The following is a 230,686-nucleotide window of genomic DNA, read 5'->3' as shown; positions in this document are numbered from 1 at the left end:
TCGGCGAAGGGCATGATATCACGCACATCTTGCCAGATCAGCCGGGAAGCCTCGCCCGAAATCTCCTCCAGCGGCCCGGCCTTGCCGAGCAGCGTCTTCAGCGCGGCGACGCGATAGGTGACGGACGGGCCAAAACCTTCGACCCGAAGCAAGGTGGCGGCTTCACTGCCGAGCGCGCCTCCAGCGACCCGCGCGGCGATCCGCTCGGGCAGATGGGCGGCACTCGACACTTCCGCGCTGGAGCCAAGCGCCAAGGCCATGGCGCTTGCCGCGGCATCGTCAAGCAGGCCACGCACGGCAAGCGTCACCTCGGTTTCGGCAGCCGGCAGCACCTTGAAGGTAACGTCGGTGAACACGGCCAACGTGCCCCAGCTGTTGGCCATCAGCTTCGACATGTCATAGCCAGTGACATTCTTGACCACGCGCCCGCCGGACTTGAAGGCCTCGCCCCGGCCGGAGACGACGTTGATGCCGAGGATATGATCGCGCGCCGCCCCCGCCTTCAGCCGGCGCGGCCCGGACAGGTTCGCGGCCAGCACGCCGCCGATCGTGCCTTTGCCCGGCTCGCCGCCGAGCAGCGGGCCGTAATCCATGGGCTCGAAGGCCAGCTGCTGGCCGTTTTCGGCCAGCAGCTTCTCGATTTCGGCCAGCGACGTGCCGGCCTTTGCCGACAGCACCAGGTCTGCGGGTTCGTAAAGCGTGACACCGGTGAGTTTCGACAGGTCAAGCGTGTGCTCCGTCTGCAGCGGACGGCCGATGCCGCGCTTGGAGCCGTGACCAAGGATTTCGATCGGCGTCTCTTCCACCACCGCTGAGGTAACGGAGGACAGGACTTCTTCTGACGTGGTCGGGGTGAAGGTGGTCATGGCCGTCCCTGGCTCCTCGCCCCCGCATTGCGGGGCGAGGAACCCCCGTTCTGATAGGCCATCCTCAAAACCTCGGAATATCCGGGAACGCCACCTGTCCCCGATGCACATGCATGCGCCCCAGCTCCACGCAGCGGCGCAGTTGCGGGAACACTTTTCCCGGATTGAGCAGATGGTTGGGATCGAAGGCGCATTTGACGCGCATCTGCTGGTCGAGATCGGCCTGGTTGAACATTTCCGGCATCAGGTCGCGCTTCTCGACCCCCACCCCATGCTCGCCGGTGAGCACGCCGCCGACCTTGACACAGAGACGCAAGATATCGGCGCCAAAGCTTTCGGCCTTGTCGAGTTCACCGGGCACATTGGCATCGTAAAGGATCAGCGGATGCAGATTGCCGTCGCCGGCATGGAATACGTTGGCAACGCCAAGCCCGTATTTTTCCGACAGCTCGCGCATGCCGGCCAGCACGCGCGGCAACTCCTTGCGCGGGATGGTGCCGTCCATGCAGTAGTAGTCGGGCGAAATGCGGCCAACGGCGGGGAAAGCCGCCTTGCGCCCAGCCCAGAAAGTCAGCCGCTCCTGCTCGGATTGCGAGATGCGACAGGTGGTGGAACCATTGCGGATGGCGATAGCCTCGACCTCGGTGATGAGATGATCGACCTCGACGGCCGGCCCATCGAGTTCTACGATCAGCAACGCCTCGACATCCAGGGGGTAGCCGGCATGGACGAAATCCTCCGCCGCATGGATCGCTGGCCGATCCATCATTTCCATGCCACCCGGAATGATACCGGCGCCGATGATGTCGGCAACGCACTGGCCGCCCTGCTCGCTGGTGGGGAAACCGATCAACAGCGCGCGCGCTGTCTCCGGCCGCTTGAGGATGCGGACCGTGACCTCGGTGACGACGCCAAGCAGGCCTTCCGAACCCGTCATGACGCCAAGCAGGTCGTAACCTTCGGCGTCGAGATGGCTGCCGCCCAGCCGCACCACCTCGCCATTCATCAGCACCATCTCAATGCCGAGCACATTGTTGGCGGTAAGGCCGTATTTCAGGCAATGCACGCCGCCGGAATTCTCCGCGACGTTGCCGCCGATCGAGCAGGCGATCTGGGAGGATGGATCGGGGGCGTAATAAAAACCCTCCTGCTCGACGGCGATGGTGATGCCGAGATTGGTGACGCCCGGCTGGGCGACAACGGTGCGGTTGGGATAGTCAATGGCAAGGATGCGGTTGAAGCGGCTCATGACCAGCAGGACCGCGTCTTCCAGCGGCAGCGCGCCGCCGGACAGCGAGGTGCCCGAACCGCGCGGCACGACGCGGATGTTGCGGTCGTTGCAGTATTTCAGCACGCGGGAGACCTGCGCCACCGTTTCGGGCAGCACGACGACCAGCGGCAATTGCCGATAGGCGGTCAGGCCATCGCTCTCGAAGGCGCGCATTTGATTGGTCGCGTCAACGACGCCCTCGCCCGGCACGATGATGCGCATATCCGCGACAATCTCGTCGCGCCGGCGCATCGTGGCGTCGTCTGGTTTCGGCATGGCCAGGCCGGACATCAGCAGCCCCATTCGCTTTACTGGTCAATATCTTTTACCAGTTAAGCGAGCCGGTTGCAAATGCCGCGGCGTGAAGACACTCGTGCAAGGCGCGTGAGAAGCTTCCGTAGCGGCAATCTGCCGCTGTTTCCCCCTCCTTGTGGCGGGGTCGCGAACCTAGCGAGCGGGCTGGGGGTCAGCGCGGCGTTTCATGAAGCATCTCCCCGGCTCGCGATCTTCGCTTCGCTACGACCATGAGCCGACCCTTCCACAAGGGGGAGAGTGAGGCAGCCGCTACTCGCCTGGGTGCTTCGACGGCTCGGAATGCATCCGGCGCACGCGGCGCACGCCCCACCAGACCAGCAGGATGGCCACCGGCACCGAAGCGGCGGTGACGACCTCCGGCGCGAAGGCGTGGCCGAAGACCGAGGCGCCCTTGGCGACATAGCCGATGAGGCCGACGACGTAATAAGAGACGGCGGCGACCGAAAGACCTTCGACGGTCTGCTGCAGGCGCAGTTGCAGGCGGGCGCGGTTGTTCATCGAGGCGAGCAGGTCGCGGTTCTGCTTTTCGACCTCGACATCGACCCAGGTGCGCAGCAGCGTCGTGGCACGGGTCAGCTTTCGTGACAGATTGGCCTGGCGCTCCTCGACCGAACGGCAGGTGCGCATTGCTGGCGCAACGCGGCGCTGCAGGAACCCACCCCAGGTGTCGTAGCCCGGCACGGCCTCTTCCTCGAGCGCTTCCAGCCGCTCGACGACGATGCCGTCATAGGCGCGGCTGGCGCCGAAACGGTAGAGGCTCGACGCGGCGTCCGCCTCCAGTTCTGCGGCGAGTTCGGTCAGGTCCGCCAGCAACGTCTGGCTGTCGCGGGTCTCGGCGACCTTCATTTCCAGCGTGGTCTGAGCCAGCCTGTCCTCGATGCGGCGGGCGCGGCCCGACAGGGTCAGGGCCAGCGGCAAGCCGAGCATGGCCAGCGTGCGGTAGGTCTCGATGTCGATCAGCCGCTGCGACAGCGCCCCGGTACGGGCCGGCGTCAGCCCGCGATCAAGCACCAATATACGGGTCATGCCGTCGCCATCCTGGCGAAAATCGGTGACGATTGCCGCGTTGCCGCGCTCGACCAGCGAGTAGCACAGGCTGGTCGGGTCGAAAGCCGCGATCAGCCGCTCGCTGACTTGCGTCCATTTGCGGATTTCGAGCCGGATGCCCGAGATGACGGTTCCCGGCGGCGAAAAGCCGTTGCCGAAGGGCGAATCCTCCTGGGTCCTGCCATTTTCAGAAAGCGGTCCTTCCCACAGATAGGTCGAGAATTCCGTATGCCGCTCCCAGCGCAGCGAGCCCTTGCCCCACTTCATCGCATGGTGGCGGGCCTGGCGATCGGGCGCGGCAATGCCGAGGCGCCGCGACAGTTCGGAAAGCACGGCGTGGTCGACGCCGGAGCCGCCCTCCGTCATGAAGGCGAGTTGCACGAGGACGCGCGGCTTTTCAATGAGCGGATGCGGCCGGGCGTGGACCTCGCCGAGTGCGCCGGGCCGGCCCTCATGCGCGGGAAAACCCATGACGCTGCCCTTGGCGCGTGGCTGGAACTCGAGATTGGACGGGTCGTCTGACACGGCTTGTCCCCCGGGTTTCTCTGAACCCTCTTGCGTTCGCGTCCCTCTAGGGCCAATCGCCTGACGACGCAAACAGCAAGTTTAGCCGAAGATCACAGAGCGCCGAGCGGTGAAACCGACGCGCTTCGACCAATTGGATAAATAATTTGACCAGTTGGCGACGCAGGCTTTATCCTATGCGACACCGGTTCACCGTCCAGGCATTCCGTTGAGCGACATTTTTTCCAGGATTGAGCATTCGCGCACCGCCGACGAGGTCGTGCAGCAAATCGAGAGCCTCATCCTCGAAGGGGTGCTGCGCACGGGCGATCGCCTGCCCGGCGAGCGCGAGCTGGCACGCCAGTTCGACGTGTCGCGGCCGATCCTGCGCGATGCCCTGAAGGCCCTCGAAGGGCGCGGGCTGCTGACGACCAAGGCCGGCGGCGGCACGCATGTCGCCGACATTATCGGCCAGCTGTTCACCAAGCCGGTGGCCGACCTGATCTCGATGCATCGCAAGGCGGTGACCGATTATCTGGAATACCGCCGCGAGATCGAGGGCATCGCCGCCGAATATGCGGCGCGGCGCGCCACCCCGGAGGACCTTGCGCTGCTCGACCGCATCATGGCGCGCATGGACGAGGCGCACCGCACCGGCGATTTCGACGACGAGGCTGAAATCGACGTCGAGTTTCATCAAGCAATCTGCGAATGCGCGCACAATATACTGCTCCTGCACACGCTGCGCTCCTGCTATCGGCTGCTGTCGGAAGGCGTGTTCCAGAACCGGCTGCTGGTGTTCAGCGTGCCCGGCGCGCGCGAGGCGCTGCTTGCGCAGCACAAGGCAATCCATGCCGCTGTAAAGGCCGGCGATCCCACGGCGGCCCGGCAGGCGGCGATGGACCACATGATTTATGTCGAGCGGTCCATGGCCGAGGCCGAGCGCAGCGGCGACTGGCAACGGGTGTCGCGGCTGAGGCTGCGGCAGCGTTCGGAAGCCGGCGATAGCGAACCAGCACGCAGACGCTCCTAGTCATTTCGATCAAGCGGGGACCATCATGAGCGACATTCTCACCATCGCAGACCTCAAGGATCTCGCCCGCCGGCGCGTGCCCAAGATGTTCTTCGACTATGCAGATTCCGGCGCCTGGACCGAGAGCACCTATCGGGCCAACGAAGAAGACTTCCAGAAGATCAAGTTCCGCCAGCGCGTCCTGGTCGACATGAGCAACCGCTCGCTGGAATCGACCATGATCGGGGAGAAAGTGTCGATGCCCGTGGCGCTGGCGCCAACCGGCATGACCGGCATGCAGCACGCCGACGGCGAGATGCTGGCGGCGCGGGCGGCCGAGGAATTCGGCGTGCCCTTCACCCTGTCGACGATGAGCATCTGCTCGATCGAGGATGTCGCCTCGGTAACGAAGAAACCGTTCTGGTTCCAGCTCTATGTGCTGCGCGACAAGGATTTCGTGCTCGACCTGATCGACCGGGCGAAGGCGGCAAAGTGCTCGGCCCTGGTGCTGACGCTCGACCTGCAGATCCTCGGCCAGCGACACAAGGATGTCCGCAACGGGCTTTCGGCGCCGCCCAAGATGACGCTGGCCAACATCATCGACCTGGCCAGCAAACCGCGCTGGTGCCTGGGCATAGCCGGCACCAAGCGCCGCACCTTCCGCAACATCGTCGGCCACGCCAAAGGTGTCGGTGACGTCTCTTCGCTGTCATCCTGGACGACGGAGCAGTTCGATCCGCAGCTGTCGTGGAAGGATGTCGCCTGGATCAAGGAACGCTGGGGTGGCAAGCTGATCCTGAAGGGCATCCTCGACAAGGAGGATGCACTGATGGCGGCCAAGACCGGCGCCGACGCGATCGTGGTTTCCAACCATGGCGGGCGCCAGCTCGACGGCGCGTCGTCATCGATCATGGCGCTGGAAGAGATCGCGGACACGGTCGGCGACAGAATAGAAGTGCACATGGATGGCGGCATCCGCTCCGGCCAGGACGTGTTGAAGGCGCTCTGCCTCGGCGCCAAGGGCACCTATATCGGCCGGCCATTCCTTTACGGCCTGGGCGCGCTCGGCAAGGAAGGGGTTACCAAAGCGTTGGAAATCATCCGCAAGGAGATGGACATCACGCTGGCGCTGTGCGGAAAGCGTCTGGTCACCGACATGGGCAAGGACCAGCTCCGGCGCTAGGGCCCGGTGACAGCCTGACCACGGAGACCACGAGGCGTTGGCGGAACCCGGCATCCATTTTCTCGACGCGCATGGGCCAGAGGATGTGCGCCTTTACGCGATCGGCGACGTGCATGGCCGGCTTGACCTGCTGGCCGCCATGCACCAGCGGATCGCGAGCGAGCTGGAATGGAAACCGGTTCGCGATTGGCGGGTGATCCATCTCGGCGACTATGTCGACCGCGGGCCAGATTCCAAGGGCGTCATCGATTTTCTGATCGAAGCCCGAGAACGCGATCCGCGCAACCTGATGCTGGCCGGCAACCACGACATCGGCTTTCTCGATTTTCTGGGAAACCCTGAACCGGAAGGGCTCTTCATGCGCTATGGCGGCGTCCAGACGGCGCTGTCCTACGGAGTCTCCCTCACCCCGGACGCCAGCTGGTTCGGCAAGACGGAGACGATGAGACGCGGACATCAGGCCTTGCTCGAAGCCGTGCCGCAAAGCCATGTCGATTTCCTGCGGTCGCTGCCGTTCTCGGTGACATCAGGCGACTTCTTCTTCTGCCATGCCGGCATCAGGCCGGGCATTGCGCTGGACAAGCAGAGCCCGCAGGACCTGATCTGGATCCGCGACATTTTCCATGATCACACCGGCCTGTTTCCGAAGATCGTGGTGCATGGCCACACCCCGGTCCCCGAGGCCGAAGTGATGGCCAACCGCGTCAATGTCGACACGCTTGCCTGGCAATCAGGCATGCTTACCGCGCTCGTCGTCGACGGAGCGGACAAACGCATCCTGGAAATGACAATAAAAGAAGCTTGAGCCGCGCCGCGGGAAGCGTCGCCAGCGAGCCGGCTTTAGCGAAGCGAAGCGGTAACGCCGTAGCCGTCGACGGCGTTGTGGTTGTTGGCGGCATCGGCGGCATAGATGCCGAGACCGCAAAGCACGATGGCGGACAACATGGCAAAGGACAGAAGCGCTGCTTTCACGGAGGTCATCTCTTGTTGAGCTTTCTGCATCTGTGCACCAGGCGGTTACCAATGCGTTGAAACGGAGAATTCGCTTCAAAGTTTCGACGATTTCGCGCTTCTAGGCGCGTTCTGTATCGAGGGTGTGTCGCACGGGTCACACAAAAGGTTCATCGCGGTTGCACTTCAGATGCAGAGCGCGCGCCTTCTAGAATGGCGGGCGGACACAAGCCAAGAAGGAAAGAGGTTTTCCCCAGCCGGTTTCACGGCCGCGTGCCAATTATGTCACGTGGCAGCGATGGACGCTCAGAGGCTGTTTCGAAATTCGCTCTGGCGAGTGAGTGTCTCAGATGGTCGCCACCCAGGCGCGGGCAATGGCCAGCCCGGCGGCATCGGCGTCGGGTCCGTTGCGGGCCATTTCGCCATCGAGCTTGCCGGCCCAGTCGGGATGGCGCGCGGCAATGGTGGGGGCGAAGGAGGTGCTCCAGTTCTTCACCATCGGCCGATCGGCCTCGAAATGGAACTGGAAGCCATAGACGGCGCGGCCGACACGAAACGCCTGGTTTTCGGCGACATCGTTGCCGGCGAGCCGTACGGCGTTTTGCGGCAGTTCGAATGTGTCGTCGTGCCACTGGAAGATCGGGAATTCTTCCGGCAGTTCAGCCAGCACCGGATCGGCCTTGGCATCCCGCGTCAGCGACACGCCGCGCCAGCCGAATTCGTTGGCGGCGCCGATGCGATTCTCACCCCCAAAGGCGCGGGCGACGAGTTGGCTGCCAAGGCAGATGCCGAGCACGGCGCGGTCCTTGCCGGCAAAATCGCGGGTCAGTTCGAGCAAGGCCGGGAAATAGGGATATTCATCGTCGGCCAACGCATTCTGGCCGCCGCCGAGCACCACCATGGCATCGTGCCCGGCCGCATCCCGCGGCAGCGGATCGCCCTTGTAAGGGAGGCGCACATCGAGATCGGCACCCGCTTCCGCGAGTGCGGCACCAACCTGGCCGAGGCCGGTATTGTCGTAGTTCTGGACCACCAGCACCCGCATCGCAAAACCCTGCTGACATGAAAATGATGCGACGAGCGATATCATGCCGCCCGCATAGCAGCCAAGATGCGTATCCCAGGAGAGAACTATGCCACTGCAGAACCGGGTCGATCCGTTCGGCGCCATCCACGCCGTGCCCGAGCGCGGCCTGTTCACCGGCAATCGCGGCATCATCCATGATCCCGAAACCAGGACGCTCTTGAAGAAACGCTGGGCGCTTCAGGCCTGGATCGTCTGCGTGTGCCGATTCCGCAATGTGCGGCGCGAGCCGATGGGCCGCAACAGGCCCGGCGGCAAGGCCGGCTGGACCGAGCTTTTCTTCCTCGACGAGGTTACGGCCTTGGCGGCGGGACACCGCCCCTGCTTTTTCTGCCAGCGCGAACGGGCCAGGGAGTTTGTCCAGCGCTTCGGCGAAGCCTTCGACATTGCCGAGCCGCGCGCCCCGCAGGTCGACAAGCTGCTGCACCAGGAGCGGCTGGCCTCGGGGGGCGAGCCGCCTGTGGTTGCCGTTGAAGACCTTGGCGGCCTGCCGGACGGCGCCATGGTTGCGGATGGCGGTTCAGCCTATGCCTTGCGCGGCGGCAAGGCACTGCGCTGGTCGTTCCCCGGTTACGGCCCGCCCGCTGATTTCGGCTCACTCGGCGAAAAGACGCTTTTGCTGCTCACTCCAGCGACGACGCTCAATGTCCTGCGGCATGGCTTTCGGCCGGTGTGGCATGCATCGGCCGAGGCTTGACGCAGGCGGCCGGCTCGCTCATTCCTCGGCGATGCGCGCCAATTACAAGATGCAACGCCTGTTTGTGCCCGACGACCTCGGAGCGGATGCCGAATTCGACGCCGGCCAGCAGCAAAGCCATTATCTGATGCATGTGCTGCGGCTTGGCGAAGGCGCCGAGATCCTGGTCTTCAATGGCCGCGATGGCGAGTGGTCGGCGGCCATCGCGGCGAAGTCGAAGAAGGCGGTCAGACTGAGGGTGCTGGCATTGCAGCGGCCGCAGCCGCCACTGCCCGACCTCATCTACTGTTTCGCGCCGCTGAAGCAGGGCCGCCTCGACTATCTCGTGCAGAAGGCGGTCGAGATGGGTGCGGGCATCCTGCAGCCGGTCATCACCCAGCATACGCAAGTCGCCAAGCCGTCCATCGATCGGCTGCGCGCCAACGTCGTCGAGGCCGCCGAGCAATGCGGTATCCTGGCGGTGCCGGAGGTTCGCGAGGCGGAAAAGTTCGAACGCCTGCTGACCGGCTGGGACAAGGAAAGGCGGCTGGTCTTCTGCGACGAGGACGCCTCGACCAACAATCCGCTGCCTGCCCTGCAGCAGGTGAAGGAGAAGAAGCTTGCGCTGCTGGTCGGACCCGAGGGCGGCTTTTCCGATGACGAGCGCAAGATGCTGCGCGCCCTGCCCTTCGTCACCGCCATTCCGCTCGGACCGCGCATCCTGCGCGCCGACACGGCGGCCGTGGCGGCACTTGCGGTGATGCAGGCAACTGTCGGAGACTGGTAGGATGTCATGTCTTGCAAGAGGCAGGGCGGATCGTGGCCTTCAATTCCTCTTGACCTGTGGCTCAGGATTTTTCGCTTGATCGGCTACTGACATTTCGTCCATTTACCGCCGGCGGCTCCACTGGCCGCTCTACAGTGCCGCGCGTCCTTTCGGACGCGCAAAGGACGCTGTAGCATTTTCATTTGGCCCATGATCCTTTCCGAAAATCGAAGATCGATTTCTGGGGTCATGTGCGGAGGGCTTGATCATGGCGCGCGACACAACCGATTTCCGGCCGATCGAAGGTGTCGACGAACTCGTCGAGCATCTGGCCGAAGGCAACAAGCCGCGCGACAAATGGCGCATCGGTACCGAGCACGAGAAATTCCCCTTCTATGTCGATGGCAACGCGCCCGTGCCCTATGGCGGCGAGCGCGGCATCCGCGCCATCCTCGAAGGCATGCAGGAAAAGCTGGGCTGGGACCCGATCATCGATGACGGCCGCATCATCGGCCTGGTCGAGCCGACGGGCCAGGGCGCGATCTCGCTCGAGCCCGGCGGCCAGTTCGAGCTTTCCGGCGCGCCGCTGGAGACCATCCATCAGACCTGCCGCGAGGGCAATGCGCATCTGGCGCAGGTGCGCGAGATCGCCGAACCGATGGGCATCCGCTTCCTCGGCCTCGGCGGCAGCCCGAAATGGTCGCTGGCCGACACGCCGAAAATGCCGAAATCGCGCTATGAGATCATGACGCGCTACATGCCCAAGGTCGGCACCAAGGGCCTCGACATGATGTACCGCACCTGTACCATCCAGGTTAACCTCGACTTCGAGAGCGAAGTCGACATGCGCCGCAAGATGCAGGTCTCGCTGAAGCTGCAGCCGCTGTCGACGGCGCTGTTCGCCAACTCGCCCTTCACCGAGAGCCGGCCGAACGGCCTGCAGAGCTGGCGCGGCGACATCTGGCGCGACACCGACAACCAGCGCTCCGGCCTGCTCGAATTCTGCTTCTCGCCCGAGTTCGGTTTCGCCGACTATGTCGAATGGGCGCTCGACGTGCCGATGTATTTCGTCATCCGCGACGGCCGTTATCACGACATGACGCACATCACCTTCCGCCAGTTCATGGCCGGCGCCGCGCGCAACGAAGTGCCGGACGGGCTGCCGACGATGGGCGACTGGGCGAACCACCTGTCGACGCTGTTCCCCGACGTCAGGCTGAAGCGTTTCCTCGAAATGCGCGGCGCCGATGGCGGCCCGTGGCGGCGCATCTGCGCGCTGCCGGCCTTCTGGGTCGGCCTGCTCTATGACGAGGCGGCGCTCGACGCGGCCGAGGCGTTGACCTCGAGCTGGACCTACAAGGAAGTGCTGGCCATGCGAAACGCGGTGCCGGAGCTGGGCATTTCCGCGCCCTTCCGCAACGCCACACTGCGCGAGATGGCGCGCGATGTGCTGGCAATCTCGCGCACGGGGCTGAAGAACCGCGCCAAGAAGAACCGTGACGGCTACGACGAGACCTCGTTCCTCAACACTTTGGACGAAGTGGTTGCGCGCGGCACGACCAGCGCCGAGGAGATGCTTTCGGCCTATCACACGCGCTGGGGCGGCTCGATCGAGCCGGTGTTCATGGAATACGCCTATTAACCGCGCGCGTTGAGGAGCGGCAGAAGCTGCTTCAATCGAGTGTTGAAACGAATTAGGCTCTCTTCCGAGGAATTCACGAGGAGAAGCCGATGCCTACCTTGTTCGACATGCTGACCCAGGCCCAGAACGGCAACGGCATGCAGGCGCTTGCCCAACAATATGGGCTTTCGATGCAACAGACACAGGCGGCGGTCGCAGCACTGCTGCCGGCCTTTTCGCAGGGGTTGCAACGCAACACCGCCGATCCCTACGGTCTCGGCGCCTTCATGACGGCGATGGCAAGCGGCCAGCACGCCAAATATTTCGAAGACGCGACCCGGGCGTTCTCGCCGCAAGGCGTCGATGAAGGCAACGGCATCCTCGGACATCTGTTCGGGTCCAAGGACCTGTCACGCGCCGTGGCCAGCCAGGCGGCGCAAGCGAGCGGCGTCAGCCAGCAGGTGCTGCAGCAGATGCTGCCCGCGATCGCCTCGATGGTGATGGGCGGCCTGTTCAAGCAGACGACAAATCAGATGCAGTCCGCGGGAGGTTTCGGCGGCGGCAACAATCCGCTCGGCGAGATCATCGAGCAGATGATGCGGCAAGGCGGCATGCAGGCCCCGGCACCACAACAACGTCAGGCTCCGCCGCCCCAGAACCCGATGGACAACCCGTTCGGCAAGGTCTTGCAGGACATGTTCGGCGGCGGCACGCCACAACCGCAAAACCAGCCGCAGCAAGCGCCCAACCCTTATGGTGACAATCCGCTCGGCAAGGTGCTGCAGGACATGTTTGGTGGCGGCGCGCCGCAGCCGCAAGCCCGACCGCAGCCCCAGCAGACGCAGAGCCCGTATGGTGACAATCCGCTGGGAAAGATCTTCGAGGAAATGCTGCGGCAGGGCGGCGGGGGAGGATTGGGCGGCGGGCAGCCGGCGCCTCAGCCTCAGGCACCGCAGCCGCGCCAGGCGCCGCAACCGCAGGCCAACCCGAGCGGCAGGCCGAGGAACCCGTTCGACGATTTGTTCGGCAAGATGTTCGAGACCGGCGCCCAGCAGCGCGACGACTATCAGAAGGGCGTGGAAACGATCTTCGATCAGTTCAAGCGCGATATGGATCGCAGGTAGGCGCCAAGGCGGCAACCATTTCCGAACACGCCGGAAAAAGAAAAGCCCGGTCCTTGGGAGGACCGGGCAGCGTGCAGGCAGGCCGGCGGGGAACCGGCAGGGAGTGGGAAGCCTGCAGAACCTTTGGTCGCGCTGAGCCCTGAAAAGGTTCAACGCGGCCGAAACTCAACCGATCAGGCCACCTTGCGGGCAAGATCCTCGATCGTCTCCACGCGATCGCTGGCGATTTCACGCAGCATCGCCGTCGGGTCGCGGCCAAACGGCACGTCGATGGCGACATGCAGGTCGGCGCGCGTCAGGCCGATATCGGCGAGCTCGGCGTCCGACATCTCGCCAAGGCGATAGAAGGCGCGGCGGTTTTTCCAGGCGCGGTAGAAATTGAAGACGGTGTTGGCCACGCGCATCGCAACAGCCGGACGCGAGGTGATGCGCGAGGTCTCGGTGGCGAAATCGATCGTGGTCACAGCAGTCTCCTTCGGAGTCGAGCGGACAAAGCCAAGCGATCGGCGCTGGCGACAGCGGCCGTTCCGGCTTCGATTCATTTTTAAAGATGCATGTCGTTGTCCCAAAACCGGTGTCCACTTTTGGGCGACATGCGTTGGCTTCATGTGGACGATACCAACTTGCCATCGGCCGATTGATTAATCCAACGAATGTTTCTAATCTTTAGCATCAACATCAATGATGGATTAGACCGATGAAAGCGCCGCTCGATCTCGATCAGTTGCAAACCTTCATCTCAATCGCCGATACCGGCAGCTTCACGCGGGCAGCCGAAGAGGTGCACCGCACCCAGTCGGCGGTATCGATGCAGATGCGCCGGCTGGAAGAGCGGATCGGCAAGCCGCTGTTCGAGAAGGAGGGGCGCAGCAACAGGCTGACGGAGGAAGGCGACAAGCTGCTCTCCTACGCAAGGCGGTTGCTCTACCTCAACCGCGAAACGCTGGCCGCCTTCGACGACCAGCGACTCGAGGGCACGATCCGCATCGGCACGCCGGACGATTATGCCGACCGTTTCCTGCCTGAGATCATGGCGCGCTTCACGCGCTCCAATCCGCGTGTCGAACTGACTGTCATCTGCGAGCCCACACCGGGACTGGTCGAACATATCAAGCGCGGCAATCTCGACCTGGCGCTGGTGACGCACAACGATGTGCGCGGCCAGTCGGAGGTGGTGCGGCGCGAACCGCTGCTTTGGGTCACCTCGGCCAACCATGCGACACATGAACAGGTAACACTGCCAATGGCCTTCGGCCGGCCGAACTGCATCTGGCGGCGCGCCGCCGTCGATGTGCTGGACCAGCAGAACCGCGACTATCGCATCCTGTTCACCAGTTTCTCGGCGACCGTCATCACCGCCGCCGTGCTTTCGGGCCTGGCGATCTCGGTGCTGCCGGAATGCGCGCTCAGGCCCGGCATGCGGGTGCTGGGCGAGGCCGACGGTTTCGGCGCCCTGCCCGACTGCCGCATCGGCATCATGCGCGGCCAGACCTCGCGGCCGGAGATCGTCGATGCGCTTGCCCGCCACATCTCGGAGAGCCTGGACAACATCTCGGTGCCGCTTGGCGAGGAGACGGGAACATTCGACTTCGCCGCACTCGCCTTTGCCAAGATGAAGCGGACGAGACCGAACCAGATCCTGCCCGGCTGGTAGGGAAGAATCGAGGCGCCTTGAGCGCGTGGCCGGATACGCGCGCCTTGACGTGAGGCGCCAACCAGCCCCCAATCGGCCGATGAGCGAAGCAGCATCCGAATCACGCACCAACGCCACCGAATACACGGTGAGCGAGATCTCCGGCGCGCTGAAGCGCACGGTCGAGGACGTCTTTGGCAATGTGCGGGTGCGCGGCGAAATCTCCGGCTATCGGGGCCCGCACTCCTCCGGCCATGCCTATTTCGCGCTGAAGGACGACCGCGCCCGGCTCGACGCCGTGGTGTGGAAAGGCACGATGAGCCGGCTGAAATTCCGTCCCGAGGAAGGGATGGAGGTGATCGCCACCGGCAAGCTCACCACCTATCCCGGCAAGTCCAACTACCAGATTGTCATCGACAATCTGGAGCCGGCCGGCGCCGGGGCGCTGATGGCGCTGCTGGAGGAACGCAAGCGCCGGCTGCAGGCCGAGGGGCTTTTCGATGCCGCACGCAAGCGCCGGCTGCCCTTCATGCCTCTTATCATCGGCGTCGTCACCTCGCCGACCGGGTCCGTCATCCGCGACATCATCCATCGCATCAAGGACCGCTTTCCGCTGCATGTGCTCGTCTGGCCGGTGCGCGTGCAGGGCGAGACGTCAGGCGTGGAAGTGACCAATGCCGTCGCCGGCTTCAATGCACTGGCCTGGGATAGCCCGATCCAGCGCCCCGATCTCTTGATCGTCGCGCGCGGCGGCGGCAGCCTGGAGGATCTGTGGGGGTTCAACGACGAAGCGCTCGCCCGCGCCGTTGCCGCCTCCGGAATTCCGGTGATCTCGGCGGTCGGCCATGAAACCGACTGGACACTGATCGACCTCGTCGCGGATGTGCGGGCGCCGACACCAACGGGCGCGGCCGAAATCGCAGTGCCCGTGAAGGCCGACCTCGAAGCGACGCTTGCCAGCCTTGGCGCGCGGCTCAAGGCGGCCGTCTCACGCAATTTCGAACGCAAGCGGCAGGCCGCGCGTGCGGCGGCGCGCGCACTGCCCTCGCCCGATCAATTGCTGGCGCTGCCGCGCCGGCGCCTCGATGAGGCGACATCGAGGCTCGGCCGCGGCCTGTCCGTCAGCGTCGATCGCAAGCGGGCGCGGCTCCAGGGCCAGAGGCTGACGCCGGCCACGCTGTCGCGGCGCATCAACGAGGCCCGCACGCTCACCGGCCGTGACCTCGCCCGCGCTCAGGCGGCGTTCTTCGCCATCGTGCGCGAGCGACGCGCGCGCTTTGCGCGCACCGCGACGCGGCTGTCGCCGGCACCGATCGCACGAAGGCAGAAGCAGCAGACCGATGCACTGGCGGCGCTCGCAAGGCGGCAGGATCGCGTCATCTCGCTGCGGCTCGAGCGGCTGCGCGGCCAGTTGAGCCAGGCAGAGCGCCTGCTGACCACGCTGTCGCACAAGGCCGTGCTGGCGCGTGGCTTCGCGCTGGTGAAGGACGCCGACGGCGCGGTCATCAAGCAGGCCGCCGACGTAACATCGGGGATGGCGCTTTCGCTGGAGTTCGCCGACGGCACGGCGGATGCGGTGGCAACCAGTGGTGCGGCGCGGCCGAAGCCGGCTGCCAAGCCAGCGGCCAAGGCCAAGGAACCCGGCAACCAGGGATCGCTGTTCTGACCACGACCGGAAATCCGCACCATCTGGCCACGCCCGGCGGCAAGCCACGCGCACGGAGCTTCGGCATAGGCTTCGACGGTACGCCCGGGCCGTTCAACGCAATCACCGACGTGTCCGGCGTCGCTGTCGGCCATGCGACATTGATTTCCGGGGAAGGTGCGCTCGTCGTCGGCAAGGGGCCAGTGCGCACCGGCGTCACCGCGATCCTGCCCAGGCCACGCGTCGATCTGGCCACGCCGGTCTTCGCCGGTATCTTCAGCCAGAATGGCAATGGCGAGTTGACCGGCTCGCACATCGTCGAGGAAACCGGTGCCTTCAACTTCCCGATCACCATCACCAACACGCACTCCTGCGGCGTTTCGCGCGACGGCACGCTGCGCTGGATGCACCAAGTGCTGCCGGCCGCGCTCGACAGCGGCTGGGGCCTGCCGGTGGCGGCGGAAACCTATGACGGGTTTCTCAACGACATAAACGGTAACCATCTGAGCTTTGAGCACGTGACCGAAGCCCTTGACGGCGCAACCAGCGGGCCGGTCGAGGAAGGCAGCGTCGGCGGCGGCACAGGCATGATCACCTTCGGCTTCAAGGCCGGGGCGGGCACGGCGTCGCGCGTCGTTGGATGGCAGGGACATTCCTACACGGTCGGCGCCTTCGTGCAGTCGAATTTCGGCAAGCGGCGCAATTTTACCCTTCGCGGCCTGCGTGCCGGGCCGGAACTCACGGAACCGGCGATCCGCGAAGGCACGCCCCGCGCCGAAAAGGGTTCGATCATCGCCGTTGTCGCCACCGATGCGCCATTCCTGCCGCACCAGATGAAGCGACTGGCCCGCCGTGTGCCGCTCGGCGTCGCCATGACCGGCGGCTTCGGCTATCACAGCTCGGGCGATATTTTTCTCGCCTTCACGACGGCCAATCCTGCCGCGGCACTGGCGCCGTCCGGCCGGATCGCCAATGCCGATTTCATTCCCGATACGGACATTGACCCGTTCTTCGATGCCGTGATCCAGGCGGTCGAGGAATCGATCCTCAACGCCCTCGTCGCCAATGACGACATGAGCGGGCGCGACGGCAATTTCGTGCCGGCACTGCCGAAGACCTGGTTGAAAGAAAAGTTCGGGTTGAAAGAAAAGTTCGGCTGAGACGACAACGCGGGCCGACGGGCCCGCGCATTCAGACAGAATGGCCGTTAAAATCTATTCCGCGGCCTTGCTGGAGGCCTGCTGGTGCTCGTCGGCCTCGGCCGCTTCCTCGAGCCGGGAAGCAATGAGCTCCTGGATATCGCCGACTTCTTCCTGGATGTCCTCCAGCGGGATGCCGACCTCGGCCGCCTTGGCGGCGCATTCCCTGGCCAATGTCTCGGCCTGCTTGTCGATCCTGGCCTGGGACTGGCAATGGACCTTTTCGCCGATCCATCCCCGCAAGAACTCGATGGCGTGTTCACTCATACTGCTGTTCCCTGGCGGCAAAGCCGGTTGGTAATCATAAACGTCGGCATCCCGCAAAGGATGCATCTTCCCATTCCAGCCGAGTCGCGGCCAGCCGGCAAGTCAATGCCGTCCAGGGTCCACAGAGCCGAAGGAAATCGAGGGGTGAAGAACATTTTCTGATTCTGAAGGACTGTACCGTTGGCGGGATCTGGCCCGCGCCGAGCAATTGCTTCTACCTTTTACGGCTTTCAGTCCGTTTCTTAATCTCAATGGCTGTCGCTACAGCCGCCTTTTGACGTTCGCCCTCAAGGCGCGAGCCAGCGAGGCCGCCGCTATATAGTGATATACTCCCGCAATGTCGACTCCTGCCAACCGTGCCCACAGGTTGCACCAAAGTCGCACTCCCGCGCCCCATCAGAAGGTCTCAACCCAGGGCCTCAGCTCCATTTCCCAGGTCCAGGCGCTGCGGTGCTGGCGATGGATGGAGAGATAGGCTTCGGCGATGGCGTCCGGAGACAGTCGGCGATCCGGCGGACCGGGCTCCTGCCCGGACGAAACCGAGGCGATGGCGCCGTCGATGATGAAATGCGCGACGTGGATGTTCTTCGGCGCCAGCTCACGAGCCATGGACTGGGCCAGCCCGCGCAAGCCGAATTTGGGCATCGCAAAACCGGCGGACCCGGCGAACCCCTTCACGCTTGCCGTCGCACCGGTGAAGAAGATCGAGCCAGCCCCTTGGGCGATGAGCCGGTGCGCCGCCTGCTGGCCGACCAGGAACCCGCCATAGGCCCCAACCAGCAAAGCCTGCCGGACCGCCTCGGGATCAAGCTCGGCTATCGGCCCGCGAGCGCGTCCGCTGGCGTTGAAAACCACCAGCGAGAGCGGACCGGCCTTGTCGGCGACATCGAACAGACGCTCCACCGAAGCGGGGTCGGAGACATCCGTTGCCACGGCCTGCGCGCCTGTCTCAGCCTGCAATGCGCCGAGTTTCTCGATGTTGCGGGCGGCCAGAACGACGCTGAACCCTTCCTTGGCGAGGAGGCGCGCCAGCGAGGCGCTCAAGCCGGAACCCGCACCGGCGATGACGGCGACATTGGATGTCATGAGACCTCTCCTTCCTTGCACGGATCGCGGTCGGTGACTGGCGAATGAACGGGGTTGAAGCTTGCCGGATCAGCGCGGCGGCGGCAACGCCGAGGCACCTGGAATTGCTCCAGAAAAATGGCCGGGCGCGAAAACGGCCCGGCCAAAAAGAAGGTCATAACCTTCAGAGGGGAACACCGCTCGGCGAAATGGGAGGAAAACACCGAACGGATTTTTCTCTTTTGTACCGATTCTCGGACAGATACGACGGACGATTTTCTAAAGATTGGCCAGAATTGCGAAAATTCTATTCCTTCTTCGCCAGGACGCTCAACCAACCCGGCTTTCCCCTTCAAGCAGATCCGCATAATGGCGCCGCGCGACGTCGGGATGCGAGCGCAGCCGGCTTTTCAGCACATTGGTCCCGACATCGCGAAACAGCGGATTGTCCGGATCGCTGGCCGGTCCACGCGCCTGCGCCGCCAGTTCCTCGGAAAGGCCAAGCAGCGGTATCGTCGCATCGAGCCTCGCGCTGAAGAAGAACGGCACGGAAATGCGCTCGACGCCGGCGGGTGGCGTCACGACCCGATGCACGGTCGCGCGCAAATAGCCATTGGAGGCCAGTTCGAGCAATTCGCCGATGTTGACGACGAGCGTGCCGGGAATGGGATCGACATCGACCCAGCTGCCGTCATAGTCGACCTGGAGTCCCTTGTTGTCATCCTGGAGCAGCAGCGTCAGGAAACCGCCATCCTTGTGCGCGCCCACGCCCTGGTCGCCGCCAGTTGCATCGCGGCCGGGGTAGCGCACGATCTTCATGCGGTGATTGGGTTCCCCGCGATAGATCGGGTCGAAGGCGTCCTCGGGCTGATCGAGCGACAGCGCGAAGGCTTTGAGCAACCGGATCGCCACGGCCGTCACCTTGCTCTGCCAGGCAAGCAGCGCCGGCTTGAGATCCGGCAGCGCCGCGGGCCACTGGTTCGGCCCCTGCAGCCGCGTCCAGGCCGGAATTCCCGGCCCTTGCGCGATCGTCTGACGTTCGACGCCGATGTCGAGTTGCTCGCGCCAGTCCTGCTTGCCCCTGGTCAGTTCGCCGCCTGCGCGCGTATAGCCGCGGAACTGCGAGGATTTGACCATCTCGATTGCAAGCTTGTCGGCTTCCGGCAAGGCAAAGAAGTGACGCGACGCGGTGAGTACCTCGCTGATCTCCGCCCAGGAGATGCCGTGTCCGGCCAGGTAGAAAAAGCCGATGTCACGCGAAGCGGAGCGCAAGTCCGCCAGAAATGTCCGGCGCTCGGACGCGCCTTGCTCAAGACGGCTCAAATCAAGCACGGGCACTATTCTTGGCATATCGGGCTCCTTTCCCAGTGCCTTCCGGGCGTTGTTTGAAATCACCGCTTCGGAAAACCCAGCCGGTTGAACATGCAGGCACGTTTGCGCGACCATGGCCGCCATCAATGCGCGCAAGTCTCATCGACTTCGAATTGCCGGGAAAGAAACGATCGGCCCTTCGGCGCAGCCGCGACGAACAATTTTTCCATTCGGACGACCAGACTGATGATGATCGCGATCATGCCATGACAGACAGGCGTTGGGCGCGCCCAATCGCCATCAATCCTGCCGGGCCGCCCTCAACAGCATGCCAAACAGGTCGCGCGGCTCATCGGGGTCGGCCAGCATGTCGAGTTCCTGGTAGAGGCCGGTCGACTTCAGCTGATCCCTGACATAGCGCAGTGCCGAAAAGTCCTCGATGGCGAAGCCGACGGAATCGAACAGCGTGATCTGGCCGGTATCGCGCCGGCCCTTAACGGCGCCTGATATGACCTGCCACAGTTCAGTGACTTCATGATCCGGTGCGAGTTGCTGGATCTCGCCTTCGATGCGGGTCTGCGGGGGATATTCGACGAAAATATCGGAGCGCAGCAGGATATCGCGGTGCAGTTCGGTCTTGCCCGGGCAGTCTCCGCCGACCGCGTTGATGTGGACGCCGGAACCGACCATGTTGTCGGTGAGAATGGTGGCATACTGCTTGTCGGCGGTGACGGTGGTGATGATGTCGGCGCCCTCGACCGCCTCCTGCGCGGTCGTGCAGGCGGTCATGTCGAAGCCGAGCCCGGCCAGATTGCGGATGCATTTCTCGGTCGCCGAACGGTCGATATCGTAGAGGCGCAATGTGTCGATGCCGAGCAGCGCCTTGAAGGCCAGCGCCTGGAATTCGGCCTGGGCGCCATTGCCGATCAGCGCCATGCTGCGGGAGCCGGCCGGCGCCAGATGTTTTGCCGCCAGAGCCGACATCGCCGCCGTGCGCAGCGCGGTCAGGATGGTCATTTCCGACAAGAGCACCGGATAGCCGTTGTGGACATCGGCCAGCATGCCGAAGGCGGTGACGGTCTGGCGGCCCTCGCGCATGTTCTTGGGGTGGCCGTTGACATATTTGAAGCCGTAGACCTCGCCGTCGCTGGTCGGCATCAGTTCGATGACGCCCTCGGCGCTATGCGAGGCGACGCGCGGCGTCTTGTCGAACAGGTCCCAACGGCGGAAATCATCCTCGATATAGCCGGCAAGCTCAACGAGGAAGCGTTCGACGCCGATCTTCAGCACCAGCTTCATCATGTGGTCGACGCTGACGAACGGCACGATGTTGAGATTGGGGATCATTTTGTTTTCCTTGCCGGCGTTCCGGTCAGTCCTGGCGATGCGCGTTGTGCGTCTTCATCATCGCGGCAAGCGCCGGATCTTTCTCCTCCAGCGCGCTGATGGCTCCGCCCGTATCATGAAGGCGCTCATCCTGCCCCATCTTGAATTTGGCTTCGATCCGTTCGATCGGCAGGTCGAAGCCGATGATGTGGGGTATGCGTCGTTCCATGCCGCCCGGACCGAGTTCGCGCATGCGCCAGCGGTCCTCGCGATCCTTTTCCAGTACGTCGACCAGTTGCAGCAAATGCCGGGCAGTGGCGTGCGCGTCGAGCGGCACCGGACGGCCATGGCAATGCACCACGGCAAAATTCCAGGTCGGAGCGCTGTCGCGGACCGGGTTGCGCGGATACCAGGAGGACGAGATGTAGCCATGCGGCCCCTGGAAGACGGCTACCGTCTCCAGGCCCTGCGCAATCAGCTCGTTGTGCGGATTGGCCCTGGCGAGATGGGAGACCAGTGTTCCGTTTGCGCCCCGCGTGCGGTCGAGCACGAACGGCAGATGCGAGACGACGAGCCCTTGCGGCCCTGCTGTCACCACCGTGGCGAAAGCGGCCGCCTCGATCAGGCCGAACACGGCGTCGCGCGACAAAGGCGCGAATTCCGGCTTGCTGTACATGAAGCTTCTTCTTGTTTGAGCATGATCCTATCCGAAAACCGATTCCCACTTTTCGGGATCATGCTCTAGCTACGCTGGACCCGGACCGCCGGGATCAAGCCTTGCGGCCGCAGCAGCAGCACGGCGATGACACCCGACAGCACGATGGCGTCGCGATAGGGCGCGATCGCCGCCGGCAGCGTCGCCTGCAGCAGCACCTCGATGATGCCGAGCAGGAAACCGCCCGCGACAGCCCCCGGCAGGCTGCCGAGGCCACCGACCACGGCGGCGATGAAGGCTTTCAGCACCGGCGTGAAGCCCATCAGCGGATCGACCGAGGCGCGTTGCGCCACCCACAGCATGGCCGCCAACCCCGCCAGCAAGCCGGAGAGCAGGAAAGCGGTGGCGATGATGCGGCTGGCCGGAATGCCCATCAGGCGCACGACGTCGAAATCCTCCGCCGCTGCGCGCATCGCTGTGCCGGTCACCGAGCGGCGCAGGAAGACCTCCATCGCAATCAGCGCCAGCGCCGAGACGACAATCGAGATGCTGGGACCGACGCCGATGGTGAAATCACCGAAGGAGAAGGCGCCGGTCATCCAGCCCGGCATGGCGACGGCCTGCGGCCGGGCCGAAATACCGTTCTGGAAGATAACTTTCAAGAGGCTCGACACGGCGAAACTGGTCAGCAGAAGACTGGTGACGCTGGCGCCACGCATCGGCCTGAAGGCGATGCGCTCCATGGCGACAGCGGCGAGCGCGCCGCAGGACACGGCGACAAGCACGGCCACCGGGAAGGGAAAGCCGAGCACCAGCGACGCCAGAAGCGCATAGCCCGACAGCGTCATCAGCTCGCCATGGGCGAAATTGATGAGGCCGACGATGGAGAAGACAATGGCCAGGCCGAGCGCCAGCAGCGCATAGACGCCGCCGAGGCTGACCGCATTGATGATCTGCTGCGCGACCATGCTTCTTAAGCTCCCAGATAGGCTTGGCGGACGAGGTCCGAAGAGGCGAGTTCTTTAGCCGTGCCCGACAGCACCACCTCGCCATTGGCAAGCACGACGGCGCGGTCGGCGATTTCCAGCGCCAGTGCCACATTCTGCTCGACCAGAAGGATGGTCAGGCCCTTGCGGCGCAGTTCGGCGATCAGGTCGAAGACGGTGTCGATCAGTTGCGGGGCAAGGCCGAGCGACGGCTCGTCGAGCAGGATCATGCGCGGCTTGCCCATCAAGGCGCGGGCGATGGCCAGCATCTGCTGCTCGCCGCCGGACAGGTTGCCGCCCTTGACGCGGTGGTAGCGACGCAGGATCGGAAACAGCTCCAGCATCTCCTCCTCGCGCACGCGCGCCTCGGCCGCCGGCTGATGCACCGCGCCGCCGAGACGCAGATTGTCGGCGACCGTCAGGCTAGCGAAGATGCGACGGCCTTCGGGAACCAGCGCGACCCCCTTGCGGGCGATGGCCTCCGGAGCCAGGCCCGTGATGTCGGCCCCGTCGAACACCACCTTGCCGGACGCAGCCGGCACCAGCCCGGCGACGGCGCCGAGGGTCGAGCTCTTGCCGGCGCCATTGGCGCCGACCAGCGCGATGATCTCGCCGCTGTCGACGGTGAGGTCGACACGGCGCACCGCCTCGACTTCGCCGTACCGGATCTTCAGGGCTTCGACGCTCAGCATGGCATCACGGCGCGGGAACGTCGGCGGCGGCGGGGATCAGGGTCTCGACATGCTTGCCCTCGCCGCCGTCGTAGCGCATCAGCGCCACGGGCCTGAGCGGCATGCGGTCGGTGCCGGCATAGGTGATCTTGCCGGTGATGCCTTCGAAATCCTTGAGGTTGGCGATGGCGTCGCGGATGGCCTTGGGATCGTCGGACCCGGCGGTCTTGACCGCCTGATCGAGGATCAGCCCGATCTCGTAGCCATTGACCTCATAGGTCGATTCCGGCGCGTGGCCGGCATATTTGGTGAAGGCGGCGTTGAAGGCCTCGAGCTTGCTGCCCGGCTCGGCGTAGCCGGCCGCGGTATAGACGACGCCGTCGACGAGCTTGCCAAGGGCCTTGATGGTCGGCGTGCCGATGGCATCGGCTCCATAGACCGGGATGGTAACGCCGGCGCCACGCAATTGCTGGATGAAGGCCGGGAAATCCGGCTCATAGGCGGCCGTCATGATCAGGTCCGGCTTATCGGCGAGGCCCTTGATATTGGTGATCTCGGCGGAGAAGTCCGGCTGGCCCATTGTGAAGGTGCCGCGGCCGACGACGGCGCCGCCCTTCTTCTCGAACACCTTGCCGAAATATTCCGGCAGATTGGCGGTATAGGTGGAGTCCGGCGAGGTCAGCAGGAACACCTTCTTCTTGCCTTCGGAGACGGCGAAATCGGCCACCGCCGTCGCCTGCACATTGTCGGCCGGATAGGTGCCGAACATGACGTCGCCGACCGCACCTGTGAGCACGGGAGCGGAGCCGCACAAAGTCAGGGTCGGAATGCCGAGCGGCTGGGTGAGTTGGCCGGCTGAGATCGAAGGATCGGCATCGCAGGGCGTGATCATGACCTTGGCGCCGGCGTCGATCAGTTCCTGGGCGACGGTGGCGGTCTGCGCGGTATCGGAGCGCGTGTCCTTGATCAGCAGCTTGACTGTGTATTTGCCGCCGAGCCCGCCCTTGGCGTTGAGCTCGTCAATCGACATGCGCAACCCGGCAAGGGCCGGCTGGTCGTAGGGGGCAAGGCCGCCGGTCTGCGCGGTCGCCGCACCGATGATGATCTCCTCGGCACTCGCCGTCGAAACGGCGGCGATGCCTGACAGGGCCGCGCACAGGGCAGCGCGGTGGAGGCGATGGAGGCTTGGCATGTCGGTTCTCCTTCTGGATTTGTTATCGTTGGCTGTCATCGTTGGTCTATGCGGGCTGGTTTTCAGCTGTTGCGCTCTTGGCGCGCGCCGTGCGGCTGCCGAGATAGGCGGCGATGACGGCGGGGTTGTTCTGGACATCGGCCGGCGTGCCGTCGGCGATGACGCGGCCATGGTCGATGACGACGATGCGCTCGCAAAGGTTCATCACCAGCCGCATGTCGTGCTCGATCAGCACGACGCCGATGCGGCGCTCGGCGCGCACCGCCGACAGGATGGAGACGAGTTCGGCGGTCTCGACGGCATTCATGCCGGCGGCCGGCTCGTCGAGCAGCAGGAAGCGCGGCTTGAGCGCCAGGGCGCGCGCCACTTCCAGCCGACGGCGCTGGCCGTAGGCGAGCCGTGCCGCCGGCTGGTCGGCTGACTTCTCCAGGCCCATGCGGGACAGTTCGCGCATCGCCGCGGCCTCGGCGCGGCCGAGATCCGGTTCGACCTGTCGGGCGGCGACGACGACGTTTTCCAGCACCGTCATGTGCGGAAAGACGCGGATGTTCTGGAAGGTGCGGGCAATGCCCGATCGCGCAAAGCGAAAGGCCGAGGCCTGCCGCACCACGCCGCCGACGGACACGGTTCCCGCACTGGGTTGCACATCGCCAGCCAGCATGTTGAGCAGTGTCGTCTTGCCGGCGCCGTTGGGTCCGATGATGCCGGTGATGCTGTCGGTCTCGAAGCTCAAGCTGACGTCGTCCACCGCGACGACGCCGGCATAGCGGCGTGACAGATGGTCGGCCACCAGCCGGTCGGCACCAACCTGTTGCGGCACAGCGGCCGAAGCCATGTCCGCCTGGCGCCCGGACCGGCGCAGAAGGTTGAGCTCACGCTCGCCGAAAAGGCCGGTGGGCCGGCGCCAGATGACCAGGATCATGGCGATGGCCAACACGCCCTGGGTCAGGCCGAAGAGGACAGGCAGATGCAGGCCGAGCACCTCGCCGCCGCCCTCGAAGCGGCGCACCACCTCGATCACCACGATGGTGACGATGACGCCGGCGAAGGCGCCGAGCGAGGAGGTCATGCCGCCGACGATCAGCATGGCGAGCATGGTGAAGCCGAGATCGAAATAGAAGTCGCGCGGCGAGAACGCGCCGAGGAACTGCGCCATCATGGCGCCGGCGGCCATGGCTGCGACCACGCCCGCCACCCACGCGGCCAACCGCGCCGTACGCTGGTCGACGCCGACGGCGGCGGCGCCGCGCTCGTCATTGGCGGCGGCGCGGGTGGCAAGACCGAAGGAGGTCTCGCGGAAGAGCCTCGCCGCGATCAGCGCCACCGAGGCGATCGCCGCGGCGGTCCACAGCCCGACCTCTCGCGGCACACCGTAGAATGGCTGGCTGCCTCGGGTGATCTCGCGCCCGGCGACCAGTAGCGTGTAGACGATGATCAGCATGGCGAGCGTGGCGATCGAGGCGCTCGACCCGGTCAGTCGAAGCAAGGGCGTGCCTGTCAGCAAGCCGATGACGACAGCCAGAACCAGGACGACGGCCAGCGCCGCGAAGAAGGAGAGTTGGTACCCGGCAAGGAATTCCGGCAGATCGCGCAACGCCGTGCGCTGCAGCGCGCTTGGCATGGTGAGAATGCCGGTGGCGTAGGCGCCAAGGCCGACAAAGGCGGCCTGACCGAAAGAGACGATGCCGCTATTGCCGGAGAAAATCTGCAGCCCAAGCACTGCCGTCAGCATGATCGCGGCATAGGTGACGACGCGCTGCATGGCGGCGCCGCCGAAGACGAAGGCGGCAAGCGCCACCAAGAGCAGCACCGCCACCATGCACAATGCATCGGCCGCGGCGTTGCGGAACGCGGCCGGCATGAAGCCGCGCGGCTTGCGCTCGCTCATCATCACCGCTGCCATCACGCGGCCTTGAAGCGGCTGGGCGAAAACGGCGCCAGGATCGACTGAGGGCCTTCGGTTACCAGTCTGGCGATTGCCTCGCCGACTGCCGGCCCGGTCTTGAAACCGTGGCCTGAGGACCCTGCCGAAACGACCAGACCTTCGACACCGGGCATGGCGCCGATGACCGGCAGATCGTCGGGGCTCATATCGTAGAGCCCGGCATAGCCGGGGCGGATGCCAAGCTCGGCCATTGCGGGCACGCGGGTAGCAAAGGTCTCCAGGATCTCGACCGATTCGGACTCTTCGACGCCTTCCATGTAGGCGTCGGGGTTCTCGACGAAACGCGGCCGGCCGGCGTGCTCGTGACGCAGGCCAGTGCCGCCACCGGCCCAGGTGCCGGCCAGGATGACGCCGTCATTCTCGGGCCGCGCGTAGTTGCAGGAAATGTCGTCGCACCAGGCGAACGGCATCACCTTGCGGGCCTGCCCGGCGGCGTCGAGCACGGCCATCGGATGGCGCTCGACATGCAGCGGCAGATCGAGGCCCACCGTCGCCAGCAGGCGGCGCGTCCAAGGGCCGGCGGCCAGCACGACCGTATCGGCCTCCAGCACGGTGCCATCGGTCAAGGTGACGCCGGTGATGCGGCCTCCCTGCCGCCGAAGGTTTTCGACAAGCGTGTTCTGCAGGATCTTCGCGCCATTGGCACGGGCGGCGCGGGCGATGGCGTTGGTGGCGCCGAAAGCATCGGCATAGCCGTACTCGGGTTCCCACAGCGCCAGCGCGACATTGTCCAAGGCAAAGCCGGGTGCCGCATCCGCAAAAGCCTGCGGCGACAGGGTCTCGATCCGCGCGCCCTCGCCGCGGATTCGTTCGGCCGCCGCCTTCCAGCCCGCCTCATTGTCGTTGCCACAGACCCACATCATGCCGATCTCGGTGACGAAGGACCCCTCGCCCGCGATCTCGGGCAGCGACACCAGGATTTCGCGGCCACGGATGGAGAGCTGCGACAATTCCGGCATCAGGTAGAAGGCATGCAGCAGCGCCGAAGACTTGCCTGACGGACCACCAGCGGGATGGGTCTGCTCGACCAACACGACATTCGCACCGGCCTTGGCGAGATGATAGGCGGTGCTCGATCCAACAATTCCAGCACCAACGACGATGACGTCGCTTCCGTTTCGCATGGCTGTTCCCCACAGTCTCTTGGCTGCTTTCCGACAAGGTAAGGCTACTCTTTCGACTATGTCAACATCTCTTCATTGTTGACCTGAATTAAAATCCCTGTAATAAACTCGACATAACGAGGCTAAGAGCCCAACACCTGTTTCGGGGAGGCCAATGGCGATACGCGATGTTCTGATGCGCAGGGATCTGGCGCTGACGCCATCGGAAGAGAAGATCGTCCGGCTGCTGTTGACGGACTATCCGACCTCTGGCCTTGGCACCGCCTCGTCGCTCGCCCGACGTGCCGGCGTCAGCGATCCGACCGTGGTCAGGCTGGTGGTCAAGCTCGGCTATGAGGGTTTTCCGGACTTCCAGTCAAAGCTTCTGGCCGAAGTCGAGGCCAGGCTGCATTCACCGCTGTTGATGATGGAGGCAAAACGGCAGAGCGGCTCCAGCGACAGCGCCGTGCTCGCTTATCTCGATTCCGTCACAGCGGCCCTGCAGAAGGCCACCGCCGCGACGCCGGTGCAGACCTATGAGCGGGCCGCTCGCCTTTTGATGGAGGCCAAGGGAGAGATCGTGCTGGTCGGCGGCCGGTTCAGCCGCCACATCGCCGGCATGCTGGCCGGATACCTCGTGCAGTTTCGCACCGGTGTCCGTGATCTCGGCGTGCTCTCCCCCCAAGCATTCGACACGCTGGCCGACCTTGGCCGCCGTGATGTGCTCGTCGTCTTCGACTATCGCCGCTACCAGCTCGACGTGATGGCCTATGCAAGCCAGGCAGCGGCGCTCGATGTACGCATCCTGCTTTTCACCGACCAATGGCTGTCGCCGATATCGGATTTCGCCGAAGTCACGATCGTCAGCCCGCTCGAAGTCGCCTCGCCCTACGACACGCTGGCGCCGGCAATCGCACAGATGGAAGCGCTTACCGCCCACATCGTTTCGACGCTGGGCGACGAGGCCCGGGCTCGCATCGAGAGGATCGAGAAAGTGCGCCACGCCAATGCGGTGACGCTCGACAGCGACCCGCAAGAGAACGGCGCACGCCAGGCAGCGGGACCACGCAAGACACCCGGACCCAAATCACCAAAGCAGGACGACAAAGCATGACCCAAGCCTCACCCAAAAAGGCCTTACCCAGGCGAGACGAAGCCTTCCGTGCCGGCGAGACGGCGCTGCTGGTCGTCGACATGCAGCGCATCTGGCTGGAACCGGGCGCCGATCCCTCGCATCCGGAGCGCGGCCCCGACCATTATTTCTATCGCAAGACATCCTCGCAGACGATCCCCAACCAGGAGCGGCTGCTTGCGGCGGCGCGCGCCAATGGCGTCGAGGTGCTGCACACCATCATCCAGAGCCTGACCGAAGACGGCCGCGATCGCTCGCTCGACCACAAGCTGACGCCGATCCATGTCGCGCCGAGCCTCCCCGAGGGCCTGCCGGTTGCATCGCTGGCGCCGGTCGGCGACGAGATCATGCTGCCGAAGACCTCGTCCGGCATCTTCAACTCGACCAATGTCGACTATCTCCTGAAGAACCTCGGCATCCGCTACCTTGTCGTGGTCGGCGTGCTGACCGACCAATGCGTCGACATGACCGTGCGCGATGGCGCCGACCGCGGCTATCTCGTCACCTGCGTGTCGGACGCCTGCGCCACGATCACCCAGGAGCGCCACGACATCGCGCTGAAGGCCTTCGGCGGCTATTGCTGGGTCACCGACACCGACACCGTCGTCGACCGTTTCAACGCCCTGGGAAAAAAGGCATGACATCGACCGTCGAGCCCCTCGTTGCCGTCGTCACCACGGATCTCTGCGCCGTCACGCGGGGCCGCTTCGTTGTCGAAAGCAGGCTGCAGAAGACCGCAGCGACCGGTGTCGGCTGGCTGCAGGCCAATCTGTCGATGACGCCGTTCAATTCCATCGTTGATCCCAATCCCTGGGGGTCGTCCGGCGACCTGCGGCTGATCCCCGATCTCAAGGCGCGCTTCCGCACCGAACGGACCGGAGCGGCGACGCGCTTCGACATGGTGGCCGGCGACATCGTCGAGCTCGACGGCAGCCCTTGGCTCGGCTGCACGCGGACCATGCTCAGGGATGCGTTGGCGGAGCTGAAGGCGGCGACCGGCCTTTCCGTCATCGCCGCCTTCGAGCATGAGTTCCACATTGCCGGCGGCAGCTTCGCGCCGGCGCATTCGATGTCCTTTGCCGCGCTGCGCCGCACCGATCCGTTCGCCCCCAATCTGATGGCGGCACTGGAGGAGGCGGGCGTCGGCCCCGAGGTGGTCATCGCCGAATTCGGCGACGAACAGTTCGAAGTGACGCACGAGCCCGCCGATGCGCTGACGGCGGCCGACCGCGCTGTCGCCATCCGTGAAGTCACACGCGAAGTGGCGCGCAATGCCGGCTGGCGCGCGAGCTTCGCGCCCAAGACAGCGCCCAATGCCGTCGGCAACGGTGTGCACATCCACTTCAGCTTCGTCGACGAGGCCGGCAAGCCGGTGACCTACGATGCGGCGCAACCTGGCGGCCTGTCAGCCAAGGCTGGCGCCTTCTGTGCCGGCGTGCTGCGTCACCTCCCGGCGATCACCGCCATGACGGCCTCGAGCGTATCTTCCTTCTACCGGCTGAAGCCGCACAGCTGGAGCTCGTCCTACACCTGGCTCGCCGACCGCGACCGCGAAGCATCGCTGCGCATCTGTCCGACGGTGACGATCGGCGGACGTGATCCCGCGCGGCAATACAATGTCGAATACCGGGCAGCCGACGCCACCGGCAACCCCTACCTGTCGCTGGCGGCGATCATCCGCGCCGGGCTGGAAGGGCTGAAGGCGGACCTGCCATCGCCGCCGCTGGTCACCGGCGACCCCACCCTGATGAGCGAGGCGGAGCGGACTAAGCTCGGCCTGGTGCGGCTGCCCGAGACCTTGCCGGCGGCGCTGGACGCGCTTCTCGCCGACAAGACCGTCACGGGATGGTTCGCGCCTGTCTTCATCGATACCTTTGTCGGACTGAAGCGACATGAGGCCGAGCGTCTGGCCGGCCTCGACCCGGCAGCCATCTGCGATCTCTACCGGACGCTTTATTGATGACTGCGCAGACTGAAAAAGATTGGCCCGACGCCGTCGAGGTTCTCAACGAGCACGGCCACTCGGATATTGTCCTGCTGTGCGAGCATGCGTCCAACCACATGCCAGCCGAGTATCGGCAGCTCGGGCTCGATGCCAGCCATCTGCAACGCCACATCGCCTGGGATATCGGCGCCGCGGAGGTGACGCGCCTCTTGTCGGCACGGCTCGATGCGCCCGCCTTCCTCAGCGGCTATTCGCGGCTGCTGATCGACCTCAACCGGCCATTGCACACGCCAGGCAGCATCCCGGTTCTGTCGGAAGATACCGGCATTCCCGGCAACGTCGGCATCGATGCGGCGGAACGGGACCGACGCGCCAAAATCATGTTTTCGCCGTTCCATGACCGGGTGGCCGCACATCTCGATCGACGGGCAGCCGAAGGGCGGTCGACTCGGATCGTGACGATCCACTCTTTCACGCCGGTCTTCCTGGGTGTCGCCAGGCCATGGCATGCGGGTGTGCTGCATGAGCATGCCGCCGGTCTCGCCGAAGCGATTCTTTCGGGCCTGCGCACCGACACGGCACTCAATGTCGCGGCCAACGTGCCCTATGTGATCAGCCGTGACGCCGATTACGCCGTGCCCGTTCACGGCGACGATCGCGGCATCCCCGCCGTCCTTATCGAAATCCGGCAGGATCTGCTGGCAAACAGGGCCGGCATCGAGGAGTGGGCGGACCGCCTTGCGGCGGCACTGCCGGCACACGAGACGGAGACGGTTTCGTGAGCAATCCGAGCCTGCGCGAACGCGACGCCGCGACAATCGCGCGGATCGGCAAGCTGCGCTTCTCGCCGCTCAGCGTCGTCGGAGGTCAGGGCAACAGGCTGATCGAGGAAGGCGGCCGCTCGCTGCTTGACCTGTCAGGATCGGCCGGCCCAGCGGTGCTCGGCTATGGCCATCCGGCTGTTGTCGAGGCGGTCGAGACCTCGGTCCGGAACATGGCCGGCGCCAGCCTGCTGCTCTATCCGAACGAGCCCGCCGTCTCGCTGGCTGAGCGGTTGCTCGCGATCACACCGGGAGAAGGAGAGCGACGCGTCTGGTTCGGCCATTCCGGATCGGACGCCAATGACTGCGCGGTGCGGGTACTGCAGGCGGCCACCGGCCGTTCGCGCTTCATCTCCTTCATCGGCTCCTATCACGGCAACCTCTCCGGCTCGATGGGCATCAGCGGCCACACCGCCATGACGCACACGCTGCCGCGACCGGGCGTGGTGCTGCTGCCCTACCCCGATCCGTTCCGGCCGAACTTCAGCGGCGAGGAGGTGCTTGCCCTGCTCGACTACCAATTCGAGACCACCTGCCCACCGCACCAGGTCGCGGCGGTGTTCATCGAGCCGCTGATGTCGGATGGCGGGCTGATCGTGCCGCCGCCGGGGTTCCTGAAAGCACTGCAGGAGCGCTGCCGCAAACACGGCATCAGGATCGTTGTCGACGAGGTCAAGGTCGGGCTTGCCCGCAGCGGCATGATGCACTGCTTCCAGCACGAGGGACTGACGCCGGACCTTGTCGTGTTCGGCAAGGGCATCGGCGGCGGGCTGCCGCTGTCGGCCGTGGTCGGGCCAAAGGAGATCATGGACCATGCGCCGGCCTTCGCCTTGCAGACCACCGCCGGCAATCCAGTGGCGACATCGGCAGGCAATGCGGTGCTGAAGACGATCGAGAGCGAAGGCCTGGTCGGGCGCTCGGCGCGGATCGGCACGCTGTTCTCAGACGCACTGCGGGCGCTTGGCGCAAAGCACGAGATCATCGGTGATGTGCGCGGCCGCGGCCTTGCCATCGGCATCGATCTGGTCAAGGACCGCGTCACCCGCGTGCCGGTGCCTGCCACGACCACGGCCAAGATCATTTATCGCGGCTATGAGCTGGGCGCGGCCTTCACCTATGTCGGGCTGAAGGCCAATGTGCTCGAATTCATGCCGCCGCTGACATTGACCGAGGACGAAGTGGCCGAGGGCGTGGCGATCGTCGACCAGGCGATCGCCGACGTGAACGCCGGCAGGGTCTCGGATGCGGACGTCGCCTCCTTCATGATGTGGTGAACGCGAAACGGGCGCTCCATCAATTTGCGCTGGCGGGTCGGTCCTGTCTCTCGAGGCATGAATGGAAGCGCCGTGACCCATGGCTATGCGAAAGGCCCGCGCCTCTGGCCGAGGCGCGGGCCTTTCGTCACTGCAACGCGGGCGGCTCAGGCTGCGCGCTGGCTTTGTTTCGGCCGCAAGTTCTGGTTCATGCGGAACAGGTTCAGCGGGTCATAGCGCTGCTTGATCTCCAGAAGCCGCTGGTAATTGCCGCCATAGGCCGCTTCGACCCGGTCGACCTCGTCTTCAGGCATGAAGTTCACATAGGCCGTGCCGGCGGCATAGGGTTTGGCGGCCTCATAGAGGCTGCGCGCCCAACCGATGCAGGCCCTGTCCATCGCCGGCTCGCGCCAGCGGGCATGGACATTCATGACGAAGTGCGAGCTGCGTTGCGGAAACGCCGTTGCGTTCTGCGCCACTCGGCCCGCCGCACCGCCGACATGGCCGATGAATATCTCGCATTCCGGCCCAGGAAGCTCACGTATCGCTTCGGTGACGATCTCGGCTGCCCTGTCGGAAAGCTCGGTGAAGTCATGGCTCTTCCAGTAGTTGCGGGCGCCCGGGGTGAGCAATGGGTCGAATGCCTGCTGCCAGCCGGTGAACGGGTTGGGGCCGACGACATCGGCAATCGGCGAGCCGATGGCGCGAAGCTTCTTCGTCGCCTTTTCACCTGCCTGGAGATCACCGCAATAGCACATGGCCAGCACCAGAACATCCTTGCCATGCCACTCGGCCGGCAAGAAGGGCAGCGGCGGCGCTTGCCGCATGACCACCCAGCAGGTCAGTTCGTCGGGCGCCGTTTCGAGCGCCTTGCGATACTCCTCCAGCACCTTCTCGGCATCGGCGAAAGGATGGACGACAAGCCCCGACAGAACCTGCGGACCCATCTGATGGAGCTGAAACTCGAATGCCGTGACAATGCCGAAATTGCCGCCGCCGCCACGCAGCGCCCAGAACAAGTCCGGATTTTCCGTCTCGCTGGCCCGCAGCAACTTGCCATCGGCGGTGACCACATCGGCGGAGACAAGATTGTCGATGGTCAGGCCGAATTTGCGGGTGATCCAGCCAAAGCCACCGCCCAGCGTCAGGCCTGATATGCCGGTGGTCGAATTGATGCCTGTCGGCACCACCAGCCCAAAAGCCTGCGTTTCGCGGTCGACATCGGCAAGCGTAGCGCCCGGCCCGACCCATGCCCGCCGGGCAGCGGGATCGACCCGCACCGACTTCATCGGCGACAGATCGATCATCAGACCGCCGTCGCAGACGGCGCTGCCGGCAATGTTATGGCCGCCGCCGCGCACGGAGACAAGAAGCCTGTTTTCCCTGGCGAAATTCACGGCACGGATGACGTCGGAGGCGCCGACGCAACACACAATCAGCCCGGGCCGTCGGTCGACCGTGGCATTCCAGATGGTGCGGACTTCGTTGTAGGCGGCATCTCCATGCTGGAGCAGCGTGCCGCGCAATTGTGCGGAAAGCACTTCGATGGCTGCGGCGTCGACTGTCGTCTTGCCGCGATCAAGCGTGGTGAGGCTCATGCTGTTCATGGTTTCCTCCCGATTTGCTTATGAGCCGTTCTCCTTCAAACGCCTTCAATTCTGCTCCCATATTAGATATCGCGCAAGTTTATGCGGGCTTTGAGCCAGATGGTGGGCCGCCGCTTGGTGCGCATCGAGCTCTCAGCCGCCGCCACCTCATCAAACCGGTGAGACTGCGTGCTTCGCGGATCAATGGCTGCGCCAACATCGAGGACGGCAAGATCGCGGCCATCTATGTCGTGCGCAATCCCGACAAGCTCAGGCACCTGCACTAGGAGCCGGATTCGATCAGGCCAACCCGAACGTCTCCACGGCGCGCATGATGCCGCGCAGTTCGGCGAGACCTTTCAGCCGGCCGATCAGCGAGTAGCCGGGATTGATCTTCTTCTTGCCGATATCGTCGGCCAGCAGATGGCCATGGTCCGGCCGCATCGGAATGCGCCAGTCGGCGCGACCTTCCTTGCGGCGGCGCGCCTCCTCCTGCATCAGCGCGAGAATGACCCGCGCCATGTCGGTGCCGCCCTCGAGATGCTCGGCTTCGTAGAACGAGCCGTCTTCCTCGATGGTGATGTTGCGCAGATGGACGAAATGAATGCGGTCGGCGAATTCCTTGATCATGGCGACGATATCGTTGTCGGCGCGCGTGCCGTAGGAGCCGGTGCAGAAGGTCAGCCCATTGGCCGGGCTGTCGACGGCATTGAGGATGAAGCGCGCATCCTGCGCGGTCGAAACGACGCGCGGCAGGCCGTAGAGCGAGAAGGGCGGGTCGTCGGGGTGGATGCACATGCGTACCCCCTCCTCTTCGGCGACCGGGATGATTTTGCGCAGGAACCAGGCGAGGTTGTCGCGCAATTCCTTCGGTCCGATCCCGTCATACTCCGCCAAAGCCTCGCGAAAACTGTCACGGTCATACTTGCGCTCGGTCGCCGGCAGGCCGGCGATGAGGTTGCGCTCGATCTGGTCGACCTGCTCCGACGTCAGCGCCTTCAGGCGCTTCTCGGCCTCGGCGATACGCGCCGGCGTATAGCTGGCCGCGCCGTTCTTGCGCTGCAGCACGAAAAGGTCATAGGCGGCAAAATCGATGGCATCGAAACGCAAGGCATAGCCGGTTGTCGGCAGGCGATACATGAGGTCGGTGCGCGTCCAGTCCACCACCGGCATGAAATTGTAGCAGATCGTCCTGATGCCGGCCTTGGCAAGCGTGCGGATGCTGTCGCGATAGTAGCCGGCGTAGCGCTCGCGTTCGGGCGCGCCGATCTTGAAGGAATTGTGGACCGGGATGCTCTCGACGACAGACCATGTCAGGCCGGCGGCCTCGATGATGCGCTTGCGCTCGAGCACATCGGCTTCAGGCCAGGCCCTGCCATCATAGATGTGGTGAAGCGCCGAAACCACACCGGTAGCACCAGCCTGCCTGACATGCTCAAGCGTCACCGGATCATCCGGGCCATACCAGCGCCAACACTGTTCCATTGCAACTTTCCTTTTTGCGAGAGACCGGCAACCTATTGTTTGACTCCGATGAGTGTCAAACTCAGAACCGGGTTTGATAGCGCATGAAGGAGCTCCCGCGATGAAGGATTTCGACGGCAAGGTGGCATTGGTGACAGGGACGACCGGCATCGCGCTCGCCACCGCAAGACGGCTGGCGCAAGGAGGTGCGGCGATCATCGCCTGCGGCATCGACCGGGCCGCCAATGCAGCCATTCAGGAAAGCCTTGCCAAGGCCGGAGCGGACGCGCTGGTGCAAACGGTCGACGTCTCCGTTTCCGATCAGGTGCGCGACGCGGTCGCGGCCGGCGTCGCGAAATTCGGAGGCATCGACGTCATCGTCAATTCCGCTGCGGTGCATCCCTACGGAACCGCGACGACGACCGACTGGGAAACCTGGAACCGGGCGATGACGGTCAATGTCGGCTCGATCTATCTCACTGCCCATTTCGGCATTCCGGAAATGATCAAGCGCGGCGGCGGGGCCATCGTCAACGTCGCCTCGGTGCAAGGCTTCGCCTGCCAGCAGAACGTCGCCGCCTATGCCACGACCAAGGGGGCCATCCACACGCTGACCCGCTCGCTGGCGCTCGACTACGCGGCATCAGGCATAAGGGTGAATTCGGTCAGCCCGGGCTCGATCCGCACGCCGATTCTCGAAAAGGCCGCGCGTGGCAACCATGGCAGCGATGCCGACGTCGAAGAGGCCTACAGGCGCTTCGGCGCCGCCCATCCGCTTGGCCGCATTGGCGAGCCGGAGGAAGTGGCTGAACTCATCGCTTTTCTGTGCTCGTCCAAGGCCGGCTTCTGCACCGGCGCGGACTACAAGATCGATGGCGGCCTGACCGCCGGCATTGGTGTGAAGTAGCGCCATGAAGGTCCCGGGCCATCGGGGGTGGCATTAACGCATCCCGTTCGGAACAATCTTTTTTGGCCGAAGTTCTCTCCATTGAAGGGACGAACTCTCCGAAGGAGATTTCCTATGAAACATGTTCTCATGACCAGCATGCTGGCGATCGGGCTCGGCTGCGGGACGGCGATGGCTCAGACGCAGCAGCCCGCCGAAACCCAATCAGGAGCGGACACAAACTGCGCTTCCGGCACGACCAACTGCCAGAACGGCACGAAGATGAAGGACCAGGCCCAGGGTACCAAGTCCCAGACTGACCAGCAGGCTCAGGGCAAGGCCAAGACGAAGACGGACGAGCAGGCGCAGGGTAAGGCAGCCACCAAGACCGACCAGCAGGCCCAGGATAAGGCCAAGGTCCAGACCGATCAGCAGGCCCAGGGCAAGGCCGGCGCCACCACGAACCAGCAAGCCCAGGACAAGACCAAGGTCCAGACCGACCAGCAGGCCCAGGGCAAGGCCGGCGCCACCACGAACCAGCAGGCCCAGGACAAGACCAAGGTCCAGACCGATCAGCAGGCCCAGGGCAAGGCCTCCGCGCAGGACAAGACCTCGACCGCGTCCATCAACAATGTGACGGTCGAACAGAAGACCCAGATCACCCAGGTGTTCAGGGAGACGAAGGTAGAGCCGGTCGCCAGCGTCAACTTTGACGTCTCCGTCGGCATCGAAGTTCCGCGGCACAAGATCAGGCTGCATCGTTTGCCGGCTCGCATCGTCAAGATCGTTCCGGCCTACGAGGCCTACGAGTATTTTGTTCTCGCCGACGGCCGGATCGTCATCGTCGATCCGGATACCTACAAGATCGTGCTGATACTGACCTAGCACGACATTGCTCAACCCGCCCGCAACACGCGGGCCGGGTTGAGCACTCATGTCAAGATGGATGCGAACAACTCCCCGCGCAAACCTCAGGGATTCCGAGGCCGCAACGTCCGCACGGTAATCGAGTAACGATGTTCGGCTACTGGCGGGATGCTGTGCTCCCATTCCGTGCGTGAAGCGCCGGTCATGAGATAGGCCGACCGTGGCTCGACGACGATGGTCCGGCGCTCCCATTTGTCACCATGCTTTCGCCGCAGCCGAAAGCTGCAGGGCGCCAGCAGGGAAACGCCGGCGACATCCTCGAAATGGGGCTTGTCGCGATGCCAGCCGATACCGGCGCCAGGCCGGTATTCATTGATCAGCACCTGCGCGAAGGCCTCGGCAGGCCGGTGCGCAAAGGCCGCGACCTGCTCACGCAAAGGCAGCAGGAAGTCGGGGATCGGCAGCGCCTCGACGACTTCGCGACGGTCATAGTCATAGCGCAGACCGAAACCGACGACCCGACGGTTTGCGAGATGGCCATGGAAATCGAACGCCTGGAACGGCAGTCCTTCGAGATGCCGGGCAAGCTCCGTCTCTTCCCGCGGCGTGATCAATCCGGGCTGGTAGGAAAAACCTTCGGGCAGATCCTCCGCGACACCGAAGAGATCATGCTGGAGCACCGGAGTGCGGCCGGTGGCTTTCGATTTGAGCGACGACATCCCGCCTAGATGGTGAGGACTGGACCGCAAGGCAATACGGAGCCCTTGCCGCGTGCGGACGGGTGATGCGATGAGCAAAGGCAGGGAACCGGGCCTGCGGCTGTCGGGTTATCTGGCTGAGCAGTCAGGTTGCCAACATGCCGTCGACCGCGATCCGGAACACACAATACGATCCCGCGACCAGAACCCTCTCCGTCTGGTTCGTGCCGAGCGGCCATCGCTACGATTACGCGGATGTTGCCCCGGCGACCTATGCCGCTTTCAGGAAGGCCGCCTCGAAAGGGCGCTTCTTCAATGAATTCATCCGCGATCACTACAGCTACCGCCGCGTGGCATGACGCGAGCGGCATGATGGCCTTTTTTTGCGCAAACCTTTTTGCCTGACATGCGTTGTTCTTCCTCGAAGCCGAGGAGACAACCATGCAGAAGACAGCCAGCGAAGCCGCCAAGCAACGTCACATTCAGCGCGGCATCGATGCCAAGGACGGATCGAGGGAGAACGGCAAGGCCGAGCACGCCATGCAGGCCGGCGCCCGAAAATATCCGGAGCCGCCTTTCCCCGAACAGCACCAATCCAAACCGGGGCATGAATGGGCAGTCGAACCGGCGCCGCTCTACGATGCGCCTTTTTACCTCGGGTCGAAAAAGCTCGAAGACAAGGTCGCTCTCATCACGGGTGGTGATTCCGGCATCGGCCGCTCGGTGGCGGTTCTGTTCGCTCGCGAGGGCGCGGACATCGCCATCGTCTATCTGGCCGAGGACAAGGATGCGAAGGTGACAAAATCCGCCGTCGAATCGGAAGGGCGGCGCTGCATCCTGGTGAAAGCCGACGTCAGCGAACGCGACCAGTGCCGCAATGCGGTGGAGCAAACGGTCAAGGCATTCGGCGGTATCGACGTGCTGGTCAACAACGCGGCATTCCAGATTCATTCAAAAGAATTCGGCGAACTGACCGAAGAGCATTTCGACACGACGCTGAAGACGAACCTCTACGGCTATTTCCATATGGCGCAGGAAGCGGTGCCTCATATGAAGTCGGGCTCGGCCATCATCAACACCGGTTCTGTCACCGGCATAGACGGGTCGAAGACACTGGTCGACTACTCCATGACCAAGGGCGGTATCCATGCCTTCACGCGCGCCCTTTCCGGCAATCTCCTCGCCAAGGGCATACGGGTAAACGCGGTCGCACCTGGCCCGGTATGGACCCCGCTCAACCCTTCGGACAAGGACGCGGGCGATGTTTCGAAGTTCGGCGCGGACACACCGATGAAGCGGCCTGCGCAGCCGGAAGAACTCGCGCCGGCCTACGTGTTTCTCGCCTCGCCGCATTGCTCGAGCTACATCACGGGCGAGATATTGCCCGTGATCGGCGGCTATTGAGGTCCCGCGCAATGTATTTCATCGCTTTGGCGACGGATTACGACGGCACGCTGGCGCATGACGGGATCGTCTCCAGGAAGACGCTTGCTGCCCTTGAACGGTTCAAGAAAAGCGGCCGCAAGCTGGTGCTCGTCACGGGGCGCGAACTGCCAGACCTCAAGCGCGTCTTTCCCGAGATCGGCCTGTTCGACAAGGTGGTCGCCGAGAATGGAGCGCTGATCTACACGCCGGCAAGTGAGGAAGAGCGGGTGATCTCGCCGTCGCCCGATCCTAAGTTCGTCGCCAGATTGAAGAAGCAGGGCGTCAAGCCGCTTTCGGTCGGCCGGTCGATCGTCGCCACCTGGGAGCCGCATCAGGCGACGGTGCTCGAAATCATCAAGAAGATGGGACTGGAACTGGAAATCATCTTCAACAAGGGCGCGGTGATGATCCTGCCAAGCGGCATCAACAAGGCCACCGGCCTGGCCGCGGCGCTGCAGGATCTTCGGCTGTCGCCACACAATGTCGTCGGTATCGGAGACGCCGAGAATGACCATGCCTTCCTGAAGGCCTGCGGCTGCAGCGTCGCCGTCGACAACGCAATTGCCGCGGTCAAGACCACGGCGAACCTGGTCACGCGTGGCGCACGCGGGAAAGGCGTGGAGGAACTGGTCGACCGATTGATCAAGCGCGACCACGACATCCTGCCAAGGCGACATGACGGCATCGCGCTCGGCGCCGCCGGCGGCGACGATATCTATCTGTCGCCGAAGGACACGGTCCTCATCGCCGGCAGTTCCGGCATCGGCAAATCCACCTTGGCCACAGCGCTCACGGAACGCTTCGTCGAAGGCGGGTTTCAATTTTGCATCTTCGATCCCGAGGGCGATTATGACGGCCTCGAAGGTGCCGTGCGTCTGGGCGACGGTTCGAGCGCACCGACCAAGGCACAAGTGCTGGACCTTATCGAGAAAGCCGACAGCAATGTCGTCATCAACGGGCTGGCGCTGCGCGTCAATGAACGACCGGACTTCTTCGCCGACCTGCTGCCTGGCCTCGGCAGTTTTCGGCGTCGAACGGCAAGGCCGCACTGGCTCGTCATCGACGAAGCGCACCATCTTCTGCCCAAGCGGCGCGACGATACACGCGCGGTCCTGTCCCTGGAATTGCCGGGCACGGTTCTGATTACAGTGCATCCCGAAGCGATCTCGACCGACGCGCTGCGCCTGGTGACCGCGATCATCGCCCTTGGTCCCAAGGCGAAGGACGTCATCAAGGTCTTCTGCAGCGAGACCGACATCGACCCGCCAAAGGACATGGCGTCGCCCAAGGGCGAGCGCGTGCTGTTCTGGCGACCGCGGAAACGCAAGAAGATCGCCAAGGTCAAGGTTATAGAGCCGCGCCAATCACTCAAGCGGCACAGCCGCAAATATGCCGAAGGGCAACTCGATGAGGCGGGCAGTTTCTATTTCCACGGCCCCGACGATGCAATGAATCTCAGAGCCCACAACCTGATGATTTTCGCTCAGATCGCCGAGGGCATCGACGACAAGACCTGGGAGTTCCACCTGCGTGCCGGCGACTATTCCAAGTGGTTCCGCAATCAGATCAGGGACAAGGACCTGGCGCGCGAAACCGCCGAGGCGGAGAACGATAAAAAGCTCTCGGCCGAGGAGAGCCGCAAGCGTGTGCTTGACGCAGTGCGCCGCCGCTACACGGCTCCCGCCACGGCACCGGAAGACTAGCGCGCAACGCGTCCGCCTTGCCTGTTCATTGCGCTTTTCAGGCATCGCTTGGAACTCACCCGCCGGCTTCACGTTCAGACCCTGTTCAACAGGAGACACCGCCATGCCACGAGGCGACAAATCGAAGTACACCGACAAGCAGGAACGCAAAGCCGACCATATTGCGGAAGGCTACGAGAAGCGCGGCGTCTCGGAGAAGGAGGCCGAACGCCGTGCCTGGGCTACAGTCAACAAGGACGACGGCGGCGGCAAGAAGGAAGGCGGCTCCGGGCGCGGCAAGCATACCGGCCACCCGGCCGCACACAAGGGCGGCAAGAGCGGCGGCAATGCATCGGCCTCACGCTCTGCCGCAAGCCGGTCGGAATCGGCGAGGAAAGCCGCGGCAACGCGCAAGCGGAATGCCGAGCATCACGCCCATTGACCTCGACGACTAGCCCCTTGGCTTGTCTTGAAAGGCTGCCACGATGAGAGCACGGGCATGAAATCGCGGCTTGTCAATGAGACCAGCGGACAGCGAACGTTCGTCGTCGTGCTCGACCCGGGCGAAGAAGCGTTCGGCGCGCTGACCTCCTTCGCGATCGACCAGGGGGTTGGCAGTGCTTCACTGACAGCGATCGGCGCCTTTGAAAGAGCGATCGTGGGCTGGTTCGCCCCCAATGCGAAGACGTACCGCAAAATCCCGATCGACGAACAATGCGAAGTGCTGAGCGCTATCGGCGATGTGGCGCTGGGCGACGACGGCAATCCTAGCCTCCACATCCATACGGTGCTGGGATTGAGTGACGGCACGACCCGCGGCGGGCACCTGCCCGAGGCCATCGTGCAACCGACGCTCGAAATGACCTTGGTAGAGGCTCCCGGCCACCTGCGCCGCAGCAGACGTCCGGAATTGGGCGTGGCGTTGATCGACCTGGACGAGTGATTTCCGAGTTCGGACAGCAGAGGGCAGACTGGCCTCATGCCCTCTTGTTCCGTTCCGCCGGCTTGTCCGGCGCCGGTTCCCAGCCAAAGACACTGCGGCCGCCAAGCAGATGCGACTGGTCGAATTCGCCGGCGATGACTTCCTTCAGGCTGGGGCCGGTTACGTATCGCTCAACCCGCCGCGACTGATCGTCGAGCCGCCTCAGCGCGCCGACTTCTTCTTCTCGACCGAGCTTGGCCTTTTGCACGGCCGACTTCAGCACGCCGATCGTTTCGTCATAGACCTTGAGCGGAACAGGGAACGGGTGCCTGTCCTTGCCGCCATGTGCCAGCGAGAACCGGCCGGGATCGGAAAAACGGCACGGCGCGCCATGCACCACTTCGGCGACGAGGGCCAGCGCGCGCACCGTGCGCGCGCCCACGCCGGGAACCAGCAGAAGCTCGGAAAAATCTTCCGGGCCGCGTTCGGCGGCGGCCGCCATGTTCCCGTGAAGACGATGCATCACGACATCGCTTTCGCGAACATCGTGGTGGGCCGGCATGACCAGATGCGGCAGCAGCGGCTGGTCGGAAGCGGATGCGGTGCCGGGGTCCAGGGCAGCGAACTCTCGCAGAATGCGGTCCGGCCCAAGGTCGTGGAGCAGATCCAGCTGTCCCTGGCGCGAGGCCTCGGCGCGATGGTCGGTCAGATTGACGATCTCGCCCTGGTTGGCGCCCTCGATCGCGGCGTGCGGCCGATCGACAAAACTCTTCAGTCCTTCCGACAGCCAATGGTAGCGGCGCGCCACCTTGCTGTCGCCGTTCATGCCTTGCTGCACCACCACCCAGTCGCCGTCATCGGTGACGATGAAACCGTGCAGATAGAGGTCGAAGCCATCCTGAACAGCGGCACTGTCCACCTTGGCGACCAGCCGGCTGACGGTTGCCAGGCGTGCTCCGTCGATGCCGATCCGCTCGCCGATGGCGGCAAGTTCATGCGGGGTCTTGCGCGAATGCGCGCCGCGGCCGCCGCAGACATGAATGCCGAGTTCGCCCGACAGCGGTGTCAGGCCGCGTTTCAAGGCGCCGACGACGCTGGTCGTGATGCCGGAGGAATGCCAGTCCATGCCCATCACGGCGCCAAAAGACTGGAACCAGAATGGATGCGCCAGACGCCTTAGCAGCTCTTTGCGACCGTAGTGATGAATGATCGCCTCGCACATGACGGCGCCAAGACGCGTCATGCGGTCGCCCAGCCATTTCGGCACGCGTCCGCCGTGAAGTGGAAGATCAGCACTGCCCGATCGTTGCGCCAAGTCCGTTGCCTGTCTGGTGTCCGTCCTGTCTCGACAGATAGGTATCCGAGTTCGCGCGAAGAAGCACCTGAGGCTTCAGCCTCCTCGACGCCTAGTGCCATCAAGTCCAGTTGGAAAGAACCGTCTCCATCTCGACCGTTTCGACCTGCTGCGCAAAGCGTTGGTGATAGACGGAGAGCAAGGCGTCATGCGTTTCATCGGACGAACTGCACAGCGCGTCCGTGACGAGAACGACACGATAGCCGAAATCGATGGCGCCGAGCACCGTGGCCAGGACGCACACGTCGGTTTCACCTCCGGTGATGACCAGCGTATCGATCTGGTGTTGCATCAGAAAGGCTCGAAGATGGCCTTCAAACCAGGGCGAATAGATATGTTTGTCGATGACCGTCGCCGGCGGACAGCAAGCAGCCAATGACGGCAACAGCTCGACCATTTCCGGACCGATATTGTCGATCGCCATCGAGGCCCAGCGCTCATAATAGCGCTTCCATGTACCAACACCCAGCCCGGGCTTTTGCGCAGGCAGGAAGCGCGTGAAGACCGTCTGTCTTGCCCGTGTTTCCACCAGTCTCTCAATCTGCGGGAGGATACGCCTGATCCAGGGTGTCGCCCACGGCGACGGTTCGGCAAACAGCCGCTGCATATCCACGCAGACATGCATGCACCCGTGCCCTAACGGCCCATATGCCAAGCCCGGCACCGACATCAAGGCATCTCCGACCGGTGGCGCTTTCCCATGGACTTCTTCCATTGCCGTCCCGGACACGGGAACGTCACAAGCCGGGACTCGTTCCCCGAGTGGGCTGGCGGCAACCAACGCAACCGATCGACGTTTCCGTTGCTGCGAACGGAAGCATTCGGATGAGACCATCGGAGAGGCCACGAGACGCCAAGATGATGCTGAGCGGCGGATGTCTCTGCGGCAGGGTTCGCTTCAATGTTCGAAGCGAACCGAGGGTGCACTACTGCCATTGCGATATGTGCCGGCGAGCAACAGGCAGCGCGTTCGCGGTTCTGGCGTGGGTGCCCTCTCAGAGCCTGACCTGGACCGGCGCGGAGCCGAACTGCCGCAGGTCGTCGCCAATCGCCCAAAGGGGCTTCTGTTCAGCCTGTGGATCGCCGCTCAGCCTGACCTATGACGCGTCGCCCGACGAAGTCGCGCTGCATGTCGGCACGTTCGACGATCCAGCCTCGCTGCAGCCCCACTACAATTATGGATCAAGCCGGCGGCTTGGCTGGGTCTGCTGCGGAATAGACCTGCCGCACCACGACACTGAAGAGCGATGGTAGAGCTATCTCACCACACGCTTCTCGAGCTTCCGGGCCAAGGTGCGCCGGTGCAAGCCGAGCCGGCGCGCGGTTTCGGAGATGTTGAAGCCGGTCTCGACGAGCGTTTCGTGGATGCGTTCCCATTCGAGATTCTTGATCGAGGTGGGACGGCTGCTCAGCGAAACCGAAACATCGCCTTCGGCGCGGCCGAAGGCGGCTTCGATATCGTCGGTGTTGGCGGGTTTGGCCAGGTAATGACATGCGCCGAGCTTGATCGCCTCGACCGCCGTGGCGATGCTGGCAAAGCCGGTCAGCACGACAATCCTCATCGAAGCATCGCGGGCGCTGAGCAGCTTGACGCACTCCAGCCCGGAGCCGCCGGCGCCAAGCTTGAGATCAACGACCGCGTAAGCCGGAACCGCTGTCTCGAGGGCGCGAGCCAAATCTTCCCTGCCATGGCAGACCATGACGTCGTAGTCGCGCTTTTCGAACGAGCGCTTCAGCGTTTTCGCGAAGGTGGCGTCGTCCTCGACGATAAACAGGGATCGATCAGGCCGCATGATCATCTCCATCGGTCAGCGCCGCGAGCGGCAGCGAGAGGGTAACACAGGCGCCCCGCTCCATATTACGCGCCGAAAAGTCGCCGCCGAGCTTTCGAACCACGTTGACGACAAGGAAAAGACCAAGGCCGCCGCCCGGCCGTCCCTTGCTCGACATATAGGGCTGGCCGAGCGCGGCCAGAATACCCTGGTCAAAACCCGGCCCACGATCACGTACGGAAATCACCAGTTTCTCGCCCTGCCGCTCGGCGGTGACGTCGACCCAATCCTGCGATGCTTCCTGGGCGTTGTCGAAGACGTTGGAGATGACCTGCTTCAGCGCCGTGTCGGAAACGATCTGCTCGTCGGGTTCGAAATCGTTGCTGTAGCGCAGATTGAGCGGCTGGCGGCTGACACGCCATTCCTCGACAAGATCGTCAAGGAAATGGCGGATGCTGGTGCGGATCGTGCCTTCGCCCCGTGCCTGCCCCGAAGACATCAGGATGCCCGAGACGATGCTTTTGCAGCGCTCGATCTGCGCCTTCATTTCGGCCATGTCCGCCGCGAGTTCGCGGTTGCGCGTGACGCTGCGCATCTGGCGCCAGTCGGAGAGGATGACGGAGATGGTGGACAGCGGCGTGCCCAGCTCATGCGCGGCGCCCGACGCCAGCAGGCCCATGCGCACAATGTGGTCCTCCTCGGCCGATCGCTGGCGCAGATCCGCGAGATAGGCATCACGTTCGCGCAGATTGCGATTGATGCGCGTCATGAAGATCACGATCAAGCCAGCAGCCAGCACGAAGCAGATGAACATACCCCTGATATGCAGAACCAGCAGGTCGCTGCCGCCGTGATGCGGGATCGCGATAGGCTGGAACTGGAAGGTGAGGAAGACGAAGCAGGCGGAAGCGGCGGCCACCAGGCTCCAGGTGGACCAGGGTGTCAGCAGCGCGGCGCCAAGCGTGATCTGCAGCAGATAGAGCGACACGAACGGGTTCGAGGCGCCGCCGCTGAGGTAAAGCTGGGTCGTCAGCGCCGCCATGTCGAAAATGAGCGCGACGAACAGTTGCGCGTTGCTGATCGGACGCTGACCGCGCAAGGCGAGCAGGCTGAAGATGTTCAGCCCGACGAGGAAAAGCACCACGCCCGCCATCTCCAGCAACGGAAGCGGGATATCGAACCAGTATTCCGTCACCAGAATGGTGAGGACCTGACCCGCCACCGCCAGCCAGCGCAGCTGGATGAGCAGGAGCAGGTTCTTCCTGTTCGCCGCGTCGGGATTGGCGACCGCGCCGCCCTTGCCGGCAAGGGTTGCCGCCGCGAAGGATTTGTCGTTGCGGAGCATTTGGGTCGGGACGCTCATCTTGCCGGTCCTTGCCGCCGGCGGCGAGCGATCATCGGCGCGGCCAGGGCAGCGGCAAGCATCGCAGCGAGCGTGAACCAGGTCAAAGCATAGACCAGATGGCTGTTGCGGAAAGTCACGACTGTCAGGCCGCCGCGCGGCCAGTCGCCGGATGCCCCCGCATCGACGAAATAAGGCGCGACATCTCTCAGGCCGCGCGCGGTTGCGATGGCGGCGACGTCGCGCGAATACCAGCGATTGGCCGCGGCATCGTTGCTGCGCAGGAAGCCGCCGCCGGGCTCGCTCATGCGCAACAACCCATCAATGACGGCCGGCGACGGAAAACCGCCGCTCTCCCGTTCGAATTCGGCCTTGCGTTCCTGGGGAATAAAGCCGCGATTGATCAGCACGACAAAGCCGCTGTCGGTTCGCATCGGCGTCAGCACCCAATAGCCGCCGCCAAGCTCCGTCACCGCCTGCACCAGCGTGTTGGCGCCGCCCAGAAAGCGCCCGGCCAATCGCACATGGCTGTATTCGCTGCTGGCCGCGGTCATTCCGTCCCAGGCGCCTGGGCCAGGCGCGTCGACAACCGGAGCATGGATACGTTGGTCGACGCGGGCGATCAGGTCGAGCTTCCAGACCCGCCTTTCCAGTTGCCATATGCCGAGCCCAACAAGCACCAGCACGCCGAGGAGGCCGAGCAGCCCAAGGAAAAATCGCGACGCGGGCGACCTGCCGGCGTCCCTGCGCGGCGCGCCGGACACGCCGATGCCAGCCTGTCCGATCGCTGTCTCGACAGTGGTCCTCCCCGCGCCCGGCGACGGGCTCATGGCATCTCGCGCATGTCGTGAAGCCCGGGCATCATGTTGGCGTTGAGATGGTACATCACCCAAAGCGAGCCGGTCAGCACGATGACGACCAGGATCAGCGTGAAGATCAGGGCCAGCATCGACCATCCGCCCTCCGAGGCGGTGTTCATATGCAGGAAGAACACCATGTGGACAACGATCTGTACCGCGGCGAAGACCATGATGACGATCGCCGTGGCCTGCTTGTTGTCGAGGGCGCCGGTCATGACCAGCCAGAACGGGATGGCGGTGAGGATCACCGACAGGACGAAGCCGGTCAGATAGCTTTTGAACGATCCATGCGCGGCTCCGCCATGGGCGTGGCCGTGACCTGCGGCATGATCATGGGTGTTCATCGCAACATCCCCATCAGATAGACAAAGGTGAAGACGCCGATCCAGACGACGTCGAGGAAGTGCCAGAACATCGAGAGGCACATCAGCCGGCGACGATTGGCTTCGATGAGGCCGAACCGGGCGACTTGCGTCATCAGCGTCACCAGCCAGACAATGCCGAAGGTGACATGCAGCCCGTGCGTGCCGACCAGGGTGAAGAAGGACGACAGGAAGGCACTGCGCTGCGGCGTGGCGCCTTCATGGATCATGTGGGCGAATTCGTAGAGTTCGATAGACAGGAAGGCCAGGCCGAACAGGCCGGTCACCGCGAGCCAGGCCTGGGTCGCCGCGACCCGGCCCTTGTCCATGGTCAGCATGGCAAAGCCATAAGTGATCGAGGAGAGGAGCAGCATGGCGGTGTTGACCGCCACCAGATTGAGGTCGAACAGGTCCCTGGGCGCCGGGCCCGCGGCGTAGTTGGCGCCGAGCACGCCATAGGCCGCGAACAGCATCGCGAAGATCAGGCAGTCGCTCATCAGATAGAGCCAGAAGCCGAGCATGGTGCTGCCGCCTTCAGCGTGCGCAGGCTCTTGTTCCAGGTGAAAGACCGGTTCGGTTCCGGTCGTGGTTGCCATCGAAGCCATGCTCGAACCCTAGCCCTGAGCGGCGAGGAGCGTCGTCCTCGCCTCCTCCGTCTGCGTGACCTCGGCAGCCGGAATGTGGAAGTCTCTGATATAGTTGAAGGTGTGGCCGATCGCGGTGGCTATGAGGCAGACGAAGCTCAGCGCCGCCAGCCACCAGATGTACCAGATCATGCCGAAACCGAGCGCGACGCTGAAGGCTGCCAGGATGATGCCGGTGCCGGTATTGCTGGGCATGTGGATCGGCCTGAAGCCTGAGAGCGGCCTCATGTAGCCGGCCTTCTTCATGTCCCACCAAGCGTCGTTGTCGCGCACGACGGGCGTGAAGGCGAAATTGTAGGCGGGAGGCGGCGAGGACGTCGACCATTCGAGCGTGCGGCCATCCCAGGGATCGCCGGTCGGATCGGTCAGCGCCTCACGCCTGCGGATGGAGACGAAGATCTGGATCAGGAAGGCGGCAATGCCGACGGCGATCAGCACCGCGCCGAAGGCGGCGATGACGAACCAGATCTGCAGCGAAGGATCGTCGAAGACGCGCATGCGGCGAGTCACGCCCATCAGGCCGAGTATGTAGAGCGGCATGAAGGCGAACCAGAAGCCGACCACCCAGCACCAGAACGACACCTTGCCCCAGAACGGATCGAGCTTGAACCCGAAGGCCTTGGGCCACCAGTAGGCAATGCCGGCAAACAGCCCGAACAGCACGCCGCCGATGATGACGTTGTGGAAATGCGCGATCAGGAACAGGCTGTTGTGCAGCACGAAGTCCGCCGGGGGGACGGCAAGCAGCACGCCGGTCATGCCGCCGACGGTGAAGGTGAGCATGAAGGCCACCGTCCACATCATCGGCAGTTCGAAGCGGATGCGGCCGCGATACATGGTGAACAGCCAGTTGAAGATCTTCGCCCCGGTCGGGATCGAGATGATCATCGTGGTGATGCCGAAGAAGGAATTGACGCTGGCGCCTGAGCCCATCGTGAAGAAGTGGTGCAGCCAGACAAGGTACGACAGGATGGTGATGACCACCGTAGCGTAGACCATCGAGGTGTAGCCGAACAGGCGCTTGCCGGAGAAGGTCGAGGTGACCTCGGAAAAGACGCCGAACAACGGCAGGATGAGGATGTAGACTTCGGGGTGACCCCATATCCAGATGAGGTTCACATACATCATCGGGTTGCCGCCGAAGTCGTTGGTGAAGAAGTTCGTGCCGACATAGCGGTCGAGCGACAGCAGCGCGAGCACCGCCGTCAACACCGGAAAGGACGCCACGATCAGCACGTTGGTGCACAGCGACGTCCAGGTGAAGACAGGCATGCGCATCATCGTCATGCCGGGCGCGCGCATCTTGATGATCGTGCAGATGAGGTTGATGCCCGATAGCGTCGTGCCTACGCCCGCCACCTGCAGCGCCCAGATGTAATAGTCGACGCCGACATCGGGGCTGTAGCCGATGCCGGAAAGCGGCGGATAGGCGAGCCAGCCGGTGCGGGCGAATTCGCCGACAAACAGCGACGCCATGACCAGGATCGCGCCGCCGACCGTCATCCAGAAACTGAAATTGTTGAGGAAGGGGAAGGAGACGTCGCGCGCGCCGATCTGCAGCGGCACGACGAAGTTCATCAGTCCCGTGACGAAGGGCATCGCCACGAAGAAGATCATGATCACGCCGTGCGCCGTGAATATCTGGTCGTAGTGATGCGAATTGAGGTAGCCTTCGGAACCATTGAAGGCGATGGCCTGCTGCAGGCGCATCATGATGGCGTCGGAGAAGCCGCGCAGCAGCATGACCAGGCCCAGCACCATGTACATGATGCCGATCTTCTTGTGGTCGACGCTGGTGAACCACTCGCGCCACAGGTAGCCCCACAGCTTGAAATAGGTGATCACACAGAGAAGGGCGAGGCCACCGAGCGCCACCGCGACGAAGGTGGCGACGACGATCGGCTCGTGCAGCGGCAGCGAGTCCCAGGTGAGGCGGCCGAAGATGAATTTGGTCAGCGTATCGGGCATCGGCTGTCTCTCACAATTCGCGCCGCAGGAGGCCGAGCGACGGCGCATCCGCCTCGGCGCGACGGCTCTCGGTCCCGGGCCTCAGCAGCCCCGCCCCGCGCAGCGGGGAAAGATTTTTGGCCGGCCAATCCGTCGCCGTGGCATTGCTGGCCGCGCGCGCCGCGGCAGCCGCCTCCTCCGCCGTGCAGATGCTGGCGACATAGGACGGATCGTTCCCGAACACCGCGCCGCGCCGGGCGAGCTTGTCGTATTGCAACGGCAGCGTGTTGCGGACACCGGCAAGACCGAGGCCACCCTTGGCATCGATCGACATCATCTCGTTCATGCACATCTTGCCGCGCTCGACGCACAGGTTGAGGATGGCGCCGTAAAGGTCGGGATCGACGGAGGCATAGTGGCGGACCGGTTCGTTCTCGCTCGGCTTTTCGAGTTCGAGATAATTCTCGCGGTTGAGCGCCGCCGAGGCTGTCTTGCCCTGCGCCACCCACTGGTCGAAAGCCTGGTCGGACAGGCCGTGGAAGGCAAAGCGCATTCCCGAGAAGCCGGCGCCGCTGTAATTGGCCGAGAAGCCGCTGTAGGTGCCCGGCTGGTTGATGACGGCGTGCAGCTTCGTTTCCATGCCAGGCATGGCATAGATCTGCCCGGCCAATGCCGGGATGTAGAAGGAGTTCATCACCGCCGACGAGGTGATGCGGAAGTCGATCGGCTGGTTGACCGGCGCCGCCAGTTCGTTGACCGAGGCAAAGCCGTAGTCCGGATAGATGAACAGCCATTTCCAGTCGAGCGCCACGACCTCGACCCTGAGCGGCTTGTGGTTTTGCGTGACCGGCTGGCCGGGCTCGATCCGGTCGATCCGGCGGTATGGGTCGAGCAGGTGCGTGCCGAGCCAGGTCAGCGCCCCGAGACATATGATAATGAGCAGGGGCGCGGCCCAGATCACCAATTCCAGTTTCGTCGAATGGTCCCAGTCCGGCGCATAGGTCGCCGAGGCGTTGGATTGCCGGTAGCGCCAGGCAAAAAAGACGGTCAGCGCCATGACCGGCACGATGATGATCAGCATCAGCAAGGTCGAGACCACGAGCAGGTCGCGCTGCTGGACCGCGACATCGCCGGCGGGCGCGAGCACGACCAGATCGCAGCCGCTCAACAACCCGGCCAGGGGGAACAGAAGCAAGGCTCCAAATCGTTTCATCAAACGCTGCCCTCGATGGACCGCGGCAACGGTTCATGTTGCAATGCGGTATCGATCAAGGGCTACTGCTCGCGGCGGCGCGGTGACATTGGACAATTTGTCCAATGCCCAGGAGGCATGGCTTTGGCCCAGTGTGCAGCGCACAATGGAACCTTTGGGGAATCCCCAGAATTGGGTCCCGGACACTTCATTCCACGCGGTGGCGACGGACAAGATGGCTCAGACTTCGACTGCCGAAACGAATAGCGAGCTGATCGGCTCGCATCATGGCCAGGTCAGCGCGGGGGATATCGCGGTTGGCGTGATCGTCGGCAGGACGTCGGAATTCTTCGACTTCTTCGTCTATGCGATTGCCTCCGTCATCGTGTTTCCCAGGCTGGTGTTTCCGACGCACGATCCGCTTGTCGGAACGCTCTATTCCTTTTGCATCTTCGCGCTGGCCTTCGTCGCCCGCCCGTTCGGCTCCGTGCTGTTCATGGCCGTCGATCGCGCCTATGGCCGCGGCGCGAAACTGACGATCGCGTTGTTCCTGCTCGGCACGTCGACCGTGGCCATCGCGTTTCTGCCTGCCTATGGCGACATCGGCGCGGTCGCGGTGTGGCTTTTGGCGCTTGCCCGCATCGGACAGGGGCTGGCGCTAGGCGGAACATGGGACGGACTGCCCTCGCTGCTGGCGCTGAACGCGCCGCGGAACCGGCGCGGCTTCTATGCCATGATCCCGCAACTGGGCGCCCCGATCGGCCTCATCGTGGCAAGCTCCCTCTTCGCCTTCTTCGTCGCCAACCTGTCGGCCGACGACTTCTTCACCTGGGGCTGGCGCTATCCCTTCTTCGTCGCCTTCGCCATCAATGTGGTCGCCCTGTTCGCCCGGCTGCGCATTGTCGTCACCCCTGAATTCTCGAAACTGTACGAGAGCGGGGACCTGCAGCCGACGCGCATCAGGGACACGATCCGGGCCGAAGGCCGCAATGTCGTCGTCGGCGCCTTCGCGCCACTGGCAAGCTTCGCCCTGTTCCACATGGTGACGGTGTTTCCGCTCTCATGGGTGTTCCTGTTCACCAATGAAGGGCCGGCGCGTTTCCTGGCGATCGAAGCGGTGAGCGCACTGTTCGGCATTGCGGCGATCGTCGCGTCAGGGCCGCTGGCCGATCGCGTTGGACGCCGTGCGCTGCTTGGCGGTTCGGCGATCGCCATCGCGACGTTCAGCGGCTTTGCCCCGCAGCTTCTGGATGGCGGCGCAGTCGGCGAAGCCCTGTTCATGGTGCTGGGCTTCATCCTCCTGGGGCTGAGTTTCGGTCAATCGTCCGGCGTCGTTGCGTCGAGTTTTTCCCGGCAGCATCGCTATACCGGCTCGGCAATAACCTCGGATCTGGCATGGATGTTCGGCGCCGGCTTCGCGCCACTCGCGGCCCTGCTGCTCGCCGGCAATTTCGGCCTCATCGCCGCCGGCGCCTATCTGCTATCGGGCGCGGCTTGCACGTTGCTCGCCTTGTGGATCGACGGACGTCGTCCGGCCGCGGACCGCCAAGCCGATTGATCAGGTGCCTTCGATTGTGGATATGAGGCTGATCGGATTGGTGACCCAGCCCGTTGCCGCATTGCCTGCTCGGGGTGAAGCCCTCCGCGGCGCGCGATCCTCCTGCTATACACGCAAACCCAACTAAGCCACCGAAGCAGCCGGCTTGGCTTGCCGTGCGGCGGACCGGTGCGCCGCACTGGCATATTTCTGGGCGATCATGGCGCAGACCATGAGCTGTATCTGGTGGAAGAGCATCAGCGGCAGAACGATCGCGCCGACGCCCTGGCCGGCAAAGATGACGTTGGCCATCGGCACGCCGCTCGCCAGGCTCTTCTTCGAGCCGCAGAAAGTGATCGTGATCTGGTCGGCCTTGTCGAAGCCGAGAAGCCGACTGCCATAGGCAGTGAACAGAAGCACCAGGCCGAGCAGCGCCATGTCGGCGACAACGACCACAGCGATGTCGCGCAGCGAGAACATATGCCATAGCCCCTCGGCGACGGCCGTGCTGAAGGCCAAATAGACGACCATCAGGATCGAGCCGCGATCGACAGGCATCAGCAGCGTCTTGCGAGAGCGTATCCAGTTGCCGATCCGCGGCTCCAGCAGCTGTCCGAGCGCAAAGGGCAGGAGCAATTGCACCAGGATCTGGCTCAACGCATTCCATGAAAATCCGCCGTGACCGCCGATGGAGAAGAGCAGTCCGACGAGCAGGGGCGTGAGGAACATGCCGAAGATGTTGGAGGCGGAAGCCGAGCAGATGGCCGCGGGGACATTTCCGCCAGCCATCGAGGTGAACGCGATCGAGGACTGGACCGTCGAGGGCAGGACACACAGAAAAAGGATGCCGAGGTAGAGCGGCTTGGGCAGGATCGAGGCAGGCAGATAGCCAAGCGCCAGACCCAGCAGCGGGAACAGGCCAAAGGTCGTCAGAAGGATGAGGAGGTGCAGGCGCCAATGCATCAGGCCGGCAATCACGACATCGCGCGAGAGCCGCGCACCATGCAAGAAGAACAGAAGCGCCACGGCAAGATTGGTCGCAACCGCGAACCATCCCGCGAACGCCCCGGTTGCTGGCGCGACAGACGCAAGCGCAACGGTGCACAACAGCAGGATCAGAAACGAGTCCGGCAGATAGCGGCGCATGACATGTTCGCTCCAGAATGGGTCCAAGGTCGTCTTTTCGTGCATTGTAAAATAGGATACAAGGAATAACAGTTATCGTGAATTGAGATATCAATGCTCGATCTGGTCCAACTTCGCAGTTTCGTCACCGTCCAGCAGATGGGAAGCTTCACCTTCGCGGCCGAGCGGCTGGGGTTGGGGCAATCCACCGTCAGTCAGCACATCAGCAAGCTGGAAGCCGCGATTGGCAGGCGGTTGCTGGCCAGGGATACGCACAAGGTGGTGCTGACGCCTGATGGCGAAGCCCTGCTCGGCCATGCCCGGACCCTGTTGTCCATAGAGGGGCAGGTGCAGGCGCTGTTCACCGCGCAGAGGCTGCGCGGCACGTTGAGGCTCGGCGTGTCCGAGGACCTGGTTGCCAGCCGTCTGCCACTGGTGCTGGAGGATTTCGTCCGGTCCCACCCATCCGTCGATCTCGAACTGACCGTTGCTCTCAGCGGCTTGCTCTACGAAATGCAGGATAATGGCGAACTCGATCTCGTCCTGGCGAAGCGCCGGCTGGGCGACAGCCGTGGCCGGCTCGTCTATCGTGAGCCGCTTGTCTGGCTCGCCCGCGATCCGGAACACGTCCTGTCGCTCGCGGCCTTGCCGTTGATCGCCTTCCCCCCGCCGAGCGTCACGCGCAGCATCGCGCTGGAAGCGCTCGAGCGACATCGCATGCCATGGCGCATTGTCTGCACATGCGGAAGCTTGAGCGGGCTGACGGCCGCCGCACGCGCTGGGATGGGGGTTCTGGTGCAACCGCAAAGCATGTCGCCTTCAGGCCTGAAGGAGATCGGCAGCCTGCCACAATTGGAGGATGTGGAATTCGTCCTCATCCCGAGCAAGGGCGCGGACAGGGCGCTCGTCTCAGCGCTTTCGGATGATATTCTGAACAAGGTGAAAGGCTTGCGCTGACCGGCAGCGTAGGTGGCGGTCAAGGCTAAAGCCCGGCCGAGCGCGCCCGTCCAATACGCTCAGCTCCTGGACGCCGCTCTTCGATGCTTATCGGCGTTTTTTAAAATCAGGCCGGCTGAACTGAAGCCACTTTACCGTCGGTATCGACGATGCAGCTGGTTGGTTTTCCCGCGACGTTCAGTTCGACCTGGAAGCTCTTGGAATCGAGCTTTCGCGAGCTGGTCGGCAACGCCTTGCCGCTATCGACGCCGCTCGCTTTCGCCGCCGCGCCGGCACAAAGAAGCTGGAGATCGGCCGGTGCTGTTTCGACCGTCGTCCTCGACATCTGGTCGGGCGTCGGCGCGCTCTGGCATGCCGCCAGAGCCGTTGCGATGGCGATCAAGGCCGCTCCGGCCCAGTGCCTCATCCTGATCTGTCTGCCGGTCACCATGGTGTTGTCCCCTGTGTTTATCGAACGTCCGTCCTCGCTCACACACCCTTGTAGAGCGCCGCGCCCTGCATCAGCACGATGACCTTCGCCCCGACCTTGATGCGGGAATGCAGATCGATGATGTCGCCATTGTTCATGCGGATGCATCCGGACGATACGTCCAGACCAATGGTCCACGGTTCGGGCGTGCCATGGATCCGGTAGATGGTGTCGTGGCCGTCTTCATAGAGGTAGAGCGCCCGCGCGCCGAGCGGATTGTCGGGCCCACCGGGCATGCCATTGGCCCAGGGCCGGGCTTTTGGATCCCGGGCAACCATTTCGGCCGGCGGTGTCCAGGTCGGCCACTCCGCCATGCGCCCAACCTTGACGATGCCGGCCCATCCGAAGCCCTCCCTGCCCACGCCGATGCCGTAGCGGATCGCCTGCTGGCCGGGCTGGACGAGATAGAGGAAGTGCTGGTTGCCGTCGATGATGATGGTGCCGGGCTGCTCGGCGGTCCGGAACTTGACCACCTGCGGGCGGAAGGATTCCGGTACCTGCCTGTGAAGCTTGTAGTACTGGTAGGCCTTGGTGCGATTGTAATCCGTCCACTGCCGCGTCTTGGGATCGTAGACCTGCGTTCCCGCGGCAAGGGACGCGGTGGTGGAAAAAACCAACCCCAGCGCCAGCACAACCGCGAGGCTTGCCGCATGCCTGCCGCCGGTTCCCGCCGCCCGTTCGTCCGTGCCGAACCTTGTCTTCCTGCGTCTGGTCATTGCTTGGCCCATCCTTCGACGCGCGCCTCGTTCCTGGCCACCCATTGCTCGGCGTAGGCAGAGGGCGCCTGCCGCTCGACCTGGAGCGCGTAGCTCATATCGATCGCCTCCTCCGGCTTGAAGTCGACGTGCTCCAGGAAGCGAACCACCTCCGGATGTTTTTTGCGCAACGAGGTCGCGTAGGCGATGTGGTAATGGGCCGTGTCCCAGCCGACCGCGGCGCTCGATTTCGAAAGCCATTGCGGGTCTTCCGTCGGCAGGACGATCTTCCATTTGGCGGCGTCGTATGGCGGCTCCGTCAGGCGGACTATGTCGTGCAATTTGAAGACCACATGCGGCGCATAGCAAGCGAAGACCATCGGCCGATCCGAGGCCTCCGCCGCATCCACAGCCGCCATGCCCACATCTTCCGGCATTTCGAGCAACGTCAGGTTCCTGGCATAGCCGTAGCTGTTGGCGCGGATGCGCTCGATGATGGTCGACGACCACGTTTGGGCGCCAATCCACACCTCGCCCTTGCCGTCTCCGTTCGTGTCGAGCGCCTCGGTCTTCTTCGGATCACTGAGGTCCGAAATATCCTTGAAGCCGTATTTGTCGGCCGCTGTCCGGTTGGCGCAGATGCCCTGCCAGGCCGGAACCCCGATCGGGCTGATCGCGACCGTACCGGCCTGAGTGACATACTTGTTGACCAAGGTATCGAGGTTCGGCAGCCACACTTCCGGATGGATGTCGACCTGGCCGGAGTCCAAACCGGCGAATGCAATCATGGTGCCCATCTCCACCACATCCGCATCGAGCCCGAACTCCTTCTTGAGACTCACTTTCAGGATGTTGGCCGTCGCCTGACCCGACGACCAGTTCGGCATTGCAATAACCAGATCAGCAGCGCGGGTGCGAATATCGCCGAACACAATCGCCGAGGCAACAACCGCCACTTTCAATGCCAATTTCACCAGGTCGGCCATCAAGTGATCCTCTTCACGTGCTCATTTTGGTCGGAATCTTCGAAGACACCCAATCACTCAGCGAGCAGTCCATCGACAGCTGGTGTCGTTCGTCGATCGCCACCGAAGGTGCCTCCAACCTCTCAGCCAGATTGTTGGTCTGGCCCGAAGGTTGCGCGTGTTCGGATCCACAACGGACAAAGTAGCGCTTGCCGCGAAGCGGCGCCACCGCTGCTCCTGCTCGGTGACGTTGGCGGTCGGAATCATCGCAGGAGCCAAGATGAGCTGCGATTGCTTCGCGACCGTCATTGGAGCCCCCGAATCTGATTGGCGTTGCTGCCAAGCTTGCATCTGAGGCTGCATCGAAGGAGTACGTAACAGTAACAACCGTCAGCCCACGCAGGAAGCAGCGGGAGTTGCAACCGCCGCCAGCACATGGTCGATGGAAGCAACCCCACTATTGCCATCACCGCCGAAGCGGCCTCCCGCCTCCGCCACATGGATGGAAAATCAGGGCGTCGTGCTGGATCCGGTCAGCAGTTGCCGGATGGTGCGGCCTGCCCCGGAAAGCGCGACATCCTCGTCACTCCACCGTGACCGATTTCGCCAGGTTGCGGGGCTGGTCGACGTCCGTGCCCATGAAGACCGCGGTGAAATAGGCCAGCATCTGGATCGGCAGCGCATAGATGATCGGCGAGATGATTTCGGGAACGTCCGGCAGGATGATCGTCTCCATCGTCTTCACGCTCGCCTGCGCCGCTCCCTTGCCGTCGGTGATCAGGATGATCTTGCCGCCGCGCGCCGCCACTTCCTGCATGTTGGACACGGTCTTCTCGAAGATGCGGTCATGCGGCGCGATCACGATGACCGGCATGTTCTCGTCGATCAGCGCGATCGGCCCGTGCTTCAGTTCGCCCGCCGCATAGCCTTCGGCGTGGATGTAGGAGATTTCCTTGAGCTTCAGCGCGCCTTCCATGGCCAGCGGGAAATTGGTGTCGCGGCCGAGATAGAGCACATCGGAATAGCGTGACAGGTCCCGCGCGATGCGCTCGATCTGCTCTTCGAGCTTGAGCACCTGGTTGGCATAGCGCGGCGCTTCCGAAAGCGCCCGCACCAGGGTTTTCTCCTCATCCTTCGAGATCGTGCCGCGCGCCACGCCGGCGCGCACCGCGAGCGAGGCCAGCACCGAGAGCTGGCAGGTGAAGGCCTTGGTCGAGGCGACGCCGATCTCGGGTCCGGCCAGCGTCGGCAGCACGACATCGGATTCGCGCGCCATGGTCGATTCCCGCACATTGACGACGGCGCCGATCTTCATGCCGGCCTTGCGGCAGTAGCGCAGCGAGGCCAGCGTGTCGGCGGTCTCGCCCGACTGCGAGATGAAGAAGGCGGCATCGTTGGCCGACAGCGGCATCTCGCGGTAGCGGAACTCCGAGGCGACATCGATGTCGACCGGCAGCCGCGCATAGCGCTCGAACCAGTATTTGCCGATCAGGCCGGCGAGATAGGCGGTGCCGCAGGCCGAGATCGCCAGCCGGTTGATCCCTGCGAAGTCGAACGGCAGGTCGAGCGGCTTGGAAACGCCGGAGACGAAGTCGACATAATGCGCCAGCGTGTGCGAGATCACCTCGGGCTGCTCATGGATCTCCTTCTCCATGAAATGGCGGCGGTTGCCCTTGTCGACCATGAAGGAGGTCGACAGCGACTGCTGGCGCTTGCGCTCGACTTGTCCGCCGTCGATGTCGAAGATGGCGACGCTGTCGCGGCGCACCACCGCCCAGTCGCCGTCCTCCAGATAGGTGATCGAATTGGTGAAGGGCGCCAGCGCGATGGCGTCGGAGCCCAGAAACATCTCGCCGTCGCCATGGCCGACGGCCAGCGGCGGGCCGTTGCGGGCGCCGACGATCAGGTCTTCGTCACCCTTGAACATGATGGCCAGCGCAAAGGCGCCTTCGAGCCGCTTCAGCGCCTGGTGCGCCGCCTCGACCGGCTTCAGCCCCCTGGCCAGTTCGCGCGCCACCAGATGGGCGACGACCTCGGTGTCGGTCTGCGAGGAGAAGGAATAGCCGTCGCGGGTCAGTTCATCGCGCAGCTCGGCGAAATTCTCGATGATGCCGTTGTGGACGATGGCGACACCGTCGGAAAAATGCGGATGCGCATTGGTCTCGTTGGGCACGCCATGGGTTGCCCAGCGCGTGTGGCCGATGCCGATCGTGCCACCGAGCGGCTCGTCCTTGAGGCGGCGTTCGAGGTTGATCAGCTTGCCCTCGGCGCGCCGGCGGCCAAGCTCACCCTTCTCGATGGTGGCCACGCCGGCCGAGTCATAGCCGCGATATTCGAGCCGCTTCAGCGCGTCGACGATGAGCGGCGCAACCTGCGAATGGCCGACGATTCCAACGATACCGCACATGCAGACAGTCCCCGATTCCCCGTGGAAAACCAGCGCTATTTAGGGATGGCCGGCCTGCCATGAAAGTCACATTGCACACAAGAGCCATGCTATCCCTCCCCGACCACGGGCTGATCGTTCATTTGAAGGAGCCCATGGACTTAATCGAAAGCCGACCTGTCGTGCTTGAAGTCCGAAGTCGCCCAAAGAGGGCGCAGTTCCGTGGCGGAGCCTGCGTGGTCGGCCAAGAGACATCTGAAGACGGGCAGTTCGTTCGAATGATGCGCTTCCGCCAGCCGAGGCGCATGTTGACTCAGCCGGCAAACCAAAACACACCCAACAGCCGGTTAGGCCCGGCCGCCTGATGCCCCCCTCCAAGAGGCTGTCGGGCCGCTTGATCCACATGGGGCCCGGACTGCCCCGGATGCCTGCAAGCGAGCGGCACTTGAGTCCACGCAGGAGACCAAACCTTGGCCTGTCGCTCATGATCTCGACCGCTCCTTGCCGTTAAGGCGCTGAAATCGCTGGCGCTCGGCATCGTTTGATTGCACGAAGACGCCGAACTGACCTCTCGATACAAAGGGGAAGCTTAATCCTCGCCTTGCTCGATCCAGGCATGCTGAAGGGGGATGTAGGGCATGAAGTTCAGAGATTTGATCAGGCGTGCCGACAACGCCGAGAAGTCCTTCGAGGATCTCGAAGCCGACTTGGCGAACGCCGTCGACGAGTGCCTTGGTTTGTCCGATCTGTCAGAGCAGGCAAGAGATGCCGTCGCGGACGAGACGCCCATGCAAGAGGACAACAGCGAACAGGACAAGAGCGCCCAAACCGGAGACAGTGCCGGCACTGCGGAACCCGCGCGACGACTGACCTCTCATACGCAGAGCCGTATGGCCGCCTTGACTTCGTTCGATGGGCTGTTTCGCGATGCGAAGCTCCATTTCGAGGAGATCAACGCGAAACTGTCGGAGATCGCAAGCACACATCACCTGACCCGCGAATTGTTCCACATTCTTCACGCCGACATTCTGCGAGCCAACGAACTCGAGCTGGCGAATCTGAACCTGACCGCGGAGCAAAGGAGCCTGTCGGACAGGCTCAATGATCTGAATCGAAGGCAGCACGAGCGGGAAGGCATTGTGGAGGCCTTGCAGCAGCGCGAGGCAAGCCTGGTTCAAGACTGTGAGGCGCTTCGCGGCGCACTGGCCGGGGCAAGGCTGGAACTCGTGGAGGCCGCGAACACGAACGCAAAAAACGAAGCGGAATTCGGAGACCTCACTAACGCACTTGCAGCGGCTACCGTCGAGGCCGACAGACGCGCGCGCGAAAACAAACAGCTGCGGGAAAAGAATGTCAGCCTGTCGATCGACCTCGAAAAAGCGCTGAAGCGGGAAGACGAGGCGCGGCACAGGCTCGACGGGTTTTCCACGATCCATGCCAACGAAGCGGCACGAAACTCCGAATTGCTGGCTGCACTTGGCAAGAGCGAAAAGGAAGCGACACGCCTCCATACGTCGCTTGAGGTCGCCCAGGCGAAACTGTCCGAGCTGACGGAAGCCGCCCGTATCATGGAAGCGGAGAAGAACGCCGAGATCGAACGCTGCCGTGCCGAAATTCGAGGATCGCGTTCCGAGATTCAGAACCTCCATTCACGACTGGAACTCGCATCAAACGCAAACAGCGAAGCCTCGAACGAACTCGCCAAGCTCAGGCTTCAATGGAGCGAGGCCGTGGCGGAAAAGCAGGTCGCGGATGAAAGGTTGGCCGCTCTCACCAAGGAGGCTGAAACCGACAAGCTGAACCTTTCGAAGATAACCGCCAATTTTTCACAGCTTTCCCTGCAGCAGGCGTCCGATCAGATACAACTCGATGTCCGCCGGCAGGAATGCGAAGACCTGCGGGCCGAAATTGCATCGGTAAACGCCAGGATCAGGGAACTCCTGCCGCTTGAGAGGCTCCATGCGACGACGAAGGCGAACGCCTTGCCGCACAAGAGCGATGCAGCCAAGGTTCCCGTGACGGCCGAGCGAACACCGCGCTCCATGCGCCGCGTTCGTCGCAGGGCGCTCACCGCATCGTAGGAAGAGGGCTGCCCATATCCGCGGCCCGGTTGCAACGATCCGTCACGTCACTGACGGAAAGCCCGCGACATCTGATCCGTGAGAGGCTTCAGCAGATAAGACCAGACGCTGCGTTCGTCCGTGCTTATATGAACCTCTGCCGGCATGCCTGGTTTGAGCACCTTGGCGTCGGTCAGGCAGGCTGCCTTGTTCTCGACATTGATACGCGCCGAGAAATACGAAAGCTGTTTCTGCTGATCCTTGATCAGGTCCGCCGAGATGCGCTTGACCGATCCCTGGCAAGCAGGCGTGGTGCCGGCGTCGAAAGCAGGAAACCGGATCGAGACCCGCTGGCCGGGACGAATATCATCTATGCGCGACGGCGGAATCAGCGCGTCGACGACGAGGTTGTCGGTGTCGGGGACAATCATCATGAGCACTTCGCCGGGGGCGATGACGCCGCCGATTGTATGGATAGAGGATTCCTGCACCGTTCCCGATTGCGGAGCGCGGATGGTGGTCTTGGTCAATTCGTCTTGCGCCACAACCTTGCGCTCTTCGAGTTCGGTCTGCTTGGCTTCGGTTTCGCGAAGCTCGCTGGTCACCTCACTGCGCCTCTGTTCATCGAGCTGAAGAATTTGCAGTTCGGTCTCGCTGATCCGGGCCTGCGCCTCGGCAACCGCCGCCGCGAGGCGCCCTGACTCTCCGTGCGCCCGGGTGGCATCCAATCTGATGTTGCTCAGTCGCTCCTTGGACACCAGCTTTTTTGTGAAAAGCGCCTGGACGTCGGCAAGATCCCCATCCAGCAAGACCACGGATTGGTCTTCCGCGGCTTGCTGTGCCTTGAGGCCATCGATCTGACGCTCGAGTTGCTTTGAGCGACTTTGCAACTGTGCCTTCTGCCCCGTCAACGCCGTGGCGCGGCTTTCAAACAGGGCGCGCTCGCCATTGACGAGTGCGGCCAGTTCCGGGTCGCCCATCCGCGTCTGGAGGCCGGAAGGAAGCTGCATCTCCGACAGGCCTTGTCGCTCGGCTTCCAACCGCGCAAGTCGAACGGTGGCGCGATCGAGATCCTCACTGATTATCTGCAGGTTGGCCCGCGTCAGCGTGTCATCCAGCCTGGCCACCACGTCGCCGGCCCGGACATGATCGCCATCTTGCGCGAATATGCCGCCGATCGTGCCGCCGGTCAGATGCTGGACTTTCTTTATGTTGCTCTCGACCACCACGGTGGCAGGCGCAATCACCGCGCCGGCGATCTTGGTCAAACCGAGCCAAAGCCCGCCGCCGACAATCAACAGGGCCGTGATCGCCGCACCCAGGATCAGGTTGGCCCGGATATCATCCCGCGTCTCGGCCGAATTCGCCTCGGTCCTTCGGGTCGCATCGCCGAGCGGCACGTATGAAAACATCGTCGCGTCAGACACGGAGCAGCACCTCACGCATGACCGCTTACTCCCTTCTGCATCGGGACAACCGACGCCGGCCGCTCAGCGGGCGAGGGGAAGGGCCGGATAACGTTGGCAAGGACCTCCTCGCGCGAGCCGAAGGAGTGAAGCGTCCCATTCGACATTACGAGTACCTTGTCGATGTTGGTGAGGGCGGAAGGACGGTGCGCAACGACGATGACTATGCCTCCGCGCTGGCGCACCGCCAGGATCGCGCCGGCCAGGGCGGCATCGCCATCGACGTCCAGGTTTGAATTCGGCTCGTCGAGGACGACAAGAAACGGCTCGCCATAAAGTGCCCTGGCAAGCCCGACGAGTTGCCTCTGTCCGGCCGAAAGGGCTGCCCCTCCCTCGCCCACGCGTGTTTGAAAACCATTCGGCAATCGCATGATCATCTTGTCGACGCCCGCCGCCCTGGCGGCTGCCAGCACGCCCTTGGCGTCGCCCTTGCCGCCAAATCTCGAAATATTGTCGGCAACCGTTCCATCAAACAGTTCAACATCTTGCGGCAGGTAGCCGATATGGGCGCCAAGCTGTTCGTGACCCCATTGGTCGAGCGAGGCTTCGTCCAGCCTTACCGTTCCGCGAAGCGGCTGCCACACGCCCACCAGCGCGCGCACAAGTGTCGTTTTCCCGGAACCGCTTGGGCCGACAATCGCCATTCCCGCGCCCCCCTGCAGGCGGAAACTGACATTGGCCACGGTCGGTTTTTGCTGGCCTGGCGGGGCAATTGTCAGTTCCTCGACCGCAAGCATCGCCTGCGGGGCTGGCAGCTCCATGAGCTCGTCATGGCTGCCGAAGGCGGTCAGCGCCCTTGCCAGTTGGGAATAGCTCTGACGGAATGCCACAAACCCTCTCCAGTTTGCCATCGCCGCGTCAACCGGGGCCAACGAGCGGCCCAGCAATATGGAGGATGCTATGATCACGCCGGGCGACGCTTCACCTCCGATCACGAGATAGGCACCAAGTCCCAGGACGCAGGACTGCAAGGCCATCCGCAGCGCCCTCGACGTTGAACCGGTGGCGCCTACGATGTCGGAAAGGCGCTCCTGGTGCGTGAGATATGCGTGATTGACCTCCCCCCATCGGCGGGCGAGCCGCCCGGAAAGGCCCATCGCGCGGACAACCTCCGCATTGCGGCGGCCAGAGTCGGCAAGATTGCGCTGTGACACAAGCGTCTCGGAGGCGCGCGCGGCCGGGCCGCGGCCAAGGATTTCCGCGACAACCGTGAGCAGCACGACAACAATCGCGCCGCCCGTCGCCAGCAGACCGAGCGAAGGATGCAAAAGAAAGATGACCAGTAGATAAAACGGTATCCACGGTGCGTCGAAGACGACAGTCGGCCCTAATCCGGAAAGGAAGCCGCGCAACTGATCCAGGTCACGAAGCGGCTGTACCCGGCTCGCGTCCTGCCCGCCGATGAGCGGCAAGGACAATGAGAGCCCGAAGACCCGTTGCTGCAGAGTCTTATGGAGGCGATTGCCGATTCGAACCAGGAGGCGAAGCCGCACGAAATCCAGCAGGCCGTAAACCGCGTAAAGGCCCAGCATCCCGATCGTAAATCCGACCAGCGTCGGAACGCTCTGCGAAGGCAGAACGCGGTCGTAGACTTGCAGCATGTAGACAGAGCCGGTCAGGGCGAGAATGTTTATGACCGCCGAGAACACGCCAACGCCTACCAGTGCGGGCGCGGCGCCAAGCATAGCGCCACGCAGATCGGGCGAGTTTCCACCAAGGTTCATGGCTTGCGACCTCCGGTAAGAAGTCGTCGGGCAGGTTCACTGGCTCCGCCGGCCGTCAACATTTTTTTGGTTTTCAGGAGCGTTTCCCTTTTTGCCTTATAATATTACGCCCCACTAACGTACGTGGCCTTCGGTCAAAATGTAGCAAAATCGTGACGCTGGCCCGAAAAACCGGGAATCGACGCATCAAACCAGGGGAAAACTGCCGTTTTAAGGTGCGAGGGTGGCTGTACAGATCGCGTTTCAGGCAAACGAAATCGAGCCTGCGTCATTTTTCCTGGGGGTGAGTCGCCGCTGAGGCAAAGCCACGGCGCCCGGCTCATAGCCGCTTCACTGAACCATTTGAGTAAGCGATCTCGCCTTTCTAGTGCTTCCTCGCGATAACAAGGAAATGCTGCGCCAATTGTCCGGGAACGCGCAGGGTTCTGGATAGCTTCTCGAATGGCTCGATCAGTGCTTCACAGATTCCCGGCAGGAAGCGTCCCGGCCGAGGCAGATAGCCGTAAGGTATCACCTCCTCCACGAGGAAGCCCGAAGCGGTCAGGAGTTTCTTGAATCTGGTTTCGCTTAGCGTGTTGCGAACCGTGCGTCCAAGCGACCAATTGAGCAGCCGGCAAACCAGGCCGATGGGCGAAGTCGCATTCATATGAACGTTGCACACGAGCCGTCCGCCATCCTTCAGCTGCTGGTTAATCGCTTTCAGCGCCTCCCGTTTCAGCTGATCCTCGGCATTCAGAAAGAAGCGAAAAGCGGTTACGACATCGAAGGTCTCTTCGAGGGATTCCATCGTCATATCGATGTTGCGCAGTTTCACATTGTTCGGAACTTGCGCGCAGGCAAGCATGGATTTGGAAACATCGACGCCGACCACCTCGCCGAAAACCTGAGCCGCGACGTTGGTGATGCGGCCTGTTCCGCATGCAAAATCGAGGCAGTTTCGACCGGCTCCGCCCATTGGGCGAAGAATGTCCAGGATCATTGGCCTTTCGATTTTGTCCCACAACGCACCATAGTAGCCGGACTCGTACGTCATGTTGTAGTGCGTGCCGTAGCCCGGCGCGCAATGACTGGTCCTGTAGTCGTCCGACACCCGGTCGCCCTGAGTGTGGATCTGTTGGCTGGACGCCAGGTCCTGCCAAACTGCGCACTTGCGGGGTTGGGACTCGGCCATGAGAATTCGAACCGCCGAAGGCGTATCGACGGCATAAGCCGCCGGCTGCACCATCCGAGCCGTGTTCGTCAACCATTTCCGCTTCGCATCTCGCTTGGAACTGAGCCTCACCAGGATCTCCTGTTCGGTTCGTTCGACCCTCCAATCGAACAGTTTCCCAAGCCCCCTTCTATCGGCCGGCGGATCGAAGCCGCCTATTGGATCGCGGCACTTTGCAGATCACTGCTGAACTTGGCTTCGACGGTATCCCCCGGCATCACAATCGTATCTTCGTCAGCCGAGATTTTGCGCCACTCGTGGCCTATCTTGCGCACAATGGTGACTTGAGCCTGGATCGTTTCGCCGGCAATCGGCAATGGCTGGGCGGACGCTCCGGTCGGCTGCAACTTCTCGCTGGCGGCGCGGAGTCTGGCGGTGACATCCCCCAGCCGCGCGTTGGTGTCCTTCAGATCCGTCAGCAAGCCAACTTTCCTCTGATTGTCATTGCGTTCGCGCTGCCTGACATAGTCCTCCTGCTGGCGCCGCGCTCTCATGAGCTCGACCGAGGTTTGCAGCGCACCGCTTGAAGAGAGAAGCAAGGCGCGCCTGACATCGGCGAGCCGGGTGTTGGTCAGATTGCCCGCGTCGAACGCCTTGGTTACTTTCGCCAGGTCGTCCTGATCCGCCTTCACGCTCTCGGATTCGACCTGTTCGCGCTTCTGCAAAAGATCGATCTGATCGGCCGCGTCCTTCTGGCCCTTCTCAAGGAAAGCCTGTTCCTGCTGGAAGTCGCCCAGCGCTATCTTCAACGCATCCGCCTCAGCCTGGGCGATCGCTGCCCCGACGCTGGGCGACAGAGGCGACCCCTGCGGTGTCTGCTTGTCGAAATCCGCCTGGTCCTGAAGTTCAGCGCGGAGACGGGCGGCGTGAAAATACTCCTTGGTGTAGTCCCCCCAAAGTGTTTCGTAATCACGCCTGAGATCGACCGGGTCGGGTCCGGTCTGGCCCGCCCGTGACCGCAAGAGGCTGAAGCCGCCGGAGACGGCGAGCGCCTGCCGCACGGTCATGAGCGGACGGTAAGCCTGCTGTCCCGGCGTAAGCACGTCGCCCGTCACGTAGATCGGACGATAGTCGGCGATGATGGCCGTTATATCACCTGGTTTGACGACAACCATCTGCTCTCGTCCATCCGGCAAACGCAGGTGAAAGATCGTGGCCGGCAGAAGCGTCTGCATCCGGTTCTGCAACTCGGACGCGGTCAACCCCCCGACCATAACCATCCCGACTTCGGGAAGGGCGATATTGCCGTCCATCTGGACCACGGCTCGCTGCGTCCGATCCGGAATTGGCGCTATCCCTATCTCGACTGTATCGCCAGGTGACAGGCGATAGGGCTCGACCTCGCCGGCGGCAGCCATCGATGTCAGGAACATCCCGGCAACCGAGGCAAGAACGGTTCGTTTAGTGAAGGCCATTTGCGACAATCTCCTTCTGGTTCGGCACCGGCTCCGAAGGCCATTCAAGACGAGAAACGAAATCGTATACCGGGCCACCGGGCACGCCCCAATTGCTCGACCAGATCACCTGTGAGCCATCCGGAGACGGCGAGGCATGCGTCTCGCTCCAGTAATCGAAGTGCGCGTTTTGCGTGTCGACGACACGGCGGACCTCTCCGCTGCCGTCCAGGCGCAATGCAATGACCTGCTGAGCGTAAGGCGCCCAATCCGGGTGCTGCGCTATTTCGGCTGGCGTACCGCCATAGCTCAGAAACACCCAGCCCGGCCTGTCCAGCGACCTGAGCGACGCATGCATGGCCTCGCCATATTTCATCAGCGAGGTGACCTTGCCGTCAGCCAATCGGCGCTTGATCACCTGATATTTGTCGGGATCCGATTTGCTGATCCCGACATAGATTTCGCTGCCGTCGGCATCGACCGTCATGTCGCCGTGACCGGGCCGGTGGTGCTCCATCCACTTCTGGCGCAGGACGCCGTCGATGGAAAAGATGAAGTTCGGTTCATTGCCGTCCGGCAATGCCTGTGAGCACAAAATGTTGATCCCGAGCGGGGAGATCGAACAGGAGCCGGTGGTTCCTGGAAGCTGGGCAAGATCGATATCCGGGAACTTCTTCCGCTCCTTCAGGTCGTAGCCGAAGACCACCGCCTTGCCGTCATTACGCGTCGCACGCACGGCAATGCGGTTGCCATCGCGGCTCGGATTGCCTTTGTTAGGCCCGAACTGAAGTTGGCTGTAGGCCAACGAGGCGAACACGACATCCTCATGGTTGGTGCGTGGCGCCCAGGTTGAAATCTGCCGGCCGGCAACGCAGATCATCAGCTGGGCATCCCTGGGATGCCATTCGCATTCAATCGAGCGGTCGCGGTGGAATAATGGCACGTAGCTGTGGCCGTCGAGAAAGCACATGCCACCGCAACCATTGACGATCAAAAGAAGGCTCTGGTCGGCATTCCAGGCCTGTGCGCTTGAATAGCGGTGGGTGCAGTATTTCGTCCCGCATACACCGGCCAGGCCGAGAATTCCGGGTTCTGTGATCCGCAAGAAGACCGTGCCGGACGCCGGATCCCTTGTTTCACCGAGATAGTCCGGAAGGTTGGCCGCCACCGGCGGGCCCGATGCGTTGCTTGCCCGGCCGCCGGCCATGTAGAAGTTCAGGAATACGGCACCGGCAATCAGCAACAGTGCCACCACATGCCGGCGCAGCAGGGTCATGTCATATAACCCTTTTCGCGCCGCACCCGGCCTTCGCCAAGGCGCGCGCGCCACCATGCGATCGTCCGCTCGAGCCCATCGCGCAGACTGGTCTGCGCCCGCCATCCCGTCTCGCTTTCAAAGCGCGAGGAATCGGCGAGCAGGGCGCGAACCTCCGAATTTTGCGGCCGCAAACGGCTTTCGTCGCGATGGATCGGTTTTTTGGAACCGCTCAATTCGAGGACGAGGTCCAATACGTCGGAGATGGTCACCGCACGTTGGCTGCCGGCATTGTAGGCGTGGCCGAATTCGAGCCCCGCCAAGCCTGCCGTCAGGAACGCCGCGGCGGTGTCTTCGACAAAGGTCAGGTCACGGATCGGGCTCGTATCACCGACCATGATCGCCGGGCAGTTGGGGTCGAGGGCCTGCCGAATGATGGTCGGCACGATGGCGCGCTCACTCTGGCGAGGACCATATGTGTTGAAGGGCCGCATGATGACGACTGGAACATCAAACGACCTGGCGTAGGACTCCGCCATCATGTCGGCGCCGATCTTGGATGCCGAATAGGGTGACTGTCCCTGCAGCGGATGCGTTTCGCGAATGGGCATGGTCTGGGCAGTTCCGTAGACCTCGCTCGTGGAGGTATGCACTACCCGCTCCGTCTCCCATTGGCGCGCCGCTTCGAGCACGTTCACCGTGCCCAGGATGTTGGTTTCCACATAAGACTGGGCGGCCGCATAGGAATATGGAATCGCGATGAGGGCAGCCAGATGAAACACAACAGCTTGGCCACGCATGATCCGGTTCAGGAAGGCGCTGTCGCGGACGTCACCGCGGACGAGCTTCAGCCGGCCGCGGATGTTGTCCGGCAAATCGTCCAGCCACCCATGGCTGTCGAAGGAATTGTAGAGCGCCAGGGCCGTGACATCCGCCCCGTTGCGAACAAGCGCTTCGGTGAGATGCGAACCGATAAATCCATCCGCGCCTGTCACCAGAACTTTCTTGCCATTGTAGCTCATGACTGCGCATTCCCTTGACTTGATGAAGCGCTTTCCATTTGGAGTTCATACGTCGATCGGCGGTGATGGAACCCAGCCGACAACCGCCAGGAAGCCGCGTGCCATCCACATGATGTCGGAGCCGATGGTGCGCTGCGGATAGTAGGACAGGTCGAGTCTTGCCTTGGCCGGGAAAATGACCTCCCGGTAGAACAGGATCGGATCCACGGATTGGGGAAAGAAACGCGCCTCGTGCCGGAAAAGAACCTGCGTTGGGCCCAGCAGGCCAGGTTTGTAACGCAGAACGGCCTCCAGGCCACCGTGGAAGCAATCGGCGAAAGCCAGGCTCTCGGGTCGTGGTCCAACGATCGCCATCTCGCCTTTGAGGACATTCCATAGCTGCGGCAATTCGTCGAGTTTGGTCGCGGCGAGGAACCGGCCTACGGTCGTCATGCGGCTGTCGCCAACCATGGTCAGGGCGAGGCCCTGGGAGCTGCAGTCCACCCTGAACTTGCGGAACTTGTACATGCGGAAGGGTTGGCCGCCGGCGCCCATACGGGTTTGCACGAACAAGACGGAGCGGCCACCTTCGAGCAGAAGCGCCACGGCAATCAGCAGCATCAGCGGTGCCAAAATGACGGACGCGGCGCCGGCGACCGCGAGATCGATCGAACGTCTCACGAAGCCATGCGTGGGGCTTGAGACGAGACGCCGGTGGAGGGAGAGGTCTGATGCATTCATGCCGCGGTTCCTGTCTGGGCGCCGCTGCTGAGCGCGGCTGCCAGCGCAGCCACAACTGCTTCCGCGACAGGTGACGTGATCTGGGGGTGCAGTGGAATTGTCAGCTCTCGCTGAGCAAAATCCTCTGTGCGCGGCAAATGAGTGTCGGGATACCGCTCACGATAGAACGTCATCTGGTGCACCGGCGGATAATGGATCGTGGTCTGTATCCCCAGCGTCCGCAGTTCGTCGATAACATCCTGCCGCCTCGCATAGCGCGGCAGGAGGATCGGCATGATGTGGTAAGCCGAAGTCCGGGGTTCGCTGAAGGGAACTGTCACGGCAGGGCAGCGTTCCGCGATGAGGCGCCGGTACAGTACGGCCAGGATGCGCCTGATTTCGTTCCACTCCTGCAGGTTCTGCAGCTGAACCAGTCCGATCGCCGCCCGCAGCTCATCCATGCGGTAGTTGAACCCGAGCATGGTGACATCGTATTGCGGCGTACGACTGTTCAGCCGCTGATGTGTCCCGGTGGTCATGCCATGCCCGCGGGCCTGGCGAATCCTGTCGAGCAGATCGGGGTCGCGCGCAATCACGGCGCCCCCTTCCGCCGTTGTCATGTTCTTGTTGCCATAGAAGCTGAAGGCAGCCGCTGCGCCGAATGTCCCCACTTCCCTCAGGCCAGGGGCATGCGCGGCATCTTCGATGATATGCAGCCCTCTAGCCCGGGCGAAACGCTGCCATTGCTCCCGATTGGGGAGGTAGCCCGCGAAGTGGACGAGAATGACCGCCTTTGTGCGTGGCGTGCACCGCGCTTCGGCTTCCGCGAGCGACATCAGCGGCACGTCCGCCGACTCTATGTCCACAAAGACCGGCGTGGCCCCGACATACAGCACGGCATTCGCGGTCGCCACGAAGGTCAGTGACGGAACCAGCACCTCGTCGCCCGGGCCGATTCCCAGCGCATGCAGGATGAGATGAAGCGCCGCGGTACAAGAGCCGACCGCAACGCAATCCTGCGCGCCATGGATGTCGGCAAAGGCCTGCTCGAAAGCTTGTACCCGCTCTCCCATGGTAAGCCAGCCGCTATCAATCACCTTCGATAGGGCTACCTTCTCCGGTACACCTAGAATTGGTGCGCTCACCAAGAGCATCTTGACCTCCTGAACTGTTATTTGCTGGTTCGGCCTCTACATCTGAAGTCTTCACGCGGCCGCGGCGGCGACCTCGATCGAGGTCGACTGCTCTTCCCAGGCAATCGCCTGTGCGTTCTGGAAGTCGTCAACACGACCGATGTCGAGCCAGAGACCGTCGTGCTTGTACACATGCACGGCCGTGCCGCCCTGCATCATCTGGAGCATCAGATCGTCGAACCCGAATGGGATGCCGGAAGGAATGAACCGCAGGACATCCGGGTTCATGCAGTAAATGCCCATGCTGACGAGATGGGAAAGTGTCGGTTTTTCCCTGAAGAGCTGAACGGCATTGTCGACCTCGTCGATGACGCCGAAGTCCATCTTGATCAGTCGGCAGGCAGTGGCGATCGTAACCGGATCCTTGTGCATGCGGTGCGCGGCCACGAACCGGCTGAGGCTTAGATCGGTAAGAACATCGCCGTTGAGCACGATAAATGTATCGTTCAGTTCTTCCCTGATCAGGGACAGAGGCCCGATGGTGCCGAGCGGCTCCATTTCCTGGGTGTATCTGATCTTCAGATTCCATTGCGATCCATCTCCACAGACGCTGCGGATCAGGTGCCCGAGATAGCCGGTCGTGATGTAGACCTCTTCTATGCCGTTGCGCCGCAGCCACTTGAGAAGCAACTCAAGAACGGGCCGGGCTCCTATCGGCATCAAGGGTTTCGGCAAGACCGACGTGAAGGGCCGAAGGCGCGTGCCCATTCCGCCACATTGAATCACCGCTTTCATCCGATCCTCCCTGAATTACAATTTGGTTCTGTCCGGGCATCTCGTGTTCGAGTTCATTCGGACTGGCATCCGGTCCGACCCTCGGCGGCAATCCGAACATCATACGAGAAGGGTATGTGACAGCTGGGGTGGCTGTCGTCGTGCATTCGAATGGCAACGAGCCAACGCTTTTCCGGTATTGAATTTTCCGCGAAATCGAGGCCTGCCTGAGCGGTCAGGACTTGGCCGCGAGCAGCGTTCGCCGAGTACGGGTATTGGCCCTTGGGGCCCCAGCGAAGGCAGGTGCTGGCATCAAAAAGCCGTGAGGCACCGCGACCTCTCGTGCTCGATATCGCTCAGCAGGCCAGGTAGCTCGCGCAGGGTTAAAAAAAATAACAGAAGCTTTTTCGCAATTTAGGATTATATTATCCATGCGTGATGTTCGCGGGTGGGGACGCCGTGGATATCACTGTGATGTCACGACAGGTGGTTGATCACGACTTTCAGCATCGCCACAGTTGTGTCCATCACGGAGGAATGGGAGGTTTCAGCGGGTTTTCTCGTCGGGAACCGAGTGAGCGTTGGGGTAGTTCAATGTATCGGATCGTCATCGCTGACGATCACGGCTTGTATCGGCGCGGCTTGCGGCTGGCACTTATGGCTGGCATTCCGAATGCCGAAATATTCGAGGCTGCGTGTTTCGATGCCGTGGTCAATCTTCTTGAGGAGCAGGCATCCATAGACCTTGCGATCCTCGACCTTAACATGCCCGGACTGTTCAATCAGGAGGTTCTCGGTGACGTTCTATCGGCCTATCCTGGCACGCGCTTTGCGATCGTTTCCGGGGATGATTCGCGCTCTGAGATACTGACCGCTCTTTCGATCGGACTTCACGGTTACATCGTCAAGTCGCAGAAAGACGAGGAAGTCGTGCTGGCCGTAAACGAGATCCTCTCCGGCCGGATCTATGTGCCGGCGCTGTTGTCTCGAGCGTCGGCTGAGAGGCAATATCCGACCTTGCCCCCGGCGAAAAATCCAATTCGTCGGAGCGTGAACGGCGCCAATCTCGACAGACTCACACCGAGACAGCAGGATGTCCTCAAACTGATGGCGGAGGGATATTCGAACAAGGAGATCGCCCGCAATCTGGATATTGCCGAGGCGACAACGAAAATCCATGCTGCCGCCATTCTGCGCGAGCTCGGGGTCCGAAACCGGACCGAAGCAGCCGTTTTGCTGCAAAGCTGGCTGTCGAGGAATGTCAACTGACGACGGATCGCTCAAGGTAGGTGGTTTGGGTGACATGCACGGTATGAGAACTTAAAGCGTATCACGAGTCCGTCGCGCAAATGGCGCGCTTCAGAGTTCGATTTCCTTCCGCGACAGTCGCAATGAATACCGCAGTCCATGCTCCGATATTTCCAGTTTCGGGGAATGGCCGACAAGCGGCGTGCCGTCGACTCCGATTATCATGGAACCGAAACCGTGGCGCACGACCTTTGCGTTCTTCCGCCGCCCCGATTCCACCCAGTCGAACACAAGATCGTCGCCCGCGCCGGCGGGTGCGAATTGCCACTTAACCTCAACCCTGCCTTGTGAGTCACCCAGCGCACCGTGTTTCACGGAGTTTGTCGTCAGTTCGTGAAGTATCATCGCAAAGCTCTCGGCGGCGCCACCTGGTACTAAAACGGAGGGGCCGCTGATCGTTATATCCCGTGTTTCCTTGAAGGGCTGCAGTTCCTGGGCCACGAGCTCGTGAAGCAGCCCTGAAATATTGCTGTGACCTGAAAGGAGCATGTGAGTCGCTTCCAGCGTTCTGATCCGATCGATCAGCATTTCCTTGTATTTGGCAACGTCGTTCTCGGGAACATTGATCATCTTCACCAAGGCCGTGATGACCGGGAACAGGTTGCTGAACCGATGGCGTTCTTCGCGCATGATGCGCTCGCGCTTCTTCACGGCAGCGCGAAGAAGCGTGGTTTGTCGACGCTCGGTGAGATCGGCAGCCACCCCGATGCGCAACGGTCGATCGCCGTGTTTTTCCTGCCGACCACGCAGGGCAATCCAGCGCACATGGCCGTCCGTGCGTCGGACACGGATCTCTATGTCGTAATTCACACCGGACGATGGTTTTGCCGAGGCCGCCAGCTTCAGCCAATCGGCCGGATGAATCACGGTCGAGAGCTCTTCCAGGGGGCGGACGCGCGTTGGCGGCAGGCCAAGGATGTCCCAGAACTTGTCGGAGCCCGTGACTGTCCCCTCCTTGAGATCGATACGCCACGTGCCCAGGCGTCCGGCAGACAGGGCGAGATCAAGCCATTCCTTCTGAGCCCGGAGAGCCTCGCGTGCGGCTCGGCGCTCGGAAATATCGTCGATCACCACGAACACGCTCTCGGTGGAGACCTCGTCGGGCCGCGACGAAGACAGGGCCAGACGAGCCCAGAATGCCTTGCCGTCCTTCCTCAACAGGCGAACATCCGCAGCGGATGACGCGGCGCCATTGCTCAGATCCTTCAACAAATCCCGCACGGCATCTCGATCGTCAGGAAGAACAAGCGCCTCCAGCTCCAGTTGCGCAAGTTCCTCTTCTCCGTAGCCGGTCATCTCAAAAAGACGTCTGTTCGATTGCAGCAGTTCGCCACTTCGATTGGCATTCGCAAAACCCAAAGCCGCGCGCTCGAAGGCCCAACGATAGCGGCCCTCGGCGGCATCGATGGCAGCAAGCCTTGCCTCTGCGACCTCAAGCGCCTCGCGCAAATCCTGTCGCAGGCGGTGAAACACAAACGCGATCAGCCCACCCGAAACCAGAAGGAAGATGGCGCGCGTCCAATCCTCCGCAGAGATTTGAGAGTTCAGGACGCGCCGTTCCCACAAGCCGGCGGCTGCCATGAGAAGTGTCGCGGCGATGGCGAGCAATCGCCCTTCGAGATATGCAATGACAATAATCGCCGGAATAAATGCAATAAATGCTGCATCCTGCCCAACATGTACTGTATTTGCTGCTTCGAATACTAAAGAGACCGCCAGCACCAACAGCGAAGCTACATGAGCTAACGGGGAGCCTGACACATTCAATTTCAGTCGGCGCAGAAATGAACCCATGCGCCAGACTACAACCTTCCGTCTAGTCCGTCGAGACTAGGCCATGAAAGGGCAACCTAGTACCACTGCCGGATTGCCACGCTTTTCCCGGCGAATAAGATCGAGGGTTGGAAGGGCTCATCAGAACGTACATTTCGACGAACGCTGCGGAATCGTTCTGCCGCGGAGTTCTTCAACTATGTCGAAACACAAGACAGAGGAGCGCGCTCTGGGCGATATGTAAAATTTAGAGCAAGTAAATAATGCGTAATTTACTTGCGTCAGAAGCAACTAGGGTTGGGGTAGAAGCTATGACACTGATTGACAGGCACAACGACGTGGCTGCGGGCAGCCAATACATCGTACTAAGGAATACTCGCAATGCACGCTCGACACAGCTCCCGGATCGATCGGACGCCAGAATTGGCGGGGCGCGGCGACGCAGTTTGGAATCCATAACCGGCATGCTCGACCGCATAGGCTGCGGCTATCTGGTGCTGGATCGCGACAGAAAAGTAATCGAATGGAACGGGGCCGCTCAAGACACACTGGAGCGCCAGGGCGAAGCGGCCGAAACGGCCAGCGAGCTTTCCGCGGGACTAAGGCGACTGGTCGCGAATGTTCCGGTCCATTTCCAGCCAGGCTCGCTGTCATGGGTGGTGATCCGCAGCAGAGGCGACAGGCCGGTGATCCTGAATGAAACGGGTGTCATCGCACCCGACGGGACGAGCATCGTCGCCTTGCTGGATCGGGAGAACACCTCAGCGGCCAATCCTCAGACATTGCAAAGGATGTTTGGCCTGACCAGCGCGGAAACGCAGCTGGCATTGCGCCTGGCTCAAGGCGATGCGCCGCTGGAGATCGCTCGCAGTTGGCGCCTCAGCCGCACGACGATCCGCTCCCAGCTTGCCTCTCTGTTCGCCAAGACCGAGACGAAGCGCCAGGCAGAGCTGGTTGCTCTTCTGGGGCGCATTTCGGTCCTGCCGTGAGATAGGCAACCCCGCCGGATATCAGCATCCGTCCGGATCCACACGATCGGGAGCCAGCGTTGCAACGCAGCCGGCGGCTGCGTTGCTCAGGTCGTGGAACTGACGCCGCTCTCTCTCACCATTTCGATGCGGTCGCACACAGGCAGCGCCTGGGGTCTCGAAACAGGAGTGACTTGCTATGGCCGAACTGAATTCGACAGGGCGGAAGCTGGCGGATGCCGCTCGCGTGCAGTCTGACGGCGCTGTCTCGGAACTTGCGCGCGCTGGGCCGGTCGTCGTCACAGGTGCCGCTGGGTTCATCGGATTTCATGTCGCGTCACGACTTTTGCGACACGGCGTCGAGGTTGTCGGCGTCGACAATTTCACGCCCTACTACGATCCAAGGCTAAAGGAAGAGCGATTTGCACGCCTCTGCGCCGAGCCGAGGTTCACGCCAATGCGGATGGACCTCGCGGACCAGGCGCTCGTGAAAGCGCTGTTTTCGGACTTCCGGCCGTCGCATTTTGTGCACCTCGCCGCTCAAGCTGGAGTGCGCTATTCGCTCGTCGACCCGCATGCCTATGTGCAGTCGAACATCGTCGCGTTTCTCAATGTCCTGGAGGGTTGCCGGCGCACCGGCGTCGGCCATCTCGTCTATGCTTCGTCGAGCTCAGTCTATGGCGCCAATCGAAGCATACCGTTTTCCGAGCACCATGGCGCCAGCCATCCGGTCAGCTTCTACGCCGCGACCAAAAGCGCCAACGAATGCATGGCGCATTCCTACAGCCACCTGTTCGGCCTGCCGGTGACCGGATTGCGCTTCTTCACCGTCTATGGTCCCTGGGGCAGGCCCGACATGGCGGTCTATACATTCACCCATGCCATAGCCGAGGGACGAACGATCGAAATCGCCAATGCCGGCCACGTGTGGCGAGATTTCACCTATATCGACGACATCGTGGAAGGCGTGGTTCGCGTGCTCGCCGCGCCGCCGCGCGCCGATCCCGATTGGGACAGTCAGGCAGCCGATCCCGCCACCAGTTCGGCGCCCTATCGGATCTACAATATCGGCAATGACCGGCCCGAGGAGATCAACCGCCTGATCGCCATCATCGAGACGGCGCTCGGCCGCCGCGCACTTCGCGTCAATGTGCCTTTGCCTCCGGGCGACGTTCTGGAAACCCGCGCCGACGTCGGCGATCTTCGCCGCGCTGTCGGCTTCGCGCCGGCAACCGCACTCGAGGACGGCGTGCAACGGTTCGTGGAATGGTACCGGGATTTTCACGGAAAGCAGGCCAGCCGGGAAAGGCAAGCGTTCATTCCGGCATAGAACAAGACAGCGGGTGGCTGGCGGTAACCGGAAAGAGGACAACGCCGGTTCATCAACCCAAAGCCCATGGGATCCACGTGCGAACGGATGGCGTTCGCCCTGCCCCCTGGAGCAGTTCATCATCTCATGGACATGGCGAACTTTTCTTAACTATTTGTTTTTCATTATTTTTCTGGAAACCCGTTTTCCCCGGAATTGCCCTGGCCGGCAGCACTGTGGCGCTCGATCAGTCTGCCTTGGGATACGCCGGCACCGGAAATGGACGCAACTGCTGCCGGGCGCCGGACCCGACTCCCAAGAGGCGCCGGGCACGGCCAGTCAGCGGCTTCTCGAACAGGCGGTAAGTGATGAGTGCCACGCCGAAAGTGGTCGCCAGCGCCAACGCGATAAAGGTCCATGGGCCAAGCAACAAAATCAGGCCAGTTCGCCAGAAGATGATACGCATGGCGCGGATCACGAACGGATGCAGCAGGTAGAGAGCGAAGGACGCATCGCCAACACCAGCGCCCCATCGCGCGGCCCGACTTTCATGCCTCAACTCACTTGGCGCCAAGGCGGCACTCCAGACGATGAGAGATGCCGGGATGCCGTAAACAACGGGGCGGGCAATGCCGATCGAGATTTCGGGAAATGCCGCCGCGAGCATCAGGGCGGCCAGTCCCGTTGCAGCGACGCAGGCCCTGATGAGACCGGATGGCCGCAGGCCAGAGGCGCACATGATCCCGACCATCACGCCAAGGGCGAACTCGAGAATGATCGGATCGGTCCAGAACGCGAATGGCTCTCGCAAAGGCGCCGCGAGACGGCCCGCGAACACCATCCCAACCAGGGTCGTGAGCAGGACCGTGACGGCCCAGCGCATGGGGAGCACGATCGCCGCCGCAAACAATACGTAGAAAAGCATCTCATAGTTGAGTGTCCAGCCTAGCTCGTAGAGCGGCTGAACGACGCCGTCAGGGCGAGTGGCGGGGATGAAGAAGTAGGATTCGATTACGAACCTGGAATTGATGTAGGTCTGGTTGAGGAAGGTGGGAGCGAGCAACGCCACGACAAGATAGAGCGTGGTGACCGACCAATAAAGCGGGATAATCCGAGCTATCCGGCGAGAAAGAAAGAGACGCGCGCCACCCGTCTTTGCGAACAGCTGTCGCGACGTGTGCACCATGATCAGGCCGGAAATCACGAAGAAGATATCGACTCCAGCGCTCCATGGTACCGGATTCCAGGCTTGAAAGGTTCGGCCGGCCTCCAATTCCAGGCTCGCCGCATCATGCTGGGCGTGACGCAGCGCAACCGAAGTTGCCGCGAGGGCGCGCAGAACCTGGACCTGTGTGAGGGTTTGACGTTGACCGGGCTCGACAGGCGTCGATCTTTCGGACCGATGGCGCATCGAAGACGTCGAGGCCGACTCCATTGGTTCTTGTCCCATGGATGCTCCGCAGCTTGCCACAACACGGTGACGACCGTCCGGAACTCACGCATCCTTCGAATGACTGACACTGCCCGTAAAATATGATGGCCCTGCCAGCAGGCTATCAGCCATCTCGGAGGTGCCAAGCCCATTCGCCGCGATGCCGATGAACATGCACCAGGCTTTCGTTCACCGACTGTTCGATGACGCGGACCGGCGCCGATGGATGAAGTGCCTCATTTGCCCGCCCTCAAGAACCAATTCCCCTGTTGGGCGTCAATCGCGCTCGGCCTGATCGAGAGCAGAGCAAAAACCAAGCCCGGCAAGATTTTCAGTCGCTTGCCGATATAGATGGCCATGGCAACGCTCCAGATACTCAGGGCAAGCGCGACACCCACGGCAGCGCCGATCGGGCCGTACATCGCGACGCCGACGGCACAGGCCACGATGTTGGCCGCGGCGCCGGCGACCATCGTCGTTGCGGCGGCCCATTCGTTTCCAGTCATGGTCAGGAGATTCTGCTGAGGCCCGCACAGCGCGACAAAGACATATCCCAAAATAAGAACACGCGCGATTGGCGCTCCCGCGCTGTAGCCCTCACCGAAATAGCTCAAGAACGGCTCGACGATCAACATCATGGGGATGGCCACCGCTATGGCGCCACCAGCGGAAAGCAACGTGGCTCGTGCGAAGAGCTGCTGCAGGGCCTGACGATCTCCCCTGGCATGCAGATCGGCCGCGGTTGGCGAAAACATGGTAGCGACGGCGATGCGAGAGAGCCCCACAAGCATCGCGACATTCAACGCCAAGGCGAAAATACCGGCTTCACGAATATGGTCTGTCCAGCCCAAGACCAGCACCCCTGCCCGGCTGACAAAAACATCGAGCCCGGTGATGAGCATGAGCGGTGGGGCTGCAAACCACCATTCCCTTGATTCATAACTAGGCTGAGTCTGCCGCAGCCCAGGTGGTTCAAACCTCCTCGCGGTGATGAACACCAGCCCTACCGTGAAGGCGGAACTGATCAGCACCGCCACCATCACCGCCGGCGCGTCCACGACCCGTAGTGCGGACTTGGCCATGATCGCCACCAATATCAGCAGGAGCCCATCTCGCACGATGCGCTCCGGCAAGAGCGCCGAGACGACGCCCCCAAAGGCACGTATGAGCGTAGCGCCAATGGCATAAGCGGTAACCAAGGGTACGGCCGCCATGCCAAGCACGATACTGATCTCAAGTCCGCTTCGCATGTGATCCGATTGCGCATGATCCGAGAAGACGAGGACCAGGGCAGCGCCCGTCATCCCGAATAGCGTCGCCGCAAGAAGCGATTTCTGCAGGGCGAATTTTATCACCCCCCGCGCCAGATCAAGCCTGCCGTTGGCTCTGTAGGCGGGCACAAAACGCAACAAGGATACATTGAAACCAAGCGTTGCCAGATAGGCGAGCACTGAGGTCCAAGCCAGAACATAGGAGTAGATGCCGTAATTGCCGGGCCCGATGAGACGTGCAATGGCCAGCTGTGCAAGGCTCGTCAGCCCGGCACCTCCGATATATATCAAAAGGGCGAAGACGCTTGCTCGAGCGAGCCGCGAGCCGACGTCCTTGTTCCGTCGAGGTGTGGCTGTTGAGGGAGGGGCGGCGGGATAAACTGAAGCCTTTCGAGACACGCGACTGTCGAGACCCATGACGTGGGTATCGGGGACGCCTTCTCTTCGGTCTTGACCTGCCAATCCCCTATCCATCCGCGAAAGCGCGGAAATGATTTGCTTCTCGACCGTACAAATACCCTTGAACGTCGATTGACTGTCGACATTGTCGACGGGAATGATTTTTCGGCCGGAAGTCGCGAGGAGGTCATTTATGGATTCGAACACACCAACGGAGAGCATATTCACGTTCAAGTCGGCCTCAAAAACCCGCTCCGCCGGCGGTTGGTGCTTGATCCGCTGCCGTAAACGGTTCTCCACGACATCGGACGGCACCACCAGCCTGATGGTGAGATCGGCCCGCGGCGCGAGGCTGAGCGCCGTTGCGAGCACGTCGTTGTCTGTGTTCCCATTGAAGGTCGCCAGCGTTCCAATCGCTTGAACGTATCCCTGGTCGAAAATTATAATATCAGGCGATCGCTTGGCCCGGCTCCAGCAATGCGAAAGATGCAGAAGATATCGCCAGATACGAGCGCGCCAGATTCTCTTCTTTGGCGTTATCAATCTTACAATCGACAGCGAAAAGGAAAGATCGTTCGCTATCCCCCCCGAGGAAAGCAATATTCTTAAAGTCGAGAATATTGCCGACGCGATTCTCGTGATGAACAGAACGATTCCAAGATCAAGGCTTCCCGCCCTCGTGCTGGGCTTATAGCTGAGGGCGACCTTGGCGTTATAGCCTTTCCCACGCAATTGCTCCGCCAGCGCGTGTGCAAAGGTTGTCTTGCCGGATCCTGGCGGTCCAAAAAATTCAATGATCATTCCGGGTCAGGTCCGATTGTGGGAACGCACCTGGTTCCCTGTGGTATTGTCAGGAAGCGGAGGCGACGGCCCATCAAACCTTCGCCAACAGGAGGTCGGCGTTGTCCCCGACCCGGTAGCCGCCGTGCCTCTTTAGATTCACCTGGGTGAGCACGCTCCCCACTGGAACGGCGACGGATCCACCGCCCCGGAGCGACTCCAGAACACCACGGGCAATGCTGCGCCTCGTCCTGTCCCAGCGAACGGCGAAAAGCACCGCGTCAGCCCAGCGCTTCAGAAGTCTGGTTTCTGGGCCGCCGAGTCCCAGCGGCCCGTTCATGATGACGACGTCGTAGACCGACAGCAGTTCGTCGGTGAACTGCGATTTGTCGACCGTCGACAGAAGCGTCAGCAGATCATCCGAAGGGGCTGGAGCGGCCATGAGATCGATGCCGATTTCTGGCATTCTCGTGATTGCATCCTGCAGCGTGCAGCGTTCACTCACATAGTCTCCGAAGGAGTTGTGGGCCTTGACGGTGCTGAATTCGCCACGAAACTCGTTCGTGAGCCGCACGTCCTTGCGATCGAGGTCGAGGAAAAGCACCTTTCCGCCCAGTCTGGTTGCCGCCAGCGCCAGGCTCCATGCCAATTCTGTCTTGCCCTCGTCCTGGATGCTGGACGTAACGAGGATGATATGCGGCGGCTGACCCCTGCCCTGGGTTGGCGCCGCGGTGACGAGAAGGGATGTCGCGGCTCGACTGAACGGTGAGTTCTGCTGGCCCAGTACCAGATGCCGCAGCTGTCTCGCGTGAAGTCCCGAAACCTTGGGAAGCAGCCCTATGCACGGAATCCCAAGCTCGGCCTCGGCTTCAGCTTCGCTGCGCAAGGTCTGATTGAAATTGTTGCGGATCAGAACGAACACCGCCCCCATCAGGCCAAACACGATCATGCCGGGTGGAATCAGGAAAATTGGCGACAGGGTCTTGGGATTTGACGGCGGCCATGCCGTTGAAAGAACCGCTACGCCTGGCGAAGGAGCGGCGATGCGCCGTATCAGATCCTGCTGGCGGCCAAGGAGCTCGTTGTAGTGCTGTGTCACGATGGCCACCTGCGGCTCGAGGGCACGCAATCCGGAAAGCTGGCTCGCGGTGTCGGCCACGGCCGCGTCGAGCACTCTCTTGCGGTCCTCGAGAGCCGCGACCTGCGCGCGGTAGACATTCGCCTCCGCGGCGATGTGCGCGATGGCCTGTTCCATCTCGAGGGTGATCGCGCTGCCCGGATCGCCGTTCGCGGCGGCCGGCTGGCGTGCCATCAGGTCCGTCAGCACAGGCGATCCGATCTCTTCGGCTATGGCCGAGACAGGGGCGCCCGCCTTTCGCAGGTCCTCGATATGGCTAAGGCGCGATTCCGAGGCGGAAAGATTGGCTTTCGACAGGAAAATCTGCCGGCCGAGTTCCGCTGTTTCATTGGCTGCGTTGTTGGCCGCACCTTGATCAACGGCGCCGTGTGTCAGCCGGTAGGTCTCCAGCCGATCGGTCGCTTCGACCAGATCCTTTTGTACTTGCGGCAGACCGGCGACCAGCGACTCCAGTTCGTGCTGATCCGATGCACGGCGTTTCTGCACGAGGTCTTCGATATAGACCTGAGCGAATGTGTTGGCGATGAGCGCCGCACGCGCCGGACTGGCATCGGTGAAGCCGATGGTGATGACGCGCGAGCGCAACTCTTGTCCGACCCTCATCCCGTTCCGCAGCGTCTTCAGCTCGGCGGCATCGGCGGCCTCAGCCGCTTCCGGACTTCCCGCCGCCGGCTTGTCCTGCGACCAGATCCGGTTCAGGAGATTGCTCACGAATGAGCCAGCGGCGGGCGGGACGGCACTGACGCCGTTTTTTCCGGCAGCATCGGCATCCTGAGCCTTGCGTAGCGCGACCAGAACTCGACGCAGGTGGGCTTGCGACGAGAGCATCGTCAGATGGTCATCTATGCTCGAATCCAGCGAGTCTTGAACGAGCGCCGTGCCGCCCGGATTGCCGGTGCTTGGGGCGTCGATGATGACCTGCGTCGTCGCCTCGAACAGTACCGGACGGGTAAGACCCGCCAAGCCGGCCAGGATGCCACCCAGAAGGGCAACGGCAAGCAAGAACCATTTTCTCGTCGCCAGGGTGACGACGAGCTGATGGAAGGGAGACGACGGTTGCATATGCTCGCGTGGCGGTCGCCTCATCCGCGAATTGGTGTCAAGCGTAGCGACGGCCATTTGCGTAGCGCGCGGAAGCCTGGCGCGGCTGGCTATGGAACCTTCCATCTCAATCCCCTGTCAGTTCGATATCGTAAGAAAGATGCGTTGACGGCGCCGATGGCCGCATGGCTTCGTTGCGCCACGCCTGGAACATCAGCAGCGGCCACAAGTCGCGGAAATGATCCTGGTTGCCACGCAGGTGATCGCGCCAACATGCGTCGACCTTCGCACAGTCGATGATCCCGTCTCCGGACAGGCGTGTCGTGGCTATGATATCCGTTGCCCAATCGCGCAGGGGTCCTTTCAGCCAGGCTCCGACCGGAACGTCGAAACCTTGCTTCGGCCGATTGACCAGCGAGCGCGGGACATACCGATCGAGGAGCTGGCGAAGGATCCATTTGCCCTTGCCATTTCGGACCTTGGCGCTGGTCGGCAGGCGCCAGGCGAATTCCACGACGCGATGGTCGAGGATCGGGCACCGCCCCTCGAGGCTGTTGGCCATGGTGGCGCGATCGAGCTTCACCAAGATGTCGCCCGGCAGATAGCCTGTCATGTCGTCGAACAGGAGACGCGAAAGCAGGTCGTCGAGCTCTGCCGCGACGGCAAGCGACGCCGGCGGCTTGCGATGAAGGAGGCTGTTGGTGGAAGACCCCGTCAGTTGCCGAAGCAGCTCGTCTTCGTCTCGCGCCGCGAGCAGGCCGGCGAGGCGGTTCAACCTGTCACCGCGCAATCCGTGCCGCACACTCGCCGAAAGCGGCAGGCTGCCGAAGATGTCTCGGTGGGAGGCCTGGGCCAGCAATCCAGCCCCCGCCGCCAACATTCGACGAAACGATGATGGCAGCTCATGCTGCCTTCTGAGGCGCGTTGCCAGGAAGTGCCGGGAATAGCCCGCGAAACACTCGTCGCCACCATCACCCGATAGAGCCACGGTTACGTGCTGCCTGGCGAGGCGCGAGACCAGCAGCGTCGGTATCTGCGACTCGTCGGCGAACGGCTCGTCCCAGATCCGCGGCAGTTCCGGAATGACTTCAAGCGCCGCGGCCGGTGAAAGGTGAAGTTCGGTATGATCGGTGCCCAGATGCCGAGCAACCGCGGCCGCATGAGGGGCCTCGTCGAACCCGCTCTCACCGAATGCTATGGTGAAGGTGCGAACGGGCTTCCGGGACTGAGCCTGCATCAGCGCGACGACCGTCGAGCTGTCGATTCCGCCCGACAGGAAGGCGCCAAGCGGGACATCCGCAATCATCCGTTCCTTGACGGCAAGGCCAAGCAGCCTGTCGAGCTCTGTCGTAAGCTCCTCGTCGCTGCCGGCGATCGGATCCCGTTGCGCCTTGCTGGCGACATCGGCCAGCGACCACCAGCGGCGAACACGATGCGCAAGCGACCCGGCGCCGCGGGCATTGGCGAAATCCGCCGCCGTCACCGACAGAACTGAACCGGGCGGCAGCTTGAACACGCCCTGCCAGATGCAGAGGTCATCCGGCACCCACCCTTTCGAAAGCATCGTCGCCGCCGCATCGACGTCGACTTCCGGGTTGAAGCCCGGGAAGCATGTGATCGCCTTCAGCTCCGAGGCGAAGACGAGCGCTTCACGTGTCGAGGCGACATAGAGCGGCTTTTTGCCCATTCGGTCGCGGGCGAGATGAAGAATCCGTTTCTTCAGATCCCATAGTCCGAAAGCGAACATGCCGGCGAAGCGCTGGAGTGCCGTATCGAGGCCCCAGCTCTCGATCGCGCACAGCATGACTTCCGTGTCGCTGGTGCCGCGGAAATGATGGCCCTCCCCCTCCAGTTCGCGACGCAGATCGCGGAAATTGTATATCTCGCCATTGAAAGTGATGACGTAGCGGCCGCTCGCAGAATGCATCGGCTGGCGCCCCGCCTCCGACAGGTCGACAATGGCCAGACGTCGGTGGCCGAAGGCGATCCCGGCCTCGCGACTCTTCCAGAATGCCTCGCCATCGGGCCCGCGATGACGAAGGGCCATCGCCATCGGCCCGATCGCCCTGAGGGCATTGGTATCGGCTGCATCTGGCGCCAAGAGAATTCCGGCGATCCCGCACATTCTAATATCTCCTCTGGCGAATGATCGTGGGAACCGACTGAGGCGTTCCAGCGACGAGGCAGAGGGTCAAAGAGAACCACACGATCGGGTGCCGGATGATCAGGTGCGGAGCACTGAAGACAGCGATAGATGCTGTAAGCGCCACGAGAGCGTCCAGCCTCGCACGCCAGGCGGACCAGGCGGCCGAGCCGAGGATCCACAGCAGGGCCAGGACTGAAATCAGGCCGCCCTGGGTGTAGAGATCGAGGATCGTGCTATGGGCCTCGAAGGGTCGCGGCAGAAACTGCTGATTGACCACGGGGGGAGTATCAAGGTGTGGGCCTGGGCCCAGCCCCAGAGATCCGGATCTTGCCCCCTTGTCCAATGCCGCGTCCCAAAGGTAAAGGCGAAGTGCCGCGGTTTCCGCGGTCGCTTCCCCGCCCTTGTCCTTGGTGAGGCTCTTGGCGAAATCTTCGGCGCTGGCGGCCTCGCTGATGGCGTAAGGCGCCATCGATACCGCCAATGGAAGGAACGCAACAGCGAGCAGGAGGCCAAGTTGTCGCGAAAGGCTGGCCTTGCCGCCATCGCCCGCCAGCAAGGCCCGCATCCGCAATCCGAGAAGGATCAGGCAGGCCAGGACTGTCGTATAGAGATAGGTATCGCTCTTTGTCAGCCTTCCGACGTAGAAGGTGAGGATCAGGCTGAATAGCCCAAGGCATCTTCCCAACGGATTGCTGGTGGTCATGGCAAGATGCAGGGCCAGGGGACCAAGCAGAGCGCAGTAGAGTGCAAGCTGGTTCGGATTCTCAGACCAACCGCAAAAGCGATCCCAGTACCAGGGACGGACGCCAGACTGATGGATCCAGCCGAAACCAACCCCTACCTGAATGACAAAGCAAGCACTCGCGATAGCGATCATCCACCAGGCGATACGACGTAAACGGACAGCCGCGTTCGGCTCCGCGGCGGCCAGGCAGGTGACGCAGGCCAACAACGCATACGCCATCGTGTCGTGCAACAAAGGATCGAGGAACAGCGTGGTCGTCAGAAAGCCGATGATGGAACCGACGCCCAGGGCAAGCGTCAGGATCAGCCAGAAACGTGCAAGTTTGGCCAGGGCCGGCGTTACCTCCAGCCGGCCGCCAGCAAGGACCCGCGTGATCGACAGCAATATCCAGAGCGTGAGGAAGAGTTCGCTGTAGCCGAACGGCAGCCCGGGGATGCTGAGCTGCACCGCGTAGGACATTGCTATGCCGAAGGCCAGGAACGCATCACGAATCATTGCCGCGCCTCACCCAATCGGGGGTTTCGCGCACGCTCTTCCATCATTGTCGCGGGGGCCGATCGAGCAAGACTGCCGCTGCCACCGAGCACGGTCTTGTATAGCTCGCAATACTGGTCGACGACCCACGACAGCGAAAAGCGCTCCCGCACGAGTCCGACGGAACGGCCGCCCATGATTTTTCCACGGGCGCGGTCGGACAGGATCTCAATTATTCTGGATGCGAATCCTTCCGCGTCGCGCGGCGCGACGAGATAACCGTTCCAGCCATCCTCGACCACGTCATTGCAGCCGGGCATTCTCGAGGCCACGATAGGCAATCCGGACAATCCCGCTTCCAACAGCACGCGCGGAATCCCCTCGCGATATTGCGTCGGAAACGCGAACAGATCGGCCATGCCAAGAAGGGCTGGAACATCCCGCCTTGGCCCCAAGGCGATCACGTGAGGAGCATATCGCTCGATATCGGACTTGTTGACCGCAAATGGACCTTCGGAATCCTGCGGGCCAACGAGCACGAAACGCGCGTTGGGCCTCTCGGAGAGGATGCGGGGAACCGCCTTGAGCAGGGTCGGGATCCCCTTCTGACGGGTCAGCCGACCGACAAAGATTACGACTTCGGCCGAATGAAGGCCCAGTTCCTCGCGCACCGTGGCGGCTGACGGACCACGATACCGAGCTGTCGAGAATGCATTCAAGTCGATACCAGAGCTGCGGATCAGTCGCGCTTTGCCGTTGCCCACCAGCCGGTAGCGCTCGAAGAAGGCTTGATCGTCGCGATTCTGGAAAACGGTCATCGCTGTCCACAACGATGCGAGGCCCTGGAGAGCGCAGAAGACCGGACGCAGCGCCAGAGCGCGCGGCTCCAGCGACGAGAATGTCCAACCAAGGCCATTGATGGTGCGGATGACCGGAACCTGCCCGCGCACGGCCAAGGGCGTCAGGAGGTTGGGCTTGGTGTCGAAACTCTGGACGATGTCCGGACGCAGTTCGGACATCAATTTGCGGACCCTTCCGAGAGCGCCCCATTCCCCGCCGCCGCTGCTAAAGCGGTCGAACCCAAATCGGCGATGTGGGATGCCATGGAGGGAAAAGGGCCCCCCCACGTCGCTCGACACGGCAGTGACTCGAAAACCCTTCTCGCGCATCGCCAGCAGGAATGGGATTCTGAGACGGTGATCCTCGCCTCCGATGCAGACAAGGTGCGGGTTCATCCCATGCCCCCAGGATGCCGGCAGTATCCCGACCGCATCAAATGGCTGGCTCTTGGATCCGCTCTCATGACCGGTTCATCGCCCCTACACGCACAACGCCCAAACCCACGCTACCAAACCCACGCTAGGAGCAGGGCTTCCCGCTGTCCTCGTCTGTTTGAATGAAGCAGGCGCTGGACGATGCGGCGATGATAGGTCGGCGCATATCGGATCGCCGAGTCCGATCCGGAATCATTCGTTCTAACGATGCCACGACCAGCATGGTCGCGTACGACACTGCAAAGCCAATCAGCAAAAGGGGAATTGCGTTGGAAGCGTTCGGGCGCCCGCGTTCAAAAAGCCCGTTTCCACGCGCTTTGGCGTCTGTTGGCGGATTGGCAAGCCGGCAGGATGTTGCGATTATCCCCAATATCGGAATCGGACCTCCAGACGGCTTCACATGGAAACAGGCATCGACGCGCCCTCTGGACGTGGACGGACCAACCAGCCACCCGTTCCAATGGATGTGCGACGATTTCTCCGAAAAACCGGCGTTCTGGCATCTGAAGCGAGTTGTCGAAAGATATCCGGACAAAACCGCGATCAGTGACGGCTCCACATCGCTCAGCTTTGCGGAATTGTTGAACGCAGTCCAAAACCTGGCGAGTGCCATCGCTGGTTCGGTCCCGCCGGGCAAGGCGGTCGGGCTCCTTATCGGGAATGCGCTGTGGTATCCCGTGGCCATGCTCGCCGCCATGCGCGCTGGCAGGCCTGCCGTGCCGTTAAATCCCCGGGATCCGTTTCAGCGCCTCGCTGCAATTGCCACCAGCGCGCGGCTGGCCGCGATCGTCAAGCCAGGACCAGGTGGGCCGGCGGGCTGGCCGGATGCCTCGCCCCTGAAATGGATCGATGCGGCAAGCTGCATGGGCGCAACGGAAGGCAGCTTTCCGGCGCTGCCGTCCGATCCGTCGGTCGATGCCCCGGCAATCGTTCTGTACACGTCAGGCAGCACCGGGACTCCCAAGGGTGTCGTAAACAGCCAACGGGCGATCCTTCACCGCGTTCAGCAATATGTGGATGCCTGCCACATCGGCCCCGATGATGTGTTCATGCCGCTGACAGGGCCGGCGACAATCGCGGGATGCCGCGAGATGATGACCCCCATGCTGTGTGGGGGCACGTTGTATCTCCTGGATATAGAGAGTGCCGGCATTCGCGCCGCCCGCGACAATTTCAAGAGATGGCAGGTGACGGTCGCCTATCTCGTGCCCGCGCTGCTGCGTGTGCTGATGAATGGTGCCGCGTCCGACACATTCTCTTCGCTGCGGATCGTGCGCGTTGGTGGAGAAAAGATCTTATGGTCGGACATCGACCGGCTCCGCGCCAGCGTTCCCGAGTCCTGCTTTGTGCAGATCAGCTACTCATCCACGGAAACAACAGGCACGCAGTGGTTCCTGCCGAGGGATTATCCGGAGCAGGGCGCAACGGTCCCGGTTGGCTTCGTCCTCCCCGGCATCGAATACACGATCGTGGGGGAAGACGCATGCGAGGTCGCCTCGGGGGAGGAGGGCGAGCTCTTGATCAAAAGCAACTATACCACGCTGGGCTATTGGGTGGATGGGGAAAACGTTCCTCTTCAGGCAAGCTCCGCCGATCCCCGACTTCGGATCTTCGCAACGGGCGATCTGGTCAAGGTCGACGACACTGGACGGATGTGGATCGTCGGACGAAAGGGACGCCAGATAAAGATTAATGGAAGACGCGTCGAGCCCGCCGAACTGGAACTCGTCCTGCGCCGCGCGCCTCAAGTGAACGACGCCGTTGCGGTGGTGACGGACGCGAACGAACTGGTGGCCTTTGTCGTCCCGGCGAGAGCTGGCGGAAGCGAGTTCATCACTGAATTGCGCGACTTGATCAGGACAGCCTTGCCGCCGGCGGTTCATCCAACGCGGCTGCACAGTGTTGCCGAGATACCGCAACTCAAGGGCGGCAAGGTTGACGGCGTCAAGTTGCGGGATCTGGATCGCGCGCTGAATGCGCAAAACGCCCAAAACGCGCAAGATGTCCGGCCGGCGGCCGACCCACTTGACATCGCGGGCGTCGCGGCCGCCGTCTGGGAGAGGATACTCCCGGGTAAAAAAGCGGCTGGCAGCCACTGGGACGATGCCGGTGGCGATTCACTGAAGCTGCTGCAATTCGTCATGGAACTTGAGACAGCCTTGGGACGTGAACTCAACCTGGAGGCGTTCACCGTCGGGATGAGTTTCGCAGATGTCGTCAGGGCCGCGTCGCCGGGACAAGATACAAGCAAGTCGCGTGTCGATGCCTCCGACGCCAAGCCCATCCTGTTCATTGTGCCTGGATCAATCGGCTACGGTCCAAGCCTGGCGGCCTTCGGCGCCGAAATGGGCACTGTCGCCAAGGTTGTTGCGGTGCGCTACGGGGACCTTAACGATCTGCTCAAGGGCCATGACACAATACCGCTAATGGTGGATGCGGTCGTCGAGCAGATCAGCCAGGCCCAGCCGGAGGGCAATGTGAATCTGATCGGCTATTCGCTTGGCGGCGGCGTCGCGTTCGAGGCTGCCGCCAAACTTGCTGCCGCGGGTCGATCGGTCACGTTTCTGGGAATCCTCGACACCAACATCGGGCCTGGGCGGCACAACTACCGCGAAACCCTCGCGCGCACCGTCCAGCGCATCCGCACGCATAGAGTGACGGTGGATCGCATGATCTTGCGGGCGCTCGCAAAATTGTTTGCCCAATTTGGTGCCGAGGCTGTCCTGGCAAGGGGCATCGACTGGCTGAAATGGGGGGCTTTGGCCAGGACGCGATTCATTCTGCGCCTCGAGCTCGAGGAAATCCTGCGGATGCGTGCATTTGGCCAGTGGCTCGCGCGACCGAAGCCCGCATTGCCTATTACCGCCACCTTGTTCCGGTGCAGGCGCACAGGCGTTCCGGCAGACCTTGGCTGGAGTGCTTTCGTTGCCGATCTGAGCATAGTCCCGATCGTGGGCGGACACCTCGACATGCTCATTGAACCCTATCTCAGCCATAACCGTCCGTTGATAGAAAGGGCCTTTCTGGTGCGCGGCGCATAGCAAATAAACGGTCGCCATGAGCGCTCCGCAGTCGAGCGTGAAGCGCCAAATATCCTTGGATAGTCAACAGGCCTCGGAGCCAAGTCGGCCGTCCGAGTCCGCGGCGTTTTGCTCGCTGTGATCAACGATTCTATCAAGGGACGCCGGTTTTTGATTTGTCTCTAATGTATCCTCTCCACTAGGCAGGTGTGGGGCACCTACCGAATCGGACGAAGGATATCTGCATGACAACCCTCCACTATGCCTCGGGTGGGTCGGCCTCCCAGGTCGCAACCGCCGGATTCAACCTTGTCGACGTTTCATCCGTGGACGAACTCAACGCCCTGCCGGCTGGCACGAAAGGCCTGGTCTGGCTCGATGAAGCCAATGGGGCGACCTCGTCCTTTATCCAGAAAGTCACGCCCTTCATCGGCAATCCGAAGGTGTTTGGCTTCTTCCTGGTCGATGAACCGGACCCAACCGGCAAATGGGGAACCTACGCCACCGCCGCGAATTTGAAGGCGGAATCCGACTGGATCCATTCGAATTTGCCGGGCGCCAAGACCTTCATCACCATGATGAACATGGGGTCTTCCGCAAACCCTGATTTTTCGAACACCTATAATCCGGCCAACACGCATATCGACTATTACGGGTTGGACCCGTATCCGGTGCGCACCGGAACAAGCACGGTCGATTACAACATGATCGACAGGACCGTGGCCGCGGCTGTTGCCTCGGGCATTCCGGTCAGCCAGATCGTTCCGGTTTACCAGACATTCGGCGGCGGCAGCTTCACGACCGACACCGGCGGCCAATACGTCCTTCCCTCCGTCACCCAGGAGCAGACCATGCTGGACCACTGGTCCAAGCTGGTTCCGACCCCCGCCTTCGACTATGCCTATGCATGGGGTTCCCAACAGGGTGACACGGCGCTTGGCAACTCGCCGGCGCTGCAGGCCCTTTTCCTCCAGCACAACCAGAGCGACGCCGGCACGTCGTCAAGCGGCGGCACCGGTTCATCCGGCGGCACCACCACCGTGACGCCGCCGCCCACCACAACCACGCCGGTGCCCCCGACGACCAGCACACCTTCAAGCAGCGATCACGTCTTCTACGGCACTGGCGGGGCGGACGTAATGCACGGCACCACCGGCGCCGACACGATGGCCGGCCGTGGCTACAACGACACCTATTATGTCGACAACGTCGGTGACAAGGTGGTGGAAGTGAAGGGCGGCGGCAACGACACCGTGCTGGCATCGGTGAGTTATGCGTTGTCGGCCGGGTCGGAGATCGAACATCTCGCCACCACGAGCCGATCCGGAACCACCGCCATCAACCTCACCGGAAACGAGTTTTCCCAAACCATAGAGGGCAATGCCGGCAACAACGTCATCAATGGAGGTGGCGGGCGAGACGTACTGACCGGACATGGAGGCAAGGATGTCTTCGTCTTCAATTCCGCCCTCAAGGCCGGCAATGTCGACAAGATCACCGACTTTAATGCGTACCAGGACAAGATCCAGCTCGACCACTCTATATTTTCCGGCCTTCAAAAGGGCGCCCTTCCCACCTCGGCCTTCTTCGCCGGCGCGGGTGCTCACGACAGCAATGACCACATCATTTACAACAGCTTGACCGGCGCGCTCTCTTTCGACAGCGATGGGACAGGCAGAGCACATCAGATCCAGTTCGCCACTCTTTCTCCGCACCTGTCGTTGACGGCATCCTCGTTCATCGTAACGTGAGCCTTGGGGACGTCAGGCCCTGATCAACAGGGTCTGACGTTTTCTTGAATGCACCTCGGCGGAACGAAATCGCTCCAACGAGCTTTTGTTCGTCATGAGCGCTCGCGGCATCGAATTCCTGCAGAAATGGGTGGAGGAAAACGTTCCACCTTTTTCGAGGGCCGATCCGGCCCTTGCGGCTAAACTCGCCGAACAAGCGACCGCGGACGCCATCAAGGCGGGGATTCGGCCCGAGGAAATCTCGGAAGAAGTCGGAAGCATGCTGACCACCATGCTTGAAGTCCTCGATCACCGCGACACCGAGTGATTGCGCATCCGGCTGCATCGGCAGCCGGCATCGCCGCAGGCAGCGGTGTGTGGGGCCTGTATAAGGGGCTATCCTCGGTCCCTGTGGACCAGGACACGCGCCCTATCCGCGGCAGACCGCCTGATGGCATCGAGTACATGCATTCCCGCCACCGCGTCGCTGATTGGCCAGGACTGCTTGATCTCCCCCCTTATGGCGCGCGCAAACTCGCGGACCTCTTCTTCATATTGGTTTGCCGGCGCAAAGCGGATGACTTCGACATCCCGGTCATAAATATCGTCACGCTTGCGCAGCTTGATGATCGTCTCTTGTTTTGCCGAGGGCCAGACGGCGACCGGGATTTCCATCCAGCCGTCCGTACCGATAACCATGATCCAGTGTGCCCATGCCTGCAGCAGGGCGCCACTGAACAGAAGATTGCGGTTGTCGGGAAATTCGAGCAGGCCGGCGACGGCAATATCGACACCATCGGGCGCAAGCTTTTCGAATGTCGCGGTCGCGGCGATCGGCTCAGCCTCGAAGAGAAAGCGGGCTGCCGTTATCGGATAGACGCCAACGTCTCCCAAGGCACCACCGCCGAGTTCCGGCTGGAACCTGATGTCCTGCGGATTGTCGTTGGTCACACTGTAGGTTGCGTGGATCTGTGTTACGCGTCCGAGCCTGCCACTGCGGATGATTTCCCGCGCGGCGAGCCATCGTGGATGATATCGGACCATGAAGGCCTCCGATATCTGCACACCTGTCTGCAGTTGAACCTCGGCCAGGCGCAGGGCGTCCGCCGCATCCAAGGCAAGTGGTTTCTCGCACAAGACGTGCTTGCCAGCCCTCGCCGCGGCAATTGCATCTTCGACGTGCCGATTGTTCGGCGTCGGGATATAGATTGCCTCGACCTCGTCGTCGTTCAGCAGGTCGGAGAAAGACGTATAGTGCTTCGAAATACCGAATTCCGAGGCGACGCGGGCCGCACGAGATCCGTCGCGTGAGGAGATGGCTACAACTTCACACTCCGGTACGGCTTTCATCGCCGGTATCACCCAGTCGCGGGCGATCTTCGCTGTCGACACAATACCGAAACGGACCGGCTTCATCGTCTTGCTCTCTCTTGCATTTGATCACGGGTTCGGACGCAGGCGAATAAATGTGGATTTCGCCTGCATGAATTCCAGTAACCCGTCGGGACCGTTTTCCCTGCCGAGTCCGCTGGACTTGCTGCCGCCAAACGGCAGCTGGGGAACCGTCTCAAGATAGGTGTTGACATAGACAAACCCGCTTTCAAGGGCACTGGAGACAGCCATTGCGGTGTCGAGGTTAGAGGTCCAGATGCCATTGGCCAGGCCGTAATGTGTCAGGTTGGCCAGCGCGACTGCTTCGGAAACATCCTTGAAAGTGGTGACCCCAAGCACCGGTCCGAATATCTCCTCCCTGAAGATCGTCATGTGTGGCTCGACGCCAGTGAATATGGTCGGTTCGACGAAATAGCCGTCGTGCAGCCCCGGGCTCGTCGGCGCTCTCCCGCCTGTCACGAGCGTCGCACCTTCCTCCCGGGCCTTTTCGACGTAATCTAGGACCTTCCGCTGATGCTGCGCATGAATCATCGGGCCGAGATCGGCATCGACGTCGTCAGGCGTACCAAGCTTCAGCGCTTTGGCCTTTTCGGCCAGCTTCGCGACAAACTCCGATGCGATAGTTTCCTGGACCAAAAGCCTTCCGCCGGCGCAACACTCCTCACCCTGATTGATCGTGAAGGCAGCGAGTGCACCGGCGACCGCCGCATCGAGATGCGCATCGGCGAACACGATGTTGGCGCCCTTGCCCCCGAGTTCAAGCGCCACCTTCTTCAGCGACTGGCCGGCAAGGCTGGCGATCTTGCGCCCAACGGCGGTGGACCCCGTGAAGGAGATCATGTCGATGTCCGGGTGCAGGCACATGCCCTGGCCGACCACCTCGCCCGTGCCGGGCAGGACCGCAAGAACCCCGTCGGGGATACCAGCATGCTTGGCCAGTCGCGCATATTCGATCGCAGTGCCCGCTGTGAGCTCCGACGGCTTGATCACGACGCAACATCCCGCGACGAGGGCGTAGGGCAACTTCTGAAACAGGGTCACCGTCGGAAAATTCCAGGGAAGGATCATACCGATGACGGGAAGCGGCTCGTAAGTCACGAGGCCCAGTTTCTCGGCGCCCTCGTGATTGACGATACGGCCGGGAATGCTCCAGGCGAGCGATGCAGCATAGCGCAGCAACTCTACCGACCACTCGATCTCGCCCTTGGCGGCAGCGATCGTCTTCCCTGCTTCATCGGCCTCGATGCGGCTGAGCGTTACGAGATTCTCCAGGATGAGATCGGCCCAGCGCAGCAGGATCTTCCCGCGCTCGCTTGCCGCAAGCCCCTTCCATCCGCCTTTCCTGAACGTCTCCTTCGCGAGTACGACGGCACGGTCAAGTTCTGTTGTCCCGGCCAGATGAACTCTGGCGACGCTTTCGCCTGTGGAAGGCGAATTTCTCTCGAAGAGAGCGCTTCCCGCCGGCAACTCGGCAGCCCCGTTGATCCAGATGCCGTATTCACGTTTGGTCATTTCAGAATCTCGATGAAGATCGGCAAGGCAGGAGACGCTTCGCACCCTTGCGGCTCAGGTCAGTCATGCAGCTCTTTGGAGATCGGCGGCCCGACCACGAAGTCAGCGAAAGCCACCTCGAATCCCGCACGTTGAGGAGAGCAGCACATCATGCCGACATCCACCCGGTCGGATGGCGGGAAATAGCCTAGCCTTACGGGCTTCCAGCTGTTGTCGCCGGAGTCCAGATACTGGACGCGAACCGCTTCGCGATGCCGGGTGAGGCGGATCCTCACGCCCGCCGGGTCCGTCGGAATGGCAACCAGGGACCAGTCGGAAACATCGTTTGTGATAACGACGGAAAAGTACATCCGCCCGTCGGTAAACTCGATTCCGGCTTTCACCCAATGTGTTTCGCCGAGCCGCATCATCAGGCCGGCCTGATCGTAGAGGGCTTCATATTCACCCTTGATCGTCACCTCGGCGGTGAAATCCCCGGTGACGCTGCGATACAGAAAATGGCCATTGTCGCGCCAGAAGCCGTAAAAGGTTTCTCGCCAGAAGTCGGTTTCGTGGCCTGTCGTGACACGAAGGAGAGCGCCGTCGTTTGTGTATCGCGGTGGCTCGTTGAGCCATTTCAACTGTTCTTCCGCCATCTCCCCACCTTCCCATTCGTTTGTGCCTGTGGTGCCGAGACACTCAGTCAGCGCCTGGGCCACAAGGGTGCCTGTCGATCAATTGAACCAGGTGTCGGATAGGCGGTAGCCTTCCGGGAACGGATCCTCGGGATCCACGCCGTAGTGGCTCACACCCGTCAACCAGGCGCGACCAGAGACCTGCGGAATGACCGCTGGCACATCACCTGCCTTGGTTTCGGCGATGATCTCGCAGTCGAAAACCGTGTCGAGAATGGAGAGGTGCCTGAACTTCTCACCGACAGCGAGATCACCACGGGCATGAAGAAGCGCCATGCGCGCCGAAGTGCCTGTCCCGCATGGGCAGCGATCGAGCCGCCCGGGCGACACGACGACCGCGTTCTTGGACGTCTTGACGCCGTTGATGACCTCCACCGGGCCAGCAAACTCGGTTTGATTGATCGTATGGATGAGCGGATTTTCGGGATGAATCGACGGCAGCTGGACGGCTGCCGCCGCCTTGATCCGCTCGCCGATCTCGACAAGCTGCCTGGCCTCGCCGCGCGCGAGCGTCAGGCCTAGATCCGCCGAATTCACGATGCAGTAGATCATGCCGCCATACGCGACATCGACCCGCAGCGAACCGAGCCCCGGAACGTCGATCATGCTGTCGCGATGCATGACGAAGGAGGGGATATTGCGAAAGGTAATGCTCCGGCACTTGCCTGCCCGGCATTCGGCGATCACGTCCACCAATCCCGCAGGCGTGTCGACCCGCACGATCGTCTGAGGTTCCTTCATCGGTATCATTCCGGCCTCGAGCGCGACGGTCACCGTGCAGATCAGATTCGAGCCGGACATCGGCACAAAGTAATCGGACTCCATGACGATCATGCCGATGTCGGCATCAGGATGGATTGGCGGCGTGATGAGGTTGACGGCGGCATTCACGCTGCCCCTCGGATCGAACAGCAGCATGTTCCTGAGCCATGAGCTGTCGCGCTCCAGGTTTTCCATCCTTTCGAACATCGTCGCCCCGCGCGGGGGGAGAATGCCGCCCGTGATGACCCGGCCGACCTCACCTTCGGCGTGTGCGCCAACGACAGTTATAACGCGATCCAACTGCATGCCCGACTCCAGTGGCTTCTATATCCAATATCCAATATTTATTGAGAGCAAGCAATAGCCAATGGCGGCTTCGCCCAAAAATTACCACCCAACGATCAGGAGTTTTCGAAATCCGGCAGCGCCTGCAGGCCAGCCATCACGTCGTCGCGAGCGTCCTCGATGTGCTTCCTGAGAAGCTTCTGCGCCAGGGTCTGATTGCCCTCGGCGAATGCAACCGCCAGCGCCTTGTGGTCTTCCAGGGCTTTGGTCTGCGCCGATCGGGCATCGATCTGAAGACGGAGATATCTGTCGGCGGAATTGTAAAGCGATGACAAAAGGGCGAGAGATCGCGGCCGCCTTGCGGAACGGGACATCGCCTTGTGGAACGACCAGTTGAGTTCACTGAGCTTCGCTGGCGATTCCTTTGCCTCCACCCCTCTGGTATAGTCATCCAGGGCGCGTCGCACATGCTCGATGTCGACCTCGGTTGCCCGTTCGATCGCCTTCTTCAGGATGAACGGCTCAAGCGCAAGACGTGCTTCGAAGATATCGATCGCATCATCCACGGTCAGAGACGCGACAACCGCGCCCTTATGAGTGTGAATGACGACAAGTCCCTCGGCCTCGAGCTGCAGAAGAGCTTCACGGATCGGTATACGGCTGACCCCGGCTTCCTCGGCGATCGCTTCCTGCCTGATTTGCTGACCGCCTTTGTAAAACCCGGATATGATCCTGTCGCGGATCAGGTCAACGACCGAAGACGTGACGGTGCGGCGCTTGATGGCGACAGACGGATCCATTTATGACCTATCAGGAAAATTCCAAGCATATTGAATATAGGATATAGAATTGCAGCGCTAGTGCGGCGCTCCGTACTGCACGTGCAAATGGATGTCACGATGACGTCCGGGCAAGCGGCAGAACGGTCGCGCTGTCCTTTCGCCACGAGACATGGACCTTGTCGCCCGCCGTCGGAAGGGCCGCACCAGGCATGTTTTGAACCTGGACCCGGAATTTTTGGCCGCCCCGGCTGACCAGATGGAAGAAAGAGCGACTGCCTGAAAAAATCACGTCGGCAACTTCGGCATCCATCGCATAGTCGAGCTGCGCGTCGGATTGCCGGAAGGACATCGCTTCCGGCCGGACGGACATTACCGCGGCGTCATTCGCGGACACCGGGACATCATTCGAAACCACATCAAACGGTCCGTCCCTGGTCTCCAGCGAAAGCTGCCCGATGCCAGACCCAGTCAGTCTTCCCTCGAACAGATTTGTTTCGCCAAGAAATTTTGCCGCAAACAGCGATCTTGGGCGAAAGTACATATCCTGAGGTCTGTCGATCTGAACGATCCGGCCGTGATCGATCAGCACAACCCGGTCCGAAAGGATCATCGCTTCATCCTGATCGTGCGTGACATAAACGAACGTAGCACCCGTCTCCAATTGGATTCGTTTCATCTCTCCGAGCATATGTTGGCGAATCTTGAGGTCGAGCGCAGCCAAAGGCTCGTCGAGCAGCAGAACCCGGGGGCCATTCACCAGGGCCCGAGCCAGCGCCACCCGCTGGCATTGGCCACCGCTGAGCTCGCCGATGAAACGATGCGAAAGGCTTTCCATCTGCACGGTCCGGAGCATCGCCTGGACCCTTTTGCGGCGCTCGTCCTTCTCGACACCTTTGACCTTGAGGCCGTATGCGACATTGTCGAAGACGTCCAAATGGGGGAACAGCGCGTAGCGTTGGAACACCATGTTCACCGGCCGTTTTTCCGGGGGCAACGCAGCGACGTCCTTGCCGTCGATCTTCAGAGTACCGGATGTGAGCGCCTCGAAGCCGGCGATGATGCGCATCAAGGTGGTTTTGCCGCAGCCGCTCGGGCCGAGCAAGGTCACGATCTCCCCCTCGTTGATCGTGAGATTGATGTCGGTCAGGGCCTGAAAAAGGCCGAACTGTTTTTGACCGTTCGACAGTTCAATCAACGGTGCTTCTGTTGATATTCCAGTGTTCATTCGTAGCCTCAAGAGGACGCGCGTTCTGACAGGGCCGATGCTCGCTTGAACCGCCCGACGAGGAAGCCGATCGCCATGACGGCGATCGAGAACAAAAGGGCGAGCGTCGAGACCGAGTTGATCAGTGGCGTGACCGTGCGGCGCATCATCGACCAGATGTACATGGGCAAGGTGGTTTCGGTGCCGGCAACAAATGACGTGACGACGAACTCGTCAAACGACAAGGCAAAGCTCAGGATCGCGCAGGAGATCAAGGTCGGCGCGATCAGCGGAAGCGTTACCCTCCTGAATGTCCCGATCTGCGAGGCGCCAAGGTCGCGGGAGGCCTCTTCGAGTGTTCGATCGAAAAGCGCAAGCCGGGCCCGCATGGCGATCATGAGCATCGGCACGGACAGAACGACGTGAGAGACGACGATCGTGACCGTCGAAAGACGGATGCCCAGCTGCGCGGCCAAGACCAGCAATGAGACACCAAGGAAGAGGCCAGGCAGGGCGATCGGGGTGATGCACAGGATTTCGAGAACGCTTCGGCCAATCCTCCCTAGCCGCAACCAGGCAAGGGACGCGGCCGTTCCAAGGACAAGGGTGACGATAGCTGTTGCCGTGGCGATCATCAGACTTTTGACGAGAGCCTGGCCAAGCTGCGGATCCTCGAAGATCAGCGCGTACCATCTCAGACTGTAACCGTTGATGGGAAAGGAAAACGATTGCTCCGCATTGAAGCTGAACAAGACGATCACGACGAGCGGAATCAGGAGATACGCCAAGGTCGCGTAGACGACCGCCTTCAGCAACATCACGCAACCTCCTTGGCAGGTTTGGTTTTACGCCTGGCCGGAATGAGTCCCGTGAGGCGGCCTAGGGCAAGCACGAGCGCATAGATGACCAGCGACACAAGGAACATGAGAAAGGCCTGGGCGGCACCGAGCGGCCAATTGCCGGTCTTTCGGAATTGATCCGCGATAAGAAGGCCGGTCGTTTGGCCTGAGGACCCGCCGACCATCTGCGGCGTGACGTAGTCGCCTGCGACAAGGATGAATGTCAGCATGAAGGCTCCGATAAGGCCTTGCGCGGCGTTGGGAGCGACAACCCGGAAGAAGGCCCCCAAGGCCGATGTGCCGAGATCGCGCGACGCCTCGATAAGCTCCGCCTTGATCTCGCTCATCGCCGAAACGACCATCAGAATCGCGAATGGCAGATAGATGTGGGTCAACGTTATCGCGACCGCAAATGGGCTGAACAGGAACGCCTGGACGGGTGTGTGGACGATCCCGAGTTGAAGCAACACCGCGTTGAGCAGGCCGTTGGTGCCAAGCAATGTACGCCAGGCGTAGATTCTGACGAGGTAGCTGGAGAACCACGTGACGAGAACGAGATAGAAGATAATCTTCGATCTGGCGACGTAAGTCAGGTAATATCCGACAGGGATCGATAGACAGAGCGTTACGGACGCGGTGACGAGACCGATTACGATTGCGTTGTAGGTCACCCGCAGGAAGAGCGGCGATCGTACCGCCGATATGTAATTGGTCAGCACGAAGTCTGGAACGATGCGGAAGCCGGATGACATCCAGAAACTATAGGAGAACAGCAATATAGCGGGCACCACGAAGAACAACAGCATGTAGATTGCCGCCGGCGCGGCCAGAACGCCTCCGGTTCTTTGTGATGGAGTCATCGCAATTCCTTCAACAAGAAAGCGCAAGAGCCGGTCTCGTCGACCGGCCCCGACGACTGGTTACGGTGGATTACAAGCCTGCCTTGAATTCCTGCCAGGCCTGGACCCAGTCCGCATAGGTCGCGTGCTCGCCATCATCGTCGACGGGGGGAATACCCGGCAAGCCAGACGCGAATATTTCGTTGATCTTCGAATAGTCGATCCGCTTGCGAGCGTCGGCATCCAGAAGCTCGACGGCCTTCTTCGAAACCGGCGCCTGTACGACCGCCGTCGCGACCTTGGCCTGGATCTGGGGATCGAGAGACTGGTTGATGAACGCGTGCGCGGTATCGATGTTGTCGGCCGATATGGGAATGAACCAAGCGTCGACCCACAGCACCGGACCTTCTTCGGGAATCGCCATTTCGAGTGGCACGCCTTGCGCGCGCACCTGCGTGATAATTGACGGATCCGCGACAAGAACCGCCGCGACCTCCTTCGATGCCACGAAATTCGCAACATCGCCCTGATTGATCGAGATCAGGCGCGCCTGGTTTCGATACAAGACGTAATTCTCGAACGCCTTGCCTAACTCCTCGCGGGTCAGCAGAGGATACTTGTCTCCCAAGCCGACCAGACGGGCGATCAACGGCCAGTTGCCCGTCGCATCGTCCATTATCGCGATCTTTCCTTTCAGGCTTGGATCCAGCAGATCCTTGTAGGACGTGGGCTTTTTAATCATGTCGGAGTTATAGAGGAGGGTGTTGAAGCCCCATATGTAGGGCGACCCCCAATGCTTTCCGTCCGAGAACCATGTCGGCTTGTCGAAGAATACGTCAAAGAGATTGTCGGCGTTGTAATTCGGTATCTTGGACATATCGATTGGCGAAACGATCTTCATATCCTTGATATAAAGCTTGCTGTAGGCCTGATTATATTCGGCAAGATCGATGGGGGGAGGATTGCCGGCAATAAATTTGGCCTGGACATCATCCTGAGACGCTATCGAGGAGGTTTCCGCGGTGACACCATTGGTCGACCGCCACTCCCGCAGCTCATTCGTCATGTCGTAGCCTTCCCACGCCATGATCTGCAACGAGCCGCCAACCGCCGCACGGGCCGGTGTTACGAACAGTCGTCCCGTCGACACTCCAAGGCCGGCCCCTGCCAGGCCGAGCAGCGCGGTACGTCGGGTGAACTGGATTGTTTCAAGCATAGACGTCTTCGGTTCTTTCGCCATGTCATTCCCCTTTCGTGTTGGTTCACTCACGTTTTTATAATGGATATTGGATATAATAAATCAGCAGTCAAATCATTTATGGAGCGCGGCGCGGGCCAGGCAGTCCGGCTCCGCGGCCGATCGGCCTCCGGTGGATTTTCAGATCAAGCGCTTCTCGTCGGCGTAGTGCGCCACTTGCGCTGGCAGCGCCTGGCGACCTCGCACGCGATCGACCATCTTCTCGGCGATCATCATTGTCGGGCAGTGGAGATTGCCGTTGGGAATGCGCGGCATGACAGAAGCATCGATCACCCGGAGGCCTTCGACACCATGGACCCGGCCTTCGTCATCAACGACAGCCATATCGTCATTGCCCATCCGGCAACTCGAGCACGGATGGTATTGCGTCCCCATATTCTCCTTGAGCCAAGAGAAGACCTCTTCGTCGGATTTCTTGCGCAGGCCGGGAACGATGGCTTCGCCGCGGATGCTATCCCAACCCCTTTGTTGGATGATCTCGTCAGTATGACGAACGCCGTCGATCAGATTCCGCCTGTCCTGCTGCTGCTGGAGATAGTTCAACACGATTGACGGGTGCAGTCTCGGGTCAGCAGATTTGAGCGTCACCGCCCCTCGGCTTTCCGGCCGGCCAAGGCACACCTGATATTGGAATCCTTCCTCGATGTTGACCTTTCCATGCATCAGTTCGCCGAGCATCGGCAGGAACTCGTGCTGGATGTTGGCATACTCGACGGAATCGCTGCTTTTGAAGAAGGAGCCGACTTCCCACAGATTGGTAATGCCCAAGCCCTTCCTGAAGAACAGCCATTGTGCGCCGATGAACGCCATCTTGATGAGGTTCATGTCGACCGCCGGAGACACGCCTCTATGCGAGGCCCGGTACTTGACGGATACGGCGACATGATCCTGCAAGCCTTTCCCCACACCGGGAACGTCAGCCACGCTCTTGATCCCATACGAGGCAAGTTCCGCGGCGGGACCAACACCGGAAAGGAGAAGCACATGGGGCGAGTTGAAGGCGCCACCGCACAAGATAACCTCGCGCCCGGCTTCCACTGACTGAACCACGCCATCCTTCTCGAAGGTGACGCCGACAGCTTTCCGCCCACTGAAATCGACCTTGTGAACCAGGGCGTTCAAAAGCAGTTCGACATTGCCGCGCTTGATGGCTGGGCGAAGATAGGCCCTACCCCCACTCGCGCGGATACCATTATCGATGTTGGCCTGATAGGCATGGACGCCTTCCTGGCGATAAGCGTTGTAGTCTTCGCTCAACGGGTGCCCGGCCTGTTGCCCGGCTTCCAGGAACGCACGGAAGGGCTCGAGCTCGGCCTTCAGCGTCGTGATCCGTATTGGCCCCTGCCCGCCCCTGTATTCATTGCTTCCCTTGTCATACGATTCCAGTTTCTTGAAATAGGGAAGGCAATGGGCATAGGACCAGTTGGGAAGACCATCTTCCGCCCAGCGGTCGAAGTCGCGCGGATTTCCCCGCACATAGACCATGCCATTCAGGGATCCCGAGCCGCCAAGCATCTTGCCGCGAAGATGGGTGACCATGCGGCCATCGAGAGCCGCCTCGGGCCCTGTTTCGAATTCCCACGTCCGCTTTTTGTCAGTCAGCGGATAGGACATTGCGGCGGGCATGCGAACATAGATCGAATTGTCGTGCGGCCCCGCCTCGAGGACGAGAACATTGACATTACGGTCCTCGCCGAGCCGGGCGGCCACAATGGAGCCGGCCGCTCCAGACCCCACGACAATATAATCGTATTTCTTCGAACGCACCTGTCTCACTCCGGCTTCAAAATTCGGCGATGAAACCGGCGGACAACCGTAGTGCCACTGTCCGCAAGGTTCTTCTCAATATGACGATCCGAAGATCATGACGATGATCCAGAGATCATGCGGCCTGCGGCAGCGAGTAGTTTTCGAGCTGCTTGATCGCGTCTTTGATTGTGCGCGTCACGAATTCCCGCTCGTCGCCAACGAGCGGCAGGCGCGGTCCACGCACCCACTCGGGCGCGCCGTAGACTAGGCTCTCGGAGAGCTTGATGTACTGGACGAGCTTCACGTGAGTATCGAGGTGGAAAGCCGGCGTCAGCAATCTGTAGAGCTGCAGCGCCTCATCCTTGCGCCCCTGGTTGCAAAGGTTGAACAGCGTGACGCATTCCTTGGGCCATACATTTGTCATGCCCGACACCCAGCCGACCGCACCGAGCGCGACGCTCTCGACGACCTGATCATCGACGCCACAGAAAATCTGATACCGATTGCCGAGCGCAACATACATGTCAGTCACGCGACGGACATCGCCGGTCTCTTCCTTGACGGCTACGATGGTCGGAGAGTCCGCCAGTTCCTGCAAAACCCGAGGGGTAACGTCGACACCATAGGCGATCGGATTGTTGTATATCATGATCGGTAGCCCACTGGCCCTGGCAAGGCTCTTGTACCATTCGGCTGTCTCTCGAGCATCGGACTTGTACCCAAGGGTGGGGAACGCCATCAGGCCCTCCACACCAAGTTTCTCGAATTCACGGGCACGAAAATTGGCGTCGGCCTGGGTGATCTCGGCGAGTCCGGACAGAATTGGAACCCGCCCGCCCGCCGCTTCCTGTGCGCTGCGGATGACGAGTTCCTTCTCGGAAGGAGTGAGGCAGGCATTTTCGCCGAGCATCGGCAAAACGATCACGCCCGAAACCCCGTTGGCGATCAGCCTGTCAATGGCAGACTGATTAGCCTGTACATTGATCGAGCCGTCCTGATTCAGCTTGGTGGTTACGGCGGGAAACACCCCAGTCCAGTTGTTCATTTTTTCCTCTTGCGTTCGATGGCATACCGCACACCATCATTATATCCAATCTACAATATCCAATTTTTCGAGTCTAGCCCCGACCTTCCTGGCAGTTCGAAAACCTTGGACGAAGAGCTCCGTTTTCGGAATTGGGTGGCCTACGCCTTCCGCAGAAAGTGACGGAGCACGTTGCCCGTCAGCGTCGCAACATTGTTGTCGTAGTTGTCGTAGGCAAGCGACCCGGCCCAGCAGATCGACCCGACGGAGAATATCCCGCCGCCAGCACCGGTTTCGATGAAGACGACATCGGACCTGACATTCGGGTTGTTCGGTCCGCTGACATTCGGCTCGACCTGCGTGACGGACTCGAGGAACGGGTAGTAGGTGTCATTGTGCCGCGAGTTCAGGATCACGCGGGCATTGCCCGGCGTCCCGGCCGCGAAGTCAGCGCTGTCCAACTCGTCGCCCGCGGCGCCCCCGAGGACATAGCCAAAGTCGCCGATCATCTCATCGCCGATGCCCTCGAACATGAAGGCGAGGTCGGGACTGTACGAGTCCTGCGTGCGAGAATAGCCCGAAGCCGTGCCCCAACCGACGCCAGCCGATGCGACGCCGAAAAACAGGCGGCTGCTTTGACCTCGGTGGGAATAGAGGCCTCCGATCTCTCCCGTCGTGGCATGCATCAACTCAGCCGGATGAGACGTCCAGTTGCGCTCACCCGAATAGCCGCGCCGGCACTCCAGCGTCATGGTGTCGTCGCCGTCATAGCTCGTCACCCAATACCAGCCATTGCCGCCGAGATACATCAGGCTCCCGCCCTGGCCGGCATAGGCCTTCAGCGCATCCATCTCCAGTGATGTCGGATATTCCGGGTGAGATCCTGAGACAACGACATCATAGCGGGCCAGAAGTTCCAGGCCCATTCGATGCAGGTCCTCGTCCGTCGCCACGTCGAAACCGACGCCGGATTTCTCCAGCCAGCCAGTGATGTAAAAGTCAGCCGCAAAGTGCCGGCGCGCGGCGTTGAGCCAGGTGATGTAGTTAGGCGAAAAATTGACGACAGGCCGCTTCCAAGAGGAATGCATGACCCCGCTGCCATCCGCATGTCGATCGTAAATCGAAAGCCCCAGTTCGGGGTGCGTATGAACGAAAACATCCGTCTCATTGAGCTGGACCTTGTCGCGCATGCGCTTTTGGTGAGCCTCGCCGCGTTCACCGTATCCCAGATGCTCGTTGGCATAGGCGAGATAGGTGTTGGTGGGCGCCAGAAACAGGACCTTGTTTTTGGATCGCTCGGTCGGCTGGATGTAGAAGGGCAGATGCTCGACCTGATCGCCCTGCGTGAGCTTGGCGGCATAAATGCCGCTCGGCGTCGCCTCGGGAAACGTGGCACTGAAGTCAGTTTCCCATCGTGCATCGTTCAGATCATCCTCATGGAAATGGATGGCGGACCACTCGGATGGATTTTCCTGATAGCGGACCTTCGTTCCTTTCCACAGATGCCCCCGAACCCCGCGAGCCGGCCGATTGACAAGCGTCCCATGCAGGCCGTTGCCTGAAACATCGGTGACGATGCGTGTGTCGATCCCCATCGCAAAATCCCATGACGCGATCGGCCTTGCCCCCTCTCCGGGTGCGGACAACACGGAGGGATTGTCGATCCGGCCGTTGAACCGGTCCACCGGGCGGTCGCGCTCATCCAGGTTGGAACCTATGAGAATGCGATCGACTCGGGTGGGTTCGGGCGTATCCGGCAGCGCGAGAAACCGCGTTTGCCCAAAACGTTGGGATGGCCACAATCCATCGACGGCAAACTCAAGGGCGATGCCGCGATCGCTGCGCCCGCCCTTGATATGGATCCACTTCCCCTCGTGGTCATCGAGGTTCATGGAGAGAACCCTGGCGTCTTCTCCCCCGCCGACGCGCAGTTCAAGCTGGTCTCTCGCGATGACGAGAGACCAGGAAGCCGTGGTCCGGTCGGTGGCGACAGCCAGGATTGTCTGGCACTCGCGATCTTTGAGAGTTGGCTGGACCCAGACCTCGAAACCAAAAGTTGAGATTAGCGGGAAAAACGCGGGCACCACGATCGCGTACGAACCCGGGGCAAGATCCTGAAGCCGCCCCTGATAGAGACCGGCCGCCGCGTTGCCGATGCTTTCTTCTCTCACTGATTGGTCATCGCCATTGATCGCGACGCCATGCAGCCGGACAAACTCGACCGAATATGGCGCCTGGGCCGCGCTGACCTTGAAATCGATCGTACCGCCCGGCTGGATGCTCACATGGCTTGAATACCCTAGGATTTTCACCGTGTTTCCTCGACATACGCTGCCGCACACCCGGCTAAAGCCGCGGCCGAAGCGGGTTGCGTGCCCAAACTCATGATTTTGCATCCCGCGACAGGAGCCCATCGGCGGTGACGGCAAGCACCAGTATCAATCCCTGAACTAGGTACTTGATCTCGGTTGGGGCACTGAGCAGCGAAAGCCCATTGGTGATGCTGCCGATAAGCAAGGCCCCAAGGAGGGCCGCCCATACGGACCCACGGCCGCCAAAAAGGCTGGCCCCGCCGATGACAGCGGCGGCCACCGCCTCGAGCAAGAGCGTTCCGCTGCCGGATTGAGCGGAAACGCCCAATGTGCGTGACGCGGAGATGATGCCGGCAATGCCGGCCAGCGCGCCAGCAATGATGAACGTATAAATGCGGATCTGGCCAACATTGATGGCGGCGCGTCGGCTGGCCTCCACGTTTCCGCCAATGGCGTAGAGATAGGTGCCGAACTTCGTCTGGGTCGTGACATAGGCCATGATCGAGAGGAGAACGATCAATATCGCCACCGGCGTTGGAACGCCGCGATCGAGGTTGAGAATGGCGACGACGAGACCGCCGGCGAGGCTCAAGGCCGCGATTGGCAGCAAAACATTGCTCGGGATTGATTGGTGGATGCCGAGACGCCTCTTGTGGTTTGACGATTGGACAAGGAGCGCGGCAACCACGCCGATACCGATGGCCAGAAGCAGGTAGCCGGCCATCGGCGGCAAGAAGCTGTTGGCGATCCACTGGATATCGGTCCCCGATAGCGGGATCGACCCGCTCCTCGGCAAGAGCATCAGCAGCACGCCCTGCATGGCAAGCGAGGTGCCGAGGGTAACGATGAAAGCGGGCGCCCGGAATCTCGAGATGATCAGACCCTGGACCAAGCCGACCGCCGATCCCGTGACAATTGCCGCCAACAGGCACAGCCACGACGGAAGGCCGACCGTTACCAACAAATAACCCATGACACCGGATGCCACCGCGCTAAGTGCGGCCACCGAAAGATCGATCTCCTTCACGATGAGAACGAGCACGAGACCCAGCGCCAGCATGGCCGTCACAACGATCTGAACGGCGAGGTTCGTCAGGTTTCGCGGCGAGAGGAAGCGGTCGTTCATCGCATAGAAGAAAGCCCAGACGAGCGCGATCGCGATAAGGACGGGGATAAACCGATACTTGCCGCTGACCCCACTCAGTATCCGTCTCTGCAGATCCCGGGAGCCCGTACGATCATTTTGCAAATTGGCACCCTTGCTTATCCGCAGGCCTTTTGAATTGTTCATGGGCTTTCCTAGGCGGCTGATGCGGACAGGCCGGTGATTGCCGAGACCAGATCGTCACGCGAGAACGTTCCACGGCTGAATTCAGCCACTTTGCGACCAAGCCGCAGGACGACAACCGTATCGGCCATCTCCTGCACATCGGCCAGGTCGTGCGAAATGACGATGACGCCATGATTGGTCTGGCGAAGTCGCATGATCAACGCCATGACCTCCTTGCGCTGGGCGACCCCGAGTGCCGCCGTCGGCTCGTCGAGCAATACAACTTTCGGCTCCCAGAGCACCGAGCGGCAGATGGCGACCGACTGGCGTTGCCCGCCCGAGAGACTGCCCACTGGCACCGTGAGGTCGCGCAAAGTGCTGACCCCCAGTTCGCGCAACACCTTCCGCGCCCGGCTCTCCATGTCGGCACGACGCAAACGGCCGGCGGTCAGGATCCCGCCCTGCAGTTCACGCCCCAGAAACAGGTTCTGGACCGTATCGAGATTGTCGCACAGGGCGAGATCCTGATAGACGGTCTGGATACCCAGCCGCATTGCATCATGTGGCGCGGTGATCCTGACCTTTGCGCCGTTGACCCGCATTTCCCCGGCATCGGGCATGTTGATGCCGGCAATGGTTTTGACCAAAGTGGACTTTCCGGCGCCATTGTCGCCAACCAGTGCGACAACCTCTCCAGGACGAACCGCCAGGGATACGCTTTCGAGAGCGTGGACGCCGCCGAAGTGCTTGCTGATATTTATGAGTTCAAGAACGGGCTGGCTGTTCGTGTTTGTGGAACCCATCGCGCTCACCGTCACTTGGTGCACAAGGCGCTCTTGATGGCAGGGCCCGCGCAGACTTCCTCACGTGTCAGAATTCCCTTGTCGATCAGTTCCGCCTGCACGTTGTCGCGGGTGATGAAGACGTTCTCGTTGAAGATCGCCGGAACCGCCTTCATGCCGTTATCGTAGGTCCCGTTCACCATCTTCTTTTCTTCGCCATTCTTCTCGAGAAGGGCGACGACAAGCCGGACGGCGCTGTCGGCCATCGCACGATATGGCGGCACCATATCGTTCTCGATGTTGCCGGCGAGAAGATGCTGGATCGTTCCGGCCTGACTGTCATAGCCGCCGAAAACCTTGACCTTTCCAAGCAGATCCTGTGCCGCCAATGCGGCTATGGTGCCGTTCGCGGAACTGTCATTGTGGACAAGGATCGCGTCGATATCGCCACCGGCCTGCTGCAGGCAACCGTCCGTCGCGACGCGGGCATTTTCCTCCGAGAGCTGCAGGTTGTCGCTCTTGCAGACGATCTCGACTTCGCCTTTTTGAACCAGGGGGGCAAGCACCCTCTCGGTGCCGCTGACGATCTCGCGGTCAAAGAAGAAGGATGGGTCGCCCGTAATCAGGCCAATCCGGATTGGCTTCTTGGCATCCGCCAGCGTCTTTACCGCAAAGTTGGCAGCCGCCTCGCCGATCGGCTCAAACGGCACGGTGACATAGTAGTCGATGTCGCTGTTGTCGGAATTGTAGGCATACCCGACAATCGGAATGCTGGCATCGTGCGCCACCTGCACGATGCCCTGGCTTTGATTGGGCACAGCCGGCGCCAGAATGATTGCCTTGGCGCCTTGGGTCACGGCTGCCTGGGCCTGCTCGAGTTGCCTCGACGGATCGTTGTCGGCGCTCAGAACGACAAGCTTGAGATTGGGAGCGTATTTCTTCAATGCCTCATCCATCCCCGGTTTGTCATAGGCTTCAAACCGCGTGATTTGGGAATTGGGCGTAAGAAAGTATACCGTTCCCTCGATCTTTGAGGCCGCTTCCTCGGCTTGGGCCGTCAGGGTCTCCATCGCGCCCAATCCCGAAAAGGCAACCGTCAATGCGAAAAGGCCACGCGCAACATTCCCGGTGAGTTTCATACCATTCCCCTTGGTCTTCATATTTATAAAGGATATTGGATACAAAATAAAAGGCTGTCAAGCCGCATGATGACGGGTATGAGGGCCTGAGCTTCAAAAAAACGCTGTTCGCCCTTGAGCAGGCGCGCGCGCTGGTGTTCACGCGCTGATCCCGCAATTTCGGGCGAAGGGTGACCGGCAAACGAAGCCGAGGGATTATGCGCGCCACATGGCGGGCCCGTCGCGAACCCGTGCTGCTTGGGAGCTTTCTCCGAGCAGCAAGGCAGCCCCACAGAGGATATCCGCAGCCTCATGAAGGTCGCGGACCGCTATGGCCTTTAGCCGACGACACCGTTGACTGGGATCGCCTGTCGCATCAATGTATTGTTTTTATTTACTTTTTCGGCCGCAACTCTCGATCTGCATCACAATACGTAACACATTCCCGGTGTCGCTTATTGCGGTGCGGCTGGCGAGCGACGTCGAGGTTTGCGCGGCCGTTCGGAGCCTCGTTCCGGAATGACCGCGATGGGCCGTGAGCAGACCGCCAGCTTTTGGGTTTAAGTCGATCGAGACGACCTTGGCGCCAGCGCCCCTGGCGTAACGAGCGATCTTGAGCGCGTCCCGACAGGGTCATAACAGAGCAGCCGACCGACGAAGCGTTGTGACCCGGCGGCCTTGCAGAAAAGCTTTGGGCTTGCCCGATCTGATGGCCCGCAGGAAGCTTCTCGCCGACGTGCGCAACTTCCGTTTATTCGCAAGCCCGCCGAAGGTCCGGAAAGCGCTGGTTAGGCAACATCGACGGCCGGCCGGGACTCAGTCGCGGCCTAGAAGTTTGCCGCTGGTAAGCCAGAAGGGCGGCAGACAGAGCGGGATGGCGGACAGCAGCAGGATATCCTCCTTCACCGTGATGCCGATCCGCTCGGCGACAAACCGGCGGCGTGCCTCGAACCTCTTCGACAGCGCCGGGTGGCGGTGTGCGATCTCGGCACGCAAGCCGACATCGGCGAAAGTCACCGCATCCTCGCAATTGAGCGTCCATCCATCGGGCATCGGCACGGGTATGATGTCGACCTGGAACGGCATGCCGGAGACGATGCGTTCTGTCGAGCCGGGCCGGATCGGGGAATTCATCCACTCGTCGAGGCCGACGAGATGGCCGGGATTAAGGGCGGGGCGCAGCTTGTCCGCCGCCAGGGTCGAAATCACGGCCTCATGGATCGCGCCGCCCTCGGCGCCGATGCCGGCCGCCTCATACCAGGCGATGAGGCCGCGGAAATAGGCCTTGGCCACGTCCAGAAATGCGTCGTCATGCTCAGCGATCAGGCCGGCTCGGGCCGTCAGTCCGCCCCAGTAGCCAACCGCCGTGGTGACGCCGTCGCCACGGCCGGGCACGCGCGCCGTGGGACCGCGCAGGCCGATCACCTGGCCGGACGCATCATTGGTCGCGAACATCGGATGGCAGTTCATCGGCTCGCCAGCATACCCCATGCGCGAGGCCGCGGTCAGTTCGGTGTCTCCGAGCGTGAAGCCGCTCAAGATACGCCACACCGCGATTGAAGACCGGGCCGCGCCCCATTCGGCCTCGGCGATCTGATCGGCATCGACGACGGCGCGCAGCCCTTCCGTCTGATGCATGAGCACCGCCGTCGCATCGGCGATCGACGAGGCGGACACGATCAATGCGATCGCGTCGACGATGAAGGCCGGCACGAAGAAAGTGGGGCGTGGCGCGGACCATTCCTTCTTTTCGAGATATTTCCAACCGACCAGGCCGACACTGTCGCCCGCCGTGATGCCGGCCTCGCGCAGCACGGCCACGAGGTCCGGCTTCTGCATGCGGTCCTGCGCCATCAGGCTCAGGGACTGCGCCAGCATTGTGATGATGCCAGGCAGTCCGGCGACAGGCGTATAGCCGAGGTTCTCGTTGCCGGTGACGACGATGCGCTGGCCCGATTTGCCGAGCAGCAGGATCGCCTCCTCGAAACGCGGCTCGAAACCGGTCAGGAAGGCGATGTTGGCGGCATGCTCGCGATCGGCATAGACGGCGAGCCAGTCCGTGCCGGCGCGATCGAGCGCCTTGGCGCAACGGGCCTCATAGGTCGCTGGCGGAATGGCAGGGCGCTCGACGGGGATGCCGAAATCGGGAATGTCGACGGTGCGAAGGCTAATGCTCATCATGTCTCTCAATCTGTCAGGAAATGCGGATTTTCGGCTGAAGCCGATCGTCAGTTGGATGCGACGGCGACGGATGCCGTCCTGTTTGCCGGCACGTCATTCATCGGCAAGAAAGCCGATGCTGGAGGGCAGCACGCTGCAGGTGACCTTGTCGCCGGCAACGATGCCGCGCGCCGTCGCCGAGGATGCCAGGACCAGGAGTTCCTGGCCGTCCAGCGTGGACATGGTCATGCGCTCGGACGAGCCGACGAAGGAGATGTCGGCGACAATGGCGGGAAAGGCAATGGCCCCGTGGAGCGGCTCGCCGATGGCTATGGCCTCCGGACGCATCCAGACCGTCAGCGCCGATCGGCCATGCCGAGACGCGTCGTAGCCACCGGGCATCGGCACCCGGCTTCCGAACAGCTCGATGCCGCCATCGACGGCGCGCGCCGAAACGATGTTGTTGCCGCCGAGGAAGCCCGCGACGAAGCGCGAGGCGGGCGCGCGGTATATGTCACGCGGGGTGCCGACCTGAACGATCGCGCCATTGTGGAAGACGGCTATGCGGTCCGACATGGCATAGGCTTCCTCCTGGTCATGGGTAACATAGACGAAGGTCACACCGGTCTGCCGATGAAGCCGTTTGAGTTCGCGTTGCATGGTGTCGCGCAGCGTACGGTCGAGCGCCGATAGCGGTTCGTCGAGCAGCAGAATCTTCGGGCCGAAGGCCAGCGCGCGGCCGATCGCCACGCGCTGCTGCTGACCGCCCGACAATTCACGCGGCTTGCGCGCGGCCAGCCTGTCCAGGCCGACGAGATTGAGGATCTCCTCCACCCTCGCGGCGATCCTGGCCTTGTCCCATTTGCGGACCTTCAAGGGGAAGGCGATGTTGTCCGCGGCGTTCAGGTGGGGAAACAGCGCATAGCCCTGGAAGACCAGTCCGAAATTCCTGTCCTCCGGATCGACGCGCGTGATGTCGACGCCATCCAGCAGGATGGCGCCGTCGTCCGGCTTGGTGAACCCGGCGACCGACATCAGCAGCGTGGTCTTGCCAGACCCCGAAGGGCCGAGCAAGGTTACGAACTCCCCCGCCTCGATCGACAGATCGATGCCGTCGAGCGCGACGGCCGAACCGTAGGCCTTGCGGAGGTTTCGGACGTCGAGAAAGGACATTCAGATCGGGTCCCGGGCAAGCGGACCTGTCGAGCAGTGAATGCCGCCGCCGTTCAGTTCGATACATTCATAGTCCAGCGTCAGGATCTCGATGCCGGCGGCGTCGAGCCGGTCGGCCAGGCGCGGCGTGCGGGTGGCGTGCATGACGACCCGACCCGGTGCGATCGCCAGGCAGTTGAGCGAGAAGGCGTTGTCTTCCGGCGGGAGTTCGATCAGCTTCATGCCGCGCTTGTTGAGGTAGTCGATGAAGACATAGGGCAGTTCGTTGATGTTGATGATCGCCGTCTCCTTGTCGATCATCATGAAGCTGCCGTCGATGTGGATGCGATAGCCGGGCATCGGCACCTTGATCAGCTCGACGCCCAGGCTGTTGAGGATCATCTCGACCTGCCGCACGCCCTCGGCGTTGCAGGCGACGGAGACCGAGCAGACGGCAGTCTTGTCGTCGAGGAGCGCGAACCCACCGCCTTCGAACACCGCTTCGCCATGCAGCGTGCCGAGGATCGGGCAGCCGGCCCTGGCGAGCGCCTGGGTGACCATCAGTTCCTCGCCGCGGCGCGCCCGGCGGGCAAGGCGGGTGACGATCGCCCCGCCCTTCACGCCGATGACGCTGTCGCGGCAGAAGGTCGACTTGAGAGCGCCGGGAGCTGCCTTCTCGGTAAGGATGACGTCGACGCCCTCGGAGCGCAACAGCTTGGTGAAGCTATCGTGCGCCGCCTGCATGGCGGCGAGATCCGGCGGCGTCTTGCCCATGAAGTACCAGCCTTTTTCCGGATCGCCGAAACCGCCGATCTCGGGCATGGGCTTGTTCTTGTCGACGACATTGATCTCCTCTCCAGGCCGGTGCATCAGCACGGCGCGCAGCTTGCCGACATCATTGGTGCAACCCCAGGGCCGGCCCCAGACGCGGGTCTGCTCTTGCGGGTCGTGGAAAGCCGGCGTCGGGACGGAACCGAAGGTCTGAAAGAACTTGGCCTCGCGGTATTCGTGCTCGCTCATTGCGGCGCTGTGGGCAGTCATGTCTTCGATTTCCTTTCTGAAACAAGCGAAGCGATTGAAGGTCGTGTCATGACCGGCGCTGGGCGATACGTTCCCAGACGGTCATGCGCAGGATGAGGCCGACGATGGTGACCGCCAGCATGACGGTAGCGATCGCGGCCAGCGCGGGATCGACGGCATCGGCGATGCTCGTCCAGATCTTGCGCGGCAGGGTGACGATGCCGCGGCTGGTGATGAAGAGCGTCACGGTGATCTCGTCCCAGGAGACGATGAAGGCGAGGATCGCCCCGGCGACCGTGCCCGGCACTATGTTGGGCAGGATCACGCGCCCGAAGATCGTCGCCGGGCGCGCGCCGAGCGAGCGGGCCGCCTGCACCAGACGCGGATCGAGGTTCGACAGCGAAGCGCCTATCGCCAGCACGGCGAGCGGTATCGCCAGGATCACATGGACGATGGTGACGCCAAGCCATGTGTCGAGAAGGCCCAGCTTCGACCACAGGCGCACCATGCCGACCGCATAGATGATCGGCGGCACGATCAGCGGCGAAAGCAGGACAATGCGCAGGATCGTCGGCCAGCGTCCGACATAGACCCATGCGCCCATGGCGAACGCCGCCGAAACGCCGGTCGCGACGATGCTTGAGGCCACGGCGATGCCGAGGCTGGTGAGGATGCTGGGCATCCAGCCCGCGCGCCAGTTGGCCAGGGCCGCGAAATGGTCGAAGGAAATGCCGTTGTTGGGCAGCGACAGATAGTCCCGGTCGGTCAACGCCACGGGAATGACCACGAGCACCGGAACGAACAGGAAGGCGAGCAGCAGCCAGGCCAAGAGCTTCGGCAGCGCGCGTTCGAGCAGACGGCGGGTGCGTGGCGTCATTTGCGGCCGCCTTCGAAGGCGGCGCGCAACGCCGGGCTGCGCATCGCCAGCGCGATGAGGGCGCCGACGACGAGCAGGAGCATCGTCGACAGTGCCGTCGCCACGCCCCAGCGCAGGGTCGAGGATATCTGCACGGAGATGTACTCGGCGACCATCAGCACCCTGCCGGCGCCAAGGATCGCCGGGGTGACGAGGAAGCCGAGCGAGAAGATGACGATGAACAGGCTGGCGATTGCCAGGCCGGGCATGCTGAGCGGCACCCAGACGCGAAAGAAGATGGTGACCGGGCGCGCGCCGAGTGATCGCGCCGCCTGGATGATCCTGTGGTCGATCTCCGAGAGGTTCGCGTAGAGCAGCATGATGGCGAAGGGCATCATGTAATGGACCATGCCGACGATGACGCCGAACTGGTTGTAGACCAGTTCGAGAGGTTCACCGACGGCTCCGCTGCCCACAAGGGCCGAATTGAGCACGCCGTTGCGGCGCAGGATGGTGATCCAGGCAAAGGCGCGCACCAGCACCGATATCCAGAACGGCACCATGACCATGAACAGGGCGACGCGGCGCTGCGCCGGCGGCATGTGGACCAGCGCGAAGGCGACGGCATAGCTCATGACGATCGTAAGCGCGGTCGTCACCGCCGAGACGAAGACGGTCGTGCGCACGACGCGGCCAATCGCGGCATTCTGAAACAGAGCCACGTAATTGCCGATGCCGAAGGTCGGCTCGGTGAAACTGAGCGCCAGCACCTGAAGGATGGGCAGCACGTAGAGACACAGGGTCAAAAGCGCCGCCGGCACCGTCAGGCAGAAGGCCCAACGCTGGAATGACGTCATGGTCTTTCGAACCACCACCGGCCGATGGCCGGTGGTGGTCTCCAATGGTTAGCGCGAAATGAAGTCGAGGAACTTGTTCTGCAGTTCGGCCTCGTTGTCGGCATAGTATTGCGCCGAGACGGCCAGACCTGTCTTGGCGTTCTCGGGTGCCAGCGAATAGACCGCCTTGTCCTCGTCGGTCATCAGCGCCAGCGCCTTCGGGTTCGACGGTCCGTTTCCCATGAGGCGCAACAGCGTCACCTGGCCTTCCGGGTCCATCGACGAATTGATGAAGTCGAAGACCTTCTTGCCGGCGGGATTGCCCTTCGGCACCGACCAGGCGCTGGCGAACATCAGGTTCTGGTTCCAGGTCCAGGTGTAGTCCGGGTTTTCCTTGCGCAGCAGGTTGGCGCGCGTATGCCAGATATTGCCCATGACCACCTCGCCGTCGCGGAAGAGCTGCTGGCTCTGCGCGCCCGACTCCCAGAAAATCAGATTGGGCAGCAGCGGTTCGAGCTTCTTGAAGGCGCGGTCGACATCAAGCGGATAGATATCCTGAGGCTTAACGCCGTCGGCGAGCAGCACGGCTTCGAGCTGCCCCTGGATCCATTTGCACATGGTGCGCTTGCCGGGAAACTTTTCGAGATCGAAGAAGTCGTTCCAGCTCGAAGGGGCCGTGGCGCCGACCTTCTTGGCGTCATAGGCCAGCACATTGGAATAGGTGTAGTTGCAGATGCCGAACTCGGCCGAGAGCCCTTCGCCGACAAGAGACTTGTCGACGATGGAATAGTCGATCGGCTCGAGGTAACCGCCCTTGCCGAGCACGACGGCGTCCGTCATGCCGCCATCCGTGGCATCCCAGGTGACATTCTTGGAATCGACCATGGCGCGGATCGCGCCGGTCGCCGGGCCGGTGCCATCGATGACGACCTCCATGCCGGACTTGGCCTTGAAGGGCGCGCCATAGGCCTTTTGGAAGGCTTCGAGAGCGGCCCCGCCCCAGTTGCAGACAACGATTTCCGAGGCCGCGGCGGAGGCCCGCCCAGGCTTGAACGCGACTGAGATACCAAGGCCGGCCATGGCGGTGATGAAGCCTCGGCGATCGATCTTCCCAGTTTTGAACTTATCAAGCGCAATCAACGCTGCGTCTTGACCAAAGCGATTGATGGACATGTGTGTTCCCCTTTCACGTCCGTGGAAGCGACTAGTTTTCTTGCTTCTCCTCCCTGGCCGGCATCGGGAGCCCATCTGGGCCTCCAGTGCCGGTATGCACTATCGAACGTCCTGACGGACGGCCGTGCGGCGGCGCCACCGAACCGCGTATGACGAGTTCGACGCCGACCCTTTCGATCGCCGTTCCGGATTTCCTGCCGGCGATGAAATCGAGCAGCATGTTGACGCCGCGCGTGCCGAACTCGGCCGCCGACTGACGCACGGTGGTCAGCGCCGGCGCCAGCAGGTCCGCATTATGGATATCGTCGAAGCTGACGAGAGAAATGTCGTCCGGAATGCGGATCCCGGCCTGCCGCGCGGCCCGCATGGCGCCAGTGGCCAGCATGTCGCCGAAGGTGAAGATCGCGGTGGGCGGCTCGTCCTGCCGCAGAAGGTCGAGAAACGCCATCGAGGCCGGCGCCTCCTCGTATTCGCAGAATCTCAAAAGGGCGGGATCGACATCAAGACCAGCCTCGCCAAGCGCCCGCGTGAAGCCGTCGAGACGTTCGGCGGTGCTGAGAAGCCCCTTCGGCCCGCCGATTGCGGCGATACGGGTATGGCCGCGCGATATCAGATGGCGTGTCGCCAGGAGGCCGCCATGGACGTTGTCGGCGAACAGGCGCGGCGCCTTCGCGCCCGGCACGTCCTCGTCGAGAAGCACGACGTTTCCGGTCTCGTTGATCCGCCGCAACAGCCGCCCGTCATCATGATGGTTGGTGAGGAGCAGGATGCCGTCGACCTGCCGGTCCTCGATGCGCGACAGGAAGGAGACTTCCTTCTCCACCAGGTTCCGGCTGTTGAACATCAGGAGATTGTAGCCATGCCGCGCGGCCTCGGCCTCCGACGCGCTGGCGATCTCGGCAAACAGGGGATAGGCGATGTCGGCGGTGATGAGGCCGAGTGTCTCGCTCTTGCCGCTGCTGAGCCTGCGGGCGATCGCGTTGGGGTGATAGCCGAGGCGCTCCGCCGCCAGCTGGATACGGCTCGCCGTCGGCTCGGGCAGGCTGATCTGCCCGTTCAGATAACGGGAAACGGATGTGACGGATACGCCGGCGGCCCGCGCAACGTCACGAATGGTGACCTTCAATCTTCCCGACAAGCGGCTCCACTCCCGCGAGACATGTGCAGATAACCGATTCAGTAAACCGGTTTCATAAACGGGCCAAAAAAAATCGCGCGCGCCTTCCGCGATGGAGAGGGAGCGAAGGACGGCGGCACTCACGGAAGGTCTCCGGTCCGGAAGAATTCCTTATGTTCGCGCTCCAGGCTCAGCTGGTCGAAATCGGCATTTCGGATGTGCGCCGCCATCAGCAGCGCAGCTTCGGCCATGTTGCCGGCCCGCACCTTGTCGAAAATGGCACGGTGCTCGGCGATGATCGAGCGGATGTGATCCGGCTTCATGCCGATCAGGAACTGGACGCGCATCATGTCGGCCGAAACGTGCTGGCATGCGGTCCAAGCCCGAGGATGCGCGAAAGCGCCGAGCAGCCCTGCATGGAAGGCCATGTCGGCGCGGTGCAGGGCACCCATGTCATCGCCGAGGACGAGACGCTCCTGCGCCCGAAGCAACAGCTCGACCTCGTCCAGCAAGGCCGGATCCGGCTTGACACCACTGTTGGCGATCACCGCGCCTTCAAGCGTGGAGCGGATGAACACCGCCTCGCGGACGCGCGCCATGTCAATCAGCGAGACGCGGGTTCCGGTTTGGGGTGAGATCTCGATCAGACCCTCGTCGAAAAGCCGCGTGAACGCCTCGTGCACGGGGGTGCGGCTGATGCCGAGCGACTGCGCGACATCCGTTTCCGAGAAGTTGGCGCCGGGCATGACGCGCGCGGTGATGATCGCCTCGCGCAACTCGACATAGGCCTTCGACGAGATCCTGTTTCGACGCTCGTTCTGATCCGCGAGGAGTGAGGTGCCCAAGTTCAGCATGGCGGTATGCTGGCATTCAGGCACATTTCGAGTCAAGCATAATCTTTGTGCAGTTGCGAAATCGGCTCAATTTTCAACCAGCTTCCCAGGCCGGATCAGCTCCGGAACGCCGTGCCCCTGTTCGAGCGCCGTCGCGACGGCGGCAATGGACGCCGCGGCACCCTGAGGTGTCGGCAGGCCGGCGCGATGCGGCGTCAGCCGGACCCGGTCGTGCCGCCAGAACCAGTGTTCGGGCGGCAGGGGTTCGACGGCAAAGACATCCAGCCACGCGGCGCCGAGCCGTCCCTGATCGAGCGCGGCGCGCAGCGCCTCCTCATCGAGGTGGTCGCCGCGGCCGAGATTGACGACGTAAGCGCCGGGCGCGAGGCGGGAAAACAGCCGGTCCGACAATATGCCCCTCGTCTCGCGCCTCGAGGGCAGGAGATTGACGAGGACATCGGCGCCGTCGACGCAAGCGCCGAGCCCGTCGTCGCCGTGCAGGCAACCGACGCCGTCGATCCGACGGGCGGTTCTCGACCAAGCGGACACCGGGAAGCCGGCGTCCGAAAGCCCCCGCGCGACATGCAGGCCGAGGGGACCCAGTCCAAGCACGGCCATCCGCAGCGACCCGCGGGTCCGGTTCTGGCGATCGGGCGGGCGCCACAGGCGGGCCTGCTGATCCGCTCTGACAACAACATCGTCAAGCAGGCGCGCGAAAGCCGCGTGCATCGCATAGTCCAGCAATTGCTCGGCCTGACCTTGATCCCGCAGGCGTGCGACCGGGAGGTCCGGCGGAATGCGGGGATCGTGGAGAAGCTGATCCGTTCCCGCGCCGAAACAGAAGATCGCGCGCAGCGACCGTGGCAGCGCGGTCATGTCCTTCGGCAGATTCCAGGCGACCAGGAGATCGTATTCGGCGCCATCCGCCAGGTCGGGCCATCGGACGAAGTCCGCCGAGGGAAGCGCGGCGCGCAGCGCGCGCTCGAAGGGGGCACTGTAGGCAAGCGGATCGGCGATGACGATCCGCATCGATCAATGCCCGTCGAGGGGCATTCCGGCGAGCCGGCGCAGCGCCAGCCATTCCAGTTCCGCCGCGCCATCGGGATCGGCCGCATACTGGCTGGCGGTGCGCTCGCACACTTCCTCGCTCGGCAGGTGGATGGGGCGTCCGCTGCCCAGAGCGGAAAGCTGGATGCGACAGGCTTGTTCGAGATTGTACATCAGGGAGAAAGCCTCTCCGATGGATCGCCCGACGGTCAACAGCCCATGGTTTCTCAGGATCATGGCGCGATTGTCGCCGAGGTCGGCGACCAGGCGCTCCTGCTCGCCGGGATCGAGCGCGATGCCCTCGAATTCGTGATAGCCGATCTGCCCGTAGAAGAGCAGCGAGGTCTGGTTGAGCGGCAGCAGTCCTTCCTCGAGGCAACTGACCGCGACACCGGCCGCGGTATGCGTGTGCATGACGCAGACCGCATCCGGGCGCGCGGCGTGGACGGCAGTGTGAATGACGATACCCGCGGTGTTGATCGGCACCTGCTGGCCGCGCATCTGCTGGCCATGGTGATTGATGACCGCCAGCGATTCCGGCGTCACCTCCCGAAAGAGATCGCCGTAGCGGTTGATAAGCAGCAGCTCCGGCTCTTCGGGCAGACGCGCGGATATGTGCGTGTGGATGATGTCATCCATCCCAAACCGCGCGATCAGCCGATAGGCCGCCGCCAGATCCTCGCGCATAGCCATTTCAGCGGTCGACATCGGTGTGGATCATCCTTCCTGTTGATGCTTGCCGCATACTTGAATTCCTGTATGCAGTCAACTTTTCCAAATGAATCGACAGCCGGTCGCCCACGTCGGGTCCGCTTCTCCGGCCCGCAACCAGGGAAACTCGCTTCAGGAAACGCGTAACCACCCAGGACAACCGCGACGGCGAAGACAGCACCGACCCGCGCTCTTCGATCATGGTCCACGGGTGTGCTTCAGGGATAGAAGGGCGGCTCAGTTTGGCCGCGGCCTTGACCTACTACACCCGGCATTTGATCAAGGCCGCCGAAGCGCCTCCCCATTGCGGAACGCGCCAAGGCGCGAGGTCGCCTTGGCGTCATGCAAATGCAGGTGGCCGCCACGAAGACTGGGGCAGTCACCGGGCCGCGATGAAGAAACGGACCTAGCCGCGGCCGATCAGCGGAAGAAGGCCGGCCGCAAGATCGCCATCGACGATCAGCCGGTTGATCGTGCCCGAGCGCAGCAGGGCGACAAGCGCCTTCGCCTTGGACAGGCCGGCCGCAAGCAGGACAACGTCGCGGCTGCGAATATCCTCATAGGACACGCTCGGCGTGCGGCGGTTCAACGTATTGTCCAGCAAGGCGCCGTCCTTGTCGAAGAACTTGCCCAGCATGTCGGCGACGGCACCGGCATTGATGACCTGGTCGATCTCGTCGTCGTGCAGCAGGTCGTGATGGTAGATGAAGGACTGTTTCGAGCAGTCGCCAAAGGAGGCGATATAGAAATCGGCCGAGCGAGCAAGCTTCAGGGCCTGCTGGACGAGCTTCTGGCTCATGATCACCTGATAGTCGGCCTCGCTGTCGGCGATGAACGGGGCCGGCAGGATATAGGCCTCGCCTTCGCAAAGCTGTGCCAGGGAATGGACGCAATCGAACGGGTTGGTCCTGGCATTGCGGCTGAGCGAGCCCATCAGCGAGACGATCTTCAGGTCAGCCTTGGAGAGCTTTGGAAGTTCGTCGACCATCGCGGCGATCGTGCGTCCCCACGCCAGGCCGATCGTCACCGGCTCCGGCACGCGCAGCCGCCTCTCCAGGAACGACGACGCCGCGATGCCGACCGCGCGTCGTGCATTGTTCTCGTCCTCGTCCGCATTGCCGCCAGGCACCGCAATCGCCGGCGTGACGATGCATTCCCTGAGATCGAACGCCGCCTGGATCCGACCGGCAACATCGAGCGATTGCGCCGTCTCGTGCTGGATGGCGATCTTGACCAGCCCTTTTTCACGAGCCCGCGCCAGCATGCGGTTTATCTTGAAGCGCGACAGGCCCAGCTGGTTGGCGATCTCCTCCTGATTCTTGTTGCCCACGTAATAGAGCCAGGCGAGCTGCACCAGCAGGTCTTCTTCATTATGCGTCATGCGTAAACTTTCGTGCAGAGCGTGCACATTTGTGGTTGACCGGCCATTTCAGCTCATCTAGCTTCATTTGTGCAGCCATTGCAACAAAGTGCACGCCGCCAACAAAAATTCAAAGTCCGCTCTCACGCCTTGAACAAGGGGAACTGCCAATGTTGTCGTCCTTACTCCGGCGCGGCCTGAGCCGCAGCCGCGTGACTGTTGCTGCCGCGCTCGTCGCGACCTCGGCCCTGTCGCTTGCATCCGATCCGGCCAACGCCGAGATGAACTGGAAGGCCGCCGACGGCCAGACCATCAACCTGATGCTGATCTCGCATCCGTTCGTCGAAAGCCTGAAGCCGCTGCTGCCGGAATTCACCGCCAAGACCGGCATCAAGGTGACCTATGAGGAACTGGCCGAGCAGTCCGGTTTTGAAAAGCTGCTTGCCGACCTGTCATCCAAGACCGGCACCTACGACGTCTTCATGACCTCGCCGCTCAACAACTGGCAGTATGCCGCCGCCGGCTGGCTGGAGCCGCTCGACGGCCTGATCGCCAATACCGACAAGACCGCCGCTGACTACGACGTCAATGATTTCATTCCCTCCATCCTGTCGGCCGGCCGCTGGGACCTCACCCCGCTCAAGGGCATCGGCGAGGGTTCGCTGTGGACGCTGCCGATCAATTTCGAATCCTACCAGCTGGCCTATCGCCCGAGCCTTCTGAAGAAGCTCGGCCTCCAGGTGCCCAAGACCTATGCCGACCTGCTGGCCATGGCCGACAAGCTGGCCATCGATGGCCCCAACGGCAAGATGCACGGCATCATCACCCGCTTCGATCGCTACTGGGACCTGCCCTACCTGACCTTCGGCACGATGCTGCAATCCTATGGCGTCGAGATGCTGGACAAGGACGGCAAGCTGCAGATCTGCTCAGACAAGAGCATCGCGGCAACGCAGGATTTCGTCACCCTGATCAAGAAGGCGTCTCCCGAGGGCGCCGGCGCGTTCACCTGGTACGAGGCCATGCAGGGCTTCGCATCGGGCCAGTATGTGTTCTCGCTCAACGAGGCGAACCTGTTCGCACCGACCTATGAAGACCCCAAGCAATCCGCCATTGCCGGCGATGTCGGCTATGCACCGACCCCGCTAGGCCCCGACGGCAAGCGCGCCGCCGCCGCATGGATCTGGTCGCTGTCGATGAATTCCGCCTCCAGCCACAAGGACGCCGCCTGGCTGTTCATGCAGTGGGTGACGTCCAAGGAGACGATGATCAAGACGCATCTGGCCGGCAACATGAACCCGGTGCGCAAATCGGCCTGGGATGCGCCCGAAGTGGCCAAGCTGATGGAGAGCTGGGGTGAGACGCCCGGCCAGTACATCCAGGCCGCCAAGACCGAAGCCGAGGTCGCGACCATCCGCTTCCCGCCGCATCCCGAGCTGACCCGCATGCTCGACCGCTGGGCCGAGGCGATCCAGAAATCCTATTTCGGCCAGGGCGACGTGAAGACCAATCTGTGCAACGCGCAGGCCGACATCCAGAAAATGCTCGACGAATAGTCGTCCAGCCCTGCTCCCGGGCTTGACCCGGGAGCGCCCGGTGGGTCTCAACAGGATCCGCCCCGCGCAAGCTCGCTCGCGCGCCGCATCGTTCTTCCCACACGGCGTCCCCTCGCCGAAAATCGCCCACGGGCAATGTGACACCAGCAACCAGAACAGTTCCCATGGCCCGCATCACAGCCCAAGCCGACAAGACATGGATGAGCAAGGCCGCCTTCTATGCCATGCTGGCGCCGGCGCTCATCCTGCTCATGTCGACGACATATCCGTTCCTGAGCGGCATCTACACCAGCCTCACCAACCAGAAGCTCTACATCCCGGCCTCGAAATTCGTCGGCCTCAACAACTACATCAACCTGTTCGAGACGCCGCTGTTCTGGAATGGCCTTGCAAATACGCTGATCTATGCCGGCGCGGCGCTGGCGATCCAGCTGCCGCTCGGCCTCGCCTTCGCCATCCTGCTGGACGTTCCCGGCCGGCTGCAATCCTTCTTCCGCTCCGCCGTCGTGCTCCCGCTGCTGGTACCGCCGGTGGTCGCCGGCCTCATCTGGAAGACCATGATGCATCCCCAGAGCGGCGTGCTGAACTGGCTGCTGGCGCAGATCGGCATCGAGCCGCTGTCCTGGCTCACCAGCCCGTCGACGGCAATGATGTCGATCATCCTGATCGACACCTGGCTCTTCACCCCACTGGCCACCATCATCCTGCTCGCCGGCCTACAGTCCGTGTCGGGCGAGGTCGTCGAGGCCGCACGCATCGACGGCGCCAATGCCTGGCAGGTCATCCGCTACGTGAAGCTGCCGCTGCTGGCCCCCTATCTGCTGCTGGTCGCGCTGTTTCGCGTCTCCGATTCCCTGAAGTCGCTGGAGATCATCTACTCCACCACCAAGGGCGGCCCGCTCGACGCCACCCGAACCCTGCATGTCATGGCCTATGAGGAGGCCTATCGCTGGTCGAGCCTCGGCCGCGCCATGACCATCGTCTTCGTGCTCTGGCTGGTCTGCTACACGATCAGCGGCGCGCTGCTGGCTTTCTGGCAGAAGCAGGAGGCGAAGAACCGTGGCCTCTAGCATGTTCCTTCGCACCCTCGCGCAAAAACTCGCGCTCGCGCTTTGCTACCTCGCCTTCGCCGGCTTCGTGCTGTTCCCGCTGGTCTGGATCTTCATGATGTCGATCAAGAACTTCGGCGACATCATCGCCTATCCGCCGCGTTTCCTGTTCACGCCCACGCTCGAAAACTATGTCGAGGTGCTGTTGGGCAACGATGCGCAGCGCGCCGGCGGCCAGGTCCCCGACCTCCTCAAGTTCCTGATGAACTCTGTCATCATCTCGGGCGGTGCAGTGCTGATCTCGGCGCTGCTCGGCATCCCCGCCGCCTATGCACTGGCGAGGCGCCGGGACAAGACGTCGGACAAGCTGCGTTTCACCTTCCTGTCGTTCCGCTTCGCGCCCGAACTCGCCGTCATCCTGCCGCTCTACGTCATCTACACGCGCATCGGCCTCTACGACAGTTATGTCGGCATGATCCTCGTGCACCAGTTGATCACCTTGCCGCTGATGATCCTGATCCTGGCGAGCTTCTTTCGCGACATGCCGATCGAGATCGAGGAGGCCGCGCGCATCGACGGCGCCCGCATCTGGACCATGCTCACCAGGATCGTCGTGCCGATCGCGAGGCCGGGCATCGCCAGCGCCATGATGATCGCCTTCATCTTCAGCTGGAACAACATGATCTTCGGCCTCGTGCTCGCCGGCGGCAGCACGCGCCCGGTCACCATGGGCATTCTGCAGGCCATGACCTTCGACCAGATCAAGTGGGGCATGATGGCGGCCTCGGCGATGGTTTCGGCGCTGCCCGGCATGATCGCCGCCGTGCTGTTCCAGAAACAGATTACCCGCGGACTGACCATGGGAGCGGTGAAATGAAGGACCTGGAACTCTTCTCCATCGGGTCGTGGACGATCTTCGACCATCTGCTGCGCATGAAGCGGCTGCCGCGCGACGGAGAGACCGTGCCGCTCGACATGCCCATGGAAGAAGTCGAGACCATCCATTTCGGCGATTGCAGCGCCAACATCGCGGCGGTCGCCGGTGCGCTGGGCATGAAGGTCGGGCTCGGCATGGTCGTCGGCGACGATTTCCGCAGCTCTGGCTACGCCGACCACATGACCCGCAACGGCGTCGACCTCGCCGGCGTCGAGGTGATCGAGGGCGCCCGTTCAGGGCATAGCTTCAATTTCTTCGACGCCGCCAATGGCGGCTTCTGCGTCTCCCATCTAGGCGTCGCCGAGAAGCAGGATGATTGGCGCACGCCCTATGGCGAGATCGACCGTTCCGGCGCCGTCGTCATCAGCGAGATGTTCGGCGCCTATACGCTGAATGCCATCGAGCACGCCCGCAAGACCGGCGCGCTGACCGCCATCAACGGCATGGTCGCCACCGCTGGCGATCTTGCGCCACGCTTCCTGGAAGCCTGCGAGGTCCTGTTCCTCAGCCGTGGCGAGGCCGACGCGCTGATGCAGGCGCTTGGCGTCGCGTCGGCGGCCGACATACTGACGCATGGTCCGCGTCTGGTGATCGTGACGCGCGGCGGCGAAGGCAGCGCCTGGTACACCGCCGGTGGCCGACAGGACATGCCCTCGGTCGCGCCCGATGCCTTCGTCGATTCCACCGGTGCCGGCGACTCCTTCGTCGCCGGCACGCTGAAGGGCCTGATCGGCGGCCATTCGCACGAGACGGCGGCGCGCATCGGCGCCACGGTCGCCAGTTTCATCATCGAGAAATGGGGATGCCAGTCGAACCTGCCCTCGCCGCAACGCGTGGCGCAGCGCTTCGAGGCAAACTTTGGAAGGAAGCTATCGCTGTGAGAGTAATCGACGCCCATATGCACTACGGCACCGACAAGAATGTCGCCGCCAACACCTGCGTCCCCTATCTGGTCAGGGGCGAACCCGACAGCGTCATCCGCCTGCTTGACGAGCAGGGCGCGTCGCATGGCGTGCTGTTCCCGCACGACCGCCGGCAGACGCCGCCTTGGGATGCCGACTACAACGAGGCCAATGGCGATGTCGGCCTCGCCGCGCTGAAATACCCCGACCGCATCGTCGGCGTTGCCCGCATCGACCCGACCTTCGGCGCCAAGCACACCCAGGAGCTCATTGACCGCTATGTCGGCGAATGGAACTGCCGCGGCCTGAAGCTGGTCGCCGGCTATGATTTCTACCGGCCCAACGACATGAAGGTCATGGGTCCGCTGCTGGACAAGGCCGAGGAGCACAACCTCACCGTCCTCATGCATTCGGGCGATGCGCCCCGCGACCTGCCCTATCTCCAGGCGCAGGCGGCCAAGGCCTATCCGAACGTCACCTTCGTTCTGGCTCATATCGGCATGCACGCCTTCCTATGGGAGGCGATCCTCGCCTGCCAGGAATACCCCAACATCAATGTCGATATGTCTCAGGCCTATCCGTTCGACATCATGACCTTCCTGAAAAACGTCTCGGTCGATCGCCTGCAATATGGCTCTGACGTGCCCTACCAGTCGCCACGCGTCGAGCAGGAGAAGCTGCGCGTCATCGGCCTTGGCGAGGAGGACCTCGAAAAGGTCTTCTGGAAGAACGCGGCGCGCATCTGGCGCATCGCTTGAAGACAAAAGAACACGAAGGCGCATCGGCTGACTTGTCGTCGTCGGCGCGCCCAACCACCGGAAGCCAAGGAGAGAAGAAGATGTCGAATCTCGACACGAAAAACACGCCGGTTCTGCAGCGCCTGTTCGGCACCAGCAAGCCCATCATCGGCATGGTGCATGTGCTGCCACTACCCGGCTCGCCCTACTACCGGAACGGGTCGCTGCAGGCTGTCTATGATCAGGCGGTCGAGGAAGCGCTGATCCTCGAGGAAGGCGGCGTCGACGCGATCCTGCTCGAGAATGCCGGCGACATCCCTTTCCGCAAGCCTGACGACATCGGCTTCGAGACGATCGGCGCCATGTCGGTCATCGGCGATCGCATCCGCCGCGCCACGAAGCTTCCGCTCGGCTTCAACATCGTCGCCAACGCCGCCAAGGCCTCGCTTGCCTGCGCCAAGAGTTCGGGCGCGCAGTTCGTACGCGTCAACCAGTGGGCCAATGCCTATGTGGCCAATGAGGGCATCATCGAGGGTGCCTCGGCCCAGGCCATGCGCTACCGGCGCGAACTCGACGCTGAGGATATCGTCGTGTTGGCCGACGTGCACGTGAAGCATGGCAGCCACGCCATCGTCGGGGACCGCGACATCGAGGATCAGGCCCGCGACGTCGAGTTCTTCGGCGCCGACATCCTGATCGCAACCGGCACCCGCACCGGCCATCCGACGGCACCCGCCGAAGTCAAGCAGATCCGCGCCGGCGCCGTCGGGCCGATCCTGGTCGGCAGCGGCTTCAGCAGCGACAACGCCGCCGAGCTTCTATCAGTCGCCGACGGCGCCATCGTCGGCAGCTACGTCAAGGGCAACGGCAAGATGCACGGCGACAGGGTCGTGCTGGCCAAGGTCCAGGCGCTGATGGACGCGGTACGCAAGGTCCGCTGACATCCACACGGTCCGGAAGAGAGGGGCTGATCCATGGCATCCATCGAACTGCGCGGCGTCGAGAAATCATTCGGCGCTGCCGCCATCATCCGCGGCATCAACCTCAGCATAGGGGATGGCGAGTTCGTGGCGCTCGTCGGCCCCTCCGGCTGCGGAAAGTCGACGCTGCTGCGCATCATCTCCGGGCTGGAGAGCGCCTCGCGCGGCGACATCCTGCTTGACGGGCGCAAGGTCAACGACGACAGCCCGCGCGACCGCAACGTGGCGATGGTCTTCCAGAGCTATGCGCTCTACCCGCACATGACGGTGGCCGAGAACATGGCCTTCAACCTGAAGCTCTCCGGCAAGGGCAAGGCGGAGATCGCCACCCGCGTCGAGGAGGCCGCGCGCATGCTCGACCTCTCCGACCTCCTGCACCGCAAGCCCGGCCAACTGTCCGGCGGCCAGCGCCAGCGCGTCGCCATGGGCCGTGCCATCGTGCGCAACCCATCGGTGTTCCTGTTCGACGAGCCGCTGTCCAATCTCGACGCCAAACTGCGCGTGCAGATGCGCGGTGAAATCAAGCTCCTGCATCATCGCGTCCGCACGACCGCCGTGTATGTCACGCACGACCAGATCGAGGCGATGACGCTGGCGGACCGCATCGTCGTCCTCAACGGCGGCAACATCGAACAGGTCGGCTCGCCGCTCGAACTTTACAACAGGCCGGCCAACCTGTTCGTCGCCGGCTTCATCGGCTCGCCGGCAATGAACGTGGTCAAGGCCGAGCTTCGCCAGACGGCGGCGGGTATCAAGGCCGTGCTTGGCGATGGCTCGGAGATCGCCCTGCCGGCCCGCGCCTACACTTCGTCGACGAACCGCATCGTCTTGGGCATTCGGCCCGAAAGTGTGATCGTGGACCGCCAGGCCGGCGATCTTGCCGGCACGCTGAAAGTGGCGGAGCCGACAGGGCCGCAGACGCATCTGGTGGTCGACGCGGCGGGAACCGACATCCTCGCCATCGTCAAGGCCGATTTCGCCTCGCGCGACGGCGACCGTCTGTGGCTGTCGTTTCCGGCCGAAGCCCTTCACGTCTTCGACGCGGAAAGCGGAAAAGTCATCTGAAGCACCAGTCGGCCCCACGCGCCAACGTATCGGCTCCGTGCGTGGTCGTCGGGCCATCCCTCGCCGATTTTCCGAGGGATCGCGCGGAGTAAGTTCGAGGATCGGGAGGTTCCGGATCCGGCCGGCTATTTCTGCGTGGCGACCAACAATCGGGCCAAGGACCCCTATGTCGGCCTGTGGATCACCACGGACGGCCACATTCGCCATAATCTGTTCCCAACGGTCGCTATGACGAAGCGCGCGGCCGCCGAGAAGTGCATACCCGGCTGCAGCCACGACATCGGATACAGCTTCACCCAGCCGGGCCACGACTAGTCCAGGTTCAGCACCACCATCGTGGAGGTCTCGGCTACCGACGAGATCGACTGCAGGACGTTGCTGATGAAGTTGCGGAGCGCGGCTATGTCCTTGACCCAGACACGCAGCAGGTAGTCGATGTTCCCGGTCCCAGCAGGCATTCGGTGATCTCCGGCCGTTTGGCGACTTCGCGCAGGAATTCACCGGCCCCTTCAGGGCCTTGCTTGCCCAGACGCACCGAGACGATGACACAGATCGCCAAGCCCATCGCGGACGGGTTGATCCGCGCAGCGTAGCCCTGGATCACACCGCCGTCCTCCAGGCGTTTCACGCGGCGCGCGCAGGGTGTCGGAGACAGGCCGACGCGCGCGGCCAGATCGACGGTCGGTCGCGCCGGGCTTGCGTGTCGGCTGGGTAGTCGCCGCACCCGAGATGATCCGGGCGCTGACCGTCGCCAAACAGGGCTCGGATATGTGCCCGCGGGCTCGGCCAGCGGCTCGTGCTGGACGCCATGAACGCCGGATTGCCCGAGCGGATTCAGCCGCAAATCCTGGCGCTCTACCGCGCGCGCCGCGACGCCTTGTGCGAGGCGATGGAAGGACATCTGGGCTCGCTCTTCGCCTGGGAAAAGCCGCAAGGCGGCATGTTCGTCTGGGCGACGGCGCGCAATCCATCGCTCGACACAGACGAGCTGATGCGGTTGGGGCTGGAGGAAGGCGTCTGTGTCACGCTCAGCAGCGTGTTCGACGTGACCGGCGAGGACCGTCGCGCCATTCGCGTCAACTTCACGCTCAACGCGCCCGAGCGGCTGCACGAAGGGGTGCGCCGGCTGGCTGCCGCGGCCCGCAGGCTTGGTCAATGACCGGAAGGGCTGCTTGATCGCTTGAAGGATGCCTTGTCGAACCCCGCTGGGCTGCGCGGAAGCTGGACGCGGGTCTGTGCGCTAACCACACTGGCATAGGTGAAAACGACGGGTGTTGCCGCGTCAAAAAGCGGACGTTCAGCCCGGCTGGACCTAGAGCTGAAGCTGACACGAAGCGAACTCATCGTGACCACGCCGTGATGGTCAACCCGAGCCAATTCCAAAACTGTTACGCGCGTCGCCTTGGCCTGGTACCATGGCCAGTTGCAGCAGCTGGGAAACACTGATCACACCAAAGGTCAGCATCGCGATCACGATGAGCAACGCGCGGATGCGTATGTTCTCGCATGGCCGGCAACCCAAACAAGGGGCCTGAGCAGTGCAGACCATATCTCAGATCGGAGCCAAGCTCGTCCACGCCCCGTTCTTCTTGGACGATTTCACGCAGGCCTCGATGAAGGCCATGCCTTCGACGCCATCCTCGATGGTCGGGAAGACGACCTCCCTAGCCGGCTTGCCGCCCTTGCGGCGCGCCGCGCGGATGGCGCGCGCGGCCTCCTGATAGATGTTGGCGAAGCCTTCGAGATAGCCCTCGGGATGGCCCGACGGCACCCGGCTGACACGGCCCGCCACCGGCAGCGCGCCGGCGCCATTGCGGGTGATCAACTGCTTGGGCTGGCCGAACGGCGTGTACCAGAGATAGTTCGGATCGGCCTGCACCCATTCCAGCCCGCCCTTCGAACCATAGATGCGCAGCTTCAGCCCGTTTTCGTGGCCCGGCGCCACCTGGCTGGCCCAGATCATGCCCTTGGCCGGATGCGCCTTGCCCGGCGCCTTGAAGCGCAGCATGACGTTGACATTGTCGTCAAGCTGCCGCCCCGGCACGAAGGCGTCGAGATCGGCCGACAGCGAATCCAGCTCCAGTCCGGAAACGAAGCGGGCGAGATTGTAGGCATGCGTGCCGATGTCGCCCAGCGCGCCGCCGGCGCCCGCCTGCTTGGGATCGCCTCGCCATGACGCCTGCTTCTGGCCTGTCGCGGCAAGGTCCTCGGTCAGCCAGTCCTGCGGGTACTCCGATTGCACGATGCGGATGTCGCCGAGCACGCCCTTGGCCACCATTTCGCGCGCCTGCCGCACCATCGGATAGGCGGTGTAATTGTGGGTGAGCACGAACACCTTGCCGGTCTTCTCGACGATCGCCGCCAGCTTCTTCGCTTCGGCCAGTGTCGTTGCCAGCGGCTTGTCGCAGATGACGTGGATGCCGGCCTCGAGAAAGGCCTTGGCTGCAGGCACGTGCACGTTGTTGGGCGTGACGATCGCCACCGCCTCGATGCCGTCGGGGCGTTTCGCCTCGGCCTTGGCCATCTCGGCATAGGACGCGTAGCTGCGCTCCGGATCGAGGCCGAGTTCGACCGCCGACGCCTTGGCACACGCCGGATCGGACGACAGGGCGCCCGCGACCAGCACGAAATCATTGTCCATGCGCGCCGCGATGCGATGCACCGCGCCGATGAAGGCGCCCTGCCCGCCACCCACCATGCCCAGACGAATGGGTTCGAAACGATTGCTCATGGGTTTACTTCGCCATCTGGCTTAGCATGACGAAGCGACGGACATCGACCGGCCGTGCGACGAGGTCGTCGAGGCGCCCAAACAGCGGCTTCAGGTGGGGCATCGCCAGATGCCGGTCGAGATCGTCCTTCGAGCGCCAGTTCTCGTAGAACATGAACACGCAAGGGTCGGCAGGGTCGACATGAAAATCATAATTGATGCAGCCCTCCTCGGCCCGTGTCGGCGCGACGAAGCCCGACAGGATTTCCTGCAGTTCCTCGCGTGTTTCGGGTTTGGCAACGACAGTGCCGATGACCGTGTAGGGAACCGTCATATCACTTTCTCCCCTGGCTGAGTGCAACGGCAAGGATGATGATGGCGCCGCGCGCGATCAGCTGCTGGCTGAACTCCAGCCCCATCAGGATCAGGCCATTGTTGATGAGACCGATCATCAGCGCGCCGACAATCGTGCCGATCACCGTGCCGGAACCGCCGAACAGGCTGGTGCCGCCAAGCACCGCCGCGGCGATGACCGACAATTCGTCGCCCTGGCCGAGCTGGAAGCGTCCGGATTGCAGCCGACCGGCGTAGAGCATGCCGGCCAGTGCCGCCGCCATGGCCGAGATGATGAGGACACGGAATTTGATCGACTTGGTGTCGATGCCGGAATAGCGCGCCGCGATCTCGCCGCCACCGGTGGCCAGCACGCGCCGGCCGAAGCTCGTTCGCCTCAGCACGACATGGCCGACAGCGCCCAGCACCAGCATCCAGATCAGCAGCACCGGCACCGGCCCAACATTGCCGCCGCCAAAAATCCAGGAATAGCTCTTCGAGATGATCGGCACCGCCGCCGTATCGCTGATCCACATGGCGGTGCCAGTGGCAATGCCCATCATGGCCAGCGTGGTGAGGAAGGACGGAATGCCGATCCGCGTCGTCAACAGGCCATTGAAAGTGCCGACGATGACACCGGTGGCGAGACCGGCCATCACACCGGTGAGCGGTCCGCCGGCGTCGATTGCCATTGCCGTCGTCACCGAGGCCAGTCCCGCCACCGCCCCAACGGACAGGTCGATCTCGCCGGCCGACAGCACATAGGTCATGGCGATCGCCATCACCGCGATCATTGCCGTCTGACGCACGATGTTGAGCAGGTTGTTGGGGTTGAGGAAGCCTTTGTCGAACAGCGTGACCGCGAAAATGACGAAGATCACGACGAAGCCGATGTAGATGATATTCTGCCGCCAGTTGGTGAGGCCAAGCCTCGCCGTGAGCGAGGACGTCGATCCGGCAGGCTGGCTAGTGGACATGTGTTCCTCCCTGGCTCTTGGTCAGAGCGTTCTGGATGACGATCTGCAACTTGCGCTCGGCCGCCTGCAGCCGCGCGATCGGATCGTCCTTGGGCGCCGACGGATCGTCGAGATCGCCGCGGCTGATATCATCCATGACACGGCCTTCCGAGATGACGATGATGCGATCGCAGGCCGACAGCATCTCGGACAGCTCGGAGGAGATCATGATGATTGCCTTGCCGGCCTTGGCGAGTTCGCGCACCAGCATGATGATCTCCGACTTCGAGCCGATGTCGATGCCGGAGGTCGGCTCGTCGAGGACAAGGATTTCAGGTTCGGTCGACAGCCATTTGCCGATAACGACCTTCTGCTGATTGCCGCCCGAAAGCGTGCGCACCGCGCTGTCGCGCGAAGCTGTCTTGACGCGCAGTCTTGCGATCTGGCCGTCGGTCACGTCGCGTACCTTCTTCGTCGACACGAACGTCTTGCTGCTCAGCCGGTCGAGCACGGCGAGCGTCATGTTGGAAGCGACCGAATGCTCGGCGATGACGCCCTGGCGCAGCCGATCCTCCGGCACCAGCGCCACGCCGGCCTCGATGGCATCGCTTGGCCTGATGATCGCGACCGGCCTGCCGGCAATGCGGATCTCTCCCTCAACGATTGGGTCGATGCCGGCAATGACGCGCGCGATCGCCGAACGACCGGAGCCGAGCAGACCGGCGAGGCCGACAACCTCGCCGCTGTGGACGACAAAGCTGGCATTCCTGGGCTTCAGGGCTCCCGAAACATTGTCAAGCTCAAGGAGCGGCTTGCCGATGTTCGATTCGCCGCGCACCACATCCGACAGGCCGCGCGAGCGTTTGCCGACGATGTGCTCGATCATCGCCTCGATCGGCAATTCCGACAGCGGTGCGGTGATGACGTGGCGGCCATCGCGCAGGATGGTAGCGCGGTCGGCGATGCGGGCGATCTCATCCATGCGGTGCGAGACATAGATGATGGCCACGCCTTCCGATCTCAGCTTGCGCAGGAAGGTGAAGAGCCGCTCGACATCGGACACCGCCAGCGCCGTGGATGGTTCGTCCAGCACCAGGACCCTGGCGTTCTGCGAGATCGCCTTGACGATTTCGGTCAGCTGTCGCTGGCCGGCGCCCAGATTGCCGACCGTCGCCTTCGGATCGACCTCGACCTGCAGCATCTCGAACAGCTCCCTGGCGCGCCTTTCGGCGGCGAGGTCGTCGATCAGGCCGAACGCGCCCTTGGCTTCGCGGTTCAGAAAGACGTTCTGTGCCACGGTCAATGTCGGGATCAAGCTCATTTCCTGGAAGATCATGGCGATGCCCGCCCGGCGCGAGGCCTCGGGCGAGATCTCCGTCAGTGGCTTGCCGTCGACGAGAATGGTGCCACTATCGGGCACATGCACGCCGTTCAGCACTTTCAGGATGGTCGACTTGCCGGCGCCGTTGCCGCCCAGCAGCGCATGGATTTCGCCTTTCTCCACCTGCAGGTCGACGTCGACCAGCGCCTTGACGCCGCCGAAGGATTTGGTGACGCCCTTCATCTCAACCGCATGAACAGGCGTCGCTGAGGTCATGACCGTACCTTGGTCCACTGGCCGCTTTCGCCCGATTCGATCAGCGCGTCGGCGACCCGCTCCGTCTTGTAGCCATCCTCGAAATTCGGCGAAGGTTGTCTGCCCGAGACGATGGCCGAGAAGAAATCGAAGCACTCGACGATCTTGGTTTCTGAATAGCCGATGCCGAGCGCCGGGATCGGCCACAGTCCGGCCCCATAGGGATGCGCCGGACCGGAATAGACGGTCCTGAAGCCGCGAGCATCGGCAGGGTCATCGGCGAACATCACCTGCAATTCGTCGCGCCGTTCGTAGTTGAAAGCAATGGAGCCCTTGGTGCCGTGGATCTCGAAGGTGATGAAATTGTTGCGGCCATAGGCGTTGCGGGTCGCCTCCAGCGAGCCGATGGCGCCATCGGCGAATTTCAGCAGCGTCACCACCTCGTCGTCGACATCGACTTCGGCGCGTTCGGCGCCAATGTTCTTCTCGGCTGCACCCAGCCTGTCGAGATTGCCGCGCTGGATCGGCCGCGTCTTGTTGTAGGTGCGCACCAGCGCGCTGACCTCGGCGATCTCGCCGACCAGATAGCGGGCAAGGTCGACGACGTGGGTGCCGATGTCGCCGATCGAACCCGACCCGGCGATCTTCTTCTGGAAGCGCCAGGACAGAGGCGAATCCGGATCGGCCGACCAGTCCTGCAGATAGGTGCCGCGGAAGTTCAGGATGGTGCCGATACGCCCCTCTTCTATGTACTGGCGGGCCAGCGCCACTGCCGGCGTGCGGCGGTAGTTGAAGGCGACCATGTGGATGACGCCGGCCTTGTTGACCGCGTCCAGCATGGTCTTTGCCTCGTCGCCGCCGCGCGCCAGCGGCTTCTCACAGATGATGTGCTTGCCGGCCTCGGCGGCCGCGATCGCGATCGCCGCATGGCTGTCGTTCGGGGTCACGATATCGATGACGTCGATGTCAGGCCGCTTTACCACCGCGCGCCAGTCGGCCGATGATTCCTCGAACCCGTAGCGGCGGCGGCCTTCGTCGGCCAACGCCTCGGTGACGTCTACCACCACCTTGCGTACGGGAATGGCGGGGGCCGGCCAGAAGAACATCGGCATTGCCGCGTAGGCAAGCGCATGGGCCTTGCCCATGAAGCCGCCGCCGATCATCGCCACGTTGAGCGTCCTGGTCATGATGGTCTCCTGTCGAATTGAAAAAAGGTGCGGCCGGCAGAGAGGGCGCCGGCCGCGGGCGCGCTACATGCTGCTCTTGATCTTGTCGGTCGCTTCGGTGTGATAGACGGCCTTCCAGCCTTCCAGCAGTGAGTCCTTGGTGACCGGGAGTGCCGGCAAGGCGACGAAAGCCGGTGCCTCCTTGCCGAGCAGGCCGTAGCCGGCGAGCAAGGCTTCGGTGACGCCCTGGTCGAAAGGACGCTGGGCACCGAGGCCCTTCACGAAGCCGCCGCTGGCCATATTGATGGCGACGTTTTCGCCGAGGTCGCAAGTGGTGATGACGAGGTCATCGCGACCGGCGGTGCGTGCCGCCGAGATAACGCCTTCAGCCGGCACGTCCCACACGGCCCAGATGCCATTGATGGTCGGGTGGGAGGTGAGGATTGCCGAGGCCGCCTTGTCGGCGTCGCCGGTGAAGTCCGGGCCGCCAATGCCTTGTTCGGCGACGATCTTGATGTCGGGATAGTTGTCGGCGATCGTTTTCTTGAAGCCGTCGTAGCGCTGCTTGGTGACGAAGAAATCGGCAGCGTGGAAAACCAGGCCAATGTCGCCCTTGCCGCCCAACGCCTTGGCCATCAGATGCGCCGCCGCGACACCATTGCCGTAATTATCGGCGGAGACGACTGAGACATAATCCTTGCCGGCGACGAAGCCGCTCGGCACGTTGTCCATGAACACCAGCTTCACGCCCTTGTCGGCGACAGCCTTGTAGGCGGAGGCCGTCGCCGAAGGATCGGTCGGGATCGAAACGATGATCTTCGGATTCTGCGCCATCACCGTTTCGAGGTCGGCGACCTGCTTTTCCGGTTTGAAGCCGGCATCGGTGGTGGCGATCACGTCGATGCCCATCTTGCCGAACTGATCCTTGAGGCCGGCGACCTGCGCACGTGACCAGTCATTGCCGCCATAGTGCATGACGATCGCCGCCGTCGCCTTCATGTCCTTGATCTTTGCCAGTTCCTCATCGGTCAGCTTGATGGATGCCGCCGATGCCGGGGTTTCGCCGTTCGGGCCCTTGGAGAGCACCGTCTTCTGCAGTTCGGCAAGTGCGGAATCCGGGTCGGCGAAGGCGGGCGACGCGGTGTAGAGACTGGTGGCTAGCAATGCCGCCGTGAAAGCCCCGGCTATTGTCTTGAAACGTGTCATCTTAGGTCTCCTCCCTGATGACGGGCGCAGTACCCGTCGGTTCAACTCTGTTTCAACGCCTCTTTCAGATAGTTCATGCTGAGTACCGCCCCTTCCCTAGGATCGGGCCAAGCGTCGAGTTCGGTGGCGATCCACCCAGAAAATCCGGTGTCCTTGAGCGCTTGGATGATCGGCGCCATGTCGAGGTCGCCGCGATCGAGCGGCGTGAAGGCAAAGGGATCACGCTGCAAGCCCTTCAGGTGCACGTAGCTGATGCGCTTGCTGAATTCGCGGATCTGCGCGGCCGGATCACCGCCCGCGGCCGCCAGATGCGCGGTGTCCGGACAGAAATCGATCGCGGTATGCTTGAAAACCTCGCGAACGTCGTCAGGGCCTTCGACGATGGTCGACAGATGCGGGTGATAGTGCGCGCGCAAGCCCGCCCCGGCCGCGATGTCGATGACCTTGTCGAGTGCCGCGCCGAGGCGCTTGAAATCATCGGCCTGGCGGCCGTTGGCGCGCTTGGCACCGCCGCCGACGACCAGATGTTCGGCGCCGAGTTCGGCAGCGACAGCCGCCCCGCGTTCGATCCGCGCCAATTCCTCGTCACGGATATCCTCGAAGATGAAGTTCGCGCCGGAGTAGCCGGCGACGAGAGCGACGCCGGATTGGTTTAAGACAGCACGCAGGTCGCCAAGCCGTCCTTCATAGTCGAGGAGATTGCCGTCGAAGAGTTCGGTCCCGACATATCCGGCCGCGCCGATGTCGCGGATCGCCTGCTCCATGTCACCGAAGGTACGATAGGTGAGTTGGGTGATCGACGTGACGCCGACGGCATTGCCGCCGAGCGGGCCCCAGCAATTGGCGTGATAGGCGAGTTTCACCGGCATCTCGTATCCTCCCGTGCATAGTCAGCGCGCGACCCAGCCCAGCGTGGATCCCGGCATTGTTGTTCGGCCGATACTCGTGCGGCATCCGTCGCCTTCGCGAGGTCTGCCAACCTTGGCTCTCCTCCGAGCCTGCCGATACTTATGCGCTCTTTTCGGCCTTCGTCAATCATTAAAATGCAGAAGTCGGCATACTTTTGTTGATAAACAGCATAAGTTATCCCTTGATCCGAAAATGAGGCCACGTTACCCATGGCAAAATGGTGCGTTGCGCTGGGACGGCAGGGAGACACCTTGGCCGTCGACCAGACAGCACAGCGGGACCGGCGGATGAGGCGCGGCAAGGATATGGACGAGGGCAGCACCGAGGTAGCCGCGCCACGTCGTGCGGCTGGCCGGCCGCGCGCCAGCGAATCCGCGCATGGCAGCCTGGCCGCGCTGCTCAACCTTGTGCGCACCGGCGCGGCGACGACCCGTCAGGAGCTGGAGCACCAGTCCGAGCTTGGGCGTGCCGTTGTCACCGACCGCCTTGCCACACTGCTTCGGCTGGGGCTTATCGAAGAAGGCGAACTCGGCCCCGCCATCGGCGGACGCGCGCCCCGTCATGTCCGCTTCCGTCCACGCATGGGTATAATCCTTGCCGCCGTACTCGATCATTCCTCGCTGGCGGTCGGTGTCTCCGACCTGTCTGGCCGCTTGCTGGCCGAACATCACGAGGCCGTGGAACTTGGGGCAGGACCCGAGCCGGTGCTGCAGCGGCTGGCGACGCTGTTTGCCTGGATGCTTGAGGAGCACGGCGGCGACGCCAGCATCTGGGGGGTGGGGCTGGCGGTCCCTGGAGCCGTCGAGAAGCCCGACGGCCAGCGGCTGTTCGCGCCGGCATTGAAGGCGTTTCAGAACTGGGATGGATTTCCCTTCGTGGAGCAGTTGGCCACGCTTGTGGATGCACCTGTCTGGGTGCGAAGCGGCGTTCAGACAATGACGATGGGTGAGCTGAAGTCTGGCAGCGGCATCGGCCTGACCGACATGATCTTCGTCAAGCTCGGACGCTCCATAAGTGCCGGCGTCGTCTCGGAAGGCACGCTCCATCGTGGCGCCCAGGGTGCTGCCGGCATGATCGGCTACACTTTTATAGAGGGCGGAAATCTTGAGTCTGTCGCCGGCAGCGAAGCGCTGGTGCGCGAGGCCCGTCAGGCGGCCGAAAGCGGGCGCAGCCCCTATCTTGCCGAAGTGCTGGCCCGTGCCGGCGAGGTTGCGGTTACCGATACCGGCCACGGCGCCCAGTTGGGCGACCCGTTTTGCATCGACCTGCTCGGGCGTTGCGGTCGCGCCGTCGGCGAGGTGCTGGCGCCGTTGGCCAATCTGCTCAACCCGTCGCTGATCGTGCTCGGCGGCAACGTCGCCGAGACCGGTGATATCCTGCTGGCGGCCGTTCGCGAGGCGGTCTATCGCCAGTCGCATCCGGTGGTTACGCGCGACCTGCGCATCGTGCGCTCTCAGATGGGCGGGTCGGCCGGGCTGGTCGGCGCCGCGCAGGTCGTGGCTGAAGCGCTGTTCGATCCGAGATTCCTGCAGGGATGGATTACCTTGGGCTCGCCACGCGAGCATCCGGAATTCAAGGAATTTCTCTCACGGGCCGCGCTCGACACCAGCACCCGGCCGGCCAAACCCCGGCCACCGGGTGGGACGCGTGGATAGTATCGGCGGAATCGATCGAGCGCTGCTGGCGCCTGAGGAGGATTGAACTATGGCAATCACCGGCCTTGGGCCGCATGGCGAACGAGCGGTTCCGGCCGACCAGGTCGGACTGTCGGATGCCGACGCCGATGCCGCCCGCAACCGGCACTTTTCGGTGGCCGTCGTTCTCCACACCACGATGAGCGACTGGGCCAAGGAGGAACTGGCCGGAATCGTCACCACGCTTGGCCGCTATGGTGCGGCGGTCGTCGAGGTCATCGACTGCGCCTTCGACATCGACAGGCAGATTTCCGAATTGCAGCGGCTTGCCGCCGAACAGGTGGATGCCGTCGTCTCCATTCCGATCGGCAGCAGCCGTGCGGCAGATGCCCATCGTGCGATACCGGCGGCCGGAAAGAAGCTTCTGCTGCTCGACAATGCCCCGACTGGGATGCTGCCCGGCAAGGACTATGTCAGCGTCATCTCCACCGACAATTTCGGCCTGGGGCAGATCGGGGCGGAGTTGCTGGCGCCTCATGTGGCCCAAGGTGGCAAGATCGGGGTCCTGGCCTATGGCGTGGATTTCTTCGCCACACACGAGCGCGAGATTGCCTTCCGCAAGTGGATGGCAGCCCACCGGCCGGATCTCTCGCTGGTGCGAGGCAAGTTTGCCGATGTATCGCAGGCGAAGGCCGCGACCGCTGGCCTGCTGCAGGCCAATCCCGATCTTGCCGGCCTGTTCGCAGTCTGGGACGTGCCGGCGACTGGCGCCGTCGCCGCGATCCGCGATGCGGAAAAGACGATCCCGGTGACAACCGTCGACCTCGGCAATGAGGTGGCGGCGGACCTGGCCGCAGGTGGCTTGATCAAGGGCATTGCCGCACAGCTACCTTACGACCAGGGCGTTGCCGCCGGCATCGCCACCATTCTCGGTCTGCTCGAAAGACAGCCGCCGCCCTGGATCGCGCTTCCCGGCCTCAGCGTCACCGTCAGCAATGTAGTGGAAGCCTATCAGGTCGTCTGGCGCACGCCGGCCCCTGCAGCCTTGCTCAGGGCGCGAAAACCACCGAAGAAAATGCTTAGCGGCAAGGCCGGCTGACATGCGGCGATCGGCACTCCTGAGAATGAGCGTCGCGCAGGGCCGCCTCGTCTTCTAAGCGGCCGGCGAGCCGCAAGCTGGCGGCGGCACAGCGGAGCGCGAACCGCTGCCGCCAAGCCCCGGCCCAGCTGGCTTGCGCGCGGGCCAGCAGGTCGAGCGAAGGCGCCGGCCTGGAAAGCGGCGTCGACCTCACAAGCGTCACTGCCAGGAATCAGACGGACCGATCGAACGGTAGCACAATATGTACCACATTCTCGGCGAACGAACGGACCGCAGGCGAGTGTCGAAGCCAGGGCATCATCCTCGCACAGTATCGGCCTTGGCGCTTCGACCGCACAGCTTTGCGGCAGCGATGTGATGCAGCCATGGTTGCGAACATTGCCATAGATGACCGCCGGCTCGCCGGTCCACACCGAGTTCACGATAGGGCTGTTGACTGTTGCGACTTTGCTATCGGCGAAAGCCAGGAGCCTTACGCCAATAACGCTCCGTATGCCGCGCAAGGCCGCAATGTAGTCGTTGTAGTCGTTGGGGTCGCAAGCGGAACGACAGCTTCAGGCCTTGAAAATGTAATTGCGACAGGCGGTGTCACCTGGCCCAAAAGGCTGACACGGCCTGCTGGAGATTCCGAAATTAAGGACGTTGGCCGATTCCAGTTCGGATCGGCTTGCCGCAGTGTCGAGCGTTTCAACCTCTGACGGCACGAACGCGGCAATTTTGACTCAGCTTCCGCTTTCCTTGGGGGCAAGTCCGGATTCTCCGTATTAGTTCTTCGTCGACGCGCGCGAATCTCTTAGCGTCGCCGACATGGACTTTGCTTGGGCCCGCCCAATCTGCCTGTTTGCACGAAAGCCCGCCGCTCTAAATGGCGACGCTGCGCTGTCGTGCGCTGGCGTGGCATCCGTTGCGAAGGCGATTGGCCAGGCACTGGTGCTGATGCTTGCCGGCTGTGCCCAGCCGCCGCCCCTTGTGCATTCCACCGGAACGAGCCTCGTCGCGTCCGAGACCGCGTTCGCGCTTCCAGCACCCGGCGGCCCGGCCGTCACTGCGGTGCTTGAGCGGCGGTTCGCCAATGCCACCCAGCAGGAAATCCTGCTGTCGACCTCGGCGCACACACCCGGCCAGAACATGTTGCGGGTGCAAATGTTCGGACCAGTGGACGCTGCCGCAGCTGGCGAGAGCCGGCTCCGCGAAGGCTATCTTCCCCTCGGCAACATCGGCTCGGAAATCCGACAGGCGCTGCCGGGCATCCGGATGCAGACATCGCCCTACTACGTGCAGAATAAATACGGCCCGTTCGGCTATGCGGCGGGCCGCTCGGCTTCCGGGGATACCTGTCTTTATGCCTGGCAACGTATCAGCTCGACGGGCATCACCCAGACCTGGATCGGTAACAAGGGCTCAATCCAGGTGCGCCTGCGCATCTGCGACCAGAACGAGCCGGAGCAGAAGCTGCTCGAGGTCATGTACGGCTACACGATCACGTCCTCCTTCAAGACGCGCAACTGGAACCCCTACGGTGAACCGCCTGCGCCGGAGGCTTCGCTTGGCAAGCCCGGGCAACCGATCTACCCGGTCGGGGTTGCGCGCTTCGAGACGGTGACATCACCGCAGGCCACACCACGGCCACGTCTCACCGCCCTTTCACCAAGGCAGGTTGTGGCCGAGCCGCTGCCTGTGCTGCCTGCTCCCGTGGGCCCGATCGTTCCGCCGCCGCCTGGATCGTCAGCAATCACGCCCGCGCAGTCGACATTGGTGCCGTCTCCGCCCCCCGTGCCCTCGAAAGCCGCCGACAAGCCAGCGGCGCCGATTGTTCCGCCCCCGCCTTGCGCAGCGGCCGACGGGTCGGGGACGTGCAACTAGGCGCTGCATACGGTTTGTTAACCACCAGCGCAACTCGCTGGCGGACACGAAACCCATATCAACCATTGCGTGTTTCCATTAAACACCGGCCATCGGTGGTCATGCCCCCAAGATGTGGCGTCCGCCAGGTTCGCAGCCGGTTCCCGGGATGCCATCGACTGAAAAGCGGTAGGTGTCCGAATGCAAGGACGCAATGAATGCGAAAATTGCTGATCATTGCCCTCTGGGCACTGGCGTCGGTATGCGTGATCACACTGGTAACGCTGCCGATCAGCCTGGAAACCCAGTTGGTCACCGGCCTGTGCGTGCTGTTCGCCATGATGGTGCTAAAGCTCATCCGGCCTGATGGGATCTGGCGACTGGTTGCTCTCGCTTTCGGCACTGCCATCGTCATGCGCTACGTATATTGGCGCACCACCAGCACGCTGCCGCCAATCAATCAGCTTGAGAACTTCATCCCCGGATTCCTGCTCTATCTCGCAGAAATGTACAGCGTGATGATGCTGGCGCTCAGCCTTTTCGTCGTGGCGCTTCCGCTGCCCTCACGCCCGTCGCGAGCGAATATGAACGACAGGCTGCCACAGGTCGATGTGTTCATTCCCACCTACAATGAAGACCCGGATCTGCTGGCCAACACGATGGCGGCGGCCAGGGGGATGGATTATCCGGCCGACAAGGTGCGGGTCTGGCTGCTGGACGATGGCGGAACGCTGCAAAAGCGCAACTCCGAGAAGATCGGCGATGCCAACATTGCCGAGCGGCGATACGCCCAGTTGAAGAAGCTGAGCGCGGAACTCGGCGTTACCTATCTGACGCGCGACCGCAACGAGCATGCCAAGGCCGGCAATCTCAACAACGGCCTTGCCCATTCGACGGGTGAACTCATCGCGGTTTTCGACGCCGATCATGCGCCGGCGCGTGATTTTCTCAAGGAGACCGTTGGCTACTTCGATGAGGACCCTCGCTTATTCCTGGTGCAAACGCCGCACTTCTTCCTCAACCCCGATCCGGTCGAGCGAAATCTGCGCACCTTCGAGAAGATGCCGTCCGAGAACGAGATGTTCTATGGCATCATCCAGCGCGGCCTGGACAAATGGAATGCATCCTTCTTCTGCGGCTCCGCCGCGGTTCTGCGCCGCGCCGCGCTCGCGGAAACCAACGGCTTCAGCGGCGTCAGCATCACCGAGGATTGCGAAACGGCAATTGAGTTGCATTCGCGCGGATGGCACAGCGTCTATGTCGATAAGCCGTTGATTGCCGGCCTGCAGCCGGCGACCTTCGCCTCCTTCATCGGCCAGAGAAGCCGGTGGGCGCAAGGCATGATGCAGATCCTGCGCTTTCGGTTTCCGCCCTTCAAGCGCGGCCTCTCGATACCGCAGCGCCTGTGCTACATGTCGTCGACGCTGTTTTGGCTGTTTCCGTTCCCGCGCACGATCTTTCTCGTTGCGCCGCTCTTCTACCTTTTCTTCGACCTGCAGATATTCACCGCCTCGGGCGGCGAGTTCATGGCCTACACGCTCACCTACATGGTCGTGAATCTGATGATGCAGAACTACCTCTACGGCGCCTTCCGCTGGCCCTGGGTCTCGGAACTCTATGAGTATGTGCAGACGGTGCATCTGCTGCCGGCTGTGATTTCGGTGATCCTCAATCCGCGAAAGCCGACCTTCAAGGTCACCGCCAAGGATGAATCGATCGCGACGAGCCGCCTTTCCGAGATCGGCAAGCCGTTCTTCGCCATCTTCGGCATCCTGCTCGTCGGCGTCTTCGTCACGGTCTGGAAGGTTTACGCCGAGCCTTTCAAGGCCGACGTGACGCTGGTGGTGGGCGGCTGGAACCTGATCAACCTGATCATGGCCGGCTGTGCACTGGGCGTCGTCTCCGAGCGGGGAGAGCGCGCCGCGACCAGGCGCGTCAAGGTCAGCCGGCGCTGCGATTTCGAGATCGGCGGCAGGTGGCTGCAAGGCACAATCGAGAATGTGTCCGCCAACGGTGCCCGCGTGCTGGTGTTCGGCGCGAACCTGGAAGAGTTGGCCAAAGATGCCACGGCCGGCATTCGCTTCAAGCTGTTCGCCGACGGCACGGAAGCCGTGTTGCCGGTGGTAATCCGCAACTTCGAACGGACAACCGACAGCATCGCGGTAGGCTGCCTCTACCAGCCGACGGAAGCCGTTCACCACCGCCTTGTGGCCGATCTGATCTTCGCCAACTCCAAGCAGTGGGAGCAGTTCCAGCTTTCGCGCCGGGGCAACCCGGGCCTGCTGCGCGGCACCGCATGGTTCCTGCGGCTGGCGATTTTCCAGACCTATCGCGGGCTGGTCTATTTCTGGCGCGACCTGCGTGGCCGCACCGGCGGTGAACCTGTCGCAACACTTGCCGAGAAGCGTCAATGAGACGTCGTCTGGCTTCGATCGCGCTGTTGGCGCTTGCCGTGTCGCCGGCCATGGCCCAGACCAGCCCGTTCGACATGTCGAAAGAAGCGCCGGCGATCGTGACGCCGGCGCCGCAACCCGCCGCGCCTGTTGCACCGCCGGATGCGTCCGCGCCGGGTAGCACAGCACCGATGGCGGCCGCGACGCCGCAACCGGCCGTGCCTTCCGCACGACGCTATGTCGTGCCGTTCGCCGAACTGGTGTTTTCCGGCGAATATTCGCGGCGCTCCTGGTCGATCTTCCTGACACCGGAACAGGCGGCTTCGAAGGCCGACTTCCACCTCGGCTATCAAAACGCCGTCGTCGTAGCGCCCGAAGCGTCGCGTCTGAAAGTGTCGGTCAATGGCAGCGATCTCGTCGATGCGCCGATCGCCTCCTCGGACAATCCCTCCGATATGTCTGTCGCCATCCCGGCAAAGCTGCTGCATGCCGGCCTCAACGACATCACCATGTCCGCGGTGCAGCGGCACCGCACCGATTGCACCGTCGAATCGACCTATGAATTGTGGACGCAGATCGATACGAGCAGGACCTTCATTTCCTTCGACGATCCCGAGGCCGGGCGCTGGAAACGCGTCGAGGACCTGCGCGCCATCGGCGTCGATGACGCCGGCGCCACGACATTCAACCTCATCGTGCCGTCGATGAGCCAGACCGTCTCCACCGCGCCGGCGGTGCGCCTTGGCGAGGCCATGGCGCTGATGGCTAACATGCCCAACCAGGCCTTCGCCGTGAGCGAGGCCGGCCCCGCCGCGACGAAGCCGGGTGTGGCAAATATCGTCCTGGGGCCGGCCGCAGACTTGTCCAAGGTGCTGGCGGCCGTACCAGCCAGCGCGGAGGCCGGGCCAAGCGCGACGCTGATCGACGATCCCACGCTCGGCCCTTCGACATTGGTGGTGAGCGGGCCGAGTTGGCAGGCGGTCGACCTTGCTATCGACGACATCGCCAAGCAGGTCGACCGCCCGCGCGGCAGCCTGCGGACCAGCCTTGCGACGCGCACATGGCGCACGCCGGACGTCCCCATGCTGCTGGGTCCACGCCGATTGACGTTTTCCGAACTGGGGGTCAGCACGCTCGAATTCGCCGGGCGCAGGGTGCGCACCGACTTCGCGGTGGGCGTGCCTTCGGATTTCTACGCCGAGTCCTACGGTCAGGCGACGATCCTGCTTGATGCCGCCTATTCGCAGCAAGTGCTGCCGGGAAGTCATATCGACGTCTATGTCAACGACAGCATCGCGGCGACCGTGCCGATTACCACCTCGGGAGGCGAGATCCTGCGCCACCTGCCGATCAAGGTGACGATGCGGCACTTCAGACCAGGCGACAACACCATCGCCATCGAGGCTGTGCTCATGACCGGGGTCGACGCGATCTGCGCGCCCGGCGCCACGGCGGAGGGCGCTCAACGTTTCGCCGTATTCGACAGCTCCGAATTCGTGATGCCCGCCTTCGCGCGAGTGGCCAGAATCCCCAATCTCGCGGGGACAAGCGGAACCGGCTATCCCTACAGCATCGCCGAATACGCGACTCCGCTGATCATGGATCGTACACAGCCCGAGACGGTCTCCGCCGGGGTCACGCTCTTGGCGCGCATGTCGGTCGCGGCGGGCCGCCTGATCCCGGTCGACACGTTGAGCGCGGCAACCGCCGTCAACGACAGGAATGCACTGTTCATCAGCGCTATTTCGCAAGTGCCGGCGGCGGTCCTGGCGCAGGTGGGCGTGGCGAGCGACGCCGGCTCGACATGGGGCGAACGCGTGAGCTCCATTCATCCCGACACCGACGCGACATTCAACCAGTGGCGTGAAAAGCTGCGCGGCAGCGGCTGGCGCGGCCAGGTCAGTTCGTTCGAGGACTGGATGAGTCGGACTTTCAACATCTCGATGAATTCGTTACGCATATTCCCTGGGCCGGAGGCACCGTTTGCGCCGCAGGGAAGTGTGGGCATCGTCGTGGCCCAGCAAGAGAGCCCAACGGGCGAGGCAACCTGGACGCTGGTCACGGCGCCATCCGTCAATGCGTTACAGGACGGTGTGCGGTCCTTGAGCGGTCAGAGCGCCTGGCGCAAAATGACGGGTCATATCACCTCTGTGGATGCTGGAGACGATAAGGTTGTTTCCATGCCCGCCACCCGTTTCGACTTCGTCGAGACACAGCCGTTTTCGCTGTCGAACTATCGCCTGATCATCGCCAATTGGCTCTCAGCCAATGCGCTGTCCTATGCCGTGGTGCTGATTGTGCTGTCGATCCTGCTTGGCTTCGCCACATCCGTTCTGCTCGGTTCTCTGGGCAGGAGACGATGAGTAGGCTGAGGGTGATGATGCTGGCAGCGATGGTTTCCATCCTGACCGCCCAATCCGCGCCCGCGGTGGCAGGCGCAGCCATCACCACGGCGGAATGGACCCTTTACCGGGACAAGTTCCTCGACCCGGCCGGCCGAATCGTCGACAATGCCAATGCCGGCATCAGTCACAGCGAAGGTCAGGGATACGGACTGCTCTTGTCATATCTTGCCGACAACAGGGGTGATTTCGATCGCATCTGGGCATTTACCCGCACCGAGATGCTGTTGCGGAATGACGGGTTGGCGGCCTGGAAATGGGACCCCTCCGCGACGCCGCGCGTAACCGACACCAACAACGCTACCGATGGCGATCTGCTGATCGCCTATGGGCTGGCGCTCGCCGGATCCGCCTGGCGTCGCCCCGACCTGACCACCGCCGCCGCCACGATCGCCTCGGCGCTGGCCGCAGGCGGCCTGGAACGGGTGGGCGATGCTGTTCTGCTCAAGCCTGGCAATGCCGGGTTCGGCGCCGCCGACCGCCAGGATGGTCCCGTCGTCAACCCGTCCTATTGGGTGTTCGAGGCACTGCCGGTGATGGCCGAGCTGGCGCCGGACGGTCCGTGGCGCGAGCTGGCCAACAATGGCCGCGCCCTGATCGCGACCACAATGAAGATCGGGGAAGCGGGCCTGCCGCCGGACTGGGTGTCGCTGAAGGCTGCGCCACGCGCCGCCGACGGGTTTCCCCAGAACTTTGGCTACAACGCGATCCGCATCCCGCTTTATCTCATCCGCGCGGGAATTCGCGACCGTGCACTGTTGGAGCCGTTCGCAGTGCATATGGCCGACCCCGAAGGGAGGCTGCGCATCGTCGACGTCGCCAACGGCCAGACGCGGCAACTGCTCGACGATGCGGGCTACCGCATCATCCCAGCGCTGGTCGCCTGCGTCATCGACGGCAAGAAACTGCCTGACAGCGTGCAGTCATTTGCCCCGACCGACTACTATCCCTCGACCTTGCATCTGCTTGCGCTCTCCTATGCACGGCGTCACGAACCGGAGTGCCTATGAAGCTGTTCATGCTCACGGCCGCCGGTATAGGGCTACTCGGAGCGGTCGCGCTCCACGGCGGTTATTTCGATATGGTTCCGCCGATTCCGAGTGACGTTCAAATCGCCACCGGCGGCGGACAATCGCAGGCAGGCTACTCGCAGCCGCCAACGGTCGCGCAGGCGGGGCGGAGCGCGACGACGACTGCCCCAACGACGAATTCGGCGTCCACGACCGGTCCTCCAGCGGCGAATTCCGCTGCCACGCCGCCGCCACAAGTTGACGAAACGGCGCTGCGCTATTTCGCGTCCAAGGGCGACACGAGACGGCTCGAGGCGGAGATCGCCAGGTTGAAGGCACTGTATCCGCAATGGACACCGCCGGAGAACCCACTGGCGCCCAGCCAGGCAGGCGACCCGCGACTTGACCAGATCTGGAAACTCTATTCCGAGGGCAAGCTCGCCGAGGTGCGCAAGGCCATCGCCGACAGGCAGGCCGCGCAACCGGGCTGGCAGGCCCCGCCGGATCTGCTCGCCCGGCTGGCCGTCGCGGAGGCCAGGGAACAACTGGTCAACGCGTCCGACCTCAAGCAATACGACACCGTCATCCGTATCGGGTCGGCCAATTCCAGCCTGTTGACCTGCGGTGATGTCGATGTGCTGTGGCGGGTCGCGGAAGCCTTCGCGCAGACGGACCGCAAGGACCGTGCGCGCGACGCCTATCTTTACGTGCTGAACAATTGCAAGAAACCCGAGGAACGTGTCGCCACCATCCAAAAGGCGCTGCCGCTGCTGTCACGAGCGGACCTGGACCAGCTTCTCGCGACCGAGCAGAAGACAGCAGACGGCAAAGGTGAGTTCGCAAGCGTGCGCAACGACATTGCGAGGCAAAGCCTGGCCAATGGCGATGCCGATCCGAAGCTAATCGTGGCGCCGACGGACATCGCCACCGTCCAGACGCTGGCAGATCAGGACGGCCTGTCCTCCGACGACCTGCTGCTGGGTTGGTACTTCGTGCGCCGTGAGAACCCGAAAGAGGCAGAAAACTGGTTTCGCAAGGCCCATGACAAGGAAAACACGGCCGCCGCCTCGCAGGGCTTGGCATTGGCGCTGATCCAACAGGAGCGCTCGGCCGATGCCGAGGACATCCTCTATCCTTGGCGCGACACCAACGACGACACGCGTCGCGTCTACCTGGCCGCGGTAGCCAATCTGCTGGCGGTGACGCCGCAAGCGCCAATTAGTCCGGACGTGCTCCAGCGCATGGTCCAGGCCATCTATGCAGCAAAGGACGCCGCCGCCGCGCAACAACTGGGTTGGTATGCGGACGGCCTCAACCAATCGCAAACGGCGGCACAATGGTTCAAGCTGGCGCTTGACTGGAAGCCAGACGACGAACCTTCCGCCTATGGGCTGGCGCTGACGCTGTGGAAGACCGGCGACAAGGCCGGCGCGCGGGCCATACAGGCCGCCTGGGCGGGACGTTCCGAACGCATCCCCACGGTGGGCGAGCGAAGCATCGAGACGTCGGCGTTCGGCAAGGGCGCGGGGACCGGCGCGCGCGCGCGTCAACGTGCCAGCCGGGAGCAGGCGACAAACCAGACCGGCACAGGCCAGGACAATGTGCGGGTGGGCGGAATGACAAAACAGCAGGCGCGCGGCTGCTCCAGCACACTTGACCCGACCGGGTTGGCGCCGGCTCGGGCGTTGACGCGGGGCTGGTGCCTGATGGGCGCGAACCGGCCGATGGAGGCGGTCGCGGCTTTCGAAGTGGCTCTGCACGGTACCGGCAAGACCCGCGCTGATGCCGCCTACGGGCAAAGCCTAGCGTACCTGCGCGCCGGACTGTCGGATATGGCCGCGGTCGCGGCGTCCAAGGCGCCGCAAGATGCCGACCGTAGCGCGCAACTAAAGACAGCACTCCTGGAAAACCAGGCCAACAGCGCCTTCGATCAAGGCCGTTATGTCGAGACGATCATGGCGCTGGATGAGCGGTCGCGCATTGCGCCGGAGCGCACGGGCCTCATGGTACTGCGCGGCTATGCCTATCTGAAGCTACGCCGCTTTGCCGATGCCGAGCAGGTTTTCCGCGCCGCCGCTGGGACTGGGAGCCGCGAGGCCCTGAAGGGCCTAAACGACGTGAAGACTGCGAGAGAGGCAAAAATCCAGTAACCGCTGCAGGACTCGCGAGGGGTCGCTTCCTCCATACGGGTTTTCATCCGGGCCGATCGGCGCATCATGTTGCCACCAGAGCGCAATCAAATCCGCAATTCGGCTGACCTCGCTGTAATCAGCTATCAACGCCCGATTTTGCCAAAAGCTATCGGTCGGAAAATGTTCATGTTAGCCGCCGCCCGAAGGTGAGCGTACGGCAGCTTTCGGGCTTGGAGAGAGGATCGGCGGATGGCCACTATTCGATTCACTCTCCGTTGCCCATCGAACGCGGATATCAGTCATCAGAGTGTCGCTGTCCGGAAGCTGCGGACGAAGCGGTCCATTACGTCCTCGACATCCGCCATCGAAAGGCAAAGTGGCGGGCACATACGGATAACGTTCCGGTAGGGACCCGAGCGGCTCGCAACGAGGCCGTTGCGTCGGGTCTCCTCGAATACCGCGATTGCCGCCTCCGGTGCAGGTTCCTTCGTAGTCCCGTCTTTCACCAGTTCGATCGCAAGCATCAAACCTTGTCCTCTGATGTCGCCGATCAAGGGATACTGCTTCTTGAGTTCCTCCAGTCTCGTCTTCAGGGCGCCGCCAACGGCGCGTGCATTCTCTTGCAGTCGTTCTTCACGGATGACCTTGAGCACCGCGCGTCCGGCAGCGCATGCGACAGGATTGGCTCCGTAGGTATGAAACAGGAATTTATCAGCCATGGACTCGGCGACGTCTCGCTTCGCGATGACGGCGCCCAGCGGGATGCCATTGCCGACGCCTTTGGCGACAACGACAATATCAGGAACGACGCCATGGGATTCGAACGCCCAGAAGGCATCGCCCGTACGTCCGACGCCGGATTGCACTTCATCAATGATGCAAACGCCACCGGCTGCGCGAACGCGTTCGAAAGCGCCAGAAATATAGCCCTGGGGCATCGGTACGATGCCGCCGTAGCCCTGGACCGGCTCCACAATCATCCCGGCAAGCCGGCCGCTGGTCGAACTGGCTATGGCGCGCTCGACCTCGCCCAGATACGGCTCGACCCCTTCGCCATGAGCGCCACGATATTGGTTGGGCTCGGCCACGAAGGTCACGCCTCCAAGCTGGGGGACGGGGTGACGAAATCCCGAGATTCCGGTCACCGACTGAGCCCCGAAGGTGGCGCCGTGATAGCTCGAGGCAAGCGCAAGCATGTCGATATTGCCCGTATGCGTGCGCGCCATCAGCAAGGCGAGATCGATTGCTTCCGCGCCGCTGTTTGTGAAATGCACCACCCAGTCATGCCCCGCAGGCATCGTTGCAGCGAGTTCCTCGGCATACTGGGCGGGAACCGGATGATAGAACATCGTCGTACAGTGGGTCAGTTCAGCCAGTTGCTCGGTGGCCGCCTTCACCACCTGCGGGTGGGCATGGCCGACCGAAATGCAAAGGTTCATGCCAAGAAGGTCAATGTATTTCTGGTCCTTTTCGTCCCAGACGTATTGGCCTTTTCCACGCTTCAGGATCAGCGGCTCCTTGTAGGGAACGAACTTCCGCTGCGAAGCGGAATAGAAGCGGTTCCTTCGCTCGACGATGGACTCGGTCGACCAGTCGACCTCCAGATTCGAATGAACGTGAGGAGCATTCATGCCCGCCTCCTGCGTGTTTGAAACCGGGGGGATTGAACACAGAATGTGAAGGGCGCGCACGGGGCAAAATCGCCCATCAGGATAAATGATGGAGCCGATTAGTCATGCGATGCGGGACTGTCGACGACGTAGCAGTCGGCGGGAAGGTCGGGCAGGCGTGCGCTGATCGCTTGGGTCAGGACTTCGGCGGTGCGCGCGGCGAAGGCTTCCGGCAGGTTCCCCAGTTCGCGCTCCCGCGCGACGAGCAGGATGTTGCGCGTCAGTCCGGTGAAGGGCAAGGGGTGTACATCAATCTCCATGCCTTCGGCCAGGCCATCGATGAGCAGTGTTGGCGTCAGGATCGCAAAACCCATACCGGACGCGACCGGTGCCATCACCACACTGGAGCGGTCTCCTTCCATGGAGCGGGGTATCTCGATGCGCAGCCGGCTCAAATGCTGATCGACCCGCAGCCCCACCGGTGTCTCGCGCGAAAACCGTACGAAGGCGAGCTTCTTCGAAAGCTTCGTTATGTCACCGACATCCCCCGCGAACCCTTTCGGCGTCACCAGCAAGAACTTCTCAGTCATGATCGGATAGCGCGTAAGGCCTTCGATTTCAAAGAGTTCGCCGGATGTGACGGCGAGATCCGCTCGCCTGGCCCGCAGCAAGGCAACGTGGTCCGTAGCCAGGCCCGCGAAGAGGCTGAGCTCGGGAATGCCGAAGGTCTTGCGGGCAAGCACGGACAGGGCTGGCGCCAATGTTGTGGCGATGGATGCAAGGAGAGCGACGCGCAGCAGTGGCAGCGGCGCGGCATTGACGCGGCGCGCATCCGTGCGAAGCCCCTCGACCTCGGCCAGTATGACGATGGCGCGCCGATGAAGTGCTATTCCCGCCTTGGTAAGTTCGATCGGCCTGAGGTTGCGATCGATCAGGCTGACGCCAAGGGCGGTCTCCAGGTTCTTCAGATGCTGGGACGCTGCGGACTGCGTCATGCCCAGCATTTGCGCGGCTTGGGTGACATGTCTTGTCTCGACCACGGCGGCGAAAACCTCGATGGATCGGAACAGATTGAAATCGAAACTGCCGGTCTTCACTTACCAACTCCCAACGCATCGAGGCTTCATAAGTTTTCCTAATGTTGCAAAAATTCGGTTGAGTGCAAGTGGTTCGATGGAAAAGATCGCGCCGTTGCAACCAACAAAGGTATCGACTCGGTGAATGACAGCGCACGCATCGTGATCATTGGCGGCGGCGTCATCGGCCTGGGCATCGCCTATCATCTCGCCGAACTCGGGATGCCCGATGTGGTCCTGCTGGAGCGCAACCAACTGACCAGCGGCACGTCCTGGCATGCCGCCGGGATCGTCGGCCCGCTGCGCGCCAGCCTCAACCTGACGAAGCTTGCGCAGTACGCGACGGAACTGTTTCCGCGCCTTGAGGAACTGACCGGACAGGCCTCCGGCTATCGGCGGACGGGCGGCGTTTGGCTGGCGCGACGGCCGGAGCGGATGGACGAGCTGAAACGCATCGCGCATATGGGCGATGTCTGCGGACTGAAGGTCGAGATCGTCGATCAAGCCAGCATATCGGAGCGCGTGCGCGGTATCGTCGTCGACGATATCGAGGGTGCGCTGTGGGTCGAGGAAGACGGTCAGGCCAATCCAGTCGACATCTGCGCGGCCTATGCAAAACGCGCCCGTGTCGCCGGCATTCGTATCCTGGAGGGGGTGGCCTGCGCAGGCTTCGTGACGAAGAACGGCCGCGTCGCCGGCGTCAAGCTCGCTTCCGGCACTATTATCGACTGCGAGACGGTCGTGAACTGCGCCGGCGCCTGGGCACGCGATATCGGCGCTCTTGTCGGCGTACCCGTGCCGCTGCAGGCCGTCGAGCATATGTATGTGGTGACGGAGCCGGTTGCGGGCCTGCAGGATCCGTTCCCGATCGTTCGCGACCTTGATGAAGGCATTTACATCAAGGGTGATTCCGGAAAGCTGGTCCTTGGCGGGTTCGAGCCGAATGCCAAGATTTTTGACATTCGCGGACCGGCGGGCAGCAGGCCTTTCCTCGAATTGCCCGAGGATTGGAATCAGTTCGAGCCGTTCATGTCGGCTGGGCTGAAGCTTCTGCCGGCGCTCTCCGAAACCGGCATCAGGCACTTCATGAATGGCCCGGAGAGTTTCACACCCGACACAAGGCCGCTCATGGGAGAGTCACCATATCTGCGCGGTTTTTATGTCGCCGCCGGCTTCAACTCGACCGGCATGATGTCGTCGGCGGGAGCGGGCAAGGCTATGGCCGAATGGATCGTCGACGGAGAACCCGGCCTCGATCTGTGGGCGCTCGACATTGCCCGCTTCGACCGGTCCGCTGCGGCGCGGTCCTTCGTCGGGGCCAGGATGGAGGAGGCGGTCGCCGATCTCTTTCGCATGCACTGGCCCTACAAGCAGGCGACCGCGGGACGCGATATCAGGCGTTCCGGCTTTCACCAGGCCTTCGCCGATGCCGGTGCCGTGTTTGGCGCGCCAACCGGCTGGGAACGTCCGCTCTGGTTCGGCCAGGATGAGGCCGGTCGGACCCCCAACTATTCCGTGGGCGCCCAAAAATGGTGGGCTGCCGCCAAGGCCGAAGTCGACCGCATGTCTCGAGGCGTCGGCCTGTTTGAGCTCTCTCCCTTCACCAAGCTTGAGGTCACCGGGTGCGACGCGGTGAAGCTGATGCAGCATTTGTGTGCCAACGACATCGATGTCGCCGAAGGCCGCGCCGTCTATACGCAAATTCTCAACCCGCGAGGCGGCATCGAGGCCGACGTGACGGTTCTGCGAAGTGGCGAGGACACATTCCGGGTCATTTCCGGCGCGGCGACGAGACAGAAGGATCTTGCCTGGATTCGGCATCATGCACAGGATCTCGATCTCAATGCTTCGGTCTTCGACCTGACATCGTCCGAAGCCGTCCTCGGTGTCATGGGGCCACGTTCGCGCGAACTGCTGCAGAGCCTGACCGACGCCGATCTTTCAGATGCGGCGTTTCCGTTCTCGACCTCGCGGCGCATCGACATCGGAATGACCGATGTCCGGGCAACGCGTGTCAGCTTTGTCGGCGAACTCGGCTTTGAGCTCTACGTGCCGGTTGAGTGCGCGCAACATTTGCTGGCCACGCTCGCGGCGGCAGGCGCCGCGCACGGTCTTGTCTTCTGCGGTCACTATGCACTGGACGGCTGCCGGCTGGAAAAAGCCTATCGCCATTGGGGACACGATATCGGGCCAAAGGATACCCCTTTGGAAGCGGGCCTATCCTTTGCCGTATCCTGGAAGAAAGGCGATTTCATCGGTCGTGAAGCGCTGCTGGCGCAAAAGGCCGAAGGCGTGAAGCGCCGGTTGATGCACTTCGCGGTGGTGGACGCCAACCCGCTCCTTCTTCATGACGAACCCATCTACCGGGACGGAAAGCTTGCCGGCTTGACGACGTCGGGCGGTCTTGGTTTCCGCACCGACTTGAGCCTTTGCCTTGGCTACATCACTTGCGAGCCCGGCGAGACAGCGGCGCGGATGCAGGCGTCCCGCTACGAAATCGCAGTCGCCGGCACACGCCATGCGCTCCGGCCGCTCGACAGGCCCCCCTATGATCCGACTGGCGCCAGGATGCGCCCACGCGAGGAGAGAAACTCATGAGACAGCATGCCCGCGTCGTGATCATCGGCGGTGGCGCCATGGGCGTGTCCCTGCTCTACCATCTCTCCAAGCGTGGTTGGAGCGACGTCACCCTTGTCGAGAAGCATGAGCTCACCGCAGGCTCCACCTGGCATGCGGCGGGGCTTTGCACGCATTTCGCCCACAACGCCACGATCATGGCGATGCGCGCTCATTCGGTGCGGCTTTACCGGGAAACACTGACAGCCGAAACCGGGCTGCCGACCGGCTTTCACCCAAGCGGCGCACTGCGCATCACCCGGTCAAAGGATCGAATGGATGAATTCCGCCATGTGCAAGGCCTCGGCCGGTTCGTCGGTCATGATTTCCATATCCTGAGCCCGCGTGAACTCCAGGACATCTATCCGCTCTGCGTGACGAAAGGCATCATCGGTGCGATCTTCGAACCCAATGATGGTCATGTCGACCCGACGTTGGCGACCAATGCGATGGCGGTCGGCGCGCGCTCGCGAGGTGCCGAGATCATCCGCCACAATCAGGTCTTGGCAATCGAGCGCAAGGCATCGGGCGAGTGGCTTGTGCGCACGGCGCAAGGCGACATTGTTGCCGAGCATGTGGTGAACGCCGCCGGCACCTGGTGCCGCGAGATTGGCACCATGATGGGTCTTGACCTGCCAGTCGTGCCGATGCTGCACCAATATGTCGTGACCGACACCGTTTCAGAGATTGCGGACCGCATCGCCGCCGGGGCCAAGGAACTGCCGATCATCCGTGATCCGGAGGAGAGCTGGTATCTTCGCCAGGAGCGCGACGGCTACATTGTCGGCCCGTACGAGAAGTCGGCCCAGCCCTGGGCGGTCGACGGCGTCCCGCCGGCGTTCGGCATGGAACTGCTGCCGCCCGATCTGGACCGCGTGGAGCACATCATTGCACTGGCGATGGAGCGCGTTCCCGCGCTCGCCAACGCTGGCATCAAGACGGTGGTCAATGGTCCAATCACCTTCACGCCGGATGCCAATCCGCTGATCGGCCCGGCCTTCGGTCTCGGCAATGCATGGCTGCTGACCGGGTCGAGCATGGGTGTCATGGAAGGCGGCGGCGCCGGAAGCTTCCTTGCCGATTGGATCGTCGGCGGTGCGCCGCCAAGCGATGCGCTCGCCATCGATCCGCGCCGCTTCGGCAATTATGCCGACCGCGATTATCGCATCGACAAGGCGGTCGAAGGATTCGGCCTGCAATTCGGCATTCATTTTCCCAATGAGGAACGTGAAGCCGGACGCCCGCGCCGCACGACGCCCGCGCTGGACATGCAGAAAGACCAGGGAGCGGTGCTCGGTGCCGCCTATGGCTGGGAGCGGCCGAACTGGTTCGCCGCCGGCGGAGGCGATCGACACGTGCCGCTTACCTTTCGCCGGCCCGGCTGGTTCAATGCGGTGCGGGACGAATGCCTTGCCGTGCGCGACGGCGTCGGCGTCATCGACCTGTCGGCCTTCTCCAAGTTCGAGATCACCGGCGCTTGCGCCGGCGCATTCATGGCTTCTCTCGGCGCCAATCGGCCGCCGGCACGCCAGGGCCGCATAGGCCTCGTCCACGCGCTGACGTCAAAGGGCGGTGTTGCCTCGGAATTCACCGTGACGCGCCTTGGCGACGAGGCCTTTTATCTCACCAGCGCGGCGGTCGCCGAAAGGCACGACGAGGATCTGCTGCGCGTGCGCGCAGCCGCCTTTGCGGACGTCACGATCGAGAACGTAACCGAAAAGCGCGGCGTGCTGGCCATCATGGGCCCGCGCGCCCGTGACCTGCTCGAAACGGTGAGCGAGGTCGACCTGTCGAATCCTGCTTTCCCCTGGCTCTCGGCCCAGATCATTCGCATCGCCGGCATCAAGGCCGCGGCCCTCAGGGTCTCCTATGCCGGCGAGTTGGGATGGGAACTCCACGTCCAGCTTGTGCAGGTCGGCAATCTTTATGATGCGCTTACGAGGGCCGGCCGGCGTTTCGACCTGCGGCCGTTCGGTATCTACGCCCTGAACGCGATGCGGCTGGAGAAGGGCTATCGCGCCTGGGGCGCTGATCTGACGACGGAGCGAACGCCGCTGGAAGCCGGACTCGACACTCTGGTCAAAACCGAGGGGCGCGCTTTCGTCGGCCGCGAGGCCATGCTCGCACGCGTTGGCGACGGCGCCTGGAAAATGGTTCTTCTTGAAATCGACGATGACGGTCAACAGCTGCCCTTCTACGCCCATTCTGTCATGCAGGCGGATCGGCCTGTCGGCATCGTCACGTCCGGCGCCCACGGCTTCCGCATCGGCAAGACCGTTGCCCTTGCCTATCTGCGGCCAGGCATCTCGGCGGATGGGCTGACCGTCTCCATCCTGGGCAAGGAGTTCCCGGCGCGAGAACTGCCAGAACCCCCTTACGATCCCGGCAATTTGCGCGTTCGCGGCCTCGGTGCCGGCGAACCGGTTGCCTTGACCCCTGCCTGAGATCGGAGAAGAAAATGGACAAGGATGCGACGATCACGACCGAAACGTCAGCGCCACGAACCGGGGGCCGTGCTGGAAGACAGGGCAGCCGTACCGCGCAGCAGGCGCCGCGCCGTCCCTATATCAATCGCAGGATCGGCACCTTCAATATCCTGGACGAAGAAGGTTTGAGCCTGATCGAGGCGAACGCCGACCGGCTGCTCAAGGAAATCGGCATGGAGTTCCATGACGATCCCGAAATCCTTGATCTCTTCCGCAACGCGGGCGCCGACGTGCAGGGCACGAGGGTACGCTTCGAGCCGGGCATGTGCCGCAAGATCATCCGCGCCACCGCTCCATCCCAGTTCAAGCAACATGCCCGCAATCCCGCCAATACGGTTATGATCGGCGGCGACAACACCGTGTTATGCCCGTCCTGGGGGCCGCCTTTCGTCCACGACCTCGACCGGGGCCGGCGCTATGCCACGATCGGCGACTTTCGCGACCTGGTGAAGATCCACCACATGATCCCGCATTTGCACCATTCGGGTGGCGTCGTCTGCGAGCCTGTCGACCTGCCGGCCAACAAGCGGCACCTCGACATGCTCTACACGCATATCCGTCATTCGGACCGGGCGTTCATGGGCGCCTTCATCGGTTCCAAGCGGGCACAGGATGCGGTCGACATGGCCAAGATCGTCTTCGGCGAGGAATTCGTCGCCAACAACGCCGTGCTCTACAACGTGGCCAACACCAATGCGCCGCTCGTTCTCGACGCCAACATGTCCGGCTCTTTGAAGGTCTATGCTCGCAACAACCAGCCGGTCGCGTGCACGCCTTGGACGCTGGCCGGCGCGATGAGCCCTTGCACGGTCGCCGGCACGCTGGCGCAGGTGCTGGCCGAAGCGCTCGCCTGTCTCTCTCTCGTGCAGTTGATCAACCCGGGAGCGCCGTGCCTGATGGGGAGCTTCGCCAGCACCATCTCGATGCAGAGCGGCGCGCCGACATTCGGAACGCCGGAAGCGGGAAAGATGGTGCTTGCATGCGGGCAGCTGGCGCGCCGCGTTGGTGTGCCGTTCCACACGGTCGGCTCATTGTCGGCCTCCAAGCTTCCCGACGCCCAGGCCGAACAGGAAGCGACGTGGGGCATTCTAATGTCGATGTTTGCCGGCGCCAACGTGATCAATCACGCCACCGGCTGGCTGGAAGGCGGACTGGTCACCGGCTTCGAGAAGACCATCATCGACGCTGATCTCTGCGGTAAGGTCGCCAGCCTGTTCGAGGGCATCGATCTCTCGGTCAATGCGCAGGCGATGGAAGCGATCGAAGCGGTTGGACCGGGGTCGCATTTCCTTGGCAGTGCGCATACGCAGTCCAATTTCCTCTCTGCGTTCTACCGGTCGTCCAGCAGCGATAACAATTCCTTCGAACAGTGGAACGAGGACGGGCGGCTCGACGCCGCACAACGCGCCAACCGGCAGTGGAAGCGGCTGCTCGACGACTATCAGGATCCCGGCCTCGACCCGGCAATCGACGAAGCGCTGCAGGCCTTCATCGCTGGACGCAAGGCGAGCGAGCCTGACCAGGCCTATTTCTGAGCGGGACGTTTCATCGCGATGTGTAGCCTTATGCGGTCCATCGTTTTTCCTAATGCGAGGAAATTTAGGACGGATTGGCTGCACGTTCCGCTAACCTGCTGAATAGACTGAAACGAATTCAGCGCAACTTCGATTGGGGAACGACATGAAATACCACCTTCTTGAAAGAGCTTTCGGCGTCCTGCTTCTCGCGCCCGTCTCATCGGCGATCGCCGCTGACGTTACGATGCCTGATCCTAACTACGCCACCGCGACGGCGGTCATGAACGTCATCAAGGACGCCGCCGAGCAGGAACTCGGGCTGGACATCTCGACCGTCACCACAACCGCTGTTCCAGTGATCTGGGAGGCGATGGCACGCAACAAGGGCGAGGTCGACATCTGGCCGGACGTCTGGCTGCCTAATCAGCAGGGCCTGGTCGACAAATACGTAAAGGGTGCCGGCACCGTGAAGCTGGCGCAGAACGGCTACGAGGCCAAGCAAGGCTACTGCGTCACCCAGGTCACCGTCGACAAATACGGCATCAAGGATGTCTCCGACCTCGCCAATCCCGACAACGCCAAACTGTTCGATACCAATGGCGACGGCAAGGGCGAAATGTGGATCGGCGCATCGGGCTGGCAATCGACCAACATCGAGAAGGTTCGGGCCCGCGACTACGGCTTTGCCGATTTCTTCGACTTACAGGTGACCGACGAGGCGGTGGCGGCAGCTTCGCTCGACCGCGCCGCGAAAGCCGACAAGCCATGGGTCGGCTACTGCTACAGCCCGCACCAGAATTTCGCCCGCTACAAGCTCGCTTTCCTGACCGAGCCGAAAAATGATCCGGCAAAATTTGTCGTCGTGCAGCCCAACGATGACCCTCAATGGTTCGAAAAGTCGAAAGTCTCATCGGCCTATGCTGACACCACCGTGCACGTCGCTTATGCTGCCTCGCTTGCACAGCGTCAGCCCGATCTGGCCGCCGCGCTGGAGCGGACCCAGTTCAATCCGGACGACATCAGCAAATGGGCTTATGCGATCATCGTCGACAAGCAGCCTGCCGACGAGGTGGCCAAGGAGTGGATCAAGGCTCACCCCGGCGACGTCGCAAAGTGGTTCGGCCGCTGATCGTCGCGAAGCGCTGGAATTGCGCCCGCTGGCTGACCGGTCCTTGGCAGCCTGAAGATAAATCAGATGGGATAATCGTGGGCGCCCCTTGGTATGGCCTTATCGTTGAAAACTGACCTTCATCCGGCCGCTACCGCGATCGCGATGAGGGGGGTCTGGAAGGTCTTCGGCGCCCGCGCGCCGGAGGCAATGGCAGCCATCCAGCGCGATCGGCTGGACAGGGACGAAGTCATCAAGCGCTTCGGCTGCGTCGTGGGCGTAGCCGATGTAAGCATATCGGTCCGCCCGGGTGAGATCTTCTGCGTGATGGGCCTGTCGGGCAGCGGGAAATCGACGCTGATCCGCCACATCAACCGCCTTCTCGAACCTTCCGCCGGAGAGATTTTCGTCGACGGCGAGAACATCATGGCGAAAGCTCCGGCCGAACTGAGGGCGCTGCGGTCGCGCAAGATCAGCATGGTGTTCCAGAGTTTCGGGCTGCTTCCACACCGGACCGTGCGCGACAACGTGGCGCTTCCCCTGGAGATCCAGGGGGCCAGCAAGCAGCAGCGTTTTGATGTTGCCGAGGCAGCGCTCGCCAAGGTCAATCTTTCCGATTGGGGCGACCGCTATTGCCACGAACTGTCGGGCGGCATGCAGCAGCGCGTAGGGCTGGCCCGCGCGCTCGCGGCGGATTCGGCGATTCTCCTGATGGACGAACCGTTCAGCGCGCTCGACCCCTTGATCCGGCGGCAGCTTCAGGATGAATTCCTGGCGTTGTCGCGTTCGATGGGCAAAACGGTCGTCTTCATCACCCACGATCTCGACGAGGCGATCCGCATCGGCGACCGCATCGCCATCATGAAGGATGGCGTCATCATCCAGATCGACACGCCCGAGGATATCGTCACCGTTCCCAAGCACGATTATGTCGCCAAGTTCGTCGCGGACATATCGCGGCTGAAGGTGATCACCGCCGGTCGCATCATGGAACCTGTCGAGAGCTTCAGAAGGCGGAACCCTTCAGGGCTGGACCTAGAGCGATTGCGCAAGGTGAGTTCCCAGCAGCCACTGGGCGAGCTTGTGGAACTCGCGGCGCGAGATGCCGCGCCGCTCGCGGTGATAGACGGCGACGGGGTCGTTGGCGGTATCGTCGACCGGCAGGTCCTTCTGGAAGGGTTGCGAAAGGGCGGACGGTCGTGAACGCCTATGATCCGGTTTCCAAACAGCCGCTCGAGCAGGATCGATCGGCGGAGAATCGTCTCGTCGCGGAATTCGTTGTTCAAAACCCGGCCTATTATGTCGATGCGTTCGCGCGCATAAGGCGCGCGCGCAACTCCGTCTGGCCGTTCAATGTCACTGCAGCCCTGCTCGGGCCGGTATGGGCCGCCGCCCGTGGCATCGTGGTCCTGTTCTGGATCGCTTTTTTCCTCGAGATGTTCGCCGTCGTGCAAATCGGCGTTGGCGTCGCCGGCAACCTTGGCACGGCCGAACAGGCACGCGCCGAGCGGCTGACCAAGCAGGCGACAGCACGCGAAGAACAGGCAAAGGCCGCGGAGGCAGCGGGAGCGGACAATGCCGCGGGCTTGAAATCGTCGGCGGCAGCCCTGCAGAAGGCGGCAGACGCCGCGAATTCGCAGGCGGACGCAGCCAAGGGGAAGGCCCCCCTGCTGATAGGGTTGGGCCTCTTCACGTTGCTGCTGGCCAAGCTTGCGAGCGGCTTTCTTGCCAACCGGTTGCTTGAGCGACGGTTTGCGCGATGGCGATCGACGCCCACGATGGGGCACGGAATCAGCTACCCTCTTTCGCTGTGCGCTCTCGTTTTCTGCATTCTGGCTTACGGGTTCTCAGCCTATCGCTTTGCCGGGGCGGCGCCGGCCGCCTGGCTTACGGTCGCGCCGTCAAATCGCGACTGGCAGGCTGCCCTGTCCTCGACCCTGGATGGGCTGATGGAGGGGATTTCCCATGCTGGAGAAGGCTTTTTTGGTGCGATAACCGGAGCCATCTCCCTGGTGCTGGACGGGCTGTCCTACGCGCTGACGGGAATGCCGTGGCCTGTGACCATGGCGATCATCCTCATTCTGGCCTGGCAACTAGCCGGGCCGCGCGTCGCTATCTTCACCGCCGCGGCACTCGCCTATCTCGCCGTCCTTGGTTTCTGGGAAAAGAGCCTTGAAACAGTCGCTCTGCTGGGCACAGCCGCGATCCTCTGCCTGGTGATCGGCATCCCCCTCGGCATCTGGTGCGGGCGCCGGCCGCGCGTCTACACGGCGCTGCGGCCGGTGCTCGATTTCATGCAGACGATGCCCGCCTTCGTTTATCTTATCCCGGTCATTGCTTTGTTCGGCATTGGTAAGCCGCCCGGAGTCATAGCCACGCTGATCTTCGGTACGCCGCCCGTAGTGCGCTTGACCGCGCTTGGCTTGCAAGGCGTCCCTCCGGCCATTCGGGAAGCAGCGCAAGCTTATGGTGCCACGAAATGGTTTGTCTTGACACGCGTGGACCTTCCGCTCGCGATGCCATCCATCATGGCTGGGATCAATCAGACGATCCTGATGTGCCTTTCGATGGTTGTCATCGCATCGCTGATCGGCGCGAAGGGCCTAGGCGAGGATGTCTTGAACGCCCTTCAATACGCAGCCGTGGGGCAGGGCCTTATGGCAGGCTTCGCGATCCTACTGTGCGCCATGATCATTGACCGGATTGTACAGGGACGAACCAGGTAGGGCTCGCATAAATGGATGTGGGCGCGGTGTTAAGACGTTTGAAATGAAGCAGCCAACCCTGTGGCCTCGACTTGAAGATGTCCGCTTTTGGCGGCCTTGGAGAGACGATCGGCGGCCGGTGCGCCCGCTCCTATACGTCGTATGTTCTCGAGGCCAGGCATCTGCTGGTGGGCATACGCAAGCTGGTCTATGTCGCACTACCCCAAGACTGGATCGAAATCGACCCCACAGCGGCGGTCGAATGGCGGCCCGCCTATTCCGGCTGGAAAGCGTGGTCGCGCGAAGCGATGACGCAATTCGAAAACCGTTGGCCGCTCGGCACCGCGGCACGCACTTGCTAGGGCTTGCACTTTGGCTTGGCAACCGTCGCGGCGACGTCGCGGGTCTGCGTTGGGACCAGAGGGGTCACCGGATGCGGCCGATAGGCGCGGCGAGACTGTCCTGGTCAACGGCAATGGCGAGGCGTTCTCCGCCAAGTCGCTGACGGGGATGGCGCATTGGTGCAAGCTCGCCGCCCTCCCAAAAGGCCTGACGCCGCACGGACTGAGCAAATCGCTCGGGGTTTGTCTGGCCGAAGCAGAGGCCTTATGGACGTTCTCGGTCATGACGATATCGATCATGCCGAGCTCTATTCGCGCGAGGCATCCCCAGGTTCGGCTGGCGGTGCAGGATGGATCGAGTCGTGCGTCTGGTGGTGGGCCCGGAGGGGAAGTCATCTCGTCAACGAAAACAAACAGTTAGCGGGTGATTGCTCTACCTCAAGCTACGAGCAAATTCTTCAGCAAGTCGAAGTCCGTCGGGATCAACTCCCGTCGCGTAACCTTTTTGTGTTAGATGGGAGTTGATAACTCCGGTGCCAATGTTGCCTGCAGCACCTGGAGCATAAGGACAGCCCCCTAGGCCGCCCGCGGAACTATCGAACGTAGCAATGCCCCAATCCAACGCGACGTCCACATTCGCACGAGCTCGACCGGAAGTGTCATGGAAGTGGCAGGCTACCATCGGTGCTGGAACCCGGTCGAGCACGCGTTCCAGCATGAGACTTACGCGTTCCGGCAATCCCCGGCCGATCGTGTCCGCTACCGAGATCTCATGGCAACCCAGGTCCATCAGTTGCGAAGAAACCATTGCGGCTGCTTCGGGCGCGATTTCGCCCTCGTAAGGACAATCGACGGCACAAGACACGTAGCCGCGAACTGGAATGCCGTGCGACCTCGCGAGGCTTATCGCCGGCACGAATCGTTCCAGGCTTTCAGCTATGGTGCAGTTGATGTTTCTGGACGCGAAAGTTTCCGAGGCGCTGGTAAAGACGGCCAGTTCGTCAGCGCCCGCGGCAATCGCGGCGATGGCACCCTTCTCGTTGGGCACCAGCACGGAGCGTATCAAGCCTTTCCGCGCCGGCGCCCGTCGCATCACCGCGTCATGATCGGCCATCTGGGGCACCCATCTTGGCGAGACGAACGCGGTGACCTCGATACGAGAGAGACCGGCATCTGCCAGCAGACGGATGAGCTTCAGCTTGTCCTCGGTCGAGACGATATTTTTCTCGTTTTGCAGGCCGTCACGAGGGCCCACCTCGACAATCGTGACCTTGCGATCGCCGCTCATTAATGGACGGCCGCGTACATGATCGTTTCTTCCGTGGCAATCCGGCGGTCCATTTCCTCGACGATCTTGCCCTGGCGGGCAATGAGGATGCGGTCGGAAAGGCTTAGTATCTCCGGCAAGTAAGACGAGATTACCGCGACTGCGATCCCCTGGTCAGCAAGCTGGTTTATGAAGGTATGGATTTCGGCGATAGCGCCGACGTCGACGCCGCGCGTCGGCTCATCGAAGACCACAAGTCTAGGCTTCTGGACGAGCGCTTTGGCAATCACGACCTTCTGCTGATTGCCGCCGGACAGTTCGATGACTTTCGCGTCCGGGTCGATGGCCCTCACATTGAGACGTTTACGCCATTCATCGGCAACGGATCGTGCTTGCTTCATGGACACGATGTTGAAGCCGCCAAAGGATTGTCCGCCGAGCTGGCCCATGTAGATGTTTTCGGCAATGCTCATCGTCTCAAAGAAGCCTTCCGCCTTTCGCTCTTCGGTCACATAGACAATGCCGTCGCGCACAGCCGGCGCGGGCACCAGATAGCGCTTGGACTGGCCATCGATCTTGACTTCTCCGCCATGAAAGAAATCACGTTTCAGAACCCCGGATACCACCTTCAGCGTCTCGGTCCGGCCGGAGCCGACCAGGCCGAAAATCCCGGTCACCTGCCCCGCATACAGCGAAAACGATGTGTTGCGCACCATATTGCCCATCGAGAGATTTTCCACCGAGAGCACTTTTGCGCCACGCGGCCTTGGAGCGCGCATGCGCGAGGCACCGCTGTAGATCTCATCTGTCAGCGTTCGACCGACCATGGCCTGAATGATCTTCTGCCGATCGAACGCGGCGGCCTTGTCCGAGGCCACCAGCCTGCCATCTCTCAGGATGGTAATCCGATCCGCAACCATGAGCGCCTCTTCAAGCGCATGCGAAATGAATATGATGGAGACCCCCTCGTCCTTCAGCTTCCTGATCAGCTTGAAGAAGTAGCTCTTTTCCTCCGGTGTGAGGGTCGCCGTCGGCTCATCGAAGATAATTACCTTTGCCTTGTGATGCACCGCTCGCGCGATCTCGACCATCTGCTTCTGTGCGGCGCCTAAAGAGCCTACGATGGCAGACGGATCAACGTGGAAGTTCAGGGACTGGAGGAATTGCTGAGCGGAAATATAAATGCCGCGAAGCCGGTTCAAAGGCTTCTCTTTTCCCAGATAAATGTTCTGAGCGACCGACATAGATGGAACCAGGCTGTTTTCCTGGTAGACCATGGCTATCCCTTTCGCGAGCCCCTCAGCGGGCGTTGCGAGCTTCTCCTCACGGCCGTTAATGAACATCTTGCCGCTGCTGAGCGGATAGACTCCGGCGATGATCTTCGTCAGTGTCGACTTCCCGGCGCCGTTCTCGCCGAGCAGCGCATGAATCTCGCCGGGTAGCAGCTGAAAATCGACGTCCGAAAAAGCGGGATTGCCGCGAAAATCCTTTGTAGCGGCCTTGAGTTCGACAATCGGTGTCATGCCGCCGACCCCATGAGAACCGAGAGGTCGTCCGGCTCGGTCGGAGAGAGATGATCGAGCGCAAGGATTTCGCCGCGACCTTTGGAGGTGATAAACAGCCTGTCGCGGATTTCAACACAGGATGTGATGCCATGCCGGCGGCCATCGGCCCTGCTGTGGGCGCTCCAAATGGGCTGAATGCTGTCATCGAGACGAAGCAGGAGGCCATATGAACGGCTCGGTGCCCAGGGTTTGTGGATGCCCAGTCGGATGACGCTACCCGCTTGCAGCGGTTCCTTGAAACTGCGTCCGCTCGAAAGCGTAGGTGCGATCCAATATTCCGGCGCAATGGTTTCCATCATTTCGCGCCTGTAGCGGTTTTCGCGCAGCACAAATTCCTGCAGCTGGGAGCGGACCGCAAACATCGTTAGCCAGTATCCATTCTGGCTGGCTGGCTGAATCCGTCCGGGATATGCCGGCAAATCCGCAAGCACCGTTGCGATGCTGCGGTCGACAACGTCCAGCGCCAAAAGGCGATGTTTCCAGGCTTCAGAAATGACCAGCTTGCCGTCCCTTGCTACGGTGATGCCCGAGGGAAATCCCAGGCCTCCTTTGATGAGGCTCGCGTTTCCGGCTCCCAGATCAATTCTCACGACGCTTCCGCTGCGGCCAAGATTCAAGAGGTCCCGGCTCCATTCGAGGGCCGAATGGGCGCTCGAACCATTGCAAACGACCAGCGTGTCCTCATCCAGGAAAACGGCTGCCGTTGGACAGTTGAGCTGCTGGCCGGACAGATTCGCGGCAAGTCGCTTGCCGTCATGCCGACCACCGACGATCGCGATACCAAGATTGTCCAAGCCCACGGCAAGGACCCCTTGCGGTGATGCGGATAGGAAGGTGATCTCGGTATCGTAAGTGCTCCGAATGGAGGTACTTCCGTTGTCGTGAAGTTCAACCAGCTGATTGCCAGACGTGAGCAGCATTTGCCCCCTCGCAATCGTCAGATTGTCCGCTCCATCTATCATCGAGATGCTGGCAATGCGCTCCAGGTAGTTGTTGGGCTTGAGCGCACCATCCATGACCGGAACCGTGATGGAATGATCGCCGCGCCCACCCATGAACTTGTCGAAGATACTGCCGATGCGACCAGACATGTTCATGCGTTTGCTCCCCAATAGGACGCTTGTGACGTCCAGGTTGGATCAGCGTCGGGCAGCTTGAGACGGCCTATCCGATCATTGTAGAGCCCGCCGAGATACAGATATCCCTTGTGCTCGCGCATCGACGTCACCATCGGGTGGTTCTTGCCTCCAAGGTCCCAATAGGATTCCACGATTTCGCCGTTCGGCTTGAATTTGAGCACGCACCCCGTGTTGATGTTCGGGAACAGCCATTCGTCGCGGGCGACACGCTTGGCCATGCGTTTGCGCAGCGACGGCATTCTCATCGCCAGGTCGAGAGCCGGCGATCGCATGCCGACAAGAGCCACCCAGAAACTTCCATCCGAGGCTCGATTGATGTTGTCGGGATACCCCGGAAGATTCGGGATCGTCGTTTCGCACGTGCCCTTCTTGGGACCGTCGAACCAGTATCGATTTACACGGCAGCCCCAGGTCTCGGCAAAGAAAAACGATTGTCCGTCGCCGGCCATGCAGACCCCATTTGGGAATTGCAAATTTCTGAGGATCGTTTTGGTCGAACGATCGCGTGGGTCAAAGCAGATCAGGCGGCCGTTGCCCCTGCTCTCCAGCGCATCTGTCGCCCAGTCGTGCATGTCGTAACGGATGGTTGCTTCAGAAAAAAAGATGCGGCCGTCCGGCGCGATGTCGAGGTCGTCGGCAAGCTTCAATCGGGAATCGTCGATCACCGACAGGACCGTCCGCTTGGTCTCGTCGGTCAGCTTCGTGACCTGTCGATCCGGCGAAACCTGATAGAGACCCATCCCCCCAATACAGACATTCAGGTTCTCGTTGGCATCAAAGGCCAGGCCAAGGGGATGGCCGCCAATATGAACGAATATCTCCCACTTGGTGTAGTCAGGCGCGAAGAAGCGAACGATGTCGCCGTGCCGATTTGGACAATAGAGATTGTCGTTCCGATCGAAAATGACGTCCTCCGGGCCTTCGATCTCGCCCTTGCCGATGAGCGAAACATCCTTCAGCCGATCGTTGAGTGCGTAGGGACTGTCAGATCCCGGGTCGGTCTCTGGAAGTGCCGGGAGACGGAAATACCCGGGTGACACATACACCTTGTTCAGAAGCTTGTGCCGGTTCTTCAGCCAACGGACGTCGATGGCCACCACGACGAGCAGAACAATTCCAAGGATCATGGAACTGATGCCGCCGCTGATACCGACGCGAACCATGCTGTCGGTCAGAATGAGCACGACCACCGCGCCCAGTACGGATTTCACCACCGACCCACGGCCGCCGCCCAGACTGTTGCCTCCAAGGACGGCCGCGGTCAGCGCCGCGATTTCGAGGCCGACTCCGGTATCTGATCCGGCGCTGCCGAGGCGTGCCGCGAAGAACACGCCGGCCAACGACGCAAGCACGCTCGACCAGACATAGGTGGTGAAGATGGTGAACTTGACCCGCAGGCCGGCATTGTAGGCGGAACGACGGCTGCCGCCGACAGCCGTAATATGCCATCCGGCGCGCGCCCTGGTGAGAATGACGTGCCACAGCCCTATGACGACGATGGCGACGAGGAACGAGAAGGGAATGCCAAGGACCTCGCCTTCTCCGATAAAGAACCAGAGATCGGACTCCGGGAAAACCGCCGATATCTGAACCGCGTAACGCAGGAGGATGATATCGACGATCGATCGAATGATGATGAGCGTGACCAGCGTTGTCAGGAATGCGCGGATCCGCAAATAGCCAATCAGGAAGCCATTGACCGCCCCGCACAGGGCGCCGACAGCCAAGGTGGCTATCACGGTGGCCCAGACCGGCCATTCCAGTATGGTGATGCAAACAAGGGCCGTGATGTTGGCCAGGGCAAACACGCTGCCGACCGAGAGATCCAGGCCTCCCGCCAGCAGCACAACGCCCATGGCGACGACGACCAGCGAAAATTCCGACAGTTGGCGCGACGTCTCCGTTAGACTCGACAGCGTGAAGAAATGCGGATTCTGGAGGAGAAAAAAGCTGATCGTCATGATCGTCGCAAGCACGGGAACGGCGTTGTCGCTCCAGCGCTTGGTCAGCACTTCGCCAAGCACCTTTTCCGGAAAATAGCGAAAATAGAGGCGCTCGATCGCTTCCATCTTAAAATCCTAACTGCAGACATTGTCGGGAAGATCACCGCGTTTCCACGCGGTGACCCGATACAAAATTACTTTTTGAGCTGATCCAGATCCCAACAGCTGTTCGTCGACATCGTTTCCTTACTGATGATCTTGTTTGGCGTGTACAGCGCGAACTTCACGGCGCCTGCCGCTTCTTTCGATTGCAGCAACACCTTGATCGCGTTGTTGAGATCGCGCCCCTGGCCTTCGACGTCGTAGGAAATGACCTCCTTGAACGTTCCGTTTTCCACGCCCTGGCATGCCGTCTTGTTGCCGCCGCCGGATGTGATGAGATAAATATCCTTGCCGGACTCCTGGATCGCGGCGCCGGTTCCGGCGTCCATCACATCCCAAAACCCGATGATGCCACACAGGTCTGGATTCTGCTGGATCACCGTCTGTGCGATACCGCGTGCCTTCGACTGATCCCAGTCGCCGGTCTGGCTGGAAACGATCTTGATGTCGTCATGACCCTTCAGCGTCTCGGAGATCGCATTGAGCTGATAGACGCTGGCCGCTGCTGTCGCCGGCCCCTGGATGATCGCGATCTTGCCGCTTTTGCCGCTCGCCTTGCCGCACTTCTCGATCATGCGATTGGCAGCATACTGGCCGATGCCATACCAGTCCGCCCCTACAAAGGCGTCCGTCTGGTAACTTGACTTCATGTTGACCTGGATCACCTTGATGCCCGAGTCCTCGGCCTTCTTCAGCGTGCGGGCGTAGGATGCAACGTCGAAATTCTGCACCACGATGACGTCGGGCTTCTCGGTGATTGCCTGGGTCAATGCACGCGTGCCGGTGTCCGTGCTCCAGTTGGCGTCGCGGATATCGAGGGTGTAGCCCAGCCGCTTCGCCTCCTTTTGCATGATCGCCGCCCACCCCTCCGGCAGATCGAAACTCATGGACATCGGCACGAAGACGACCTTCTTGCCGGCGAGTGAATCAAGCGTCGGCTGTCTCAATTCGTCGACCATGCCGTCCTGCGCATGGGCAGCTCCAAGTGAGAGAATGCCGGCCACCACCGCTGCCGCGGCATACTTTGCTATCATCATGTTGGTTTCCTCCCGTTGGATGATATTGAGCGTCAGATATCTCCCTGCTGCGACGTCTGTTCATCGCGAGGGTTGAGGAGTGCGTCCACAATCAAGGCGCCAAGCAGCACCGTGCTTTTGACCAGGTTCTGGACGGTGTAAGAGATGTCGAGGATCGTCATACCGTTGAGCAGGAGGCCGATCAGAATCGTGCCTACCAGCACGTTGCGGACCCCCCCTCGTCCACCAGTGAGACCAATGCCGCCCAGAATGACCACCAGCAGAACGTCGTAGATGAGTGTCGAATTGACCATCCTCATGTTCATGCTGGCGACGGAGGCCGCCGTCACGCAACCGGCCAGGAAGGCCATCACGCCCGAGAGCACGTATTGAAGAATGATGACCGGCCTGACGGGAATACCCGTGATCCGTGCGGTCGAGATATTGTCGCCGATAGCGTAGATGAACCGTCCGAATCCTGTCCTGCGAAGAAAGAAATAGAGGGCGGCGGCGCACACCGCGAAAAGCCAGATCGGGATCGGGATGCCTAGAAAGCTACCGCGCCCCAGAAACAGGAACCAGCTCAGATTGTCCGGCACATTGTTGACATCGAGCGTGGCGATCACGCCGCGCCCCAGTCCGTAAACGATCGCGGAAACAGCAAGCGTTGCGAAGATCGCGGGGATTTCGACATAGGCAATCAGAAAGCCCATGACGATCGCGACGACGATCACGAATGCAAGGCCGAGCACCAAAGCCGTTGAAAAGGCGTAGCCCTGGTTGGCGAGAACAATCGAGAACGTCAGCGACACGGCCATCACCGCGACCAGCGAAAGATCCACACCGCGGCCGATCACGACGACAGCCATGCCGAGGCTCAGCATCCCGAGCATGGCGACATTTCGGATCAGATTGAGGATGTTGTCCCGACTGAGAAAGTTGTCGAGCGTGATCGAGAAATAGGCGAAGAGAGCGATCGAGACCAGGAATACGATCAGTTCCTGCGTCACGCCTATGCGATGGCCGACGCCTTTGCCCGCGGCATTCGATGCCAGGTTTTGAGGGGTGCTGGACACGGTCACTTCCCCTTTCCGGCGAAAGCAGCAAGGCCACGCTTGGCATCGTCGCTCCTGAAAGTCCGCTGTCCCAGTATCGCTTCTTGGCGGAACGCCTCTGTCAACGGCAGATCCTGCAATGTGAGTGCTGCTTCCTTGATCGTCTGGACGGCGGTTGGGCTCAGGCTTGCAATATGGTGCGCTGTTTCAAGAGCGACGCGCTCGACGTCCTGGCTGTCCACCGCCTGATTGACCACGCCTTTGGCGAGCATCTCGGCCGCCGTAAAACGCCTCGCGGTCAACATGATCTCCATCGCGTGAGCGTAACCGATCTGCCTGACGAGGCGCACCAGCGTCCCGCCGGCAGGCACAAAACCGAGCGTCGCTTCAGGCAGCTGGAAAATGGCGTCATGCGCCACAATCCGGATATCGGTCGCGAGCATGATCTCGAAGCCACCGCCAAAGCACATGCCCCGGATCGCGCTTATGATCGGCTTGAAGAACCCGGGAAACTTAATATGGGCCGGGTCCCAGGCAGAGATGTCGAAAGTATCCGCGGCAAGCGCCGGAATGGATTCTTTTAGATCGGCTCCGACACAGAAGGCGCGCTCGCCGCTGCCCGCCAGGACGACTACCCGAATGGCATCATCCTCCTTGGCGGCCTTGAAGGCGCGGCCTAGATCCTCATACATGGCCAAGGTCAACGCATTGAGCTTCTCCGGTCGATTGATCCGGACAGTGGCGACGTAACCGTCTTGGGCAAGATCAATCGGCATCTAGATCACTCCCCCGGCCTTGAGCGCATGCAGTTCCTCTGGAGAAAGGCCTGCCAATTTCCCAAGGATCAGTTCATTGTGCTCTCCCGGCGCGGGCGCCGATTGGGGCGCGGCCTCAACCGCTCCCGAAAGCTTTATCGGCAGCCCAAACATGCCGATAAGTTTGCCGGCAATTGGAACTTTGACGATCATGTTCCGCGCGGCGATGTGCGGATCCTCGACGACTTCCGCAATGGTCTTGATCGCGCTCAGCGGGATCTTGTCGCCCGCAATTTCCTCCAGTTCGGCCTTGGTGTAGCGGCTGAACCAGCGGTTAAGCAGCGGATTGACCTTCGTCTCCGCCACTCTTGGATCGAAGCGCTTCTCCATCGTGTCGATCGCAGGGTCGCACGCCTTGTCCGGCTCGCCGAACAGAGCACATGTGATGGCCCAGAACTTGTCCGTGTAGCCGCCGAAGAACACGTAACCATCCTTGCAGGGGAACTGGCCGTAGGGGCGCACGAAGGGATGTTCATTGCCCAGTGGTGACGCGATCTCGTTCTTCGCCGTGTAGCGGACAACGGCATTTTCCGTCAGCGTAAGCACAGAGTCCTGCTGTGAGACGTCAACCACCTGTCCGAGGCCGCTTTTTTCCGCCTCGCGCAGGGCGGCAAGAGTGCCTATGGCAGCATACAAGGACGCCGCGAGGTCGCCGATAATGGTGCCCACGCGAACCGGAGGCCGGTCCGCGTAGCCGTTCATCGACCACAACCCGCCTGAAGCCTGCCCGGTGTTGTCATAGGCAGGCTTTGACGCGTTTGGGCCGTTGCGACCATAACCGCTGATCGCGGTATAGATCAGCTTGCGGTTTTCGGCTTTGAGCACCTCGTATCCGAGATCCAGCTTGTCCATGGTTCCCGGTCGAAAATTCTCGACCAGGACGTCGGCTCGGCGTACGAGCTTTTTTAAAAGCGCCTTACCTTCAGCGGATTTGAGATTGATCGTAATTCCGAGCTTGTTGCGGTTGAACTGCGAAAAAAATGCGCTGAGTTCCTCTCTCTCTTCGCCGACGAAAGGCGGGAAGCCACGCGCGTAGTCCGGCTCGTCCGGATGCTCTACCTTGATCACGGTCGCACCAAGGTCAGCCAGCAACATCGAGCAGAACGGGCCGGCGACGACACGTGTGATGTCGAGAACAGTCAACCCGCTCAGGGGGCCCGTCCGTGTTGGAATCGCGTCATTCTGAAGTGTTTCGGTCACGTCATTCTCCCGGAAAACAGGCCTGGGAGATATCTGCCCGGATTTTTGGATCGCGCAATGAACATTGCCGGTCGCCGCATCGCCGACCGACCGCAAATGATTTTTCAGCATCGCGGTATCGCACGATCTCAGACCTTTTCCGCCCTGATCAGCTCAAGTACATCCTTGGCGCGATCGACGCGCACGTCATCATTCGCTGACAGCGTCGACGCCACTCTGTCGATCTCATCACCGGTTGCGCCGGCCACAATTGCGATGTTGCGGGCGTGCAGCGCCATATGGCCTCGCTGGATGCCCTCGGTGGCCAATGCACGCAACGCTCCCATGTTCTGCGAGAGCCCAACTGCCACCGCCACCTCGGCAAGTTCCTGAGCACTCTCGACGCCCAGGACCTTGAGGGCGGCACGGGCTGCCGGATGGGTCTTTGTAGCACCACCCACAAGGCCCAGAGCCATGGGCATTTCCAGAGTACCGACAAGATGGCCTTTGGCATCGATTTCCCATGTCGACAGCGAGGTGTAGCGGCCTGAGCGCGAAGCCCATACATGCGCGCCCGCTTCTATGGCGCGCCAGTCATTGCCAGTGGCGACCACAATGGGGTCGATGCCGTTCATGATGCCCTTGTTGTGGGTGGCGGCGCGGTAGGGGTCGACGATCGCAAGGGCACATGCTTCGACAATGCCGCGGGCGATACGATCACCCTTGTACTCGTCGGTCTGCAGCGTTTCGGGGGCGACCGTTACCATTGCGCGGGCGATGCGAAGATCGGCAAAGTTTGACAGAATGCGCAGCCGCACCACGCCGCCGCTTATCGCTTCAATCATCGGCGCGACGGCTTCAGCCATCGTATTGACCGTGTTTGCGCCCATGGCATCACGCACATCGACGATCAGATGAACGACAACCATGGGGCCGGCAGCCGTCTGATCAAACACATGTACTTCGATATCGCGGCACCCTCCGCCAAGCGATATCAGGACCTTGTCCTTGACATTTGCAGCGGCAATGATCGCCTCTCGTTCCCTCAGGATGCGGGCCCGCGCGCCGTGCGGGTCGCGCACTTCAAGAACTTGCACCTGTGCCCGCATGATCGGTCCGGTGCTCGAGGTGAAGAAGCCACCACTCTTGCGGGCAAGACGGGCCATGTACGACGCTGCTGCCACGACCGATGGCTCTTCGACGGCCATCGGAATCAGGTAATCTCGGCCATTGATTGTAAAATTTGTGGCCACGCCGATCGGCAGCTCAAATGTCCCAATGACGTTCTCGATCATGCCATCGGCCAGCGCAATCGGGAGGCCGCCGCCTGCAAAAACGCTGCGTTCGGTATCGGTGAGCGACATCACATCGCCCACCCGGCCAAGTCTCTCAGCTGGTGAGAGATTCCGCAGGTTCTCGATGCGCGAATTTATGGCGGAACGCGTTCTGCCGTTTTCTGTATCGGTCACAGGCGCCTCCCACGCGATGTGTAATTTTTCTTCTTGAAACAAGCATGATCATTGTTACCATCTCTCGAAAGGTACAGATTGCAGAATTTGTCTGAATCTGTACCCATAGGAGGCGACGTTGAGGGCGACAAATCCAAGCGGCAAATCCGGTGAAACTCTTGCGGAGAATGTCGCAGCGCGGCTGGTCCAGGACATTGCGTCGGGCAACCGGGCGCCAGGAAGCAAGCTCCCTTCGATCAGGAATGCGGCCCGCGAATACGGCGTGTCGAAGAACACCATTGTCGAGGCTTACGAAAGATTGGCCGCATCCGGTCATGTGACGCCGAAGGCACGGTCCGGATTCACGGTCAGCAAGACTGCGCAAACGAACGGAACGAGGCCAAAGCACGTATCGGAAGCCGTCGACATCGCTTCGCTTCTCAATGCGCAATTGGAGGAGAGTTTCGAGATTCGAGTTGGTGACGGCCGCCCGCCCCCGGCATGGACCGAGGAGTCCGAGATAAGGCGTCATCTTGGGTTGTTCGGTCGAGGCCCTTCCCCGGGGGCGGACGCCTACGGGTCCGCCTGGGGCTTTCCTCCTCTGCGGCAGCAGATTGCGCGACGCCTGGTGAACCAACACATTCAAGCCACTGAAAAGGAAATCCTGCTCACGTTCGGTGCCAATCATGCGCTCGATCTTGTCGTTCGGGCGTTCCTGGCACCTGGCGACGTCGTGCTCGTTGATGAGCCCGGATATTACCCTCTCTTTGCCAAGCTCAAATTGGCGCAGGTCCGAGTCATTGGCGTCCGGCGCCTGCCTGACGGACCAGATATCGAAGACTTTGCAGAGAAGGTTTCGGTGGAACGGCCGAAACTGTTCTTCACGCAGTCAATCGGCCACAACCCAACCGGCGGCTCCATCAGTCTGTCTGTCGCGCACTCTATTCTCACGGTTGCGGCGAAGCACAACGTAACCATCATCGAGGATGATCCTTTTGCGGATCTCTCCCTCGTTCCTCCCAATCGGCTTGCAACGCTCGACCAACTCAACCACGTGATTTCGATCGGCACCTTTTCCAAGACCCTGTCCGCGAGCTTGAGGTCAGGCCATATCGCAGGCCGCGCCGACAAGGTCGCCGCACTTGCAGAACTCAAGATGCTGACAACAGTGAACAGTTCTGGCCACGTAGAACGGCTCCTTCACCGCCTGACATCGGAAGGCCACTATGATCGCCACCTCAAGCGCCTTGCCCAACGCATCGAGACGGCAGCAACTCGCGTGCATTCAGCGCTCAGCCGGAATGGTTATTCGATTTTCGCCGGCAATGGCGGTGGCTACTACCTCTATCTCATGCTGCCCGGAGGGATCGACGACATAGAACTCGCCCGACTGGGCGCCAAGGAAAGCATTTTCATAGCGCCTGGAAGCGTCTTTTGCGTCGACAAACAGAGTCCAATGGCCGCCGGGATCCGCATAAATGTCTCACGGGCGGATGACGAAAGATTTTTCGACTTTTTGCTGCGAAAACTCTCCTAGTCTTGGGCATCGGCACAACAGGTGCCCGGCGCCCACATGGCATTGGTGCCGCCACGAATGGACCGATGACGCCATCGACCGCCGCGCGGAAAGGCTCCGCACAGTCATGTACGAAGCGCGTCCGCGCCTTGGCGCGGATTTGTAATTGGTTAAGGCACGGCATTCTGGCTGCGAGCAAATCCTCGATGGCCTTCGACTTGATCAGTTTGCTGAAGTGATGGCCCTGTATTTCGTCGCAATGGTTGTCGTGCAGGAGGGCAAGCTGCTCGTCCGTCTCGACGCCTTCGTCATCCTGATAGGCTTCGGGTACGCCGCTCAAAGCATCAAGAGTCTTGCGGCCGATCAGTGTACGATGCGGCTGGGTGCTCTTCTGCGCCAGCCATTCCATGAATTCCGGCCCAGTATACCGGTTATAGGCAAGCGATTCCTCGCCCCGCGCCGAGCCATCGATGGACAGCATGATTTCAGAAACGATTTCAGTGTCGGAGATGAACCGCAACTCCAGCAAATCTGCGTTAGAGCAAAATTGCACGCTGGCTTACAGGCTGTGCGCAGCAGAGCCAGTTCCCTTGCGATGTCGCCCCGCTTACGACAGGATTGCCGCAACTGGAGGTTAGCCTATGACGCCAGATACCTTGCGACCCGACCACCCGCCACTCGACACTCCGCCCGTGCAATACCTGAACTTGGACCCGTCGCTCTATGTCCGCGATGATATCTGGCAGCAGGAGCGGTGCAATATCTTCGCGCACACCTGGCAGTTCATGGGGCCTGTCGCCTCGGTCGCGACATCAGGTCAATACCTTGCCATCGACATCGCCGGCACGCCGATCTTCGCCATCCGGGGCCGGGACGGGACCTTGCGCGGATTTAAGAACGTCTGCCGCCACCGGGGTGCGAAACTTCTGGCCGATGGCACGGGCAAATGTGGGTTGATCGTTTGTCCCTATCACAAATGGTCCTTTGCCGACACCGGACGGCTGGTGCAGGCCCCATGGTATGGCAAGGATCCCGCGATCATCGCCGAAGACTGGCCGCTGGAGACGGTGCAGTTGTCCGAATGGCGCGGGCTGCTCTTCGCGGCACTCGACCCGAAGGAAAGTCTTCTGGATCAACTTGGCTCTCTGCCCGCCGAACTGGCGGACGAGCCGTTGGAGACCTATGCCGCCACCGATCAGGCCACTGTCAGCTTTGCGGCGAACTGGAAGATCTACACCGACAATTTCGTCGAAGGCTACCACATCCCTGGCACGCATCCCTCGTTCTACGCTGCCATCGACTTCGAAGCTTTCCAGACCACCGCCCATCCCGGCTATGTCCGGATGACCGCACCGCCGAAAGACGGTCTGTTCTATCGCGGCAAATGGCTTTGGATGTGGCCGAACTGGACGCTGTCGCTTTTCGATGGCGGCATGAACGTTAGCCGGATCAATCCGACCTCACCGCATCACACAGACCAGCATTACCATTTCTTCTTTGCCGATATCGCTGCTGAAGCATCCGAGAGCAGGGCGAAATCAGTGCAAGGCACTCTGGCCGTGGTACGCGAGGACTACACCATCTGCGCCGATACGCATCGCAACTATGCCGCAGGGGCCTATAGCTCCGGCCCGCTCTCGGGGCGGCATGAGCGGGGCGTGCAGTATTTCCAGGAACGGGTCGCCGCGGCACTGGGACTGTGACAGCCCCTGGCGTTCCCTGTCCGCCGGAGAGTGCTCCGGCTCGGGGCCGGCACGAGCCCCCGGTGCCAGTCGAGAGTATCGGGCGGCCACGGTAAGACGAGTTACGAGCGTCGCGGCAATCGGAGCTCGCTCAAAGTGGAGAGCAGATCGGCGAACGCGGCTTTGACGACCAAGTTTAGCGCGCGCTGTCCGTACATTTTAGGATCAGTCCGAAAAATGATGCCCATCGAGCGGAAAAGCCCGCGGGCCGATCGCTGAGCTTCGGAAGGTGTAATCAATAGTTTTACGAAAAACCTGAAGTTTCGCCATTAGCTAATCGGTCAGCGTTTTCGTGGAATACGTCTGCTGTACGGCAAGATCCAAGACAAGCTGAATGACCGAAACGCGGCGCTAAGCTGGCCGTGCCTGGATCTGGCAAAGTCGGGCCGTTACCCGATCGACCGCTAGACTAGCCGGAAAGAAACGGCCTGGTATGGCCCGGCGAAGCTTTTAGCGATGAGAGCCAGCAGCGCGAGCACGATGATCGGCAAGGCCGAGCGACGCACTGTGGACAGAAACAACTGCGCGCGACGTCACTCCCTCTGCGCAGCGCTACCAAGCAAGAGGTTGGTTGCGGAAATCGACGAAATGAATGCCACCAGCGCCCGAACGGGCGATCAGTGTCTCGGCAATGCCGGCGGCGCTCGTCTCTATGTCGAGCGGCGCCCCATTGCCACCCATGTCCGTGCGTACCCATCCCGGCGACATGGCGATATAGGTTCGCCCGTCTCCTTTGCGGATCGCGAAACTTTTCATCATCTGATTGAGGGCCGCCTTGCTGGCGCGATAGATCTCCCATCCGCCGCCGGCATTGTCGTTGATGCTGCCCATGCCCGAAGACATCGCTGCGACAACGCCTTCGGGATCGACCAGATCGTGGAGCACTCCAATGACGCGCAGGGGAGAAAGCGCGTTCGTGACCATGACGTCCACGAAGTCCTGCGTCGGGACGATTTCCACGGCGATGGAAGGGTCGATGGCAACGCCCGCATTGACGAACAAAACGTCGAGCGCGCGCCCCGTGAGCGTCTTGCGAAGGGCCGTTATGTCTTCTGGTCTGTTGATGTCCATGTGCGCTATGGAAACCAGCCCATCGCCGGCAACGGTTTCCAGGGCGCCGTGGCCATGCGCGCTGCGTACGGTCGCGATCACTTCCCATCCGCGTGACACGAAGGCACGAACGAGCCCGAGACCCAGCCCTCGCGAGGCCCCGACGACGAGAGCGACTTTTCGATCTGGCATCCTAGTCCCTTTCTGGCCCTGCTCCTGTCTGGCGAATAATAAGCGCCATGCCTCACCCCACCTTCAGTCCGCCGAAGCAGGCATATTTCAGCTCCACATATTCCTCGATGCCGTACTTGGAGCCTTCGCGGCCGAAACCGCTTTCCTTGATGCCACCGAAAGGGGCAAGCTCGGTGGAGATCAGGCCTTCGTTGATGCCGACCATGCCGAACTCCAACTCTTCGAGGACGTGCCAGATGCGGTTGACGTCACGGGCGTAAAAATAGGCCATCAGGCCGTAGCGCGTGTCGTTGGCGAGGCGGATGACTTCCGCTTCGTCCTTGAAGCGAAAGACCGGAGCGATCGGACCGAAGGCTTCTTCCCGAGCCAGCCGCATCGGCGCCTGCATTCCGCTCAGCACCGTCGGTTCGAACCAGGTACCGCCGAGCGCATGCGGCTTGCCGCCAGTCTCGATGCGCGCTCCGCGATCCACGGCGTCGCCGACAAGCTCCGCCACTTTCGCCACGGCTTTCGCGTTGATGAGCGGCCCCTGCACCACCTCCGGCGCGGCGCCGTCACCGACTTTCAGGCTAGCAACCTGCTCGGTCAGCTTTGCCACGAAGGCAGCGTGGATGCCGTCCTGCACATAAATGCGGTTGGTGCAGACGCAGGTCTGGCCGGAATTGCGGAATTTCGAGGCGATAGCACCAGCGACGGCGAGATCGAGGTCGGCGTCGTCGAAGACAATGAACGGTGCATTGCCGCCGAGTTCCAGCGACAGTTTCTTGAGCGTATCGGCGCACTGCCGCATCAGGAGCTTGCCGACTGCTGTCGAGCCGGTGAAGGAGAGTTTTCGGATGACCGGATGCTCGCAGAGCAGGCGCCCGATGCCGGCGGCGTCCTTCGACGGCACGATGTTGAGCACGCCGGCCGGAATGCCGGCCTGCCGGGCAAGCTCGGCCATTGCGAGCGCCGTCAGCGGCGTTTCCTCCGAGGGTTTGACGACCATGGTGCAGCCGGCGGCGAGTGCGGCCGCCGCCTTGCGGGTGATCATCGCCAGCGGGAAATTCCAGGGCGTGATGGCAGCACAAACGCCGATCGGCTGTTTCAACACGATGAAACGCCGGTCACGACCGGCCGACGGGATGACGTCGCCATAGACGCGTTTGGCTTCTTCCGAGAACCAGTCGACGAAGGAGGCGCCGAAGGCGACCTCGCCGCGTGCCTCGTAGAGGGGCTTGCCCTGCTCGGTCGTGATCATCTGGGCAAGGTCCTCGGTATGGGCGGTGATCAGGTCGAACCAGGCGCGCAGTAGCTTGGCCCGTTCCTTGGCCGGGCGCTGGCGCCAGTCCACGAGCGCGCGCTCGGCCGCCAGGATCGCCCGCTCGACGTCGGCGGCCGCAAGATCGGCGACGCGCGCGATAATCGTGCCAGTCGCCGGATTGCGAACCTCGAAGGTCGCGCCTGTGTCCGCCCCGGCCCAGGCGCCATCGATGAAGGCCTGGTCGTGAAGCAGCGCGAGTGTCATTGTCCGCTCTCCACCTTTTCCAGCGCTGCCCGCAGGCTGTCCTTGAGGATGGCGATGCCTTCGTCGAGATGGTCGAAGGGAATGGTCAGCGGCGTCAGCACACGCACGACATTGCCGTGCACGCCGCAGGAGAGCAGCAGCAGGCCCTTTTCGGCAGCGGTGTGCGTGATGGCTTTCACCAGTTCAGGCCAAGGCTGGCGCGTCTCGCGGTCACGCACGAATTCGATCGCCACCATGGCGCCAAGGCCGCGCACCTCGCCGATGCAGGAAAACTCGTTGCCCTCCTGCCAACCCTCGAAGACCGCCTTCAGCCGTCTGCCGACCTCGTTGGCGCGGTCAATCAGCTTCTCGTCCTCGATGATCTCCAGCACGGCGATCGACGCCGCGCATGATAGCGGATTGCCGGCAAAGGTGGAGCCGACGCCGCCCATCGGAATCTTGTCCATGATATCGGCGCGGCCGGTGACGGCAGCGATCGGGAAGCCGCCGCCAAGGCCCTTGGCCATGACGACGATATCGGCGGCAACGCCGGCATGCTCCATCGCGAACATTTTTCCCGTGCGGGCGAAGCCCGTCTGGATCTCGTCGGCGATCAGCAGGATGCCGTGCCTGTCGCAGATCTCGCGCAGCGTGCGCAGGAAGGTGACCGGCCCCGGGTAGAAACCGCCCTCGCCCTGCACCGGCTCGACGAAAATGCCCGCGACGCGCGTCGGGTCGACCTCGGAGCGGAAGAAGCGGTCGAGCGCGGTCAGGGATTCCTGCTCGGAAATGCCGTGATAGGGGATCGGAAACGGCAGGTGGAAGACATCCGGTACCAGCGGACCGAAGCCGGCCTTGTAAGGATTGGTCTTGCCGGTCAGCGTCATCGCCATCAGCGTGCGGCCATGGAAAGCCCCGGAGAAGGCGACGAATGCCGAGCGACCGGTCGCGACGCGGGCAATCTTGGCGGCGTTTTCCACGGCCTCGGCGCCGGTGGAGACGAGAAAAGTCTTCTTCGGGAAGTCACCCGGCACCAGGTCGTTCAGCTTCTCGCAGACCGTGACATAGTCGATATAGGGTGTGGTCTGGAACGAGGTGTGCGTGACCTTGTCGAGCTGGTTGCGCACGCGCTCGACCACCTTCGGATGGCGATGGCCGGTGTTGTTGACGGCGATGCCGGCGGCAAAATCGATGTAGCGCTTGCCTTCGACGTCCCAAAGTTCGGCGTTCTCCGCCTTCTCGATATAGACGTCGAGATGTTTCGACAGGCCAGCCGGAATGGCGGCAGCGCGCCGCGCCGTGAAGGCAGCGTTCGTGGACATGGGTATCTCCTTGGACAGTTTGTTATGGTGCGGCGCCATCGCGGCGCTTCAAGTGGCCGGCCCCATCCCTGACGGACGGGGCCGGCGCATCAATTGATTTGGAGGCGGATTAGGATTTCAGGCCACACGACCTGAAATCATCCGGCTCTAGACAGCGGCCTTGGCGCGGCGGGCGTCCCGTTCGATCTTCCAGTCGACGCATTCCTGAGAGCAATAGATGCTCCCGTCATGCATCTTCCTGCGAACGGAATCCTCGGCCGACGCCTCATAGATCAGCACGCCGCAGTTGGCGCATTTCGTGTAGCTTTCGATGTAAAGCCCGTTCAGCGAAAACTTCATGGTCTCAGGCCTCCTGATAGCCGTAGTGTTTGTGGGCGGCCGCCTTCGAGACGTAGCCCTCGCGGACATCCTCCGCGACCGCCACCGGATCGCGCTTTGCGGGATCGCCGTAGCCGCCGCCACCAGGAGTGACGAGCCGCACGCGATCACCGCGGCGAATGGAGACGTTGGAGTAGCGGCTGGTCGAGGCCTTGCCATAGGCCTCGCGCATCGTCTGCCAGTCTTCGCGGCCGTTCTTCATGACCAGCGTCGCGCCGACGCCGCCTTCCGTGCCGCCGTTCAGACCCCAGGGGGCGAGCAGATGGCGGTCGGTCATCTGCGAGCAGATGATTTCGTCGTTAAGGCACAGCATCTGCTTGGAATAGCCGACCCCACCGCGATATTCGCCGGCACCGCCGGCATCGACGTTGAAGGCGAGGCTTTCGATGCGCCAGGGGAAGCGCGTCTCGTAAACTTCGACTGGCGTGATGCGGCAATTGCCGTTGATCGAGTCGACGCCGTCATTGCCATCGGCAAAGGCGCGGCCGCCCCAGCCGACCGCTTCGAGGTCGTAACAGGCGAAATACTCGCCTGTGTCGGCATCGACGCCGCCGAAGACGAAGTTGCAGTGGGTCGCACCCTCCGCCGCCATCACCCGGTTCGGGATCGCCGGGGCCATGGCGCCGAGGATCGTGCCGACGATGCGGGGATGGGTTTCGGTGTTGCCGCCGACTTCCGGCGCGGGGAAGTCCACGTTGACGATGGTGCCGGGCGGCGCCATGACGCGGATCGGCCGGAAGCAGCCGGAATTGCGTGGGATCGTCGGGTCGGTCATGTGCAGCACGGCGTTGTAGGCCGCCGATGTGGCAACGCCGAGCGTTGCGTTGATCGGGCCGGAGGCCTGCGGCGAGGAACCGTGATAGTCGACGATGATCTCGCCGCCGCGCTTATGCACCTCGACAGCGACCGTGTAAGTGCGGTCGGCGTCGATACCGTCGCTCTCAATCTTGTCGGAGAAGGCATAGATGCCGTCTGGGATCGCCTCCAGTTCGGCACGCATGCGGCGCTCCGAATAGAGCAGCAAGTCGTTGACCGTCTCCTTGATTTTCTCCTTGCCGTACTTCTGGTAGATCTGCGTCATCTGCTTTTCGCCGAGGTCGACGGCGGCGATGAGCGCGCGCAGATCACCATAGTTGACGCGCGGCGTACGCACGTTGGCGAGAAGCAGCTTCCAGACCTCGATATTGTCCTTGCCGCGCTTCTTGATCTTGACCGGCGGAATGCGAAGGCCCTCCTGGAAGATTTCCGTCGCCTCGCCGCAGAAGCCGCCGGGCGCCATGCCGCCGACTTCGGCGATATGGCCGATGGCGACGGCAAAGCCCATGATCTCGCCGTCGACGAAGATCGGTTTGAAGAAGGTGTGCTCAGGCGTATGCAGGCCACCGCGATAGGGGTCGTTGTGCAGAATGACGTCGCCCTCCTCGATCTCGTCAATCGGGATCTCCTTGAGGCAGGATTTGACAAGCAGCGGCATGCCGCCGATCTGCGCCGGGCAATAGTCGGCGACCGCGATCATGTCGCCGTTCATGTCGGCAAGCCCGCAAGTGAAGTCGAGCGCCTCGTTGAAGATCGTCGAATAGGACGTCTTCATCAACACGATCCCCATCTCCTTGCAGAGAGAGACCATGCTGGATTCCAGAATGTTCATCGTAACGAAGTCCATGATGGTACTCCTCAGGCCGAAATGATCAGATTGCCGAGCCGGTCGACGCGGAGCGTCTGTTTCGGCTGCAAAATGGTGACGGAGGCGCTTTCCTCCACAATGGCGGGACCGGCGACGGTCTGCCCCTGCTTGAACGTACCGCGGTCGTAGGTCTTCACCTCGTGCCAGCCGTCCTCGAAGCGTACCTTGCGGCTGCCCGAGGACGCCGGCGTGCCTTCGCCCTTTTCGAGCTCCCGCATCTTCGGCTTTTCAGAGACGGCGACGGCGACGACCTTGAGATTGACCGTCTCGATGGTCTCACCCGGAATGGAGAAGCCGAAGCGGTTCTGGTGCTCCTCGTGGAAGCGTTCCCAGAGGCTTGCTATGGTCTCCTCGGTGAACTGGTTGGCCGGGAAGCTCAGTTCCAGTTCGTGATTCTGGCCGAAGTAGCGGGCCTCGATGGAGCGGTAGACCTCCACCTTCTGCTGATAACCCTGGGAGACCAGCTCGGCGATGGCGCCATCCACCAGTTCCGTCATCGCCGCCGTGGCGCGGGCACCGTCGAAGTATTTCGAGATCTGCTGCACCGTGCGATGCCGGTCAACACGCGCATCGGTCATGATGAAGCCGAAGGCTGAGAACTGGCCGGGATAGTTCGGCACGATGCCCTGCGGAATGCCGGAAATATCCATCAGGTCGCAGATATGCACCGGCCCCGCCCCGCCCGAGGCGACGAGCGTGAAGTCGCGCGGATCGAGGCCGCGCTGGAGGAGAACGGCACGCAGCGCACCCAGCATGTTGTTGTTGGCGATCTGCACCATGGCGAAGGCAGCCGCATCAACCTCGAGGCCGAGCTGATCGGCGATCGTCTTGACCGCGCGATGCGCTGCCTCGGCGTCGAGTTTCATTTTGCCACCGAGGAAATAGTCGGGATTGATGCGGCCGAGTACGACATTGGCGTCCGTCACGGTAGCACTCTCGCCGCCACGGCCGTAACAGGCGGGCCCTGGTGCCGCACCCGCCGATTGCGGACCCATGCGCAACATGCCGCCCTTGTCGATCCAAGCGATGGAACCGCCGCCAGCGCCGATCGTGTGGATGTCGATCATCGGGATCTGGATCGGCAGGCCCCATTCGATCTCGAAGTTCGTCGTCACATGCTCCATGCCGTCCACGACGGTAGAGCAATCGGTCGATGTTCCGCCCATGTCGAAGGTGACGAGGTTCTTGATGCCGGTAAGTTCGGAGAGGACGCGGGTGGCGACGACCGCACCGGTCGGACCGGAAAGCGTCATCTGCACCGGCGTTTCGGCAGCGCCCTTCAGCGTCGATTCACCGCCGTTCGATTTGATCACGCCGATCCTGTCACCGATGCCAATGCCATCGAGGCGCTTCTGCATGCGGTGGAAATTGTCGGAGACGATGGGCTTCAGATAGGCGTCGGCAATCGTGGTCGAGGCGCGGTCGTATTCCTTCCACTTCGGCAGCACGTCGTACGAAATCGAGATCGGCATGCCGGGCAGTTCTTCCGCGAGGATGTCGCGGATGCGCTGCTCGTGGCTCGGATCGATATAGGAGAACAGCGTACAGACGGCGATCGCCTCGATCGTGCCGTCGGCCTTGATCGTTGCGGCCATCTGGCGCACGGCCGCCTCATCGAGCGCGGTGACGAGCTCGCCCTTGGCGCTGAAACGCCCGCCGATCTCATAGGTGTCGGCGCGCTTCATCAGCGGCTTGGTCTTGATCCAGGTAATGTCGTAGTGGCTGCGACGGTCGCCACGCTGGATGAAGGGAACATCGCGAAACCCGGTGGTCGTGACATAGGCGACCTTCGCGCCGCGGCGCGTCAGCAGCGCGTTGGTGGCGATCGTCGTGCCAAGACGGATCTTGTCGACGCTTGCGACGTCCTCCACCTGTCCGAGCCCCTGGAGCACACCTTCGATCGGTTCGGAGGGTGTCGTCAGGTTCTTCCAGTTTTCGATGGTGCCGGTCGCCGCATCGTAGGAAACAAAGTCGGTAAACGTTCCCCCGATGTCGATGCCGATGATTTTCCTGTCAGGCATTATGTCCTCGTTTCTCATGGATAGGATCAGGACGAGCGGGGCTTTTCCCGGTCGTAAGCTTCAAGAAGGTGACGCCAGGAATCGCGGATGTGATCGCGGATGGCATCCATCGCCTTTTGGGGATTGCGGGTACGCAGCGCCTCGACGACCGGCCAGTGATCGACGGCCGCCGCCATCTGGCTCTCGAACTGGCGTTCCGCCATGGTAATCAGCATCTGCACTTCCGCCTGGATGTTGGTGAAGGCGTGTAGCGTCTGGCGGTTCTTCGAGAGCCGGCAGATCTCGAGGTGGAAGGCGAGGTCGTTCTCGACAAGCGCCATCTCGTCATTGGCATTGGCGGCAGCGACCATGGCATCAACGAAACCGGCAATGCGGTCGATGTCGGCGTCCGTCATCTGCGGCAGCGCCTGTTCCATCGCGAAACGTTCGACGACGACGCGGAAGGAGAAGATTTCGTCGATATCGCTGTGCAGGAAGGTGCGAACGAAGGTGCCCTTGCGAGGAACCGCGACGAGCAGACCGCGCTCCTCCAGCCGCCGGATCGCCTCGCGGATGGGGTTGCGGCTGATCCCGAGCTGGCGGGCCAGTTCCGCTTCGTTGATGCGTTGGCCGGGCTGGAGTCGGCCGAAGATCAATTCGCGCACGAGTAACGTCGAAACCTGGTCGGACAGCATCCGGTGGTCGATGATGCCGATCGGCTCATCTGTATTGAAGAGATTGTTAGCCATTGATGAGCCCCTTCTCGCGCTGTGATTGCCCCGGCAGGCCTATCTCTCGCCCTGCCATGATCCCGTCTTTGCGGAAGACCAGTATCAACAGCATAATGCCCGCGATGATAAGTTCCTGCGTGCCCGCAGGCAGAGACCACTGCTGGCCGCCGATCGAAATCCCACCTTCGAGGCGGCGGAAGATATCGACCAACGCCGTGATGACGACAACGCCGACCACCGCGCCCGCAAGGCTGCCCACGCCGCCCACGATGAGCATGGCGAGCGCGAGGAAGGTGAAGCTCAAGAAGTAATTGTTGATCGACACGGTGCCGAGGTAATGCGCTTGCAACACGCCGCCGAGGCCGACCAGGAAGCCCGAGAGTGTGAAGGCAATGAGCCGCGACCAGTAGAGCGAGATGCCCGACGCGGCAGCGGCGACCTCATCTTCCCGCGTCGCTCGGATTGCGAGGCCAAAGGCGGAAATCTGGTAGAGATAGGCGATGACGATCGCGAGAACGGCGCAGATGAGCGCAATCCAGGCCGTCACATAGGTCGGCAGGCCGACGATCGAGGCGGAGCCCATCGTGACGCTGTCCCAATTGGAATAGACCACGTTCAGGATGAAGAGCACGGCAAGCGTGGAGATCGACGCCGCAAGGCCCGTGAGCCGCATGATGACGAGGCCGGTAAGGAAAGCGGCAGTGCCGGCGAGCAGCACCGAGACGATGGCGGACGGCAGCAGCGGAATGCTCTGGTCGCGCAGGAAATGCGGCAGGCCGGACATGGTGATCGGCTTCAGCATCTCGCAGCAGGTCTGCCAGGCCGAGGCATAGGCGGCTATCGCCACGAACGTGGCATGGCCGAAGGAAATGACGCCGGAATTGCCGACGAAGACGTAAAGCCCGACGACGATGACAATGCTGATCAGCATTTCTATGACGGTGCGCTGCAGGGACAGACCGCCGAACTGTCCGGTGACCACGACGATGAGCGCAAGCGGCACGACAAGCGCCAGCACCGGAAACCAGAAGCGGCCGATCGCTGCAAAGGATGGCATGGTCTTGCTCTTCATTACACACGTTCCTTCGCGGCGCTGGTGACGATCAGGCCTTGCGGGCGGACGAGGAGGATCAGGATGACGAGTGTGAACACACCGGCATCGCGGAAGGGGCGCAGATCGACCGGCAGGTAGGTTTGCAAGAGCACGCTGGCGACACCCACGAGGAACCCACCGAGTGCTGCCCCCGGCAGCGAGCCCATACCGCCGATGACGGTGGCGAAGAAGCCGTAGACGACGGGCATCAGACCCATGCGCAGGTCGAGCGTTCCCGTCTGAATCGTGAGCAGCAGGGACACCACACCTCCGAGCAGGCCTGAAATAGCGAAGGCGAGCGCGATCACCCGGTTCGCCGGCATGCCGAGCAGGCGGGCCATCTGGAAATTTTCCGCCGCCGCCCGCATCTGGATGCCTAGTGGTGTCTTCTTGAGGAAGAGAACCAGCGCGACGAGCAGGCCGGCGGTGACCCCCACGGTCAGGAGCTGCACTCCCGGTACGCGCACGCCGCCGATTTCCACCGCATTTGCGAGACTCTGCCCGATCCCGACCGATTTAGGCCGGCCGGTATGGATGAGCATGACGAGGTTCTGCAGGAAATAGCTGACGGCGAAGGAGGAGATGAGCAGCGTCGACGGGTTGGAATTGCGCAGCGGCCGGAAGGCGATGCGCTCCGTCAGCAGCGCCAGCACGACAACTACGAAAAGCACGCCGCCGATCATGAGGGCAGCGGGCAGCGCACCGAGCAGCAGCGGCGGCGTGACGCTCGCCGTCGGCACGACCAGCGCGTAGGCGCCGATGGTGATGTAGTCGGCCTGCGCGAAATTGACGAGCCGCATGACGCCGAAGACGAGGCCGATCGCCAACGCGACAAGGGCATAGAGGCTGCCCAGCGCGATGGCATCGACGAGAACTTGAACGATGTTGGCCATGGCGTCCGGTCCTAGATCGCAAGGGTACTGTCGGCCGCTTTTTCGCCCAGATAGGCGCGGCGCACGGCGGGATTCATCTGGATATCCTGCGGCGAACCCTCGGCGAGGCTCTGCCCGCCATCGAGCACATGGATGCGCTGGCACACCCCCATGATCACCTTCATGTTGTGTTCGATCAGCAGCACGCCGCAGCCGAATCGGGCCGGCAGCTCGGCGATGACCTCCATCAGCGCGTCGCACTCCGCGTCATTCATCCCTGAAGCCGGCTCGTCGAGCAGCGCGAAGGACGGCTGCAAGGCAAGTGCTCGGGCAATGCCGACGCGCCGCTCGTCGCCATAGGAAAGGCTGTCGCAACGGTGGTCGGCCTTCCCAGCGAGGCCCATCCAGTCGAGGATGTCGAGCGCCCGCTCCCGTGCCTCCCGACGAGACAGCCCACTGCCGATCGCCGCGACGGAGAGGTTCTGCTCCACCGTCATCGTCCGGAACAGCCGCGCCGCCTGAAAGCTACGGCCGATGCCGGCCCGGGCGATCTTGCGGGCGGTCAGCCGCGAGACGTCGATGCCGTCAAGGCGGATGCTGCCGCTCGTCGGCCGCTGGAAGCCGCTCAGCACATTGACCATGGTCGTCTTGCCGGCGCCGTTCGGGCCGATGAGGCCGAGGACTTCGCCGCGCCTGAGTTCGAGGTCGACCCCGCTGAGCGCCCGGATGCCGCCAAAGGCGACGGCAACACCGCGGGCTTCCAGCCGCTCTTTCGATCCCGATCTTTTCGATGGACGTGACATACCGGGCGAGACCTATCAGTAAGCTCGACTATGAATTTGCCAGGAGATTTGGTTCCGCCAGCCGCACCACCATGCGGCCGGCGGATCGCTGCCGGTTACTGACCGACGCGGAACAGGAGCTTCATGTCCGGCTTGAACGAGTTCCGGTAGACCTCGACGGCATGGAAGGAGCCGTTCTCGACCTTCATGATCAACCAGGGGCGGTCGACCTGGATATGCAGCTGATCGGTAAACGAGGTCGGGCCGGCCGTGAACGGCTGGTCCTTGAAGGAGTTCATGACGCCGACCACCGCTTCGGATTCAGTCGTCTTCGCCTGCTCGACCGCATACGCCCACTGCTCGATGAGGCTGTAGCCCAGCACCGAGTAGGAGGAGACCGGCGCCTCGCCGTAACGCGCCTTGTGGCTTTCAAGGAACTTGTTCATCTCCGGCCGCGGATCATCGCCGTAAAGCGACATGAAGGCGGGCAGGTAGAAATCCTTCAGGCCCGGTACGGCGTTGAGCCAATAATTGTCGACCATCGCCGTGTTGGCGAGGATTGGCTGGTCGATGCCGGCGGCGCGCAGCTGGCGCACTGCAGAAGCGCCACCCGGCGTGAACGAGCAGACGAAGACCGCGTCCGGCTGTTTTGCAAGCCCCTTGAGGCGGGTGATCTGCGAGGCGATCGACGGGTCGTCGTTCTTGAAGGTGTCGTTGCCGAGGATCGTTTCCTCGCCGCCACCCGCGGCCCAAGCCGCGCGGAATCCGGCGCAGGCCGACTTGTTGTATTCGATCGTCAGGTCTTCGAGCATGTAGACCGACTTCAGGCTCATCTTCTTTTGGGCATATTCGGCAATCGCGATGCCTTCCGACTGCGCCGCGCTGTTGGCGGTGAAGGTGAGCGGGCCGACGCCCTGCACGCCCATCTTCGGATCGGCGGCGCACAAGCTGAAGGCGATCTTGCCCGCCTGCTTGGCGGCGAGCGCAGACGGGGCGCCAAAATCGTAGTCACAGGAGACGACCAGCATGTCGACGCCGCTATCGACGAGCTGCGCGCCGACGGTTGCAGCGCGGGCCTGGTCCGTCTTGGTGTCCATGACGGAATACTTGATCTGGCGTCCCAGCAGGCCGCCAGCCTTGTTGATCTCCTCGATCTTCATGACCGCCGCCTTGTAGGGCGCGCTGTCGTAGTTCGAAAGCCAGCCGGATTCTGCGATGGCGAAGCCGACCTTGATCGGCTCTTCAGCGCGCACGCCAGCAATAGGCAACAGAAGGGCGATTGCGGCCGAGGCGGCCACAGCAACAGATTTCATCGTCGTTCCCCTTGGCGGTGAGCGGTGCACCGCTTCAATTATTTGTACATAGTCCTCTGTGGACAGAAGACAGAATGCGGGTTAGATTTTTTTTGTCAACGGCAAAAATGCGGCGGGGCCCTTCCGAGTTCGATCGGCGCCCATAGACCGTCAAAGGGGAACCACATGCTTGAAATACGCGGCCTCACCGCCGGTTATGGCCGGCTTGCTGCCCTGAAATCGGTCGATCTTGAGGTCAGAAAGGGCGAGATTATTTTCGTCGTCGGCCCCAACGGCGCCGGCAAGTCCACGCTTCTGAAGTCAATTTCCGGGCTCATGGCGCCGACGGGGGGCACGCTTGTTCTCAATGGCGAGTCGATCGCCGGCCAGGCGCCGGAAAAGCTGTGCCGGAAAGGTTTGGCACTGGTGCCGGAAGGCCGCAGCATCTTCCGGACACTGACAGTGCGGGAAAACCTGTTGCTCGGCGGCATGGTTCGCAAGGGCAAGGCCGAAGCGGCCGCCGACCTGGAGCGGGTTCTGGAAACCTTTCCGATCCTCAGGAACCGCTACCGCGGCGTTGCCGGCCACCTTTCCGGCGGCGAGCAGCAGCAGCTTGCCATTGCCCGCGCCATCCTGCAGCGCCCGTCGCTGATGATGATCGATGAACCGTCGCTTGGCCTTGCGCCGCTGGTGATCGACCAAGTCTACGAAAGCCTCCGCCAGCTTAACGCCAGCGGGCTGAGCCTGCTCGTCGTCGAACAGTCCACTGCCCGCATCCTCGACCTCGCTTCCCGCATCTACGTGCTGCGCAACGGCCATGTCGCGCTCGAGGGTTCGGCAAGCGAGCTTGCCGACGGGCATGCGCTGGAAGAGGCCTATTTCGGCTACGGCGACCGTCAGACTGCACACCCATAAGCAGGCAGACAGGGGCAAGGCATATGATTTTCGACTATTGCGTCATCGGCGGCGGGATCGTCGGCCTGGCGACGGCCATGCGGCTGCTTGAGACCTATCCCGGCAGCAGCCTGATCCTCCTGGAGAAGGAGGTGGCTCTCGGCAAGCACCAGACCGGCCACAACAGTGGCGTCATCCATGCCGGCATCTACTATCCCCCGGGCAGCCTGAAGGCCGAACTCTGCCGCAAGGGCGCGGATGCCACCAAGGCCTTCTGCCAGGAAAACGGCATCCGCTTCGATGTCTGCGGCAAACTCCTCGTCGCCACCTCCGCCCTCGAAGTGCAGCGCATGGAGGCGCTCCACGAACGCTCGAAGCAGAACACGATCGAAGTCCATAGCTTCAGCGAGGGTGAATTGAAGGAGCGGGAACCGAACATCAGCGGCCTCGGCGCGCTTTTCGTGCCCTCGACCGGCATCGTCAGCTATGCCGACGTCTGCCAGGCCATGGGCAGGCGCATCAAGGCGCTCGGCGGCGAGATCCGCCTGTCGACGCGCGTCACCGGCATTCGCGAAGCCAGGGATTCCGTCGACATCTCGTCGGTCGGCGAAAACTGGCAGGCGAAGCAACTGGTGGTCTGCGGCGGTCTCCAATCGGACCGACTGGCCGTGCTCGCTGGGCTCTCGATCGAGCATCGCATCGTTCCCTTCCGCGGCGAATACTATCGCCTGCCCGCATCGAAGAACGACATCGTCCGCCATCTGATCTATCCCGTCCCGGATCCCGCCTTGCCCTTCCTCGGCGTGCACCTGACGCGGATGATCGACGGCAGCGTCACGGTCGGGCCGAATGCCGTGATCGGCTTTGCCCGCGAGGGCTATCCACGGCTTTCGTTCAATGTTTTGGACATGGCCGACTACGCGCTGTTTCCCGGCTTCTGGAAGACCGTGTTCGCCAACCGCGGATCGGCGTTGGCGGAACTCCGTAACTCGCTCTGGAAGCCAGGCTATCTGGAGGAGTGCCGGAAATACTGCCCGAGCCTCGACCTCACCGACCTGCTCCCGCACGAAGCAGGCATCCGCGCGCAAGCCGTGCGCAAAGACGGCGCCCTCATCCACGATTTCCTATTCGCACAAACGGAACGCATGCTGCATGTCTGCAACGCCCCCTCACCCGCCGCCACGTCGGCGATCCCGATTGCGGAGATGATCGTGGGGCGCATGGCGGATGGACGTCGACGCATGCCAGCGAACTGAAAAAACGGCAGATCGGGATAGGGCCGGCTGGAAGCTGTGCACGGGCATCGCGAGACGCGCCCACAATCCGGCGCGATCACCCGCCGAGCAGTTCTATATTCCGGCAGCATGAACCGCGGATGTTGTACGCTCTGTGCTCGTAGCCTACCCGCAGCCAACCGAACGCCCGTTCGCCGCCGAAATGGGCCGAGTCCCGGACATTCCGCCACCGATGCGAAAGTCCGCTTTCAGATGACGCACAAGCTGATTTGAACGGCCGAGATGCTACGCAAGGCTGTCGTTTGACTACGGATCTGGAAATTCCGCTGCAAGCATGAAATTCGCCAGACAGTCGTCTGGATTCACAACCCAAGTGCTCGCTTCTTCCGATGGCCCAATCTACTCCGCCTCCTTCGCGGGCAACACCGGAAACATGCTCGCGAAGCGGCCGGAGGCGAGCGAAAAGCACTGTCGATAGATGCCAGCTACCTGGTCAGCTTCAGAAGCTCTCGCAACGGCAGTCCGGTCTCGGCAGCGAGTCGAGCGCCGAGCGCATTCACCTCTCCATCGCGTAGCGTGTCGATGAGGTTGCGAGCGAAGCCGCCCTCCCCGACTTCGACGGGCGCGCGCGACGAGTTGACGGTCGAGCTGCGTCCAGCGCTCGGCATCGACCTACCGTGCGATGTCGCTCGCCCGGTTGTGCATGCCCTGACGGATGTAGTCGCGCGAGATGACGAGGTTCTCACCATTGTCGGCGCCCCCTCGTACCAGCATATGAATGTGCGGATGTTCAGTGTTCCAATGGTCAAAGGCCTTCCATGGCGCGAGCTTGTCCGCGGCAAAGACGGCGACCCCGTCGCGCACCATGCGCTCGACTTCCGACAGTTGGTCTTCGATCAGGAAGGGATCTTCCCAGACGAATGCATTCTTGTCGACGGCCATGGCGATGCCCTCTAAGTTTTCAATAAAAGCTCAGATCTTGCCCGGCCTGGACTGGCGATAGTCGCGCCGAGCTTTTCCAGGAGCCATTTCGCCTTCTCGACGAGTTCGGCATTGCTCTTCACGAGTTCGGTCCGCGACATCCGGATAGTGTCCTCCATGCCGATCCGTACATGGCCGCCGAGCAGGTAGGACTGCATCAACATCGGATAAGCAGCCCGGCCAATGCCGAAACCTGTCCAGATGGCGTCCCGAGGCAGCATGTTGCGGGCGAACATCATCGTCTCCGGCGTCGTCGCGAAACCGTACTTCACACCGAGCACAAGGCTTACGAGTGGTGGACCGCGAAACACGCCGCTGGCGAGAAAGTCGTTGAGGAGATTGATGTCCCCGCTGTCGAAAAGCTCGAATTCGGGCCGGACTCCACAATCATAGATGATCTCCGCCATCTTCTTGACGTTGGGTGGCGTGTTGATCACGACCTCGCTGCCGAACGTCATCGTGTTGAGATCGAGTGTGCAGATATCGGGCCGTAAATCGCGGATATGCTCGACGCGGCGTTCGGCCGTCACGAAATTCGTCCGTGGGCCGGCAATTTTGGGATCCTCTTCACCGGGTTGGAACCGGCCGCCGGGGCCGGTGGTGATATTGAGGATCACCTCCGTGTTCTTGGCGCGGATCAGGCGAACAAGTTCGCGATAATGATCGAGTACCATCGATGGCCGGCCGTCGGGATAGCGGACATGAAGATGCAGGATGGCCGCGCCCGCATCGGCCGCCTCGAGTGCGGAGGCCGCGATCTGTTCCGGCGTGACCGGCAAATTTTCATTGTCTTCCAACCGCGTGAGGCTGCCGGTCACGGCGCAGGTAATGATGGTGTCCTTGGACATGTGATTTCTTTCAGCTTGCAAGGATAGCCGTGGCGGCGATCTCGACGAGCAGGCTGTCGTCGATGAGCGCCCCCGCCTGAACCATCGTCGTGGCCGGTCGAACGTCGCCAAAGACGGCGCCATGGGCCCTGCCGACAGCTTCCCAATCCTTCATGTCGCGCAGGAAGATACGCGTCTCGACGACATCCTCGATCGAGGCGTCGAGTTGGCGTAGCGCCGCGCCGATGCGCTCCAGGACCACGATGGCTTGCCCCTCCGCGTCACCGGGGTGAAGTACGCCGTTGGGTCCAGAGGCAGAGGTGCCCGATACGACAATGGTGTTTCCGGCGCGGACCGCCCGGGAATAGCCGATAGCCGATCCCCAGTTGTTGGTCACGGTGACCTTTTGCCTTTTCATACGCCGCTCCTTGGCTGTCCGGAGGTTTTCCTTGCCGCTGATCGTCATGCGAATGCCGGCAATGCTCGGTCGAAGGCCCGCACTATTTCATCGATATCCGCGTCTTCCATGACGGTGGAGAACGCCATCAGCCCGTTGCTCGCAATGATCACGCCCTGGTCGAACAATGCCTTGGCGAGGGCCGAAACCCGCGCGCCGCCATCGGCCGCCGCGAATGTGGAGCGGTAGTCGCTCAACGGTGCGTCCGTCAGGTGGACACGGCGCAGCGAACCCAGTCCGGTCACCTGTCCCTTGATTCCATGTCGGCTGAAACAAGCATGAATCCCTTGGTCGAAGCGATCGCCGAGCGCCTCGAGCTTCTCGAATAGAGGAGGCGTCAAATCTTCAAGAGCGGCTATCCCGGCCGACATCGACATGGGATTGGCACTGAACGTGCCGCCATGCGGCACCGCGGGCTGGCCCTTGCTCGGATCGAACACCGACATCACTTCCGCGCGACCGCCGATGGCCCCGATTGCAAAGCCGCCGCCGATAATCTTGCCGAGCGTTGTGAGGTCCGGGTCGATGTCGAAACGGCCCTGTGCGCCATTGTAACCAAGGCGAAACGTGATGACCTCGTCAAGGATCAGCAAGGCTCCGAGTTCGCGCGTGACGCGGCGCAGCATGGCCAGATATTCGGGCTTTGCCGGGACGAGACCGGCGCGGTTGGGCATGACATCAACGAGCACGGCGGCAAGGCTGTTGCCGCTGGCGCGCAGAATGGCCTCGGCGACCGGGGTATTATTGAAGGGAATGACGACGACATCGTCGAGCACGCCCTGGGGTGTCCCTTTGGCGGTCGGCACGGATCCCGGCCTGTCGATATCGCCCCAGGTAGCGGGGCTGGCGTCCTGGCTTGTCTCGGCCGGATCGTAGGTCCCGTGGTAGGCGCCCTCGCATTTTGCAATCTTCGGCCGGCCGGTATAGGCGCGCGCGGCCTTGATCGCGTTCATCACCGCTTCCGTGCCGGAATTGGTGTAGCGAAGCTGCTCGACGGACGGCAAACGATCGCACAGTATTTCCGACAGTCGGATCTCGCTCTCGGTGGGCATGCCGAAACAAGTTCCGGCTTCGAGCTGCCGTGTAGCCGCCTCGAGAATCCGGCGGTTGCCATAGCCATGGATCAGAGAGGTGAAGTTTCCCAAGGCGTCGATCCGGACATGGCAATCGACATCGGTGATCCGGCACCCATCGCCGCGCCAGGCATAAATCTGATGTGGTTTTCGATAGACAGTCGTACGGGTGTTTCCGCCAGGCATGACCTCGCGGGCGCGGGCATAGAGCTTTTCGGAATTTGGTGTCGCTGGTGCTGACATGAGAATGCTCATCGCTTGGTTCTAGGTGGCAAGGTTGATCCGCTCGCGACGCAACGTCGGGTTGCCGCTCTCGAATTCTTGAGCAAAACGGTGGCCTGAGTATACGGCGGCATAAATGGCAGCCGGCGCTTCGCAATCCCCGATGCGTGAGACGCGGCGCAGGCGGCCTGCATTGCCCTGATCAAGACGCGCGGTCAGTGCTTCAAACAGTTCGTTGCGCGGCAGCCGAGCCGTGACGAGGACAAGGGCGTCGGCCTCCTTGTGCGCCGTGGCCCCGGTTCGCGCATCGACGAAGAGTGCCAGGCTGTCTCGGGTGTCGGCCAGCGCCATATGCGTAACCATCCCGACGCCGCGCTCATGGAGCCGCTTGGCCGTGCGGATGTTTTCAAGGGTATTGACGGTGAAGGAGGAGACGTCGGCCGCCGGCGTGACCAACGTGACTGTTTTGCCCGCTAGCGCCAGCTTTTCGGCGATCACGGCGCCCATGTAATAGTGGTCGTCGTCATAGACGATAATCCGCCCTGAAGGGATGTTGCCGCCCATAATGTCGTCCGGCGTGAAGACAGGCACTCCGGCCGACAGGGCAAGCGGTTTGAACGCCGCGCGCCCTACTCCATCGGCGCGCCATTGAGACCCAGTCGCCAGCACGACCTCATCTGCGTCGAATTCGAGAATGTCGGCCAATCCGAGATCGCTTTCGAGATAGACCCCGACATTCCTGAGCTTGTCGATCTGCGTGATGCGCCAGTCCCGAACCCTCAGCCACTCACGCAGGCCCGGCAGCTCGCCCTCGAGGGTCACACGGCCACCGAGACGGTTCTGCCGCTCAGCCAGGGTTACCTGGTAGCCGCGCTGCCCGAGGGCCCGGGCGCATTCGAGGCCCGCCGGTCCACCGCCGACCACGAGCACGGTCGCATCGCTTGATCTGGCGGAAATTCGTTCGGGGTGCCAGCCTCGCCGCCATTCCTCGCCCATCGTCGGATTCTGCGTGCAGCGCAGGTTCGTCATGGCAAAGTGGCTCGACACGCAGATATTGCAGCCGATGCACTCGCGGATGTCCTCGTAGCGACCCTCCTCGATCTTCTTCGGCAGGAAGGGATCCGCGATCGACGGGCGCGCGGCGCCAATCATGTCAAGCACGCCGCGGCGGATCAGGCTCGCCATGGTGTCGGGCGAGGTGAAGCGCCCTACACCCACGACCGGCCTGGTGGTGACGCCCTTGATCCCGGTCATGAACGGCTCGTGGTCGTTCTCCGATGCGAAGCGCGAGGTTGGTGAATCGTCCGCCCAGGTTCCTACCACGAGATCCCACAGGTCCGGCAGTTCGGCGAGCAGGCTGATCGCCTCGATCCCCTCCTCCGCGACACGAAGGCCCTCGGGGCCAAACAGCTCATCAATGATCAGGCGTACGCTGACAGCGCAGGCATCGCCGCCACCCTCTCGCGTCGCCTCGATCAACTCCTTCAGCAGGCGGACCCGGTTCTTCAGCGAGCCGCCATATTCGTCGGTTCGTTGATTGCGGGGCGAGATGAATTGGAAGGCGATGGTGGAAAAATTGCCGTCGACATTGAGGATGTCGAAGCCGGCCTTGCGCGCACGCTGCGCCGCGGCCTTCCACCAACCCAGCAGCGCCTTGATGTCGGATTTGTCCATGGCGCGAACCTGGACCGGATGGTGTCCGCTGACGGGCCGGTCCATCGGGCCGAGCGGCACTTCGCGGGTCATGCGATTGGCATTGTAGTAGGCGGGGTAGGCAAGTTGGACGCCGGCGAGCGAGCCGTGCTCGTGGACCGCTTCGACCATCAATGCGAGCGGAGGAATGTCGCCGTCATCCCACAGCATCTGCAGAACCTCCGGCATGAGGTCGCCAGAGGGATGAACCGAGCAATGCTCGGTGTTGACCACCGCCCATCCGCCTTCGGCCTTGATACCGCGCATCGCGGCATGGGCTTGCGGTCGCAAATTGCCCATGCCGTTGCAGTGAGGTGTCTGGTAGAACCGGTTGCGGGCGACAACAGGTCCGATCTGTACCGGCTCGAACAGGATATCGAAGCGTGGATCCCGCATGCGTGGCTCTTTCTGTACCTCGCATCATAGGGCGAGGAGACGTGCTTGGTCAGGGGGATGATCCGGCTCTAGGCGCGGATCTTGATCCAGGTTGCCTTGAGCTCGGTGTATTTGTCGATCGCATGCAGCGATTTGTCCCGTCCGAAGCCCGACTGCTTGTAGCCGCCGAAGGGCATCGTGATGTTGCTCTCGTCGAAATTGTTGACCCAGACCGAACCCGCTCTTAGCCGTCGGGCGGTGGAGAGCGCGACGTCGATGTTATCGGTCCACACCGCGGCGGCGAGGCCGTAGATGGTGTCGTTGGCAAGCGCGACTGCTTCTTCAGCCCCGGAAAAGGAGATCGTGGCAAGGACGGGACCGAAGATCTCCTCCTGCGCAATCCTCATCTTGTTGCTGACATTGTCGAAGACGGTCGGTTCGATGTAGTAGCCGCCGGTCTCGCCGAGGACACGCTTGCCGCCGGACTTGAGCTCTGCGCCTTCCCTGGCACCGATGTCGATGTAGTCGAGCACACGGTCCATCTGGACCTGGCTGACCATGGCGCCAAGCTTCGTGGCGGCGTCAAGGGGATCGCCAATGGTAAGCGTTTTCCCGACGGCGATAACCTTCTCCAGGAACACATCCTTGATCTTGGCGTCGACCAGCAGGCGCGAGCCGGCGTTGCAGACCTCACCCTGGTTGAAAAAGATGCCATAGGCCGCCGCCGTCGCGGCTTCATCGAGGTTGCCACAATCGGCCATGACGATATGCGGGGTCTTGCCGCCGCATTCGAGCGCAACGCGCTTCATGTTCGACTGGGCAGAATAGCTCATGAAGAGCTTGCCGACTTCAGTCGAGCCGGTGAACGTCACCGCGTCGACGTCCATGTGCAAGCCAAGTGCCTTGCCCGCAGTCTCGCCAAGGCCGGTAACCACGTTGAACACGCCATCCGGAATGCCGGCTTCCGCCGCGAGCTCCGCGAGCCGAATGGCGGAAAGCGGCGACTGCTCGGCTGGCTTGAGGATGACTGAATTGCCCGCTGCAAGTGCCGGTCCGAGTTTCCAGCATGCCATCAGCAATGGAAAATTCCATGGAACGACCGCTGCCACAACGCCTACGGGCTCGCGCGTGATCATGCCCAGTGCGCCGCCGCCGGTCGGAGCGATCTCGTCGTAAATCTTGTCGATAGCCTCGGCGTACCAGGCGATCGTATTGGCCGATCCCGGGACGTCGATGGACCGTGCATCGGAGATCGGCTTGCCCATGTTCAGGGTCTCAAGCAAGGCCAGTTCATCACCGTGTTGATGCATCAGCTCGGCGAACCGCTGCAGCACTTTCTTGCGCTCGCTCGGCGAGCGCCGCGACCAGGAACCAGAGTCGAAAGCCCTCCGCGCGGAACGTACCGCCAAGTCAACATCCGCCGCGTCGCAAGACGCGACCTGGGTCAGCGTTGTCCCGTTGGCGGGATTGATCGCGCCGAACACGCCACCGGACACAGCGTCGACGAACCTGCCGTCTATGAAGGATTGCCCGCGCAGGGTGAGATTGGAGGCGGCCAGCCGCCAGTCGATCACGGTCATTGAATTGCCTTTCTCGATAATCGATACCATAAATCAATTTACGAGAAAGTAGGCCGAGGGCGTGTTTCGTGTCAATATAAAATCGACCGAGAGGTTGATTTCTCGCTGAAAAGGCTAATCTAGGAGAGTCCTACCTAGAAAAATACCAGGACGAAACCCGCAGATCCCAAATCAACGAGCGTCGATCTTTAATATAAATGCCAAATAGAGCGCCATAGAGCATTCCCAGGCGCTTCGAAATAGAGAGATTACTTTCCAGTCAAGTGCTGGATTTCACGGTCAGCTGGAATTGCTTTTCGAGTATCTTGGAAAGTTTCTCCGCGAGTCGCTTGATGAGCGAGACGTTACGGTCTCGATTGGCCTCCAGGATCCCATGGATCGTGCCCGTCACGCAGAGGCTGTGCAGCGTACGCTGGCCCTCGATCCTGATCGGGGCGGCGATCCCGGCAAATCCTTCCACATCCTCCCCGATGCAATATGCCACGCCGGTTTTGCGCACGGTCTCCAACTCGCCCAGAAGCTGGGCGAAGTCGATTTTTGTGGCTGCGGTGAGCCGCTTCAACGGCCTGTCAAGCACGGAAGCGATAAAGTCGGGGTCCTGAAAGGCGAGGATCGCTTTGGCGGAGGCGCCGGCATGGGCCGGGATTTCAAGCCCTGGAACGATGTAGGCCCTGACCAGATTGCCAGGCGAGACCATGTCCACGCTGCGGACGGTATTGCCGGAAAGTCGCGCGATGAAGCAGGCTTGCCCCGTCTGTTCGGATAGTTCCTGGAGGGTGGGCCGCGCGACGACCTTGAGCCATTCGTCGCTGACGCCAGAAAAGAGCAGCCTTTCCAGCCGTCGCCCGAGCTTGAAGGTGGCCGTCTTTGGGCCGCTTTGCTCGATCAACTCAACATCGGCCAGACTCTTCATCAGCCTGTAGGCCGAGGCTTTCGGCAAATCGAGCATCTCGCCGACGGTCGTTCCCGAAATGCCGTCCGGAAAGCCGGCTACGATCTCGAGAATACGGACATAGCGTTCCAACGGCTTTTCTGTCGCCGTCTTGCTCGATGTGCTCTTGTCCATGATGTCCGCGCTCTAGCCCTTTGCGATTCGATCATCATGCCAGTCGAAATAGCGCATAGCCAAGGGCACGAACCACGGGGAGCCGCCATAGAACGGGGCCGTGGGGAATTTTTCGACATCGAAGACGGACGACGGGTCTCCTCGTTCAAGAATTCTGGCTGCAAGTTTCTCCCCGAAATGTGTTCCGAGCGGAATGCCGGCGAAGTTGTAGCCGAGAGCGAAATGCACGCCGTCCTTCGTTCCGATATGGGGCATGAAATCGAAAGTTCCAGCGCAGTGCCCGGTCCAGGCACGACTGAGCCGGACACCCTTGAGATCAGGCAGAATCCTCACCAGGCGATCGCGTAGCGCTCCGGCGAGAGGCGTCGCCGTCGGGCTCGCCGTACCGGTCATGCCACCAAAGAGAAGGCGGCTCGAATCGGGTGCCGGGCGCAGGAAATCGATATTCATCTTGGTATCGAGATAGGTACGGCGGTGCGGTATGACCCTGTCGATCGTTTCCGGCGGCAACAGCTCGGTTGCAATCAGAAAGCCGCGGAACGGAATGACCCGCCTTGCAAGCCATTTCAGGTCGCGGCTCGTATAGCCATTGGTCGCGATAATGACATGACGGGCGGCAATGCCGCCTCTCGACGTTCGAACGGTCTTCCCACGCGCGTCATGATCGACGCCCACGACATTCGTGAGGGGGTACAGCCTGACGCCGGCTTCGAGCGCCTTGCGGACAAGGCCTGCGTGATAAAGCCCTGGATGAATCGAACCGAGGTCTGGAATGACCGCGCCGCCATGGTAGCCGTCAGAGGCGATCTCCGATCGAACTTCATGCTTCTCGACCACGGAATAGTCAAAGCCGACGGCCTGTCGGGTCTGTTCGAGTTCTGTAACCAACGCTCGAAAATGGGCGTTCGAATTGGCGGCAATGAAGCGGCCGCAGGTTTGGTAGTGGCATTCGATCCGTTCGCGGTCGACGAAGGCCTGGACCCCACGGAGAGCGGCATCAAGCTCGCGATAGACCCGCACCGCGTGGTCGCGCCCGGACTTTGCCGTCAGCCATTCAACGGACCGCTTGAGCGTGCGGCCAACGAAACCGGCATTGCGGCGTGCGGCGCCTTCGCCGATCCTCTGCGCATCGAGAACGGCAACGTCACAACCCTCGCGCGCCAGATGCAGCGCGGCGACCAGACCCGTGATGCCGCTGCCAACGACGACGACGTCCGCCCTACCGTCAAGCAACGCCGGTTCCATGTTCTCGCTGACGGAGGGCAGCGGCGCCGCCGACCACCAATAGGGCTCCTCGAGATAATCGTCGGCGAACAATCCGGCTTCCGCCGCCCCGCTCGTCCCGGTCTCTTGCGACATGATGTGCAGCATCACCTTACCTATTCTTGTTGGCGTTGTAGGCTACGGCCATCAGGCAACTCGTCAGTATGATCATCACCGCGGCCGCAGCGAGGATCGTGGGATCGAGTTGCTCACGCAGTCCCGTGAACATCTGCTTTGGAAGCGTGCGCTGCTGAGGTCCGGCAATGAACAGGACCATCACCACTTCGTCGAATGACGAGGCAAAGGCGAAAACCGCCCCTGCGGCCACGCCTGGCGCGATGATTGGAAGCATCACCGTTCGAAATGCCGTTGCGCGGCCGGCGCCAAGACCTGCCGCAGCCCGCATCAGGTTGAAGTCGAAGCGCGTCAGTGCCGCCGTGACAGTGATGACAACGAAGGGCGAGGCCAGAATGGTGTGGGCAATGACGACGCCAGCGTAGGAATAGTTGAGGCCGAGCGGCGAAAAGAAAATGAACAGGCCGAGACCCAACACGACGACGGGAACGATCATGGGCGAGATGGCAAGCGCCATTACTGCCGTCCGGAAAGGAAACCTTGGATTGACGAGGCCGATTGCCGCGAGTGTGCCCAGCGTCGTGGCAACGACGGTGGTCGAAATCGCAATCACCAGACTGTTGATCATCGCCCCGATCCACAGGGGCGAGGAAAAGAGCTGTTCGAACCAGCGGAGAGACACTGCACGGAATGGGTAGGTGAACCAGGGATCGGCATTGAACGAAATCGGGAGAGCGACTGCCAGCGGCAGGACCAGCAGGAGAAGAGCGATCCCAACAAATCCGTAAAGCGGTATGCGAATGTAGGCGGGAAACTCGGTGTAGACGCGGCGGCCCATGGTCAGATCCGATCCGATGAGTGACGTGCGACATGGCGCGCCAGGGGGAGTGCCACAATTCCCGCTCCAAAAATGAGTATGACGCTAAGTGCCGAAGCGAGCCCCCAATTCAGATCTTCATTGGTAAACCTCGCAATGAAGAAGCTCACCATCTGATCGGACGGTCCACCCACCAATGCTGGCGTCAAATAGAAGCCAAGGCACAGCACGAAGGTGAGAAGTCCGCCGGCGGCGATGCCCGGAACCGCCTGCGGCAGAAAAATCGTCGCATGTGCCAGAAGAGGACCTGCACCGAGGCTGCGGGCGGCCTTTACATGGTTCGCTGGAATCGCGCGCATCACGCTGATCATGGGCAGGACCGTAAACGGCAACTGGATCTGGATCATCGCGATGATCGTCGCCATGCGCGTGTAAAGAAGGGGTAGCGGCTCGGATGTCAGTCCCGTTCCGGCCAGCGCATTGTTGAGAACGCCATTGGTCTGGAGGAAGACTATCCACGACATTGTCCGCACGAGGAGCGAGGTCCAGAACGGAAGGAGGATGAAGAACAGGAGGACCGCAGCGGTTCGCCCGCTCGAATTGGCGATGACGTATGCGACCGGGTATCCGATCACGATTGTGAGGCCCGTGACGACAAGGCTGATCAGGATCGTCCTGAGATAGATCGACCTGAAATCGTAGCTCGATTCCCGAGACAGGCTGCCATCGGCTTCGATCTTAACGGGAAAGCCGGTCGCCCAACGCAAATAGAAAGCGCTGTAGCGACTGTCATGTTGCTTGATGATGCTCCACACGCCACCTTGTCCCCACGCCCCGTCTGCCTTGATCAAGTGGGCTTTCCAGGCCTTCGGATCGGCGCGATCGAAATCCTCGGAAAGCGCCCGCTGAGCGTTGAGGATGGCACTCGCCCCACCGGTCAGTTCGTATCCCAGCCGACGGGCTAGCGGGCGCACGGATCCGACATGTCCCGCGGCCTCCAGTTCCTGCCCGAGCTTCATGAAGATGGCAGTGGCTGGAAGCTCGTCGCCATCCCAGGCCTGAAGTGCCTGCGTCGTCAGTGGCAGTGCCTTGGCGATTTCTCCGTCCGATATCGCCGTATGAACGACAGACCCTATGGGAATCACCAGGAACAGAAGCAGGAAGATCAGGAGCGGCGCCGCCGGAAGGGCAGCCCGAGTTGCCCTCCGGTTGTTGTCGCTCCTGATCGAGGACCGAACGACGACACCAGCCGTCGATGACGCGATGTTTCCCGTCAGGGCATCTTGCTGCGTCATTGCCAAGCCCACGTCGCCGTATGGCAGTGTCATCCAATAACTCCCACCCGGCCTACTGGGAAATCCAACTGGAGAAGCGCGCGTTCAGCGCGTCCCCGTTCTTGGCCCAGAACGCTCCGTCCTGGGCCAGCGCGCCCTCGCTGTTCTGAGGGGCGGACGGCAGGTTCGGCAGCACGTCCTTTGCTATGAGATCGCTGGCTGCCTTTACCGTTGGTCCGTAGGCGATGTAGTTGCTCAGTGTGGCGTTGACATCCGGCTTGACGCTGAAAGCCACGAACTCCTTGGCGGCGGCGAGATTCTTCGAACCGGAGGGGATGACCCACATGTCAAAGCCGCGGATCTGATTGGTCCAGGCGACCCCAAGATCGGCGTTTTCCTTGGCGTTGGCATCGGCAATGCGGCCGTTCCAGGCCAGCGCCATCTTCACTTCGCCGGATTTGAGAAGTTGTGGCGGCTGCGCGCCAGCCTCCCACCAGACGATGTCTTTCTTGATTGTGTCGAGCTTCTTGAAGGCTCGATCAACGCCGGCGGGCGTCGCCAGGGTTGCATAGATGTCGGACGCCGCCACACCATCCGCGAGCAAGGCGAGTTCGAGCGTGTCCACCGGGCTCTTGCGGAAGCCGCGTTTGCCCGGGAAGGTCGTCGTGTCGAAAATGTCGGTCAATTTGGTGGGCGCGTTCGGGAATGCCTGTTTCTGAAACGCCAGGATCGTGGCGTAGACGCTCGTTCCCACCGCGCAGTCGGTGAGGGCGCCTTCCACGAGGCCCGCGGACTTGAAGGCCGCGTCGTCACCAATCTTCTCGAGCAACCCCTGGTCGCAAGCGGTCGCCCCCGTTTGCGGATCGACGTCGATGACGTCCCAGGCGACATTGCCGCTATCGACCATGGCACGCAGCTTGGCCAGTTCGCCGCTCCAGGTATCCTGGGTCAAGGTGATGTTCTTTGCCTTCGCGTAGGGATCGAGGAAAGCCTTTGTCTGTGCCTCCTGCAAAGCCCCACCCCAGGAGACGACCGTCAGGCCGTCTGCCAGGGCTGGAAAACTCGCCGCAGTCAGGACAAGCCCGACAAGGCATGACTGTTTGAACGAACGCACTCCCAACATGTGATGTCCTCTCTGGATTTTCAGTTGTGTTATCTGCCGTCAAGCGCCCAGGCATCGTGGGGCTCCCAGTCGAGACGGACATGGCTGCCCATCTCCATCTGGATTCCGGCCGATGATGAGCTCTTCGCAATCAACCGTTCCCCGCCCGGCAGTTCGACGTGGATCCGGAACTGGTCGCCGCAATAAATGATGTCGCTGACCTGCCCGCTGAGCGTTCCGCCGCGGTCCTGCCCGGTGACGCGGACGCTCTCGGGCCTGATGGCGATCGTTGCCCGTCGATCAACCTTTGCGTGCGCGCTGCTGCGTGCCCAGATTTCTTGACCGCCGGCCAGTCTTGCGCGGGCCAAATCGCCTTCGATCGAGACGATTTTCGCATCGAGGCAGTTATTGTCACCAACGAACTCGGCTACAAAGCGGTTCGCGGGACGGCCATAGATATCCTGCGCTGAGCCGATTTGCTGGATGCGACCGTCGTTGAAGATGGCGATCCTGTCGGACATCGTCAGCGCTTCGTGCTGATCGTGTGTCACATAGACGACTGTCAGGGCAAGCCGGTCGGCGATTCTACGGATTTCGAGTTGCAGGTCCTCCCGCAGCTTCTTGTCCAGGGCGCCGAGCGGTTCATCCATCAGCACAAGGCTGGGCTCGAAGACAAGCGCGCGAGCGAGCGCGACCCTTTGTTGTTGGCCACCCGACAAGGCGGTCGGCTTGCGTTGCGCAAGGTTCGAAAGCTGGACCATCGCCAGCGCTTCGCCGACGCGAGCGGCGATCTGCTCCTTGGATGAGCCGCGCACTCGCAACGAATAACCAACATTTTCAGCGACTGTCATATGCGGGAAGAGGGCATAGTTCTGGAACACCATGCCGATGTTTCGCTTCTCCGGGGGTTTGTCCTGAATCGGCCTTCCATCCAGGGTGATTTCACCGCCAGACGGATATTCGAAGCCGGCGAGCATCATGAGCGTCGTCGTCTTGCCCGAACCCGAAGGACCAAGAAGCGTCAGGAATTCCCCCTTGGCGATGTCGAGGTTGAGATCGCGCACGACGAAGCTATGACCGTCGTAAGTCTTGGATATGCCGGTCAGGCCGACATGCATTGGCGGCTGAACCATGGCTGAAGATGATTGTCCCATTTGCATTGTTCTCGATTATTGAGAATCATTATTGAATATCGAGAATAGAAGCATTCGGGTTGGCCTGCGTCAATCCCCCATGCACAAATTGTGACCCACTGGGGTTTTGTTGCATTCACATCGTGCAGCATTCGCAATGCGCAGGATCAGCTTTCGCGGCGGCGTGATCGCACATCGAGCTTGCGGTAGAACGGCCTGTGCAGCATCCAACCCGCTCGCGTTAGGCGGATCAGATCGCTGACAAAACGCGTCCTAGGATCATGGTGGGATCAAGGAACGGCGATAACCTGTCAGCCCGCGGCCCCAAGCGGCGCCCATCGGCCATCGTTTCTTCTGATCAGAACTTTTGGTGCGGAGTCCGTCGCGGACGATCTCATCGAAGTAGAGCCTTGTGGAGCTCAAGAGGTTGTCCTGGGAAAGATCGAGGCGACTGATGGGTGGTTTTGACTTTAGGCTGCCGTGTGGGCGATGCCAGTTGTATCTGTGCAGCCAGACAGGCGGTTCAGCGGCGCGGTGATCTGAAGTGGGATAGGCGATTGCGTAGGCCCATTCTCGCAATGCCGTCTGGATGAAGCGCTCGGCCTTGCCATTGGTCTTGGGCGTATATGGCCTTGTCCTGACGTGCTTGAGACCGAGATCGCGGCAGGCCTTGGCGAAGGCCTTCGATCTGTAGCAGGGAGCCGTTGTCGGTCATGACGCGCGCTATCGAAACGCCGAGGCAGGCTTAGTAGGCGAGCGCCGCCTTGAGGAAGGCGATAGCGCTCTCCTTTTTCTCGTATCTCGCCTGGATGCTCGCGCTCGTAGCGTCGGATCGGTTCAGCCGGCTCGATGTCGCTCAGCCGCGACAGCCCGGCACGCTTGAGAACCCGGCTGACGGTGGCCGGCGACACGCCGACCTCATAGGCGATGTGCTTGCCGGTCCAACGTTGCCGCCGCAGCGCCACGATGGGCTCGGCGATCGACGCAGCAGTGGCCTGTGGCATATGGATGGGCCGCGAGGAAACGATCGATCATGCCGGCCCGCCCTTCGGCCTTGTAGCGCTCGACCCAGCACGCCACGATCTTGGCCGACACGCCATAGACGCGCGCCGCATGGGCTTGGGAAAGAGCGCCTTATATCACCGACAGTGCCATCTCCTCTCGACGTAGCGGTGCGAGACGGGCATTCTTGTGGATGTTCATTCGGACCTCCGGTGAGTGCTGAAGCGTGGTAACTCCAGTCTCCCCGGTCCGGTCCGAATGGACAACCTCCCGAAAGCTCACACCTAGCTCAGGCCGAAATAGAGGCGTTCAATTCGGTTGAGGACCAGCGATGGTTCGCTGTCGTGGTCGAGCAAGGTCGGTTGCTGGCCTTCCACCTCGACGAAAAGGCGCCATTTGCCATCCGCCCCGTTGAGCTTGCAGGCCGGAAACATCATGTGATGGTGCCAACTCTTGCCCGCCGTCGCGGCCGCACCAATCATATCAAGCAATTCGCTGCCGGCGGCGTCGATAGAGCCCTCGGCCGCCTTCTTGTCCGACAGGGCGTCAGTGCCATGGAGCAGCGCGAGCAGTTCCTTGTTTACGGCCACCGGCCTTTCATCGAAGAAGCAGCAGACCATCCGATCCTGATCTGTCAGTTCAAGAAGGAAGGTGTAGGCTTTCGGGTTCGGACTGAACGCGCAGTTCGGCGCCAGCACATGGAAATGCCATGCCTCCCGCTTTTCGTGGGCAGATTTCGCCGCCGCGGCCATCGCGTCCTTGTCCGCCATCTCGAAGGCGAATTTTCCATTGCAGGAATTGCACATCATCGATCCTTTCCGGCCGATCAGTTCCCGGTCATTCGCAACCGATGACGGCGACGGCGGCGATCTCGACCAGGACTCCCGGCACCGGGAAGCCGACCACGAGCGCGGCATTGGTCGGCGTGATGTCCTTGAAGATGACGCCAAGTTCCGGACCGACCTCCTTGAAGATTTCGGGCGCGCTGACATAGGTCGTGATCTGCACGATATCGCCAAGCGAGCCTCCAGCCGCCTGCAGCGCGGGCTCGAAGTTCTTGATGATCTGCCTGACCTGGCCGACGGCGTTGTCGGGCATGACGCCGGCCGCATAGTCCATCCCGATCGTTCCCGAGATATAGAGTGTGTCACCCGCCTTGACGGCGCGCGAATAGCCGTAGGCCTTTTCGAACTGCGAGCCTGAGGAGATGTTCTGACGCTTCGCCATGGTTTAGGTCTCCGATGATTGAAATTTACATGAGATAGCCGTTGGCCAGCCAACCGCCATCGACCCGAAGGTGATGCCCGGTAACCATGCCGGCCTCGGAACTGATGAGAAAACCGCAGGCAGCCGCTACCTCTTCCGGCTCAGCCAGCCGCCTTAGCGGCGTACGCCGCGACACAGCATCGACGTTGTATATGCCGCGATCGATCAGATCCTGCACCATGGTTGTGCGCGTGCCGGTCGGCACCACGCTATTGACGCGGATATTGAACGGCCCCCATTCCACCGCCAGCGAATCGGTGAGCGCGATCACCGCTCCCTTCGAGGCGCAATATGCGGTGCGTTTGGGCGCTCCTTGAAAGCCGTAGACGGATGATATGTTGACGATGGCGCCGCCGCCGTTGTCGGCCATTTGCCGGGCTACCGCCTGGCAGACGATCCACGTGCCTGTCAGATTGATGTCCACGACACGGCGGAACGTCTCTAAAGAAGCCTCAAGCGCCGGCTCGACCGCAACGACGCCGGCCGAATTGACCACCGCGTCGATACCGCCATAGCGCGCGACCATGTCGCCCACCGCCTCTTGCACCGCCGCTTCGTCGGTTACCGAAAGATGGAGTAGCGCGACCTCGCCTTGCCCGCGCAGCGCGAGGGTGCTTTCCTCAAGCGATGATCCGGGCAGATCGACCAAATAGAGCCTAGCCCCTTCCGCGGCAAGAAAGCGCGCCGTCGCAAGGCCGATCCCGGTGGCCGCGCCGGTAACCAGAATACGTCTGCCTTGATGCCGTTTCATCGAAACCCCTTCACGATCTTTTATATAACAAATTACATTTCTGCCATCATTGCAAGACGCGATATGGACAGACGCCAATATCCCAGAACCGCGACAACAGCGCTTTTTGGATCAAAAAATCGTTTATTTTCAAATTGATATATTGACGCACCCGGCCTGGTTGCGGTTCCGCCAAAAACTTCGTTTGACATGATTTGAAAAATTTATACGATATAACAAAATAAGAAAACCACAAAAATCGGCGGATGGAAGAGACCATGGCCGGCTAACCGACGAACAAGGGGATTTATGATCATGAAAATAGCAGATCTATGGAAACTTACCGCGGATCGTTTCGGCCGCGGTGCCCGGGCCGGCATGCTTGGCGTGGCCAGTATTGCCGCAGCCATGCTGGCAACCCCGGCCGCTCATGCCGACGGCTTCTGGAAAGCAGTGCAGGATCGTGGCGCATTGCGCTGCGCGGCCGCGATTTCTCCGCCCTACGTGATGAAGGATCTGAAAACAGGGGAGTATGGCGGCGCTTATCTCGACCTGTGCAAGCAGTTCGCAGACGTCCTCAAGGTCAAGGTCGAGTTCGTCGATACCACTTGGGACAATGTCGTCGCGGGTTTGCAGGCCGGCAAATGGGACATGTCCCCCGCACTGAACCGCACCCCTGCCCGCGCGCTCGTCATCAACTACAGCGCGATCGCCGGCTACGATGAGATGAACTTCGCCTACATGCTCGCCAATACCAAGGTAAAGGATCCGGCTCACGATCTTTCCACCTTCGACAAGCCCGGCATCCGCGTCGGCGTCATGTCCGGCTCGGCCCAGGATCACAAGGTCACCGAACGATTCAAGCAAGCCGAAATCGTTCGTCTTCCCGACGCCAACGGCCTCAATCTCGCCCTGCTCTCGGGCCGTGTGGACGTCGCGGGCGCGGACTCCACGACCAACTTGCTGCTACAGACCGCCAATCCCGAAAAGGTCGGCCTTGTCGACGCGTCGCCGGCTCTGATGAAGCAGGGCATCTCCTTTGGCCTGCCATCCACGATCTCGCAGCGCGATCTCGACGTCCTCAACATCTTCCTCGAGGAGAAGGTTGCGCTCGGCGAGGTTGACAGGCTGCTGAAGCACTGGAGCGAAATCTATCTCGCCGGTGCGAAATAAGATCTCTCGCCTTGCAACGGATGCCGCCTTGGTGGCATCCGTTCTTCATCCCAAAGAAAAACAAAGAGGGGTGGCGTCATGGCGTCTGGCTTCCTGAGCGTACACAATTTGCGCAAATCCTATGGCGGGCACGTGCACGTCCTGGATGGCATGAACTTCCAGATGGAGCCAAGCGAGCGCATCGTCGTCATCGGCCCCAGCGGCAGCGGCAAAAGCACCCTCCTGCGCTGTGTCATGGGGCTCGAAAAGATCGACAACGGTCGTATCGAGTTCGAAGGCGCGCGTTACATCGAGGCGCGGGCGAACGGCCGCAAGGACAATCTGATCGACACGGCTGTCCGTGCCAAGATCGGCATGGTTTTCCAGCACTATACGCTCTTTCCGCATCTGACTGTTCTCGGCAACCTGATCCTGGCGCCGATCCGGTCACGCGGCGAAAGCCGCGCGACCGCGACCGAACGCGCCATGCAACTGTTGAAGCGCCTCGGCCTGGAGAACCGCGCCGGCGCCTATCCAGGCATGCTTTCGGGCGGCCAGAAACAGCGCGTGGCCATCGCCCGCGCCCTGCTGCTCGATCCAAAGATCATGCTCTTCGACGAAATAACCTCCGCGCTCGATCCCGAACTTGTCGCCGAAGTTGAAGGGCTGATGCTTGAGCTCGCCGAGCAGAAGATGTCAATGATGATCGTGACGCACGACATGTGGTTTGCCAAGCGCATCGCCACGCGCGTCATCTTCTGCGCCGACGGCCGCATCGTGGAGGACGCCACGCCCGCCCGTATCTTCTCGGATCCGGCCGAGCCCAGAACAGCGGATTTCCTGAAAAAGGTGCTCCACGTCGAGACGATTTGCTGAGGGCACGCCATGAACGGCTATAGCTGGGATTTCTCCGTCATCTCCTCGGGCTGGCCGCAACTGATGAGCGGCCTCGCCATCACGCTGCAGTTGACCGTGATCTGCGCCGTCATCGGGCTCGTCGGCGGGTTCCTGGTCTGCCTGATGGCCATGAGCCGGTTCTTGCCGTTGCGTTGGCTGGCGGTCACGTTCATCGAATTGTTCCGCTGCACTCCGGCGCTCGTCCAGATCATCTGGATCTTCTATTGCCTGCCATTCTTCTTCGGCATCTTCATCGACCCGTTCACGATGGCGATCCTTGCGCTTGGCATGAACATCACGGCGTTCAACGCCGAGGCCTACAGGGCGGCGATCCAAGCCATCCCCTCGTCCCACTACGATGCGGGCACGGCGCTCGGCCTCTCTGCCTTCAAAAGGACTATATACATCGTCCTCCCCCAGGCGCTGCTGATTGCCATTCCGGTTCTGCTCACCAACACGATCGGCCTTCTGCAGCAGACGTCGCTGGTGGCGATCGTGGCGATCGGCGACCTGATGTATCAAGGCAAGAGCCTTGCCACGCAAAGCTACCGGCCAATCGAGATCTATTCGGCCGTCGCCCTCATCTACTTCCTCTTCTCGCTGCCCTTGTCGCAAATCGTCGGCTACTGCGAGAAGCGGCTTCGCGACCGTCTGGCCTGAGGAGCGACTCCCATGGATCTGGCAACATCGCTCTCCTTTCTCTACGATTACCGCTTGGCCCTGTTCACCGGTCTCGGCAATACGCTGTACTTTACAGCCATGGGCCTGGCGATCGGGCTGCCGCTCGGCTTTGCCGTCAGTGTCATACGTCAGTCCGGCCACCCGATCCTGAAGGCGATCGCGACAGCCTACGTGGAGATATTCCGCGGCACTCCGGTCCTGGTCCAGCTTTTCTGGTTCTTCTTTTGCCTGCCGGCGCTTCTGGGCATCGATCTTGGCAACGTCACCTCCACCATCGCGACGCTGGCGCTCTACATGGGAGCGATTTCCAGCGAAAGTTGCCGCGCCGCCCTCAAATCTATCGGCGCCGAGCAGCGCGACGCTTGCATCGCGCTTGGCCTCCCCTCCAGAGTCAGCGTGCCCTATGTGATCCTTCCGCAGACCATCATGCGCGCGGTGCCGACCCTGCTCTCAAACTGCGTGACGCTATTCAAGGAAAGCGCCCTGGTCTCGGCGGTCGGGATGGCGGATCTCATGTACCAAGGCCAGATGATCGCCGACGCCACGGCCCGGCCGATCGAGATCCTGACCGCGACGGCGCTGATCTACTTCTTCATCGCGTTCAGCGTCACGCGCATCGTGACCTACTATGAGCAGAGTTTCCTTGCGCGCCTGAAGCTCTGAGGCCATGGTGCGATTCACCGTTTTCACGGAAACGCCGAACCGTTCCGCGTCCTTTTTCATGCAGTTGCGGACGGAAAGCCGTTCGCTCCTTCCGGGATTGCCTCAGGCCTAAGATGTATTGAGAGGCCGGCTACGGGGCCATCCGTTCCAGCCTCAGTTGAGTCTGCTTCAACCCGCTCCGCGCTCGAGACTGTCGCCGTTGCGACCGGCTTCCCGAGAACAGCAAAGGCCGGAGCGCGAAATACGCTCCGGCCTGGTAGTGCACGAATACAGTGAAGGAACGGTCCCTATCGAACCCCTTGCCTTTGCAGCGAGACCAGCGTGGCCACGTTGAGGGCATTCCAGGGAATGTAGGCATCGAGCCATGCCGCCGCGCGGCCGGTGTAGAGGATCAACTCCTCGACGACATCGTCAACTGTTTCCGGCTGGGCGAGCAGGGATTTGGCCGATTCCAGCCTGGCACCGATCTCGTGGAGACCGCAGAAGCCGTCGATGCGCGCATTGAACGCCTCGATCAGAAAGGCGATGACCTCGCCGCGATTGCCGGCGTCGATGCCGTGACCGCCGCCACGCAGCCGCCAGAGCAGTTCATGCAGCTTGCGCAATTCACCCTCGGCCATTGCGAGCGGGCCATAGGGCAGCATCATGCCTTCGCGCTTCAGAAGCGTGAACATCTCTTCGGGCGCTTCCTGCCAGATGGCCTTGCGCGCCTCGCGCAGCGCAACGAGCCCAGGCGAAGACAGCGGCTTCTCCTTCGCGGCCAGCGGCAACGCGTCGGGGGCGGCCGTCAATTCGGCCAGGATCAGCCCCTGGCCGTGGTTCTCGACCACGTGGCGGCCGAATTCCTTGAGCCAGCCGATGTCGCCCTTGAGGCGGCCGAGCACGCAGACCTGCGCCTTCTCGGCCTGCAACTCGCCATAGATGAGTTCCAGGAACTGCCGTTCCGGCCAATAGAGGAACGTACCCGGCGGCAGGGTGAGAATATCCTGCGCCTTCTCGATGTCGGCGACAATCGGCGCATGCCAGAAGATATGCTGGCCGGCGATCTTGGCGCAGTGGATATCAAGCTTGGCCGGCAGCGACGCGACCAGTTTGCCGATCGTCTTCGGCGCCAGGTCAGGATAGAGCTCGACCTCGTGCGAGGCCCCGTTCAGATTAAAAAACAGCGATGGCATCCAGTCCTCATCCCTTGGAGAAGTGCGCGCCGCCGACAACCTGCCTGGTTGGCATCATCTCGATCGTTCCCAGGCTCACGGAAGGCGGTGTTTCAAGCATATGCAGAACGGTTTCAGCCACGTCCTCGGGCATGACGCATTCAAATCCGCTGTAGAGGTCCTCGCCGCTTGCAAGTTGCTCATGGATGCCGGTGCGCACGCGGCCGAGCAGGATCTCCCCGACCCGTAGCCGGCTGCCGCGCAGATCATATCTGAGGTTCGCGGCCATGGAGTGCATCGCCGCCTTGGTCGCGCTGTACAGAGCAGGTCCCGTGCCCGGTGCGGTGGCGCAGATCGACCCGAGCAGCACGATCGTTCCCCTGTCGCGTTGCAGCATCGGCGGAACGAGCGCGCGCAGCACGTTCACGGTGCCGAGTATGTTCGTGGAAACCAGTTTGGAGGCCAGTTCGTCCGATGTGTCATACAGCGCCACCTGCGGCCCGAGTAAACCCGCGCCATGGATCAGGACGCCCACGTCCAGACCTGCAAGCACCGCCTGGCTTGCACTGGCATCGGTGATATCGAGGACAAGCGTGCGGCAGCCCGTTTCCTCGCCCAGCGCGGCAAGTCCGGCACTCTTCGTTCCAAGAGCGATAACCGGGAAACCCGACCGCACCAACCGGCCGACGATCATCCTGCCTATCCCGCCGGTCGCCCCCGTTACGATAGCCGCCGGTTTCATGCCGCAATATTCCTTATGTTGCGCACGAAACATTCTGCAGGATTAGACGCGCCACCGTCGAGGGCTCCTCGACATGAGGCATGTGGCCGACGCCCGGCATGAAATGAACAGCCGCCGCCGCGCCGGCATGCAGCGCATGCCGCATCGGTATGATACGGTCCAGCTCGCCCCAGATGATCTTTTGCGGCTGGGTCAGGCGCTTCAGCACGCCGCGCAATTCCGATGCTTGGGTTCCATCGGGAAAGAACGCGGCGGCAAGCTCGATCTGCCGCTGCCTTGCGACATCGCCCCGCGCCTGCAGCGTGGCGGCGACGAAGCCCGGCGTCACGATCGAGGCGTCGGCGAAAAGCCTAAGCAGCCACGGCTTGAGACTCTCGGGCCGGGTCGCCCTGTTGTATCCGTCGACGAAGGCCCCATCGATCTCGGGGCCGAGGCCTGCCGGCGCCAGCAATGTCAGCGACTGGATCTCCAGCGCGCCGCTTTCCGCCAGTGCGAGGCAGACCGCGCCACCCAACGAATGCCCGACTAGGTGGACGCCTTCTATGCCCAATTCACGCAGGGCCGACGCCAGCACTTCGGCAAGACCATGGATGGAAGGCTTGCCTTCGGGCGGTGGCGACTTCCCATGACCAGGAAGATCAACGAGGATGATCGAAGCGCTGTTGCCGAGCGCGGCCACCAACGGCTGCCACGAAAGGCTGTCGCTCCCGAACCCATGGACGAGCAGGATCGGGATTCCGCCTGGCTTACCGCGCCGGGTGACATGGATGGCGCCGCTCGAAGGCCTTGCTGGCGCGACGGTCGCGGCCGGCCGGCCGATTCCTCGTCCTGTCGTTTCGTAGGCTTCGATATCCCGCAGCTTGATCCTGCCGGACACGCTCGACGCCGTCAGCTCGGAGAGGTCGATGCTCTTCTGCGCGGCCACGCGCCTGGCGAGCGGAGAGGCAAGCACCCGATTGACGGAGGGGCGACGGGAGCCGGTTTTCGCGACCTCCTTCGCAGCCAGGGTCGGCCGCTCCACAAGGGACTCGGCGGGTTCTGCGCCTGGCGACTGTATGGCGCCCGCTTCGGCAATCACGCCGAGAACGCCGCCCAATTCGATCTCCTGGCCGACCTCAGCCTTGATCTGTGCCAGGATGCCGGACGCCGGCGCCTCTATCTCCGTCGCAGCCTTGGCCGTTTCAACGGTGACCACAAGCTCGCCCGCCGTGACCGCGTCTCCCGGCTTCTTGTGCCATTCGACGACGACGACGGACTCCATATACTCCCCGCCGGCGCCCACAACTGTGATGTCGGTCACGATCTGGTCCTCCTCACTTCAGCGTATCGTGGACCGCCTGGGCGATCTTGGCAGCGTTGGGAAGAACAGCCATCTCGAGCGACTCGCTATAGGGGATCGGCATGTCCGGCAACGTCACCCGTGCCACGGGCGCGTCGAGATCGTCGAAGGCGTGATCCATGATCGTCGCCGACAATTCGGCGCCATACCCGCAGAAGCGCCAACCTTCATTGACCACCACCGCGTGATGGGTCTTGGCAATGGACGAGGTGATGGCCCCAAGGTCCAACGGGCGCAGGCTCCTGAGATCGATGACCTCGGCGCTTATCCCCTCGCCGGCCAGTGTCTCGGCCGCCTTCTGGCTTTCCAGGACCATGCGCGACGTGGCAAAGATGGAGACATCATTCCCCTCGCACACCGTTCTCGCCTTGCCGATGTCGACGATGAAATCAGCGTCGTCGGGAACCTCGTCGCGCAGATTATAAAGCAGCTTGTGCTCGAGGAAGATAACCGGCTGGCTGTCGCGAATGGCTGCCTTGAGCAATCCTTTCGCATCGGCCGGCGTCGCCGGCGCGACGACCTTGACCCCGGGAATATGGGCAACGAGTGAATCCAGAGACTTGGAATGCTGGGCGCCCGCGCCGGCGCCTCCGCCCCCCTGCGTGCGCAGGACGAAAGGCATGGACACGTCCTTCCAGAGATATTCATAGATGGACGCCTGGTTGATCAGCGCGTCCAGGACCAGCGGCATGAAATCCGCATACATGATCTCCAGCACCGGGCGCGTGCCGGTCATCGAAGCGGTCACGGCCATGGCGGCCAGGGCCTGCTCGGAGATAGGCGTGTCCCTGACGCGGCTTTCGCCAAACTCGTCCATGAGTCCGCGCGTCACCTTGAAGACGCCCCCATAGCGAGCAATGTCCTCACCGAAAAGGAAGACCGAAGGGTCGCGCAGCATCTCCTCGCGGAGCGCCTGATTGAGCGCCTCGGCATAACGCATCTTGGCCATGTCAGAGAACCTCTGCGTAAGGGGCGGTTTTTTCGTAGACCGCGAAAGCGGGGAATGGTGCAGCCAGCGCGGCATCGATCGCCGCCTCGACCTCAGCGGATGCTTCGCGTTCGATCTCCTGGAGGCGTTCGGCCCCGACGGCATCGACAAGCGACTGAAAGCTGATCGCTATCGGATCCCGCTCAGCCCAGGTGGCAAGCTCTTCCTCGCCCTGATATCCGCCCATGTCGGACGTCGAGAAGCCCTGCATCCGGTAAGTCTTGGCCTCGATCAGCGACGGACCTTCGCCTCGACGCGCTCGCTCGACCGCCGTGGCGACCGCGCGGTAGACCGCGACCACATCATTGCCGTCGATGATCTCGGACGGAATGCCGTAGCCGGCGCCGCGAATGCTGAGATCCTCGACCGGAGACTGCACCGAATGATGCACAGTCAGACCGTATTGATTGTGTTCGAGCACGAAGACGACAGGCAGCCTCCAGAGCCCAGCCATGTTCATGGACTCGTGGCAGATCCCTGTCTGCGCCGCGCCATCGCCGAAGAAGCACATGGCCACATCGGAGCCGCCGCGTATCTGGATCGACAGGGCCATTCCCGTTGCCGCAGGTATGCTGGCGCCGACGATCGCATTGCCGCCGATCATGCCGTTCGCCTTGTCGCCGATCAGCATGTGGCCGGCGCGCCCTCCGCAATAACCGGTTTCGCGGCCAAGGATCTCGGCCGCGATACCGTGCACGTCGAGGCCCTTGCCTACATAGTGGGCATGGCCGCGATGAGTGCTGGTCACGTAGTCCGAAGAGAACAACATCGCGGTCGCTCCAATTCCGACTGCCTCCTGTCCATCGCAGCGATGGATGGGGCCACGCGTCTTGCCAGCCTTGTGAAGATCGCCGAGGCGCTCCTCCAGCCGCCGCACGAGAATCATCCGGCGATGCATCTCGAGCCTTTCGGGAATCGATGGGGAGTTCTTCATGCGGCTTACCTTCGGGCGACAACAGTGACAGTACGATATTTGTTATAACAAATTAATTATCAAAGTCCGCCCGCCCATGCAAGCCTCATCAGCTCCTCTCCAGAGCCCGCAATACAAGATCGGCCGCGTAGGCATCCTCGGTGGCGATGCCAACCGAAATGAAAACCGTGGTGCTCGATGGATCGGCGACGGCCCGGCCCGCGAGGACTTCGCCGAGTTCGGCATGGATGCGCGCGCCCGACATGAGGATGTTTCCGGACTCCTGATTGGCGGCGTCCCTGGACTCGACCACAATGAGGGATTTCATCACCGTATCGTCCAGTTCGCGCCCATCGAGCCCGTTCCAGCCGACCGCGCTCACATGAGCGCCGGGCTTGAGCCACTCGCCTTTGACGATCGGCTCACGCGCCGAGGTGGTCGTGGCGATCACGTCGGCACCGCGCACGGCCGCCTCGCTGCTGTCGCAAAGCCGGGCGCCGGTCTTCTCGGCAAAAGCGCGGGCATGGTCGGCATTGCGGCTCCAGACACGGATTTCCTCGAAGGCACGCACCCGCCGCATGGTCTCGAAATGGCCGTGCGCCTGAGCTCCGCTACCCAGGATCGCCAGGACCTTGGCGTCCGGCGACGCCAACCGGCGCGCCGCCATGGCCGACACCGCGGACGTGCGCATCTGGGTGATATAGGTGCCGTCCAGCACGGCGCGCGGCAAGCCCGTCCACCGATCGAAGACTATGACAACGGCGTTGTGACTGTCGATCCCCCGCTCATGATTGCGAGGATAGTTGCCGACAAGCTTGACCGCCAGGATATCGGTCACGGCCGGCATCAGGCAGAGGTCGCCTCCCGCCTCCTCGTCGATGACCCGCATGCGCACCGGCTGGATCACCTTGCCGGTCGAGAAAGCGACCAGTGCTTGTTCCATGGCGTCGATCAGCGCATCGGTGTCCAGCACGGCGGCGATCTTGTCCCTGTCATAGTATGGCAGCATGGCAGGCAACTCCTCAGAAACGCTCGGGCCGGAATGGAGTGAGGTCCACGGGTGGCGTTTCGTCGGCGGCCAGCGCCGCGACTATGCGGCCGGTCACGCAGCCGCTGGACATGCCTACGTGCTGATGGCCGAAAGCGAGGATTATCTCCGGGGTTCGCGGCGATCGACCAATCACCGGCAGCGCATCCGGCATTGAGGGCCTGAAACCCATCCAGGTCGACGACGGACTTTCTCGCAGGTCGGGCAGGAAACGCCGGGCCGTGCGTTCCAGATAGGCGTGGCAAGCCGGATTGGGACCTTTGTCCAGTCCAGCCAGTTCGACCATGCCTGCGCAGCGGAGCCCCTCATTCATCGGCGTCATGGCAAAGCCGGCCGTGGCGCTGGAACAGGTGCGGCTGATGATACCGCCATGGCCGCCGAAGACGACGTGGTAGCCACGCTCCGTCTCGAGCGGAACAGGCGCAATCGTTGTGCCAAACAGCCGCCTGGAGTGCGCACCGGCGGAAAGCACCGCCTGGTCGACGACATGCGCCCGTACGCCCTTCAGAACCAGCTTGCCGGCCGTATTCTTGTCGATCGACGCAATGTCCTCACGCAGGAAAGTGCCGCCCTCGGCACAGAAATGCCTGGCCAGCGTTGCGCAGACGTCGACCGGGCTGAGATAGTGCAGGGCAGACTTGAAATAGAGCCCCTTGACGAAGACGGGCGCCAGGTTCGGTTCGAGCCGGCCGACCTCGGCGGCATCGATCTCCTCCATGTCGCCGGCAAGGTCCCTGTACATCTGGATTTCAGTGGAAAGATCGCGGCAGTCGGCCTCGTTTTCATAGAGATGCAGGTAGCCACCGCCCCGGATGAGGCTGTCCGCGCCGCTTTCCCTGAAAAGCGGCAAGGCGAATTCGAGATTGCGCGACAACAGCGAATGCAGGGCGTGCGAAATCCTGGTCACTTCGTCATGCGAGCAGTGGCGCAGAAAGGATATCAGCCAAGGCATCATCCGCGGCGCATAGGCCCAGTTGATGCTGAGCGGACTGCCGCCGGAGAACATAAGCTTCAACAGGCGTCGCGGTATGGATGGACTGTTGACCGGGACGAAGGCATGCGGGGCGATTGCGCCCGCATTGCCGAAGGACGCGCCGGTGCCAGGCTCGTTGCGATCGAGCAGAGTGACCCTAAACCCTGCCTTCTGAAGATAGAGCGCCGAGGAGATCCCGACGATTCCAGCGCCCACGACGGCAATATGCGTGTCACCTGGTGCAGACATTGGCATGGTCCCTGGCGTCCATCGGTGAAGCGGGCGGCGTCAGGCCGCGGGTAAGCGCTGGAACATCTTGGTGCCGCCAACAACCTGGTGGGTCGGAACCACCTCGATCTGGGCGACGCATACATGCGGCGGGGTCGACAGCACATATTGGATGGCGTCCGCGATGTCCTGAGGCCATAGGCACTCGTAAGGGTCATACAGCATCGCGTCGGACTTGGCGTGATCGCCGTCGAACATCTCGGCGTGCATCCCAGTGCGCACGCGTCCCGGACGAACCTCTGTTACGCGCACATCGGTACCAAAGAGCTCCATCCTGAGGTTGGCGCTCATATTGTGGATGGCCGCCTTGGAAGCGCTGTACATGGGCTGCCCCGCCGACGGATAGGGCCCGGCCAGCGAGCCGATGTTGACGATATGCCCACGATTGCGCTCGACCATTCCCGGCACCACAGCCGACAATGCGTTGTGCACGCCGATGACGTTCACATCGATGATGCGCTGGGCCGAACTGGTCGGCACTGAATAGAGAGTTCCGGTGACCCCGAGAACACCGGCGGCGTTGACCAGGATGTCGATATGCTGTCCCGAGAAGGCCTCCTTGAGCGCGGCCGCGTCGGTGACATCCATGAAGACGGTTTTGACATTATCTATGCCCTTGAGGGCGTCTAGTTTCTCCTGGTTGTTCGACAAAGCGACCGTTTCGACGCCATGGCTGCCCAACATCTTCACCAGAGCCGCGCCAATACCGCCGCTGCCGCCCGTAACGAGCGCCCGCATCCCCTTCTCGAGCATTCCGCGATCCCTTCCTTACATGCCTTTGGTGTGAAAGCAATGTTATTTGTTATATCACATAAACGTCAAGTGCAAATTTTCCGCGGCAGGAGCGTCCCTGACGGCACCGTGGACGAGCACGCCTAGCCGAGGCCGTCCCCAGCACCGCAAGGGGAGGCGTTGGCGGCGACGGGAATGATGAAAAACGCAGCGCGTCGGAGCTACCGCCCTTCGCTCACAGCCTCAAAAAACGCCTGGGAAGAAAATTCAATGTCGTGAGCGATCGCCTTCGCCACGGCTTCGGGATCCGCTTCCCTGATGGCACGGATGATGGCGATGTGATTGAGCACGCCATTGTCCGTCTTGGCGAAGTCCGGATAGATGATCTTGAGGTAGGAGCCGGTCCTCAGCCAGCAGCTTTCGATCATCTTGACCAGGAACGGCATACGGGCCGCTTCATAGATGCTGAAATGGAAGCTCCAGTTCAGCTCCGTCAGCAGCTGGTAGTTCTTTTGTTGATTTGCTTCAATAAGTTGGTCATTCAGCGCACCGATGGCGATGATGTCTTTCGAGGTCAGGTTGGGCATCGCCTCGCGCGCCGCCAGACTCTCCAGCGATATGCGCACCTTGGTCAGCTCGCGGATCTTCTCCGTATCCAACTGCGGGATATAAATCGAGCCGTTGTCGCCCAGTTCGAGCACGCCCTCGGCCGCCAGATTGAACAGCGCTTCGCGGGCCGGTGTCAGGCTCACGCCAAGCGAGGCGGCAACTGCCCGCATCGTCAGCTTTTCGCCTGGCTGGAAGAGACCCGCCATTATGGCGTGCCGCAATTGCTCGCGGACCCGAACGCCGAGCGTCTCGGTACGTGGAAAGGGAGAAAAATTGGCAAGCGCTTCGACCATTGGACCGTCCCTTGGCGTCATTCCCGGTCATGACATATATCGCGCCCGACCTATTGATAAAGAAAATTCGCTTCTTTCCGCCACTTGTCCAGAAATTTGTTCCCGGATTCGTCGGCGGAGTTGCAAAAGTTTTATAACATATTACACTTAGCGGCAACCCGGGAGCAGCGGAGCCGTGACGTGAGAATTTGCTGGATTCATCCAACCACCCGTAATGACGCCCTCGAACCGCTATGGGCGAAGCTCGACGAGGTGGTCCGGCCCGTGCTTAACAAGGAGACGGAACTGGAGTTCCGCTTTCTGCCCAGGAGCGGCAATTTCGTCCGCTCCCTCTATGCCGAGCACATCAACTCTGTCCACATCGTCGAGGCGGCCATGCAGGCCGAACAGGACGGTTTCGACGGCGTCTTCCTGGGCTGCTGGAACGACCCTCTGTGGGAAGCGCGCGAAGTGCTCGATGTCCCCGTTGCCTCCGTCAGCGAGCAGTCCATGCTCGCCGCACTTTCCCTGGGCAGGCGCTTCGCGGTGGTGACCGTCTCCCAGAAGACCTCCGTGTCGATCGAGAATGACCTGCTGGCCTATGGCCTCAGCGATCGTGCGATCACCCGGCCGGTGCGCAGCATAGCCCCCGAATCCGACGGCGATCTGCTGGCGGGAGCGGTCAACGACCCCTACAAGGAATTCATCCCGCGCGTCGAGCAGGTGGCGCAGGAATGCATTCGTGACGGCGCCGACGTCATCCTCATCGGCTGCGCCTATTATGGCCCGCTGCTGCGCGCCGCCGGCTACACGGAAATTCCTGGGACCGGCGTCCCTGTCGTCGATTCCAGCACCGTGGCGCTGAAGTATCTTGAGACGATGACCGACATCGCGCTGCAGACCGGCCTGGTCAAGAGTAGGCGCCTCCAGCTCAAGCCTCCCGCCAGGGATGCGCTCGACCGGGCCCGTCAAAGCCTGGCACTCGCATAATCTTATCCAGATCGCGCAATTCGAAACGTGAGCGTGCGTGCAATGTCCCTGGCAAGTCCGATCGACAGCGAACTGCAAGGCGTGGTGTGGAAACGCACCCTGAAGGAGCACGTGCATCGCTATCCCGCTCTTTCCGGCACCGAGGAAGCCGACCTGGTCGTTGTCGGCGCGGGATATTGCGGCCTCAACATCGCCATCCATGCCGCGAAGGCGGGGCTGAGCGTCGCGCTGGTCGAGGCCGGCATCGTCGGCAACGGCGCATCGGGCCGCAATGGCGGGTACAATGTCCCCCAATTCCCCGGCGCCATAACGCCATCGGCGGTCCAGGCGATGATCGGCCGAAAGAAAGGCGAGCGCCTTTCCGCCCTTGTCCTTGACGGCGCCGATGCCGTTTTCCGCCAGATCGAGGCCTACCAGATCAACTGCTCGGCGGTTCAGAACGGCTGGGTGCAGCCGGCCCATTCCGAGGCGTCGCTTGGAAAGGTCCGCCGGGTCTTCGACGAATGGAAGGCATGGGGCGCGGATATCTCCTGGCTTTCGGCGGCCGACGTCGCGGACCTCGTGGGAGCCTCCGGCTATCTGGGCGGCTGGTCGAATCCGAGCGGCGGCACGGTCAACCCCTACGGGCTGGCGATAGGCCTGGGCCGCGCCGCAAGCCAGCAGGGCGTCAGGATTTTCGAACGCAGCCCGGTCGATGGCATCGACGATACGCCCCAGGGCGCTGTGGTGCGCTGCGGGCCAAACCGCGTGCGCGCGCGCCGCGTGATCGTCGCGACCAACGCCTATACGGGTGACTTCCTGCCCGAGGTGCAGCGTTCGGTGGTGCCGGTCTATCTCTATCACGCCGCGACCAAGCCGCTTAGCCAGAAACTGCGCAAGGAGATATTGCACAGCGGCCTTTGCTTCACGGACCTGCGCAAATCGGGCGGCTTCGGCCGCCTCGACGACGACGGGAGGCTGATCTCGGGTGGCGCTGTCTTTGCCTTCGGCAACAAGCGCGCCTACGGCATTGCCCACGCCCGAAAGAGAATGCGGCTGCTCTTTCCCCAACTCACGGCCGCCGATGTCGAATTCGACGACTATTGGGAAGGATATTGCGCGGTCACCGACAGCTACCTGCCGCGCATGCAGCGCCTCGGCCGCGAGGTGTTCTCCGTCGTCGGCTTCTCGACGCGAGGTGTAAACCTGGCGCAGAATCTGGGCCGGGTCGTGGGTGAATTCGCGGCCGGCAAGCTGGCGCTCGACGACGTCCCGGTCGAGGTAGCCGAAACGCGCCGGGATGTTCCCTTCTGGCGGATCAAGGCGCGCGCCGCGCGGCTGGTCTTCCCTTACTATCAGGCGAAGGACCGGCTCGGACTGAGCTGAACTGGTCCTTCATATTCTCGATCCGGAGCGTGTGATGGCAAACTACGATGTTCTTTTCCAGCCGTTGCGGATTCGCAACCTGACAATCCGCAACCGATTTCTCTCCACCAGCCATGAACCGGGCTACGTGCTGGCCGGCGACATCACCGACCGTTACATCGCCTATCAGGCCGAGAAGGCCAAGGGCGGGGTCGGACTGACCCAGTTTGGCGGAGCCACGGCGGTCTCGGCCGAAAACTCATTCTACTATGGCCAGATCAACGGCTCCGTCGACAAGGTCATCCCTCAGTTCAGGAAGATGGCGGCGGCCATCCATGAACATGGCGCCCTGTGCACCGTGCAGTTGACGCATGGTGGGCGGCGCGAGCGCTGGGACCTGACCAACTGGTTGCCAACCTTCTCGGCCTCGCCACTGCGCGAGATCATCCACGGCACCTTTCCCGCGACCATGGAAGACCACGACATCCGCAGGACCATCGACAACTACGCAGCGGCCGCCGCGCGCGTTCGTGATGGGGACGTCGACGGTGTCGAGATATCCTGTCAGGCCGGTACGCTGATCGAGCAGTTTTGGTCGCCAGCCATGAACAACCGGACCGACGGATACGGCGGCACGTTGGCCAACCGTATGCGCTTTGGACTGGAGATTCTCGAGGCGGTGCGCCGCAGACTCGGCGACGACTACGTCATCGGCATCAGGATGCCGGGAGACGAGATGTTGAAGGGCGGCCTCTCGCAAGATGACTGCATCGAGATCGCCAAGACCTACGCGGGCAGCGGCCTGATCGACTTCATCAGCGTCGTGGCGGCCCAGGCGGTGGACTATCAGTCGGAAGCCAGGATCTGGCCGACCATGTGGGTGCCCTCCGCCGCCTACCTGCCCCTGGCCAAGGCCATTCGCGACGAGGTGAAGGACAAGGTCAAGATTTTCCACGCCGCGCGCATGACCGATGCGGCGACCGCGGAGCATGCGCTGAAGAGCGGCTCGGTGGATATGGTCGGCATGACGCGGGCGCTCATAGCCGACCCCTACCACATCAACAAACTGAAGGCGGGTGATGAAGAAAACATCCGTCCTTGTGTCGGCGTCGGCTACTGCGTGGACCGCGCCATCCGCGGCATCGACGCGCTGTGTGCGCACAATGTCGCGACCTCGCGCGAGGCCACGATCCCGCAGATCGTTCGCCCCGCCGAAACCCGCAAGAAGGTGATGGTCGTCGGCGGGGGCCCCGCCGGCATGGAGGCGGCGCGCGTCAATGCGCGGCGTGGCCACGAGGTCGTGCTCATGGAGGCCGCTGGCGAACTCGGCGGACAGCTTCTGCTGGCCGCCCGCGCGACCTGGCGCCGCGACCTCGCCGGCGTCACGACATGGCTGGCACGGCAGATGGATGTCCTGAAGGTCGATGTCAGGCTCAACACCTATGCGGAGGCCGACGAGGTGCTCGGCGAAAAACCAGACGCCGTGATCATCGCTACGGGCGGCCTGCCCAATGTCGGCCGCTTTGTCGGATCGGAACTCGCCGCCTCGGTGTGGGACGTCCTATCCGGCCAGAAGGCCGTTGGCGGCGATGTGCTGCTGGTCGACGAAAACGGAACCGCTTCGGCAGCCTCCTGCGCGGAGTTCGCCGCCGCGCAGGGCGCACGCGTCCGCATCATCACCCCCGACCGCGAATTCGGCCGCGAGATCGGCGGCACTAACCTCGGTGCCCATATGTCCGAACTCTACAAGCGCGACGTCCGTATCGAGACCGACACCCGGCTTCTCTCCTTGCGCAGGCAGGGCAACAAAGTCATCGCCGTCACCCAGAACACCTACAGCGACAAGACACGCGAACTGGAGCTGGACCACGTGATCGGCGACAACGGTACCTTGCCCAATGACGATGTCTACACCACCCTGAAGCCGCTTTCGCGCAATCTGGGCGAGGTGGACCTGCGCGCGCTTGCCGATGCCCGCCCGCAGACCATCCTTACCAACCCCGACGGGCAATTCTCCCTATACAAGGTCGGCGATGCCTGGGCCTGCCGCGACCTGCACGCCGCCATGCTGGACGCCGCCCGCATCAGCCATCCCCTGTGAACCCGTTCCAGAGGCCGTCCGGAAGGAAACCGATTCGATGAGCACGATCACCCACGGAAACGTCGACTACCGGGTCGTTCCCCTCGAAAACTGTCTTGATCTGGTGAAGCAGATTCAAGCGGCGGGTCGGCGCTGGCATTCCCATGTCCTGTCACCGGGGTGCGATTTCAACCCCTACGACGGCCTCTATGCCATAGTCGTAGAGGACGATGCCGACGGCGTGGTCTATATCGCCCCCTCGGACGGCTTTCCCGAGGTCGATAAGGTCTTCGTCAAGATGCTGCATGGCGACGATATTCTGGACGTGCAGGCGACGCTTGGCGAGAACGGCGAACTGGCAAGGACATCGGCGCTGCTTGCCCGCGTTGTCGAGATCAACAGCCAGGGCATTGCCTGGCACCACCACATGAACTTCCCCGACTGCGTTCTCAATCCGCACCGCGGACGTTGGGCGATCACCGTGGAAAGCGCCTCCGGCACGTTCTCGGAAAGTTACGAAGCCGAGCCGAAGTCGGTCCTGCGCGAGATCGAAGTGCTCTATTTCCGCAACTTGGCGAATGCCTGAACAGGCAGTGGCGGTTCCCTTGCCGTTGCCGCGCGTCAGGGCACGTCCCTGGGCACGGTGTCGGCGTCGAGCGGCTCCTGCCTGACGACCTTCCGGTGGAATATGAACAAGCCGGCAAAGACGATGATGCAGGCCCCGGCCAGAATCCGACTGCCCGGCACATCGCCGAAGACCAGGACGCCCAGCACGATGCCCCACAACAGCAGCGTGTATTGGAGCGGAGCTAGCATGGACACCGGCGCCAGCTTGATTGCACGGGTGATCATCAGATGTGCCAGGCAACCGACGATGCCGAGCAGCAGCATTGAGGCCGCCTGAGCCGGTGACGGCGTGATCCAGTCGAAGACCGCGAAGGCCATGCCGCCGATCAGCGCTCCGGTCATCTGGAAAACGCCGAGCGTCGTGTCGCTGGTCCTCGACAGCACCTTGTTGAGCATCAGCGCAACCGAATAGGAAATGCTGCCGGCGATCGGATAGATCGCGTCGGGCGTAAGCGAGGCCGACGAAGGGTCAAGTGCGATGACGACCCCGCCAAAGCCGGCTAGGATGGCGAGCCAGCGCCGCCATCCTAGCCGCTCGCCGAGAAAGACGTGCGACATCGCCGCGACATAGATCGGGCCGGCCATGTAGAAAGTGAGGACGTCGGCCAGCGGAAGGTGCACGACCGCGGCGTAGAAGAGGCCGGAATCGATGGTTGCCAGCGCGACCCGCAACACATGCAGCACTGGCCGGTCGACCTTCCAGAAGATTGGATCACCCTGTTGGTAGAGCATTGGCCCGAGAATGACGAAGGAGCCGATCGCCCTTGATGCCAGCACCTGGCCGACGCTGAAACTGGCAACGAGGATCTTGCCGAGCGCATCGTTCAGGGCGAAGAAGAAATTACCGAGCAGCATCAGTGCGATACCGATCCAGATCGCGTTGGCGTTCGCCGGACTGATCAGTCTGTGGAAGAATGCCGCCATGCCGATTTTACGATCCTCTGGGTTACGCGCTTCACACCCTAGGACAGCAGCTGGGAAGCGAACCTCGCAGACGCGGGCGCCGGCGACGAACTCAATGCGCGCCGAGT

201 protein-coding genes and 4 pseudogenes (2 of these 205 only partly in view) are annotated in these 230,686 nt (G+C 62.2%); 68 read left to right on the top strand and 137 right to left on the bottom strand.

Annotated elements, in window-relative coordinates; translation table 11 throughout:
* The 3 genes from EB815_RS14105 to EB815_RS14095 all read right to left on the bottom strand — a co-directional run.
* Positions 1-866, bottom strand: partial view of an FAD-binding protein gene (locus EB815_RS14105; protein WP_056565270.1) — the 5' portion only. 340 nt of this gene lie to the left of the window's left edge; 866 of the gene's 1,206 nt are visible here — the first part of the coding sequence; it begins with the start codon at positions 864-866; its stop codon lies beyond the left edge, outside the window.
* A 64-nt stretch (positions 867-930) separates the two neighbouring features.
* Complete coding sequence (locus EB815_RS14100) at positions 931-2,427, bottom strand: FAD-linked oxidase C-terminal domain-containing protein (RefSeq protein ID WP_056565817.1); 1,497 nt, start codon at positions 2,425-2,427, stop codon at positions 931-933.
* 273 nt (positions 2,428-2,700) lie between these two features.
* Entirely contained in the window at positions 2,701-4,023 is a 1,323-nt protein-coding gene (locus tag EB815_RS14095) for a DUF3422 family protein (protein ID WP_056565273.1), read from the bottom strand.
* Positions 4,024-4,231: 208 nt separating this feature from the next.
* Between EB815_RS14095 and EB815_RS14090 the strand changes: the two genes are divergently transcribed.
* From EB815_RS14090 to EB815_RS14080, 3 genes are read left to right on the top strand one after another with little or no spacing between them, the layout of a single operon-like run.
* Positions 4,232-5,035, top strand: coding sequence for a FadR/GntR family transcriptional regulator (locus EB815_RS14090; protein WP_056565276.1), 804 nt, complete (start codon positions 4,232-4,234; stop codon positions 5,033-5,035).
* 25 nt (positions 5,036-5,060) lie between these two features.
* Positions 5,061-6,197: an alpha-hydroxy acid oxidase gene (locus tag EB815_RS14085; protein WP_056565280.1), complete on the top strand. Its 1,137-nt coding sequence runs from the start codon at positions 5,061-5,063 to the stop codon at positions 6,195-6,197.
* Between the two features lie 37 nt (positions 6,198-6,234).
* Positions 6,235-7,002, top strand: coding sequence for a metallophosphoesterase family protein (locus tag EB815_RS14080; protein WP_056565283.1), 768 nt, complete (start codon positions 6,235-6,237; stop codon positions 7,000-7,002).
* A 35-nt stretch (positions 7,003-7,037) separates the two neighbouring features.
* Here the strand turns inward: EB815_RS14080 and EB815_RS33950 are convergent, their stop codons facing one another.
* Together EB815_RS33950 and EB815_RS14075 are read right to left on the bottom strand one after the other, a co-directional pair.
* Entirely contained in the window at positions 7,038-7,169 is a 132-nt protein-coding gene (locus EB815_RS33950; protein WP_013893872.1) for a hypothetical protein, read from the bottom strand.
* A 325-nt stretch (positions 7,170-7,494) separates the two neighbouring features.
* The gene (locus EB815_RS14075) at positions 7,495-8,193 is read right to left on the bottom strand and encodes a type 1 glutamine amidotransferase (protein ID WP_056565285.1); all 699 of its coding nucleotides are present in this window, start codon (positions 8,191-8,193) and stop codon (positions 7,495-7,497) included.
* A gap of 88 nt (positions 8,194-8,281) precedes the next feature.
* Between EB815_RS14075 and EB815_RS14070 the strand changes: the two genes are divergently transcribed.
* The 4 genes from EB815_RS14070 (at position 8,282) to EB815_RS14055 (ending at position 12,419) form a co-directional block, all read left to right on the top strand.
* Entirely contained in the window at positions 8,282-8,929 is a 648-nt protein-coding gene (locus EB815_RS14070) for a hypothetical protein (RefSeq protein WP_056565288.1), read from the top strand.
* Positions 8,930-8,960: 31 nt separating this feature from the next.
* Positions 8,961-9,695: a 16S rRNA (uracil(1498)-N(3))-methyltransferase gene (locus EB815_RS14065; protein ID WP_056565820.1), complete on the top strand. Its 735-nt coding sequence runs from the start codon at positions 8,961-8,963 to the stop codon at positions 9,693-9,695.
* 247 nt (positions 9,696-9,942) lie between these two features.
* The gene (locus EB815_RS14060) at positions 9,943-11,316 is read left to right on the top strand and encodes a glutamate--cysteine ligase (RefSeq protein WP_056565823.1); all 1,374 of its coding nucleotides are present in this window, start codon (positions 9,943-9,945) and stop codon (positions 11,314-11,316) included.
* A gap of 89 nt (positions 11,317-11,405) precedes the next feature.
* Entirely contained in the window at positions 11,406-12,419 is a 1,014-nt protein-coding gene (locus tag EB815_RS14055) for a DUF937 domain-containing protein (RefSeq protein WP_056565291.1), read from the top strand.
* A gap of 173 nt (positions 12,420-12,592) precedes the next feature.
* On the opposite strand, the gene EB815_RS14050 is transcribed toward EB815_RS14055, so the two are convergent.
* Positions 12,593-12,883 carry a DUF1127 domain-containing protein gene (locus EB815_RS14050; protein ID WP_056565295.1) on the bottom strand — a complete coding sequence of 97 codons (291 nt, stop codon included), beginning with the start codon at positions 12,881-12,883 and terminating at the stop codon, positions 12,593-12,595.
* 233 nt (positions 12,884-13,116) lie between these two features.
* Here EB815_RS14050 and EB815_RS14045 point away from each other — a divergent pair, with 233 nt between their 5' ends.
* The 3 genes from EB815_RS14045 to EB815_RS14035 all read left to right on the top strand — a co-directional run bounded on the left by EB815_RS14045 (position 13,117) and on the right by EB815_RS14035 (position 16,857).
* On the top strand, positions 13,117-14,073 hold the full coding sequence (locus tag EB815_RS14045; RefSeq protein WP_056565299.1) for a LysR substrate-binding domain-containing protein: 957 nt from the start codon (positions 13,117-13,119) through the stop codon (positions 14,071-14,073).
* A 79-nt stretch (positions 14,074-14,152) separates the two neighbouring features.
* The gene (gene xseA / locus EB815_RS14040) at positions 14,153-15,718 is read left to right on the top strand and encodes an exodeoxyribonuclease VII large subunit (RefSeq protein WP_056565302.1); all 1,566 of its coding nucleotides are present in this window, start codon (positions 14,153-14,155) and stop codon (positions 15,716-15,718) included.
* A complete protein-coding gene (locus tag EB815_RS14035) occupies positions 15,715-16,857 on the top strand; it encodes a P1 family peptidase (protein ID WP_056565306.1) in 1,143 nt (380 codons plus the stop codon). The genes xseA and EB815_RS14035 overlap by 4 nt, the downstream gene beginning before the upstream one ends.
* 54 nt (positions 16,858-16,911) lie before the next feature.
* On the opposite strand, the gene EB815_RS14030 is transcribed toward EB815_RS14035, so the two are convergent.
* The 10 genes from EB815_RS14030 to EB815_RS13985 all read right to left on the bottom strand — a co-directional run bounded on the left by EB815_RS14030 (position 16,912) and on the right by EB815_RS13985 (position 27,438).
* Positions 16,912-17,163 carry a DUF768 domain-containing protein gene (locus tag EB815_RS14030; protein WP_056565310.1) on the bottom strand — a complete coding sequence of 84 codons (252 nt, stop codon included), beginning with the start codon at positions 17,161-17,163 and terminating at the stop codon, positions 16,912-16,914.
* A gap of 396 nt (positions 17,164-17,559) precedes the next feature.
* The gene (locus EB815_RS14025) at positions 17,560-18,249 is read right to left on the bottom strand and encodes an SDR family NAD(P)-dependent oxidoreductase (protein ID WP_056565313.1); all 690 of its coding nucleotides are present in this window, start codon (positions 18,247-18,249) and stop codon (positions 17,560-17,562) included.
* Positions 18,250-18,558: 309 nt separating this feature from the next.
* The gene (locus tag EB815_RS14020) at positions 18,559-19,578 is read right to left on the bottom strand and encodes an isopenicillin N synthase family dioxygenase (protein ID WP_056565826.1); all 1,020 of its coding nucleotides are present in this window, start codon (positions 19,576-19,578) and stop codon (positions 18,559-18,561) included.
* Positions 19,579-19,839: 261 nt separating this feature from the next.
* Positions 19,840-20,886, bottom strand: coding sequence for an ornithine cyclodeaminase (locus EB815_RS14015; protein WP_056565318.1), 1,047 nt, complete (start codon positions 20,884-20,886; stop codon positions 19,840-19,842).
* 25 nt (positions 20,887-20,911) lie between these two features.
* Complete coding sequence (locus EB815_RS14010) at positions 20,912-21,541, bottom strand: FMN-binding negative transcriptional regulator (protein ID WP_056565320.1); 630 nt, start codon at positions 21,539-21,541, stop codon at positions 20,912-20,914.
* A gap of 65 nt (positions 21,542-21,606) precedes the next feature.
* A complete protein-coding gene (locus EB815_RS14005) occupies positions 21,607-22,488 on the bottom strand; it encodes a branched-chain amino acid ABC transporter permease (protein ID WP_056565323.1) in 882 nt (293 codons plus the stop codon).
* Positions 22,489-22,493: 5 nt separating this feature from the next.
* On the bottom strand, positions 22,494-23,198 hold the full coding sequence (locus EB815_RS14000) for an ABC transporter ATP-binding protein (RefSeq protein WP_056565325.1): 705 nt from the start codon (positions 23,196-23,198) through the stop codon (positions 22,494-22,496).
* Positions 23,199-23,202: 4 nt separating this feature from the next.
* Positions 23,203-24,369 carry an ABC transporter substrate-binding protein gene (locus tag EB815_RS13995; protein ID WP_056565328.1) on the bottom strand — a complete coding sequence of 389 codons (1,167 nt, stop codon included), beginning with the start codon at positions 24,367-24,369 and terminating at the stop codon, positions 23,203-23,205.
* A 46-nt stretch (positions 24,370-24,415) separates the two neighbouring features.
* The gene (locus EB815_RS13990; protein WP_056565333.1) at positions 24,416-26,272 is read right to left on the bottom strand and encodes a branched-chain amino acid ABC transporter ATP-binding protein/permease; all 1,857 of its coding nucleotides are present in this window, start codon (positions 26,270-26,272) and stop codon (positions 24,416-24,418) included.
* Positions 26,272-27,438, bottom strand: coding sequence for an NAD(P)/FAD-dependent oxidoreductase (locus EB815_RS13985; RefSeq protein ID WP_056565336.1), 1,167 nt, complete (start codon positions 27,436-27,438; stop codon positions 26,272-26,274). The genes EB815_RS13990 and EB815_RS13985 overlap by 1 nt, the downstream gene beginning before the upstream one ends.
* 154 nt (positions 27,439-27,592) lie before the next feature.
* On the opposite strand from EB815_RS13985, the gene EB815_RS13980 reads away from it, so the two are divergent.
* The 5 genes from EB815_RS13980 to EB815_RS13960 are packed head-to-tail and all read left to right on the top strand — an operon-like array spanning position 27,593 to position 32,589.
* On the top strand, positions 27,593-28,531 hold the full coding sequence (locus tag EB815_RS13980) for a MurR/RpiR family transcriptional regulator (RefSeq protein ID WP_056565339.1): 939 nt from the start codon (positions 27,593-27,595) through the stop codon (positions 28,529-28,531).
* Complete coding sequence (locus tag EB815_RS13975) at positions 28,528-29,190, top strand: cysteine hydrolase family protein (protein WP_056565342.1); 663 nt, start codon at positions 28,528-28,530, stop codon at positions 29,188-29,190. Before EB815_RS13980 ends, EB815_RS13975 begins: the two co-directional genes overlap by 4 nt.
* Positions 29,187-30,509: a glutamine synthetase gene (locus EB815_RS13970; protein ID WP_056565345.1), complete on the top strand. Its 1,323-nt coding sequence runs from the start codon at positions 29,187-29,189 to the stop codon at positions 30,507-30,509. The genes EB815_RS13975 and EB815_RS13970 overlap by 4 nt, the downstream gene beginning before the upstream one ends.
* Positions 30,509-31,276 (top strand): N-formylglutamate amidohydrolase, encoded by a 768-nt coding sequence (locus EB815_RS13965; protein ID WP_056565348.1) that lies wholly within the window; start codon positions 30,509-30,511, stop codon positions 31,274-31,276. The genes EB815_RS13970 and EB815_RS13965 overlap by 1 nt, the downstream gene beginning before the upstream one ends.
* Complete coding sequence (locus EB815_RS13960) at positions 31,273-32,589, top strand: aspartate aminotransferase family protein (protein ID WP_056565351.1); 1,317 nt, start codon at positions 31,273-31,275, stop codon at positions 32,587-32,589. Before EB815_RS13965 ends, EB815_RS13960 begins: the two co-directional genes overlap by 4 nt.
* A 146-nt stretch (positions 32,590-32,735) precedes the next feature.
* Here EB815_RS13960 and EB815_RS13955 read toward each other — a convergent pair whose 3' ends face one another.
* The gene (locus EB815_RS13955; protein ID WP_056565354.1) at positions 32,736-34,175 is read right to left on the bottom strand and encodes an FAD-binding oxidoreductase; all 1,440 of its coding nucleotides are present in this window, start codon (positions 34,173-34,175) and stop codon (positions 32,736-32,738) included.
* 279 nt (positions 34,176-34,454) lie between these two features.
* Positions 34,455-35,639 (bottom strand): mannonate dehydratase, encoded by a 1,185-nt coding sequence (gene uxuA / locus EB815_RS13945; RefSeq protein WP_056565357.1) that lies wholly within the window; start codon positions 35,637-35,639, stop codon positions 34,455-34,457.
* A gap of 100 nt (positions 35,640-35,739) precedes the next feature.
* Here uxuA and EB815_RS13940 point away from each other — a divergent pair, with 100 nt between their 5' ends.
* Positions 35,740-36,525 (top strand): SDR family NAD(P)-dependent oxidoreductase, encoded by a 786-nt coding sequence (locus EB815_RS13940; protein WP_065005795.1) that lies wholly within the window; start codon positions 35,740-35,742, stop codon positions 36,523-36,525.
* Between the two features lie 114 nt (positions 36,526-36,639).
* On the top strand, positions 36,640-37,389 hold the full coding sequence (locus EB815_RS13935) for a DUF1236 domain-containing protein (protein ID WP_056565362.1): 750 nt from the start codon (positions 36,640-36,642) through the stop codon (positions 37,387-37,389).
* Positions 37,390-37,475: 86 nt separating this feature from the next.
* Here EB815_RS13935 and EB815_RS13930 read toward each other — a convergent pair whose 3' ends face one another.
* Complete coding sequence (locus EB815_RS13930) at positions 37,476-38,090, bottom strand: alpha-ketoglutarate-dependent dioxygenase AlkB (RefSeq protein ID WP_056565365.1); 615 nt, start codon at positions 38,088-38,090, stop codon at positions 37,476-37,478.
* A 137-nt stretch (positions 38,091-38,227) separates the two neighbouring features.
* Here EB815_RS13930 and EB815_RS13925 point away from each other — a divergent pair, with 137 nt between their 5' ends.
* From EB815_RS13925 to EB815_RS13905, 5 genes are all read left to right on the top strand, one after another.
* Positions 38,228-38,428, top strand: a complete 201-nt coding sequence (locus EB815_RS13925; RefSeq protein WP_056565368.1) for a KTSC domain-containing protein — start codon at positions 38,228-38,230, stop codon at positions 38,426-38,428.
* A gap of 82 nt (positions 38,429-38,510) precedes the next feature.
* Positions 38,511-39,473: an SDR family oxidoreductase gene (locus tag EB815_RS13920; RefSeq protein WP_056565833.1), complete on the top strand. Its 963-nt coding sequence runs from the start codon at positions 38,511-38,513 to the stop codon at positions 39,471-39,473.
* A gap of 11 nt (positions 39,474-39,484) precedes the next feature.
* Complete coding sequence (locus tag EB815_RS13915) at positions 39,485-41,197, top strand: HAD-IIB family hydrolase (protein ID WP_065005796.1); 1,713 nt, start codon at positions 39,485-39,487, stop codon at positions 41,195-41,197.
* Positions 41,198-41,300: 103 nt separating this feature from the next.
* Positions 41,301-41,618, top strand: a complete 318-nt coding sequence (locus EB815_RS13910) for a hypothetical protein (protein WP_056570559.1) — start codon at positions 41,301-41,303, stop codon at positions 41,616-41,618.
* A gap of 57 nt (positions 41,619-41,675) precedes the next feature.
* Entirely contained in the window at positions 41,676-42,119 is a 444-nt protein-coding gene (locus tag EB815_RS13905; RefSeq protein ID WP_065005797.1) for a PPC domain-containing DNA-binding protein, read from the top strand.
* A 34-nt stretch (positions 42,120-42,153) separates the two neighbouring features.
* On the opposite strand, the gene EB815_RS13900 is transcribed toward EB815_RS13905, so the two are convergent.
* Both EB815_RS13900 and EB815_RS13895 read right to left on the bottom strand, forming a co-directional pair.
* Positions 42,154-43,413: a DUF763 domain-containing protein gene (locus EB815_RS13900; RefSeq protein ID WP_065005798.1), complete on the bottom strand. Its 1,260-nt coding sequence runs from the start codon at positions 43,411-43,413 to the stop codon at positions 42,154-42,156.
* A gap of 100 nt (positions 43,414-43,513) precedes the next feature.
* Positions 43,514-44,122, bottom strand: coding sequence for a cysteine hydrolase family protein (locus EB815_RS13895; protein WP_065005806.1), 609 nt, complete (start codon positions 44,120-44,122; stop codon positions 43,514-43,516).
* Positions 44,123-44,439: 317 nt separating this feature from the next.
* Here EB815_RS13895 and EB815_RS34240 point away from each other — a divergent pair, with 317 nt between their 5' ends.
* Positions 44,440-44,706, top strand: coding sequence for a GFA family protein (locus EB815_RS34240; protein WP_245303403.1), 267 nt, complete (start codon positions 44,440-44,442; stop codon positions 44,704-44,706).
* A 2-nt stretch (positions 44,707-44,708) separates the two neighbouring features.
* Here the strand turns inward: EB815_RS34240 and EB815_RS13885 are convergent, their stop codons facing one another.
* Genes EB815_RS13885 through cyoA form a run of 7 tightly spaced genes read right to left on the bottom strand, consistent with a single transcriptional unit; the run spans position 44,709 to position 51,592 of the window.
* Complete coding sequence (locus tag EB815_RS13885) at positions 44,709-45,245, bottom strand: response regulator transcription factor (RefSeq protein WP_056570570.1); 537 nt, start codon at positions 45,243-45,245, stop codon at positions 44,709-44,711.
* Positions 45,235-46,587: an ATP-binding protein gene (locus EB815_RS13880; RefSeq protein WP_065005799.1), complete on the bottom strand. Its 1,353-nt coding sequence runs from the start codon at positions 46,585-46,587 to the stop codon at positions 45,235-45,237. Before EB815_RS13880 ends, EB815_RS13885 begins: the two co-directional genes overlap by 11 nt.
* Positions 46,584-47,396 carry an SURF1 family protein gene (locus EB815_RS13875; protein ID WP_065005800.1) on the bottom strand — a complete coding sequence of 271 codons (813 nt, stop codon included), beginning with the start codon at positions 47,394-47,396 and terminating at the stop codon, positions 46,584-46,586. The genes EB815_RS13880 and EB815_RS13875 overlap by 4 nt, the downstream gene beginning before the upstream one ends.
* Positions 47,393-47,770, bottom strand: coding sequence for a cytochrome o ubiquinol oxidase subunit IV (cyoD, locus tag EB815_RS13870; RefSeq protein WP_056570548.1), 378 nt, complete (start codon positions 47,768-47,770; stop codon positions 47,393-47,395). The genes EB815_RS13875 and cyoD overlap by 4 nt, the downstream gene beginning before the upstream one ends.
* Positions 47,767-48,393: a cytochrome o ubiquinol oxidase subunit III gene (gene cyoC / locus EB815_RS13865; RefSeq protein WP_065005801.1), complete on the bottom strand. Its 627-nt coding sequence runs from the start codon at positions 48,391-48,393 to the stop codon at positions 47,767-47,769. Before cyoC ends, cyoD begins: the two co-directional genes overlap by 4 nt.
* A 9-nt stretch (positions 48,394-48,402) precedes the next feature.
* Positions 48,403-50,400 carry a cytochrome o ubiquinol oxidase subunit I gene (gene cyoB / locus EB815_RS13860; protein WP_065005802.1) on the bottom strand — a complete coding sequence of 666 codons (1,998 nt, stop codon included), beginning with the start codon at positions 50,398-50,400 and terminating at the stop codon, positions 48,403-48,405.
* 10 nt (positions 50,401-50,410) lie between these two features.
* Entirely contained in the window at positions 50,411-51,592 is a 1,182-nt protein-coding gene (gene cyoA, locus EB815_RS13855; protein ID WP_056570543.1) for a ubiquinol oxidase subunit II, read from the bottom strand.
* A 214-nt stretch (positions 51,593-51,806) separates the two neighbouring features.
* Between cyoA and EB815_RS13850 the strand changes: the two genes are divergently transcribed.
* Positions 51,807-53,129: an MFS transporter gene (locus EB815_RS13850; RefSeq protein ID WP_056570568.1), complete on the top strand. Its 1,323-nt coding sequence runs from the start codon at positions 51,807-51,809 to the stop codon at positions 53,127-53,129.
* A 123-nt stretch (positions 53,130-53,252) separates the two neighbouring features.
* On the opposite strand, the gene EB815_RS13845 is transcribed toward EB815_RS13850, so the two are convergent.
* Positions 53,253-54,254: a bile acid:sodium symporter family protein gene (locus tag EB815_RS13845; protein WP_065005807.1), complete on the bottom strand. Its 1,002-nt coding sequence runs from the start codon at positions 54,252-54,254 to the stop codon at positions 53,253-53,255.
* A 93-nt stretch (positions 54,255-54,347) separates the two neighbouring features.
* Between EB815_RS13845 and EB815_RS13840 the strand changes: the two genes are divergently transcribed.
* A complete protein-coding gene (locus tag EB815_RS13840) occupies positions 54,348-55,190 on the top strand; it encodes a LysR substrate-binding domain-containing protein (RefSeq protein WP_056570541.1) in 843 nt (280 codons plus the stop codon).
* A gap of 106 nt (positions 55,191-55,296) precedes the next feature.
* On the opposite strand, the gene EB815_RS13835 is transcribed toward EB815_RS13840, so the two are convergent.
* From EB815_RS13835 to glmS, 5 genes are all read right to left on the bottom strand, one after another.
* Positions 55,297-55,620 carry a hypothetical protein gene (locus tag EB815_RS13835; protein ID WP_065005803.1) on the bottom strand — a complete coding sequence of 108 codons (324 nt, stop codon included), beginning with the start codon at positions 55,618-55,620 and terminating at the stop codon, positions 55,297-55,299.
* Positions 55,621-55,658: 38 nt separating this feature from the next.
* On the bottom strand, positions 55,659-56,375 hold the full coding sequence (locus EB815_RS13830; RefSeq protein ID WP_244494043.1) for a L,D-transpeptidase: 717 nt from the start codon (positions 56,373-56,375) through the stop codon (positions 55,659-55,661).
* A complete protein-coding gene (locus EB815_RS13825) occupies positions 56,372-57,340 on the bottom strand; it encodes a glycine betaine ABC transporter substrate-binding protein (protein WP_056570539.1) in 969 nt (322 codons plus the stop codon). The genes EB815_RS13830 and EB815_RS13825 overlap by 4 nt, the downstream gene beginning before the upstream one ends.
* Positions 57,341-57,353: 13 nt before the next feature.
* Positions 57,354-57,548 (bottom strand): hypothetical protein, encoded by a 195-nt coding sequence (locus EB815_RS33415; RefSeq protein WP_210261674.1) that lies wholly within the window; start codon positions 57,546-57,548, stop codon positions 57,354-57,356.
* Between the two features lie 354 nt (positions 57,549-57,902).
* Positions 57,903-59,726, bottom strand: a complete 1,824-nt coding sequence (gene glmS / locus EB815_RS13820) for a glutamine--fructose-6-phosphate transaminase (isomerizing) (RefSeq protein WP_171883291.1) — start codon at positions 59,724-59,726, stop codon at positions 57,903-57,905.
* Positions 59,727-60,412: 686 nt separating this feature from the next.
* Between glmS and EB815_RS13815 the strand changes: the two genes are divergently transcribed.
* Positions 60,413-61,786, top strand: a complete 1,374-nt coding sequence (locus tag EB815_RS13815; RefSeq protein ID WP_244493994.1) for a hypothetical protein — start codon at positions 60,413-60,415, stop codon at positions 61,784-61,786.
* A 47-nt stretch (positions 61,787-61,833) separates the two neighbouring features.
* On the opposite strand, the gene EB815_RS13810 is transcribed toward EB815_RS13815, so the two are convergent.
* The 9 genes from EB815_RS13810 to EB815_RS13770 form a co-directional block, all read right to left on the bottom strand.
* Positions 61,834-63,177, bottom strand: a complete 1,344-nt coding sequence (locus EB815_RS13810; RefSeq protein ID WP_056567904.1) for an HlyD family type I secretion periplasmic adaptor subunit — start codon at positions 63,175-63,177, stop codon at positions 61,834-61,836.
* A gap of 26 nt (positions 63,178-63,203) precedes the next feature.
* Positions 63,204-64,955 carry a type I secretion system permease/ATPase gene (locus EB815_RS13805; RefSeq protein ID WP_065005144.1) on the bottom strand — a complete coding sequence of 584 codons (1,752 nt, stop codon included), beginning with the start codon at positions 64,953-64,955 and terminating at the stop codon, positions 63,204-63,206.
* 364 nt (positions 64,956-65,319) lie between these two features.
* Entirely contained in the window at positions 65,320-66,237 is a 918-nt protein-coding gene (locus tag EB815_RS13800; RefSeq protein ID WP_245303328.1) for a class I SAM-dependent methyltransferase, read from the bottom strand.
* An 83-nt stretch (positions 66,238-66,320) separates the two neighbouring features.
* A complete protein-coding gene (locus tag EB815_RS13795) occupies positions 66,321-67,580 on the bottom strand; it encodes a polysaccharide biosynthesis/export family protein (RefSeq protein WP_065005145.1) in 1,260 nt (419 codons plus the stop codon).
* Positions 67,567-68,835 carry a hypothetical protein gene (locus tag EB815_RS13790; RefSeq protein ID WP_081294813.1) on the bottom strand — a complete coding sequence of 423 codons (1,269 nt, stop codon included), beginning with the start codon at positions 68,833-68,835 and terminating at the stop codon, positions 67,567-67,569. The genes EB815_RS13795 and EB815_RS13790 overlap by 14 nt, the downstream gene beginning before the upstream one ends.
* On the bottom strand, positions 68,832-69,836 hold the full coding sequence (locus tag EB815_RS13785) for an SDR family NAD(P)-dependent oxidoreductase (protein WP_056567893.1): 1,005 nt from the start codon (positions 69,834-69,836) through the stop codon (positions 68,832-68,834). The genes EB815_RS13790 and EB815_RS13785 overlap by 4 nt, the downstream gene beginning before the upstream one ends.
* A 45-nt stretch (positions 69,837-69,881) precedes the next feature.
* Positions 69,882-70,556 carry a sugar transferase gene (locus tag EB815_RS13780; RefSeq protein ID WP_056567890.1) on the bottom strand — a complete coding sequence of 225 codons (675 nt, stop codon included), beginning with the start codon at positions 70,554-70,556 and terminating at the stop codon, positions 69,882-69,884.
* Positions 70,553-71,689 (bottom strand): DegT/DnrJ/EryC1/StrS family aminotransferase, encoded by a 1,137-nt coding sequence (locus EB815_RS13775; protein ID WP_056567887.1) that lies wholly within the window; start codon positions 71,687-71,689, stop codon positions 70,553-70,555. The genes EB815_RS13780 and EB815_RS13775 overlap by 4 nt, the downstream gene beginning before the upstream one ends.
* A 51-nt stretch (positions 71,690-71,740) precedes the next feature.
* The gene (locus EB815_RS13770; RefSeq protein WP_056567884.1) at positions 71,741-72,463 is read right to left on the bottom strand and encodes a nucleotidyltransferase family protein; all 723 of its coding nucleotides are present in this window, start codon (positions 72,461-72,463) and stop codon (positions 71,741-71,743) included.
* A gap of 573 nt (positions 72,464-73,036) precedes the next feature.
* Between EB815_RS13770 and EB815_RS13765 the strand changes: the two genes are divergently transcribed.
* Positions 73,037-73,711, top strand: coding sequence for a LuxR C-terminal-related transcriptional regulator (locus EB815_RS13765; protein WP_056567881.1), 675 nt, complete (start codon positions 73,037-73,039; stop codon positions 73,709-73,711).
* A gap of 90 nt (positions 73,712-73,801) precedes the next feature.
* Here the strand turns inward: EB815_RS13765 and EB815_RS13760 are convergent, their stop codons facing one another.
* On the bottom strand, positions 73,802-75,544 hold the full coding sequence (locus tag EB815_RS13760) for a sensor histidine kinase (protein WP_065005146.1): 1,743 nt from the start codon (positions 75,542-75,544) through the stop codon (positions 73,802-73,804).
* Positions 75,545-75,987: 443 nt separating this feature from the next.
* Between EB815_RS13760 and EB815_RS13755 the strand changes: the two genes are divergently transcribed.
* Together EB815_RS13755 and EB815_RS13750 are read left to right on the top strand one after the other, a co-directional pair.
* The gene (locus EB815_RS13755; RefSeq protein WP_245303329.1) at positions 75,988-76,512 is read left to right on the top strand and encodes a helix-turn-helix transcriptional regulator; all 525 of its coding nucleotides are present in this window, start codon (positions 75,988-75,990) and stop codon (positions 76,510-76,512) included.
* A 178-nt stretch (positions 76,513-76,690) separates the two neighbouring features.
* Positions 76,691-77,821 (top strand): NAD-dependent epimerase/dehydratase family protein, encoded by a 1,131-nt coding sequence (locus EB815_RS13750; RefSeq protein ID WP_244493990.1) that lies wholly within the window; start codon positions 76,691-76,693, stop codon positions 77,819-77,821.
* 226 nt (positions 77,822-78,047) lie between these two features.
* On the opposite strand, the gene EB815_RS13745 is transcribed toward EB815_RS13750, so the two are convergent.
* The 6 genes from EB815_RS13745 to EB815_RS13720 all read right to left on the bottom strand — a co-directional run bounded on the left by EB815_RS13745 (position 78,048) and on the right by EB815_RS13720 (position 88,461).
* Positions 78,048-79,250: an acyltransferase family protein gene (locus EB815_RS13745; RefSeq protein WP_081294814.1), complete on the bottom strand. Its 1,203-nt coding sequence runs from the start codon at positions 79,248-79,250 to the stop codon at positions 78,048-78,050.
* Between the two features lie 218 nt (positions 79,251-79,468).
* On the bottom strand, positions 79,469-81,703 hold the full coding sequence (locus EB815_RS13740; protein ID WP_056567871.1) for an oligosaccharide flippase family protein: 2,235 nt from the start codon (positions 81,701-81,703) through the stop codon (positions 79,469-79,471).
* Positions 81,704-81,776: 73 nt separating this feature from the next.
* Complete coding sequence (locus tag EB815_RS13735; RefSeq protein WP_056567868.1) at positions 81,777-83,987, bottom strand: GumC family protein; 2,211 nt, start codon at positions 83,985-83,987, stop codon at positions 81,777-81,779.
* A gap of 1 nt (position 83,988) precedes the next feature.
* The gene (gene asnB, locus EB815_RS13730) at positions 83,989-85,986 is read right to left on the bottom strand and encodes an asparagine synthase (glutamine-hydrolyzing) (protein WP_056567865.1); all 1,998 of its coding nucleotides are present in this window, start codon (positions 85,984-85,986) and stop codon (positions 83,989-83,991) included.
* 1 nt (position 85,987) lies between these two features.
* On the bottom strand, positions 85,988-87,247 hold the full coding sequence (locus EB815_RS13725) for an O-antigen ligase family protein (RefSeq protein ID WP_056567861.1): 1,260 nt from the start codon (positions 87,245-87,247) through the stop codon (positions 85,988-85,990).
* Positions 87,244-88,461, bottom strand: a complete 1,218-nt coding sequence (locus EB815_RS13720) for a glycosyltransferase family 4 protein (RefSeq protein WP_056567859.1) — start codon at positions 88,459-88,461, stop codon at positions 87,244-87,246. Before EB815_RS13720 ends, EB815_RS13725 begins: the two co-directional genes overlap by 4 nt.
* A 161-nt stretch (positions 88,462-88,622) precedes the next feature.
* Here EB815_RS13720 and EB815_RS13715 point away from each other — a divergent pair, with 161 nt between their 5' ends.
* The 3 genes from EB815_RS13715 to EB815_RS13705 all read left to right on the top strand — a co-directional run bounded on the left by EB815_RS13715 (position 88,623) and on the right by EB815_RS13705 (position 93,578).
* Positions 88,623-91,541, top strand: a complete 2,919-nt coding sequence (locus tag EB815_RS13715; protein ID WP_244493989.1) for an AMP-binding protein — start codon at positions 88,623-88,625, stop codon at positions 91,539-91,541.
* 224 nt (positions 91,542-91,765) lie between these two features.
* Positions 91,766-93,271, top strand: coding sequence for a calcium-binding protein (locus tag EB815_RS13710; RefSeq protein WP_056567853.1), 1,506 nt, complete (start codon positions 91,766-91,768; stop codon positions 93,269-93,271).
* A 94-nt stretch (positions 93,272-93,365) separates the two neighbouring features.
* Positions 93,366-93,578: a DUF768 domain-containing protein gene (locus EB815_RS13705; RefSeq protein ID WP_065005147.1), complete on the top strand. Its 213-nt coding sequence runs from the start codon at positions 93,366-93,368 to the stop codon at positions 93,576-93,578.
* 68 nt (positions 93,579-93,646) lie between these two features.
* Here the strand turns inward: EB815_RS13705 and EB815_RS13700 are convergent, their stop codons facing one another.
* The 26 genes from EB815_RS13700 to EB815_RS13575 all read right to left on the bottom strand — a co-directional run bounded on the left by EB815_RS13700 (position 93,647) and on the right by EB815_RS13575 (position 123,338).
* The gene (locus EB815_RS13700) at positions 93,647-94,666 is read right to left on the bottom strand and encodes a Gfo/Idh/MocA family protein (RefSeq protein WP_056567848.1); all 1,020 of its coding nucleotides are present in this window, start codon (positions 94,664-94,666) and stop codon (positions 93,647-93,649) included.
* Between the two features lie 24 nt (positions 94,667-94,690).
* On the bottom strand, positions 94,691-96,154 hold the full coding sequence (locus tag EB815_RS13695) for an aldehyde dehydrogenase family protein (RefSeq protein WP_056567845.1): 1,464 nt from the start codon (positions 96,152-96,154) through the stop codon (positions 94,691-94,693).
* Positions 96,155-96,213: 59 nt separating this feature from the next.
* Positions 96,214-96,789, bottom strand: a complete 576-nt coding sequence (locus EB815_RS13690; protein ID WP_056567841.1) for a DUF1349 domain-containing protein — start codon at positions 96,787-96,789, stop codon at positions 96,214-96,216.
* Between the two features lie 78 nt (positions 96,790-96,867).
* A complete protein-coding gene (locus tag EB815_RS13685) occupies positions 96,868-97,896 on the bottom strand; it encodes a proline racemase family protein (RefSeq protein ID WP_056567838.1) in 1,029 nt (342 codons plus the stop codon).
* 95 nt (positions 97,897-97,991) lie between these two features.
* The gene (locus tag EB815_RS13680) at positions 97,992-98,675 is read right to left on the bottom strand and encodes a GntR family transcriptional regulator (protein WP_056567835.1); all 684 of its coding nucleotides are present in this window, start codon (positions 98,673-98,675) and stop codon (positions 97,992-97,994) included.
* A gap of 94 nt (positions 98,676-98,769) precedes the next feature.
* A complete protein-coding gene (locus EB815_RS13675; RefSeq protein WP_056567832.1) occupies positions 98,770-99,882 on the bottom strand; it encodes an ABC transporter ATP-binding protein in 1,113 nt (370 codons plus the stop codon).
* An 8-nt stretch (positions 99,883-99,890) separates the two neighbouring features.
* On the bottom strand, positions 99,891-100,679 hold the full coding sequence (locus EB815_RS13670) for an ABC transporter permease (RefSeq protein ID WP_056567829.1): 789 nt from the start codon (positions 100,677-100,679) through the stop codon (positions 99,891-99,893).
* Entirely contained in the window at positions 100,679-101,587 is a 909-nt protein-coding gene (locus tag EB815_RS13665; protein WP_245303330.1) for an ABC transporter permease, read from the bottom strand. The genes EB815_RS13670 and EB815_RS13665 overlap by 1 nt, the downstream gene beginning before the upstream one ends.
* Positions 101,588-101,630: 43 nt before the next feature.
* A complete protein-coding gene (locus EB815_RS13660; RefSeq protein WP_056567823.1) occupies positions 101,631-102,779 on the bottom strand; it encodes an ABC transporter substrate-binding protein in 1,149 nt (382 codons plus the stop codon).
* Between the two features lie 138 nt (positions 102,780-102,917).
* Positions 102,918-104,564: a choline dehydrogenase gene (locus EB815_RS13655; RefSeq protein ID WP_056567818.1), complete on the bottom strand. Its 1,647-nt coding sequence runs from the start codon at positions 104,562-104,564 to the stop codon at positions 102,918-102,920.
* Between the two features lie 115 nt (positions 104,565-104,679).
* The gene (locus tag EB815_RS13650) at positions 104,680-105,591 is read right to left on the bottom strand and encodes a dihydrodipicolinate synthase family protein (RefSeq protein ID WP_056567816.1); all 912 of its coding nucleotides are present in this window, start codon (positions 105,589-105,591) and stop codon (positions 104,680-104,682) included.
* 140 nt (positions 105,592-105,731) lie between these two features.
* Positions 105,732-107,855, bottom strand: a complete 2,124-nt coding sequence (locus tag EB815_RS13645) for a N,N-dimethylformamidase beta subunit family domain-containing protein (protein ID WP_056567813.1) — start codon at positions 107,853-107,855, stop codon at positions 105,732-105,734.
* A gap of 97 nt (positions 107,856-107,952) precedes the next feature.
* Positions 107,953-109,173 (bottom strand): sugar ABC transporter permease, encoded by a 1,221-nt coding sequence (locus EB815_RS13640; protein WP_056567810.1) that lies wholly within the window; start codon positions 109,171-109,173, stop codon positions 107,953-107,955.
* Positions 109,174-109,181: 8 nt separating this feature from the next.
* A complete protein-coding gene (locus tag EB815_RS13635) occupies positions 109,182-109,970 on the bottom strand; it encodes an ATP-binding cassette domain-containing protein (protein ID WP_245303331.1) in 789 nt (262 codons plus the stop codon).
* A complete protein-coding gene (locus EB815_RS13630; RefSeq protein ID WP_244493988.1) occupies positions 109,967-110,890 on the bottom strand; it encodes a substrate-binding domain-containing protein in 924 nt (307 codons plus the stop codon). Before EB815_RS13630 ends, EB815_RS13635 begins: the two co-directional genes overlap by 4 nt.
* 978 nt (positions 110,891-111,868) lie before the next feature.
* Positions 111,869-113,230, bottom strand: a complete 1,362-nt coding sequence (locus EB815_RS13625; protein ID WP_056567919.1) for a M24 family metallopeptidase — start codon at positions 113,228-113,230, stop codon at positions 111,869-111,871.
* Positions 113,231-113,326: 96 nt separating this feature from the next.
* Positions 113,327-114,385 carry an ABC transporter ATP-binding protein gene (locus EB815_RS13620; protein WP_056567798.1) on the bottom strand — a complete coding sequence of 353 codons (1,059 nt, stop codon included), beginning with the start codon at positions 114,383-114,385 and terminating at the stop codon, positions 113,327-113,329.
* Positions 114,386-115,405 (bottom strand): dimethylarginine dimethylaminohydrolase family protein, encoded by a 1,020-nt coding sequence (locus tag EB815_RS13615; protein ID WP_056567796.1) that lies wholly within the window; start codon positions 115,403-115,405, stop codon positions 114,386-114,388.
* Positions 115,406-115,451: 46 nt separating this feature from the next.
* On the bottom strand, positions 115,452-116,261 hold the full coding sequence (locus EB815_RS13610) for an ABC transporter permease (RefSeq protein WP_056567793.1): 810 nt from the start codon (positions 116,259-116,261) through the stop codon (positions 115,452-115,454).
* Complete coding sequence (locus EB815_RS13605; RefSeq protein ID WP_056567916.1) at positions 116,258-117,097, bottom strand: ABC transporter permease; 840 nt, start codon at positions 117,095-117,097, stop codon at positions 116,258-116,260. Before EB815_RS13605 ends, EB815_RS13610 begins: the two co-directional genes overlap by 4 nt.
* Positions 117,098-117,145: 48 nt before the next feature.
* Positions 117,146-118,249: an ABC transporter substrate-binding protein gene (locus EB815_RS13600; RefSeq protein ID WP_056567792.1), complete on the bottom strand. Its 1,104-nt coding sequence runs from the start codon at positions 118,247-118,249 to the stop codon at positions 117,146-117,148.
* A gap of 31 nt (positions 118,250-118,280) precedes the next feature.
* Positions 118,281-119,387, bottom strand: a complete 1,107-nt coding sequence (locus EB815_RS13595; protein ID WP_081294817.1) for a LacI family DNA-binding transcriptional regulator — start codon at positions 119,385-119,387, stop codon at positions 118,281-118,283.
* A 119-nt stretch (positions 119,388-119,506) separates the two neighbouring features.
* Positions 119,507-120,142, bottom strand: a complete 636-nt coding sequence (locus EB815_RS13590) for a GntR family transcriptional regulator (RefSeq protein ID WP_162258897.1) — start codon at positions 120,140-120,142, stop codon at positions 119,507-119,509.
* A gap of 144 nt (positions 120,143-120,286) precedes the next feature.
* Positions 120,287-121,228 carry an NAD(P)-dependent oxidoreductase gene (locus EB815_RS13585; protein ID WP_056567786.1) on the bottom strand — a complete coding sequence of 314 codons (942 nt, stop codon included), beginning with the start codon at positions 121,226-121,228 and terminating at the stop codon, positions 120,287-120,289.
* A gap of 3 nt (positions 121,229-121,231) precedes the next feature.
* Complete coding sequence (locus EB815_RS13580; protein WP_056567783.1) at positions 121,232-121,954, bottom strand: class II aldolase/adducin family protein; 723 nt, start codon at positions 121,952-121,954, stop codon at positions 121,232-121,234.
* A 409-nt stretch (positions 121,955-122,363) separates the two neighbouring features.
* Positions 122,364-123,338, bottom strand: coding sequence for a sugar-binding transcriptional regulator (locus EB815_RS13575; RefSeq protein WP_056567780.1), 975 nt, complete (start codon positions 123,336-123,338; stop codon positions 122,364-122,366).
* A 191-nt stretch (positions 123,339-123,529) separates the two neighbouring features.
* Between EB815_RS13575 and EB815_RS13570 the strand changes: the two genes are divergently transcribed.
* The 8 genes from EB815_RS13570 to EB815_RS13535 all read left to right on the top strand — a co-directional run bounded on the left by EB815_RS13570 (position 123,530) and on the right by EB815_RS13535 (position 130,858).
* Positions 123,530-124,873 (top strand): ABC transporter substrate-binding protein, encoded by a 1,344-nt coding sequence (locus tag EB815_RS13570; protein ID WP_162258896.1) that lies wholly within the window; start codon positions 123,530-123,532, stop codon positions 124,871-124,873.
* A 164-nt stretch (positions 124,874-125,037) separates the two neighbouring features.
* Positions 125,038-125,943 (top strand): carbohydrate ABC transporter permease, encoded by a 906-nt coding sequence (locus EB815_RS13565; protein WP_056567771.1) that lies wholly within the window; start codon positions 125,038-125,040, stop codon positions 125,941-125,943.
* Position 125,944: 1 nt separating this feature from the next.
* The gene (locus EB815_RS13560) at positions 125,945-126,799 is read left to right on the top strand and encodes a carbohydrate ABC transporter permease (RefSeq protein ID WP_056567768.1); all 855 of its coding nucleotides are present in this window, start codon (positions 125,945-125,947) and stop codon (positions 126,797-126,799) included.
* Positions 126,796-127,740 (top strand): carbohydrate kinase family protein, encoded by a 945-nt coding sequence (locus EB815_RS13555; protein WP_056567765.1) that lies wholly within the window; start codon positions 126,796-126,798, stop codon positions 127,738-127,740. Before EB815_RS13560 ends, EB815_RS13555 begins: the two co-directional genes overlap by 4 nt.
* Entirely contained in the window at positions 127,737-128,519 is a 783-nt protein-coding gene (locus EB815_RS13550) for an amidohydrolase family protein (protein ID WP_162258895.1), read from the top strand. Before EB815_RS13555 ends, EB815_RS13550 begins: the two co-directional genes overlap by 4 nt.
* 80 nt (positions 128,520-128,599) lie before the next feature.
* Positions 128,600-129,439: a BtpA/SgcQ family protein gene (locus EB815_RS13545; RefSeq protein ID WP_056567912.1), complete on the top strand. Its 840-nt coding sequence runs from the start codon at positions 128,600-128,602 to the stop codon at positions 129,437-129,439.
* 33 nt (positions 129,440-129,472) lie between these two features.
* Positions 129,473-130,543, top strand: a complete 1,071-nt coding sequence (locus EB815_RS13540; protein WP_056567759.1) for an ABC transporter ATP-binding protein — start codon at positions 129,473-129,475, stop codon at positions 130,541-130,543.
* Positions 130,544-130,678: 135 nt separating this feature from the next.
* Complete coding sequence (locus tag EB815_RS13535; protein WP_056567755.1) at positions 130,679-130,858, top strand: hypothetical protein; 180 nt, start codon at positions 130,679-130,681, stop codon at positions 130,856-130,858.
* On the opposite strand, the gene EB815_RS13530 is transcribed toward EB815_RS13535, so the two are convergent.
* Together EB815_RS13530 and EB815_RS34235 are read right to left on the bottom strand one after the other, a co-directional pair.
* On the bottom strand, positions 130,855-131,001 hold the full coding sequence (locus EB815_RS13530; RefSeq protein ID WP_081294819.1) for an Lrp/AsnC ligand binding domain-containing protein: 147 nt from the start codon (positions 130,999-131,001) through the stop codon (positions 130,855-130,857). The two genes, EB815_RS13535 and EB815_RS13530, sit on opposite strands and share 4 nt — an antisense overlap.
* Positions 130,944-131,444 (bottom strand): Lrp/AsnC family transcriptional regulator, encoded by a 501-nt coding sequence (locus EB815_RS34235; RefSeq protein WP_081294820.1) that lies wholly within the window; start codon positions 131,442-131,444, stop codon positions 130,944-130,946. Before EB815_RS34235 ends, EB815_RS13530 begins: the two co-directional genes overlap by 58 nt.
* On the opposite strand from EB815_RS34235, the gene EB815_RS13520 reads away from it, so the two are divergent.
* Complete coding sequence (locus EB815_RS13520) at positions 131,352-131,702, top strand: hypothetical protein (protein WP_162258893.1); 351 nt, start codon at positions 131,352-131,354, stop codon at positions 131,700-131,702. The genes EB815_RS34235 and EB815_RS13520 overlap by 93 nt on opposite strands.
* Before the next feature lie 393 nt (positions 131,703-132,095).
* Here the strand turns inward: EB815_RS13520 and EB815_RS13515 are convergent, their stop codons facing one another.
* From EB815_RS13515 to EB815_RS13485, 7 genes are all read right to left on the bottom strand, one after another.
* A complete protein-coding gene (locus EB815_RS13515; protein ID WP_171883290.1) occupies positions 132,096-133,274 on the bottom strand; it encodes a Gfo/Idh/MocA family protein in 1,179 nt (392 codons plus the stop codon).
* 4 nt (positions 133,275-133,278) lie between these two features.
* Positions 133,279-133,587 (bottom strand): putative quinol monooxygenase, encoded by a 309-nt coding sequence (locus tag EB815_RS13510; protein WP_056566324.1) that lies wholly within the window; start codon positions 133,585-133,587, stop codon positions 133,279-133,281.
* A gap of 1 nt (position 133,588) precedes the next feature.
* Positions 133,589-134,563, bottom strand: a complete 975-nt coding sequence (locus EB815_RS13505) for an ABC transporter permease (RefSeq protein WP_056566321.1) — start codon at positions 134,561-134,563, stop codon at positions 133,589-133,591.
* Positions 134,553-136,139: a sugar ABC transporter ATP-binding protein gene (locus tag EB815_RS13500; RefSeq protein WP_056566319.1), complete on the bottom strand. Its 1,587-nt coding sequence runs from the start codon at positions 136,137-136,139 to the stop codon at positions 134,553-134,555. Before EB815_RS13500 ends, EB815_RS13505 begins: the two co-directional genes overlap by 11 nt.
* Positions 136,136-137,305: a Gfo/Idh/MocA family protein gene (locus EB815_RS13495; protein ID WP_056566316.1), complete on the bottom strand. Its 1,170-nt coding sequence runs from the start codon at positions 137,303-137,305 to the stop codon at positions 136,136-136,138. The genes EB815_RS13500 and EB815_RS13495 overlap by 4 nt, the downstream gene beginning before the upstream one ends.
* Before the next feature lie 63 nt (positions 137,306-137,368).
* Positions 137,369-138,490 carry a substrate-binding domain-containing protein gene (locus tag EB815_RS13490; protein ID WP_065005678.1) on the bottom strand — a complete coding sequence of 374 codons (1,122 nt, stop codon included), beginning with the start codon at positions 138,488-138,490 and terminating at the stop codon, positions 137,369-137,371.
* 41 nt (positions 138,491-138,531) lie between these two features.
* Positions 138,532-139,359, bottom strand: coding sequence for a sugar phosphate isomerase/epimerase family protein (locus EB815_RS13485; protein WP_081295168.1), 828 nt, complete (start codon positions 139,357-139,359; stop codon positions 138,532-138,534).
* 327 nt (positions 139,360-139,686) lie between these two features.
* On the opposite strand from EB815_RS13485, the gene EB815_RS13480 reads away from it, so the two are divergent.
* Both EB815_RS13480 and EB815_RS13475 read left to right on the top strand, forming a co-directional pair.
* Positions 139,687-141,054, top strand: a complete 1,368-nt coding sequence (locus EB815_RS13480; protein ID WP_196772400.1) for an ROK family protein — start codon at positions 139,687-139,689, stop codon at positions 141,052-141,054.
* A gap of 49 nt (positions 141,055-141,103) precedes the next feature.
* The gene (locus tag EB815_RS13475) at positions 141,104-142,132 is read left to right on the top strand and encodes a substrate-binding domain-containing protein (protein WP_056566311.1); all 1,029 of its coding nucleotides are present in this window, start codon (positions 141,104-141,106) and stop codon (positions 142,130-142,132) included.
* Between the two features lie 28 nt (positions 142,133-142,160).
* Here EB815_RS13475 and EB815_RS13470 read toward each other — a convergent pair.
* A pseudogene (locus EB815_RS13470) lies at positions 142,161-142,347 on the bottom strand (DUF1403 family protein); the annotation flags it as partial.
* 105 nt (positions 142,348-142,452) lie between these two features.
* Positions 142,453-142,563 (bottom strand): annotated as a pseudogene (locus EB815_RS13465) (hypothetical protein); the annotation flags it as partial.
* A 376-nt stretch (positions 142,564-142,939) separates the two neighbouring features.
* Here EB815_RS13465 and bcsN point away from each other — a divergent pair.
* From bcsN to EB815_RS13440, 5 genes are all read left to right on the top strand, one after another.
* Positions 142,940-143,995, top strand: coding sequence for a cellulose biosynthesis protein BcsN (gene bcsN, locus EB815_RS13460; RefSeq protein ID WP_081295167.1), 1,056 nt, complete (start codon positions 142,940-142,942; stop codon positions 143,993-143,995).
* Between the two features lie 197 nt (positions 143,996-144,192).
* A complete protein-coding gene (gene bcsA, locus EB815_RS13455; RefSeq protein WP_056566305.1) occupies positions 144,193-146,388 on the top strand; it encodes a UDP-forming cellulose synthase catalytic subunit in 2,196 nt (731 codons plus the stop codon).
* Positions 146,385-148,730: a cellulose biosynthesis cyclic di-GMP-binding regulatory protein BcsB gene (locus EB815_RS13450; RefSeq protein ID WP_056566303.1), complete on the top strand. Its 2,346-nt coding sequence runs from the start codon at positions 146,385-146,387 to the stop codon at positions 148,728-148,730. Before bcsA ends, EB815_RS13450 begins: the two co-directional genes overlap by 4 nt.
* A complete protein-coding gene (locus EB815_RS13445; protein ID WP_065005677.1) occupies positions 148,727-149,779 on the top strand; it encodes a glycosyl hydrolase family 8 in 1,053 nt (350 codons plus the stop codon). The genes EB815_RS13450 and EB815_RS13445 overlap by 4 nt, the downstream gene beginning before the upstream one ends.
* Entirely contained in the window at positions 149,776-151,929 is a 2,154-nt protein-coding gene (locus EB815_RS13440) for a tetratricopeptide repeat protein (protein WP_056566296.1), read from the top strand. The genes EB815_RS13445 and EB815_RS13440 overlap by 4 nt, the downstream gene beginning before the upstream one ends.
* Positions 151,930-152,213: 284 nt before the next feature.
* Here EB815_RS13440 and EB815_RS13435 read toward each other — a convergent pair whose 3' ends face one another.
* Entirely contained in the window at positions 152,214-153,542 is a 1,329-nt protein-coding gene (locus tag EB815_RS13435) for an aspartate aminotransferase family protein (protein ID WP_056566292.1), read from the bottom strand.
* Between the two features lie 98 nt (positions 153,543-153,640).
* Positions 153,641-154,618: a LysR family transcriptional regulator gene (locus EB815_RS13430; protein ID WP_056566289.1), complete on the bottom strand. Its 978-nt coding sequence runs from the start codon at positions 154,616-154,618 to the stop codon at positions 153,641-153,643.
* 120 nt (positions 154,619-154,738) lie between these two features.
* Between EB815_RS13430 and EB815_RS13425 the strand changes: the two genes are divergently transcribed.
* From EB815_RS13425 to EB815_RS13390, 8 genes and pseudogenes are all read left to right on the top strand, one after another.
* A complete protein-coding gene (locus EB815_RS13425) occupies positions 154,739-157,195 on the top strand; it encodes a GcvT family protein (protein WP_196772399.1) in 2,457 nt (818 codons plus the stop codon).
* Positions 157,192-159,657 (top strand): GcvT family protein, encoded by a 2,466-nt coding sequence (locus EB815_RS13420; protein ID WP_065005675.1) that lies wholly within the window; start codon positions 157,192-157,194, stop codon positions 159,655-159,657. Before EB815_RS13425 ends, EB815_RS13420 begins: the two co-directional genes overlap by 4 nt.
* Before the next feature lie 14 nt (positions 159,658-159,671).
* On the top strand, positions 159,672-161,234 hold the full coding sequence (locus EB815_RS13415; protein ID WP_056566282.1) for a trimethylamine methyltransferase family protein: 1,563 nt from the start codon (positions 159,672-159,674) through the stop codon (positions 161,232-161,234).
* Positions 161,235-161,379: 145 nt separating this feature from the next.
* Positions 161,380-162,345, top strand: coding sequence for a glycine betaine ABC transporter substrate-binding protein (locus tag EB815_RS13410; RefSeq protein WP_056566281.1), 966 nt, complete (start codon positions 161,380-161,382; stop codon positions 162,343-162,345).
* Between the two features lie 144 nt (positions 162,346-162,489).
* The gene (locus EB815_RS13405; protein ID WP_196772398.1) at positions 162,490-163,527 is read left to right on the top strand and encodes a quaternary amine ABC transporter ATP-binding protein; all 1,038 of its coding nucleotides are present in this window, start codon (positions 162,490-162,492) and stop codon (positions 163,525-163,527) included.
* Positions 163,524-165,050, top strand: a complete 1,527-nt coding sequence (locus EB815_RS13400; RefSeq protein WP_056566277.1) for an ABC transporter permease — start codon at positions 163,524-163,526, stop codon at positions 165,048-165,050. Before EB815_RS13405 ends, EB815_RS13400 begins: the two co-directional genes overlap by 4 nt.
* A 77-nt stretch (positions 165,051-165,127) precedes the next feature.
* Positions 165,128-165,391, top strand: a complete 264-nt coding sequence (locus tag EB815_RS13395; RefSeq protein ID WP_056566274.1) for a hypothetical protein — start codon at positions 165,128-165,130, stop codon at positions 165,389-165,391.
* Positions 165,385-165,791 (top strand): annotated as a pseudogene (locus tag EB815_RS13390) (hypothetical protein). The gene EB815_RS13395 and the pseudogene EB815_RS13390 overlap by 7 nt, the downstream one beginning before the upstream one ends.
* 12 nt (positions 165,792-165,803) lie before the next feature.
* Here the strand turns inward: EB815_RS13390 and EB815_RS13385 are convergent.
* The 9 genes from EB815_RS13385 to EB815_RS13345 all read right to left on the bottom strand — a co-directional run bounded on the left by EB815_RS13385 (position 165,804) and on the right by EB815_RS13345 (position 176,980).
* The gene (locus EB815_RS13385; protein ID WP_056566271.1) at positions 165,804-166,658 is read right to left on the bottom strand and encodes a hydroxymethylglutaryl-CoA lyase; all 855 of its coding nucleotides are present in this window, start codon (positions 166,656-166,658) and stop codon (positions 165,804-165,806) included.
* Positions 166,658-168,160, bottom strand: coding sequence for a sugar ABC transporter ATP-binding protein (locus tag EB815_RS13380; RefSeq protein ID WP_056566267.1), 1,503 nt, complete (start codon positions 168,158-168,160; stop codon positions 166,658-166,660). The genes EB815_RS13385 and EB815_RS13380 overlap by 1 nt, the downstream gene beginning before the upstream one ends.
* Positions 168,157-169,299, bottom strand: a complete 1,143-nt coding sequence (locus EB815_RS13375; RefSeq protein WP_056566264.1) for a hypothetical protein — start codon at positions 169,297-169,299, stop codon at positions 168,157-168,159. Before EB815_RS13375 ends, EB815_RS13380 begins: the two co-directional genes overlap by 4 nt.
* Positions 169,296-171,410: an ABC transporter permease gene (locus tag EB815_RS13370; RefSeq protein ID WP_056566261.1), complete on the bottom strand. Its 2,115-nt coding sequence runs from the start codon at positions 171,408-171,410 to the stop codon at positions 169,296-169,298. Before EB815_RS13370 ends, EB815_RS13375 begins: the two co-directional genes overlap by 4 nt.
* Positions 171,411-171,478: 68 nt before the next feature.
* Positions 171,479-172,453: a sugar ABC transporter substrate-binding protein gene (locus tag EB815_RS13365; protein ID WP_171883289.1), complete on the bottom strand. Its 975-nt coding sequence runs from the start codon at positions 172,451-172,453 to the stop codon at positions 171,479-171,481.
* 62 nt (positions 172,454-172,515) lie between these two features.
* Positions 172,516-173,538, bottom strand: a complete 1,023-nt coding sequence (locus EB815_RS13360) for an ABC transporter permease (protein ID WP_413814117.1) — start codon at positions 173,536-173,538, stop codon at positions 172,516-172,518.
* A 2-nt stretch (positions 173,539-173,540) separates the two neighbouring features.
* Positions 173,541-174,293, bottom strand: a complete 753-nt coding sequence (locus tag EB815_RS13355) for an enoyl-CoA hydratase/isomerase family protein (RefSeq protein ID WP_056566254.1) — start codon at positions 174,291-174,293, stop codon at positions 173,541-173,543.
* Positions 174,294-175,643 carry a CaiB/BaiF CoA transferase family protein gene (locus EB815_RS13350; RefSeq protein WP_081295166.1) on the bottom strand — a complete coding sequence of 450 codons (1,350 nt, stop codon included), beginning with the start codon at positions 175,641-175,643 and terminating at the stop codon, positions 174,294-174,296. It abuts the gene before it with no gap.
* Positions 175,644-175,660: 17 nt separating this feature from the next.
* Positions 175,661-176,980, bottom strand: a complete 1,320-nt coding sequence (locus tag EB815_RS13345; protein WP_081295165.1) for a hydroxymethylglutaryl-CoA reductase, degradative — start codon at positions 176,978-176,980, stop codon at positions 175,661-175,663.
* A 118-nt stretch (positions 176,981-177,098) separates the two neighbouring features.
* On the opposite strand from EB815_RS13345, the gene EB815_RS13340 reads away from it, so the two are divergent.
* Entirely contained in the window at positions 177,099-178,496 is a 1,398-nt protein-coding gene (locus tag EB815_RS13340) for a PLP-dependent aminotransferase family protein (RefSeq protein ID WP_056566251.1), read from the top strand.
* A gap of 620 nt (positions 178,497-179,116) precedes the next feature.
* Positions 179,117-180,178, top strand: a complete 1,062-nt coding sequence (locus EB815_RS13335) for an aromatic ring-hydroxylating oxygenase subunit alpha (RefSeq protein ID WP_081295164.1) — start codon at positions 179,117-179,119, stop codon at positions 180,176-180,178.
* 591 nt (positions 180,179-180,769) lie between these two features.
* On the opposite strand, the gene EB815_RS13330 is transcribed toward EB815_RS13335, so the two are convergent.
* From EB815_RS13330 to EB815_RS13280, 11 genes are all read right to left on the bottom strand, one after another.
* Positions 180,770-181,459 carry an SDR family NAD(P)-dependent oxidoreductase gene (locus EB815_RS13330; protein ID WP_056566245.1) on the bottom strand — a complete coding sequence of 230 codons (690 nt, stop codon included), beginning with the start codon at positions 181,457-181,459 and terminating at the stop codon, positions 180,770-180,772.
* A 52-nt stretch (positions 181,460-181,511) separates the two neighbouring features.
* Positions 181,512-182,966, bottom strand: a complete 1,455-nt coding sequence (locus tag EB815_RS13325; RefSeq protein WP_056566242.1) for an NAD-dependent succinate-semialdehyde dehydrogenase — start codon at positions 182,964-182,966, stop codon at positions 181,512-181,514.
* The gene (gene gabT / locus EB815_RS13320; RefSeq protein ID WP_056566384.1) at positions 182,963-184,267 is read right to left on the bottom strand and encodes a 4-aminobutyrate--2-oxoglutarate transaminase; all 1,305 of its coding nucleotides are present in this window, start codon (positions 184,265-184,267) and stop codon (positions 182,963-182,965) included. Before gabT ends, EB815_RS13325 begins: the two co-directional genes overlap by 4 nt.
* A gap of 147 nt (positions 184,268-184,414) precedes the next feature.
* Positions 184,415-184,606: a hypothetical protein gene (locus EB815_RS13315; RefSeq protein ID WP_056566239.1), complete on the bottom strand. Its 192-nt coding sequence runs from the start codon at positions 184,604-184,606 to the stop codon at positions 184,415-184,417.
* A 4-nt stretch (positions 184,607-184,610) separates the two neighbouring features.
* Positions 184,611-186,308, bottom strand: a complete 1,698-nt coding sequence (locus EB815_RS13310; RefSeq protein ID WP_056566236.1) for a hydantoinase B/oxoprolinase family protein — start codon at positions 186,306-186,308, stop codon at positions 184,611-184,613.
* 11 nt (positions 186,309-186,319) lie between these two features.
* Entirely contained in the window at positions 186,320-188,350 is a 2,031-nt protein-coding gene (locus EB815_RS13305; protein ID WP_065005674.1) for a hydantoinase/oxoprolinase family protein, read from the bottom strand.
* Between the two features lie 26 nt (positions 188,351-188,376).
* Positions 188,377-189,078: a GntR family transcriptional regulator gene (locus tag EB815_RS13300; protein ID WP_056566229.1), complete on the bottom strand. Its 702-nt coding sequence runs from the start codon at positions 189,076-189,078 to the stop codon at positions 188,377-188,379.
* A complete protein-coding gene (locus tag EB815_RS13295; protein ID WP_056566225.1) occupies positions 189,071-190,132 on the bottom strand; it encodes a branched-chain amino acid ABC transporter permease in 1,062 nt (353 codons plus the stop codon). The genes EB815_RS13300 and EB815_RS13295 overlap by 8 nt, the downstream gene beginning before the upstream one ends.
* A complete protein-coding gene (locus EB815_RS13290; RefSeq protein ID WP_081295163.1) occupies positions 190,132-191,046 on the bottom strand; it encodes a branched-chain amino acid ABC transporter permease in 915 nt (304 codons plus the stop codon). The genes EB815_RS13295 and EB815_RS13290 overlap by 1 nt, the downstream gene beginning before the upstream one ends.
* A gap of 11 nt (positions 191,047-191,057) precedes the next feature.
* Positions 191,058-191,828, bottom strand: a complete 771-nt coding sequence (locus EB815_RS13285) for an ABC transporter ATP-binding protein (protein ID WP_056566222.1) — start codon at positions 191,826-191,828, stop codon at positions 191,058-191,060.
* A gap of 95 nt (positions 191,829-191,923) precedes the next feature.
* On the bottom strand, positions 191,924-193,120 hold the full coding sequence (locus EB815_RS13280; RefSeq protein WP_056566220.1) for an ABC transporter substrate-binding protein: 1,197 nt from the start codon (positions 193,118-193,120) through the stop codon (positions 191,924-191,926).
* Positions 193,121-193,285: 165 nt separating this feature from the next.
* Here EB815_RS13280 and EB815_RS13275 point away from each other — a divergent pair, with 165 nt between their 5' ends.
* Complete coding sequence (locus EB815_RS13275; RefSeq protein WP_056566218.1) at positions 193,286-194,014, top strand: ABC transporter ATP-binding protein; 729 nt, start codon at positions 193,286-193,288, stop codon at positions 194,012-194,014.
* Positions 194,015-194,040: 26 nt separating this feature from the next.
* The gene (gene lhgO, locus EB815_RS13270; RefSeq protein WP_244493941.1) at positions 194,041-195,249 is read left to right on the top strand and encodes an L-2-hydroxyglutarate oxidase; all 1,209 of its coding nucleotides are present in this window, start codon (positions 194,041-194,043) and stop codon (positions 195,247-195,249) included.
* Positions 195,250-195,713: 464 nt separating this feature from the next.
* Here the strand turns inward: lhgO and EB815_RS13265 are convergent, their stop codons facing one another.
* The 17 genes and pseudogenes from EB815_RS13265 to EB815_RS13185 form a co-directional block, all read right to left on the bottom strand.
* Positions 195,714-195,896, bottom strand: a complete 183-nt coding sequence (locus EB815_RS13265) for a hypothetical protein (protein ID WP_056566212.1) — start codon at positions 195,894-195,896, stop codon at positions 195,714-195,716.
* A 4-nt stretch (positions 195,897-195,900) separates the two neighbouring features.
* On the bottom strand, positions 195,901-196,170 hold the full coding sequence (locus EB815_RS34230; RefSeq protein WP_056566208.1) for a hypothetical protein: 270 nt from the start codon (positions 196,168-196,170) through the stop codon (positions 195,901-195,903).
* A gap of 11 nt (positions 196,171-196,181) precedes the next feature.
* Positions 196,182-197,057, bottom strand: coding sequence for a 3-keto-5-aminohexanoate cleavage protein (locus tag EB815_RS13255; RefSeq protein ID WP_056566205.1), 876 nt, complete (start codon positions 197,055-197,057; stop codon positions 196,182-196,184).
* Between the two features lie 10 nt (positions 197,058-197,067).
* Positions 197,068-197,454 (bottom strand): RidA family protein, encoded by a 387-nt coding sequence (locus EB815_RS13250; protein ID WP_056566377.1) that lies wholly within the window; start codon positions 197,452-197,454, stop codon positions 197,068-197,070.
* A gap of 44 nt (positions 197,455-197,498) precedes the next feature.
* Positions 197,499-198,821 (bottom strand): aspartate aminotransferase family protein, encoded by a 1,323-nt coding sequence (locus tag EB815_RS13245; protein ID WP_246740215.1) that lies wholly within the window; start codon positions 198,819-198,821, stop codon positions 197,499-197,501.
* Positions 198,822-198,830: 9 nt separating this feature from the next.
* The gene (locus EB815_RS13240; RefSeq protein ID WP_056566199.1) at positions 198,831-200,876 is read right to left on the bottom strand and encodes an FAD-dependent oxidoreductase; all 2,046 of its coding nucleotides are present in this window, start codon (positions 200,874-200,876) and stop codon (positions 198,831-198,833) included.
* Between the two features lie 68 nt (positions 200,877-200,944).
* Entirely contained in the window at positions 200,945-202,435 is a 1,491-nt protein-coding gene (locus EB815_RS13235) for an aldehyde dehydrogenase (protein ID WP_056566374.1), read from the bottom strand.
* A gap of 259 nt (positions 202,436-202,694) precedes the next feature.
* On the bottom strand, positions 202,695-203,501 hold the full coding sequence (locus EB815_RS13230; RefSeq protein ID WP_056566196.1) for an IclR family transcriptional regulator: 807 nt from the start codon (positions 203,499-203,501) through the stop codon (positions 202,695-202,697).
* Between the two features lie 12 nt (positions 203,502-203,513).
* On the bottom strand, positions 203,514-204,872 hold the full coding sequence (locus EB815_RS13225; RefSeq protein WP_056566193.1) for an NAD(P)/FAD-dependent oxidoreductase: 1,359 nt from the start codon (positions 204,870-204,872) through the stop codon (positions 203,514-203,516).
* A gap of 4 nt (positions 204,873-204,876) precedes the next feature.
* Positions 204,877-205,677 carry an ABC transporter permease gene (locus tag EB815_RS13220; protein ID WP_056566190.1) on the bottom strand — a complete coding sequence of 267 codons (801 nt, stop codon included), beginning with the start codon at positions 205,675-205,677 and terminating at the stop codon, positions 204,877-204,879.
* Positions 205,678-205,679: 2 nt separating this feature from the next.
* A complete protein-coding gene (locus EB815_RS13215) occupies positions 205,680-206,984 on the bottom strand; it encodes an ABC transporter permease (RefSeq protein ID WP_056566187.1) in 1,305 nt (434 codons plus the stop codon).
* A gap of 19 nt (positions 206,985-207,003) precedes the next feature.
* Entirely contained in the window at positions 207,004-208,053 is a 1,050-nt protein-coding gene (locus EB815_RS13210) for an ABC transporter substrate-binding protein (RefSeq protein WP_056566184.1), read from the bottom strand.
* Positions 208,054-208,082: 29 nt separating this feature from the next.
* On the bottom strand, positions 208,083-209,186 hold the full coding sequence (locus EB815_RS13205) for an ABC transporter ATP-binding protein (protein ID WP_413814116.1): 1,104 nt from the start codon (positions 209,184-209,186) through the stop codon (positions 208,083-208,085).
* A gap of 399 nt (positions 209,187-209,585) precedes the next feature.
* Positions 209,586-210,368 (bottom strand): annotated as a pseudogene (locus EB815_RS13200) (integrase core domain-containing protein); the annotation flags it as partial.
* Positions 210,369-210,451: 83 nt separating this feature from the next.
* A complete protein-coding gene (locus EB815_RS13195) occupies positions 210,452-210,937 on the bottom strand; it encodes a hypothetical protein (RefSeq protein WP_155772546.1) in 486 nt (161 codons plus the stop codon).
* Between the two features lie 67 nt (positions 210,938-211,004).
* On the bottom strand, positions 211,005-211,394 hold the full coding sequence (locus EB815_RS13190; RefSeq protein WP_056566174.1) for a Rid family hydrolase: 390 nt from the start codon (positions 211,392-211,394) through the stop codon (positions 211,005-211,007).
* Positions 211,395-211,419: 25 nt separating this feature from the next.
* On the bottom strand, positions 211,420-212,184 hold the full coding sequence (locus tag EB815_RS13185; protein WP_056566170.1) for an SDR family NAD(P)-dependent oxidoreductase: 765 nt from the start codon (positions 212,182-212,184) through the stop codon (positions 211,420-211,422).
* 294 nt (positions 212,185-212,478) lie between these two features.
* On the opposite strand from EB815_RS13185, the gene EB815_RS13180 reads away from it, so the two are divergent.
* From EB815_RS13180 to EB815_RS13165, 4 genes are all read left to right on the top strand, one after another.
* Positions 212,479-213,336 carry a substrate-binding periplasmic protein gene (locus EB815_RS13180; protein WP_244493939.1) on the top strand — a complete coding sequence of 286 codons (858 nt, stop codon included), beginning with the start codon at positions 212,479-212,481 and terminating at the stop codon, positions 213,334-213,336.
* Positions 213,337-213,414: 78 nt separating this feature from the next.
* A complete protein-coding gene (locus tag EB815_RS13175) occupies positions 213,415-214,191 on the top strand; it encodes an amino acid ABC transporter ATP-binding protein (protein WP_056566167.1) in 777 nt (258 codons plus the stop codon).
* A 9-nt stretch (positions 214,192-214,200) separates the two neighbouring features.
* Entirely contained in the window at positions 214,201-214,872 is a 672-nt protein-coding gene (locus tag EB815_RS13170) for an amino acid ABC transporter permease (protein WP_056566164.1), read from the top strand.
* Between the two features lie 12 nt (positions 214,873-214,884).
* Positions 214,885-215,556: an amino acid ABC transporter permease gene (locus EB815_RS13165; protein ID WP_056566160.1), complete on the top strand. Its 672-nt coding sequence runs from the start codon at positions 214,885-214,887 to the stop codon at positions 215,554-215,556.
* Between the two features lie 287 nt (positions 215,557-215,843).
* Here EB815_RS13165 and EB815_RS13160 read toward each other — a convergent pair whose 3' ends face one another.
* The 9 genes from EB815_RS13160 to EB815_RS13120 all read right to left on the bottom strand — a co-directional run bounded on the left by EB815_RS13160 (position 215,844) and on the right by EB815_RS13120 (position 224,635).
* Positions 215,844-216,731, bottom strand: coding sequence for a hypothetical protein (locus tag EB815_RS13160; RefSeq protein ID WP_056566156.1), 888 nt, complete (start codon positions 216,729-216,731; stop codon positions 215,844-215,846).
* A gap of 7 nt (positions 216,732-216,738) precedes the next feature.
* Positions 216,739-217,404 (bottom strand): SDR family oxidoreductase, encoded by a 666-nt coding sequence (locus tag EB815_RS13155; protein WP_056566152.1) that lies wholly within the window; start codon positions 217,402-217,404, stop codon positions 216,739-216,741.
* Positions 217,405-217,465: 61 nt separating this feature from the next.
* Positions 217,466-218,752, bottom strand: a complete 1,287-nt coding sequence (locus EB815_RS13150; protein ID WP_155772545.1) for an acetoin dehydrogenase dihydrolipoyllysine-residue acetyltransferase subunit — start codon at positions 218,750-218,752, stop codon at positions 217,466-217,468.
* A 13-nt stretch (positions 218,753-218,765) separates the two neighbouring features.
* The gene (locus EB815_RS13145) at positions 218,766-219,740 is read right to left on the bottom strand and encodes an alpha-ketoacid dehydrogenase subunit beta (RefSeq protein WP_056566145.1); all 975 of its coding nucleotides are present in this window, start codon (positions 219,738-219,740) and stop codon (positions 218,766-218,768) included.
* 1 nt (position 219,741) lies between these two features.
* On the bottom strand, positions 219,742-220,713 hold the full coding sequence (locus tag EB815_RS13140; RefSeq protein WP_056566143.1) for a thiamine pyrophosphate-dependent dehydrogenase E1 component subunit alpha: 972 nt from the start codon (positions 220,711-220,713) through the stop codon (positions 219,742-219,744).
* Positions 220,714-220,801: 88 nt separating this feature from the next.
* Positions 220,802-221,701: an ornithine cyclodeaminase family protein gene (locus tag EB815_RS13135; RefSeq protein ID WP_056566140.1), complete on the bottom strand. Its 900-nt coding sequence runs from the start codon at positions 221,699-221,701 to the stop codon at positions 220,802-220,804.
* Positions 221,702-221,714: 13 nt separating this feature from the next.
* Positions 221,715-222,962 (bottom strand): NAD(P)/FAD-dependent oxidoreductase, encoded by a 1,248-nt coding sequence (locus tag EB815_RS13130; protein ID WP_056566137.1) that lies wholly within the window; start codon positions 222,960-222,962, stop codon positions 221,715-221,717.
* A 39-nt stretch (positions 222,963-223,001) separates the two neighbouring features.
* Positions 223,002-223,754 carry an SDR family oxidoreductase gene (locus EB815_RS13125; RefSeq protein ID WP_056566134.1) on the bottom strand — a complete coding sequence of 251 codons (753 nt, stop codon included), beginning with the start codon at positions 223,752-223,754 and terminating at the stop codon, positions 223,002-223,004.
* Positions 223,755-223,954: 200 nt separating this feature from the next.
* Entirely contained in the window at positions 223,955-224,635 is a 681-nt protein-coding gene (locus EB815_RS13120; protein ID WP_056566131.1) for a GntR family transcriptional regulator, read from the bottom strand.
* A gap of 180 nt (positions 224,636-224,815) precedes the next feature.
* On the opposite strand from EB815_RS13120, the gene EB815_RS13115 reads away from it, so the two are divergent.
* From EB815_RS13115 to EB815_RS13100, 4 genes are read left to right on the top strand one after another with little or no spacing between them, the layout of a single operon-like run.
* Positions 224,816-225,604 (top strand): aspartate/glutamate racemase family protein, encoded by a 789-nt coding sequence (locus EB815_RS13115; protein ID WP_056566128.1) that lies wholly within the window; start codon positions 224,816-224,818, stop codon positions 225,602-225,604.
* Between the two features lie 42 nt (positions 225,605-225,646).
* Positions 225,647-226,969, top strand: a complete 1,323-nt coding sequence (locus EB815_RS13110; RefSeq protein WP_056566125.1) for an NAD(P)/FAD-dependent oxidoreductase — start codon at positions 225,647-225,649, stop codon at positions 226,967-226,969.
* A gap of 34 nt (positions 226,970-227,003) precedes the next feature.
* Positions 227,004-229,049, top strand: coding sequence for an FAD-dependent oxidoreductase (locus EB815_RS13105; protein ID WP_196772397.1), 2,046 nt, complete (start codon positions 227,004-227,006; stop codon positions 229,047-229,049).
* A gap of 37 nt (positions 229,050-229,086) precedes the next feature.
* On the top strand, positions 229,087-229,614 hold the full coding sequence (locus tag EB815_RS13100; RefSeq protein ID WP_056566121.1) for a hypothetical protein: 528 nt from the start codon (positions 229,087-229,089) through the stop codon (positions 229,612-229,614).
* Positions 229,615-229,649: 35 nt separating this feature from the next.
* On the opposite strand, the gene EB815_RS13095 is transcribed toward EB815_RS13100, so the two are convergent.
* Together EB815_RS13095 and proC are read right to left on the bottom strand one after the other, a co-directional pair.
* Positions 229,650-230,579: a DMT family transporter gene (locus EB815_RS13095; protein ID WP_056566119.1), complete on the bottom strand. Its 930-nt coding sequence runs from the start codon at positions 230,577-230,579 to the stop codon at positions 229,650-229,652.
* A 91-nt stretch (positions 230,580-230,670) separates the two neighbouring features.
* Positions 230,671-230,686, bottom strand: the final stretch of a protein-coding gene (gene proC / locus EB815_RS13090) for a pyrroline-5-carboxylate reductase (protein WP_274534543.1). 824 nt of this gene lie beyond the right edge of the window; only the last 16 of its 840 coding nucleotides appear in the window; the start codon falls outside the window, past its right edge; the stop codon is at positions 230,671-230,673.

The organism is Mesorhizobium loti, from assembly GCF_013170705.1.
Lineage (GTDB): Bacteria > Pseudomonadota > Alphaproteobacteria > Rhizobiales > Rhizobiaceae > Mesorhizobium > Mesorhizobium loti_D.
The sequence above is the reverse complement of the archived record's forward strand: the minus strand, read 5'-3'. Positions and strand labels throughout refer to the sequence as shown.

What these genes read in the sequence shown, in the direction of transcription:
- EB815_RS14100 (WP_056565817.1), bottom strand. Translation starts at nt 2,427, where the DNA reads ATGTCCGGCCTGGCCATGCCGAAACCAGACGACGCCACGATGCGCCGG.
- EB815_RS14085 (WP_056565280.1), top strand. Translation starts at nt 5,061, where the DNA reads ATGAGCGACATTCTCACCATCGCAGACCTCAAGGATCTCGCCCGCCGG.
- EB815_RS14075 (WP_056565285.1), bottom strand. Translation starts at nt 8,193, where the DNA reads ATGCGGGTGCTGGTGGTCCAGAACTACGACAATACCGGCCTCGGCCAG.
- EB815_RS14070 (WP_056565288.1), top strand. Translation starts at nt 8,282, where the DNA reads ATGCCACTGCAGAACCGGGTCGATCCGTTCGGCGCCATCCACGCCGTG.
- EB815_RS14065 (WP_056565820.1), top strand. Translation starts at nt 8,961, where the DNA reads ATGCGCGCCAATTACAAGATGCAACGCCTGTTTGTGCCCGACGACCTC.
- EB815_RS14060 (WP_056565823.1), top strand. Translation starts at nt 9,943, where the DNA reads ATGGCGCGCGACACAACCGATTTCCGGCCGATCGAAGGTGTCGACGAA.
- EB815_RS14055 (WP_056565291.1), top strand. Translation starts at nt 11,406, where the DNA reads ATGCCTACCTTGTTCGACATGCTGACCCAGGCCCAGAACGGCAACGGC.
- EB815_RS14045 (WP_056565299.1), top strand. Translation starts at nt 13,117, where the DNA reads ATGAAAGCGCCGCTCGATCTCGATCAGTTGCAAACCTTCATCTCAATC.
- xseA (WP_056565302.1), top strand. Translation starts at nt 14,153, where the DNA reads ATGAGCGAAGCAGCATCCGAATCACGCACCAACGCCACCGAATACACG.
- EB815_RS14030 (WP_056565310.1), bottom strand. Translation starts at nt 17,163, where the DNA reads ATGAGTGAACACGCCATCGAGTTCTTGCGGGGATGGATCGGCGAAAAG.
- EB815_RS14025 (WP_056565313.1), bottom strand. Translation starts at nt 18,249, where the DNA reads ATGACATCCAATGTCGCCGTCATCGCCGGTGCGGGTTCCGGCTTGAGC.
- EB815_RS14020 (WP_056565826.1), bottom strand. Translation starts at nt 19,578, where the DNA reads ATGCCAAGAATAGTGCCCGTGCTTGATTTGAGCCGTCTTGAGCAAGGC.
- EB815_RS14015 (WP_056565318.1), bottom strand. Translation starts at nt 20,886, where the DNA reads ATGATCCCCAATCTCAACATCGTGCCGTTCGTCAGCGTCGACCACATG.
- EB815_RS14010 (WP_056565320.1), bottom strand. Translation starts at nt 21,541, where the DNA reads ATGTACAGCAAGCCGGAATTCGCGCCTTTGTCGCGCGACGCCGTGTTC.
- EB815_RS14005 (WP_056565323.1), bottom strand. Translation starts at nt 22,488, where the DNA reads ATGGTCGCGCAGCAGATCATCAATGCGGTCAGCCTCGGCGGCGTCTAT.
- EB815_RS14000 (WP_056565325.1), bottom strand. Translation starts at nt 23,198, where the DNA reads ATGCTGAGCGTCGAAGCCCTGAAGATCCGGTACGGCGAAGTCGAGGCG.
- EB815_RS13995 (WP_056565328.1), bottom strand. Translation starts at nt 24,369, where the DNA reads ATGCCAAGCCTCCATCGCCTCCACCGCGCTGCCCTGTGCGCGGCCCTG.
- EB815_RS13990 (WP_056565333.1), bottom strand. Translation starts at nt 26,272, where the DNA reads ATGGCAGCGGTGATGATGAGCGAGCGCAAGCCGCGCGGCTTCATGCCG.
- EB815_RS13985 (WP_056565336.1), bottom strand. Translation starts at nt 27,438, where the DNA reads ATGCGAAACGGAAGCGACGTCATCGTCGTTGGTGCTGGAATTGTTGGA.
- EB815_RS13980 (WP_056565339.1), top strand. Translation starts at nt 27,593, where the DNA reads ATGGCGATACGCGATGTTCTGATGCGCAGGGATCTGGCGCTGACGCCA.
- EB815_RS13975 (WP_056565342.1), top strand. Translation starts at nt 28,528, where the DNA reads ATGACCCAAGCCTCACCCAAAAAGGCCTTACCCAGGCGAGACGAAGCC.
- EB815_RS13970 (WP_056565345.1), top strand. Translation starts at nt 29,187, where the DNA reads ATGACATCGACCGTCGAGCCCCTCGTTGCCGTCGTCACCACGGATCTC.
- EB815_RS13965 (WP_056565348.1), top strand. Translation starts at nt 30,509, where the DNA reads ATGACTGCGCAGACTGAAAAAGATTGGCCCGACGCCGTCGAGGTTCTC.
- EB815_RS13955 (WP_056565354.1), bottom strand. Translation starts at nt 34,175, where the DNA reads ATGAACAGCATGAGCCTCACCACGCTTGATCGCGGCAAGACGACAGTC.
- uxuA (WP_056565357.1), bottom strand. Translation starts at nt 35,639, where the DNA reads ATGGAACAGTGTTGGCGCTGGTATGGCCCGGATGATCCGGTGACGCTT.
- EB815_RS13940 (WP_065005795.1), top strand. Translation starts at nt 35,740, where the DNA reads ATGAAGGATTTCGACGGCAAGGTGGCATTGGTGACAGGGACGACCGGC.
- EB815_RS13935 (WP_056565362.1), top strand. Translation starts at nt 36,640, where the DNA reads ATGAAACATGTTCTCATGACCAGCATGCTGGCGATCGGGCTCGGCTGC.
- EB815_RS13930 (WP_056565365.1), bottom strand. Translation starts at nt 38,090, where the DNA reads ATGTCGTCGCTCAAATCGAAAGCCACCGGCCGCACTCCGGTGCTCCAG.
- EB815_RS13925 (WP_056565368.1), top strand. Translation starts at nt 38,228, where the DNA reads ATGCCGTCGACCGCGATCCGGAACACACAATACGATCCCGCGACCAGA.
- EB815_RS13920 (WP_056565833.1), top strand. Translation starts at nt 38,511, where the DNA reads ATGCAGAAGACAGCCAGCGAAGCCGCCAAGCAACGTCACATTCAGCGC.
- EB815_RS13915 (WP_065005796.1), top strand. Translation starts at nt 39,485, where the DNA reads ATGTATTTCATCGCTTTGGCGACGGATTACGACGGCACGCTGGCGCAT.
- EB815_RS13910 (WP_056570559.1), top strand. Translation starts at nt 41,301, where the DNA reads ATGCCACGAGGCGACAAATCGAAGTACACCGACAAGCAGGAACGCAAA.
- EB815_RS13905 (WP_065005797.1), top strand. Translation starts at nt 41,676, where the DNA reads ATGAAATCGCGGCTTGTCAATGAGACCAGCGGACAGCGAACGTTCGTC.
- EB815_RS13895 (WP_065005806.1), bottom strand. Translation starts at nt 44,122, where the DNA reads ATGTCGGTGCCGGGCTTGGCATATGGGCCGTTAGGGCACGGGTGCATG.
- EB815_RS13885 (WP_056570570.1), bottom strand. Translation starts at nt 45,245, where the DNA reads ATGCGGCCTGATCGATCCCTGTTTATCGTCGAGGACGACGCCACCTTC.
- EB815_RS13880 (WP_065005799.1), bottom strand. Translation starts at nt 46,587, where the DNA reads ATGAGCGTCCCGACCCAAATGCTCCGCAACGACAAATCCTTCGCGGCG.
- EB815_RS13875 (WP_065005800.1), bottom strand. Translation starts at nt 47,396, where the DNA reads ATGAGCCCGTCGCCGGGCGCGGGGAGGACCACTGTCGAGACAGCGATC.
- cyoD (WP_056570548.1), bottom strand. Translation starts at nt 47,770, where the DNA reads ATGAACACCCATGATCATGCCGCAGGTCACGGCCACGCCCATGGCGGA.
- cyoC (WP_065005801.1), bottom strand. Translation starts at nt 48,393, where the DNA reads ATGGCTTCGATGGCAACCACGACCGGAACCGAACCGGTCTTTCACCTG.
- cyoB (WP_065005802.1), bottom strand. Translation starts at nt 50,400, where the DNA reads ATGCCCGATACGCTGACCAAATTCATCTTCGGCCGCCTCACCTGGGAC.
- cyoA (WP_056570543.1), bottom strand. Translation starts at nt 51,592, where the DNA reads ATGAAACGATTTGGAGCCTTGCTTCTGTTCCCCCTGGCCGGGTTGTTG.
- EB815_RS13850 (WP_056570568.1), top strand. Translation starts at nt 51,807, where the DNA reads ATGGCTCAGACTTCGACTGCCGAAACGAATAGCGAGCTGATCGGCTCG.
- EB815_RS13845 (WP_065005807.1), bottom strand. Translation starts at nt 54,254, where the DNA reads ATGCGCCGCTATCTGCCGGACTCGTTTCTGATCCTGCTGTTGTGCACC.
- EB815_RS13840 (WP_056570541.1), top strand. Translation starts at nt 54,348, where the DNA reads ATGCTCGATCTGGTCCAACTTCGCAGTTTCGTCACCGTCCAGCAGATG.
- EB815_RS13835 (WP_065005803.1), bottom strand. Translation starts at nt 55,620, where the DNA reads ATGGTGACCGGCAGACAGATCAGGATGAGGCACTGGGCCGGAGCGGCC.
- EB815_RS13830 (WP_244494043.1), bottom strand. Translation starts at nt 56,375, where the DNA reads ATGACCAGACGCAGGAAGACAAGGTTCGGCACGGACGAACGGGCGGCG.
- EB815_RS13825 (WP_056570539.1), bottom strand. Translation starts at nt 57,340, where the DNA reads ATGGCCGACCTGGTGAAATTGGCATTGAAAGTGGCGGTTGTTGCCTCG.
- glmS (WP_171883291.1), bottom strand. Translation starts at nt 59,726, where the DNA reads ATGTGCGGTATCGTTGGAATCGTCGGCCATTCGCAGGTTGCGCCGCTC.
- EB815_RS13810 (WP_056567904.1), bottom strand. Translation starts at nt 63,177, where the DNA reads ATGTTTTCATACGTGCCGCTCGGCGATGCGACCCGAAGGACCGAGGCG.
- EB815_RS13805 (WP_065005144.1), bottom strand. Translation starts at nt 64,955, where the DNA reads ATGAACCTTGGTGGAAACTCGCCCGATCTGCGTGGCGCTATGCTTGGC.
- EB815_RS13795 (WP_065005145.1), bottom strand. Translation starts at nt 67,580, where the DNA reads ATGGCCTTCACTAAACGAACCGTTCTTGCCTCGGTTGCCGGGATGTTC.
- EB815_RS13790 (WP_081294813.1), bottom strand. Translation starts at nt 68,835, where the DNA reads ATGACCCTGCTGCGCCGGCATGTGGTGGCACTGTTGCTGATTGCCGGT.
- EB815_RS13785 (WP_056567893.1), bottom strand. Translation starts at nt 69,836, where the DNA reads ATGAGCTACAATGGCAAGAAAGTTCTGGTGACAGGCGCGGATGGATTT.
- EB815_RS13780 (WP_056567890.1), bottom strand. Translation starts at nt 70,556, where the DNA reads ATGAATGCATCAGACCTCTCCCTCCACCGGCGTCTCGTCTCAAGCCCC.
- EB815_RS13775 (WP_056567887.1), bottom strand. Translation starts at nt 71,689, where the DNA reads ATGCTCTTGGTGAGCGCACCAATTCTAGGTGTACCGGAGAAGGTAGCC.
- EB815_RS13770 (WP_056567884.1), bottom strand. Translation starts at nt 72,463, where the DNA reads ATGAAAGCGGTGATTCAATGTGGCGGAATGGGCACGCGCCTTCGGCCC.
- EB815_RS13765 (WP_056567881.1), top strand. Translation starts at nt 73,037, where the DNA reads ATGTATCGGATCGTCATCGCTGACGATCACGGCTTGTATCGGCGCGGC.
- EB815_RS13760 (WP_065005146.1), bottom strand. Translation starts at nt 75,544, where the DNA reads ATGGGTTCATTTCTGCGCCGACTGAAATTGAATGTGTCAGGCTCCCCG.
- EB815_RS13755 (WP_245303329.1), top strand. Translation starts at nt 75,988, where the DNA reads ATGCTCGACCGCATAGGCTGCGGCTATCTGGTGCTGGATCGCGACAGA.
- EB815_RS13750 (WP_244493990.1), top strand. Translation starts at nt 76,691, where the DNA reads ATGGCCGAACTGAATTCGACAGGGCGGAAGCTGGCGGATGCCGCTCGC.
- EB815_RS13745 (WP_081294814.1), bottom strand. Translation starts at nt 79,250, where the DNA reads ATGGGACAAGAACCAATGGAGTCGGCCTCGACGTCTTCGATGCGCCAT.
- EB815_RS13740 (WP_056567871.1), bottom strand. Translation starts at nt 81,703, where the DNA reads ATGATCATTGAATTTTTTGGACCGCCAGGATCCGGCAAGACAACCTTT.
- EB815_RS13735 (WP_056567868.1), bottom strand. Translation starts at nt 83,987, where the DNA reads ATGGAAGGTTCCATAGCCAGCCGCGCCAGGCTTCCGCGCGCTACGCAA.
- asnB (WP_056567865.1), bottom strand. Translation starts at nt 85,986, where the DNA reads ATGTGCGGGATCGCCGGAATTCTCTTGGCGCCAGATGCAGCCGATACC.
- EB815_RS13725 (WP_056567861.1), bottom strand. Translation starts at nt 87,247, where the DNA reads ATGATTCGTGATGCGTTCCTGGCCTTCGGCATAGCAATGTCCTACGCG.
- EB815_RS13720 (WP_056567859.1), bottom strand. Translation starts at nt 88,461, where the DNA reads ATGAACCCGCACCTTGTCTGCATCGGAGGCGAGGATCACCGTCTCAGA.
- EB815_RS13715 (WP_244493989.1), top strand. Translation starts at nt 88,623, where the DNA reads ATGAAGCAGGCGCTGGACGATGCGGCGATGATAGGTCGGCGCATATCG.
- EB815_RS13710 (WP_056567853.1), top strand. Translation starts at nt 91,766, where the DNA reads ATGACAACCCTCCACTATGCCTCGGGTGGGTCGGCCTCCCAGGTCGCA.
- EB815_RS13705 (WP_065005147.1), top strand. Translation starts at nt 93,366, where the DNA reads ATGAGCGCTCGCGGCATCGAATTCCTGCAGAAATGGGTGGAGGAAAAC.
- EB815_RS13700 (WP_056567848.1), bottom strand. Translation starts at nt 94,666, where the DNA reads ATGAAGCCGGTCCGTTTCGGTATTGTGTCGACAGCGAAGATCGCCCGC.
- EB815_RS13695 (WP_056567845.1), bottom strand. Translation starts at nt 96,154, where the DNA reads ATGACCAAACGTGAATACGGCATCTGGATCAACGGGGCTGCCGAGTTG.
- EB815_RS13690 (WP_056567841.1), bottom strand. Translation starts at nt 96,789, where the DNA reads ATGGCGGAAGAACAGTTGAAATGGCTCAACGAGCCACCGCGATACACA.
- EB815_RS13685 (WP_056567838.1), bottom strand. Translation starts at nt 97,896, where the DNA reads ATGCAGTTGGATCGCGTTATAACTGTCGTTGGCGCACACGCCGAAGGT.
- EB815_RS13680 (WP_056567835.1), bottom strand. Translation starts at nt 98,675, where the DNA reads ATGGATCCGTCTGTCGCCATCAAGCGCCGCACCGTCACGTCTTCGGTC.
- EB815_RS13675 (WP_056567832.1), bottom strand. Translation starts at nt 99,882, where the DNA reads ATGAACACTGGAATATCAACAGAAGCACCGTTGATTGAACTGTCGAAC.
- EB815_RS13670 (WP_056567829.1), bottom strand. Translation starts at nt 100,679, where the DNA reads ATGTTGCTGAAGGCGGTCGTCTACGCGACCTTGGCGTATCTCCTGATT.
- EB815_RS13660 (WP_056567823.1), bottom strand. Translation starts at nt 102,779, where the DNA reads ATGGCGAAAGAACCGAAGACGTCTATGCTTGAAACAATCCAGTTCACC.
- EB815_RS13650 (WP_056567816.1), bottom strand. Translation starts at nt 105,591, where the DNA reads ATGAACAACTGGACTGGGGTGTTTCCCGCCGTAACCACCAAGCTGAAT.
- EB815_RS13640 (WP_056567810.1), bottom strand. Translation starts at nt 109,173, where the DNA reads ATGAACAATTCAAAAGGCCTGCGGATAAGCAAGGGTGCCAATTTGCAA.
- EB815_RS13630 (WP_244493988.1), bottom strand. Translation starts at nt 110,890, where the DNA reads ATGGATGAGGCATTGAAGAAATACGCTCCCAATCTCAAGCTTGTCGTT.
- EB815_RS13625 (WP_056567919.1), bottom strand. Translation starts at nt 113,230, where the DNA reads ATGAGCATTAGCCTTCGCACCGTCGACATTCCCGATTTCGGCATCCCC.
- EB815_RS13620 (WP_056567798.1), bottom strand. Translation starts at nt 114,385, where the DNA reads ATGTCCTTTCTCGACGTCCGAAACCTCCGCAAGGCCTACGGTTCGGCC.
- EB815_RS13615 (WP_056567796.1), bottom strand. Translation starts at nt 115,405, where the DNA reads ATGACTGCCCACAGCGCCGCAATGAGCGAGCACGAATACCGCGAGGCC.
- EB815_RS13610 (WP_056567793.1), bottom strand. Translation starts at nt 116,261, where the DNA reads ATGACGCCACGCACCCGCCGTCTGCTCGAACGCGCGCTGCCGAAGCTC.
- EB815_RS13605 (WP_056567916.1), bottom strand. Translation starts at nt 117,097, where the DNA reads ATGACGTCATTCCAGCGTTGGGCCTTCTGCCTGACGGTGCCGGCGGCG.
- EB815_RS13600 (WP_056567792.1), bottom strand. Translation starts at nt 118,249, where the DNA reads ATGTCCATCAATCGCTTTGGTCAAGACGCAGCGTTGATTGCGCTTGAT.
- EB815_RS13585 (WP_056567786.1), bottom strand. Translation starts at nt 121,228, where the DNA reads ATGCGGATCGTCATCGCCGATCCGCTTGCCTACAGTGCCCCCTTCGAG.
- EB815_RS13580 (WP_056567783.1), bottom strand. Translation starts at nt 121,954, where the DNA reads ATGTCGACCGCTGAAATGGCTATGCGCGAGGATCTGGCGGCGGCCTAT.
- EB815_RS13575 (WP_056567780.1), bottom strand. Translation starts at nt 123,338, where the DNA reads ATGACGCATAATGAAGAAGACCTGCTGGTGCAGCTCGCCTGGCTCTAT.
- EB815_RS13565 (WP_056567771.1), top strand. Translation starts at nt 125,038, where the DNA reads ATGGCCCGCATCACAGCCCAAGCCGACAAGACATGGATGAGCAAGGCC.
- EB815_RS13560 (WP_056567768.1), top strand. Translation starts at nt 125,945, where the DNA reads ATGTTCCTTCGCACCCTCGCGCAAAAACTCGCGCTCGCGCTTTGCTAC.
- EB815_RS13555 (WP_056567765.1), top strand. Translation starts at nt 126,796, where the DNA reads ATGAAGGACCTGGAACTCTTCTCCATCGGGTCGTGGACGATCTTCGAC.
- EB815_RS13545 (WP_056567912.1), top strand. Translation starts at nt 128,600, where the DNA reads ATGTCGAATCTCGACACGAAAAACACGCCGGTTCTGCAGCGCCTGTTC.
- EB815_RS13540 (WP_056567759.1), top strand. Translation starts at nt 129,473, where the DNA reads ATGGCATCCATCGAACTGCGCGGCGTCGAGAAATCATTCGGCGCTGCC.
- EB815_RS13530 (WP_081294819.1), bottom strand. Translation starts at nt 131,001, where the DNA reads ATGCCTGCTGGGACCGGGAACATCGACTACCTGCTGCGTGTCTGGGTC.
- EB815_RS13520 (WP_162258893.1), top strand. Translation starts at nt 131,352, where the DNA reads ATGAACGCCGGATTGCCCGAGCGGATTCAGCCGCAAATCCTGGCGCTC.
- EB815_RS34235 (WP_081294820.1), bottom strand. Translation starts at nt 131,444, where the DNA reads ATGTCCTTCCATCGCCTCGCACAAGGCGTCGCGGCGCGCGCGGTAGAG.
- EB815_RS13515 (WP_171883290.1), bottom strand. Translation starts at nt 133,274, where the DNA reads ATGAGCAATCGTTTCGAACCCATTCGTCTGGGCATGGTGGGTGGCGGG.
- EB815_RS13510 (WP_056566324.1), bottom strand. Translation starts at nt 133,587, where the DNA reads ATGACGGTTCCCTACACGGTCATCGGCACTGTCGTTGCCAAACCCGAA.
- EB815_RS13505 (WP_056566321.1), bottom strand. Translation starts at nt 134,563, where the DNA reads ATGTCCACTAGCCAGCCTGCCGGATCGACGTCCTCGCTCACGGCGAGG.
- EB815_RS13500 (WP_056566319.1), bottom strand. Translation starts at nt 136,139, where the DNA reads ATGACCTCAGCGACGCCTGTTCATGCGGTTGAGATGAAGGGCGTCACC.
- EB815_RS13495 (WP_056566316.1), bottom strand. Translation starts at nt 137,305, where the DNA reads ATGACCAGGACGCTCAACGTGGCGATGATCGGCGGCGGCTTCATGGGC.
- EB815_RS13490 (WP_065005678.1), bottom strand. Translation starts at nt 138,490, where the DNA reads ATGACACGTTTCAAGACAATAGCCGGGGCTTTCACGGCGGCATTGCTA.
- EB815_RS13485 (WP_081295168.1), bottom strand. Translation starts at nt 139,359, where the DNA reads ATGCCGGTGAAACTCGCCTATCACGCCAATTGCTGGGGCCCGCTCGGC.
- EB815_RS13480 (WP_196772400.1), top strand. Translation starts at nt 139,687, where the DNA reads ATGAGGCGCGGCAAGGATATGGACGAGGGCAGCACCGAGGTAGCCGCG.
- EB815_RS13475 (WP_056566311.1), top strand. Translation starts at nt 141,104, where the DNA reads ATGGCAATCACCGGCCTTGGGCCGCATGGCGAACGAGCGGTTCCGGCC.
- bcsN (WP_081295167.1), top strand. Translation starts at nt 142,940, where the DNA reads ATGGACTTTGCTTGGGCCCGCCCAATCTGCCTGTTTGCACGAAAGCCC.
- bcsA (WP_056566305.1), top strand. Translation starts at nt 144,193, where the DNA reads ATGCGAAAATTGCTGATCATTGCCCTCTGGGCACTGGCGTCGGTATGC.
- EB815_RS13450 (WP_056566303.1), top strand. Translation starts at nt 146,385, where the DNA reads ATGAGACGTCGTCTGGCTTCGATCGCGCTGTTGGCGCTTGCCGTGTCG.
- EB815_RS13445 (WP_065005677.1), top strand. Translation starts at nt 148,727, where the DNA reads ATGAGTAGGCTGAGGGTGATGATGCTGGCAGCGATGGTTTCCATCCTG.
- EB815_RS13440 (WP_056566296.1), top strand. Translation starts at nt 149,776, where the DNA reads ATGAAGCTGTTCATGCTCACGGCCGCCGGTATAGGGCTACTCGGAGCG.
- EB815_RS13435 (WP_056566292.1), bottom strand. Translation starts at nt 153,542, where the DNA reads ATGAATGCTCCTCACGTTCATTCGAATCTGGAGGTCGACTGGTCGACC.
- EB815_RS13420 (WP_065005675.1), top strand. Translation starts at nt 157,192, where the DNA reads ATGAGACAGCATGCCCGCGTCGTGATCATCGGCGGTGGCGCCATGGGC.
- EB815_RS13415 (WP_056566282.1), top strand. Translation starts at nt 159,672, where the DNA reads ATGGACAAGGATGCGACGATCACGACCGAAACGTCAGCGCCACGAACC.
- EB815_RS13410 (WP_056566281.1), top strand. Translation starts at nt 161,380, where the DNA reads ATGAAATACCACCTTCTTGAAAGAGCTTTCGGCGTCCTGCTTCTCGCG.
- EB815_RS13405 (WP_196772398.1), top strand. Translation starts at nt 162,490, where the DNA reads ATGAGGGGGGTCTGGAAGGTCTTCGGCGCCCGCGCGCCGGAGGCAATG.
- EB815_RS13395 (WP_056566274.1), top strand. Translation starts at nt 165,128, where the DNA reads ATGTCCGCTTTTGGCGGCCTTGGAGAGACGATCGGCGGCCGGTGCGCC.
- EB815_RS13385 (WP_056566271.1), bottom strand. Translation starts at nt 166,658, where the DNA reads ATGAGCGGCGATCGCAAGGTCACGATTGTCGAGGTGGGCCCTCGTGAC.
- EB815_RS13380 (WP_056566267.1), bottom strand. Translation starts at nt 168,160, where the DNA reads ATGACACCGATTGTCGAACTCAAGGCCGCTACAAAGGATTTTCGCGGC.
- EB815_RS13375 (WP_056566264.1), bottom strand. Translation starts at nt 169,299, where the DNA reads ATGAACATGTCTGGTCGCATCGGCAGTATCTTCGACAAGTTCATGGGT.
- EB815_RS13370 (WP_056566261.1), bottom strand. Translation starts at nt 171,410, where the DNA reads ATGGAAGCGATCGAGCGCCTCTATTTTCGCTATTTTCCGGAAAAGGTG.
- EB815_RS13355 (WP_056566254.1), bottom strand. Translation starts at nt 174,293, where the DNA reads ATGCCGATTGATCTTGCCCAAGACGGTTACGTCGCCACTGTCCGGATC.
- EB815_RS13350 (WP_081295166.1), bottom strand. Translation starts at nt 175,643, where the DNA reads ATGCTGAAAAATCATTTGCGGTCGGTCGGCGATGCGGCGACCGGCAAT.
- EB815_RS13335 (WP_081295164.1), top strand. Translation starts at nt 179,117, where the DNA reads ATGACGCCAGATACCTTGCGACCCGACCACCCGCCACTCGACACTCCG.
- EB815_RS13330 (WP_056566245.1), bottom strand. Translation starts at nt 181,459, where the DNA reads ATGCCAGATCGAAAAGTCGCTCTCGTCGTCGGGGCCTCGCGAGGGCTG.
- EB815_RS13325 (WP_056566242.1), bottom strand. Translation starts at nt 182,966, where the DNA reads ATGACACTCGCGCTGCTTCACGACCAGGCCTTCATCGATGGCGCCTGG.
- gabT (WP_056566384.1), bottom strand. Translation starts at nt 184,267, where the DNA reads ATGTCCACGAACGCTGCCTTCACGGCGCGGCGCGCTGCCGCCATTCCG.
- EB815_RS13315 (WP_056566239.1), bottom strand. Translation starts at nt 184,606, where the DNA reads ATGAAGTTTTCGCTGAACGGGCTTTACATCGAAAGCTACACGAAATGC.
- EB815_RS13310 (WP_056566236.1), bottom strand. Translation starts at nt 186,308, where the DNA reads ATGGACTTCGTTACGATGAACATTCTGGAATCCAGCATGGTCTCTCTC.
- EB815_RS13305 (WP_065005674.1), bottom strand. Translation starts at nt 188,350, where the DNA reads ATGCCTGACAGGAAAATCATCGGCATCGACATCGGGGGAACGTTTACC.
- EB815_RS13300 (WP_056566229.1), bottom strand. Translation starts at nt 189,078, where the DNA reads ATGGCTAACAATCTCTTCAATACAGATGAGCCGATCGGCATCATCGAC.
- EB815_RS13295 (WP_056566225.1), bottom strand. Translation starts at nt 190,132, where the DNA reads ATGAAGAGCAAGACCATGCCATCCTTTGCAGCGATCGGCCGCTTCTGG.
- EB815_RS13290 (WP_081295163.1), bottom strand. Translation starts at nt 191,046, where the DNA reads ATGGCCAACATCGTTCAAGTTCTCGTCGATGCCATCGCGCTGGGCAGC.
- EB815_RS13285 (WP_056566222.1), bottom strand. Translation starts at nt 191,828, where the DNA reads ATGTCACGTCCATCGAAAAGATCGGGATCGAAAGAGCGGCTGGAAGCC.
- EB815_RS13280 (WP_056566220.1), bottom strand. Translation starts at nt 193,120, where the DNA reads ATGAAATCTGTTGCTGTGGCCGCCTCGGCCGCAATCGCCCTTCTGTTG.
- EB815_RS13275 (WP_056566218.1), top strand. Translation starts at nt 193,286, where the DNA reads ATGCTTGAAATACGCGGCCTCACCGCCGGTTATGGCCGGCTTGCTGCC.
- EB815_RS13265 (WP_056566212.1), bottom strand. Translation starts at nt 195,896, where the DNA reads ATGCCGAGCGCTGGACGCAGCTCGACCGTCAACTCGTCGCGCGCGCCC.
- EB815_RS34230 (WP_056566208.1), bottom strand. Translation starts at nt 196,170, where the DNA reads ATGGCCGTCGACAAGAATGCATTCGTCTGGGAAGATCCCTTCCTGATC.
- EB815_RS13255 (WP_056566205.1), bottom strand. Translation starts at nt 197,057, where the DNA reads ATGTCCAAGGACACCATCATTACCTGCGCCGTGACCGGCAGCCTCACG.
- EB815_RS13250 (WP_056566377.1), bottom strand. Translation starts at nt 197,454, where the DNA reads ATGAAAAGGCAAAAGGTCACCGTGACCAACAACTGGGGATCGGCTATC.
- EB815_RS13245 (WP_246740215.1), bottom strand. Translation starts at nt 198,821, where the DNA reads ATGAGCATTCTCATGTCAGCACCAGCGACACCAAATTCCGAAAAGCTC.
- EB815_RS13240 (WP_056566199.1), bottom strand. Translation starts at nt 200,876, where the DNA reads ATGCGGGATCCACGCTTCGATATCCTGTTCGAGCCGGTACAGATCGGA.
- EB815_RS13235 (WP_056566374.1), bottom strand. Translation starts at nt 202,435, where the DNA reads ATGACCGTGATCGACTGGCGGCTGGCCGCCTCCAATCTCACCCTGCGC.
- EB815_RS13230 (WP_056566196.1), bottom strand. Translation starts at nt 203,501, where the DNA reads ATGGACAAGAGCACATCGAGCAAGACGGCGACAGAAAAGCCGTTGGAA.
- EB815_RS13225 (WP_056566193.1), bottom strand. Translation starts at nt 204,872, where the DNA reads ATGCTGCACATCATGTCGCAAGAGACCGGGACGAGCGGGGCGGCGGAA.
- EB815_RS13220 (WP_056566190.1), bottom strand. Translation starts at nt 205,677, where the DNA reads ATGGGCCGCCGCGTCTACACCGAGTTTCCCGCCTACATTCGCATACCG.
- EB815_RS13215 (WP_056566187.1), bottom strand. Translation starts at nt 206,984, where the DNA reads ATGACACTGCCATACGGCGACGTGGGCTTGGCAATGACGCAGCAAGAT.
- EB815_RS13210 (WP_056566184.1), bottom strand. Translation starts at nt 208,053, where the DNA reads ATGTTGGGAGTGCGTTCGTTCAAACAGTCATGCCTTGTCGGGCTTGTC.
- EB815_RS13205 (WP_413814116.1), bottom strand. Translation starts at nt 209,186, where the DNA reads ATGGGACAATCATCTTCAGCCATGGTTCAGCCGCCAATGCATGTCGGC.
- EB815_RS13195 (WP_155772546.1), bottom strand. Translation starts at nt 210,937, where the DNA reads ATGGCGGACAAGGACGCGATGGCCGCGGCGGCGAAATCTGCCCACGAA.
- EB815_RS13190 (WP_056566174.1), bottom strand. Translation starts at nt 211,394, where the DNA reads ATGGCGAAGCGTCAGAACATCTCCTCAGGCTCGCAGTTCGAAAAGGCC.
- EB815_RS13185 (WP_056566170.1), bottom strand. Translation starts at nt 212,184, where the DNA reads ATGAAACGGCATCAAGGCAGACGTATTCTGGTTACCGGCGCGGCCACC.
- EB815_RS13180 (WP_244493939.1), top strand. Translation starts at nt 212,479, where the DNA reads ATGAAAATAGCAGATCTATGGAAACTTACCGCGGATCGTTTCGGCCGC.
- EB815_RS13175 (WP_056566167.1), top strand. Translation starts at nt 213,415, where the DNA reads ATGGCGTCTGGCTTCCTGAGCGTACACAATTTGCGCAAATCCTATGGC.
- EB815_RS13170 (WP_056566164.1), top strand. Translation starts at nt 214,201, where the DNA reads ATGAACGGCTATAGCTGGGATTTCTCCGTCATCTCCTCGGGCTGGCCG.
- EB815_RS13165 (WP_056566160.1), top strand. Translation starts at nt 214,885, where the DNA reads ATGGATCTGGCAACATCGCTCTCCTTTCTCTACGATTACCGCTTGGCC.
- EB815_RS13160 (WP_056566156.1), bottom strand. Translation starts at nt 216,731, where the DNA reads ATGCCATCGCTGTTTTTTAATCTGAACGGGGCCTCGCACGAGGTCGAG.
- EB815_RS13155 (WP_056566152.1), bottom strand. Translation starts at nt 217,404, where the DNA reads ATGATCGTCGGCCGGTTGGTGCGGTCGGGTTTCCCGGTTATCGCTCTT.
- EB815_RS13145 (WP_056566145.1), bottom strand. Translation starts at nt 219,740, where the DNA reads ATGGCCAAGATGCGTTATGCCGAGGCGCTCAATCAGGCGCTCCGCGAG.
- EB815_RS13140 (WP_056566143.1), bottom strand. Translation starts at nt 220,713, where the DNA reads ATGAAGAACTCCCCATCGATTCCCGAAAGGCTCGAGATGCATCGCCGG.
- EB815_RS13135 (WP_056566140.1), bottom strand. Translation starts at nt 221,701, where the DNA reads ATGCTGCCATACTATGACAGGGACAAGATCGCCGCCGTGCTGGACACC.
- EB815_RS13130 (WP_056566137.1), bottom strand. Translation starts at nt 222,962, where the DNA reads ATGTCTGCACCAGGTGACACGCATATTGCCGTCGTGGGCGCTGGAATC.
- EB815_RS13125 (WP_056566134.1), bottom strand. Translation starts at nt 223,754, where the DNA reads ATGCTCGAGAAGGGGATGCGGGCGCTCGTTACGGGCGGCAGCGGCGGT.
- EB815_RS13120 (WP_056566131.1), bottom strand. Translation starts at nt 224,635, where the DNA reads ATGGTCGAAGCGCTTGCCAATTTTTCTCCCTTTCCACGTACCGAGACG.
- EB815_RS13110 (WP_056566125.1), top strand. Translation starts at nt 225,647, where the DNA reads ATGTCCCTGGCAAGTCCGATCGACAGCGAACTGCAAGGCGTGGTGTGG.
- EB815_RS13105 (WP_196772397.1), top strand. Translation starts at nt 227,004, where the DNA reads ATGGCAAACTACGATGTTCTTTTCCAGCCGTTGCGGATTCGCAACCTG.
- EB815_RS13100 (WP_056566121.1), top strand. Translation starts at nt 229,087, where the DNA reads ATGAGCACGATCACCCACGGAAACGTCGACTACCGGGTCGTTCCCCTC.
- EB815_RS13095 (WP_056566119.1), bottom strand. Translation starts at nt 230,579, where the DNA reads ATGGCGGCATTCTTCCACAGACTGATCAGTCCGGCGAACGCCAACGCG.